Source organism: Colwellia sp. MB3u-45 (assembly GCF_014077005.1).
GTDB lineage: Bacteria > Pseudomonadota > Gammaproteobacteria > Enterobacterales > Alteromonadaceae > Cognaticolwellia.
Map to the genome: position 1 here is coordinate 1 of NZ_JACGVC010000053.1, position 230,686 is coordinate 230,686.

At 39.7% G+C, this 230,686-nt stretch carries 193 protein-coding genes, 1 tRNA gene and 2 pseudogenes (1 of these 196 cut by a window edge); 111 read left to right on the forward strand and 85 right to left on the reverse strand.

Annotated elements, in window-relative coordinates:
* Window positions 1-548: 548 nt before the first annotated feature.
* Window positions 549-1,094: a gamma carbonic anhydrase family protein gene (locus H4J41_RS15225; RefSeq protein ID WP_182136182.1), complete on the forward strand. Its 546-nt coding sequence runs from the start codon at window positions 549-551 to the stop codon at window positions 1,092-1,094.
* 9 nt (window positions 1,095-1,103) lie between these two features.
* Here H4J41_RS15225 and H4J41_RS15230 read toward each other — a convergent pair whose 3' ends face one another.
* The 6 genes from H4J41_RS15230 to H4J41_RS15255 form a co-directional block, all read right to left on the reverse strand.
* Entirely contained in the window at window positions 1,104-1,337 is a 234-nt protein-coding gene (locus tag H4J41_RS15230; RefSeq protein ID WP_182136183.1) for a hypothetical protein, read from the reverse strand.
* Between the two features lie 21 nt (window positions 1,338-1,358).
* Window positions 1,359-2,171, reverse strand: a complete 813-nt coding sequence (aroE, locus tag H4J41_RS15235; RefSeq protein WP_182136184.1) for a shikimate dehydrogenase — start codon at window positions 2,169-2,171, stop codon at window positions 1,359-1,361.
* Between the two features lie 127 nt (window positions 2,172-2,298).
* On the reverse strand, window positions 2,299-2,961 hold the full coding sequence (locus tag H4J41_RS15240; RefSeq protein WP_182136185.1) for an OmpW family protein: 663 nt from the start codon (window positions 2,959-2,961) through the stop codon (window positions 2,299-2,301).
* Between the two features lie 244 nt (window positions 2,962-3,205).
* Entirely contained in the window at window positions 3,206-4,111 is a 906-nt protein-coding gene (gene hemF / locus H4J41_RS15245) for an oxygen-dependent coproporphyrinogen oxidase (RefSeq protein ID WP_182136186.1), read from the reverse strand.
* Window positions 4,108-4,653: a Sua5/YciO/YrdC/YwlC family protein gene (locus tag H4J41_RS15250; RefSeq protein WP_182136187.1), complete on the reverse strand. Its 546-nt coding sequence runs from the start codon at window positions 4,651-4,653 to the stop codon at window positions 4,108-4,110. The genes hemF and H4J41_RS15250 overlap by 4 nt, the downstream gene beginning before the upstream one ends.
* A 146-nt stretch (window positions 4,654-4,799) precedes the next feature.
* Window positions 4,800-6,431 carry an acyl-CoA synthetase gene (locus tag H4J41_RS15255; RefSeq protein WP_182136188.1) on the reverse strand — a complete coding sequence of 544 codons (1,632 nt, stop codon included), beginning with the start codon at window positions 6,429-6,431 and terminating at the stop codon, window positions 4,800-4,802.
* A gap of 343 nt (window positions 6,432-6,774) precedes the next feature.
* On the opposite strand from H4J41_RS15255, the gene purE reads away from it, so the two are divergent.
* Together purE and H4J41_RS15265 are read left to right on the forward strand one after the other, a co-directional pair.
* Window positions 6,775-7,257: a 5-(carboxyamino)imidazole ribonucleotide mutase gene (purE, locus tag H4J41_RS15260; RefSeq protein ID WP_182136189.1), complete on the forward strand. Its 483-nt coding sequence runs from the start codon at window positions 6,775-6,777 to the stop codon at window positions 7,255-7,257.
* A gap of 9 nt (window positions 7,258-7,266) precedes the next feature.
* Window positions 7,267-8,421 (forward strand): 5-(carboxyamino)imidazole ribonucleotide synthase, encoded by a 1,155-nt coding sequence (locus H4J41_RS15265; protein ID WP_182136190.1) that lies wholly within the window; start codon window positions 7,267-7,269, stop codon window positions 8,419-8,421.
* 103 nt (window positions 8,422-8,524) lie between these two features.
* Here H4J41_RS15265 and H4J41_RS15270 read toward each other — a convergent pair whose 3' ends face one another.
* The 4 genes from H4J41_RS15270 to H4J41_RS15285 form a co-directional block, all read right to left on the reverse strand.
* On the reverse strand, window positions 8,525-9,091 hold the full coding sequence (locus H4J41_RS15270) for a topoisomerase DNA-binding C4 zinc finger domain-containing protein (protein ID WP_182136191.1): 567 nt from the start codon (window positions 9,089-9,091) through the stop codon (window positions 8,525-8,527).
* A 94-nt stretch (window positions 9,092-9,185) separates the two neighbouring features.
* Window positions 9,186-9,659: a DUF494 family protein gene (locus tag H4J41_RS15275; RefSeq protein ID WP_182136192.1), complete on the reverse strand. Its 474-nt coding sequence runs from the start codon at window positions 9,657-9,659 to the stop codon at window positions 9,186-9,188.
* Window positions 9,652-10,797 (reverse strand): DNA-processing protein DprA, encoded by a 1,146-nt coding sequence (gene dprA, locus H4J41_RS15280; protein ID WP_182136193.1) that lies wholly within the window; start codon window positions 10,795-10,797, stop codon window positions 9,652-9,654. Before dprA ends, H4J41_RS15275 begins: the two co-directional genes overlap by 8 nt.
* Before the next feature lie 33 nt (window positions 10,798-10,830).
* The gene (locus H4J41_RS15285; protein ID WP_182136194.1) at window positions 10,831-11,919 is read right to left on the reverse strand and encodes a LysM peptidoglycan-binding domain-containing protein; all 1,089 of its coding nucleotides are present in this window, start codon (window positions 11,917-11,919) and stop codon (window positions 10,831-10,833) included.
* A gap of 116 nt (window positions 11,920-12,035) precedes the next feature.
* Between H4J41_RS15285 and def the strand changes: the two genes are divergently transcribed.
* The 4 genes from def (at window position 12,036) to trkA (ending at window position 16,369) form a co-directional block, all read left to right on the forward strand.
* Window positions 12,036-12,551, forward strand: coding sequence for a peptide deformylase (gene def, locus H4J41_RS15290; protein WP_182136195.1), 516 nt, complete (start codon window positions 12,036-12,038; stop codon window positions 12,549-12,551).
* Window positions 12,552-12,632: 81 nt separating this feature from the next.
* Window positions 12,633-13,646 carry a methionyl-tRNA formyltransferase gene (gene fmt / locus H4J41_RS15295; protein ID WP_259363444.1) on the forward strand — a complete coding sequence of 338 codons (1,014 nt, stop codon included), beginning with the start codon at window positions 12,633-12,635 and terminating at the stop codon, window positions 13,644-13,646.
* A gap of 2 nt (window positions 13,647-13,648) precedes the next feature.
* The gene (gene rsmB, locus H4J41_RS15300; protein ID WP_182136196.1) at window positions 13,649-14,965 is read left to right on the forward strand and encodes a 16S rRNA (cytosine(967)-C(5))-methyltransferase RsmB; all 1,317 of its coding nucleotides are present in this window, start codon (window positions 13,649-13,651) and stop codon (window positions 14,963-14,965) included.
* Window positions 14,966-14,989: 24 nt separating this feature from the next.
* Window positions 14,990-16,369, forward strand: coding sequence for a Trk system potassium transporter TrkA (gene trkA, locus H4J41_RS15305; protein WP_182136197.1), 1,380 nt, complete (start codon window positions 14,990-14,992; stop codon window positions 16,367-16,369).
* A gap of 62 nt (window positions 16,370-16,431) precedes the next feature.
* Here trkA and H4J41_RS15310 read toward each other — a convergent pair whose 3' ends face one another.
* The 4 genes from H4J41_RS15310 to H4J41_RS15325 all read right to left on the reverse strand — a co-directional run bounded on the left by H4J41_RS15310 (window position 16,432) and on the right by H4J41_RS15325 (window position 21,855).
* Window positions 16,432-17,898, reverse strand: a complete 1,467-nt coding sequence (locus H4J41_RS15310; protein WP_182136198.1) for a TrkH family potassium uptake protein — start codon at window positions 17,896-17,898, stop codon at window positions 16,432-16,434.
* 9 nt (window positions 17,899-17,907) lie between these two features.
* A complete protein-coding gene (locus H4J41_RS15315; RefSeq protein WP_182136199.1) occupies window positions 17,908-18,531 on the reverse strand; it encodes a YigZ family protein in 624 nt (207 codons plus the stop codon).
* Window positions 18,532-18,543: 12 nt separating this feature from the next.
* The gene (pepQ, locus tag H4J41_RS15320; protein WP_182136200.1) at window positions 18,544-19,863 is read right to left on the reverse strand and encodes a Xaa-Pro dipeptidase; all 1,320 of its coding nucleotides are present in this window, start codon (window positions 19,861-19,863) and stop codon (window positions 18,544-18,546) included.
* Between the two features lie 72 nt (window positions 19,864-19,935).
* Window positions 19,936-21,855 (reverse strand): transglycosylase SLT domain-containing protein, encoded by a 1,920-nt coding sequence (locus H4J41_RS15325; protein ID WP_182136201.1) that lies wholly within the window; start codon window positions 21,853-21,855, stop codon window positions 19,936-19,938.
* Window positions 21,856-22,081: 226 nt separating this feature from the next.
* Here H4J41_RS15325 and tusA point away from each other — a divergent pair, with 226 nt between their 5' ends.
* Entirely contained in the window at window positions 22,082-22,330 is a 249-nt protein-coding gene (tusA, locus tag H4J41_RS15330; RefSeq protein ID WP_182136202.1) for a sulfurtransferase TusA, read from the forward strand.
* Window positions 22,331-22,457: 127 nt separating this feature from the next.
* Here tusA and H4J41_RS15335 read toward each other — a convergent pair whose 3' ends face one another.
* The 7 genes from H4J41_RS15335 to dnaA all read right to left on the reverse strand — a co-directional run bounded on the left by H4J41_RS15335 (window position 22,458) and on the right by dnaA (window position 33,963).
* Entirely contained in the window at window positions 22,458-23,906 is a 1,449-nt protein-coding gene (locus H4J41_RS15335) for a M28 family peptidase (protein ID WP_182136203.1), read from the reverse strand.
* Between the two features lie 637 nt (window positions 23,907-24,543).
* The gene (gene glyS, locus H4J41_RS15340; RefSeq protein ID WP_182136204.1) at window positions 24,544-26,610 is read right to left on the reverse strand and encodes a glycine--tRNA ligase subunit beta; all 2,067 of its coding nucleotides are present in this window, start codon (window positions 26,608-26,610) and stop codon (window positions 24,544-24,546) included.
* A complete protein-coding gene (gene glyQ, locus H4J41_RS15345; protein WP_182136205.1) occupies window positions 26,610-27,560 on the reverse strand; it encodes a glycine--tRNA ligase subunit alpha in 951 nt (316 codons plus the stop codon). The genes glyS and glyQ overlap by 1 nt, the downstream gene beginning before the upstream one ends.
* 341 nt (window positions 27,561-27,901) lie before the next feature.
* Window positions 27,902-30,346, reverse strand: a complete 2,445-nt coding sequence (gene gyrB / locus H4J41_RS15350) for a DNA topoisomerase (ATP-hydrolyzing) subunit B (RefSeq protein WP_220460986.1) — start codon at window positions 30,344-30,346, stop codon at window positions 27,902-27,904.
* Window positions 30,347-30,356: 10 nt separating this feature from the next.
* Complete coding sequence (recF, locus tag H4J41_RS15355; protein ID WP_182136206.1) at window positions 30,357-31,454, reverse strand: DNA replication/repair protein RecF; 1,098 nt, start codon at window positions 31,452-31,454, stop codon at window positions 30,357-30,359.
* Between the two features lie 15 nt (window positions 31,455-31,469).
* On the reverse strand, window positions 31,470-32,573 hold the full coding sequence (gene dnaN, locus H4J41_RS15360) for a DNA polymerase III subunit beta (protein WP_182136207.1): 1,104 nt from the start codon (window positions 32,571-32,573) through the stop codon (window positions 31,470-31,472).
* A 28-nt stretch (window positions 32,574-32,601) separates the two neighbouring features.
* Window positions 32,602-33,963, reverse strand: coding sequence for a chromosomal replication initiator protein DnaA (dnaA, locus tag H4J41_RS15365; RefSeq protein WP_182136208.1), 1,362 nt, complete (start codon window positions 33,961-33,963; stop codon window positions 32,602-32,604).
* A 479-nt stretch (window positions 33,964-34,442) separates the two neighbouring features.
* Here dnaA and rpmH point away from each other — a divergent pair, with 479 nt between their 5' ends.
* The 5 genes from rpmH to mnmE all read left to right on the forward strand — a co-directional run bounded on the left by rpmH (window position 34,443) and on the right by mnmE (window position 38,769).
* Window positions 34,443-34,577 (forward strand): 50S ribosomal protein L34, encoded by a 135-nt coding sequence (gene rpmH, locus H4J41_RS15370; RefSeq protein WP_070375296.1) that lies wholly within the window; start codon window positions 34,443-34,445, stop codon window positions 34,575-34,577.
* A 74-nt stretch (window positions 34,578-34,651) separates the two neighbouring features.
* Complete coding sequence (rnpA, locus tag H4J41_RS15375; RefSeq protein WP_404842458.1) at window positions 34,652-34,975, forward strand: ribonuclease P protein component; 324 nt, start codon at window positions 34,652-34,654, stop codon at window positions 34,973-34,975.
* Window positions 34,942-35,190 (forward strand): membrane protein insertion efficiency factor YidD, encoded by a 249-nt coding sequence (gene yidD, locus H4J41_RS15380; protein ID WP_182136210.1) that lies wholly within the window; start codon window positions 34,942-34,944, stop codon window positions 35,188-35,190. Before rnpA ends, yidD begins: the two co-directional genes overlap by 34 nt.
* Window positions 35,191-35,196: 6 nt before the next feature.
* The gene (gene yidC / locus H4J41_RS15385; RefSeq protein ID WP_182136211.1) at window positions 35,197-36,837 is read left to right on the forward strand and encodes a membrane protein insertase YidC; all 1,641 of its coding nucleotides are present in this window, start codon (window positions 35,197-35,199) and stop codon (window positions 36,835-36,837) included.
* Between the two features lie 546 nt (window positions 36,838-37,383).
* Window positions 37,384-38,769, forward strand: a complete 1,386-nt coding sequence (mnmE, locus tag H4J41_RS15390; protein WP_182136212.1) for a tRNA uridine-5-carboxymethylaminomethyl(34) synthesis GTPase MnmE — start codon at window positions 37,384-37,386, stop codon at window positions 38,767-38,769.
* Window positions 38,770-39,374: 605 nt separating this feature from the next.
* Here the strand turns inward: mnmE and H4J41_RS15395 are convergent.
* Window positions 39,375-39,794: a sel1 repeat family protein gene (locus H4J41_RS15395; RefSeq protein ID WP_182136213.1), complete on the reverse strand. Its 420-nt coding sequence runs from the start codon at window positions 39,792-39,794 to the stop codon at window positions 39,375-39,377.
* Between the two features lie 160 nt (window positions 39,795-39,954).
* Between H4J41_RS15395 and mioC the strand changes: the two genes are divergently transcribed.
* The 16 genes from mioC (at window position 39,955) to H4J41_RS15475 (ending at window position 53,871) form a co-directional block, all read left to right on the forward strand.
* The gene (gene mioC, locus H4J41_RS15400; RefSeq protein WP_182136214.1) at window positions 39,955-40,398 is read left to right on the forward strand and encodes an FMN-binding protein MioC; all 444 of its coding nucleotides are present in this window, start codon (window positions 39,955-39,957) and stop codon (window positions 40,396-40,398) included.
* Window positions 40,399-40,808: 410 nt separating this feature from the next.
* Window positions 40,809-42,698, forward strand: coding sequence for a tRNA uridine-5-carboxymethylaminomethyl(34) synthesis enzyme MnmG (gene mnmG, locus H4J41_RS15405; RefSeq protein WP_182136215.1), 1,890 nt, complete (start codon window positions 40,809-40,811; stop codon window positions 42,696-42,698).
* A gap of 30 nt (window positions 42,699-42,728) precedes the next feature.
* Window positions 42,729-43,355, forward strand: a complete 627-nt coding sequence (gene rsmG / locus H4J41_RS15410; RefSeq protein ID WP_182136216.1) for a 16S rRNA (guanine(527)-N(7))-methyltransferase RsmG — start codon at window positions 42,729-42,731, stop codon at window positions 43,353-43,355.
* 38 nt (window positions 43,356-43,393) lie between these two features.
* Window positions 43,394-44,197 (forward strand): ParA family protein, encoded by an 804-nt coding sequence (locus H4J41_RS15415; protein WP_182136217.1) that lies wholly within the window; start codon window positions 43,394-43,396, stop codon window positions 44,195-44,197.
* 11 nt (window positions 44,198-44,208) lie between these two features.
* Window positions 44,209-45,099, forward strand: coding sequence for a ParB/RepB/Spo0J family partition protein (locus H4J41_RS15420; protein ID WP_182136218.1), 891 nt, complete (start codon window positions 44,209-44,211; stop codon window positions 45,097-45,099).
* Window positions 45,100-45,460: 361 nt separating this feature from the next.
* Complete coding sequence (locus tag H4J41_RS15425; RefSeq protein WP_310649798.1) at window positions 45,461-45,853, forward strand: ATP synthase subunit I; 393 nt, start codon at window positions 45,461-45,463, stop codon at window positions 45,851-45,853.
* Window positions 45,854-45,870: 17 nt separating this feature from the next.
* Complete coding sequence (gene atpB / locus H4J41_RS15430; protein ID WP_182136219.1) at window positions 45,871-46,641, forward strand: F0F1 ATP synthase subunit A; 771 nt, start codon at window positions 45,871-45,873, stop codon at window positions 46,639-46,641.
* 86 nt (window positions 46,642-46,727) lie between these two features.
* Window positions 46,728-46,955 carry a F0F1 ATP synthase subunit C gene (gene atpE, locus H4J41_RS15435; protein WP_077284459.1) on the forward strand — a complete coding sequence of 76 codons (228 nt, stop codon included), beginning with the start codon at window positions 46,728-46,730 and terminating at the stop codon, window positions 46,953-46,955.
* A 33-nt stretch (window positions 46,956-46,988) separates the two neighbouring features.
* Window positions 46,989-47,459, forward strand: coding sequence for a F0F1 ATP synthase subunit B (gene atpF, locus H4J41_RS15440; protein WP_182136220.1), 471 nt, complete (start codon window positions 46,989-46,991; stop codon window positions 47,457-47,459).
* Window positions 47,460-47,473: 14 nt separating this feature from the next.
* On the forward strand, window positions 47,474-48,007 hold the full coding sequence (gene atpH, locus H4J41_RS15445; RefSeq protein ID WP_182136221.1) for a F0F1 ATP synthase subunit delta: 534 nt from the start codon (window positions 47,474-47,476) through the stop codon (window positions 48,005-48,007).
* Window positions 48,008-48,020: 13 nt separating this feature from the next.
* Entirely contained in the window at window positions 48,021-49,562 is a 1,542-nt protein-coding gene (gene atpA / locus H4J41_RS15450; protein ID WP_182136222.1) for a F0F1 ATP synthase subunit alpha, read from the forward strand.
* Between the two features lie 27 nt (window positions 49,563-49,589).
* Complete coding sequence (atpG, locus tag H4J41_RS15455) at window positions 49,590-50,450, forward strand: F0F1 ATP synthase subunit gamma (RefSeq protein WP_182136223.1); 861 nt, start codon at window positions 49,590-49,592, stop codon at window positions 50,448-50,450.
* A 58-nt stretch (window positions 50,451-50,508) separates the two neighbouring features.
* Complete coding sequence (gene atpD, locus H4J41_RS15460) at window positions 50,509-51,894, forward strand: F0F1 ATP synthase subunit beta (RefSeq protein WP_182136224.1); 1,386 nt, start codon at window positions 50,509-50,511, stop codon at window positions 51,892-51,894.
* A gap of 46 nt (window positions 51,895-51,940) precedes the next feature.
* The gene (locus tag H4J41_RS15465; RefSeq protein ID WP_182136225.1) at window positions 51,941-52,360 is read left to right on the forward strand and encodes a F0F1 ATP synthase subunit epsilon; all 420 of its coding nucleotides are present in this window, start codon (window positions 51,941-51,943) and stop codon (window positions 52,358-52,360) included.
* Between the two features lie 346 nt (window positions 52,361-52,706).
* A complete protein-coding gene (locus tag H4J41_RS15470) occupies window positions 52,707-53,072 on the forward strand; it encodes a hypothetical protein (protein WP_404842457.1) in 366 nt (121 codons plus the stop codon).
* 52 nt (window positions 53,073-53,124) lie between these two features.
* A complete protein-coding gene (locus tag H4J41_RS15475; RefSeq protein ID WP_182136226.1) occupies window positions 53,125-53,871 on the forward strand; it encodes a complement resistance protein TraT in 747 nt (248 codons plus the stop codon).
* A 119-nt stretch (window positions 53,872-53,990) separates the two neighbouring features.
* Here H4J41_RS15475 and H4J41_RS15480 read toward each other — a convergent pair whose 3' ends face one another.
* A complete protein-coding gene (locus tag H4J41_RS15480) occupies window positions 53,991-54,239 on the reverse strand; it encodes a YdcH family protein (RefSeq protein WP_182136227.1) in 249 nt (82 codons plus the stop codon).
* 11 nt (window positions 54,240-54,250) lie between these two features.
* Complete coding sequence (locus H4J41_RS15485) at window positions 54,251-54,562, reverse strand: TraR/DksA C4-type zinc finger protein (protein WP_182136228.1); 312 nt, start codon at window positions 54,560-54,562, stop codon at window positions 54,251-54,253.
* A gap of 211 nt (window positions 54,563-54,773) precedes the next feature.
* On the opposite strand from H4J41_RS15485, the gene H4J41_RS15490 reads away from it, so the two are divergent.
* Together H4J41_RS15490 and H4J41_RS15495 are read left to right on the forward strand one after the other, a co-directional pair.
* The gene (locus H4J41_RS15490) at window positions 54,774-55,343 is read left to right on the forward strand and encodes a cytochrome b (RefSeq protein ID WP_220460985.1); all 570 of its coding nucleotides are present in this window, start codon (window positions 54,774-54,776) and stop codon (window positions 55,341-55,343) included.
* A gap of 14 nt (window positions 55,344-55,357) precedes the next feature.
* Entirely contained in the window at window positions 55,358-55,918 is a 561-nt protein-coding gene (locus H4J41_RS15495) for a YceI family protein (protein WP_182136229.1), read from the forward strand.
* 179 nt (window positions 55,919-56,097) lie between these two features.
* On the opposite strand, the gene H4J41_RS15500 is transcribed toward H4J41_RS15495, so the two are convergent.
* Entirely contained in the window at window positions 56,098-58,383 is a 2,286-nt protein-coding gene (locus H4J41_RS15500; RefSeq protein WP_182136230.1) for a DPP IV N-terminal domain-containing protein, read from the reverse strand.
* 287 nt (window positions 58,384-58,670) lie between these two features.
* Here H4J41_RS15500 and H4J41_RS15505 point away from each other — a divergent pair, with 287 nt between their 5' ends.
* Both H4J41_RS15505 and H4J41_RS15510 read left to right on the forward strand, forming a co-directional pair.
* Window positions 58,671-59,168, forward strand: coding sequence for an acyl-CoA synthetase (locus tag H4J41_RS15505; protein ID WP_182136231.1), 498 nt, complete (start codon window positions 58,671-58,673; stop codon window positions 59,166-59,168).
* 131 nt (window positions 59,169-59,299) lie between these two features.
* Window positions 59,300-60,334, forward strand: coding sequence for a DcaP family trimeric outer membrane transporter (locus H4J41_RS15510; protein WP_182136232.1), 1,035 nt, complete (start codon window positions 59,300-59,302; stop codon window positions 60,332-60,334).
* Between the two features lie 345 nt (window positions 60,335-60,679).
* On the opposite strand, the gene H4J41_RS15515 is transcribed toward H4J41_RS15510, so the two are convergent.
* The gene (locus H4J41_RS15515) at window positions 60,680-63,022 is read right to left on the reverse strand and encodes a Tex family protein (protein ID WP_182136233.1); all 2,343 of its coding nucleotides are present in this window, start codon (window positions 63,020-63,022) and stop codon (window positions 60,680-60,682) included.
* A 272-nt stretch (window positions 63,023-63,294) separates the two neighbouring features.
* Between H4J41_RS15515 and glmU the strand changes: the two genes are divergently transcribed.
* The 8 genes from glmU to H4J41_RS15555 all read left to right on the forward strand — a co-directional run bounded on the left by glmU (window position 63,295) and on the right by H4J41_RS15555 (window position 77,864).
* On the forward strand, window positions 63,295-64,656 hold the full coding sequence (gene glmU, locus H4J41_RS15520) for a bifunctional UDP-N-acetylglucosamine diphosphorylase/glucosamine-1-phosphate N-acetyltransferase GlmU (RefSeq protein ID WP_182136234.1): 1,362 nt from the start codon (window positions 63,295-63,297) through the stop codon (window positions 64,654-64,656).
* A 438-nt stretch (window positions 64,657-65,094) separates the two neighbouring features.
* Window positions 65,095-65,856 carry a DeoR/GlpR family DNA-binding transcription regulator gene (locus tag H4J41_RS15525; protein ID WP_182136235.1) on the forward strand — a complete coding sequence of 254 codons (762 nt, stop codon included), beginning with the start codon at window positions 65,095-65,097 and terminating at the stop codon, window positions 65,854-65,856.
* 14 nt (window positions 65,857-65,870) lie between these two features.
* Window positions 65,871-67,703, forward strand: a complete 1,833-nt coding sequence (gene glmS / locus H4J41_RS15530; protein WP_182136236.1) for a glutamine--fructose-6-phosphate transaminase (isomerizing) — start codon at window positions 65,871-65,873, stop codon at window positions 67,701-67,703.
* Between the two features lie 1,027 nt (window positions 67,704-68,730).
* Window positions 68,731-71,307, forward strand: coding sequence for a TonB-dependent siderophore receptor (locus tag H4J41_RS15535; RefSeq protein WP_182136237.1), 2,577 nt, complete (start codon window positions 68,731-68,733; stop codon window positions 71,305-71,307).
* Window positions 71,308-71,952: 645 nt separating this feature from the next.
* Window positions 71,953-72,129, forward strand: a complete 177-nt coding sequence (locus tag H4J41_RS15540; protein WP_182136238.1) for a DUF1328 domain-containing protein — start codon at window positions 71,953-71,955, stop codon at window positions 72,127-72,129.
* Between the two features lie 10 nt (window positions 72,130-72,139).
* Window positions 72,140-72,583 carry a hypothetical protein gene (locus H4J41_RS15545; RefSeq protein WP_182136239.1) on the forward strand — a complete coding sequence of 148 codons (444 nt, stop codon included), beginning with the start codon at window positions 72,140-72,142 and terminating at the stop codon, window positions 72,581-72,583.
* A 485-nt stretch (window positions 72,584-73,068) separates the two neighbouring features.
* Window positions 73,069-74,841 (forward strand): EAL domain-containing protein, encoded by a 1,773-nt coding sequence (locus H4J41_RS15550; RefSeq protein WP_182136240.1) that lies wholly within the window; start codon window positions 73,069-73,071, stop codon window positions 74,839-74,841.
* Entirely contained in the window at window positions 74,841-77,864 is a 3,024-nt protein-coding gene (locus H4J41_RS15555; protein ID WP_182136241.1) for a sigma 54-interacting transcriptional regulator, read from the forward strand. The genes H4J41_RS15550 and H4J41_RS15555 overlap by 1 nt, the downstream gene beginning before the upstream one ends.
* 213 nt (window positions 77,865-78,077) lie before the next feature.
* Here H4J41_RS15555 and H4J41_RS15560 read toward each other — a convergent pair whose 3' ends face one another.
* Complete coding sequence (locus H4J41_RS15560; RefSeq protein WP_182136242.1) at window positions 78,078-82,634, reverse strand: hybrid sensor histidine kinase/response regulator; 4,557 nt, start codon at window positions 82,632-82,634, stop codon at window positions 78,078-78,080.
* A gap of 260 nt (window positions 82,635-82,894) precedes the next feature.
* On the reverse strand, window positions 82,895-84,931 hold the full coding sequence (locus H4J41_RS15565; RefSeq protein ID WP_182150457.1) for a S8 family peptidase: 2,037 nt from the start codon (window positions 84,929-84,931) through the stop codon (window positions 82,895-82,897).
* Window positions 84,932-85,398: 467 nt separating this feature from the next.
* On the opposite strand from H4J41_RS15565, the gene H4J41_RS15570 reads away from it, so the two are divergent.
* On the forward strand, window positions 85,399-86,568 hold the full coding sequence (locus H4J41_RS15570) for a hypothetical protein (protein WP_182137071.1): 1,170 nt from the start codon (window positions 85,399-85,401) through the stop codon (window positions 86,566-86,568).
* Window positions 86,569-86,628: 60 nt separating this feature from the next.
* Complete coding sequence (locus H4J41_RS15575; RefSeq protein WP_182137072.1) at window positions 86,629-87,546, forward strand: hypothetical protein; 918 nt, start codon at window positions 86,629-86,631, stop codon at window positions 87,544-87,546.
* Here the strand turns inward: H4J41_RS15575 and H4J41_RS15580 are convergent.
* The gene (locus H4J41_RS15580; protein ID WP_182137073.1) at window positions 87,543-88,901 is read right to left on the reverse strand and encodes a S8 family serine peptidase; all 1,359 of its coding nucleotides are present in this window, start codon (window positions 88,899-88,901) and stop codon (window positions 87,543-87,545) included. The two genes, H4J41_RS15575 and H4J41_RS15580, sit on opposite strands and share 4 nt — an antisense overlap.
* A gap of 121 nt (window positions 88,902-89,022) precedes the next feature.
* On the opposite strand from H4J41_RS15580, the gene H4J41_RS15585 reads away from it, so the two are divergent.
* The 3 genes from H4J41_RS15585 to H4J41_RS15595 are packed head-to-tail and all read left to right on the forward strand — an operon-like array spanning window position 89,023 to window position 90,817.
* A complete protein-coding gene (locus H4J41_RS15585; protein WP_182137074.1) occupies window positions 89,023-89,514 on the forward strand; it encodes an RNA polymerase sigma factor in 492 nt (163 codons plus the stop codon).
* Entirely contained in the window at window positions 89,511-90,275 is a 765-nt protein-coding gene (locus tag H4J41_RS15590) for a hypothetical protein (protein WP_182137075.1), read from the forward strand. Before H4J41_RS15585 ends, H4J41_RS15590 begins: the two co-directional genes overlap by 4 nt.
* A gap of 11 nt (window positions 90,276-90,286) precedes the next feature.
* Window positions 90,287-90,817 (forward strand): CC0125/CC1285 family lipoprotein, encoded by a 531-nt coding sequence (locus tag H4J41_RS15595; RefSeq protein WP_182137076.1) that lies wholly within the window; start codon window positions 90,287-90,289, stop codon window positions 90,815-90,817.
* Window positions 90,818-91,024: 207 nt separating this feature from the next.
* Here the strand turns inward: H4J41_RS15595 and katG are convergent, their stop codons facing one another.
* The 4 genes from katG to H4J41_RS15615 all read right to left on the reverse strand — a co-directional run bounded on the left by katG (window position 91,025) and on the right by H4J41_RS15615 (window position 94,797).
* Window positions 91,025-93,199, reverse strand: coding sequence for a catalase/peroxidase HPI (katG, locus tag H4J41_RS15600; protein WP_182137077.1), 2,175 nt, complete (start codon window positions 93,197-93,199; stop codon window positions 91,025-91,027).
* Window positions 93,200-93,474: 275 nt separating this feature from the next.
* Window positions 93,475-93,624, reverse strand: a complete 150-nt coding sequence (locus H4J41_RS15605; RefSeq protein ID WP_182137078.1) for an entericidin A/B family lipoprotein — start codon at window positions 93,622-93,624, stop codon at window positions 93,475-93,477.
* Between the two features lie 226 nt (window positions 93,625-93,850).
* The gene (locus H4J41_RS15610) at window positions 93,851-94,024 is read right to left on the reverse strand and encodes a hypothetical protein (RefSeq protein ID WP_182137079.1); all 174 of its coding nucleotides are present in this window, start codon (window positions 94,022-94,024) and stop codon (window positions 93,851-93,853) included.
* A gap of 461 nt (window positions 94,025-94,485) precedes the next feature.
* Entirely contained in the window at window positions 94,486-94,797 is a 312-nt protein-coding gene (locus H4J41_RS15615; protein WP_182137080.1) for a hypothetical protein, read from the reverse strand.
* A 192-nt stretch (window positions 94,798-94,989) separates the two neighbouring features.
* Between H4J41_RS15615 and H4J41_RS15620 the strand changes: the two genes are divergently transcribed.
* The 6 genes from H4J41_RS15620 to H4J41_RS15640 all read left to right on the forward strand — a co-directional run bounded on the left by H4J41_RS15620 (window position 94,990) and on the right by H4J41_RS15640 (window position 100,139).
* Entirely contained in the window at window positions 94,990-95,769 is a 780-nt protein-coding gene (locus H4J41_RS15620) for a SapC family protein (RefSeq protein WP_182137081.1), read from the forward strand.
* A gap of 411 nt (window positions 95,770-96,180) precedes the next feature.
* Complete coding sequence (locus H4J41_RS15625) at window positions 96,181-96,807, forward strand: YjaG family protein (RefSeq protein WP_220460869.1); 627 nt, start codon at window positions 96,181-96,183, stop codon at window positions 96,805-96,807.
* A gap of 145 nt (window positions 96,808-96,952) precedes the next feature.
* On the forward strand, window positions 96,953-97,915 hold the full coding sequence (locus tag H4J41_RS15630; protein WP_182137082.1) for an adenosylmethionine decarboxylase: 963 nt from the start codon (window positions 96,953-96,955) through the stop codon (window positions 97,913-97,915).
* 3 nt (window positions 97,916-97,918) lie between these two features.
* Window positions 97,919-98,128 carry a hypothetical protein gene (locus H4J41_RS17495; RefSeq protein WP_220460870.1) on the forward strand — a complete coding sequence of 70 codons (210 nt, stop codon included), beginning with the start codon at window positions 97,919-97,921 and terminating at the stop codon, window positions 98,126-98,128.
* A 106-nt stretch (window positions 98,129-98,234) separates the two neighbouring features.
* Window positions 98,235-98,372 (forward strand): hypothetical protein, encoded by a 138-nt coding sequence (locus tag H4J41_RS17500; RefSeq protein ID WP_220460871.1) that lies wholly within the window; start codon window positions 98,235-98,237, stop codon window positions 98,370-98,372.
* A gap of 174 nt (window positions 98,373-98,546) precedes the next feature.
* Complete coding sequence (locus H4J41_RS15640) at window positions 98,547-100,139, forward strand: serine hydrolase (protein ID WP_182137083.1); 1,593 nt, start codon at window positions 98,547-98,549, stop codon at window positions 100,137-100,139.
* Window positions 100,140-100,247: 108 nt separating this feature from the next.
* Here the strand turns inward: H4J41_RS15640 and rsmD are convergent, their stop codons facing one another.
* Window positions 100,248-100,838: a 16S rRNA (guanine(966)-N(2))-methyltransferase RsmD gene (rsmD, locus tag H4J41_RS15645; protein WP_182137084.1), complete on the reverse strand. Its 591-nt coding sequence runs from the start codon at window positions 100,836-100,838 to the stop codon at window positions 100,248-100,250.
* Between the two features lie 175 nt (window positions 100,839-101,013).
* Between rsmD and ftsY the strand changes: the two genes are divergently transcribed.
* The 6 genes from ftsY (at window position 101,014) to H4J41_RS15675 (ending at window position 108,691) form a co-directional block, all read left to right on the forward strand.
* Window positions 101,014-102,198: a signal recognition particle-docking protein FtsY gene (gene ftsY / locus H4J41_RS15650; protein WP_182137085.1), complete on the forward strand. Its 1,185-nt coding sequence runs from the start codon at window positions 101,014-101,016 to the stop codon at window positions 102,196-102,198.
* 11 nt (window positions 102,199-102,209) lie between these two features.
* On the forward strand, window positions 102,210-102,911 hold the full coding sequence (gene ftsE, locus H4J41_RS15655; protein ID WP_182137086.1) for a cell division ATP-binding protein FtsE: 702 nt from the start codon (window positions 102,210-102,212) through the stop codon (window positions 102,909-102,911).
* Entirely contained in the window at window positions 102,901-103,878 is a 978-nt protein-coding gene (gene ftsX / locus H4J41_RS15660) for a permease-like cell division protein FtsX (protein ID WP_182137087.1), read from the forward strand. Before ftsE ends, ftsX begins: the two co-directional genes overlap by 11 nt.
* 278 nt (window positions 103,879-104,156) lie before the next feature.
* On the forward strand, window positions 104,157-105,020 hold the full coding sequence (rpoH, locus tag H4J41_RS15665; protein ID WP_182137088.1) for an RNA polymerase sigma factor RpoH: 864 nt from the start codon (window positions 104,157-104,159) through the stop codon (window positions 105,018-105,020).
* 338 nt (window positions 105,021-105,358) lie between these two features.
* Complete coding sequence (locus tag H4J41_RS15670) at window positions 105,359-107,866, forward strand: TonB-dependent siderophore receptor (protein WP_182137089.1); 2,508 nt, start codon at window positions 105,359-105,361, stop codon at window positions 107,864-107,866.
* 411 nt (window positions 107,867-108,277) lie between these two features.
* Window positions 108,278-108,691 carry a hypothetical protein gene (locus H4J41_RS15675; RefSeq protein ID WP_182137090.1) on the forward strand — a complete coding sequence of 138 codons (414 nt, stop codon included), beginning with the start codon at window positions 108,278-108,280 and terminating at the stop codon, window positions 108,689-108,691.
* 415 nt (window positions 108,692-109,106) lie between these two features.
* Here H4J41_RS15675 and H4J41_RS15680 read toward each other — a convergent pair.
* Window positions 109,107-109,182: transfer RNA gene (locus tag H4J41_RS15680), tRNA-His, on the reverse strand.
* A 293-nt stretch (window positions 109,183-109,475) separates the two neighbouring features.
* On the opposite strand from H4J41_RS15680, the gene H4J41_RS15685 reads away from it, so the two are divergent.
* Window positions 109,476-110,024: a DUF1285 domain-containing protein gene (locus H4J41_RS15685; RefSeq protein ID WP_182137091.1), complete on the forward strand. Its 549-nt coding sequence runs from the start codon at window positions 109,476-109,478 to the stop codon at window positions 110,022-110,024.
* Between the two features lies 1 nt (window position 110,025).
* On the opposite strand, the gene hemN is transcribed toward H4J41_RS15685, so the two are convergent.
* The 8 genes from hemN to H4J41_RS15725 form a co-directional block, all read right to left on the reverse strand.
* Complete coding sequence (hemN, locus tag H4J41_RS15690; RefSeq protein ID WP_182137092.1) at window positions 110,026-111,396, reverse strand: oxygen-independent coproporphyrinogen III oxidase; 1,371 nt, start codon at window positions 111,394-111,396, stop codon at window positions 110,026-110,028.
* A 243-nt stretch (window positions 111,397-111,639) separates the two neighbouring features.
* Window positions 111,640-112,134 (reverse strand): DUF2489 domain-containing protein, encoded by a 495-nt coding sequence (locus H4J41_RS15695; protein WP_182137093.1) that lies wholly within the window; start codon window positions 112,132-112,134, stop codon window positions 111,640-111,642.
* Window positions 112,135-112,143: 9 nt separating this feature from the next.
* Complete coding sequence (yihI, locus tag H4J41_RS15700; protein WP_182137094.1) at window positions 112,144-112,716, reverse strand: Der GTPase-activating protein YihI; 573 nt, start codon at window positions 112,714-112,716, stop codon at window positions 112,144-112,146.
* A gap of 658 nt (window positions 112,717-113,374) precedes the next feature.
* Window positions 113,375-113,908 (reverse strand): VOC family protein, encoded by a 534-nt coding sequence (locus H4J41_RS15705; protein ID WP_182137095.1) that lies wholly within the window; start codon window positions 113,906-113,908, stop codon window positions 113,375-113,377.
* Between the two features lie 148 nt (window positions 113,909-114,056).
* Entirely contained in the window at window positions 114,057-115,850 is a 1,794-nt protein-coding gene (locus H4J41_RS15710; protein WP_182137096.1) for a M61 family metallopeptidase, read from the reverse strand.
* A 105-nt stretch (window positions 115,851-115,955) separates the two neighbouring features.
* Window positions 115,956-116,816 carry a formyltetrahydrofolate deformylase gene (gene purU, locus H4J41_RS15715; RefSeq protein ID WP_182137097.1) on the reverse strand — a complete coding sequence of 287 codons (861 nt, stop codon included), beginning with the start codon at window positions 116,814-116,816 and terminating at the stop codon, window positions 115,956-115,958.
* An 89-nt stretch (window positions 116,817-116,905) separates the two neighbouring features.
* Window positions 116,906-117,148, reverse strand: a complete 243-nt coding sequence (locus H4J41_RS15720) for a VF530 family DNA-binding protein (RefSeq protein WP_182137098.1) — start codon at window positions 117,146-117,148, stop codon at window positions 116,906-116,908.
* Between the two features lie 181 nt (window positions 117,149-117,329).
* Window positions 117,330-118,058 (reverse strand): glutathione peroxidase, encoded by a 729-nt coding sequence (locus H4J41_RS15725; protein ID WP_182137099.1) that lies wholly within the window; start codon window positions 118,056-118,058, stop codon window positions 117,330-117,332.
* Between the two features lie 362 nt (window positions 118,059-118,420).
* On the opposite strand from H4J41_RS15725, the gene hutG reads away from it, so the two are divergent.
* Both hutG and H4J41_RS15735 read left to right on the forward strand, forming a co-directional pair.
* Complete coding sequence (hutG, locus tag H4J41_RS15730; RefSeq protein WP_182137100.1) at window positions 118,421-119,233, forward strand: N-formylglutamate deformylase; 813 nt, start codon at window positions 118,421-118,423, stop codon at window positions 119,231-119,233.
* Window positions 119,234-119,245: 12 nt separating this feature from the next.
* Complete coding sequence (locus tag H4J41_RS15735) at window positions 119,246-120,610, forward strand: formimidoylglutamate deiminase (protein WP_182137101.1); 1,365 nt, start codon at window positions 119,246-119,248, stop codon at window positions 120,608-120,610.
* A gap of 330 nt (window positions 120,611-120,940) precedes the next feature.
* On the opposite strand, the gene H4J41_RS15740 is transcribed toward H4J41_RS15735, so the two are convergent.
* Window positions 120,941-121,297: a hypothetical protein gene (locus H4J41_RS15740; RefSeq protein WP_182137102.1), complete on the reverse strand. Its 357-nt coding sequence runs from the start codon at window positions 121,295-121,297 to the stop codon at window positions 120,941-120,943.
* 222 nt (window positions 121,298-121,519) lie between these two features.
* On the opposite strand from H4J41_RS15740, the gene ccoG reads away from it, so the two are divergent.
* From ccoG to H4J41_RS15755, 3 genes are read left to right on the forward strand one after another with little or no spacing between them, the layout of a single operon-like run.
* Window positions 121,520-122,953 (forward strand): cytochrome c oxidase accessory protein CcoG, encoded by a 1,434-nt coding sequence (ccoG, locus tag H4J41_RS15745; RefSeq protein WP_259364464.1) that lies wholly within the window; start codon window positions 121,520-121,522, stop codon window positions 122,951-122,953.
* Entirely contained in the window at window positions 122,953-123,930 is a 978-nt protein-coding gene (locus H4J41_RS15750) for a serine/threonine protein kinase (RefSeq protein ID WP_182137103.1), read from the forward strand. Before ccoG ends, H4J41_RS15750 begins: the two co-directional genes overlap by 1 nt.
* 53 nt (window positions 123,931-123,983) lie before the next feature.
* The gene (locus H4J41_RS15755) at window positions 123,984-124,616 is read left to right on the forward strand and encodes a thiol:disulfide interchange protein DsbA/DsbL (protein ID WP_182137104.1); all 633 of its coding nucleotides are present in this window, start codon (window positions 123,984-123,986) and stop codon (window positions 124,614-124,616) included.
* 121 nt (window positions 124,617-124,737) lie between these two features.
* On the opposite strand, the gene H4J41_RS15760 is transcribed toward H4J41_RS15755, so the two are convergent.
* A complete protein-coding gene (locus H4J41_RS15760; RefSeq protein ID WP_182137105.1) occupies window positions 124,738-125,628 on the reverse strand; it encodes a RimK family alpha-L-glutamate ligase in 891 nt (296 codons plus the stop codon).
* A gap of 54 nt (window positions 125,629-125,682) precedes the next feature.
* Window positions 125,683-126,183 (reverse strand): hypothetical protein, encoded by a 501-nt coding sequence (locus H4J41_RS15765; RefSeq protein ID WP_182150458.1) that lies wholly within the window; start codon window positions 126,181-126,183, stop codon window positions 125,683-125,685.
* Window positions 126,184-126,288: 105 nt separating this feature from the next.
* Here H4J41_RS15765 and H4J41_RS15770 point away from each other — a divergent pair, with 105 nt between their 5' ends.
* On the forward strand, window positions 126,289-128,028 hold the full coding sequence (locus tag H4J41_RS15770; RefSeq protein WP_182137107.1) for a DUF885 family protein: 1,740 nt from the start codon (window positions 126,289-126,291) through the stop codon (window positions 128,026-128,028).
* 452 nt (window positions 128,029-128,480) lie between these two features.
* On the opposite strand, the gene rpmG is transcribed toward H4J41_RS15770, so the two are convergent.
* The 4 genes from rpmG to radC form a co-directional block, all read right to left on the reverse strand.
* Window positions 128,481-128,636, reverse strand: a complete 156-nt coding sequence (gene rpmG / locus H4J41_RS15775; protein WP_070375415.1) for a 50S ribosomal protein L33 — start codon at window positions 128,634-128,636, stop codon at window positions 128,481-128,483.
* 9 nt (window positions 128,637-128,645) lie between these two features.
* Window positions 128,646-128,882: a 50S ribosomal protein L28 gene (gene rpmB / locus H4J41_RS15780; RefSeq protein WP_146877856.1), complete on the reverse strand. Its 237-nt coding sequence runs from the start codon at window positions 128,880-128,882 to the stop codon at window positions 128,646-128,648.
* A 269-nt stretch (window positions 128,883-129,151) separates the two neighbouring features.
* A complete protein-coding gene (locus H4J41_RS15785) occupies window positions 129,152-129,337 on the reverse strand; it encodes a hypothetical protein (protein WP_182137108.1) in 186 nt (61 codons plus the stop codon).
* Between the two features lie 48 nt (window positions 129,338-129,385).
* Window positions 129,386-130,063 carry a DNA repair protein RadC gene (gene radC, locus H4J41_RS15790; RefSeq protein WP_182137109.1) on the reverse strand — a complete coding sequence of 226 codons (678 nt, stop codon included), beginning with the start codon at window positions 130,061-130,063 and terminating at the stop codon, window positions 129,386-129,388.
* Window positions 130,064-130,146: 83 nt separating this feature from the next.
* Between radC and coaBC the strand changes: the two genes are divergently transcribed.
* From coaBC to H4J41_RS15810, 4 genes are all read left to right on the forward strand, one after another.
* A complete protein-coding gene (gene coaBC / locus H4J41_RS15795; RefSeq protein ID WP_182137110.1) occupies window positions 130,147-131,403 on the forward strand; it encodes a bifunctional phosphopantothenoylcysteine decarboxylase/phosphopantothenate--cysteine ligase CoaBC in 1,257 nt (418 codons plus the stop codon).
* Between the two features lie 145 nt (window positions 131,404-131,548).
* Complete coding sequence (slmA, locus tag H4J41_RS15800; protein ID WP_182137111.1) at window positions 131,549-132,133, forward strand: nucleoid occlusion factor SlmA; 585 nt, start codon at window positions 131,549-131,551, stop codon at window positions 132,131-132,133.
* Between the two features lie 73 nt (window positions 132,134-132,206).
* A complete protein-coding gene (locus H4J41_RS15805) occupies window positions 132,207-133,679 on the forward strand; it encodes an aminoacyl-histidine dipeptidase (protein WP_182137112.1) in 1,473 nt (490 codons plus the stop codon).
* Window positions 133,680-133,894: 215 nt separating this feature from the next.
* A complete protein-coding gene (locus H4J41_RS15810; RefSeq protein WP_182137113.1) occupies window positions 133,895-134,554 on the forward strand; it encodes a response regulator transcription factor in 660 nt (219 codons plus the stop codon).
* A 102-nt stretch (window positions 134,555-134,656) separates the two neighbouring features.
* On the opposite strand, the gene H4J41_RS15815 is transcribed toward H4J41_RS15810, so the two are convergent.
* The 4 genes from H4J41_RS15815 to H4J41_RS15830 all read right to left on the reverse strand — a co-directional run bounded on the left by H4J41_RS15815 (window position 134,657) and on the right by H4J41_RS15830 (window position 140,766).
* Entirely contained in the window at window positions 134,657-138,094 is a 3,438-nt protein-coding gene (locus H4J41_RS15815) for a PAS-domain containing protein (protein ID WP_182137114.1), read from the reverse strand.
* Window positions 138,095-138,172: 78 nt separating this feature from the next.
* The gene (locus tag H4J41_RS15820) at window positions 138,173-138,613 is read right to left on the reverse strand and encodes a hypothetical protein (RefSeq protein ID WP_182137115.1); all 441 of its coding nucleotides are present in this window, start codon (window positions 138,611-138,613) and stop codon (window positions 138,173-138,175) included.
* Window positions 138,614-138,775: 162 nt separating this feature from the next.
* Window positions 138,776-140,515, reverse strand: coding sequence for a sodium:solute symporter family protein (locus H4J41_RS15825; protein ID WP_182137116.1), 1,740 nt, complete (start codon window positions 140,513-140,515; stop codon window positions 138,776-138,778).
* Window positions 140,515-140,766, reverse strand: coding sequence for a DUF4212 domain-containing protein (locus tag H4J41_RS15830; protein WP_182137117.1), 252 nt, complete (start codon window positions 140,764-140,766; stop codon window positions 140,515-140,517). The genes H4J41_RS15825 and H4J41_RS15830 overlap by 1 nt, the downstream gene beginning before the upstream one ends.
* 289 nt (window positions 140,767-141,055) lie before the next feature.
* On the opposite strand from H4J41_RS15830, the gene H4J41_RS15835 reads away from it, so the two are divergent.
* The 7 genes from H4J41_RS15835 to H4J41_RS15865 all read left to right on the forward strand — a co-directional run bounded on the left by H4J41_RS15835 (window position 141,056) and on the right by H4J41_RS15865 (window position 150,907).
* The gene (locus H4J41_RS15835; protein ID WP_182137118.1) at window positions 141,056-142,897 is read left to right on the forward strand and encodes a putative nucleotidyltransferase substrate binding domain-containing protein; all 1,842 of its coding nucleotides are present in this window, start codon (window positions 141,056-141,058) and stop codon (window positions 142,895-142,897) included.
* A gap of 15 nt (window positions 142,898-142,912) precedes the next feature.
* Window positions 142,913-143,611 carry an exonuclease domain-containing protein gene (locus H4J41_RS15840; protein ID WP_182137119.1) on the forward strand — a complete coding sequence of 233 codons (699 nt, stop codon included), beginning with the start codon at window positions 142,913-142,915 and terminating at the stop codon, window positions 143,609-143,611.
* Window positions 143,612-143,845: 234 nt separating this feature from the next.
* Complete coding sequence (locus H4J41_RS15845; RefSeq protein WP_146877867.1) at window positions 143,846-144,082, forward strand: RNA-binding protein; 237 nt, start codon at window positions 143,846-143,848, stop codon at window positions 144,080-144,082.
* A 307-nt stretch (window positions 144,083-144,389) separates the two neighbouring features.
* Entirely contained in the window at window positions 144,390-145,568 is a 1,179-nt protein-coding gene (locus tag H4J41_RS15850) for an efflux RND transporter periplasmic adaptor subunit (RefSeq protein ID WP_182137120.1), read from the forward strand.
* A 12-nt stretch (window positions 145,569-145,580) separates the two neighbouring features.
* Window positions 145,581-148,715, forward strand: coding sequence for an efflux RND transporter permease subunit (locus H4J41_RS15855; RefSeq protein ID WP_182137121.1), 3,135 nt, complete (start codon window positions 145,581-145,583; stop codon window positions 148,713-148,715).
* Window positions 148,712-150,172, forward strand: a complete 1,461-nt coding sequence (locus H4J41_RS15860; protein WP_182137122.1) for an efflux transporter outer membrane subunit — start codon at window positions 148,712-148,714, stop codon at window positions 150,170-150,172. Before H4J41_RS15855 ends, H4J41_RS15860 begins: the two co-directional genes overlap by 4 nt.
* Before the next feature lie 123 nt (window positions 150,173-150,295).
* The gene (locus tag H4J41_RS15865; RefSeq protein WP_182137123.1) at window positions 150,296-150,907 is read left to right on the forward strand and encodes a TetR/AcrR family transcriptional regulator; all 612 of its coding nucleotides are present in this window, start codon (window positions 150,296-150,298) and stop codon (window positions 150,905-150,907) included.
* 284 nt (window positions 150,908-151,191) lie between these two features.
* Here the strand turns inward: H4J41_RS15865 and greB are convergent, their stop codons facing one another.
* From greB to H4J41_RS15880, 3 genes are all read right to left on the reverse strand, one after another.
* Window positions 151,192-151,668 (reverse strand): transcription elongation factor GreB, encoded by a 477-nt coding sequence (gene greB / locus H4J41_RS15870; protein WP_182137124.1) that lies wholly within the window; start codon window positions 151,666-151,668, stop codon window positions 151,192-151,194.
* A 306-nt stretch (window positions 151,669-151,974) separates the two neighbouring features.
* Window positions 151,975-152,604, reverse strand: a complete 630-nt coding sequence (locus H4J41_RS15875; protein WP_182137125.1) for an OmpA family protein — start codon at window positions 152,602-152,604, stop codon at window positions 151,975-151,977.
* A 401-nt stretch (window positions 152,605-153,005) separates the two neighbouring features.
* On the reverse strand, window positions 153,006-155,894 hold the full coding sequence (locus tag H4J41_RS15880; protein WP_182137126.1) for a pitrilysin family protein: 2,889 nt from the start codon (window positions 155,892-155,894) through the stop codon (window positions 153,006-153,008).
* A 163-nt stretch (window positions 155,895-156,057) separates the two neighbouring features.
* On the opposite strand from H4J41_RS15880, the gene H4J41_RS15885 reads away from it, so the two are divergent.
* On the forward strand, window positions 156,058-156,888 hold the full coding sequence (locus H4J41_RS15885) for an SDR family oxidoreductase (RefSeq protein WP_259364465.1): 831 nt from the start codon (window positions 156,058-156,060) through the stop codon (window positions 156,886-156,888).
* Window positions 156,889-157,015: 127 nt separating this feature from the next.
* On the opposite strand, the gene H4J41_RS15890 is transcribed toward H4J41_RS15885, so the two are convergent.
* Complete coding sequence (locus H4J41_RS15890) at window positions 157,016-157,969, reverse strand: peptidylprolyl isomerase (RefSeq protein WP_182137127.1); 954 nt, start codon at window positions 157,967-157,969, stop codon at window positions 157,016-157,018.
* Between the two features lie 309 nt (window positions 157,970-158,278).
* Between H4J41_RS15890 and H4J41_RS15895 the strand changes: the two genes are divergently transcribed.
* The 15 genes from H4J41_RS15895 (at window position 158,279) to H4J41_RS15965 (ending at window position 180,413) form a co-directional block, all read left to right on the forward strand.
* Window positions 158,279-158,989, forward strand: coding sequence for a DUF445 domain-containing protein (locus H4J41_RS15895; RefSeq protein ID WP_182137128.1), 711 nt, complete (start codon window positions 158,279-158,281; stop codon window positions 158,987-158,989).
* Window positions 158,990-159,488: 499 nt separating this feature from the next.
* On the forward strand, window positions 159,489-160,676 hold the full coding sequence (locus H4J41_RS15900; RefSeq protein ID WP_182137129.1) for an amino acid aminotransferase: 1,188 nt from the start codon (window positions 159,489-159,491) through the stop codon (window positions 160,674-160,676).
* A 334-nt stretch (window positions 160,677-161,010) separates the two neighbouring features.
* The gene (locus H4J41_RS15905; RefSeq protein WP_182137130.1) at window positions 161,011-161,415 is read left to right on the forward strand and encodes a VOC family protein; all 405 of its coding nucleotides are present in this window, start codon (window positions 161,011-161,013) and stop codon (window positions 161,413-161,415) included.
* A gap of 563 nt (window positions 161,416-161,978) precedes the next feature.
* Window positions 161,979-168,677: a response regulator gene (locus H4J41_RS15910; protein WP_182137131.1), complete on the forward strand. Its 6,699-nt coding sequence runs from the start codon at window positions 161,979-161,981 to the stop codon at window positions 168,675-168,677.
* Between the two features lie 18 nt (window positions 168,678-168,695).
* On the forward strand, window positions 168,696-169,649 hold the full coding sequence (locus tag H4J41_RS15915; RefSeq protein WP_182137132.1) for a diguanylate cyclase domain-containing protein: 954 nt from the start codon (window positions 168,696-168,698) through the stop codon (window positions 169,647-169,649).
* Window positions 169,650-169,844: 195 nt separating this feature from the next.
* On the forward strand, window positions 169,845-170,468 hold the full coding sequence (gene gmk, locus H4J41_RS15920; RefSeq protein WP_182137133.1) for a guanylate kinase: 624 nt from the start codon (window positions 169,845-169,847) through the stop codon (window positions 170,466-170,468).
* A 74-nt stretch (window positions 170,469-170,542) separates the two neighbouring features.
* Entirely contained in the window at window positions 170,543-170,818 is a 276-nt protein-coding gene (gene rpoZ / locus H4J41_RS15925; RefSeq protein WP_182137134.1) for a DNA-directed RNA polymerase subunit omega, read from the forward strand.
* Between the two features lie 210 nt (window positions 170,819-171,028).
* Entirely contained in the window at window positions 171,029-173,134 is a 2,106-nt protein-coding gene (gene spoT / locus H4J41_RS15930) for a bifunctional GTP diphosphokinase/guanosine-3',5'-bis pyrophosphate 3'-pyrophosphohydrolase (RefSeq protein ID WP_182137135.1), read from the forward strand.
* Between the two features lie 17 nt (window positions 173,135-173,151).
* Window positions 173,152-173,541: a RidA family protein gene (locus H4J41_RS15935; protein ID WP_182137136.1), complete on the forward strand. Its 390-nt coding sequence runs from the start codon at window positions 173,152-173,154 to the stop codon at window positions 173,539-173,541.
* Window positions 173,542-173,621: 80 nt separating this feature from the next.
* Window positions 173,622-174,332: a tRNA (guanosine(18)-2'-O)-methyltransferase TrmH gene (trmH, locus tag H4J41_RS15940; RefSeq protein WP_182137137.1), complete on the forward strand. Its 711-nt coding sequence runs from the start codon at window positions 173,622-173,624 to the stop codon at window positions 174,330-174,332.
* Between the two features lie 41 nt (window positions 174,333-174,373).
* Window positions 174,374-176,461, forward strand: a complete 2,088-nt coding sequence (gene recG, locus H4J41_RS15945) for an ATP-dependent DNA helicase RecG (RefSeq protein ID WP_182137379.1) — start codon at window positions 174,374-174,376, stop codon at window positions 176,459-176,461.
* Between the two features lie 361 nt (window positions 176,462-176,822).
* Complete coding sequence (gene ubiE, locus H4J41_RS15950) at window positions 176,823-177,611, forward strand: bifunctional demethylmenaquinone methyltransferase/2-methoxy-6-polyprenyl-1,4-benzoquinol methylase UbiE (RefSeq protein WP_182137380.1); 789 nt, start codon at window positions 176,823-176,825, stop codon at window positions 177,609-177,611.
* Between the two features lie 4 nt (window positions 177,612-177,615).
* Window positions 177,616-178,257, forward strand: coding sequence for an SCP2 domain-containing protein (locus H4J41_RS15955; protein WP_182137138.1), 642 nt, complete (start codon window positions 177,616-177,618; stop codon window positions 178,255-178,257).
* A 9-nt stretch (window positions 178,258-178,266) separates the two neighbouring features.
* Window positions 178,267-179,832: a ubiquinone biosynthesis regulatory protein kinase UbiB gene (gene ubiB, locus H4J41_RS15960; protein ID WP_182137139.1), complete on the forward strand. Its 1,566-nt coding sequence runs from the start codon at window positions 178,267-178,269 to the stop codon at window positions 179,830-179,832.
* A 101-nt stretch (window positions 179,833-179,933) separates the two neighbouring features.
* Window positions 179,934-180,413, forward strand: a complete 480-nt coding sequence (locus H4J41_RS15965; protein ID WP_182137140.1) for a DUF1456 family protein — start codon at window positions 179,934-179,936, stop codon at window positions 180,411-180,413.
* A 35-nt stretch (window positions 180,414-180,448) separates the two neighbouring features.
* Here H4J41_RS15965 and H4J41_RS15970 read toward each other — a convergent pair whose 3' ends face one another.
* Together H4J41_RS15970 and rep are read right to left on the reverse strand one after the other, a co-directional pair.
* Window positions 180,449-181,435, reverse strand: coding sequence for a GGDEF domain-containing protein (locus tag H4J41_RS15970; protein ID WP_182137141.1), 987 nt, complete (start codon window positions 181,433-181,435; stop codon window positions 180,449-180,451).
* 133 nt (window positions 181,436-181,568) lie between these two features.
* Window positions 181,569-183,587 (reverse strand): DNA helicase Rep, encoded by a 2,019-nt coding sequence (gene rep / locus H4J41_RS15975; RefSeq protein ID WP_182137142.1) that lies wholly within the window; start codon window positions 183,585-183,587, stop codon window positions 181,569-181,571.
* A gap of 176 nt (window positions 183,588-183,763) precedes the next feature.
* Between rep and H4J41_RS15980 the strand changes: the two genes are divergently transcribed.
* The gene (locus H4J41_RS15980) at window positions 183,764-184,015 is read left to right on the forward strand and encodes a ubiquinone biosynthesis accessory factor UbiK (protein ID WP_182137143.1); all 252 of its coding nucleotides are present in this window, start codon (window positions 183,764-183,766) and stop codon (window positions 184,013-184,015) included.
* A 53-nt stretch (window positions 184,016-184,068) separates the two neighbouring features.
* Here H4J41_RS15980 and H4J41_RS17655 read toward each other — a convergent pair whose 3' ends face one another.
* From H4J41_RS17655 to ilvG, 6 genes and pseudogenes are all read right to left on the reverse strand, one after another.
* Window positions 184,069-185,670 (reverse strand): DUF418 domain-containing protein, encoded by a 1,602-nt coding sequence (locus H4J41_RS17655; protein WP_259364466.1) that lies wholly within the window; start codon window positions 185,668-185,670, stop codon window positions 184,069-184,071.
* 115 nt (window positions 185,671-185,785) lie between these two features.
* A complete protein-coding gene (gene ilvA / locus H4J41_RS15990) occupies window positions 185,786-187,366 on the reverse strand; it encodes a threonine ammonia-lyase, biosynthetic (protein WP_220460878.1) in 1,581 nt (526 codons plus the stop codon).
* Between the two features lie 55 nt (window positions 187,367-187,421).
* Window positions 187,422-187,772: pseudogene (locus tag H4J41_RS15995) on the reverse strand (dihydroxy-acid dehydratase); the annotation flags it as partial.
* Between the two features lie 266 nt (window positions 187,773-188,038).
* A complete protein-coding gene (locus tag H4J41_RS16000; protein WP_182137144.1) occupies window positions 188,039-188,965 on the reverse strand; it encodes a branched-chain amino acid transaminase in 927 nt (308 codons plus the stop codon).
* Window positions 188,966-189,077: 112 nt separating this feature from the next.
* The gene (gene ilvM / locus H4J41_RS16005) at window positions 189,078-189,320 is read right to left on the reverse strand and encodes an acetolactate synthase 2 small subunit (RefSeq protein WP_182137145.1); all 243 of its coding nucleotides are present in this window, start codon (window positions 189,318-189,320) and stop codon (window positions 189,078-189,080) included.
* Window positions 189,321-190,985, reverse strand: coding sequence for an acetolactate synthase 2 catalytic subunit (ilvG, locus tag H4J41_RS16010; RefSeq protein ID WP_182137146.1), 1,665 nt, complete (start codon window positions 190,983-190,985; stop codon window positions 189,321-189,323).
* 528 nt (window positions 190,986-191,513) lie between these two features.
* On the opposite strand from ilvG, the gene H4J41_RS16015 reads away from it, so the two are divergent.
* On the forward strand, window positions 191,514-193,037 hold the full coding sequence (locus H4J41_RS16015; RefSeq protein ID WP_182137147.1) for a YifB family Mg chelatase-like AAA ATPase: 1,524 nt from the start codon (window positions 191,514-191,516) through the stop codon (window positions 193,035-193,037).
* A 17-nt stretch (window positions 193,038-193,054) separates the two neighbouring features.
* On the opposite strand, the gene H4J41_RS16020 is transcribed toward H4J41_RS16015, so the two are convergent.
* The gene (locus tag H4J41_RS16020; RefSeq protein ID WP_259364467.1) at window positions 193,055-193,957 is read right to left on the reverse strand and encodes a pepsin/retropepsin-like aspartic protease family protein; all 903 of its coding nucleotides are present in this window, start codon (window positions 193,955-193,957) and stop codon (window positions 193,055-193,057) included.
* 82 nt (window positions 193,958-194,039) lie between these two features.
* On the reverse strand, window positions 194,040-194,915 hold the full coding sequence (ilvY, locus tag H4J41_RS16025) for an HTH-type transcriptional activator IlvY (RefSeq protein WP_182137148.1): 876 nt from the start codon (window positions 194,913-194,915) through the stop codon (window positions 194,040-194,042).
* Window positions 194,916-195,087: 172 nt separating this feature from the next.
* On the opposite strand from ilvY, the gene ilvC reads away from it, so the two are divergent.
* Window positions 195,088-196,572, forward strand: coding sequence for a ketol-acid reductoisomerase (gene ilvC / locus H4J41_RS16030; protein ID WP_182137149.1), 1,485 nt, complete (start codon window positions 195,088-195,090; stop codon window positions 196,570-196,572).
* A 102-nt stretch (window positions 196,573-196,674) separates the two neighbouring features.
* A complete protein-coding gene (locus H4J41_RS16035; protein WP_182137150.1) occupies window positions 196,675-196,992 on the forward strand; it encodes a pyrimidine/purine nucleoside phosphorylase in 318 nt (105 codons plus the stop codon).
* 78 nt (window positions 196,993-197,070) lie between these two features.
* Here the strand turns inward: H4J41_RS16035 and proB are convergent, their stop codons facing one another.
* A complete protein-coding gene (proB, locus tag H4J41_RS16040; RefSeq protein ID WP_182137151.1) occupies window positions 197,071-198,180 on the reverse strand; it encodes a glutamate 5-kinase in 1,110 nt (369 codons plus the stop codon).
* 434 nt (window positions 198,181-198,614) lie between these two features.
* Between proB and H4J41_RS16045 the strand changes: the two genes are divergently transcribed.
* Entirely contained in the window at window positions 198,615-199,520 is a 906-nt protein-coding gene (locus H4J41_RS16045) for an acyltransferase (protein ID WP_182137152.1), read from the forward strand.
* A complete protein-coding gene (locus H4J41_RS16050; RefSeq protein WP_182137153.1) occupies window positions 199,520-200,779 on the forward strand; it encodes a mechanosensitive ion channel family protein in 1,260 nt (419 codons plus the stop codon). The genes H4J41_RS16045 and H4J41_RS16050 overlap by 1 nt, the downstream gene beginning before the upstream one ends.
* 33 nt (window positions 200,780-200,812) lie before the next feature.
* Here H4J41_RS16050 and tesB read toward each other — a convergent pair whose 3' ends face one another.
* On the reverse strand, window positions 200,813-201,670 hold the full coding sequence (tesB, locus tag H4J41_RS16055) for an acyl-CoA thioesterase II (protein ID WP_182137154.1): 858 nt from the start codon (window positions 201,668-201,670) through the stop codon (window positions 200,813-200,815).
* A gap of 290 nt (window positions 201,671-201,960) precedes the next feature.
* Between tesB and H4J41_RS16060 the strand changes: the two genes are divergently transcribed.
* Entirely contained in the window at window positions 201,961-202,215 is a 255-nt protein-coding gene (locus H4J41_RS16060) for a hypothetical protein (RefSeq protein WP_310649813.1), read from the forward strand.
* A gap of 138 nt (window positions 202,216-202,353) precedes the next feature.
* Here H4J41_RS16060 and H4J41_RS16065 read toward each other — a convergent pair whose 3' ends face one another.
* On the reverse strand, window positions 202,354-204,189 hold the full coding sequence (locus tag H4J41_RS16065; RefSeq protein ID WP_182137155.1) for a hypothetical protein: 1,836 nt from the start codon (window positions 204,187-204,189) through the stop codon (window positions 202,354-202,356).
* A 401-nt stretch (window positions 204,190-204,590) separates the two neighbouring features.
* Entirely contained in the window at window positions 204,591-206,375 is a 1,785-nt protein-coding gene (locus tag H4J41_RS16070) for a DUF885 family protein (RefSeq protein ID WP_182137156.1), read from the reverse strand.
* 479 nt (window positions 206,376-206,854) lie between these two features.
* On the opposite strand from H4J41_RS16070, the gene H4J41_RS16075 reads away from it, so the two are divergent.
* Window positions 206,855-207,868, forward strand: a complete 1,014-nt coding sequence (locus tag H4J41_RS16075) for a GGDEF domain-containing protein (RefSeq protein ID WP_182137157.1) — start codon at window positions 206,855-206,857, stop codon at window positions 207,866-207,868.
* Here H4J41_RS16075 and H4J41_RS16080 read toward each other — a convergent pair.
* Both H4J41_RS16080 and H4J41_RS16085 read right to left on the reverse strand, forming a co-directional pair.
* Window positions 207,865-208,331: pseudogene (locus H4J41_RS16080) on the reverse strand (DUF523 domain-containing protein). The gene H4J41_RS16075 and the pseudogene H4J41_RS16080 overlap by 4 nt on opposite strands.
* 67 nt (window positions 208,332-208,398) lie before the next feature.
* Complete coding sequence (locus H4J41_RS16085; protein WP_182137158.1) at window positions 208,399-208,713, reverse strand: DUF3630 family protein; 315 nt, start codon at window positions 208,711-208,713, stop codon at window positions 208,399-208,401.
* Window positions 208,714-208,907: 194 nt separating this feature from the next.
* Between H4J41_RS16085 and H4J41_RS16090 the strand changes: the two genes are divergently transcribed.
* The gene (locus H4J41_RS16090) at window positions 208,908-209,207 is read left to right on the forward strand and encodes a cytochrome c (RefSeq protein WP_182137159.1); all 300 of its coding nucleotides are present in this window, start codon (window positions 208,908-208,910) and stop codon (window positions 209,205-209,207) included.
* Between the two features lie 82 nt (window positions 209,208-209,289).
* Here H4J41_RS16090 and recQ read toward each other — a convergent pair whose 3' ends face one another.
* Window positions 209,290-211,092, reverse strand: a complete 1,803-nt coding sequence (gene recQ / locus H4J41_RS16095) for a DNA helicase RecQ (RefSeq protein WP_404842459.1) — start codon at window positions 211,090-211,092, stop codon at window positions 209,290-209,292.
* 124 nt (window positions 211,093-211,216) lie between these two features.
* Here recQ and H4J41_RS16100 point away from each other — a divergent pair, with 124 nt between their 5' ends.
* The gene (locus H4J41_RS16100; protein ID WP_182137161.1) at window positions 211,217-211,672 is read left to right on the forward strand and encodes a thioesterase family protein; all 456 of its coding nucleotides are present in this window, start codon (window positions 211,217-211,219) and stop codon (window positions 211,670-211,672) included.
* A gap of 91 nt (window positions 211,673-211,763) precedes the next feature.
* Window positions 211,764-212,675 carry an EamA family transporter RarD gene (rarD, locus tag H4J41_RS16105; protein WP_182137162.1) on the forward strand — a complete coding sequence of 304 codons (912 nt, stop codon included), beginning with the start codon at window positions 211,764-211,766 and terminating at the stop codon, window positions 212,673-212,675.
* A gap of 143 nt (window positions 212,676-212,818) precedes the next feature.
* Here rarD and uvrD read toward each other — a convergent pair whose 3' ends face one another.
* The 6 genes from uvrD to H4J41_RS16135 all read right to left on the reverse strand — a co-directional run bounded on the left by uvrD (window position 212,819) and on the right by H4J41_RS16135 (window position 218,900).
* A complete protein-coding gene (gene uvrD, locus H4J41_RS16110) occupies window positions 212,819-214,993 on the reverse strand; it encodes a DNA helicase II (protein WP_182137163.1) in 2,175 nt (724 codons plus the stop codon).
* A gap of 182 nt (window positions 214,994-215,175) precedes the next feature.
* Window positions 215,176-215,901, reverse strand: a complete 726-nt coding sequence (locus tag H4J41_RS16115; RefSeq protein ID WP_182137164.1) for an HAD-IA family hydrolase — start codon at window positions 215,899-215,901, stop codon at window positions 215,176-215,178.
* Window positions 215,902-215,912: 11 nt separating this feature from the next.
* The gene (locus H4J41_RS16120; protein WP_259364469.1) at window positions 215,913-216,623 is read right to left on the reverse strand and encodes a DUF484 family protein; all 711 of its coding nucleotides are present in this window, start codon (window positions 216,621-216,623) and stop codon (window positions 215,913-215,915) included.
* Complete coding sequence (gene dapF, locus H4J41_RS16125) at window positions 216,620-217,450, reverse strand: diaminopimelate epimerase (protein ID WP_182137165.1); 831 nt, start codon at window positions 217,448-217,450, stop codon at window positions 216,620-216,622. Before dapF ends, H4J41_RS16120 begins: the two co-directional genes overlap by 4 nt.
* 17 nt (window positions 217,451-217,467) lie before the next feature.
* Complete coding sequence (gene lysA, locus H4J41_RS16130; RefSeq protein ID WP_182137166.1) at window positions 217,468-218,718, reverse strand: diaminopimelate decarboxylase; 1,251 nt, start codon at window positions 218,716-218,718, stop codon at window positions 217,468-217,470.
* A gap of 11 nt (window positions 218,719-218,729) precedes the next feature.
* Window positions 218,730-218,900, reverse strand: a complete 171-nt coding sequence (locus H4J41_RS16135; RefSeq protein ID WP_182137167.1) for an LPS translocon maturation chaperone LptM — start codon at window positions 218,898-218,900, stop codon at window positions 218,730-218,732.
* Between the two features lie 110 nt (window positions 218,901-219,010).
* Between H4J41_RS16135 and cyaY the strand changes: the two genes are divergently transcribed.
* The 5 genes from cyaY (at window position 219,011) to H4J41_RS16160 (ending at window position 223,772) form a co-directional block, all read left to right on the forward strand.
* Window positions 219,011-219,331, forward strand: a complete 321-nt coding sequence (gene cyaY, locus H4J41_RS16140) for an iron donor protein CyaY (RefSeq protein ID WP_182137168.1) — start codon at window positions 219,011-219,013, stop codon at window positions 219,329-219,331.
* Between the two features lie 21 nt (window positions 219,332-219,352).
* Complete coding sequence (gene hemC, locus H4J41_RS16145) at window positions 219,353-220,285, forward strand: hydroxymethylbilane synthase (RefSeq protein ID WP_182137169.1); 933 nt, start codon at window positions 219,353-219,355, stop codon at window positions 220,283-220,285.
* Window positions 220,272-221,030 (forward strand): uroporphyrinogen-III synthase, encoded by a 759-nt coding sequence (locus tag H4J41_RS16150; protein ID WP_182137170.1) that lies wholly within the window; start codon window positions 220,272-220,274, stop codon window positions 221,028-221,030. Before hemC ends, H4J41_RS16150 begins: the two co-directional genes overlap by 14 nt.
* 67 nt (window positions 221,031-221,097) lie before the next feature.
* Window positions 221,098-222,582 (forward strand): uroporphyrinogen-III C-methyltransferase, encoded by a 1,485-nt coding sequence (locus H4J41_RS16155; RefSeq protein WP_182137171.1) that lies wholly within the window; start codon window positions 221,098-221,100, stop codon window positions 222,580-222,582.
* Complete coding sequence (locus H4J41_RS16160) at window positions 222,582-223,772, forward strand: heme biosynthesis HemY N-terminal domain-containing protein (RefSeq protein WP_182137172.1); 1,191 nt, start codon at window positions 222,582-222,584, stop codon at window positions 223,770-223,772. Before H4J41_RS16155 ends, H4J41_RS16160 begins: the two co-directional genes overlap by 1 nt.
* Before the next feature lie 85 nt (window positions 223,773-223,857).
* Here H4J41_RS16160 and arfA read toward each other — a convergent pair whose 3' ends face one another.
* Window positions 223,858-224,061, reverse strand: coding sequence for an alternative ribosome rescue factor ArfA (arfA, locus tag H4J41_RS16165; protein WP_182137173.1), 204 nt, complete (start codon window positions 224,059-224,061; stop codon window positions 223,858-223,860).
* A gap of 142 nt (window positions 224,062-224,203) precedes the next feature.
* On the opposite strand from arfA, the gene H4J41_RS16170 reads away from it, so the two are divergent.
* Window positions 224,204-224,881 carry a DUF2982 domain-containing protein gene (locus H4J41_RS16170; RefSeq protein WP_182137174.1) on the forward strand — a complete coding sequence of 226 codons (678 nt, stop codon included), beginning with the start codon at window positions 224,204-224,206 and terminating at the stop codon, window positions 224,879-224,881.
* Window positions 224,882-225,228: 347 nt separating this feature from the next.
* Here H4J41_RS16170 and fre read toward each other — a convergent pair whose 3' ends face one another.
* The 3 genes from fre to trxA form a co-directional block, all read right to left on the reverse strand.
* A complete protein-coding gene (gene fre, locus H4J41_RS16175) occupies window positions 225,229-225,924 on the reverse strand; it encodes an NAD(P)H-flavin reductase (protein WP_182137175.1) in 696 nt (231 codons plus the stop codon).
* A gap of 632 nt (window positions 225,925-226,556) precedes the next feature.
* On the reverse strand, window positions 226,557-227,816 hold the full coding sequence (gene rho, locus H4J41_RS16180; RefSeq protein ID WP_182137176.1) for a transcription termination factor Rho: 1,260 nt from the start codon (window positions 227,814-227,816) through the stop codon (window positions 226,557-226,559).
* A gap of 187 nt (window positions 227,817-228,003) precedes the next feature.
* Window positions 228,004-228,330 (reverse strand): thioredoxin TrxA, encoded by a 327-nt coding sequence (gene trxA / locus H4J41_RS16185; protein WP_126670492.1) that lies wholly within the window; start codon window positions 228,328-228,330, stop codon window positions 228,004-228,006.
* A 187-nt stretch (window positions 228,331-228,517) separates the two neighbouring features.
* Here trxA and rhlB point away from each other — a divergent pair, with 187 nt between their 5' ends.
* Entirely contained in the window at window positions 228,518-229,783 is a 1,266-nt protein-coding gene (gene rhlB / locus H4J41_RS16190) for an ATP-dependent RNA helicase RhlB (protein ID WP_182137177.1), read from the forward strand.
* Window positions 229,784-229,786: 3 nt separating this feature from the next.
* A protein-coding gene (locus H4J41_RS16195; protein ID WP_259364470.1) for a guanosine-5'-triphosphate,3'-diphosphate pyrophosphatase crosses the window boundary here: on the forward strand, window positions 229,787-230,686 show its 5' portion. 639 nt of this gene lie beyond the right edge of the window; the window shows 900 of its 1,539 coding nt (coding positions 1-900); it begins with the start codon at window positions 229,787-229,789; its stop codon lies beyond the right edge, outside the window.

The following is a 230,686-nucleotide window of genomic DNA, read 5'->3' on the forward strand; positions in this document are numbered from 1 at the left end:
AATTGTTAAAGAAAGTTAGTTTCTTCAAAGAAGATAACTAACCGATACAGAATCTCATTCGCTCTATACCGTAAAGTAATTCGTTGCTGCAGGCCTTGCCTGAAGCGAGATGCGCATTCTACGCATCTGAGTTTTAATGTCAACGTTTTATTTAGATTTTTTAAACTTTCTTTTCAGAAGATTCAAACTCATTTTTAAAACGTTAAGTTAGCTTAATCAGCCTAGACTAGATTAGATAACTCATTAAAACCGTTCGTTTGGGTTACCCCTTGGAACTGGAGCGCATTCTAGAGATTTCTGGCTTCACGTCAACCCTTAATTGCCATTAATTTACAAATAAGGGACTGTTTGCTCTTTATTTATACAACCCTTGCTGTGACTGGGTTTTTAATGTTCGATACGCTGAAAAATCACCCAGTTATATTGTGTCTTTGAAGTCACTTTGTCTTAACCGCTAAGTACCAGGAGTGACTCAGTGCATTGAAAAATGCTGTTTAATGGCTTTTTTTGCTAAGATAGCTATATCAGTCATCTAAAATATCTTATTTATGCAGAAAAATAATTTTCGAAGCTATCATGGCATTACTCCTATATTAGGTAATGCAGTTTATGTTGATGAAACGGCCGTACTTGTTGGTGACATTACCTTAGGTGATGATACTAGTGTTTGGCCTTTAGTTGCCGCTAGAGGTGATGTGAACAAAATTACCATTGGCGCTCGCACTAATATACAAGACGGTACGGTTTTACATGTCACACGCAAAAGTACCGGTAATCCCAATGGTAACCCTTTAGTTATTGGTGACGATGTTACGGTTGGTCATAAGTGTATGTTACACGGATGTGCTTTGGGTAACCGAATACTGGTTGGTATGGGCACTATTATTATGGATGGTGTTATTGTTGAGGATGATGTGTTTATCGGTGCGGGTAGTTTAGTGCCGCCAAACAAAACACTTAAAAGCGGCTACTTGTATGTTGGTAACCCAGTTAAACAAGCGAGAGAGTTAAAGCAGAGTGAAGCTGATTTTCTCAAACAGTCTGCAATAAACTATGTTGAATTAAAAGCTGAGTACTTAGCTGATAACCATTAACCTTTGAGGTTACTCTAACTCTATATGTATTTCATTACCTTCTGGCTCGTTTTCCTCGAGCCAGCTTTCTGTTACTTCTTCTAAATCAAATTTAGTGCCATCATCAATTTCGGTTAATTTCTTTAGCTGCATAGAATGAAAATATAACCTTATACGCTGTCCTGAAACTTGTCCGGTAAAAGACCAAGCATCATGCTGCTGATCAAAATGTAGATCATCATTAAATAAAATTGCTTGGTTCACCTTATGCTCGCTTCACTTTCATTACTTTAACTGAGCTCTTAAGGAGACAAGTACAGGCTCTACTGCTGGGCTAACGGCTCTCCACAAATGAAAGCTTGCCGCAGCCTGCCCCACTAACATGCCTAAGCCATCAATAATATGTTCAACACCTAGCTGTTTTGCTTGTTTTAAAAATGCGGTTGGCTCTTTGCCATAGACCATGTCATAACAAACTGTTGAACTTTTAATTGTGTGATCTGATATCGGTAAGCTATCACCGCATAGACCTGCTGATGTGGCATTGATGATAATATCAAATGCTAAGTTATGGGTCTCTGCGAAAGTAATAGCATCAATAGCGTTATTAGGATACTGGCTAGTAATAGCCTGTGCTTTACTTAATGTTCTATTGGCAATGGTTAATGATTGAGGAGACTGCGCTAATATTGACTGCACAACACCTTTTGCGGCTCCGCCAGCACCGAGTAATAACACCTTACTATCTCGCAGTTGCACTTGATGCCTGAGTAAGTCACTAACTAAGCCGACACCATCTGTAGTATCACCATAAATAATTCCATTAGAAAAAATTAAGGTGTTCACTGCGCCAGCTAACTTGGCTCTTGCACTCAACTCATGACACAGGGCAAATGCTTGTTCTTTAAATGGTGCGGTGACATTGGCGCCTTTGCCATTGTTAGCCATTAATTCTTTTACGGCATTGTCGAATTGATCTAATGCAACCAACTGACTTTGGTAGTTCATTGTTTGCTTTGACTGTAGCGCAAACTGTTGGTGAATAAAGGGAGATTTTGATTGAGCGATAGGATTACCAAATACGCGATACTGATCCATAAGATTATTAGCTTAAATGTTTAGCGGTAGACTACCCTAGTTATTAAACAATGAAAACAAAAAAGCAGTCACTGGGTAACTGCTTTTTTCATCACTTTGACCCGTGCTGAATATAGTTAAAGTCTCTTTAAAATTTATAAGCTAACATTAGTGAATAAACCATAGGGTCTATTTCAACTTCAGCACTGCCATTAACACTACCACCTACTTTAAAACTGGTATCCGTATTAATATCAATATAACGAGCGGAAGCATTTAATGACCAGTTTTTGTCAAGTTGGTAATCAGCACCAAGTTGAACAGACAGTCCGAACGACCCGTCTAAGTCTAAATCACTAAAACCGGCCTCTTTATAAGTTGAAGAAAACTTCTCATCAAAGAAAATTGTATAGTTGATACCCGCACCCACATAGGGCTTAAACGCTGAGTGAGTATCAAAGTAATACAGTGCACTTAATGTCGGTGGTAAATGAGATATTTTACCAAGCGTTGTGGTTGCGCCATCGGCATGCAGTTTTATGTCATGAGAAAACGGGGTTGAGGCTAAGAGTTCAATAGCCCAGTTTTTATCATAAAAATATACAAAATTAACACCAAGCTGAGTATCACCATCCGCTGAGACATCTAAACCTGAATCAGCGCCATCGAGGAACACGTTAGCTTTATTACTGGCAGGATCAACCATAGTGGCGCCACCACGAACGACAAAGTCGCCAGCTTGGTTAGCCAGTGCAAGGGGAGATAATGTAAGAGCGGAGAGGATGAGTCCATTAATTACTGAGGTTTTCATTAGAGCGTTACCTTTTATAAATAGAAAAAATATTAAATTTGTTCACTAAGGTAATTTTACGCGCGCCTGGTTTTCGACAGTTTGATCTAGCTCAAGCTTTATCATAAACCCTAAAAAAATAGGCTTTAATGGTCTTGAAATTAAAAACTTAACTTGGGTAACTTAACGTAGCAACCACACCTACAGCGAACTTTTCTGTTGATGTGGATTGCTAGGTTAATAAACAACAAGCGGCAATGCTAGGTTATAACCAATCTTGCGGTACTAAATAGTCTTGTAGTGCTGCTTCTGGGCTGCCAGCTTCCGGCTGAAAATTATACTCCCAACGTGCCAGTGGCGGCATTGACATCAAAATGGATTCTGTTCTGCCACCTGATTGCAAACCAAATAAGGTGCCGCGATCAAAAACTAAATTAAATTCAACGTAGCGGCCACGACGATAAAGTTGAAATTGACGATGATTATCATCAAAGGGCGTTGCTTTACGCTTTTCTATTAAAGGTATGTAAGCATCAAGAAAGCCTTTTCCAACTGCTTTCATATAATCAAAGCACTTATCGAATTCCCATTTATTCAAATCATCAAAAAATAAGCCGCCAACGCCACGAGTTTCATTGCGGTGTTTTAAATGGAAGTATTCGTCACACCACTTTTTATATTTTGGATAAACATCGTCACCAAAAGGCTGACAAATATCTTTTGCCGTTTGATGCCAATGCACAACATCTTCTTTGAACGGGTAAAAAGGCGTGAGGTCAATACCACCACCAAACCACCACACAGGTTCTTCACCTTCTTTTTCAGCAATAAAAAATCGGACATTGGCATGAGATGTCGGAATAAAAGGGTTTTTAGGATGAATAACTAATGACACACCACAAGCTTGCCATTTACGGCCAGCCAATTCTGGACGATGTGCTGTTGCAGATGGTGGTAACTTATCACCAGAAACCACTGAAAAATTGACCCCGCCTTGCTCGATAACGCTACCATTTGTGAGTACTCGGGTTCTGCCACCACCGCCTTCAGCGCGCTGCCAATTATCTTCAATAAATTTACCACTACCGTCGGCAGCCTCTAACGCGGAACAAATTTGGTCTTGCAACGATTTTAAAAATTCAACAACAACATTAATATTTATAGTGCTCATGAGCGAATAACATCTCCAGATAATGCATCAATAATAGTAGAAGGCTGATCAAAGCCTAGAGTTTTTCCTTTAATAATAAAATCAATTTTATTAGCGAGATCATTGGGAATTCCTTGCCATGTTTTGGCCGGAGGTTTACCACTTAAGTTCGCGCTCGTAGAAACAATCGGCTTATTAGTGGCGAGACAAAGTGCCACAACGTCTGGCTGACTAGTAACACGCACCGCAATAGTGTCAAAGCGCCCCGTCAACAACCTAGAAGTGTTAGCATTTTTAGCCACTAGTTGCGTAATGCCGTCGGGCCAGCGAGATAATATCGCCAGGCGTTTGTCTTGAGGTATTTTACACTCATCTATATAAGGTAAAAGTTGTCTATAATCACCCGCAAGTAGTATTAAGCCTTTATCTACTAAACGTGACTTGATCAACAGCAGCTTTTCAATTGCCTCATCGTTATCAGGATCACAGCCTAAACCAAATACGGCCTCGGTTGGGTAAGCTAAAATGCCACCCTGTTGAAATGTTTCTAATGCTGTCGTCATGGCGTTTTATGATGGCGCTTAGTAAAATTAATTTAATGATGATTATACGTTTTTTACTGACAAACAACATGGCTAGTAAAAAAAAACGGTAAGAGTCTGTAAACTCTTACCGTTTGGATTAACCCCCGTCCAACGCTAATAATAAATTAAGCTTCAAACAGCTCTTTAATTTTCTGCCTAAGCACGAACTTCTGCACTTTACCGGTTGAGGTTTTAGGCAACTCGCTAAAAACAATGGTTTTAGGTACTTTAAAGCCCGCCATATGTTCACGGCAATATTGAATTACCTCTTGTTCTGTCAGCGTCTGCCCGCGTTTCAGTGCTATAAATGCACAGGGAGTTTCTCCCCACTTTTCATCTTTTTTGGCGACTACGGCGGCTTCTAAAATGGCTGGATGGGTATATAACACCCCTTCTACTTCGACTGATGAAATATTTTCACCCCCCGAAATTATAATATCTTTCGAACGATCACGAATTTCAATATAACCATCTGGATGTTTAACCGCTAAGTCCCCTGAATGAAACCAACCATGAGCAAAAGCCTCTTCTGTGGCTTTTTCATTTTTCAAATAGCCTTTCATCGTGCTATTACCCCGGAACATTATTTCACCCATAGTGATTCCATCTGGGCGAACAGGCTCCATAGTATCCGGATTTAGCACATCAACGTCTTCTTGCGTGATATAACGCACACCTTGGCGCGCTTTTAATGCTGCCCGTTCATCATCGCTGCGCTCATTCCATTCATCTTTCCACTCACTCACGACACAAGGCCCATAAACTTCAGTTAAGCCATAACTTTGGGTGATTTCAATGCCTAAGCTTTCAATGCCCTTAATAACCGCGGCAGGTGGCGGAGCACCAGCGGTCATCGCTTTAATATTTTTAGGTAATTGCGCCAGCAAGCTTTCGTCAGCATTCAAAATCATATTAAGCACGATTGGCGCGCCACAAAAATGACTGACCTTATGCTCAATCATCGCATTAACGATAGCGCCTACTTCAACTTGCCTCAAACAAATTTGCGTACCGCCAACAGCCACTATCGTCCAAGGAAAACACCAACCATTGCAATGGAACATCGGCAAAGTCCAAAGATAATTGGTCTTGCTGTCGGTCGGCCAAACAAAGTTATGGCCAAGAGAGTTCAAGTAAGCACCGCGATGTGAGTAAACTACGCCTTTAGGATTACCCGTAGTGCCTGAAGTGTAATTGAGCGCCAAAGCTTGCCATTCATCATGAATCAATGAACCAGTGAAATTTTCATCGCCTTGAGCCAGTAACTCTTGATATTCCATGGTACCAAGGCGCTCTCCGCCTGGACCTTCTGGATCGTCAATATCAATCACCAAAGGTTTACGCTTTGACAGTGCTAATGCTTGTTTAATCACACCGGAAAATGCGGTATCGGTAAACAGTACATCACATTCGGCGTGATCAAGAATAAAAGCGATATTTTCCGCATCGAGGCGAATATTAATCGCGTTAAGCACAGCACCCGTTAGTGGCACACCATAATGGGCATCCAAAAATGCCGGAATATTAGCGGCCATAATACTCACGGTTTGCCCTAGATTCACCCCATTTTTAATGAGGCTTGAGGCGAGTCGACGAACATTCTTACGATATTCTTGATAGGTAAATTTTTGCTTACCATGGATAATTGCAATTTTGTCTGGATAGACATCAGCGCTACGATTTAAAAAGTTTATTGGTGTTAGTGGCTGACTGTTAGCAGCAACCTTGTCTAAACTTTGGCTATAAATGTTACTCATTTCTTTCCTCATTTATTTTACCGAAGCGACTCTTAATACTAATTAACTTAATGATAAGTAAACTCATTCATGCTTTAAATTAGTATAACGCTGTGATTTTATATTATGTTCGGCTTTACAATTTAAAATAATCATACGCCAATAATTAAATTAAAAAATTATCCTTTGGTCTATACCCGTTCTACATCAAAGAAAATTATAAATGCTATGAAAGAATTGTCATTTCAGAATATTTTCAAACACGTTACAATATGGTATTAAAATGGTATTAAATTTCACCTAACATTACCGCCTTAAGCATAACGTTAGGTTTCAAATCACCTCATCAAAAGGCACTACGCGTATGAAAGTTGGGATTATCATGGGGTCAAAGTCAGATTGGCCAACCATGCAGCACGCTGCTGAAATGTTAGATCTATTTAATGTACCTTATGAAACAAAAGTTGTTTCTGCACATAGAACACCGCATTTACTTGCTGAGTATGCACAAGGCGCTAAAGATCGTGGTATTCAAGTTATCATTGGTGGCGCAGGTGGCGCAGCGCATTTACCTGGTATGACCGCTGCTTATACAAGCTTGCCAGTTTTGGGTGTGCCCGTGCAATCAAAAGCCTTAAATGGTCAAGACTCATTACTCTCTATTGTACAAATGCCAAAAGGCATTGCGGTTGGTACATTAGCCATTGGCACGGCAGGTGCGGCCAATGCTGGCTTATTAGCCGCTCAAATTATTGGTCTTTCTGACCCGGCAGTACAAGCTGCTGTAGAAAAATTTAGAGCAGAGCAAACACAAACAATTCTTGATAACCCAAACCCTGCAGAATAGGCTAGCTAAATGAATGTTTTAGTATTAGGTGCTGGCCAACTGGCTCGTATGATGGCCTTGGCGGTTAAGCCTTTAAATATCAATATACGCGCTTTTGATGTTGGCTCAGACACTGTGGTTGACCCGCTTTCAACTGACATTGTTTTTGGTGGATTAACTCAAGGCATTGAGTTCGCTGACTTTATCACAGCTGAGTTTGAGCATATTGATCACCAAACACTTGCACTTTGCCAAGCGTCTGGAAAACTACGTCCGAGCAGCCAAGCCATTAAAATCGGCGGCGATAGAAGATTAGAAAAAGATCTGCTCATCAAGTGCGGTGTGGCCAATGCCCAACACCAAATTATTGCGACCAAAGCAGACTTTGACCAAGCTTTAAATAACTTGTCTATGCCGTTAATTTTAAAAAGCGCTTTGGCAGGTTATGATGGTAAAGGTCAATGGCGATTAAAAGATAAAGCACAAGCGGAAGACATTTGGCTTGATATTAAAGCTTTTTTCGATGGTGGCGTACAAGGCCTTCAACATGCAGTAGTGGCCGAACAAATGGTGCCTTTTGATCGTGAAGTCTCGTTAGTTGGCGCGCGTGACAGTCAAGGTAATACCGTAGTTTACCCCTTAACTCAAAACCATCACACCAATGGCGTGCTGAGTGTGTCAATTGCCATTGAAATAGATGAAGCGCTACAAGCACAAGCAAAACAGGTGTTTGATAGCATAGCAAAAGAGTTAAATTACATTGGTATATTAGCCATTGAATTCTTCCAAATTGGCGAGCAATTATTGGTAAATGAAATTGCTCCTCGCGTACACAACTCAGGTCATTGGACCCAACAAGGTGCAGATACTTGTCAATTTGAAAACCATTTACGTGCGGTATGTGATTTACCACTTGGCAGTACTGAGTTAATTCGTCCATCAGCCATGATTAATATCTTGGGTGAAGATGAAGTACCCAATGAAATATTGAGTGTGGCCAGTACCACTTTACATTGGTATGGAAAAAGCAAACGCCCGGGCCGTAAAATGGGTCATATTAATGTCTCAGGTAATGATGAAAAACAATTAGCAGAGCGATTAACCTTATTAGCTGACATGCTACCAGAAGCAGCATTTGATGAACTTAAGCCTTATGTCGCCAGTTACCAAAAAAAACTGAGCTAACACTATATTAGCGATTACACAGCCAGTGATGCCTTACGGATAAGTCACTGGCTTTTTTCTACCTCAATTCCTACCTCAATGTATATCTCGATTGATAAGAAAATTAATGCGGCTGAAAGTGACTGCAGGGTTTAGACGCGCATTGTAACTTTTCACCTGCTGCCATCTGTCTTTTTAGTAATAAAGCAAAGCCACATTTTTCACATTCGCCCACAACTGGCTCATGATTCACAACAAACTTACATTTGGGGTAGTAATCACAGGAATAAAATGTTTTACCAAAACGGCTGATCTTTGATTGTAGTTGGCCCTTTTTACACTGTGGACAACTGACATTTTGTTGCTCAAGTTCATTGTGATCTTGCGCCACGATGTAAGAACAGTCAGGGTAGTTTGTACAGCCAATAAACATACCATAACGACCTTGTTTGACCGCCAATTCTTGATTGCATTCAGGACATTCACTACCAACCAATATTTTGTCATCAACGCGCTCATGTTCGACAACCGCTCGAGTGTATTGGCAATTAGGATAGGTAACACAACCAAAAAATGAGCCTGACTTACCATGCTTAATGGTGAGCTGCGAAGCACAGTCGGGACAAATTTCAGCGGTTTTTTCTAAGGCATGTTCATGACGTGAAAACAGGGGTTTTTCGGATTTTGACATAGTAATGCACCTAAAATATTAGGTGCATATTATGCCATATTTTTACCATATTAACGTGGCTATTTTTCGTGCACTTTTTGTCTTAGAAAAAAAGCTAATGCAACGGGCCTTCTTGCTCATCAAAAATCAGGTCTTCCATTTGAGAGTAGGCACTTTCTTTACCTGGCACATTAAACAGCACCATCAACACAACCCACTTTAAATCATCAATAGAGAAAAATTTAGTGTCTAGCTCCATAACACGGTCAATAACCATTTCACGGGTAGTAAAGTCTAATAAATTAACCTGCTCTAAAAACATCAGAAAACCACGACATTCTACATCAAGAATTTGGCTCTCTTGTGCCGTATAAATTCGAATAGACTGGTTACCTACTCGTGTTAAATAAGGATAAGCCTCTGTGTCCTGTAAGGCGGTAAGTTTTTCCAGCCAAGCAAGCGCTTTATAAATTTCATCTTGGTGAAAACCAGCACGCGTTAATTCATCAGTAAGTAGCTCATGGTCCACCATGACTTCAGCTTCACTATGAACATAATTTTCAAACAGGTAAATTAAAATATCAAACATCATAGCCCCTATTTAATTTAAGGTAACCCCCTGGCACAGCAGATACCAGACCTCTAAGTTCAAGCACGGTTAATCGAGTTAGCACTTCGTCTATCGGTAGTTTACTGCGCGAAACGACTAAATCTACGGGCGTAATTTCATAACCCACACTAGCTAACATTGGATCGTTACACAAGTGCTGTTTTTTACTTTTTTCTGCTAAATTATCTTTCGCTTTGTTTCTACTCAAGTTTAAATTATCTGTAACCAACGCTTCAAACTCATCCACTATATCACTGGTATCTTCGACAAGCTTAGCGCCTTGTTTAATTAACCAATGACAACCTTTCGCCTGCACATTATAAATAGAGCTAGGTATAGCAAATACTTCTCGGCCTTGTTCTAAGGCACAACGCGCCGTGATCAACGAACCACTTTTTAAAGACGCTTCAACGACCAAAACCCCCAAACTTAAACCGCTTATTAAACGATTTCGCTTTGGAAAATGTCCCGGCTTAGGTGCGATACCAGGGGCAAACTCGCTAATAATTAACCCCTTGTTTTCAACAATATCTTTTTGTAATTTTTTATGGCGAGCGGGATAGGTTATATCTAGTCCTGTTGCTACCACCGCAATAGTATAGCCCTGCTGATACAAAGCCCCTAAATGCGCTTGCCCGTCTATACCTAATGCTAAACCACTAGTAACAACGAAGTGACTGGTTAACTGACCCGCCAACTTATAAGCAATCTCTCTACCTGAAATACTGGCATTGCGGCTACCGACAATGGCAATTTTAGGTAATAACAATAAATCTACATTACCACGGACAAAAAGCACTAGCGGTGGATCATAAATTTCTTTTAGTAATGGTGGGTATAGAGGATCATCAAAGGCAATAATTTGACTGTGACAGTGGCTTGAATCAGAGATTATTTTTGTCAACGAATCCCAGGCAGGAGAAGTTATTGCAGCACGCTGTGGATTGGTGAGACCTGACAAGGTTAAGTCAGTAGTCGCCGCGAATAAAGCCTTTAAACCAAACTTTTCGACTAGGGCGATTTTTTTATGACTGGCTAACCTTGGAATAGCTTTCACTGCTAGCCAATAATGCGTTAGAGTTAACTCCAACGTTAGCGTGTTGCTGGTATTTACCACTTGCTTCTCCTTAAGCGTGGCCCAATTTTAGAGCTAGGGTGCCGTAACTCCATCAAGGATTCGTAATGGCTTTTCAGCATTAAGAATCAAGGCCATACTGACCTTGTCATAAACTTTAAATACCATCACTTTGCCGATTACTTCGGTTGGCATATCGTAATCCGAATAGCTGTTATTGGTTATTTTGTTCCAATGAGAAGTGTCTTTACTGTATTGCGGTCCATGGTCTGTTTCAATAACGCCGGGGCTTTTTCGGCTAACCGTTAACACATCGCCAGTTTGTACGGCTTGGCTATTGCCTTTATTAATCATTATCACGTCAAATTTAGCAAATTCACGTAGTTTGGTCACCGAGCTAATAATTAAACCATCAGTGCTTTTAGCACCTGCTCGCATGGTAAAAATAGCGGGGTAATCTTGCTCGTCATTGACTGGCATAACATAAGCACCCGAACGAATTTCGCGTTTTGCACCCTCAACAAAAATAGTGCTTGGCTGCTGCTGACTCATATTGCCACTTTGTAGTGCCTTGCCCGTACCAATAAGTCGAATATTATAACCCAAATTTTGCTGTGTTTCGGGATCAATAATGGCATCCGCTTTATGGTAAATACCATAACTTTGACCAACAATGAGGTCACTATTAACATAAACCTTAAAGCCATCAACACTTGATTTATAGCCATCCTCACTGCCAATAATATGAGGTAAGTCGGCTAACTCAGCTAAACTTCTCACGGTATCGTAGCGAATATAGGGCGCAATAACATGCAAAGGTAGTGTACTAACGGGTTTTTGGTCTTTTAATTGTTTACGTACTTTAGGTGACCATTTAAGTTCAGGCTTGCCTTTAACCAGCATGGGTTGGCCTTGGGCATCAAATACTAGCCGCAACTCATCCCCAGGGTAAATTAAATGTGGGTTATTAATATCAGGATTAAGACGCCATAACTTAGGCCACAACCAAGGTTGATTGAGAAATATACCTGATATATCCCACAAGGTATCGCCTTTCTTAACGATATAAGATTTTGGAGCATCTGGCTTTAATGCTAGCTCATTGGCCATTAAAGAAACTGACAGAGCAATGCCAAATAGTAAGGATAAAACTCTTATTAGCATGTTAATTTCCCTATTATTAGAGGTTTTATCCTAAACCACTATGATTAACTATAATTAATGGCTAAAATTGAAACATAACACTCTATGCGACATTTCGCGAACTCTTTTGATAAATTATGGCTATTTTACCTGTATTACGATTTCCTGATGAGAGATTAAGAACAAAAGCGCAACCTGTAACTGAAGTTAACGATGAAATTCGTACTATTATCAGTAACATGTTTGAAACCATGTATGATGAAAATGGTGTTGGTTTGGCGGCAACTCAAGTTGATATTCACCAACGAATTGTCGTTATTGATGTTTCAGAAAATAAAGAACACCCTTACGTGTTAATAAATCCTGAAATCACTCGCAAAAGTGATGACACCATTATTAATGAAGAAGGTTGTTTATCGGTACCTGGCTGTTATGCCAAAGTTGACCGTAGTATTGATGTCACAGTTACCGCCCTTGATGAAAATGGCAAAGCCTTTACTTTAGATGGTGAAGAGCTATTAGCTATTTGTATTCAGCATGAACTGGATCATCTTAATGGCATCTTATTTGTTGACTATTTGTCACCACTTAAGCGCCAGCGATTCAAAAAGAAATTAGAAAAAGAAGCGCGTTTGGATAATGCCAACGCTTAAGTGTCATCGCTCTTTTATAACTCATACCCATTAAATTAAGTAAATGAGCGATTATTTATTTCAATTGGTATCAATTGCATTTTGGAAACTCCTTTGCCCAATGCCGTAACTACACCATTAAATATCATTTTTGCTGGTACCCCTGACTTTGCCGCGCAACATTTAGCGGCGCTAATTCACTCAGAGCATAACATTGTTGCGGTTTATTGCCCGCCCGATAAACCGGCTGGCCGCGGTAAAAAGCTTACGGCTTGTGCAACTAAACTATTAGCCCTAGCGCACGACATTCCAGTTCAACAGCCGGTGAACTTTAAAGCGGAACAAACACAGTTAACGCTGGCAAATTACCAAGCAGATGTCATGGTCGTGGTTGCTTATGGTTTATTATTGCCGACGGTGATTTTACAAACACCCAGATTAGGCTGTATTAATGTTCATGGTTCTATTTTGCCTAAATGGCGTGGTGCTGCACCGATTCAACGTGCTTTAGAAGCGGGTGACTCACAAACTGGCGTGACCATAATGCAAATGGATAAAGGCCTAGACACAGGTGATATGATATTAACCGCAACGTGTGACATTACCCTAAAAGACACGAGCGCAAGTTTATACGATAAGTTAGCTGAACTAGGTCCAAAAGCATTATTAAACACCTTAGCCTTGATGGCTTTAGGCAAACATCAACGCCAAGCACAAAATAATCTACAAGCCACTCATGCGGCCAAACTTGATAAAGCAGATGCTGAGTTAGACTGGCAACAACCCGCAAGCATACTTGATCGAAAAATCAGAGCCTACATTCCATGGCCAGTGGCGCAATTTACCTTTGATGACAACAGTCAACAACACCGTATTCGGGTTTGGCAAGCTAGCGTTATTGAACTTGAGCATCAGCACCTGCCTGGCACTATTATAAGCTGCGATAAACAAGGTATTGTGGTCGCCACAACAGCCAATGCTTTACGACTTGAGATATTACAACTGCCAGGCAAAAAAGCCTTAGCCGTTGCTGACATACTCAATGGCAAAGCAGATTGGTTTACCCAAGGCCAATCAATCAATCGGCTAATACAGCCTCAACAAGAGTTAACTTAATTATGGCCGCTAATCTTAGAGCACTGGCTGCTCGTTGTACCTTTGCCGTTGTTGATAAAGGCCGTAGTTTGTCAGACGAACTACCACAACAAATCGCAAAAATAGATATTAAAGATAAAGGGCTATTACAAGAGCTTTGCTATGGCGTATTAAGACATTTACCTGAGCTTGAACATGATGTTCGTGACTTCATTAAAAAACCCTTTAGCGGTAAACAACGCGTTGGTCACTTTTTATTACTGGTTGGGATTTATCAAATAAAGTATACCCGCATACCAGATCACGCCGCATTTAATGAAACCGTTTCCGCCTGTAAAGCCTTAAAATGCGACCATTTAAAAGGTGTGATTAATGGCGTATTAAGAAATTTCCAACGCCAGCAAACACAATTAGCAGATAAAAGCCTAGCCGCTGAACCTAGCAAGCTACCGGAAGCGATCGCCTTTAACCACCCCTCTTGGTTTATTAAAAAATTACAAAGTGGTTACCCTGATAGTTGGCAAGATATTCTCAAAGCGAATATGCAAAGACCGCCGATGTGGTTGCGAGTTAATGTCCTACACCATAATATTGATGAATATCTAGCTTTATTAGTGGCTGAAAACATTGATTATGCCTATGTCGATGAAAAGTCATCTGCGATACGTTTAACTGACGCCATCGATGTCAATAAATTGCCTGGATTTCAGCTAGGTTGGGTATCAATTCAAGACGGCGCCGCACAACAAGCTGCACTTTTACTTGATTGCCAGCCAGATGACAATGTACTTGATTGTTGTGCCGCGCCAGGTGGAAAAACCTGTCATATACTTGAATATAGTCCAAAAATAAAAGCGCTGACCGCCATTGATATTGAAGAGTCGCGCTTGCTGAGAGTGCATGAAAACCTACAACGTCTGAATCTACAAGCAAAGGTGATTACCGCTGATGCCGCGACACCAGACAAGTGGTGGAATGGAGAATTATTTGACCGCATTTTACTTGACGCTCCGTGTTCGGGTACCGGTGTCATCCGCAGACACCCTGATATTAAATGGTTACGTAAAAGCCAAGACATTGCGGTATTAACTGATTTACAACAAGATATATTAAAAAATGTATGGTCTTTATTAAAACCCGGTGGTACTTTGCTGTATGCAACATGCAGTGTATTACCAGAAGAAAATAGTCAGCAAGTTCAACGTTTTGTTGCTGAAAATTCAGATGTGGAGCATATCGCGATAACCAATAATGCACATGATATTGGTTGGCAGATACTGTCTAACGACAATTCGATGGACGGTTTTTACTACGCCAAACTCATTAAAAAATCACAGTAAAAACAACAATAAAAGCAATCTTAAATGAAAATTATAATTATTGGTGCTGGGCAAGTTGGTGGAACATTAGCAGAAAATCTTGTTGGCGAAAAAAACGAAATTACGCTAATAGACACCAACAGTGAAACCTTGCGTGAGTTACAAGACAAAATGGATTTACGCGTTGTTGTGGGTCACGGCTCTCATCCTGATGTGCTAAAACAAGCTGGCGCAGAAGATGCTGAACTCGTTGTTGCAGTAACCAACGACGATGCTACCAACATGATTGCTTGCCAAATTTGTTATTCGCTCTTTAATACCGCCAATAAAATTGCCCGAATTCGCTCAAGTCAAATTCTCAAATATCAAAAAGAACTCTTTCAAAATAAAAATATTCCAGTAGATCATATTATTGCACCAGAGCAATTGGTGACCCGAGATATTGCCCGACTTATTGATTATCCGGGTGCACTACAAGTATTAGAATTTGCTGAAGGTAAGGTCAGTTTAGTTGCCGTTAAAGCTTATTATGGGGGCTTATTGGTGGGTCATGCCCTATCTACTTTGCGCGAACATATTCCGAATATTGATACCCGGGTGGCGGCTATTTATCGTAATGGTAAACCTATTCGACCTTTGGGCACTACCGTTATTGAAGCCGATGACGAAGTATTCTTTATTGCCGCCTCAATTCATATTCGCGCGGTAATGAACGAACTGCAAAAGTTGGAAGCGCCTTATAAAAAAATCATGATCGCCGGTGGTGGTAATATCGGCTCAGGGTTAGCGCGCTTGTTAGAGAAAAACCACCAAGTAAAATTAATCGAGCATTCGGCTAAACGCGCAGCCTATTTAGCGTCTGAGCTAAACGACACCTTAGTGTTTACCGGTGATTCTTCAGATCAAGAGTTACTGTTAGAAGAACACATTGATCAGTTTGACGTTTTTATTGCTGTCACCAACGATGACGAAGCCAACATTATGTCATCGTTATTAGCAAAACGCTTAGGGGTACGCAAAGCTATGGTATTAATCCAGCGCAGTGCTTACATTGATTTAGTCCATGGTAGTGATATAGATATTGCCGTTTCACCGCAACACGCCACTATTTCCGCCTTATTAACCCACGTGCGCCGTGGTAATATTAATAATGTTTATAGCTTGCGTGGTGGCGCAGCAGAAGCAATAGAAATTGTCGCTAAGGGTGATGAAAAATCATCTAAAGTGGTGGGTAAAACTATCCAACAGATCAGGTTACCACCCGGCACAACTATTGGTGCAATCGTGCGTGGCGAAGAAGTCTTAATTGCCCATTCAGATACTCGAATTCAAGCAGAAGACCATGTGGTGTTATTTTTAGTTAACAAACGCTATATCAGTGATGTTGAAGCTTTATTCCAACTGGATGCCATAGCGTTTTTCTAAGCGACTTGTTCTAAGTGATTTGTTCTAAGCAATAATGTGTTAAGTACTATCAGAAAAATATATTAGGTTCGCCAAAATGCTGGTGTCATTAGTACCAGCAAGGTAAATATCTCTAAACGGCCAAACAGCATGGCAACAACCAAAACCCATTTACTAAAATCATTTATTTCTGCGTAGTTGGACGCAACCTGCCCCAAACCTGGGCCCAAATTATTCAAACAGGCAGCCACGGCAGTAAAGGCTGAAATGTCATCCATTCCGCCCGCTAATAACAACAACATACAAACAACAAACACAGCCGCATAAGCAGAGAAAAAACCCCATATGGCTTCTACCACACGATTTGGTAGCGCTTTCTTACCTAACTTAATCGTAAACACGGCTTTAGGATGTACTAATCTATTTAATTCTCGCACGCCTTGTAAATAAAGCAGTAATACCCGAATGACTTTCATGCCACCACCGGTACTGCCCGCGCAACCACCAATAAAACTAGCAAGTATTAATAAAATGGGCAGCAGCGTTGGCCAGTTAGCAAAAGCGACTTCGCCGGAAGATGTTGTTGAAAATCCGGCCGTCGTGCTAATTGAAACGGCATGAAACATCGCTTGTTCAAAGTTTTCAAAACCTGACTGGTAAACATTAAAACTCGTTAGCACAATAAAACACACTAAGATCAAAACGGCTTGAATACCCAAAAATACTTTAAATTCTGAATCATAAAAATAACTACGTAATGATCGGCTGTTCACTACCGCGAAATGCAAAGCAAAGTTCACCCCGGCAACCAGTAAGAAAAATACACAGATAAAATTGATTAGCGGACTATTAAAATAGCCCATACTTAAGTCGTGAGTCGAGAAGCCACCAATCGCAATAGTAGAGAAAGAGTGGCAAATAGCGTCAAATAAATTCATCCCCGCTGCCCAATAACTCATGGCACAGGCAAGGGTTAAGGTGACATAGATTAACCACAAATGCTTAGCCGTATCGGCAATGCGCGGGGTCATTTTTGAATCTTTCACCGGCCCTGGAGTTTCAGCGCGATATAACTGCATACCACCTATGCCTAGCATAGGTAAAATAGCTACAGCTAACACAATGATCCCCATACCACCCAACCACTGTAGTTGTTGTCGATACCAAAGCACCGCGTGTGGTAGTCCGTCAATCTGCGTTAATATGGTTGCGCCTGTCGTAGTAAGACCCGAAAAAGACTCAAAAAATGCATCGGCAACGCTAAGATTAGGTTGATCTAATAATAATAAAGGCACCGCTGAGAAACTCGCCAAAACGGTCCAAAACAACACCACAATTAAAAAGCCTTCTCGTGCCCTTAAATCGCTTTTTTCGTCTCGATAAGGATACCAAGATAAAAGCCCCGCGATTAAACAAAAAAGAAATGACATTAAGAAAGAAACACCACCGCCATCTCGATAAACCAGAGAAATAAAAGCAGGCGGCAGCATAGTTACGCTCAGTAAGGCGACTAATAACCCTAATATTCGGATGATATTTTTAAATTGCACGGTAGTTTATTATTGCTTTTTAGTTATAGGTTGAAGTGTTAACTGTCCCGCGGACATGGTTTGCAATTGCTGTTGGAAAAGCTCAAGTTTTTCATCAGGTAATGCGAGTATCAGAACAACATTCTCATGGTAGTCTTGCTGGATAATTTCGCCACCCATTTGCTCAACAAAATGCAAAACATCATTTACTTGTGCATATTGACACGCTAGTGTTTTGCGTACCATAGGAATTTTCAATTTTGTCGGTAAATTCGCCAGTGCTTTCTTAACGCTGCCGCCATATGCGCGTTGTAAACCACCAGGTCCAAGCTTAGTACCACCAAAATATCGTACAACAACAGCACAAAGCTCACCAAGATTACTGCCCATTAACATATTAAGCATAGGTTTACCGGCAGTGCCTGACGGCTCCCCGTCGTCAGAAAAGCCATATAATTGGCTATTTTCAGGCCGACCAACAATAAAAGCATAACAGTGATGATTAGCTTGTGGATGTAATACTTGTAAGCTTTTAATAAACGCTTTGGCATCAGCAGCACTGGTGCAAGGTTTAAGGTAACAAATAAAGCGGCTGCGCGTGACTATGGTTTCATCAATAATCGCTTTGGCCGCTATTTCATATGGTCTAGACACAAATAGTTTCGCTTAGTTTAAGTCAGAATCTCGTGTCATATTTTCATTATGCGACTGGTGAACAATGACATTATCTTCTATTCTGATACCACCAAATGGCCGCATAGCATCAACTTCTGACCAATTAACCATTTTACCATGGGCAGATTTTTTTAAGTCAGCTAGCAGAGAATTGATAAAATATAAGCCAGGTTCAATAGTAAAAACTTGATTGCTTTCTATCACGCGCGACGTCCGTAAAAAAGCATGTTGCTCTGGGGTATTAACGTGAGTTCCACGTTCGTCAGCCATAAAACCGCCAACATCGTGCACTTGTAAACCTAAGTGATGACCTAAGCCATGGGGGAAAAAGGTAGAAATAATACCACTTTCAACCGCCGTATCGACATCAACATTAATAAAGTTAAACTCTCGTAATACCTTACCTACTTCGCGATAAGTGGCAATATGTAGATCAACATAACTCAGCCCTGGTTTTAAAGCGTCAACCGCATTCAACATTAAAATATCCATGCGCGCAATTAGCTCAGCAAAACGATCGCGCTTAAAAGAGTAAGTGCGAGTAATATCAGCGGCATAACCATTAAAATTAGCGCCGGCATCCAGTAAAAAAGAACGATGGGCTTGTGGTACACCGCGATCTAAAGCGGTGTAATGCAAAATAGAGGTATTTTCATTTAACGCAACAATATTGCCATAAGGTGTTTCACTTTCAACATGTTGTGTGGCTTTAAGAAAAGCATGTTGGATATCATACTCTGAGGCACCATCGAAAAAAGCGGCTTTGGCTGCTTTATGGCCCTTAACCGCAATCTCATTTGAACGGCGCAAACACGTTTGTTCGTAAGAGGTTTTATAAGCACGGTGAAAATGAAAATAGTTAATCAATGGCTCGGGATTGATATGCTCAAAGCCTAACGCTTTCGCCACTTCAATATGAGCACCAATATAGGCAAAAGATTTTTTATCATAAGGCAGTAACTTGTCGACATCACTGGCTTTAGCTAAAATTTTTATATCGAAAAATTCATGCCAATAATCATCCGCTAAACCGATGACTTTATGCCAAAAATCAACTGGTTGGTAATAAATCAGTGTAGGTTTATCTGTACCGTTAACCAATAACCAACAGTTAGCAACATCAACTAAAGGTAACCAGGCTTTAAAGTGTGGGTTAACGCGAAATGGATAGCTGTTATCGTCTAAGAAGGCTTTAATTTCTTGACCAGAGTGAATGACTAAACCTTCAAGATTTTCTCTTGCTAATACGGTTTTAGTTCGTTTTTGTAACTCAGCTACATGAGCTGGGTATTGGCTAGCTAGTGTATTCATCTGGTAACTCTCTCAATTTCTTTGGTGTTAATTGTACCTTGTTTAGCCCAATATTATAATGCAAGCGTGCTGCTATTCGTTTATATTCATTGCAATGATCTGGTCAAACAAAGAGGCCGCTTGTCCTACTTTGTGTTGGTATATTTGCTGATAAGCTAAAACGCTTTTAACATATTCTCGGGTTTCTTTAAACGGAATGGTTTCAATCCAAACATCGGCAGGTAATGACTCAGCGTTTTTTAACCAACTTCTTACGCGATAAGGGCCGGCATTATAAGCCGCGGTAGCCAGTACCTGATTGCCATCATGGCGGTCGAGTAAATCACGTAAATATTTTGTGCCTAATTTAATATTATTTTTAGCTTTGAATAAATATCGAGTAGAAACTTTTTTGCGCGCCAGCTGTTTTGCTGTACCCGGCATAATTTGCATTAAACCTTTAGCGCCGGCTGGAGAATTAGCATCAGACATAAATGAGCTTTCACGACGCGTTATAGCAAACGCCCAAGCTGGATTAATGTTTTGCTGGCCCGCATAGTGGTTAATTTCACTTTCAAAGCCCAATGGAAAACGTAAACCTACATCGTTAAGATACCCCACTTTAGCTAAGGTAAATATCGCCCTGTCATACCATTGCATTTCATTGGCAACTTTAGAGGCAACTAACTTGTCGCGCTTACTGAGTTTAGACAACCAATAATTCCATTCCTTACGGGCGTGATAAAACCGACCAATGGCAAACAGCTCAATGGCTCTTTTTGCTTCAGGGCTTTTAGTTACTAAGGCTCTTTCGTCTGCGCTAACGACGAGCGGTATATTCTGAAAATTAGCCGGTTTATTTAAATAACTCGCGGCTAAAAAACCATAATAATGTCGGCTTAACGCCAGCTTATTTAAGCGTAAATTTCCTGCCACTAACTCATCAGTGGCCAACAAGCTTCTGCCATACCAGTACTGCCACTGCAGGCTGTTTTGTGCTATTTCAGGTAATTTTAACAGCTTAGTTTTGATATTTTGCCAATTTTGATCACGCAGAGCGTCGGTTATATACCACTGGGTTAAGTTACTCGTAAATAAGTTTTCATCAACTTTCGCTAACCATGTCGCCGCATCAAGATGATTTTTACTGGCTAACGCTAGGGCAAATTTTAACGTAATTTGTTGCTGTTGCTGCACAGAAAAAGGTAACAACAACTGGGCTAATTGATAGGTATCAAGTGCTTGCTTTGGATCGCGCCATATTAGGCGCTTTAAACCATAAGCGACTATTTCCGCCTCTCTCTGGGTTTTATTTTTAAATTTTGATAAGTGTGTAGTGTATGACGGGTCGCGACGTACTTGATGCCAAAGCTGAGCTAAATATTGCTCATTCTCTGGTAATAACCGAGTTAAATACGGTATTAAAGTATGTTTACCACCATCCGCTGATAATACGATACGTTGCCATATTACCTCATTGGTTCGATACCCTGCTTGCTGCCACTGCTTAAACAAAGGGTCACAAACTTTAGGCTGCGACTTACCTACTAGCCACAGCGAGCTTACTTTTGGCAATACTTTCGTGGGTGACACACCAGATTGCAGCTGAAATCGATAATGCTGACAGGTTAGCTCAACGTCACTAGTGGCTTCGAAAAAGTTTTGAAAAAGTACCCGCTGCTTACGTTTGGCTAAATAAGTTAGCCATTTATTTCTTAAAGGCCAATCCAGTGGTGTGCCTTTATACTTTGCTAAAAAGTCCCTTATCTCTGGCGCTGATGACAACTTCATGTTGGTCATTAAGCGTTTCTGATCCAAATAAGGTTGCAGCGGATAATAATGTAGTTGGTTATACAGATTTTGATAACTAACAGAGTTGTGATTCCAAGTTTGCTTTTCGGCTTGCAAGAAATTTTTTCGCTGCTGGCTTTCATCATTAGCGAAAGTTGCTGCACTCACTAATAGCGCACTTAAGATGACGGTTTTAAAAAATCGGAAACTAGCTAGCGGCATAAGAAGACCTTGGAGAAATAAGCATGGATCAATTATTCACCTCTAACGTGACAAAGCAAGCTTATTACAGACAATTATTAGCTTAATTATCAATATTGGCTCTTGAAGTCAGTTTTAGATACTTAAAAATCCATTGAAAAAAAACAATCAAGGTAAGTTTATTGTTGCGTCATGGTAAATAGGCTTTAAAATTAGCGCCAAACCCTATTCCCTAGCAAGGTAAAGCATGACCGATTGCCCTTTTTCAGCTCCAGACCACCAATTAGATGCCATTGGGCTTCGCTGCCCCGAGCCAGTAATGATGCTTCGGCTAAAAATACGAAAAATGGCCGAAGGTGAAACCCTCCTTGTGAGCGCTGATGACCCGTCAACGGCAAGAGATATCCCAAGCTTTTGTCGATTTATGGATCATCAACTTATTAGTCAACAAGTTAAAAAAATACCTTTTCAATACGTTATTAAGAAAGGGTTATGACATTAAATTACTGATCAGTGCATAATAGTTGAAGCCAAATAATTTTTTTGAGCTATTTTTAACAAAAAAATTATACCGCTTGGTTACTCAGCCATAAAATCAACTTGTTATCATAGTTTTTAAATGGTTATTCATAACCCCCAAAAGATCCCGCAGGACCAGGAAAGACCACTGGACTTTCAAAACCATCTTTTGCAACACTGCTAACACCGAAAAAATAGTTATCGATTACAATATTTTTTAACTCAAATTCAGTGACATCACCGACATATTGGCTTTTTGTCCATGTTGGCTCTGTGGTCAATCGCCAATGAACACGGTAACCCGCTAAGTTATTTGCCATAGTCCCTGCTGGACGCTGCCATTTTAAACTTGTTGATGCTTTAACTGCCCCTGAAATTTCAGTATTGGCCGGCGGTGGTGGCGCCCAAGCCATAGCGGCCATAGTAACAGCGTTTAACGAGGTTAATTTCGCAGTAAAATCAAAATCTACACCAGCAATAACATCACCGAACGCTCGGCCATTTTCGCTTCTAAGGTCTTGATGCTGACGATCGTAGTGCTCATTAGTTTCCATAATACGCACGGCAGGATAACCAACTGCATTAAAGGGTCTATGATGTCCGCCTCGACCAAATCTGTCCAATCTATATATCATCATAACGTCTAAGTTAGGGATGTATTGGTCGGCAATTTTATCAATATAGCGAGCTACATTTCGTGAAGACGAATCTACTTCACCGCCAGTAAATCTGCGTTTTTTAGCTTCTGCCGGTGTTTCAACATAGCGAACGCCTTCGGAAAAAACCCTTGCGGTTGTATTGTTGATAATGCCATTGATACCTGAAATATTACCAATCATGTCGTTATTAATAACCGCTTCCACACGCCAAGCTTCTTTCTTGGCAATACCCGCCATTATTTTTCCACCAAACAATCCCTGTTCTTCTCCTGATAATGCAGCATAAACAAGAGTACCGGCAAATTTATGTTGGGACAGCACTCTAGCGGCTTCGATAACTCCGGCAACACCTGAAGCATTATCATTGGCTCCTGGAGAGGCACTGGTGTAATCAAGCGGGTCTGACACTCGAGAGTCTATATCACCAGACATCACGATATAGCGATTGGGATCGAGTTGGCCGCGCTGAATAGCGATAACATTGATCACTTCAGTCGGTTCAGGAATTCGCTTTTCTCCTGAAAAGGTCTGTTTTTGATAAACAACCTCTAAACAGCCTCCACATTGTGCTGAAATTGCATCAAATTCTGACTTAATCCAACGACGTGCCGCGCCAATCCCTTGGCTATCTGACTTTGTCTCTGACTTTGTCTCTGACAAAGTATGCCTAGTACCAAAGCCAACTAATGTAGTGACATCTTTTTTCAGTCTCTCTGCACTTACTTGTTGTTGTATCTCACGCAATACCAACTGCTCATTCGGCGGCACCACTGTAGCAGCGTAAACAGGTATAGCCGTAGCAAACGCACATAACACCCCAAAAGTTTTTCGAGAAAAAGCATTAAACGATGCAGTAAGCGAGATACTCTTCACTTTGCTAAAATATATAAACATAACGACGACCTAATATTATTGTGATTATTACTTTGGTAAAAGATTAGCACATTTAATAAGCTTAACGGGTTCATCCATCCTATTAATAATTCAATTCAACGCACGGTTAAATTCACTATCGAACTCACTATTGAACTCACAATTAAATGATCAATTGCTCCGAGTTAGACGGGTCACAAAACTTTATCAAGCTAAAATATCAGCTTCAAATACGGTCAATTTTGCCACACTTAACTCTGCTGGTTAACATTAGCTAGGCTTATAAGACTAGGTTTAAGTTTAGATTTTACTTTAGCAAACGCTGAAAGTGTTGTGCTGGACGCTTTGCAAACTCAAGAGCAAAAAAACACTGACACAGTTAGCTAAATGTCTATTTTGTTCTTAAAACAGCCTGTTGATATATTATTTTATATTACAAAAGACGCTTCTGAACGGCGCAAGTAGTTACCGTTTTCCAGTTGAGTTAACTGAATCGACTTAATCAACAGAATCACCATTGAGTAAGAGTCAGAATTTTTTATTGTTCGAGCTAAATACCTCTTGGCAAAATTAATCTCAGTGTAAGCAAGATTTAATGATAAAAAAAAGGAATGCCTTAGCATTCCTTTTAGTTTTTAATACGCTACAACCACAAATATTACTGCAATAAAGAAATATCCGCTATCGCAAGAAAACTATTACGAATTTCGTTTAGTAAGGTCAAGCGATTGGTTTTAACTTGTTCATCATCAGCCATCACCATGACATGATCAAAAAAGTTATCAATGGGCTGCTTTAACGCCGCTAATTCGGTTAATGCACTTTGATAATCTTTAGTCGCCATTAATGGTGCTATTTTAGTATTAACCACTGAAAAAGCTGAGGCCAACTCTGTTTCAGCAGCTTCTGTCGCTAAATCAGCTTTAAAAGCGTTAAAAAGCTCACCTTTAAATTTAACTAAAATATTACCCACACGCTTGTTAGCGGCGGCTAACGTAGCCGCTTCACCTAAGGTTTTAAAATGTGTGACCGCATGAATACGCTTGTCAAAGTCCAATGGTGAAGACGGAGCGTTAGCTAGCACAGCTTGTATGACATCAACCGTAATATTTTGATCTTGATAATAAGCACGGTAGCGACCAAAAACAAATTCAAGTACTTGTTGAGTCACGTCTTGATTGCTTAATTTATCTTGATAAAGCTCAACACTTTTTGCTAATAAATCTGCAATATCTAAATTAAGATCTTTCTCAATGATGATACGGATCAAGCCAATAGCCGCACGGCGCAAAGCAAACGGGTCTTTATCCCCCTTAGGCGCTTGGTTAATGCCAAAGATACCGACTAAGGTATCGACTTTATCAGCAATAGCAACAGCGCAACCTATGGTTTGTTCAGGTAATACATCACCCGCGAAACGAGGTCGATATTGATCTTCTAAAGCCTGTGCAACAGCTGCCGGTTCACCATCATGCTGAGCATAATACTTACCCATGGTGCCTTGAACTTGTGGAAATTCAAGCACCATATCTGACATTAAATCTGTTTTGCTCAGTAAACCTGCGCGATAGGCTATAGCGGTATCATCGCCAGTTTTATCCGCAACGAATGCACTTAAACTAGCAATACGTTCAGACTTAGCTTTCACTGTGCCTAATTGCTTTTGAAACAACATCGACTCTAAACCTTGCAGTCTTGACTCAAGTGATTGTTTTTTATCTGTTTTAAAGAAAAACTCAGCATCAGCTAAACGGGGTCGAATAACCTTCTCATTACCTTTAATAACCTGACTTGGATCTTTGCTATCAATATTTGATACAAAGATGAATTTATTCAATAAGTTACCTTCGCTATCAGTGACAGGAAAGTATTTTTGATGATCTTTCATCGAATAAATTAAAGGCTCAGCAGGTACATTCAAAAACTCTTTGTCGAAGCTGCCTGTTAATACTACTGGCCATTCAACTAATGAAGTCACTTCTTCTAGTAATTCGTCATCCGGTAAAACGAATCCACCAATGGCTATCGCCGCGGCATTAATTTGTTGTTGAATAGTGTCTTTACGTGCTTGATAGTCAACCACAACATGCGCTGCTTTTAGTGCATTTTCATAGTCATTGGCATGTGCTAACGCGACTAAGCCGTGATGATGAAAGCGGTGACCGGTCACTAAGTTATTAGAGCGAATGTTTAACGATTCACCGGCAATAACACTTGCACCATAAAGTAATGTTAGCGTATGCACAGGACGAATAAATTGTGTTCTACCTGAGCCCCACCGCATAGGTTTAGGTACAGGTAACTTTGCAATAGCTTGGTTAACCATGTCAGGAATTAACTGCTCAACATGTTTGCCTTGCTCAATGGTTTTGTAAAGTAACCATTCACCTTTATCTGTTACCAAACGCTCTGCTTGAGCAACAGTGATGCCATTTGAGCGCGCCCAACCTTCGGCAGCTTTACTTGCTTTACCTTCAGCATCAAAGGCTACGCTAACAGCAGGACCACGTTTTTCAATGGCTTTATCAGCTTGGTTAGCGACTAAGTTGTCAACCTTTACCGCTAAACGTCTTGGCGTCGCATACCAATAAATATCAGAATAAGAAAGTTTTGCTTCATCTATTTGTAATTTAATTTGCTCAAAGAACGTTGTAGCTAAGGTTCTCAACGACTTTGGTGGTAACTCTTCAGTACCGAGTTCAATCAATAGTGTTTCTGTTGTCATTATGACTGTCCCTTAGTTGAGTTATTATTGCTTGAGTTATCATTGGCTAAATTATTTTTACAAAGCGGAAAGCCAAGCTCTTCACGTTTGGCGTAATAGGCTTGTGCACAAGCTTTTGATAAAGCTCTTACTCTCAATATATAGCGTTGGCGTTCTGTTACCGATATGGCGTGTCGAGCATCCAGTAAGTTAAAGGCATGAGAAGCTTTCATCACTTGTTCGTACGCCGGTAAGGCTAAACCTGCTTGGATCAGTTTTTCACTGTCTTTTTCACATTGATCAAAGGTGTTAAATAAGGCATCAACGTCAGCATATTCAAAGTTATAAGTAGATTGTTCAACTTCATTTTGATGAAAGACATCGCCATAAAGTACTTTACCCATAGGACCATCAGTCCAAACCAGATCATAAATACTGTCTACGTTTTGAATATACATGGCTAAGCGTTCTAAGCCATAGGTTATTTCACCCGTAACAGGTGCACACTCTATACCGCCAACTTGTTGAAAGTAAGTGAACTGCGTAACTTCCATACCATTTAGCCAGATTTCCCAACCTAAACCCCAGGCGCCTAAGGTGGGTGATTCCCAGTTGTCTTCTACAAAGCGAATATCGTGCACGAGTGGATCAATACCCATCTCTTTTAACGAGTCAAGGTAAAGCTCTTGAATATTATCTGGAGAAGGCTTTAACATGACTTGAAATTGATAGTAGTGTTGTAGGCGATTTGGATTTTCACCGTAGCGACCATCGGTTGGACGTCGACATGGTTGCACATAAGCACTACTCATTGGCTCAGGACCAATAGAACGTAAAAATGTCATCGGGTGAAATGTGCCGGCCCCAACTTCTAAATCTAATGGCTGAACTATTACACAGCCTTGGCGTGACCAATAATCTTGCAACTGCAATATTAGTCCTTGAAAGGTCTTTATATTAAACGTACTCATAACATTCCGAATCTATAGTTATATGGGATTAAATAAGGCTAATTATACCGTTTGTCGCTTTATTAGCCTAGTGTGCTTATCGCAATTTAATTAATTAAGTGATCTAAGTTTTCATCAAGAAAAATGGCTAAAGACAAGGTATAAAATTTATCAGTCATTAACTGATAAATTTACAACACTGTATTTTTTCATTTTAAGCATTAAGGATCAGCAGATAATTAGTCAATGGTATTACTAAATGTTAGCACTAGATATTAGCTATTTTTTATCTATAAATACCTGCTTAGAAACAAAAATGCCCGATCATCAAATCGGGCATTATTATCTCTACAGTTTAAAGGCTAAACATCTAGGTTAGCTACTTTAAGCGCGTTTTCTTCAATGAAGTGTCTACGCGGTTCAACATGATCACCCATCAGGGTGGTAAACAATTGATCAGCTGCAATAGCGTCTTCAATAGTTACCTGTAACATTCTACGTGAATCTGGATCCATGGTAGTTTCCCATAATTGATTGGGATTCATTTCACCTAGACCTTTATAACGTTGAATATATTGACCACGTTTAGATTCAGCCATTAACCAATTTAATGCTTCATCAAACTCAGTTATTTGCTTAATTTTTTCGCCACGTTTAACGTAAGCACCTTCTTCCATTAAGCCATTCACTGCTTTATTTAGACTTTGAATTGAGGCAAATTCTTTTGAGTCAAAAAATTCATAGTCACAATCATAAACCGTATCAATACCATGTTTACGAACATTAAAGCTTGGGTAATAAACATGGCGTTCTTGATCATGCTTAACTTCAACCGTATAGATAGAGCCATTACCATCTTGCTCAGAAAGCTGTTTTAGTAGATCAGCGGTCCAAGATTCAACGTTGGCTTTAGTTTTGAATTCTTCAGTGGTAATTAATTCACCGTAGATCATCTTTTCTAGAATATCAGCAGGAATTAAACGCGATACGCGCTTAATAGTTTCGTGAGTTTTACGGAACTGTTTTACTAAATTTTCTAATGATAAGCCTGATAAGGCCGGTGCAGATTCATTAACATGAATTTCTGCATTCTCTAATGCCAGTGATGTTAAATACTCAACTAAGCCATTTTCATCTTTTATGTAACGTTCTTGCTTACCTTTTTTCACTTTATAAAGTGGCGGTTGAGCAATATAAATATAGCCACGTTCCATTATTTCAGGCATTTGACGATAGAAAAATGTCAGTAATAATGTTCGTATGTGTGAACCATCGACATCAGCATCGGTCATAATGATAATACTGTGATAACGCAGTTTTTCTGGGTTATATTCATCGCGACCAATACCACAACCTAACGCTGTGATTAACGTGCCAACTTCTTGAGAAGATATCATTTTATCAAAACGCGCTTTTTCTACGTTAAGAATTTTACCTTTCAATGGCAATATAGCCTGATTTTTGCGATTTCTTCCCTGCTTAGCAGAGCCGCCAGCAGAGTCCCCTTCCACAATATATAGTTCAGATAGCGCTGGATCTTTTTCCTGACAATCAGCTAACTTACCCGGTAAACCTGCAATATCTAACACCCCTTTGCGGCGAGTCATTTCTCTTGCTTTACGCGCTGCTTCACGAGCACGAGCTGCATCAACAATTTTCATTATGATAGTGCGAGCAACCGAAGGCTTTTCTAATAGGTATTCACCTAATTTTTCGCCCATAGCTTGTTCTACTGCAGTTTTAACTTCAGATGAAACAAGCTTATCTTTTGTTTGAGAAGAGAACTTAGGATCAGGTACTTTAACTGAAATTACCGCAGTTAAGCCTTCACGAGCGTCGTCACCAGAGGCACTGGTTTCAGTACTGCCACCTTTTTTAGTTTTGTTTAAACCTTCTTTAACCATGTAGCTATTAAGCGTACGGGTTAATGCGGTACGAAAACCACTTAAGTGAGTACCACCGTCGCGTTGTGGAATGTTATTAGTGAAACAATGAATGCTTTCTTGGAAGCCATCGTTCCACTGCATTGCCACTTCAACTACAATGCCATCTTCTCGTTCTAAATCGAAGTAGAAAATTTCTTCATTAACTGGCGTTTTATTGGTATTTAAATAATCAACAAAGGCTTGAATACCACCATCAAATTGAAAGTGATCTGACTTACCTTCTTCACGTTCATCAATAAGTCTAATTGATACACCTGAATTCAAAAATGATAATTCACGAATTCTTTTTACCAGTAGGTCATAGTGAAATAGCACATCGGTGAAGGTCTCTTCACTTGGCCAAAATCTGACTTCTGTCCCGGTTTTATCACTTTCGCCAACCTGTTTCATTGGCTCTTGTGGTATGCCGTGGTGATAAAATTGTTCGAATAATTTACCTGCTCGGCGAATATTTAGTTTCAATTTACTACTGAGGGCATTTACTACTGAAATACCAACACCGTGTAAACCACCCGAAACTTTATAACCTGAGTCTTCACCACCGAACTTACCACCAGCATGCAATACTGTCATGATAACTTCAGCGGCAGAAATACCCTCTTCTGGATGAATTTCTGTTGGAATTCCACGACCGTCATCCTTTACAGATACCGAGCCGTCTATGTGAATTTTAACAATAATATCAGTACAGTGACCTGCAAGAGCTTCATCAATTGAGTTATCCAACACCTCAAATACCATGTGATGAAGGCCTGTGCCATCATCGGTATCACCTATATACATCCCTGGTCTTTTACGAACTGCATCTAAGCCTTTTAGTACTTTTATACTAGCCGAGTCATATTCATTTTCTATTGTCATAGCTTGTAGCCTACTCACTCATTACTGATAGTTTGCCATGTTTCACGTGAAACATTTTATAGTTTTCTTTCTGTGGAACGAGTTGTTCCACTGCTGTTTTATCTATTGCGGTTACAATTACCTGACATTCAATTCCTGCTATTGCATTATTTAATAACGCTCTAGAGTGAATGTCTAATTCTGCACCTACATCATCAATTAATAAAATTGGTTTTACTAGATTAACTCTTTCGATTAGTTTTGCTTGAGCAAAAGTTAACGCCAGTAAAAACAACTTCTGTTGTCCACGTGACAATTGGTTATCGACTGATGCACCTCTTAATAAAAAACGGACATCAAATTTTTGTGCGCCAAATAAGCTATAACCATAAGCTAATTCTTTTTCTTTATATTGTTGTAAAACATCGTACAAATTTTTCTTACTATTCCAGCCTTGTAAATATTGAATAACAATATCGTCTGACACTGAAGGTAACATTATTTTCAACCAATAACTTAATTCTTTAGTCAGCTCCTCAACATAACTGGCTCGTAGATTAGCTATTATTTGCGAGCTATCAATAAAGACATCTGTCCAATAGCTTAACGTGCTACCCGAAGTTTTACTGCGTAAACAGGCATTACGCTGTTTAAGGATTCGTGAAAATTCTCTCCAATGATCTGAAAATGAATGTTTCACGTGAAACAATCCTAAATCAACAAACCTTCTTCTCTGCTTTGGGCCACCAAAAAATATTTTAAAACTTTCTGGCGTGATCACTTGCACAGCGATATTTTTTGCCAGCACAGAAAACTTTGTTTCTTTTTGACCATTTATACGTATTTCAGTATTCGCTGTACTTTGTCCATTAAAGAGTTTTCGTACACCCATCTGGCAATCTTTATGAGTTTTAGCGCTGACGGTAAAACTAGGCTTAGTATGCTGAAGTAAGTTTTCCACTTTTGAGCTACGAAATGACTTGCCGTGCCCCAAATAGAAAATAGCCTCTAATACACTACTTTTACCGCTACCATTATCACCAATAATAAAATTGAGATCTGGATGTAATTCAACCGATACACTTTCAATATTTCGTAAATCTTGAATAATTAATTTACCAATACTCATTATAATAGGTCGTTGTTATAAACGCATTGGCATAACAACATACAAAGCTTCTCCAGATTCTCCACCTTCAATAACCACACTACTGTTAGCATCAGCTAAGGTAAATTTAACATCATTTTCTTTAATAGCATTGAGTACGTCTAAAACATAGCTAACGTTAAAACCGATTTCAACTTCCTCATAAGGAAAGTCAATTTCAATCACCTCTTCAGCTTGTTCTTGCTCAGGGTTGTTCGCGGTTATCTTTAATTCGGTACGGCCAAAGTTAAGACGAACGCCTTTGAATTTTTCGTTAGATAAAATCGAAGCACGAGACAATACCTGTCTAAGTACGTCTTTGTTGGCATTAAGAATTTTATCGCCGTTACGTGGTAATACCCGACGGTAATCAGGAAAACGACCATCGACCAGTTTACTGGTAAATGAAAATTCGCTATCAATAATGCGTATGTGATTAGAGCCTAGAAAAACCTGCACACCTTCATCAACTGGGTCGAGTAAACGAATAATCTCTAAAATACCTTTGCGCGGTACAATCACTTGTCGAGCAGGGAGTTCAAGCGCTTGATTAGATATTTTGCAGATAGCTAAACGGTGTCCGTCGGTAGCAACAGAGCGTATTTCGTGACCTTCTGTTTCTATCGACATACCATTGAGATAATAGCGCACGTCTTGGTTTGCCATTGAAAAATGGGTGCTTTCAATTAAGCGTAATAATTCAGACTTTAATAAACTAAATTCTACGTCACCTTGCCATTGTTCAATATTAGGAAAATCAGTGGCTGGTAAGGTTGAAAGTGAATACTTACTACGACCTGTGCTAATTTTTATCACATCGTTATCAGATTCAAAGGTCAGCATAGAATCATCGGGTAAGCTTTTACAAATATCAAGTAACTTACGAGCAGGAATGGTGACTTTTCCATCCTCTGCGTGATTATCTACACTGGCATAAGCTACCATCTCCAGCTCTAAATCAGTAGCTGTTAATGTAAGTGACTGCCCACTTACATCAAAAAGTATATTACCTAAAATAGGTAGTGTACTTTTTCGCTCTACAGCACCAGAAACCAATAACAAAGGTTTCAGCAGTAATTCCCTACTCAATGAAAATTTCATTTCTGACTCACTTGTAACTTACTTATTATTATGATGACAATGTTCTGGTTAAATTTGAATAGTCTTCTTTAATATCGTGAGACTCTTCACGTAAAGATTTTACCTTACGACAGGCATGTAATACAGTCGTATGGTCACGACCACCGAAGGCATCACCAATTTCAGGTAAACTATGGTTAGTTAACTCTTTAGATAATGCCATGGCAATTTGACGCGGTCTAGCTACTGAGCGATTTCTGCGTTTAGACAGTAAATCTGCCACCTTAATCTTATAATATTCTGCAACCGTGCGCTGGATGTTATCAATAGTGACTAGCTTGTCTTGTAAAGCTAATAAGTCGCGCAAAGCTTCTCTAACAAAATCAATCGTGATGGCTCGCCCCGTAAAGTTAGCGTTTGCTATTACCCTATTCAAAGCGCCTTCTAATTCACGAACATTTGAGCGCAAGCGTTTAGCAATAAAGAAGGCAACTTCGTCAGCTAAATTGATATGACTTTCTTGTGCTTTGCGTTTTAATATGGCGACACGAGTTTCTAATTCTGGTGGTTCAATGGCGATGGTTAATCCCCAACCAAAGCGAGATTTCAAACGATCTTCAACATCCACTTCTTTTGGATAGCGATCACTGGTCAAAATGATTTGTTGATTGCCTTCAAGTAAGGCATTAAAAGTATGAAAAAACTCTTCTTGCGTACGATCTTTACCGGCAAAGAATTGAATATCATCAATAAGCAAGGCATCAACTGAACGGTAATATTGTTTAAATTTTTCCATCGCGTTGTTTTGTAACGCTCGCACCATATCTTGCACAAACCGCTCTGAATGCATGTAGGCAATTTTTGCATTGGGTTTATTAAGTAAAATACCATTACCGACTGCATGTAATAAATGTGTTTTACCTAGGCCAGTACCACCATAAATAAATAAAGGGTTGTAAGCTGCGCCTGGATTATCAGCCACTTGTGACGCCGCAGCGCGGGCCAATTGATTTGACTTACCTTCAACAAAATTATCAAAGGTGTATTTAACTCTGATATTGGTTGTTTTTGGTAAATTACTTTCTGGTGGTGGAGTATCTCGATTTGGCGTTCTAATATTGGGTTGCAATTGGTTAATACTATTTGGAATATTAGTCTTTTGTGCTGGGATACTACCCACATCAAAACGCAATAATGGTGGGTTTGCACTGTCTTGCATCCCCACAAGTTCATTAATGCGATTAACATACTTGTCTCTAACCCAGTCCAAAACAAATCGATTTGGCGCATATAACGTCATAATATTGTCTGTGATCACGCACTGTAGTGGACGTATCCACATACTAAATTGTTGTGCGGGCAATTCTTCTTGAAGAACAGACAAACATTTTTGCCAAAGTGTATGATCCAACAACCGACTCCTGATAAATACTATTCGCCCTGCGTTTAATAACCAATAAAATGGCCGATAAAAATACAGAAAAGTAAAAAAAATTAATTTTTATAATTAGCCTATTATCTCTATAGTTATCCACAACATCAATATTGACTTTTCAATAAATGGCTTTTATTTTCAGTTATTTTTAGTAAACTCAGTTAAATTAGGCTCCCTGCCTATTTTTAATCGCAAATTAGTGTTAAAAAATATTTCAATATACTATTTAATTATTACTGAATATGGCCGAGTTACTTGCTGCGAAAAAGCTAAATTGTGATAAAACTGTGGATATATTTGTGATCCGGACGATCCATAGACGATCATTTGAAAATAGCTAGTGAATAAGCATTGACAAAGTATAGTTCTCTATATAGAATTTCGCTTCATTTTTAGACCCAGTGTGCTCATGAAGGCTGTTTTGCCAGGGCAACAACAACAGACGGATTAGCGTAATGAAAAGAACATTTCAACCTAGTGTATTAAAACGTAAGCGCAACCATGGCTTCCGTGCTCGTATGGCTACGAAAAACGGACGTGCTGTAATTTCACGTCGTCGTGCTAAAGGCCGTAAAAGCCTTAGTGCTTAATCTTCTAACTTGAAACTTAAGTTAAAAGAACAGTGACCGCTATGGTTACTTATGAATTTAATCGGGAGTCACGTTTGTTGACTCCCGGTCATTTTCAAGCTGTATTCGCAAAACCTCTTCGTTTTGGCTCTAGCCACATCACCATACTCGTCACTCCAAATTCTGATAATAATAACCGTCTCGGTCTAGCCATTGCTAAAAAGCGGGTGAAACTAGCTGTTCAACGAAATCGTATCAAACGACAAATTCGCGAGAGCTTCCGTTTAAATCAACATAACCTTCCCTTTGTTGATATAGTCGTTATGGTAAAATCTGGCACTGACAAGCTCGAAAATAAAGAAATTAATCAGCAATTGGAAAAAATATGGCGAAAAATAATTCAACGCCACAAAAAGTAGCTATTACACTAGTAAAAGCCTACCAGCGCTGGCTTAGCCCATTGCTTGGACCCCATTGTAGATTTAATCCAACATGCTCTTTTTACGCGATAGAAGCAATTAATCGCTTTGGTGTGATAAAAGGTTGTTGGTTAGCAAGCAAACGTATACTAAGATGCCACCCACTTAATGCGGGAGGACTTGATCCCGTGCCACTATCAAAAAAAGAGAAATAAGACATTATGGAATCCCAACGCAGTTTTCTTTTTATTGCGCTTATGGTTGTTACCTATTTGCTATTTAACCAATGGCAAACAGACAAAGCTCCAATTCTTGAGCAACCAGCAGTAACTCAACAAACAACGCCAAGTACTAGTAACGGCGAATTTGTTCCTGAGTCATCAGCTACAGCAACGTCTATCAGCAATGAAACAAAAGTAGTTAGTGCTACACTAATTACAGTAAAAAATGATGTTTTATCACTAAAAATTGATACTAACGGCGGCGACATTGTTGAAGCTAAATTACTTAAGTTCGATACCGAACAAGGTAATGGCATACCCTTTACTATATTGCGCAACGACCGTGACCGCTATGTAGCGCAAAGTGGCTTAACTGGCGCACAAGGTTTAGACCGTGTTATTCCTGGTCGACCTATTTATCAAACATCAGCGACTTCTTATCAAGCAGACGCTGGTGAGCCGCTAGTCATTGATTTAAATTATCTTGATGACGCCGGTTTGTCTGTTACTAAGCGTTTTACGCTCAATTACGACAGCTATGCCATTAATGTTGAATATATCATTGCCAATAACGCGACAAGCCCTGCAAGCGTACAAATGTATGCACAACTAAAGCAAACCACTTTAATTGATAGCTCAAGCGGTTTAATTCCGACTTATGTCGGTGCGGCCTATTCAACAACTGAAGATATATACGAAAAATATGACTTTGATGATATCGCTGAAGCCAACCTGAGTGTTACAACTCAAGGTGGTTGGGTTGCTATGTTGCAACACTATTTTGTATCATCTTGGGTACCAGAAAAAACTTCAGATAATCAATTATATACTAGATACTCTAGTAACAAAGACGCAGTGATCGGCTTTAAAGCTCCGGCAATAACGATTGAGCCTAACAGCACAGCAACCACATCAGCGACTTTTTATGTCGGTCCAAAAGACCAAGATGTATTAGAAAGTATTGAACAAAACCTTGATCTAACAATTGATTACGGATTTTTATTCATGATCAGCCAACCATTATTCTGGTTGCTTATCAAAATTCAATCTATTGTAACTAACTGGGGTGTAGCGATTATTATCATTACCCTTATCGTTAAAGGTGGTATGTATCCATTAACGAAAGCGCAATATACCTCAATGGCTAAGATGCGGGCACTACAACCTAAAATGGCGCAGCTAAAAGAGCGTTTAGGTGATGATAAACAAAAAATGTCACAAGCCATGATGGAACTTTATCGTAAAGAAAAAGTAAATCCTGCTGGTGGTTGTTTACCCTTAATTATTCAAATGCCTATTTTCCTAGCACTATACTGGGTATTTTTGGAAAGTGTTGAATTACGTCATGCACCCTTTATGTTGTGGATACAGGATCTATCAGCACAAGACCCGTTTTACATTTTGCCAGTATTAATGGGTGTCAGTATGTTCATTATGCAAAAAATGCAGCCAATGACAGTGCAAGATCCTATGCAACAAAAAATAATGCAATATATGCCAGTGATGTTTACGGTATTCTTTTTCTGGTTCCCATCTGGCTTAGTACTTTACTGGTTGGTCAGTAACCTTATTTCAATTGCACAAATGAAGATAATATTCTCGGGCATCGAAAAGGCCAAAGAGAAAGAAAAAGCCAAATAAGGTTATTTTTTATCGACTAAAAAGGTAGCTCAGGCTACCTTTTTTTATAACTTAAATTTGAGGTTATTAAACTTTGCTTGAATATTTTGCAAAAAAATAATCAACGAGGATATAGTTAAGGCAGTTTCATTCATTATCTAATCTACTTTAAAGCTAAGTAAAACAGCCAAATACAAGAGGTGTTGTGATATTCATCTTTTTTATCAAAAAATAAAGTATCTATGAATGACAGCGCTCAAAATGGCTTTAGTTTTCCTTACATTTAACCTTAAAATAGTGAACTTAGTTATCCCTGCTTCTTCTCTCATTGGTTCCTGCCTGTAAAAATAAACACCGAAAACACTAATGCCGACTGTAGCAAACAAGATACGACAAAGATAACTAACATTAACTAGCGACTATTCACCAATACCAAGACTCATATCAAGCGCTTATGCCATTCAAAGCAGAATAAATTACACAATAGCTCAGAGTACATTTGCAGCCGGTAATTAAGGCTTTATAATATCGCCCATTAAAGCCTAAACCGTTAACTGAGAAACTAACATGACCGACCTAGCTTTTACATCAGGCCAAAAAGAAACCATAGCAGCACAAGCTACAGCTCCAGGCAGAGGTGGTGTTGGTATCATCAGGGTTTCAGGGCCTGAAGTTAAAAATGTCGCTCAAGCCATATTAGGTAAAGTGCCTGAATTGCGCAAAGCCGAATATTTAACCTTTAAAGATCATAAAGGCCGAGCACTAGACCAAGGCATAGCACTCTATTTTAAAGGCCCTAACTCCTTTACCGGTGAAGATATTTTAGAACTACAGGGCCACGGAGGTCCGGTTATTTTAGATATGTTGCTCAAAGAGATTTTAACGCTACCTAAGGTACGCATGGCCGGCCCTGGTGAGTTTAGTGAACAGGCGTTTCTTAATGATAAACTTGATTTAACCCAAGCAGAAGCTATAGCCGATTTAATTAACTCAAGCTCAGAACAAGCAGCACGCTGTGCTTTACATTCGTTACAAGGCGATTTTTCTAAACTGGTCCATCAAATGGTAAAAGACACTATACATTTACGCATGTATGTGGAAGCCGCGATAGACTTTCCAGAAGAAGAAATAGATTTTCTTGCCGACGTGAAAGTGCTCAACGACTTAAAGGCCATCATTAGCCAAGTCGCAGAAGTAAAGAATAAAGCCCAACAAGGCAGTATTATTCGTGAAGGCATGCGGGTGGTTATTGCCGGTCGACCTAACGCCGGTAAGTCAAGCTTACTTAATGCCCTTAGTGGTAAAGAAAGTGCCATAGTCACTGACATTGAAGGCACCACGCGTGATGTATTATCTGAGCAAATCCACATCGATGGCATGCCACTGCATATTATTGATACCGCAGGGTTAAGAGAAAGTGTCGATGAAGTAGAGAAAATAGGTATTGAAAGGGCTTGGCAGGAGATCAAACAAGCAGACCGTGTCTTACTAATGATTGACTCTGCACAGGATGAAACCGAGGATCCAAAAGCAGCTTGGCCAGAGTTTTTTGAAAAGTTACCCATTAATATCGGCTTAACTATTATTAGAAACAAAGCTGATATTAGCCAAGCAAAAACCGGTTACAGTGAACTCAATGCCACACCGACAATAACCTTGTCGGCTAAAACAGGTGCAGGCGTTACAGAGCTAACTGAGCACCTAAAACATATCATGGGTTACCAAGGTAGCACCGAAGGAGGTTTTATGGCCAGACGACGTCACTTGGTCGCTCTTGAACAAGCCCACCAGCATTTAATTATTGGCTTAGAGCAACTTGAATCCTATGTAGCTGGTGAAATTTTGGCTGAGGAACTACGTTTTTGTCAGCAAGAACTCAATAAAATCACCGGTGAATTTACCAATGACGATCTATTAAGTGAAATATTTTCATCCTTTTGTATTGGTAAATAAAAAAAATAATATGGTGCTAAATTACAGAGAATTAAAGCAAATTAATTTAGCACTATATTTTAAAATAAGCTTTATATTCAACAATTTATGGAGCAAAAATCAAAGACTTTTTATTACAAGGAAAGGAAAAGGAGCCGATAGACGAGCTAAGTTTTATCAGGGAGATCCTATAGTAATAACAAGAGAGATAATGAATATTTGTCAGCTTAATAAGATGGGTACTAAACGCATAATTAGAGTAAATCGCACTTTATAAATCAAATAACGATCTCGGTAATAATATCGATATAACTGTCTATCATTAATTCCCGTATAGGGTTTAAGATAGGCAGACTATAAACCAGCAGACAAAGCGCTTAAATCATAGTAACCCTTAAGGCCAAATAAAGACAAATAAAGATAGCCAAATTTACTTGATAAACCTCACAGTGGATAATATAAACTTTAGCCTTAGTTAATGAAAAATAATCAATTATTATAGGTTAATCAATCGCCATTACATCTAAATCTTCAACAAAATAATAGCCATTAACAATCTCAATTTTATTACACCTATGCGATGGTTGCTTAGAGCCTAATGTTTTTACATTTTTACATTTTAAGCGCTAACTTTTAGCACCATATAACTTTATATATTTTTCTCCCTCTAACGCTAATATTTCTAAATACTCGACAGGTAGTTTATCGTCCAGCATTTTTAGTGGCAATGCCCATGCTTGAGTTCTTTGTTCGTTGGCAACAGTAAGCCACCCGTAACTTTTAGTTAAATCTTGTTTTGTACCTTGTGCATTTAAATACATAGTACCAACAATATACTGCGCAGTTTTATCGCCTCTTTTAGCAAATATTTCAAGCTTAAGTAAAGCTTCATTATAATCGTTGACTTGATATAACCTGATAGCCGTTTTCAATTCTTTGTTATAACTAATAATATCAAGTACCTTCTCTGAGGAGAAAGCATGACTGAAAAATGAGATAGAGAGTATGATTGTGGTAATAATTAAATAACTAATAGGTCTATTCATCTTAATTCCAAAGCAAATTTTGTATTGAATTAAGAATAACTATTTTGATATTTCAATGTTTTTTCAATTGTAATAATGTGTTACTTGTAACTTTATAATATAAAAAACATATAAAAAATTTAATCTAAAACAAGATAAAATACTTAAATAGGAAGAGTAAATGAGCTCATTTCAAGTCATCGTTGGTAGTATGTTAGGCGGCTCAGAATATGTCGCAGAGGCCTGTGAAGAAACATTAACTGCGCTTGGTCATCAAGTTGAACTACATTTTCAACCAGATTTTGCGCAAATATTAAGCGAAAAACAAACTTGGTTAATTTGTACCTCAACACATGGTGCTGGCGACTATCCCGATAATATTCAAGCATTCGTGACAGATCTTGAAAATAGCGATCAAGATCTATCCTCAGTTAAATTTCTAACGATCGGTCTGGGTGATTCAAATTATGATACCTTTTGCTACGCAGCAAAAAATATCAATAAACTACTATTATCAATAGGTTGCAATGAAATAATACCTTTGATCACATTAGATATGAGTCAAGATATAGATCCAGAAGAACGATCTCAAACTTGGTTATTTGAAAACAAAGATCATTTATAACCAACTTACCCATAAGTTATTAACAATTATAGCCCTACAAAAACACCATTGTGGATAACTCTGGGTAAAAGCTATTAATTTTCTATTATTATTCAGTGTATAGAAATGAAATTAAATCACCCTGTGGATAAGTAGCTGTTTTGATCAGAGCTTATAACTGACTTGATCAAAGCTTGATCACAAGAATACATGGGTATTAATATATTGTTTTATATGAAAAAAAATGACTTATCAACAGAAAATGGCGACCTTAATAAGTAATAATAGTAAGATCTTTAAAGAGATCTTTATATATTACTTAAGGATCAAGCTTAGATCTTTTCCTAAATTAGATCATTCCCCTGAAGCGAAAAAGGCGCTAAAATATCGCTCTTAAAAATTAAATAGCAAAAAACTAAGGTCAGTAATTTATGTGGTATCAAGAGTCTTATGACGTAATTGTTGTTGGTGGTGGTCATGCTGGAACAGAAGCGTCACTCGCAGCAGCTCGCATGGGCTGTAAAACATTATTGTTAACCCACAACATTGACACCCTTGGTCAAATGTCGTGCAACCCAGCGATAGGCGGCATTGGCAAAGGTCATTTGGTTAAAGAAATTGACGCCCTCGGTGGCATAATGGCAACTGCAGCTGACCATGCTGCAATACAATTTAGAACCTTAAATGCCAGCAAAGGCCCTGCTGTTCGGGCTACTCGGATACAAGCTGATAGAAATTTATATCGGAACTTTGTCCGAAACTATCTAGAAAACCAAGAAAATTTAACTATATTTCAACAACCCTGTGACGATCTTATTCTAGAAAATAATAAGATCGTAGGTGTTTCTACTCAAATGGGTTTGAAATTTAAAGCTAAAAGCGTTGTGCTAACCGTAGGTACTTTTCTAGCAGGCCAAATCCATATTGGTTTAAATAATTACCAAGGCGGAAGAGCCGGTGATCCCGCCAGTGTAAACCTTGCGGATCGTTTACGTGATATGCCCTTTAGAATTGATCGCTTAAAAACTGGAACACCGCCACGCTTAGATGGCAGAACTCTTGATTTTTCTGTTATGGCAGAACAACCAGGTGATGATCCTAGACCGGTATTTTCTTACATGGGCTCAGGAGAGGATCATCCAAGACAAGTTTCATGTTTTATTACCCATACTAATCAAAAAACCCATGATATTATTAGATCAGGTTTAGACCGATCACCCATGTATACCGGTGTTATTGAAGGCGTAGGACCACGTTATTGCCCATCAATTGAAGACAAAATACACCGTTTTGCTGATAAAGACAGCCATCAAATATTTGTCGAGCCTGAAGGCTTAAACACCCATGAAATTTATCCCAATGGTATTTCTACTAGCTTGCCATTTGATGTGCAAATGGATCTTGTTAGATCGATCAAAGGTTTTGAAAACGCCCATATCACCCGACCAGGTTATGCGATCGAATATGATTTTTTCGATCCTCGCGATTTAAAGCAAACGCTAGAAAGTAAATTTGTTGAAAACCTTTATTTTGCTGGCCAAATTAATGGCACTACCGGTTATGAAGAAGCCGGGGCTCAAGGGCTTGTTGCAGCAACTAATGCCGCGGCGAGAGTGCAAGGCAAAGAAGAACTCGTATTAACCCGAGATCAAGCTTACATGGGCGTGCTAATTGATGACCTAGCAACCTTAGGCACCAAAGAACCTTATCGTATGTTCACCTCACGAGCTGAGTATCGCTTATTGTTACGCGAAGATAACGCTGATATACGCCTGACAGAAAAAGGTCGTGCTTTAGGTTTGGTTGACGATCAACGTTGGCAACGATTTAATGAGAAAATGGAAAATGTTGAGCTTGAACGCCAACGTTTACGTTCGACTTGGTTACAAAAGGATCATCCAGCGGTTGATCAAGTAAATAGCTTGTTGAAGACGCCTTTAAGTCGTGAGAATAGTTTAGAGGATCTGCTTCGACGTCCAGAAGTTCGCTATGACGATCTAGTCGCTATTGAAGGTTTAGGACCTAAACTCGCAGACAAACAAGCTGCAGAGCAAATTGAAATTCAAATAAAGTATGCCGGTTATATTGACCGACAACTGGATGAAATAGCGAAAAAGAAACGCCATGAAAACACGTTAATCCCAAGAGACTACGATTTTAGCCAAATATCAGGCTTGTCAAATGAGGTTGTTGCTAAGCTTTCAGATGCGCGCCCTGAAACTATTGGTAAAGCATCGCGTATTTCTGGTATTACTCCAGCAGCAATTTCGTTATTATTGGTTTATCTGAAAAAACATGGCTTATTACGCAAAAGTGCTTAAATAGTCAGCATAAACGAAAGATTCAACCTTATGACATTATCTGACCAACTTGTTGCTCTGATCAAGGAAACCTCACTTGAGGTTTCAACAGAGCAAATTTCTTTACTTATCCAGTACGTTGAATTATTAAACAAATGGAATAATGCCTACAATCTAACCTCAGTACGCGATCCTAAAGATATGATGATAAAACATATCATGGATAGTTTAATGGTGGGTCCGCACCTTAAAGGTCAGTCATTTATTGATGTTGGCACTGGACCAGGTTTACCCGGTATTCCGCTTGCTATCTTGTATCCTGAGCGTAATTTTGTATTATTAGACAGTTTAGGCAAAAGAATTACCTTTTTAAGGCAAGTCGTTTTCCAATTAAAGCTTAATAATGTCACACCGGTTAAATCACGTGTTGAACAATATCATCCAGAGCAACCTTTTGATGGCGTATTAAGTCGAGCATTTTCATCATTAAACGATATGGTAACTTGGTGTGAACATTTAGTCAGTGTTGATCACGGCCGATTCTTAGCATTGAAAGGTATTTATCCTAGTGATGAAATAGCGGCTTTACCAATTAATATAGCGGTTGCCAATAGTTATGCTATTGCCGTTCCTCAATTAGACGGCGAACGCCATTTGATTGAATTAGTTAAATCATAATTCATAATAAACTTGAGCAGAAAAGTATTGAGGATCCTGTGGGAAAAATAATTGCGGTTGCAAATCAAAAAGGTGGTGTTGGTAAAACGACAACCTCGGTCAATCTTGCTGCTTCACTGGCGGCAACTAAACGTAAAGTTTTACTGGTCGATCTTGATCCCCAAGGTAACGCTACTATGGGTAGCGGTATAGATAAATATGAAGTTCCAGCAACATGCTACGAATTACTGATCGAAGAGCGTCCATTTGAAGACGTCGTTTGTAGAAATACAGCGGGTATTTATGATCTTATTGCCGCAAATAGTGATGTAACTGCGGCTGAAATCAGATTAATGGAGGTTTATTCTCGAGAGCATCGTCTGAAAAATGCTTTATCAAAAGTAAGTCAAGACTACGATTATATTATTATTGACTGTCCACCGTCATTAAATATGTTGACGGTTAACGCCATGACCGCTGCAGACTCAGTGTTAGTGCCGATGCAATGTGAGTATTACGCTTTAGAAGGTTTAACCGCTTTAATGGATACCATTTCACAACTAACGTCAGTGGTTAATAGTAAACTCCATATTGAAGGTATTTTACGTACTATGTACGACCCTCGTAACCGTTTAGCGAATGATGTTTCTGAGCAATTAAAGCGCCATTTCGGTGATAAAGTTTATCGTACTGTTATTCCACGTAATGTGCGCCTAGCAGAAGCACCCAGTTTTGGTGCTCCAGTGATGTACTACGATAAATCATCTACAGGTGCAAAAGCTTATCTTGCCTTGGCGGGTGAAATACTACGTCGTGCAGAACCGAAAAAAACCTCTACACCGCAAGTCACTACAGAAGAATAATAAGGAATATTATGAGTCAAACTAAACGCAGAGGTCTAGGTCGCGGTCTTGATGCCTTATTAACAAAACCATCAGCAGATTTAACCGGTAATCTAGGTGATAAAACAGATACGCCCAGTAAAAATGCAGAATTACATAATTTACCAATAGAGCAATTGCATCCTGGCAAGTATCAACCGCGCAAAGATATGTCGGCAGAAGCCTTAGATGACTTGGCAAACTCCATTAAATCGCAAGGTATTATTCAGCCTATTATTGTCCGGCCAGTCAGCGAGCACAGTTATGAAATTATAGCCGGTGAACGTCGTTGGCGTGCCGCTCAAATAGCAGCATTAGATACCGTACCTTGTTTAATAAAACATGTGCCCGATGAAGCGGCAGTGGCGATTGCTTTAATAGAAAATATTCAACGTGAAGACTTAAATGCGATGGAAGAAGCTATCGCATTAGAACGATTGCTGATTGAATTTGAATTGACCCATCAAGAAGTTGCCGATGCGGTTGGCAAGTCAAGAACGGCGGTAAGTAACTTATTACGCTTAAATAATCTTAACAGTGAAGTTAAAACCTTGCTTGAGCATGGCGATATCGAGATGGGCCATGCCAGAGCACTATTAGCGTTAGATAATGACATTCAAACGAATACGGCACGTATTGTAGTAGCAAAAGAGTTAAACGTGCGCGAAACAGAAGCATTAATTAAAAAATTACAACAACCGGCGAAAGAAACAGTCACCAAGTCGGTAGATCCTAATACTAAGGCATTAGAGCAAAACTTATCTGAAAAATTGGGCTCGCAGGTTGCAATAAATCACAATAAACAAGGCAAAGGAAAATTAGTGATATCTTACAGTGACCTATCAGAACTTGATGGTATTGTTTCACGCTTTAATTCTTTCTAGCGCGACCTGAAAGTAAGCCGCTAAAATAGACAAGGTTTACTAACCTAGATTCAAATAATAAAAACCGTTAAATAGCCATTTTTGAGCAACTTGAAAATGGCTATTTATTTGCTGTTTGTCATTTTGCTTTTATAATTCATTAATAATGTTTTAATCTCGGATTATACCTTAGTAGTACTGGGATTATACCTTAGTCGTAATTTATTCATTTAGTGGCAAATTTTGCAGAAAATGTTACCAATGAGCGGCCTCTCTTGTTGCATTAGTGCTGTAATTCAGTATACTTGCGACGGCTTTTTAGAGATGGAAAATTATCTTTAAAAAACTGTAAGCATTACGAAAAATGTCGTAGGAGTTTCTGGTGAGTTTATTTATTCACAATGAGTTAGCTAGGCCAGGAAGAGAATTTGCTTTTAAGCAAATATTAGTCTCGATAGTCATTGTTTTGCTTTGCAGTGTAGCAACATATTTTATTTGGGGATTATCGTTTGCACACTCGGTATTAAGTGGTGGCGCAATCAGTATAATCCCTAATTTTGTCTTTGCTCATAAAGCATTTAAATATGCCGGAGCAAGATCGTCAGAAAAGGTCTTAGATGCCTTTTATAGTGGCGAAAAATTGAAAATAGTATTAACGGCCTTTTTGTTTGCGCTAGCCTTTAAATTTTTAGCGATAGAGCCCATAGCTTTTTTCAGCAGTTATTGTTTAGTAGTGGCTTTGCCGTTATTAACACCATTTTTATTTAAACTTTAATCATTGGGATCATTAATATGTCTTCAGGTGCGGAAATTACCAGCCAAGAATATATTAAACACCATCTAACCAATTTGTCTGTCGGTGAGGGTTTTATGACCGTTCACATAGATACGCTTGGTTGGTCGGTGTTTTTAGGTTTGGTATTTATCATGTTGTTTCGTTCAGTTGCCAAAAAAGCAAGTACCGGTGTACCCGGTAGATTGCAATGTGCAGTTGAAATGGTCGTTGAATTTGTTGATGACAGTGTTAAAAGTACCTTTCACGGTAAAAATCCAGTTATCGCGCCATTGGCCTTAACTATTTTTGTTTGGGTTTTATTAATGAACGCCATGGACTGGGTACCGGTGGATTTAATACCGCGTATCTTTGAGTTGTTTGGTGTTAATTACATGAAAGCCGTACCAACAACAGATCCAAACATGACCTTTGCTTTAGCGTTAGGTGTTTTTGTTCTTATCCTTTATTACTCAATTAAAGTAAAAGGTATCGGTGGATTTATTAAAGAGCTAACGACCCAGCCATTTGGTCATTGGTCACTCTACCCGGTTAACTTTATTTTAGAGATGGTTACCTTACTGGCTCGCCCGTTATCACTCGCACTTCGTTTGTTTGGTAATATGTACGCCGGTGAATTGATCTTCTTATTGATTGCGACAATTGGTGTATTCCAATTGCCAGTACACTTCTTATGGGCTGCTTTTCACTTGTTAATCATCCCATTACAAGCGTTTATTTTCATGATGCTAACGATTTTATACTTGAGTCTAGCGCACGAAGATCATTAAATTTCTTACCCCTTCGGGGGGATGAATAACAGTTTCAACCTTAGTTTTTAAACTTTATAACTTTACTTAAATAATCGGAGATAAATATGTTATATATCGCTGTTGCTTTATTAATCGGTCTAGGTGCTCTTGGTACTGCGATTGGTTTTGGTTTACTTGGTGGCAAATTTTTAGAGTCTGCTGCACGTCAACCTGAATTAGCACCTCAACTTCAAGTTAAAATGTTCATCGTTGCAGGTCTTATCGATGCTATTGCTATGATCGGTGTTGCTATCGGCTTATACCTATTATTCGCAGTTGGTGTTCCAGCTTAATTTATAACGCGAATTTTAATAGGAGATACATAAATGAATCTTAATATGACCTTAGTTGGTGAATTAATCGCATTTATCGTATTCGTAATTTTTTGTATGAAGTATGTATGGCCACCAATTATTGGTGCCATCGAAGCACGCCAAGCAATTATTGCTGATGGGCTTGCTGCTTCTGACCGTGCGGCTAAAGATCTTGAGCTTGCTCAAGAGAAAGCTACAGCACAATTAAAAGAAGCTAAAGCGCAAGCGGCAGGTATTGTAGAAGCTGCTAAAAAGCGTGAAGTTCAGATAATTGAAGAAGCTGCAGTTAAAGCACATGCTGAGAAAGATAAAATCTTAGCGTCAGGTCATGCAGAAATTGATACTGAACGTAACCAAGCAAAAGAAGAACTACGTCAACAAGTTGCTATTTTAGCAGTTGCTGGTGCAGAGAAAATTCTTGAGCGTTCAATCGATGCCGCTGTACATAGCGACATTTTAGATAAACTTGTAGCTGAACTTTAGAGGGAAATGAGCTTATGTCTGAATTGACAACCATCGCTCGTCCCTACGCTAAAGCGGCGTTTGATTTTGCTATCGAAGCGAATACAGTCGAAAACTGGTTAGAAATGCTAGTTTTCGCTGCACAAGTTGCTGACGACACTACTATAAAGAATTATCTTTCTGGTGGCGCGTCAGTAGAACAAGCACAAGACATTTTTTTGAAAGTCTGTGATGTTCAACTTGATAGCAATGGCCAAAACTTAATTAAAGTGATGGCTGAAAATCAACGTTTATTGGTGCTACCACAAGTTGTTACTCAGTTTCGTGAATTAAAAGCGGAACATGAGAAAACAGTTTCTGTGGATGTAACGTCTGCTGTTGAATTAACAGCAGAACAAGAAACTACATTATGCGCTGCGCTTGAAAAGCGTTTGGCTCGAAAAGTAAAACTTAATTGTAACATTGATGCAAACGTAGTCTCTGGCTTAGTAATAAAAGCTGGTGACATGGTAATAGATGGTTCAGTACGAGGTAAATTGAACCGCTTAGCAACAATAATGCAATCCTAACGGGGAACAGAGTATGCAACTGAATTCCACTGAAATCGCTGAACTGATCAAGAGTCGTATTGAACAGTTTGACGTAGTTAGTGAAGCTCGTAATGAAGGTACTATCGTTTCTGTAACTGACGGTATCATTCGTATTCATGGTCTTGCAGACGTAATGCAAGGTGAGATGATTGAACTTCCTGGCAATCGCTTTGCTATCGCTTTAAACCTTGACCGTGATTCGGTCGGTGCGGTAGTTATGGGTCCTTATGCGGATCTAGCTGAAGGCGTTAAAGTAAAATGTACTGGTCGTATTTTAGAAGTACCAGTAGGACGTGGCTTATTAGGTCGCGTTGTTAACACACTTGGCGAGCCAATTGACGGTAAGGGACCTATCGAAAACGATGGTTTTGCACCAGTTGAAATGGTAGCACCAGGTGTAATCGATCGTAAGTCTGTTGATCAACCTGTACAAACAGGTATTAAATCAATCGATTCAATGATTCCAATTGGACGTGGCCAACGTGAACTTATCATTGGTGACCGTCAAATTGGTAAATCTGCAATCGCATTAGATGCAATTATCAATCAGAAAGACACAGGTATTAAGTGTGTATACGTAGCTATTGGCCAAAAAGCCTCTACGGTTGCTAACTTAGTTCGCTCATTAGAAGAACACGGCGCGTTAGATAATACTATCGTTGTTGTAGCTGGCGCTTCTGAAGCAGCCGCACTTCAGTACTTGTCAGCATATTCTGGCTGTACTATGGGTGAATACTTCCGAGATCGTGGTGAAGATGCACTAATCGTATATGATGATTTGTCTAAGCAAGCAGTTGCTTACCGTCAAATTTCATTACTTTTACGTCGTCCGCCAGGCCGTGAAGCTTACCCAGGTGATGTTTTCTATCTTCACAGTCGTTTACTTGAACGTGCTGCTCGTGTAAACGAAGCATACGTTGAACGTTTCACAAAAGGCGCAGTTAAAGGCAAAACAGGTTCTTTAACAGCATTACCTATCATTGAAACGCAAGCGGGTGATGTATCTGCATTCGTACCTACTAACGTAATCTCAATTACCGATGGTCAGATTTTCTTAGAATCTAACCTATTTAACTCAGGTATTCGTCCTGCGGTTAACGCTGGTATTTCTGTATCACGTGTTGGTGGTGCTGCTCAAACTAAAATCATCAAGAAATTAGGTGGTGGTATTCGTTTAGCATTAGCACAATATGCCGAATTAGCAGCCTTTGCTCAATTTGCCTCAGATTTAGATGACGCTACACGTGCTCAATTAGAGCATGGTCAACGCGTTACTGAATTGATGAAGCAAAAGCAATACAGCCCATTGTCAATTGCTGAAACAGCTGTATCTTTATTTGCCGCAGAAAAAGGCTTTTTAAATGATATCGCTATCAACAAAGTTGTTGATTTTGAAGATGCATTACGTTCATACGTAAACAATGACCACGCTGAGTTGATGGCTACTATCAATGAAAAAGGCGACTATAACAAAGATATCGAGTCTGGTTTAGCGAAAGCGATTGAAGCTTTCAAAGCTACTCAAACTTGGTAATTTAGTTAACCTTTTCGGAGAATAGTCATGGCCGGTGGTAAAGAGATAAAATCGAAGATCGGAAGTGTAAAAAACACACAGAAGATCACCAGCGCAATGGAAATGGTTGCAGCAAGCAAAATGCGTAAAGCGCAAGAAAGCATGGCTGCCTCTCGTCCATACGCTGAAAATATGCGAAATGTGATCGGTCACATCGCGCTTGGTAATTTAGAATTTCGTCATCCATATATGGTTGAACGTGAAGCTAAGCGCGTAGGTTATATCGTTGTCTCAACAGACCGTGGTTTGTGTGGTGGTTTAAATATTAATTTATTTAAACAAGTACTTGCTGATGCAGGTAAACACCAAACAGCTGGTGCCGAAGTTGAATTTGCCGTAGTGGGTTCTAAAGCTACGTCATTTTTCAACAATATGGGTGCTAAAGTTGTTTCACAAATTTCAGGATTAGGTGATAGCCCATCGCTAACCGATTTAATCGGTAGTGTGAAGGTTATGCTAAATGCCTATGATAATGGTGAGATAGACAGATTGTTCATTGTATATAACAAGTTTGTTAATACCATGACGCAAAAGCCGACAATCGATCAACTTTTACCTTTGCCTAAGTCAGATGATGACGCTATTAAGCATCGCTGGGATTATATATACGAACCTGATGCTCAAGCAATACTTGAACATTTATTGGTACGTTATACAGAATCTCAAGTATATCAAGGTGTGGTTGAAAACCTCGCCTGTGAACAAGCCGCTCGTATGGTTGCAATGAAATCTGCAACTGATAATGCGGGTGACTTAATTGATGATTTACAATTGGTATACAACAAAGCGCGTCAAGCAAGTATTACTCAAGAATTGGGTGAAATTTGTGCTGGTGCAGCAGCGGTATAAGCAAAGGTTCTTTGTTTATTTTATTAGTAAATAAGAGCACAAGATTAGAGGATTAAACATGAGTACAGGTAAAGTCGTCCAAATCATTGGCGCAGTTGTGGATGTAGAATTTCCACAAGATGCTGTACCTCAGGTATATGACGCGTTAAATGTAACTGAAGGTGACCTTTCAGGCTTAGTACTAGAAGTACAACAGCAATTAGGTGGTGGTGTAGTTCGTACTATCGCCATGGGTTCATCAGATGGTTTGCGTCGTGGTCTGAACGTAGAAAACACAGGTAGTAACATCCAAGTACCAGTAGGTGTATGTACATTGGGTCGCATTATGAACGTATTGGGTGAGCCTATCGATGAAGCTGGCCCAATCGGTGAAGAAGAAAAGTGGTCAATTCACCGTCAAGCGCCAGCCTATGCTGACCAGGCGTTGTCAAATGAACTACTTGAAACTGGTATCAAAGTAATAGATTTAGTTTGTCCATTCGCTAAGGGTGGTAAAGTAGGTTTATTCGGTGGTGCTGGTGTTGGTAAAACCGTTAACATGATGGAACTTATTCGTAACATTGCGATCGAGCATAGCGGCTACTCAGTATTTGCTGGTGTAGGTGAGCGTACTCGTGAAGGTAACGATTTCTATCATGAAATGAATGATTCAAATGTACTTGATAAAGTATCACTTGTTTACGGTCAAATGAACGAGCCTCCAGGAAACCGTTTACGTGTTGCCTTTACTGGTTTGACAATGGCTGAAAAATTCCGTGATGAAGGTCGTGACGTATTATTCTTTGTTGATAATATTTACCGTTACACCTTAGCTGGTACTGAAGTATCTGCATTGCTAGGCCGTATGCCATCAGCGGTTGGTTATCAACCAACACTTGCTGAAGAAATGGGCGTATTGCAAGAGCGTATTACTTCAACGAAGAAAGGTTCAATCACTTCAATCCAAGCGGTATACGTACCAGCAGATGATTTGACTGATCCCTCTCCAGCTACTACTTTTGCTCACTTAGATGCAACAGTTGTATTGAGTCGTGATATTGCTTCGCAAGGTATTTACCCTGCAATTGACCCACTAGATTCTACTTCGCGTCAATTAGACCCGTTAGTAGTTGGTGCTGAGCATTATGAAACAGCTCGTGGTGTTCAATCAACATTACAACGTTACAAAGAACTTAAAGATATCATCGCCATATTAGGTATGGATGAGTTATCTGAAGAAGATAAATTATCGGTGAATCGCGCACGTAAGATTCAACGTTTCTTATCTCAACCCTTCTTTGTTGCTGAAGTATTCACCGGCTCTCCTGGTAAGTATGTATCACTTAAAGACACAATTAGTGGCTTTAAAGGATTACTTGCAGGCGAGTATGATGATTTACCTGAGCAGGCTTTCTACATGGTTGGTTCTATTGAAGAAGCAGCTGAAAAAGCTAAAAACATGTAATGAAGGCTGGTGATTAACATAAGTTAGTCACCTATTAGGAGGTCAAATGGCATTACTTTCTGTAAATCTGAATGTTGTAAGCGCTGAAGAAAGTTTATTTTCGGGTAGCATTGAATCATTACAGATCACAGGTAGCGAAGGTGAATTAGGCATTATGCCTGGTCACGCACCTTTGCTGACCTCACTAAAACCTGGTATGGCAAGAATCGTTAAAAAAGGTGGTGATGAAGAAATCATTTATCTTTCTGGCGGTATGCTAGAAGTTCAACCAAATAACGTTACTGTATTAGCGGATATCGCTGTACGTGGCGCTGATTTAGATGAACAAGCTGCACTACAGGCTAAAGAACGCGCAGAGAAACACTTGAATGAACATGGTAATGATGTTGATTACGCAGAAGCCGCAGCTGAACTAGCTCGTGCTGTTGCGCAATTACGTGTTATCCAAGCAACAAGTAAAAAATAACCTCCGCGTTTAACATTAAGTTTTAGTGATAAAAAAAAAGCGACTTTTACTTCGGTAAATAGTCGCTTTTTTATTATTTATGATGGTTGAAAAAATGTTTACTCCACTACTCCACTACTCCACTTAATTCAGCCAATCCAACGATCATTTTAACCCTACCTCATTGTTTTAAATTAATAATTTCCCGTCAAAGTAAGAAAATAATCATAGACAAATTTAAAGTTGGCTAGAGCCATTAGCAGTGGATTTTACTAGATATTTTTTTGAAAAAATTGAATTTGTACGAAAAACGTACTATAGAGGTATGTAGTAGAACCATAGTGTTGACATTACTTAAGGGGTAAATATGTATCACAAACGTATATTTTCACTTCCGCAGTGTTTTTTTAAGGCCTTGAAATATTTGGTTTTTGTCTTTAGTTTCATGTTTGCTACTAGTGCTAGTGCTAGTGCTAGTGAAGAAGACGATGCTTTAGCAAAAGCACAAGCAGACATGAACGCAGAGGTTTTCTCTAAACCTTTTCTCGCTGAACGACCAGAAGAAGTCAATTCCTATATCAAAAGTATGTTGGAAAAAAATATTAAGCCGCCTGAGTATAGTGGCAACTATTGGCGTCGAGGTTACACATGTCGAGATTTATTACGTCATAACTGGACTCAATATAGAAACTGTCAATATTACTATCGTTATCATGGCCGCTATTATTATTAGAAAAATATTATTTATCACAGGGCTGTAAATCTAACTATATAAAGGAAATATTATGAAAAGATGGAAGATGTTACTCAAATTCAGTTTTGTTGGTTTAATTATTACTACACTGGCGAGTTGCTCGGCAATTCACACCTCAGTGGCTAAAAGGAACTTAGATGTACAAACAAAAATAAGTACATCTATATTTGTTGATCCTGTGCCAGCAAATAAAAGAAAAATTTATTTAGAGGTTAGGAGTGCGGTAATGGAGTTTGATCGTGTTTCATTTAGAAAAGCACTTTCTCACCAATTAGTTAATAGTGGTAATGGCTATACTTTGACAGATGATCCTGAGAAATCTCAGTATAGGATGAGTGTTTTTGTCAGAAACTTAGAGAAAACTACACCTGAAGCGGCAGCATCAGCATTAAGTGCGGGTTTTCAAGGTGCAAGTATAGGTGCGGTAGCATCAGCAGCTACTGGTGGCTCATATCGAGGTGCAGCAGCAGCAGGTCTTGTTGTTGGGTTAGCTTCAACGGTTGCAAACGCTTATGTGCAAGATGTGGTGTATTTACTTGTTGCTGACATACAAATTAAAGAGCGTGCTAAAAAAGGCGTTATTGTTCGTCGTGACTCAAAAGTGAATACTAAAATATCTGATGATGGCGCAAGCACTCAAACTTATTCAGAGGCAACAAGTATGAAAGAGTATAGAACCAGAGTGGTGACTACAGCAAATAAAGCTAATTTAGAACTTGAAGAGGCGCAGCCACTAATGTTCGATAAAACAGCCTATGCAATGTCGGCATTTTTTTAATAGTTGAGCCGATATAAGCTAGTTATGTTGATAAGCCACAATTTTTTTAAGCGTTGTGGCTTTTTATAACCTAACCATAGCTTAACTATAGCTTAGCTGTGACTTAACTATTACTGACTTTATGCTGATAACTGTGCTTTTTTTAGTAAAGTATATAACTCATCTTTTAAGTGTAAACGGGCTAGTTTTTGTTGTTCTAAATACGTATCTGATGTTGACTCAACACCAACCTCTATACGGTAAATTTCTTTATCTAACTGATGATAATCTTTAAATAAGCGGGCAAAATGTGCATCTTGCACTTTTAAGTGATGGATTTCTTTTTCTAATTCTGGAAATTCATGGTGTAAAGCGTGTTTTTCTATCATTAGGGTTGCTCCTATTCGGCACAATTAATACAAGTATTGATATAAGGTAATATTTTTAAACGCTCTGGATTGATAACTTCAGTGCATTGGCTGCAAAAACCATATTCATTATTTTCAAAACGAGTTAACGCTTGGTTAATTAAGCCTAGTTCAATTTTAGCTTCGTGATGAATTTCATTAAGCACTTCATTATTTTCGTTTTCACAAGTCTGTTCAGAAAAGTCTTGAGAACGACCTTTTCTAAAGTCTGCTTCAATTGCACTAATACGTCTTTGAAGTTCAGATTTTTTTTCTAATAAACTACTTAGAATTTCTTTATTCATTAGCATTCCTCCTTAAGCCTCAATTCATTTTAAGCCTCTAGTTGCTATCTGTTTTGATCTAGCGCAATAATTTGCTCAAGTTTTTACATTATTTCAGGGTTAAAACTTAGTCAGCGAATGGCGACCAAAGGTATTATTTTTCGTCTAAATAACTGGGTTTTTTGTTAGTGAGTAGCTAAACTAAATAGCCCAGTCATCATCAAGAAAGAAAATGGTTCACAATAAAGTGTCGTGGAAAAACAGTCAGCAACAATACGGCTTGCTGAGTAAATTACTACACTGGCTCTCGGCCTTAACGGTTTTTTCGTTATTTGCCTTAGGGTTTTGGATGGTCGAGTTAAACTACTCAAGTCAATGGTATCAACTAGCCCCGCACTGGCATGAAAGTGTTGGGATACTTTTATTAATGGTCACTATATTTAGATTGTTGTGGCGTCGTATTGCCGGCTCTCCCGGTGCAATAACTAGTCATAGTGCTTTTGAGAAAAAAGCTTCAGCTTTAATGATATTTATTTTGTATATCACGCTGTTTACTGTTTTAATTTCTGGTTACTTGATCACCAGTGCTAATGATAAAGCCATTGCTGTTTTTGATTGGTTTAAGGTTATACCATGGGTACTGGGGATAAAAAACCAGGAAGATATTGCAGGTGTGGTACATTATTACGTAGCATACGGCATAATAATTTTCGCGTTATTGCATGCATTAGCTGCCTTAAAACACCATTTGATTGACCAAGACGTCACGCTAAAACGTATGACTAAAACCACAGATAAATAATTAAAGGAACTGATATGAAAAAAAAATTACTTGCTAGCGCTCTATTAACCTCGAGTGTACTAATACCAGCTTTAGCCGCTGATTATGTTATTGATACTGAAGGGGCTCACGCCTCGATTAATTTTGCTGCGAGCCATCTGGGTTTTAGTGTACTTGCTGGTCGATTCAACGACTTTTCAGGTAACTTCTCTTATGACAAAGATAATGTTTCTGCAGCTAAAATTGAGGTAATTGTAGATACCTCAAGTTTTGATTCAAATCATGCTAAACGTGACAAACATGTACGTTCAGATGATTTTTTAGATGTTAGCAAATATGCACAAGCGACATTTACTAGCAGCAAAGTTGAAGATAAAGGTGATGGTAAACTTGCCATAATAGGAAGTTTTACCATGCACGGTATTACTCACCCATTAACCATTGACGCCGTTAAAGTCGGTGAAGGTGATGATCCTTGGGGTGGTTACCGTGCCGGCTTTAGCGGTACGGCCACTATTGCTATGGCAGACTTTGGTTTTAAAAAAGATTATGGCAAAGTAGATCTGACTTTACATATTGAAGGCATTCGCCAGTAATAAATAAAGTTGATTAAAAAAGGGCCATGTGCCCTTTTTTTTCGCTTAAATTTTATAACCGTTTAGGTTAATTTCATCAACCTAATTGGGTTGTTAACGAGATAATATTAACGCGAGTTAAAAGCCGATATTTTTACGCTATCGGCTGCTATTAATACCGCTATATTGGGCTTATATAATTACTCGCTAAAGGTAAACTCTTTTGGTGGTGTTAATGCCAGCAAATGCTGTACAAAGTAATCCCAGCGTTTACGCATCATATACGGTTTTCTGGCAAAGCCATGACCACGGTTCGGTAGCATCAGCATATCAAAGTCTTTATTAGCTGCAATTAACGCTTCTACAACAATTAGAGTGTTATAGGGTGGTACATTGGTATCAGTTGTACCATGGGCAATAAGTAGCTTACCTTTTAGGTTTTCAACGATTAATTGATTTGCTTGGCTGTCGTAGTTGCTGGTGCCATCCTCATTTTTTACTAACATACCGTGATACTTTTCACCCCACTCATCCGCATAGTTTCTATTGTCATGATTACCGGCTTGTGAAACAGCCACTGAATAAAAGTCTGGATAAGTTAACAAAGCGCGTGTTGAAGCAAACCCACCACCTGAATGGCCCCAAATGCCAACACGGGTACTATCAATCCAGTGATATTTTTTTGCGAGTTGTTTAATGGCGGATACTTGGTCTGGAATGCCGCTATCACCCATGTTTTGATAATAAAACTCATGGAAGCTTTTTGAACGACCAGGTGTACCTAAGGCGTCAATTTCGATAACAATAAAGCCAAGTTCAGCAATTGCTTGGTTATCACCTCTAGCGCTTCTAAAATGACGACCACGAATACTGCCTACTTGCGGACCAGGGTATAAATAATTGACCACAGGATAAGACTTACTGGCGTCAAAATCGCTAGGCTTATACATTAGTCCATAGATGTCATGCTCGTTATTACGGTCTTTAACAATAAATGGCGTAGGCGCTTGCCAACCGGTATCGGTAAGCTTGGTAATGTCCATTTGTTCGATGATAAAACCTGATTTACTGTTAGTGCTGCGAATAAAACTGGTTTCTGCTTGGTTTGGTGTTGAGACTCGGTCTAAGAAATATTCAGCATTGTTACTCAAGGTAATACGGTGATGCTTTTGCTCAGGGCTTAATAAGGTAAAATCTGAGCTATCTTTGTTAATACTATAAAGATAATGAAAATAGGGATCTCCAGCTTCTTTACCCGCAGCAGAAAAAATGAGTTTCCCCGTTTTTTCATCAACATTGAGTAATTCTAAAACGGTCCAATCGCCCTGGGTTATTTGATTTTTAATTTTACCCGTTATGGCATCAACTAAATATAAATGCCCCCAATTTGAGCGTTGAGAAAACCAAATAAACTCATTACTTTGATCAAGGTATTGCCAACTAATGCCACTAACACCTGACTCGAAAAAGCTCTCAGCAGTTTCAGTTAACACTGTACGCACTTTACCGCTTACAGCATCTGCTATTTTTAAGCTTGCAGTTTTGTGATCGCGTGTTGATGAGACAAAAGCAAAATGACTGCTGTCGCTCGACCAGTCAACGTCTAACAAACTACCATCACTACCAGCAACATGGTCTGTTATGGTTGATCTGTGATCATCGGCAGGCATATCTAGCACCACTACATTCGCCTGCTCAATATTAATCACTACACGGTGAATTTTGAAGATGTTTTTATCACCCGGTAATGGATATTTCCAAACATCAATTTCAGGGTGACCAACCGCGGTAGACACTATAGCCATTTCGCCAACGTTTCGGCTGTCATGTTTAAAGGTGGTGAGTTTTTTCGAATCGGGTGACCATTTTACTACCGGCTTGTCACCGCGAACCCAGCCTGCATTATTGGTGGCGTAACCAAAGTTTTCTATCCCATCAGTGGTTAATTGTTTCTCGCTATTATCGTTAAGGTTACGCAGCCATAAGTTGTGCGCTTTAATATAAACTGCGAGCTTGCCATTAGGCGAAACTAACTCACTGTCTTTAATCGCAATTGCACTCAGTTGACATAAGTAATTATCAATATTACATTGGTATAATTTATCATCTAAAGTTAGCGAAATTAATTTTTCACTTATCAGTTCAAAGCGATTAAAAGGTAAATTTTCTGGTTTTATTTCTTGTTCAGTAAGGCGAGCTAATGCGCGGGTAAGTTTTTGATGATCGAAGGCCAATTTCTTTTCTTTTGTTACTGCGTCAAAGATAAAAAATTTTTTGCCTTGCTGGGTCTGGCTGCTATAAATCAGCTTATTGTTTTCAGTCCAGCTTGGATATTCTACTGTGCCAACAACTAATTTTTCGGTGTGTTTGCTCAGTTGACGCTCAGCTTGTTGGTATTTTTCAATGTTCAGTGATTCAGCATTAACACTAAAAGCTAGGCATGCTAAAACCGTGCTTGATGATATAGATTTTATTTTTGAAACCATGAATAACCTTGATTTTATCAGTTATAAAAATAGGATTTTTAAGATGTTATCATTTCTGATAACGGTACTGTGGAGATTTTCGACCAGATGAATATTGATTGCGATAGCTAACCATTCACTTGCCGCTAATTCGTTGATTTTTACTTTATCTAGACTAAAGTCTAGGTTATTTTTTGTCAATTTTAGACTTAGGTCTAATTTATAAACTAACGCTAACTCTCTACTGTTACTAACATAATAAATAGCTTTGATTAAAATTCGATCAAAGTGATGAAATAGAGAGTAATATGCCGAACTTGTTTAATCATAGTGATCAGAGTGGTCAACAAGCACAATTGTCTTGGTTGCAGTCGAGCAATGGTGAATGGTTTTATTTCAGTGACAAAAATTTTATTAATGAAGATACGTTATTAGCTCGCGAGCAAGATTATATCTGGTTAGTGTCACAAGCTACTGCTGCTGATAAAGTCAGTGGTTATCGTGTTGCTAACCAAACAATAGAAGAGTTTATTGAGCAATTAGCCGATGTTAATCAGGTCGTTGTGTTTGGCGTTCCTCACGAGAAAAAAGGCAATGCGATTCATGTCTATGTTGAGTTAAATAACCCAGCGACTGAATTATCAACACTATCAAACACTATTAATGCAAAGCTTGTTGGCTGTTTGGGTGACTTTGCTCAGGCTGATACCATCAAATTTGTTGATCAATTACCGATTGCTCAAAACAAAAATGTTTCTAGAAAAATATTAAAGTCTCAAAATATAACCATGAATTATGCAGCATAAAAATTATAAAAAAAACGATAACGGTTTTTAATTTTTATTAAAAATACGCTATCAAAAATTAAAACGATTAAAACACGACCAGAGCATATCTTTTGTTGCTCTAAGATAAATAACACACGGGGAAAGTAAAAATGTTTAATAAGAAAAAGCTTTTATTAGCAACAGGTCTTTTAGCTATGGCCGGCAGCGCGACTGCTGGTTATGAAATTAAATTGTCAGATGAAGATACAATTACTTTTGGTGGTTATGTCAAATTAGACGCACGATATGTTGACGGTAACATTAACAGTATCACTAATGATTATTGGGTCGGTGCAGGTAACGTTGGCGATATTTCTCGCACTAGCTTTCGTGCAACAGAGACGCGCATTAATACTAAATATGTTCATGGTGATGTAACTGGCTTTATTGAGTTTGATCTTCATGGCGGCGGTGGTAATGAAATTGTTTCAAACTCGGTAAATCCAAGATTGCGTCACGCATTTATCAAATATAAAAATATTCTAGTTGGTCAAACATGGTCAACATTTGTCAATACCAGTGCTTTAGTTGACGGAGTCGATTTTGGTGGCCCGCTTAATGCCGTTGCGTTTATTAGACAAGGGCAAGTACGTTATACCCAAGGTAACTTTCAAGTTGCCTTAGAAAACCCTGAATCTGACAAAGGTGATTCAAGTCAAGATTCTATGCCTGACGTTGTTGCTAAGTATACCTTTAATGGTGACTGGGGTAATGTTTCTGTCGCCGGTTTAGCGCGTCAATTAAATACTGTTGGTGGTAATTCTGAGTCAGCATTTGGTTACGGTATTACGGGTAAAATCAACACGTTTGGTAAAGATGACTTGCGTTTTCAAATTCACGGTGGCGAAACCGGACGTTACGTTGGTACAGTAGCCGCGCGTGATTTAGTGGGCGAAAAAGTAGAAGAGTCAAAATCTTATATGGTCGCTTATCGCCATTTTTGGAGTGATGATATTCGCAGCACTGCATTTTACGGTAAAACATCAACAGAAGTTGCTGATACCGATAGAAGGCATTGGGGTGTTAATCTCATTAAAAGCTTCACCAAAGAGCTTTCATTTGGTGTAGAAGTAGGCAACTTTGAATCTGTAGATCAAAATGCGGATTCTGATTATTTACAATTTTCAGCTAAATATGTACTTTAGTTTAACATCTTACGTTAGTTAACCTCCCAACCGAGGTTGTTTTTGGGGAAGCTTTTTGCTTCCCCTTTTTTATGTTCAGGATGAAAGGTATGTCATGATCATATGGATGTGAAAGAATGACGATGTTCAGGCCATCGATAGCTTCACGGCTTTAGTGCATCCTGCATCCCGTTCAAAGCCATCTAAGTAATTGCTCCTTGCATTACTCTAATGACTTACCTCCATGTAAACATATCCATCTTAATGAATGACCATCTTGATTTAGTGGTTTCTGCTATCTTTATGGCGCTTGCTTTTAACTTTTAACTGACAGCTCATAACGGCGGACTTAACAATAAGTTATAGTTATTTTTTTAGGTTGGCAAAAGCGTCAGCAAAGGCATTACCCATAGCGGCATTATTTGACGCTTTTGGTTGCTGTGTTTTTGCCTTATTTTTGCTCTGCTGTGGTTGTTTAGTACTTTTGTCGTTAGCTTGTGCTTTTTGAGACTGTCCTGAAGGCTGACTTTTTGCTTGTGCTATTGTTTCATCTAAACGCATCGTTAAACTGATGCGTTTGCGTTGTGGGTCAACTTCCGTCACTTTAACTTTGACCACTTCACCGGCTTTGACAATTTCATGCGGGTCACTGACAAATTTATCGGTCAGTGAAGAAATATGCACTAAACCGTCTTGATGCACACCCACATCAACAAAAGCGCCAAAATTCGCTACGTTAGAAATAACCCCTTCGAGTATCATGCCTACTTTAAGGTCGTTAATGGTATTAACACCGGCTTGAAAAGTGGCGGTTTTAAATTCTGGACGAGGATCACGACCGGGTTTTTCTAATTCGCTAATAATATCTTTAATGGTTAGCGCACCAAAAGCATCGCTAGTTAAGCTGTCGATATTAATTTTTTCTAGCGTTGATATATTACCCATTACTTGACTGATATCAGTGTCGAGTTGTTGTAATATTTGCTCAACTAAGCGGTAAGTTTCAGGATGAACGCCTGAATAGTCTAGCGGGTTATTACCCTGGCTTATGCGCAAGAAGCCTGCGGCTTGTTCAAAGGCTTTTGGTCCTAAGCGAGCGACTTTTTTTAATTCATTGCGATTGTTAAATCGGCCGTGTTCATCGCGAAAACTAACGACATTATTTGCCATAGTTTTGTTTAAACCTGAAACCCGTGATAACAAAGCGGCAGAAGCACTATTTAAGTCAACCCCTACTGCGTTAACACAATCTTCAATAACATTGTCTAAGGTTTGGCTGAGTTGACTTTGGCTGACATCATGTTGATATTGACCAACACCAATGGCTTTGGGATCTATTTTCACTAGCTCTGCCAAGGGGTCTTGTAAGCGGCGTGCAATAGATACCGCACCGCGAATTGACACATCTAAATCGGGAAACTCTTTGGCGGCAAATTCTGATGCTGAATAGACTGATGCGCCGGCTTCACTGACAATCACTTTGGTGGGCTTATTAGTTTCTAACTTAGTAATAACATCGGCGATAAGCTGGTCACTTTCACGTGAAGCCGTGCCGTTACCTATCGCGACTAATTCTACTTTATGTTGTTGGCATAAATTAACTAAAGTACGTACTGATTTATCCCAATGATTTTGTGGCGCATGAGGAAATATAGTCGCCGTTTGTAATAATTTACCGGTAGCATCAACAATCGCCAATTTACAGCCGGTTCTAAGACCGGGATCTAAACCTAAGGTTGTTTTTGGCCCTGCTGGCGCCGCCATCATTAAGTCGTTTAAATTACGTGAAAAAACCTTAATCGCTTCAATTTCCGCTTGTTCGCGTAATTGACCTAATAATTCTGTTTCCAAACTTTGGCTTAACTTTATTTTCCAGGTTGTTTGTACCACTTTAGTTAAAAATGTTGCCGCAGCTTGCCCAGTTAAGCGCAAATTGAAATGCTCGGTGATCAGCTGTTGTGCACTTGAAAAAGCCCCTTCTTGGCCGGGGTCGACATCAATACTTAATGATAATAATTTTTCATTACGACCGCGTAACATAGCAAGCATACGGTGTGATGGCACCGACTTTAATAATTCGGAATGCTGAAAGTAATCACGATATTTTGCTGCGGCTTTATCTTTGCCTTTGATTAATTTACTGCAAAGGTGTGCTTGCTTAAGTAAATGACGACGTAATTTTTGAATTAAATTAGCGTCTTCGGCAAAGCGCTCCACCAGAATATAGTGCGCACCTTCAAGTACTGAATTTTCATCACTAAAACCCTGCTCTTTATTGATAAAGGCTTGTGCTTCTTGTTCAGGGTTAAGTTGCCAATTATTATAAATTTTATTGGCTAAAGGCTCTAAACCCGCAGCAATCGCAATTTGCCCTTTGGTTCTTCTTTTCGGTTTAAAAGGTAAGTAAAGATCTTCTAAACGAGTTTTATTGTCGGCATTATTGAGTTCAGCCGCTAACGCAGGGCTTAATTTACCTTGTTGTTCGATATTGGTCATAATAACTTTTCGACGATCGGCTAAATCTCGCAAATAAACTAAGCGTTGCGCTAAGTAACGCAAATGGTTGTCGTCAAGCCCTTGAGTGACTTCTTTTCTATAGCGAGCAATAAAAGGAACCGTTGAACCTTCATCTAATAAGTTTATAGCCGCATTTACTTGGCTGGTTTTTACATCAATTTCTTTGGCTATTTGCTCAGCAATGGGGGTCATCTATACGGGATCCTAGTTGAATAAAAGTGGGGTGTTTACCGTCTATTTGTTGCACATAGTATATACCCAAACGCTCGCTAGGTGCGATATACCCACTAAGATTTTTTCTTGTCAGCGAGAAAAAACTATACAGGTTAAGCGGTTAATATGATTTTAATAGAGAAGCATTTAATTTAACGTTACAATGTTGGCATACGTTAATGCCAAGTTAATCAGTTTATGCTTAATGACAACTTGAATTATGTAACTTTATAAAAATAATCGGACAAATTATGGCTCTCTCTGTTGTTATCTTAGCTGCGGGTAAAGGCACTCGCATGCGCTCTGCTTTACCTAAAGTTCTTCATCCCGTTGCTGAAAAGCCGATGGTCTCTCATGTTATTGACGCTGCACGTCAAGTTGATAGCGAAAATATCTACTTGGTTTATGGTTTTGGCGGCGATGTGCTTAAAGCCAAAGTCACGGGTGATGATTTAACCTTTGTGGAACAAAAAGAGCAATTAGGCACAGGTCATGCTGTTGATATGGCATCGCCATTTTTATCTGACGATGAAGATGTATTAGTGCTTTATGGTGATGTACCTTTAACTAAAGTGAGCACATTACAGCGATTAATTGCCGCTAAGCCTGACAATGGTATGGCGTTATTAACCGTGCATTTAGCTAACCCAGCCGGCTATGGTCGTATTATGCGCGATAGCTCAGGCACAGTGGTTGGCATTGTTGAGCAAAAAGATGCCACTGTTGAGCAATTGTTAGTCAATGAAGCTAACACAGGTATTTTATTGGCCAATGGCGGTGATTTAAAACGCTGGTTAGCCAATTTATCAAGCGATAATGCCCAAGGTGAATATTACTTAACTGACATTATTGCTGCTTGTCATCAAGAAGGTAAGCTTATTGCAACGGCCCACCCTGATAGTGAAATTGAAGTAGAAGGTGCCAACAACCGTGTGCAACTGGCCGGTCTAGAGCGCGCGTATCAAATAAGAAAAGCAGAAGCTTTGATGATTGCTGGCGCGAGTTTACGTGATCCTAACCGTATTGATATTCGTGGCCATGTTAGCGTGGGTCAAGAAGTGGTGATCGACGTGAACTGTATTTTTGAAGGCAATGTCGATATTGCCGATAACGCGACCATTGGCGCTAATTGTATTTTAAAAAATTGTACTATCGGCAAAGGTGCTGACATTAAACCTAATACCATGATCGAAGGTGCCATTATTGGTGAGCTAGCCTCAGTAGGTCCGTTTGCTCGTATTCGCCCCGGCACAGAATTAAAACGTGATGCTCATGTGGGTAATTTTGTTGAAATGAAAAAAACATGCTTAGGCGAAGGTGCAAAAGCCGGCCATTTAAGTTATTTAGGTGATGCAGAAATAGGCGCTAACGCTAACATTGGTGCTGGCACTATTACGTGTAACTATGATGGTGTAAATAAAGCTAAAACAATTATCGGCGCGGGGGCTTTTATCGGTTCAAATACCTCATTAGTAGCACCTGTTGTTATTGGTGAAATGGCCACAACTGGCGCCGGTTCAGTGATTGTTAAAAATGTTGATGATCATGAATTAAGTGTGGCGCGTGGTAAACAGCGTAATATTGCTGGTTGGAAACGCCCAAGTAAAAAATAACCTTATATCCTTAATATCAGCCTATTAAAATTTATCATGAGAAAAATGCACAAATTTAACAATGCGTGCATTTTATTTTTACCATAACTTATATCCATATCACTCACTTTGTGAGTATTGTTACTTGTTAAAATAACCAACAACGACATTATTTATTTCATAGTTAGAACAACTAGTTATTAAATAAATAGCTTATATTGAGCCATTTTCTCTAGCTATAAAATAGCTCAGCCAACCAATATAATTTTTATTATCAATAAACTAACGGTCAACGGATAATGAGCTCAAAAATACTCATTTATGCTGAAAACCAGATGAGAGTTAATCAATAGTTAACTAAATTGATGCCCGATCTTTAGATAAATATTGTTTTTATTTTCAGCTTTTGTTTTAATAGCTAAGTTTTAAACCGAAACTTTTAAGAGTAAAACGAAAGCAATGTCAAAACGAAATACTCAGCAACGTCGTCACACCATTATTGCCGAGCTAAGTAACCTAGGTGAAGTAAGTGTTGATAGGCTTGCAAAAATGTTTGATACCTCAGAAGTTACTATCCGTAAGGACTTGGCGGTATTAGAAAATAGTGGTTTACTGCTGCGCAGATATGGTGGCGCAGTGCCTTTACCTCATGAAATTATCGCGCCGAAAACAGATAAAGTTTCGAAACGAAAGATAATGATCGCAAAAACAGCGGCATCGCTGATCAGAGACCATAATCGTATTATTTTAGACAGTGGCAGCACAACCTCAGCGTTAGTGCGGGAGTTGAATGTGAAACAAGGCCTAGTGGTGATGACTAATTCACTTGCTATAGCGTCTGATTTACATGCGCTAGAAAATGAACCCACATTATTGATGACCGGTGGTACTTGGGACCCGCATTCGGAGTCATTTCAAGGGCAAGTGGCAGAAAGTGTTTTACGCTCTTATGATTTTGATCAGCTATTTATTGGTGCCGATGGCATTGATTTAGCTCGCGGTACAACAACATTTAATGAACTGCTAGGCTTAAGCCGAGTTATGGCGGAAGTATCTCGTGAAGTTATCGTGATGCTAGATTCAGAAAAACTTAATCGCAAAATACCTAATTTAGAATTACCTTGGGGAAAGATTCACACGTTGATCACAGATGCAGATATGCCTGAAAACGTACGAAGTGAAATTATCAAACAAGGCGTTAACCTCGTTATAGCAAGTTAAAAAGGATAGATAATATGTGTGGAATTGTTGGTGCTGTCGCACAGCGCGATATAGCAGACATTTTAGTAGAAGGTTTAAAGCGATTAGAATATCGTGGTTATGACTCTGCTGGTGTTGCAATTGTTGATAATAATAACCAACTTAATCGCGCCCGTCGTTTAGGTAAGGTGCAAGAGCTTGCTGATGCATTACATGCTAACCCAATAGCGGGTGGTACGGGTATTGCGCATACACGTTGGGCAACACATGGTGCACCAAGTGAAGCTAATGCACATCCGCATATTTCGTCAGAAACCATTGCGGTTGTGCACAATGGTATTATTGAAAATCATGAAGCTTTACGCACTCGTTTGCAAGGTTTAGGCTATAGCTTTACCTCTGAAACTGACACAGAAGTTATCGCTCACTTAGTGCATCATGAATTAAAATCCACCAATAGTTTGTTAAGTGCTGTTCAAGCGACTGTAAAACAATTAACCGGGGCTTATGGCACTGTTGTACTTGATACTCGCGACAAAGACCGTGTGGTGGTTGCACGTTCTGGTAGCCCATTAGTGATTGGCTACGGTGTTGGTGAAAATTTTATTGCCTCAGATATGTTGGCACTATTACCAGTGACGCGTAAATTTGCCTTCTTAGAAGAAGGTGATGTTGCCGAAGTTACGCGTTTTGAAGTGAACGTTTTTGATACTAACGGCAAGCCTGTAACACGCGAAGCGAAAGAGTCTGCGGTTAGCCATGATGTTGGCGATAAAGGTGAATATCGTCACTACATGCTAAAAGAAACCTTTGAGCAACCTACCGCCATTCGTAATACTTTGGAAGGTCGCTTATTGGGTAACGTTTTAGACATCAATACCTTTGGTGAAGGCGCTGATGATATTTTTCAAAAAATTGAACATGTGCAAATTATTGCCTGTGGTACCAGTTACCATTCAGGTATGGTGGCACGCTATTGGTTAGAAGCCTTAGCTGGCGTGTCATGTAATATAGAAATTGCCAGTGAATTTAGATACCGCCAGTCGCATGTACCTAAAAATGCCTTGTTAGTGACTATTTCACAATCAGGCGAAACTGCTGATACTTTAGCCGCCTTGCGTTTAGCTAAACAAATAGGCTATCAAGCTAGTTTAACGATATGTAATGTTGACGGTTCCTCATTAGTACGTGAATCTGACTTAGCCTTTATGACTAAAGCGGGTGCTGAAATAGGCGTTGCTTCAACAAAAGCCTTTACCACTCAACTGGTGGGCTTATTAATGATGACCTTAGCAATTGGTCAGCATCACGGTATGTCAAAAGACAAGCAAACCGAAATTGCTCAATCATTAATGACCTTACCGAGTAAGCTAGAAGAAGTGTTAGCACTTGCGGGCTCCATTGAAGACTTAGCAGAAGATTTTGCCGACAAACATCATGCGTTATTTTTAGGACGTGGTGATCAGTACCCTATCGCGATGGAGGGGGCATTAAAGCTGAAAGAAATTTCATACATTCATGCTGAAGCCTATGCTGCCGGCGAACTTAAACATGGGCCACTGGCGTTAATTGACGCCGAAATGCCCGTTATCGTTGTAGCACCTCAAAACGATTTAATTGAAAAGTTAAAATCCAATGTTGAGGAAGTACGTGCTCGTGGTGGTTTAATGTATGTATTTGCTGATTCAGACGCTAACTTCAGCAGCGATGACACCATGAAAGTGATTAATGTGCCTGTATGTGATGACTTAATTGCCCCTATCGTTTACACCTTGCCGCTACAATTACTGTCTTACTATGTTGCCATTATCAAAGGTACCGATGTTGACCAACCGCGTAACTTAGCCAAGTCGGTGACGGTTGAATAATTTGCTGTTATGGGTTTAAAAACTCTAGCAGTTAAATAACATTGTAAACTGAAAAGTAGATAAGAACATTTTAAAGCAGCCTTAATATCAGGCTGCTTTTTTGTTGCTGGGGTTGAGATAAGCAAAATAAATACATTAACAAACATCATTAATGTATTTATTTTAAGGCAAAGAATACGGTTATATTTGACAAAAAAAACATACAGTTCATTGAGCTAAATATTCAGACAATGTCATAAAAATTTAGCATTATGCAGGATTATTTTCTGCTATTGCTAGTGCCCACCGTCAGACCAGATAAGGCTCTGTAAATATTGATTCCAGCTAACTAAATGCATAGCATTAGCGGATTTCTTGAACCATCACGACAACACTTTAATCATTTTTTACTAACTGTGATGCGCCCATGCATCAGAACTCGCAGTAACTGGCATGATTGATTTTGATTTGAAGGTAGACGTTAGCGATATTCATTATTTATTAAGATAAGCTTACTTTTGGCGCAGTTTTTTTATTGTTGATACTTTTTACATCAGTAAAACCTTACCTAATTTGTTAGTGATAAGTTAGGTTTAGTGAGTATATTTCAGTGCCGAATAATATTTGTGTTGACGGTGAATGAACAATGTTTTGTAACGGCTAATTAAGATGCTTAAGTTGCTGTACTTATTTAAAGCGCAGTAGCGCCAGAAAGTCTCTTTTTGGCGGATAAAATTAGTAGCATAAATAAAGTGAACTTATGCGATGAGTTGTGCTATCTTTACGATTAATGGCATGGAAAAGAAAAAATCCTGCTTGAAGTTAAGGGAGTAAACCATTAGTAGCGCATCCAGGGACGATAGGTTGGAAGCACTCTTAATGGTTTTTTTGTGCCCAAAATTACTGATTTGCTTTGTTTTACGAAAATGGGGAGTGAAAAAGACCAAGAGCAAAAAAACAAAAACAAAAACCAAAACAAAAAAATAGAAAAATAAAATATATAACTATAAAAATACATAATAAAATACTAATACTAGAGGAAGAGAACATGTCATCAACATTTAAAATAGCTACCTTAGCTTTAGCGGTAAATATCGCTTTAGGTACTGCGCCAACATTCGCTGCTGAAAATGATGCAGATAAAGTTAAAAAAGAAAACATTGAACGTATCGCTGTTGTAGGCTCTCGTGGTGCACCACGTTCAGTTGATAATTCACCGGTTCCTATTGATTTAATTGGTGCAGCAGAGCTAGAAAGATCGGGTAACACCGATATGCTTGAATTGTTAAAAGGTACTGTACCTTCGTTTAACGTACAGAGTAACCCAATCTCAGATGCCGCCAGCTTAGTTAAACCTGCTAATCTTCGTGGTCTTTCATCAGACAGTACGTTAATACTTGTTAATGGTAAACGCCGTCATCGTGCTTCTGTTATTGCATTGTTAGGTGGTGGTATTAATGACGGTGCTCAAGGTCCTGATATTTCAGTTATCCCAAGTTCTGCTCTAAAACAAGTTGAAGTTTTACGTGACGGTGCTGCAGCACAATACGGCTCAGATGCTATCGCAGGTGTAATGAACTTCGTCTTAAAAAATGATGCAGATGGTGGTTCATTAAACGTACGTCATGGTTCATATTATGAAGGCGATGGCGATACGACTGAAGTCTCTGGTAATATTGGTATGGCATTGACTGAAGATGGTTTTGCCAACCTGAGTTTTCAATATAAAAATGCTGATGCAACTAGTCGAAGTGTACAACGTCCTGACGCTCAAGGTTTTATTGATGCCGGCAACACAAATGTTGAAGCGATAACTCAAGTTTGGGGTTCTCCAGAAGTTAATGATGACATCACTATTTTTGGTAACTTTGGTTTAGATATCGGTAACGACCGTGAAGTGTATATGTTTGGTAACTTCTCTGAACGTGATGTTCGTGGTGGTTTCTATTATCGTAATCCACATAACCGTGGTGGCGTTTACTCTAATGACGACGGTGCTTCATTATTGATTGGCGATCTTGCGCAATCTGAGGGTGCTGAGAGAACTTGTCAACCTGTAGCTATCACTACCGGTAACGTGTTAACTCAACAAAATTACATTGATAATGTCGCAAATAATGATAATTGTTTTTCATTCAATGAATTAGCACCAGGCGGATTTACACCTAACTTTGGTGGTAACATTGTTGATACAGCAATAACCATGGGAACACGTGGTCAGTTTGATGACACTTTGTCTTATGACGTCAGTGGTTCTGTAGGTCGTAACGAATCAAGTTACGTTATCTACAACACGTTAAATGCGTCGTTAGGTCCTGAAACACCACGTGACTTTAATCCAGGTAGCCACGTTCAACTTGAAAAGTTCTTTAACATTGATTTAGTCAAAGAACTTGAAGTAGGCATGGAGATGCCACTCATTATTGCTGGTGGTTATGAATACCATCAAGAAACTTTCGAAGTGACTGCAGGTGACGAAGCATCTTTTACCGCAGGTCCATATACAGACCAAGGTTTTAGTATCGGCTCTAACGGTTTTCCTGGCTTTAAACCCTCTTCAGCCGGTTCATTTTCTCGTCAAAACTATGCGCTTTATCTTGATGTTGAAGCACAATACACTGAAAACTTCTTAATGGGCTATGCCCTACGTTTTGAAGATTACAGTACTTTTGGTAATACCACTAACTATAAAGTAACGGCACAATATAATGTAACCGATGATTTCTCAGTACGTGGCTCAGTAAGTTCAGGCTTCCGTGCACCAACGGTTGGTCAAGCTAACTATTCTAATGTGCAAACCTCTTTAGATGGCGGTGAGTTGGTTGATTCTGCTTTATTGCCAGCATCTAACCCTGTAGCAATGCAACTTGGTGCAAAAGAACTAACACCAGAAGAATCAGAAAGCATTTCATTAGGTGCGGTTTGGGAAATAGAAGGTATCCATTTCACACTTGATTATTACAATATTGAAGTAACTGATCGTGTTTCTCAGTCAACTAAATATAACTTAACCGCTGATGATAAAGTTAAGTTAAAAGCTGATGGTGTACCAAACGTAGATTCAATTCAACAAGTAAGTTTCTTTACTAATGATTTTGATACTACAACTCAAGGTGTTGATTTTGTAGCTAACTATTCAACGAGTTTGTTAGATGGTGATACCACATTTGGTTTAGCTTATAACTGGAATGAGACAACTGTTGATACTTACACTGAAATCACAGGTGACGGTAAAGTTTCTCGTTTAGAAAATGATTTACCTAACCATCGTGCGACCTTTACTTGGTCACAAAGTTGGGACAATGTCAGTATGTTTACCCGTGTAAACTACTACGGTGAATACCAAGGCGTGCACGTTGATTGGATAGGCTCTCCAGCTGAACCAGGAACAGAAATTGTTGCTGACTCAGAAGTTACTGTTGATGTTGAAGTGAGCTATCACGTTATGGAAGATTTCAAAGTGAGTGTTGGTGCTCAGAATATATTTGACGAATACCCGAATGAGCTTGATTTTGAGCAACAAACAGGTGCGGCAAATAATAGCTGGGGCGGTAAATACTATGAAACATCACCATTTGGTTTTAACGGTGGTTTCTACTACGTAAAAGCAACTTATAGCTTTTAAGTTACCTATACTGAATGTGCTCTTGGGTAAAGTTGACCTGCCGATTATCTAGGCATAGCTTTACTTACAGATGAATTTTTCAGTGAGTTAAGAATCCGAAATCAAGCAATTGATTTCGGATTTTTTATGTTTAACAGCAAAGAAAAGTAACAACTCGTTTTAACTTCACTGTTATTGCGCCGATAAGATCATTAATCAAACTTCACCATTACAAGGCTTATTTCAGACAACAAAGTAGTCAGTTACTCAGGGGGAACTGTTCTGAAAATGGTAGGAAAAATATAAAGTTCACCAGTAAATACGGCGGTTAATAACGGCACAATAATCAGTACTAAGTCATGGTCACTATGGCGGATAGTTAATGCTTACTGAAAGTTATAGCGTTTATTCTGTAAATAAGTACGTTTTATAAAAATGTGGCTATTATTAAGGTGTCTTAGCGATAAGCTAAGACAAAAATATATTAACTCCCACTAAATGTTATACCTGTTTTGTCTGAAAAACTTTCACTTAGCGGTAAACTAGCGTTATTAAATCAAATGTAGAATGAAAGATAGTGACTAGTTATCAGTTAATTAGGTTGTTGGTATAAATGTAGTCTTAAGTTGGTGGTGGTTTTTAATTTAATAAACGGAGGAATCTATTATGTTAAACTGGGCGCTTACTTTTTTAGTTGTTGCGATTGTTGCGGCAATATTTGGTTTTAGTGGTATCGCAGGGACAGCCGCAGGTATTGCAAAAACTATCTTTTTTATCTTCGTTGTGTTGTTGGTTATTTCATTAATCGCCAATGCAGTTCGTGGTAAATCACCAAAAATTTAGGGAAAAACTTATGACTTTTATAAAAAAACTATCAATTTCACTTATTATCTTTGTTTCCATGTTCGGCTTAACAGCTTGTAGCGATAAAGAGGCAGAAGACGCAGGTAAAAAAGTAGAAGAAGCAGTTAAAGATGCGGGTAAAATGACTCAAGGTGCGGGTGATAAAGTAAATGAAATGAAAGAAGATGCTGGCAAGGCTATTGACGCTGCAGGCGAAAAAGTGAATGAAATGAAAAAAGACGCAGGCAAAGCTATGGAAAATGCAGGCGAAAAAGTAGAGGAAATGAAGAAAGACGCTGGCAAGGCTATGGAAAACGCGGGCGACAAAGTAAATGAAATGAAAGAAAGTGTCAGCAATAAATTTGGTGAAATGAAAAAAGATGCAGGTAACGCCATTGAAGATGCTTGTGAAAAGACAAAAGAGGGTGCAGATACTAAAGATGACGGTTGTTAGTCTTTAATATAAGTTAAGCTATAAGTTTAATTCAATTATAAAGCTCTTGTTTTTCAAGGGCTTTTTTATTTAGCGATTATATCGCCATAAAAATTTATTCAGCATGACATTGCAATATGTAGCGGTAGTTAATTGATCATAAATATAGTTTAATGGCGTCATTTTAATTTTTAATGATAAAACTTTGCAATTAAAAATGTAAAGCAATCGTACGCAAAACTAAGCTAGGTTAACAACTCAGGTGTATGCATAAACTAGTCTTTAATTTCAATAATCATATTACCGTAATACTCTGTAAAAGAGAGTGTTATAACCAATTTATTATGCTATTTTTAAACTTTCAACTTTTGAAAATTATTGGAATAAATAAGGAAGAAAAATTCCAATATTATCGCAGCTACAAAATTAGTTCATAACGGTAAGTTAATGGTCGATAATACCCACCATTAATACTTTCAGTTATGAATAATTAGAGATATTCAGAAATGCCAAATAATTCTAAAATTACAATATTAGTGTGTGATGACGATGTCAGTGCTCGGATTATTCTGCAAGAAATATTCGCCTGCGACAGTATAGAAGTATTAGAGGCTGAGGATGGCCAACGCGCTGTAGAGCAGTTTGAAAAACATCAGCCAGCGCTAATTTTACTCGATGTATCCATGCCAGTAATGAACGGTTTTGATGTGTGTGAACACATAAGAGCGTTGGAAAGTGGAAAACATGTTCCGATCATTATGGTTACCGGATCTGATGATTTGGACTCTATTCATAAATCTTACTCAGTAGGTGCTACTGACTTTATCTCGAAACCTGTTAAATGGGAAATATTAGCCCAGAGAGTAAGATATATTCTCCGTGCCAGCCAAGCCTTTGCAGATCAAATGTCACAAAAAAAAGCACTTCATAAACTGGCTTTTTATGATTCGTTAACAGGGTTGCCAAATAGGCTGTTGCTACTGAAAAATTTACAAAACTTTATAGCCATGGCGCGTCGCAACGACTATCAAGCCGCAATCTTGTATATAGATCTCGATAGATTCAAAAGAATTAACGATACTATGGGACATAGTATTGGCGATAAACTACTGCGTAAAGTTGCCCACCGCTTACAAGAAAATATGCGAGAAAGCGATGTGTTTTCTCGGCACAGCGACGAAGAATTAATAAGTAACGGTCAATTATCGAGTTTTGGTGGTGACGAATTTACTATTTTCTTGAATAAGTTGCGCAATTCAAGTGAAGCGATGTTGGTCGCTGAACGGGTGATTCAAAGCTTCATTAAACCTTTTAAGCTAGAGCAATATGAAGTTGTGATCACGCCAAGCATTGGTATTTCTATGTTTCCAGACGACGGTGAGAATGCCGAGTCTTTACTTAAAAATGCCAACACGGCAATGTATTCGGCTAAAGAGGCTGGACGTGGCTGTTTCAAGTTTTATTGCGGCTCAATGAATGCAACAGCGGCAAATCGTTTACAGCTTGAACAAGACCTACGTGTGGCAATTAAGTCAGGTGAAATTGTACCCTTTTATCAACCGCAAGTTTGCGCTGAAACAGGTAAGATTGTTAGCGTTGAAGCGTTAGTCAGATGGTTGCCAGCACAAGGAGGTATTATTCCTCCTGATGAATTTATTCCAATTGCAGAAGAAACCGGCTTAATTCATGATTTAGGACTTTTAGTCTTAGAGCAGAGTTGTAAGCAGGCTAAACAATGGCTAGATAATGGTAACGAGGTAAGGATTGCGGTAAACGTATCTGCACACCAGTTTAGACAAGTTAATTTTACTCAAACTGTTGCGCAAACATTAAAGCACTGTAACTTACCGCCGTCGCTACTTGAGTTGGAATTGACCGAGTCGGTCATTATGAGTGATGCTGAAGAAAATATTAAGCGCCTAATCGAATTGAAAAACTTAGGTGTTACCTTGGCGGTTGACGACTTTGGGACAGGCTACTCCTCATTAAGCTATCTGAAAAAATTCCCCATTGATACACTTAAAATCGATCGGGCTTTTATGTGTGATGCTAATTCAGCCCCTGACGATATTGCCATTGTACAAGCCATTTTAGCGCTGGCTAAAAGTTTAAAGCTAGGCGTTATCGCGGAAGGTGTAGAAGAAGTGGCACAAATAGAAATATTAAAGAACAGCAAACATTTACTGTTGCAAGGTTACTTATTTTCACGGCCATTGGCTGCAAAAAATATTACACCGCTGTTAAATCAGAACTTTACTCATCTTATGCAAAATTCTTAATGACGAAATTGCAACACATCGGCACTTTAGCTTACGTAAAAAATAGTATCACGCTTTATATAGATAGTGACTTTGCAGCCAGTACTGTTTACACCAAGATGTTTTTGACTTTACAGTCCCAAGCTTCTGCTGCGGGTATAGCGTTGAAAAAAATAGCGTTATCAAGTCATTGTGATGATCAGCCATCAATGCTTGTAGCATGTCAAAATACTGAGCATGCAGAGCAGCTTATAAAGCGTTTTAATCTCAATATTCAACAAGTATTTTGGCTACAAGAGCATCCGCAACTCACAACCCAGACACAATTACCAAAAAACCATTGGTTTATTGACTGGTCAAATGAGCAAGCTTTGTTACCTATTTTATCTTTGTTAGCACGTAATAACGAGATTTATAGCACTCAACAACATAGCGAGCAGAAGTTTAACTTACTGACTGAATGTTTAGGAGAGTTGGTAGTAACGCTTAGTACTGAAGGGAAAATAACCGAACTTAATCCGGCGTTATCGGCAGTATTGGGTGATTCAAGCGCATCTGCAATCGGTAAAGATTTACTTTCGTGTATTAAAATCCCCTCTGATACAGCCAAGAATCGTTTGCAAAATATTTTATCGGATCTTGAACCAACCGGTGCCATGACAAGGTTACCACCTTTCCCTATTCAGTTAGAAAATACCGTAATCATTGTCGATGGTTTTGTAGGTTCATTACGTCATCAAGATAATATACTTATTATGCGCCAAGTCGCGACTTGGCAACGTCAGAAATGGGAAGAACAACAGACAGCGCACATTGAACCCGTAACTTTATTACTCATAAATCCTGATGATTTCGCTAAATTTAATCAACAACATGGAGGTAAATTGGCCGACCAAGTGTTGGATGAAATTATGCTCAGTTTGACTAATTTATTACGTACGGCTGATTTTGTCAGTCGATATAGCGGTGTGGTTTTTGCGGCACATTTACCTGAGACTAATGAAAAGCACGGTCAAGTACTGGCCGCTCGAGTACGACAAATGTTAGTGAATAAGTCGTTTACTCAGAAAAAGTTGAAGCTAAACTTTAGTTTTGGCATAGCAACACTTGATGCTGAAGAACAGCTCGAAGAGCAATCGCCTTTAAAATTGTTTAGGCGAGCGAATACCGCCTTACAAGCCGCTCGCAGCATAGGTGGCGATAAATTAGTCGCTTGGGAACCGCAGTTTGACGCTAACATTATTGCTAATCTTGATCACATAAGTGGTAAGTTTTCAGATGTGCCTAGAGATGACTTTAGGTTACTTTCATTGCAATGGGACTTAATTCGCTTAATTGGCACTACACATTCATTACAAGTTTTTTCCAAGCAAATTTGCCAAATGCTAACCGCAGGCATGCAATGCGAATATGTGGGTTTATATTTAGTTAAAAATCAAGCATTGATTCTGTCGTCTTGCAGTACATCTAAGCAAAACATGGATGTCGAAAGTTTACAGAACTGGGTTAGCACAAACATACAACTTGCTAGCTTGAATAATTTAAGAGGTAAACCACTTAAGCCTTTTGCGGAATCTTGCCAAGCTATTATAGTGCCCCTGTTCACTCGTAACCAATGCTTGGGTATGATCTTATTACGTTGGCCGTTGAGCGAGCAAAAGAATGCTGAAAAATATAGTACGCAATTACAGCAAGTCAGCCCCAATTTAGCTGCTGCTATTGATCGTATTGTTATACTCGAAAATGACCAACGCAAAACGGTTATCGCTCAAAGCAGCATGGGCGATCAGCATGAATTGCTTTTTGAATCGGCTGCCATGCGCACGGTAATGCAGGAAGTACAGTTAGTGGCGCCTACCGACGCGTCTGTGTTGATTACTGGTGAGTCAGGTACAGGTAAAGAGCTCATCGCACGACAAATACATAATTATAGCTCGCTACGAGTAAAGCCTTTTATTACTGTAGATTGCAGTACCATAGTTGAAAATTTAATAGAAAGTGAGTTATTTGGTCATAGAAAAGGCGCCTTTACCGGTGCGACGAATGATCAACCGGGCCTGATTGCACAAGCTGACGGTGGGACATTATTTTTAGACGAAATCGGAGAACTGCCGCTTGATATTCAATCAAAGCTATTACGATTTGTACAAGAAAAAACCTATGTCGCGGTGGGTGATCAGCGTGTGCGTAAAGTCGATGTTAGACTGGTATTAGCCACTAACCGTAATTTATTAGATGAAGTTGCTATGGGGCGCTTCCGTTCAGACCTTTATTATCGTATCAATGGTTTTACCGTCAACCTGCCTCCTCTGCATCAACGAGGCGATGATGCCCTGTTACTTTGTCGTCACTTTTTAGCTAAATTTAGCCAACAATATAAAAAAGAAATTATTGATTTTACCCCCGCAGCAATAAATATTTTGCAAGGCCATTCATGGCCAGGCAATATCAGAGAACTGCGAAACGCGATAATGCGGGCCGTTATACTTTGCGAGCGAAAATTAATCGATAGTCCACATTTGGATCTGCAAGAGCAAGGGTATATTAAAGCATCCGCAGCGCATGTGCTTTCGTCTGAGCATGAGGCGTTTACTGATGAAACGAAAGTAAACATAGCGCAATTTTCAGATATATCGATATTACTTAGTCAACTCGTGACAATAGCGCTACAGCAAACGCGTTTATTTCCAGCAAGTGCTTGGTTGGAGCTGCGATGGTTAACGGTATGTTTAGCTAAATGGGGCAGCCTGTATCAAGTAGCTTTGCAATTAGACCAGTCTGAATCAACATTGCGACGTCGCTTTGCTAAGCTCAATGGATTAGATCTCAAGCTTTCTCAACTGGATGAATTAGCGATTAAATGCGACATAATATTAGGACAATTGCTAACAGGAAACACCAATACCTTGCTTTGGTCCAAAATTGAGATGACATTACATCAAATCGTCATAAAAAAAGAGATCAGCCAACAGAAAAAAGCACAATTACTCAATGTAACTCAGCCTACCTTGCGCAAAATTTTGCAACAGTTGCTAATTTCATAATAAGCGAGTGTTAAGTAGGTTAGCACTTATCACTCGCTTAATTTTTTATTTGCCTAGTTAACGATTATACTTGGCTTGGAACCTAGGGAAACTTAGCCTGCATTGCTGTCGAGTAGTCGTCATGCTCTCATCAAAGCCTGCCGAGTAATGTCAACTTTATGCTAAGTCTAATCAGTTTATTCCCACTTAGCACAAGCTTAATTATAGCCTCAATTAAGTTTGTCTAAATGTCTCCAGCTTCTCACAACTAATAATATAAGTAGCCTGTATTTTCTGCGCTATCATATCAATATCTGCAGTCAGGTTTTGCTTTGCATTAGCTTCTAAGTTTATGCTTAACTCATACAGTGCTTTTGCTCCAGAATTTCCTGACATGGATTGCAGAGCATGGGCAATGTCAACTAGCTCATTTAAATCTACTTGTTCACTTTTTAGCTGTGCTAGTAACTGTTGAATCAACTTGTCAGCTTCCTGGGTAAATCCATCCAATACCCGATTATAGAGTTTGCTCTCATTAGCCTTGCCAATTTTTAAAAGCGTGTTGACAGTGTCCATATCAATTAATTCAGCTTCTGGATTAGCTTCAGTTTCAAAGTCTTTACTACTTAATGCTACAGGGTCATCTGAGCCATTAGCTGGGCACGATACATGCTGTAAATATAATTCGTCTGTACTATCGTGATCACTTACCGATGGATGACTAGGCGCTTCTAAGTAGTGTAAAAGTGTTTGTTCAAGTTCTCGCAATAAAAATGGCTTGGTCATTACACCATTCATGCCTGAGTCTAAACATTGTTGGCGTAGGTCATCACCCATACCAGCCGTTAGCGCTATAATAGGAATATTTGGCCAGTTTTTTCTTATGACAACCGTGGCTTCATAACCGTCCATAATGGGCATTTGGCAATCCATTAAGATTAAATCAGGTTGTCTTAAGTTTACTTGCTCGACGGCTTCCGCACCGTTGTCTGCTAGCCATACTTCACAACCTAGCATTCTGAGCATGCTTGTTGCTACTTCTTGGTTAGTTAAGCTGTCTTCTACCACCAAAATATTGGCAACAAATATCTGATGATTACGGTGGTTGTTTTTACCTGTTTGTTGATTATGGGTTTTGATTCCCAAGGCTCGATATAAAGTGTTTATCAGGTCATAAAAATGTACTGGCAAATGTAAGATATTGCGTTTGTCATGCTCTTGCCATTGTGAAGAAGGTAATAAGCAGATCCAGTTTGTCAGTGGAATACCTGCGTTAGTAATGGCTGTTTCGTGCTCTGAAAGGCTAATCCAAAGACCATTTTTAGCGGAAGCCAACTGAGCATTAACCCGTTTTACCTGTACTGATTTAATGCCTAATTTTAGCAATATATTGGCAACTGAAGTGCCTAAACCGCCATTAAGGTTGATCAAATGCACCGTTGGACAATCAGCTATGGGCTCATATTCGATTTCCGAATTAGCCACTGTCGGTAAATCGAATATGAAGCTAAAACGGCTGCCTTCTCCTAGATTCGATTGCACACTAATATTCCCGCCCATTAAGGTAGATATTTGTCGACAGATAGCTAAGCCAAGGCCGGTGCCACCATACTTTCTCTTGGTGGAGGCGTCTGCTTGTGTAAACATTTCAAATACTTTTTGTTGACGATCTGGTGCCATACCAATACCGGTATCTTCTACACTAATTTCAAAACTACTAAGTTGTGCCTCGTTGTTTTGTTGACCAGTTTGCGCTTTGGAGCATGGCACGCGCTTAATACTGACATTAACTTCGCCACGCTCAGTAAACTTAATGGCATTACTGGTTAAATTGGCAATGATTTGGCGCAATTTCTCTGGGTCGGCGTATACATAAGGTAATGACTCTGGGGCTAGGATGGCATTGATATGCAGTCCTTTGTTGTAGGCAGATTCACTGAATAAATCACACACTTCCTCTACTATCGTTTCAAGATCGACTGGTACCGACTCTAGGGTCGTTTTACCTGCTTCTAATTTAGAGAAGTCTAAGATGTTATTTAGCAGATCAAGTAGCAAGACACCTGAGCGATAGACTAATTGCGCAAAATGTTGTTGTTTGGGTTTTAGGTCTGAATTTAACAAAACTTCGGTCATACCCAGCACGCCGTTCATCGGTGTGCGTATTTCATGACTCATAATGGCTAAGAAATCACTTTTTTCTTTGCTGGCTTGTTCGGCAATTTTCCTGGCTTTGTCAGTTTCTTCCATGCTAGTTTCAAGCTGTGCATTGGCATGGCGCAGCTCTTTGGTACGTTCTTCAACTTTTTCTTCTAGTTTTATTACTTGCTGCATTTCACGTAGCCGCTTTTGTCGATATCGCCAAATGAAATAAAGTAGCATCAACATCACTGCTAGAGAGTACAAACTATAGGCCCAAAAGGTTTTCCAAGGTGGCGGCAATACCGTGATCGGTAGTGATACACCAACAGTATTCCATAACCCTTGGTTGTTACTGGCTTGAACTCTCAAGGTGAAATCGCCGGCAGGTAGGTTAGTAAATGTTGCAAGTCGCCTGTTCCCAAGCTCGATCCAATTTGAGTCAAGCCCTTCTAATTGGTATCTATATTGATTTAAACTGGGTGCGTTATAGTCAAGTGCAGCAAACTCAAATGAGATAAAATAGTCTTTGTAATCCAATTCCAAATGTTTGAGTTCTTGGTAAGGTACATCGAACCATACTTGTTCATTGAGTTTTTTAATTCTCACCAGTACCACAGGCGGGATTGTTTTACTGTCTTTAATATCATCAGGATTAAAGCGTATAACGCCAGCATTACCACCAAAATACATATTTCCTTTGCTGTCCTTAAAACCTGCAGCAAAGCTGAAATCATTTTCCTTTAAGCCTTGATAACTATTAAAATGTCGCATTGCCCCTGATTGTTTATTTAATCTTGTTAAGCCAGCGGTACTGCTGAGCCATAGATGGCCATTATCGTCGTCTAAAATTGCATATATATGGCTGCTGGGTAGTCCACTTAAACTGTCGTAATGGGTGAACTTGTTATTTAAACCAGTAATGTCTTGAGGTAACCATTTATTGAGCCCTCCGCCTTGGGTGCCTACCCATAACTGTGCTTTGTTATCTTGATAAAAGGCCCAAGCCATGGGCGCCGACAAACTATCTAGGTCATCAGGTTGGTGTTCGATATGATCAAAATCCAAGCTAATAGGGTCAAGTAAATTAATGCCGGCTACGGTACCAACGACCATGGTACCGTCAACTAACTGATCAACTGCTAATACTCTGTCATTATTGAGACTTCTGGGGTTATTCTCATCATGGCGAAAATGAATAAATTCTTCGCTGCCGAGGGGCAGGTAATTTAAACCACCACCAAAGGTACCAACCCAAATATTATCTGCTTTGTCTTTAAATATACTAATAACACCATTAAAACTTAAACTTTTAGGACCCTTAGGGTCGTTTACATAATATTTAATTTGCTCAGTATCGACATCGAGCTTACCTAAGCCACCACCGCGGGTGCCAAACCATAAAATATTATCGTCACCGCGCACGGCCATGACTCTGTCATCAGGTAATGCAGGAACACTGTCTTTATTAATAATTTGTTGCACTTCACCATCGCTATTTAAGCGTGTTAAGCCAGCATAAGTGGCAACCCAAATTGCTGATTCTCCGCTTGAAGATGTGGTTTCAGCAAAGCCTAAGATAGTCTTGCTGGCCAAGCCTGTATCGATATGTTGAAAAGGCACTTCAATACTTTTGCTTAGGCCATTAAAGGTACCAAACCACATTAACCCTGTTGGGTCTTGTAAAATGGATAGGACTAAATTGTTACTTAATCCATCTTCCGTATTAAAGGAGTCAAATTTATTTCGCTTGTTCCATATGGCGACACCTTTATCAGTTCCGATCCAAATACGCTGGTGTTGATCTTGAAATACCGTGTATACGTGATTTGATGGTAAGCTGTTTTTATGATTTTCATTATGCTGCCAAGAAGTAAATTTTAGCCTTTGCGGGTCAGCAACAGCAACACCGTTATCGGCACTAGTAACCCATAAGCGCTGTTGTCCATCGATAAATAAATTGGTCAAACGATCACTAAAAAATGGCGTGTCTGAACCAGTATGAAAACGCTCTAGTTTTTTACTTTTTTTATTTAGTTTTAGTAGTCCGTTACCATTAGTGCTGAGCCAAATAAAATTCGATTCTTCGACAAACGCAGTGATAAATGTGTTTTTATCGAGATCAGGAAGTAAAGCTTGGGTATCGAAATGTTCAAAAGTCATTTTATCAGGTTGAAAACGACTAAAATTACCACTGTTATAACCTAGCCAAATATCACCATTTTTATCTAACATAGCACTTTGTATACGATCAGACATAAGTGTAGTACTAGATAGAGTGCTACTTTGCCAACGGGTAAAAGTTTGTTTAGCCGCGTCAAATAAGTTTAAACCACCGCCATCAGTAGCTATCCATAAACGATTGCTATTATCTTCGATTATCGTTCGAACATTGTCGGAGCTCAGCGAGTCAGGTTTACGGGGATCATGGACAAACTTTACTAGTTCATAGCCGTCGTAGCGGGCTATCCCTTCTTGAGTGACAATCCATAAATACCCTGTACTGTCTTGAAAGACTTGCCGAATGCTTTTTTGGGAGAGTTGTTGATTAAGTGCTGCGGAGGTAAAAATAAAATTAGCTTTTTGTTCAGCATGCAGCTTGAAACTAAAAACAAATAATAATAGTAGGCAATAAATAGTGTTTTTTAACATACTTAAATTACATATATTCTGATTTAGAAATAGACTAACCCAAAGCGTGTAAAACACCAAACTTTAGACTGACTTACAGTTGATTTTTTACAGTAATATAAACCGACTACGAGCTATGGCTATTAAAAAAATTAATGAAAATTGGGCAGTTGAAATTAAGCGAAGCAATGCACTGTTAATTTCTTAAAAGCAAATAAAAAGTCCGTTATATCCTAAGCAAATACTTAGTTCATAACGGACCTTATTTAATGATTTATTTTTTATTCATTAATTGCAAAGTTTTCTTGGTTCAATTGAGCTTCATTCCAAATAAAACCTTCGTTCCAGATAAAGCCTTCGTTCCAGATAAAACCTTCGTTCCAGATAAAACCTTCAGTATTCATAAATGCTTCATTCCAGATAAAACCTTCATTCCAGATAAAACCTTCATTCCAAATAAAGCCTTCTTCCCAAACTTCAAACTCGAAGCCTTGAATGTAGTAGTTACCATCGGCGTCTTGACGAGCAGCGCCTGTATAGTGTTGCTCACCACTTAAATCAGCTACGATATCCATGCCATTGTTAGCGCAAGCTTGTAGTGTTGATTCTACGGCTTTGATAGCATTAACACTGCCTGAGCCTTGATGAAAAGGACTATAAGCAAGTGTACCGTCTGGTGATTGTGCCATGCTAGTACTGCCTAATAGTCGACATTTAACATCGTTAGCACTTAGGTTAGGGTTATTTTGTAGCATTAAAGCGACTATGCCGGTTACCACACCCGAAGACTGTGAAGTACCTGACATCATGTATCGGTCTTTAGCCATTAAGTACTGTGGAAATTTAATGGCAGTTTGCATTGTTGAATTACCTAAACTAAACATATGGCCACCTGGGGCCACTAAATCAGGCTTAACAAAGGCATCATGTGTCGGACCCTGAGATGAAAATGACAACATTTTATCATCACTAGTATCTAAGGTATTGTTATCGCTGATGCCACCAACACTTATGACATAAGGTACGTTAGCAGGAACGCCAACTGTCATGGCACTAGGGCCAGTATTACCCACAGATGTTACTACTACTATGTCTTTTTCCCATAACGCCATAACCGCTTGGTTAAGTGGATCTTGCCAATAACTTGAACGGGGCTGCGCACCGAATGACAAGTTAACAACACGAATATTTAACGCTTCGTGATTATCGGCAATATATTGTAAGCCACGAATAGCATCAGCATAGGTACTGTGACCGTCTGGATGAATAGCTTTTACCACCACTAAGTTAGCATCAGGTGCTACACCTTGATAATGACTAGTCATTTGACCATGCTCAACCGCACGATCGCTGTTAGCAATAATGCTAGTTACGTGAGTACCATGAATATTTTCATCGGTCATTTTATGAGGCGAAACTTCAGTGCCGTTTATAGCGTCGTATGCTGCTTTGATTCTAGATCGGTTCGAAGTATTGCGGTTTAATGCTTTGTGAGCACCCCAAAGGCCACTGTCGACTACGGCTACAGTAACGTTTTTACCGGTAATACCCATATTGTGTAATGCATCTGCACCAATAATATTGACGTAATAGGTGTTGCTGTCACCATCAATACTTTGAGTTTCGTAACCTTTTGCCAATTCACGGTCACAATTTTCAGCGAAACTCACATCCATCGAAAAATCGTTGTGCATGTAACTATCAGTACCATTATTTGTAAAAGCTAATTCAACCGTCGCATCTTCATAAGCGTCTAAAAATGCAGTGGCAGGAATATCCGCGGCATTAAGTACTAACTCGCCATTTTGATCTGCTATTACGCTAACAAATACAGGAAGACCATTGATTTTAAGTGTACGTATATTGCCTAATCCTGCAGGCCAATTAAAGGTCATTTTATTGAAATTTACTTTTTGGTCTTTGGCATTATAAATATTCCAGCGGATTTTGTTAGCTGACATTTCAACGACATGGCTGCCGTAAACTTTACAGTTATCAAGTGCACTGGCGGTAAAAACTGCTTCGTTTTTAATGATGGTAATAACGCCTTCAAATAATCTTAAAGTCGCTAACTCGGTATCACTTACGCTTACAGCAAGTCCGTTTATTAATGACAATTCGTGAGTGATAAGTCCACCTACATCACCAATAATCTTCTTAACACTTAAAATATCATTACCTTGAATGATCACTTCGTTGTGGCGTTCAACCACGGGATCTAATAAGCTTTTAGCACTGTGAGCGGAGAAAGGTATTGCTGAAATGCTTAACATTCCAACTAACAGCATGGCACTCTTATGAATATATTTTAGCTTCATATGTCATTTTCCTAAATATCTATATCTTTTACCTATTATCAATATTATTGCAAATTTCGAGCCATAAACCAAGTAACTGATTTTAAGTGCTTTAATTTAATTTGAAATAAATGACATGTTTGAATTGAAGTTAGCGAAGGTAATTATTGAATGTTTACGGTAATGATTTACAGTCATTTATTTCAAGTAAGAGGTGGTTTATTGTTTTTGTTATTTAAATCATGTTGCTAGTAAAATAAGATCCGCATCACATCGGGTGAAAATATCTGATGAAATTTTAAATACACTTATAGCCGCTATAATTATAAAACTCACGAAGTATGTAAGTTGATGAAATAATTAATATCAAAATATTTTAAATTTAGTTTTTAAAAATAGTTTTCAACTATGTTGGAATAAACACCTCACGTCATCCGTTATCTCAGTGTCATTAACATAAATATAAACAGACATTAGAGGAAGTAAATATGACTACATTAAATAAAATTGCACAAGTATTGGTATTAAGTGGCGTGAGTTGTTGGGTCAGTATTACGCAAGCTGCTGATTTTGAAATTAGCCAAAGCACCAACATAAACCAACAAACTCAGGCATCTCAGCAAGTTGACTCATCTGATAATGCGACACAAATATCGACACAATCAGACACGTCAGCCCAGAGCGATACGCAAGTTAAGGCGAATAGTAAAGAAGAGAACACAGTAGAGAACGCAGCAGAAAACACAGCAGAGTCTGCACCAAGCGAATCAACAGCACAGTCGTCAAATAACACAGCGAATGTTGGCACAGCGCAAGCCTTTGATAACAATAGCCAGTTAATAACTCGTTTATCAAATGACGCTGGAAAAAACATCAATGTCACTTCAGCTACAGCAGCAACATTGGCTCAGTCACTTACCCAAGTGACAAGCGCAGAGTTTCCAGCATTAGCTGAAAGTAATACACCTGAAAACTCTGAAATAGGGTCTGAAGCAGCTGTGCCGAGTGAAGCCATGCCAACGCCTGAAAATGTTGCTGTGAATCCTACGCTTGATAGTGCAACGTCTTTTGTTAACACTTCACAATTAACGCAGCAATTATCTTTGCAGCCTTCTCAGCAACCCACTCTACAGCCCTCTGAGCAATTCCCTTTGCAAGAAATGGCTAATGTTGAAAACATCAGCGCATTAGATACAGCTTCGAGTTTGAGTCAGTCACTTACTCAAGTGACAAGCGCAGAGTTTCCAGCGCTAGCAGAAAGTGCTGCACCAGAGGAGCCTGAAGTAGGGTCTGAAGCAACTATGCCGAGTGAAGCCATGCCAGCACCTGAAAATGTTGCCTTGAACCCTACGCTTGATAGCGCAACGTCTTTTGCTAACACTTCGCAAATAACTCAGCAACTTTCCCTACAAGAAATAGCTAATGTTCAAAACATCACTGCATTAGATGCGGCAGCACAAACCTCGCAAGCGCTTGAGCAAACGATTAATGCCAATGTTGAAGATGCAATCACCTCAAGTACGCAAAGTGTTATCAGTGAAAACCTTAATACGCAAATTACCAGTGCGGTTACTGAGCAAATTAACACCGAGTTGGCGGCTGCAACCGCTGCTGAAGTGGTTAGTACCTTAACAAGCGATTTAGCGTTAGCTTGGTAATTGTTGCCATGTTGAATGTGCCAGTAGCCCTGGCACTTTTTTTTATTTGAGGTAGTTAAGATGAAATATATATTAAGTGGTTTAAGCTGTGTTTTAAGTCTACATTTAATGGCGGCAACATCAGAGCCTATGTCGGTTAACGGCGAAGTTTCTTTAGGTCTAATTAGTAATTCAGCACTCAGTGTTGATGAGCTTGATGAGGTTTCTTCACAAGGTGACAGTGGCCTGCAAAAAACAGCAGCAGTTACTGGTTTGTGGAAAGTTAATGATAAAGCAAAAATAAGCGCGGCATATCGTTATAATGAAAAAGATTATAATGAGTTTGATGCCTTCGACCTAACCTTACATCAAGTGAGTCTTGATGCTAGTTATCAATGGCGTAAAAAAGATTTAGGCCTGCGTTATGATGGGGCTAAGGCCCAATTAGCCGGCGATAGCTTTTTAACCTTTCACCAAGCCAGTATTTACCTAGGCACTTTTCTGCAACCAGAAACATTTTTACGTACCAGTGCAAAAATTAAAAGTAAAAAATTTGCCGTGATCACTAGCCGCAATGCCGACGCTTTTGGTGCTAGTGCTGAGCTGTTCCATTTTCTTAACGACGGTGACACTATGTTTATGCTCGGGGTGAGTGCGGGTAAGGAAACGGCTACAGACCCTAAGTTTAATTATAATGGTTATGGGCTGAGTACTAAGCTTTCGCAAAAGTTTGAATTATTTGGTTTAGCGCAAAAAGCTGCTATAGGCTGGCGTTTTCAATCGAAAGATTATCAAGCCTATGGTAATGAGAATATGGACAGTCAGCTTGAGTCAAAGGCAGATGAACATAGAAACATTTTTCACGCGCAATGGCAGTTAGACTTCAATAAATATCTCGCGTTGGTCAGCAACCTTGAATATGGCGATTACCGTTCACAACTTGATAGCCAAACGTACAGCCAAACCCTTTCTTCATTGTCTATTAAAGCGCAATTTTAAGGTCTAAAGATCGCGCCCACACCATAAATAGGGTCCTTACCTTTAGGGCCCAAATCTATCGCTAAATCATTTAGTTTATCTAATAAATTCTGCTTATTCTTACCATAAGTTAGCGCTAAACAGGCTAAGGTTGCTGTAACATATGGGGCAGCAATCGATGTGCCTGACTCCCTACCTACACGTTGGCCACTTTGCGCTGTGAGTACATTTACCCCTAACGCTGAGTAATCGACATAGTCACCTCTATTTGACCAACGATACGGTTGTTGATGTTTATCTATCGCACTGACCGCGATAACCTCTTGATAAGCGGCAGGATACATAGGCGGAGCTGCCGGCCCTTCATTACCCGCCGCGGCGATAACGATTGCACCTTTTGCGATAGCGGCGCTTAGTACGCTATGCAAAATTTGATTGTCCGGCCCCGCTAAACTCATATTGATCACTTGCACGTTTTGTTCTAACAACCAGTTCACGCCAGCGATGATGGCTGACAGCGTCGCGCCTTGGGCATAGTCTGACTGCTGATAAAATACTTGCGAGGAATATATTTTACCCTGCGGTAACAGTGGCACCAGTTGTGTGGTTTTGCCAACCAATAAACTGGCGATCACGGTACCGTGTTGCAACGAGGTAGCTAAATCATCAGGTAAAAAAGATTTCGCGGTAATATCAGCGTGTTTAAAGGCTTTATGTTTGGTATCAATTGCGCTATCAACCAGACCCACTTTTACCGCTAATTCGCAAGCCGGATTAACGCGGCTTAGTGGCGTTACTTTTTCATTGTCGATGTGATGACGGAGTAAACTTTCATTTTCTGGCTGACTTGTTTGACTTTGTGCTTGATAAATATGGTTTCTAGCTAAACTTAGCGCGGCTTGCGTTGAGAGTATCTGGCTTAACGCTTGCTTCGAGTCTAAAGCTTCGGGCACATTAAAACGCAGCAGCGCCATACCCAAACCCGCATATCGCGACTCGGTAATAATCAGCGCTCCATGCTCAATTAAGCGTTTTTTACTGCTATCGTCGGCTAATAATAGCCATTGTCGCTGAACAGCTCGAAAGCCACTTTCTACTTCGACATCAAGCCACAGATTTTTACCTGCGCTGGTGGTTATCGCTAAAGTGGCAGGCAAAGCGTTAAGTGGCTCAGTGCTAACCTTGTTAATGTCGGGTAAGTGACTTAATTCAAAAGGTGCTAGTAGCGGCGGTCTATCGAGTTGTCGGGTAATGTCGCGGGCGGTACCGTCTATGGTATTAATTTGTCCTAAAACACCGCCTGCCGGCAATTGCTGGGCAGATGATAATGTACTGAAAACAGCAATAAATATGGCGGTAAAAGCTAAGGTTTTCATGTTAATCTTGAGCCTCAAAAATAAGCGTGTAGTTAATAAAACGTTTCAACTGAAAATAAATTTCCTTTTATGGAATAAAATTTTTTTACATACGTCTTCTTAGTAGAGAGGAGTAAAAAACATGAATAATACCATTGAAAATATACTACCAATGCTAAGACGCTTTGCCTACTCATTAACCGGTAATGCCGCAGATGCTGACGATTTAGTGCAAATAACGTTAGAAAAAATACTGAAAAAAGGTGTGCCTGATGAAGTAGATGTCAACAAATGGGCTTTTAAGGTTTGTCGCAATGTCTGGATTGACGAATATCGTGCGCGCAAAGTCAGGCAGAATGCAGTGCTTAAACCTGAACTGCAAGAACCACAAAGCGTGAATGAACAGCAAGCATTCGACAGCAAAGAAATGCTCGCACAAGTTAATGTCGCGATGAATACTTTACCCGACGAACAACGCGCTATTTTGTCTTTAGTGGCGGTACAGGGTATGTCATATAAAGAAGTGGCGTCGTCAATGGAAATCCCTGTTGGTACTGTGATGAGTCGATTATCAAGAGCGCGCTGCGCATTATTAGATATGATAAAGCCTGAAAGATTAGGAGCAGACGCATGAAAATCAGCGATGAAATGTTAAGTGCTTTTATAGATGCTGAACTTAGCGAAGCAGCCATGGAAGAGATTCGCTGTGCGCTGGAAAGCGATGACGATTTAGTGATGCGTTTAGCGGATTTAGCACAAGCGGATCACTGGGTGGCAGAAAATGCTTCTGTGATTGATAGCACACCGATGGCAGATAATTTATTGCCATTAGCGCAAAGCATCGATAAAAAAATAGCGAAAGGAAAAACGACTGAGTCAGCGGCTGACTCAGCGAAAAATGTCGTGAGTTTATCCGCTTGGAAAAACTTCAATAAAAGCCTACAAAAGCCTTATGCATTGGCCGCTGGTGTTGCCATGTTATTTGGCGTAGGTACGGTAACCTTAATGCAGTCTCAACAAGCACCGACAGTGCTTACTGCGGGTATAACACAAGTATTAGATCAGCAGCGAAGTGGCGAAATATCGTCAATAGCGCAAGGAGATAAGATCACAGCCAACTTAAGTTTTACTAACCGTGCCGGTGATTACTGTCGCCAATTTCAGCGCGTTAGCGAGCAAACGGCGAGTGTTAATATTGCTTGTAAAGAAAATGGCCTATGGCAGTTAAAAATTACCGAAAAAGTAAAAATTACTGAAAACACACAAAATTACCGCGCCGCGTCTAACCAGGCGCAACTGGATAGCGCTATAGACGTGATGATCAATGGACCCGCTATGGACAGCGCTCAAGAACAACGAGCCATCGCAAACAACTGGCAAACTGAGCAACAATAATAGAGGTTAAAATGAAAAAACTTATTACATTTATATTGATGACTTTATTAGTAACGGCTTGCGCATCTAAGCCTGAATATCGCCCAGCAAACAAAGGCTCTGTCGGCTATAGCGAGCAAAAAATAACCGAGGACAGGTTTCGTGTGCAGTTTAAAAGTGTTTCTAATAGTGTCGCAGATGCCGCGGATTATGCCCTATTAAGATCAGCTGAACTGACTCAAGCGCAAGGCTATGATTGGTTTGTGATCACCAGTAAAGAAACCTCTGTAGAGTCTGAAAAAGTTCAGCCAGCTTCCTCGATAGGTTTATCGCATCAGCAGCGGGTTGAACGTCGTTGTGGACTATTAACTTGTGAAACTTACCGACGTCCAAGCAGTGAAGTTGGGGTTGCTTTTAGTAGTACGAATACGAATAGCCGCAAAGAAGTGCATAGTATTTTAGAAATTCGTCTGGGCAAAGGCGTTATGAGCAACGAGTCAAGTTACAGCGCTGCCGATGTGATTGAAAATTTATCTAAAAAACTAGCAACAAAGGCTAATTAATTCCTTGGCTATGGTGGGTTAAAAGCTGAAGTAGCATATATTCACTTGAGTAAGCATTTGAAAAGGCCTATTTAGGGCTTTTTTTTGGTTAATAGTCATTGGCTAATACTCATTGATAAGTCAGAGAGCAATGATAAGTGAGTATAAATGTCCTCGCACCCGATTACTCAGGCGCGAGGACATGATGGCAAGGTTATTAGCTGAACATTATGCTAAATCGAAACGGTCAGCGTTCATCACTTTGGTCCATGCGGCAACAAAGTCGTGGACAAATTTTTCTTTATTATCGTCCTGTGCATAAACTTCACTATAAGCACGAAGAATCGAGTTCGAGCCAAAGATAAGATCAACACGTGTGGCTGTCCATTTGACCTTATCTGTTTTACGTTCACGAATTTCATATAAATTATCGCCAACTGGCTGCCATTTATAGTCCATATTCGTTAAGTTAATAAAATAGTCGTTCGACAACACACCTTCACGTTCGGTAAATACACCATGCTTGCTACCACCGAAATTAGTGCCTAGCATACGCATGCCACCAATAAGTACAGTCATTTCATGAGCAGCTAAACCCATTAACTGTGTACGGTCAAGCATCAGCTCTTCAGCGCTAACACTATAGTCAGCTTTGAGCCAATTACGATAAGCGTCATGCAGAGGTTCAAGTACTTTGAATGATTCTACATCGGTCATCTCGTTAGTTGCATCACCACGTCCAGGAGCAAATGGTACTGTAATATCAACGCCAGCCGCTTTTGCTGACTGCTCAATACCGACATTACCTGCGAGGACAATAACATCAGCAATACTGACGCCACTTTCGTTTGCAATAGTTTCTAGTGTAGCGAGCACTTTAGCTAAGCGTGTAGGCTCGTTTCCTTGCCAGTTATTTTGTGGTGCGAGGCGAATACGAGCACCGTTAGCACCACCGCGCTTGTCAGAGTCACGGAAAGTTCTAGCGCTGTCCCATGCTGTGGCAACCATTTCGCTGACCGTTAAATCACTAGCCGCTATTTTTTCCTTAACGGCATCAACATCATAACCTGTCATACCTGTGGGTACGGGATCTTGCCAAATAAGATCTTCTTGCGGTACTTCTGAGCCAATGTATCGTGCTTTCGGGCCCATATCACGATGGGTCAGTTTGAACCATGCACGGGCAAAAACGTCAGAGAAATATTCAGGATCATTGGCAAAACGTTGTGAAATTTTAAGGTAAGCGGGATCCATTTTTAATGCCATATCTGCATCAGTCATAATGGGATCTTTGCGTATGCTAGCATCTTCAACATCAACCGGTTTATCTTCTTCTTTAATGTTCACGGGTTGCCACTGCGTAGCGCCAGCAGGGCTCTTTTTCAGCGCCCAATCATGGTTAAGTAGCATAGAGAAATAACCATGATCCCACTGTGTAGGATGAGTGGTCCACGCACCTTCAATACCACTGGTTACCGTATCGCGCCCAATACCACGCTTAGTTTTATTGTTCCAACCTGTGCCTTGCTCTGAAATATCGGCAGCTGCTGGTTCTCTGCCAAGTATTGAGGCATCGCCATTACCGTGACATTTCCCCACCGTATGACCTCCGGCAGTTAGGGCAACGGTTTCTTCATCATTCATCGCCATGCGTTCAAAGGTAACACGCATATCATGAGCGGTTTTTAATGGGTCAGATTTACCGTCTACACCTTCAGGGTTAACGTAGATTAATCCCATCATTACTGCAGCCAACGGGTTTTCTAAATCGCGCTCACCAGAATAACGACTATTTTCGCTGCCACTAGGTGCAAGCCACTCTTTTTCAGCACCCCAGTAGATGTCTTTTTCTGGATGCCAAATGTCTTCACGGCCAAAGGCGAAACCAAAGGTTTTTAACCCCATAGATTCATAGGCAATAGTGCCGGCGTAAGCAATTAAATCTGCCCAGCTAAGTTGGTTACCGTATTTCTTTTTGATTGGCCAAAGTAGACGTCGTGCTTTATCTAAATTTGCGTTGTCGGGCCAAGAATTGATTGGGGTAAAACGTTGATTACCGGTAGCGGCACCACCTCGTCCATCAGCAATACGATAGGTACCGGCGGAATGCCAAGTCATGCGGATCATTAAACCGCCATAATGTCCCCAATCTGCGGGCCACCAGTCTTGACTGTCAGTCATCAGTGCGTGCATATCTTTGTTGAGCGCGGCGATGTCGAGATCTTTAACCGTATCCCGATAATTGAAATTCGTGCCCATAGGATTGGTTTTGTTATCATGTTGATGAAGAATATCGAGGTTTAGCGACTTAGGCCACCATGTCATATTTGTCATCGAACTCTCTGTAGCACCACCGTGCATCACAGGACATTTTCCACCAGATGTTGTTTTATCGTCATTCATATTTTGTTTCCTTTCGTGAAGTGATAGAGATATATCTAAGTCATAAACCAATTTGACATCATTACTTAGAGTGATCATGTCAAACTACAAGCAAACTGTTTAAAGCGCCAATATTACAAATGTTTTATTACCTATTGAAATTCAGTTAGATAGACCTACATTAACAGCCAAAAATTTCAGTTGAAATGTGATATTTCTCCATTTGATATGATGGCAAAATACGCATTTTCAAGTGACGTTACTAGAAGAGCTAAGCAGCGATATTCAGTGTTATTTTAGCCTTTAGCAGCATTTTGAATGGCTTCACCCGCTTTTTCGAGATCTTTACCTGCACCATCAATGGTGGCACAAGCACCTAAGGCACTACTTAGTAATAATACCGTTAATATTGATTTTATCTTTGGGTAGTATGTTTTAGCTGTCATTTTCTGTTCCTTTTAGGTTATTAGTTATTAGCTTGTCGCGATACAGAGAATATCCTGTTATGTGTCATTTTATGGTCATTAGAGTATGGCGCAACTCAATGCATTTGCTTTTAATTGAGTCGCTAAAGCCCGTGTCGTTAGTAACCTTATCATTACTTATATCACAATATTTAAGTTCATAATGCTACTAAGAATATTGCCATATTTAGCACCATAGTCCAGTATTTTAATAGCCAAGAGATAAAAAGTTAATTGGCGCTCCTTCAGCTTCTGAGCCAACATCGTAGTTGTGCACAGAAATAATCGCTTTTGCTGCCATGGTTAATTTTTCAGTTACGCCGTACTCGATTTCAGGACGAATATTGTGAAATGTGTAGTGATCACCAGCATTTTTATCCAAACGAATGGTATCGGCGAACTTGAATTCGTAACTGCCTGCTGGTTGGGTATCAGTACCTTCTGCGTAAAGTTATAAGTTGTCGCCTGCTGATACGGTAAAAGGGGCAGATAAATAGCAGCAGCCATAATGGTATTGAAGTTTAGTTTCGTGTGGTAAACCTAGTGTTTATCAAGAGAAGTTTATTTTTTGTCAATAGTACAATCACTTACAACCGATAGTTATTATCATTTGTATTTTTTTGAGTGTTGATTAGCCCTTGATTAAAAGGCGTTGTGAGAGATTTTGATGCGAGTAACTAAAAGTGAACCCTTGTGCGTATGTTAAAAGTGATTAAGACAGACTAAAGCTTATATCACCAGGTTAAATGCTCGTCAGTAAGGCATGATTCAAGCTGTGATGTATAAGCTACTTTTTTATGATTATGTTGTTAGTTATTAACTAAGCGTTTTAAATAGTAAAGCTTAATACGCTTGATAAGCTTTATAGTTAGGATAAACCTCTAGATAATCACACCAAGTACTAAAATCTCGGTAGGTAAAGCGTGTATCTGTTGTGGTTATCCAGCGGGAGGTCGATCTCATGCGTAGCCGAAATTTAGCTTTATAGCCATCAATGGCGACAAAGCAAGCTAAGGATTCTTCGGTTTCGTTTTTAATTTTTACTTGGCTAAAACCATTAGAAGATTCGCCAAAGGTGACGGTTATTTTCGGCAAAGCCCAGATAACTGGACTAATAATAAATGCCGTAGCACAAAGGTATTTGATGATTTTCATAGATTAACATACTGTTTTTAAATGGTTTTAATTAATTATTTTTATGGAGAAGCTTAAGTGTAATTAAAATTAACTCCAGCTAATTTTGATTATACCATTGAAAGCGTTATTAGGTGTCTCCATAACTAATAGCAACGAAGAAGTGTCAAAAACGACAACGCTTAAAATACGCAGTAAAAAGAGAACTTATTCATGGCTAACATTACTCCGATTAAAAAAGAAACTCATCAGAAAATTAAAATCGCTGCCAAGCGCGATTTATCAAATGTATCTAATCAACATATTGCACCAATCACCGCTCCTGAGTATTCTCAAGCAGCAACCAGCTACCCTATTGTACTTGTTAAAGATCAAGGTACAGAACGCTACCGTAGTGTGGTAATGCTAGGTCTAGAAGCGAATGAAAACTTATATTATAAAGAAGATTCTTGGAATGCAGTTTATGTTCCGCAAAGTATTTCAATGGCACCTTTTTCTTTAGGTTTAGACCCGGAAAAAGAGAAAACATTAACGGCTTGTGTTGATTTAGACAGCAAGTTTGTTGGTGAAGATAAAGACCATGAATTATTTGATGCTGAAGGCAAAGACACTGAGTTTTTTCAAGGTGTACAAGATTCACTAGGTCGTTTATACGATAATGAAGTGATGAACGAGAAATTCATTAAAGAATTGCTTGATAATGACTTATTGTTAGAACTTGAACTTAATATTAACTTTGCCTCAGGTGAAAGTAAAAAACTTGTTGGTTTATATAATATTAATGATAAAAAAGTGCAAGAGTTAAGTGACGACAAAGTTTTAGATTTCCATAAGCGTGGTTTATTCGTGCCAATTTACGCCATGTTAGGTTCTATTGGTCAAATTAATCGTCTAGCACAATTACGTAACCAGAGTGAATCTACCGCTAAAGTAAATGCTATTCGCTTTACACCAGCTACTGCTGAAGCTGCTGAAACTGTAGCTGAAAAGTAATAGCGCAGTAAGTTACCCTTAAAAAAGGACCGTTTGGTCCTTTTTTTTCGAGTGAAATTTAGCTTTTTAAACCAAAATTTTTCTCAAGGCAGATAGTGAAAAACCAGCAACAATAAAGCCTAACCACTAAAACACTGAATTTAACGTTTGTACTAGCAGCTGGCAGCAAGAAAATAAAGACAAACAAGCAGTGGAATATAACAAAACACGCGAAACCATAAAGTATCTTGTTGATGAAAATACTGAGCTAAACCTGAAACTTGAACAACAAGTTAATGCGCTTAAAGATAAATGAACCGAGTATCGCTTAGGCTTTGATTATGCACAGAAGCAGTTAACAAAATTCAGTAAATAAACTGCTAATTTCGTTGGGATCCTTATATACTAACAGCCAACTTTTTAGCATTGAAAATGAGATTTTACGTGGCGATTAACCTACCTTTTAGCAAATTAAGTCAATGGCAGCAGGTGGCATTTAGTGCTGCATTACTTGAGCGCATGTTACCTAATTATCAAATGTTTGCTGAACATGTTGAGTTTGGTGACTTTAAGGTCTTGAGAAATCAACTTGATCTTATCTGGCAATGGTTAGATAAAGCTAACCGTTGCAAAATTAACTATGATGCCCAAATTGCTAAACTTGAAGAGCAAGTACCTGATCCTGATGATTTTGATTTTTTGGGTGTTTTTCCAGCCTTAGATAGTGCCATGGCATTAATGTCGTTATTTCAAGGTATGCAAGACCTAGAAAGTGATAGCTTGAGCAATATCAGTAAATTGTCAGAAAATAGTGTCAGTTACTATGTTGAGTTGAGCTTAGCTCAGCAAATTGATGAAATAACTCCTGATGAAGAAGAGATAGTGATCTCAGCGCAACAAATTGCTGAACATCCATTAATGCAGTGGGAAATAGCCACACAAAATGAGCTATTTGAATTTTTAACCGCGGCTAGCGAAAATAAAGCCAGTTGTTTGCAGGCAAAAGCTATGGTGCTAGAAGAAGGTTTATCTAATTTAGGCATAGACATTAACGCTTAATTTTTAGTGGTTAATTAAGCCCAATTTAAGTTGATGTTAAGCTCGTAACCTTTTTTTGTAAAATAGTGTGCTGTTTTTGCGATAGAATTTGGCAACTTAATATGGCGCCATCAGCGATTGCTGTTATGACGTTGAGGATATGTTTTTGTTTTTTGAAGGTTCAGAAAAAAAAGCTCAAATTGTGGTTAAAGACAAGCAAATTTCGCTACTTGATGATATTACCGATGACTTTTGGACCGCGTTTGTTCAATGTTGTAATGCGCAAATTTTGTCGTCAATTCGTAATGATGACTGTAAAGCTTTTTTGTTATCAGAGTCGAGCTTATTTGTTTGGCACGATAGGTTATTAATTTTGACCTGTGGCAATACACGATTAGTACATTCGGTCGAGTTTTTTATCCAGCACATCGGCATGGATAAAATTAAGCAGGTTATTTATCAACGTAAAAATGAATATTTTTCCCATGCTCAGCCAAGTAGTTTTGGTGACGACATTAAGTTGCTCGGGCAATATGTTACGGGTAAAGCCTATCGTTTTGGTGAGTTGGACAGCCATCATAACTATATTTTTCATCAGGATAACAGTTTTCAAGCCGATAAATTAGATAAAACCTATGAACTGCTTGCATATCAAATTAGCGATCGAGCTTCTGAAAAGCTGACCACAGTGGGTTTAACAGCACAGGAAATTCGTCAATTTTTACAATTAGACAAATTTTTTGCTGACTTTACCTTGGATGATTTTGTTTTTGATCCCTTTGGTTACTCTGTTAATGCGATTAAAGGGAAAGAATATCTCACTATGCATGTTACGCCTCAAGCTAACAGTAGTTACGTCAGTATTGAATCCAATATTAATTTAATAAAAATAGCGGCTGATTTTTTAGCGATACTAGCACCAAAGTCGTTTGATTTACTGAGCTTTAATGACTTTGACTTTGCTAACTTAACCAATGAATTTATTCCAAAAGATTATGTGAGCAAATCCTTAGTAAGCGAGCACTTAAGCAATAATTATTTCGTTTGTTTTGCTAACTATATATTACCGCAGCAAAAATTTATGCAAGCAACGGTGCTTGATTTAGCAGGAGAAAACCATGCACTGTGATTTTTGTGTAGCAGAAAAATTTCAAGATTTTTAGGTTTAAAATTTAAAGTAAAAAAAGTACTTTTTTCAGGAAAAAGTGAATTTAAAACGGTTGATGTGGTTGAAACTAAAGGCCATGGCAACATGTTACTCAAGGATGGTTTAATTATGGTGACCGAACGTGATGAGTTTGCCTATCATGGTATGCCATGGATATTCAGCAAGCACTTTTAAAAGTGCTCAATACGGTATTTACACAAAGTTATTTGTATTCATTTAGTCATTCAACTTACCCTGGTGGTTTGTGAAGCTTTACTTTTGCCAGTAAAAATATTACCCCGTGCATGACTTTGATAAGCAACCTGTTGCAGCAAGTGGCCTAGATTTTCATTATTATAACCAAGCTTTACACAGCGCCGCGCTTGCCTTACCTAACTTTGTTAAAAAAGCTTTAGCGGGTTTAATCAATAATAGTTAACTGTTACTTCTCCTTATACGTCATAATTTTATATCAAATTATGACGTTATCAAACTAGTGTTGCAGCCATCATTTGTTCAGTCTGTATCCTTTTGCGATGAATGCTACTATGAATGAAAGACTACAACTTCGTTAGCGTTATGACAACGAACAACAATAAAAATAGGACGGTAAATGAAATTACCTTATGCATGGTTATGGGTTAGCGCACTACTTTGTTCTCTCTTGGGTTTTGCTGAAGCTGCAGATCAAACTGTCAGTGGCAAGGTCGCTAATATTGAGTTGTCAGTCAGTAAGGCCATGGCAGCATTTCAAGTGCCCGGCATTGCTGTGGCAATTATTAAAGATAACGAAGTTGTGCTAAGTAAAGGCTTTGGTGTGCTTAAGCAAGGCAGTAAAGAAAAAGTGACTGCCGATACCTTATTTGGCATTGCCTCAAATACTAAAGCCATGACAGTGGCATTGTTAGCGGCTTTAGTAGACGAAGGGAAATTGACTTGGAAAACTAAAGTTATTGATATCATTCCAGCGTTTCAACTACCCGATGCCTATGTCACGAGAGAATTCACTATTATTGATTTATTGTCGCATAACAGTGGCTTAGGTTTAGGTGCTGGCGACTTAATGATCTGGCCAGAAACCACGTTAAGCAATCAAGACGTTATTAAAGGTTTAAAATATTTACCACAAGTGTCGAGCTTTCGCAGTGAATTTGCTTATGACAACCTAATGTATATTATTGCTGGTGAGATTATTGCCAAGCTCACAGGTAAACCTTGGCAAGAGGTTATTCAACACCGTATTTTTGAGCCATTAGGTATGGATAATACCCGCGCAACTTTCTCTTTAATTCCTAAAAGTAATCAAAATGTGGCTAGCGCTCATGTGTTATTAGATGGTGAGTTGCATGTTGTTGGTGGAAATTTTTTAGAGAGATTTTCATCAGCAGGCTCGGTTGCATCCAGTGTTAATGATATGGCGTTATGGCTTAAAGCTCAGCTTAATCTTGGACAATACGGTGTTAATGGCGATAAAGCGTTAAGGCTTTTTAGTGAACAGCAAAGTCGTGAAATGTGGCAAACACGTACGCTTTTACCGGTTTCACCACAAGCTAGCGAGCAAGATAAAACGCATTTTTATGCTTATGCGTTAGGTTGGTTTGTTAAAGATTATCATGGCGTAAAAGTAGTACGACATACCGGCGGCATATTAGGCATGGTGTCAAAAGTGCTGATGGTACCAGAAGAAAATTTAGCCATGGTTATTTTAACCAATCAACAATCAGGTTTTGCTTTTAATGCCTTATCTCAACAAATTTTGACTGAATATCTTGAACTACCCGAAAAAGATTGGGTTGCGCATTATGCTAGATTGCAGCAAGAAGATAATGTCAACAAAAAAGCACAGTTAGCAAAAGTGGCTGCAGCCGCTGATAAAAGCTCAACACCTTCTTTACCGTTAGCAAGTTATGCGCAAAGTTATGTGGATGATTGGTATGGTGAAATAGCCATTAGCTTAGAAAATAACCACTTAGTTATGCAGTTTGCTCATACCCCGGCACTGCATGGCACCTTAGCGCATTATCAGCACAATACTTTTATTGTACGTTGGGACGATCGAACTTTAGAAGCCGATGCTTATGTGAACTTTAATTTAAACCCCGATGGCAGTATTAGCTATGTCAGTATGAAAGCAGTGTCTTGGGCGACAGATTTTAGTTTTGATTTTCATGATCTAAAACTGTGGCCTAAATCTGCGGGTAAATAGCACGAGTGACGAATAAAAAAAGCGCCTGATGGCGCTTTTTTAGCACATTTCAATCAACTTAACTAAATTTAACTTGGGGTAAATAAGGCTAATGCTGAGGTGCTGGCCTTACTCTGAACCATTTTGGTAGAGTCGATAGATGACTTGGCCAGCCACCTTTTCTTTTAAAAGTTGCCAATGGCTTGGCATTATTTGTAGGTTATCGTCAGCTTCCATTTCAACATAGATCAATGCTTCGTCAGTTAAGCCTTTTTCGACTAATAACTCAGCGGCTTTTTGCGCTAGGCCTTTTCTAAAAGGTGGATCAATAAATACTAACGAATAAGCTTGTTGGTTACTGTGCAAAAAGTTTAAGGCATTTTGCTGTATTACTCTGATATTACTGGCTTTGAGTAACGCTTTATTATCGTTTAATTGCTGAGCTGCTGATTTATTCAACTCGACTAAAATTGCTGAACTTGCGCCGCGAGATATGGCTTCAAAACCCAACCCACCAGAGCCGGCAAAGCAATCTAAGCAATTAGCGTCTTGAATATAAGGCATGAGCCAATTAAAAACCGTTTCTTTGACACGATCGGTAGTTGGCCGCAAACCATCGGCCATTAATACGGGTAATTTGCGACCACGATGTTGGCCTGCAATAATGCGAATATGGCCTTTTGGGGCGCTTTTTTCTGATTGTTTTTTGACTTTGCTCATAACTTAAACAGCTTTTGTTTTTTGTCGGCAGGTTAGGTGGTACTATATCGACAATTTTATCCTTGTTTACCCGCGAATAGCAATTAATCTAATGAATTGTTCAAGTTAGAACATGTCTTAGATAGATGGTTTTAGTAGTAAACCTCTACATCAAATTAATATTGTAAATACATTTATGTCAAAGAAAAAAGGTATGTTCTCCTGGTTAGGTCTAGGTAAAAAACAGCAAGAAGACGCGGCCTCAGTTGTTGAGAATGTTACTGACGAGACTGAGCAAGTAGCGGCCTCTGAAGAGCATTTAACCACTGATGCGATGAGTCATGAAGAAAAACTGACTCAAAATAATCAGCAAACACCGGCAAAAGAGCTTGCAATCGACAATGCCATTATTGAAGACTTACCTGCAGAGCCAGAGCCAGAGCCAGAGCCCAAAGTTGGCTTTTTTGCCCGTTTAAAGCAGGGCTTAACTAAAACACGGCAAAATTTAGGCGGTGGGCTTTTCAGTTTATTTAGCGGTAAAAAAATTGATGAAGCGTTATTTGAAGAACTCGAAACCCATTTGTTGATAGCAGATGTAGGTGTTGAAACCACAACAAAAATTATTACAGCGTTAACAGAATCTGCATCGCGTCAGCAACTAAAAAATGCCGAAGCTTTATATGATTTATTAAAAGCTGAGCTGAAAAAAATTATTGAACCTGTTACCCAGCCCCTAGTGATCCCGTCATCTAATAGCCCTTATGTTATTTTAATGGTCGGCGTTAACGGGGTGGGTAAAACCACCACTATTGGTAAATTAGCGAAGCAATTTCAGGCCGAAGGCAAGTCGGTTATGTTGGCAGCCGGAGACACGTTCCGTGCTGCGGCCGTTGAACAATTACAAGTATGGGGTGATCGAAATGATGTGCCGGTCATTGCTCAACATACGGGTGCTGATAGTGCCTCGGTTATTTTTGATGCTATCAGTTCCGCTAAAGCGCGTGGTGTTGACGTGTTAATAGCCGACACGGCTGGGCGCTTACAAAATAAAAGCCATTTGATGGAAGAGCTGAAAAAAGTGGTACGAGTAATGAAAAAACTCGATGTTAATGCTCCCCATGAGGTAATGTTAACCCTAGATGCAGGTACCGGACAAAATGCCTTAAGCCAAACTAAACTTTTTAACGAAGCTGTGGGTTTAACTGGATTAGTATTAACAAAACTTGATGGTACTGCAAAGGGGGGTGTTGTTTTTGCTGTGGCGGATAAGCATGCTATTCCCATTCGCTATTTAGGTGTTGGTGAAGGTATTGATGATTTACGGCCATTTAATGATAATGACTTTATTGACGCCTTGTTCACACGCGACGCACAAGAGTAATAAGACTTGATATGATCCGATTTAATAACGTTAGTAAAACCTACCCAGGAGGATTTTTAGCACTTAAAAAAGTGAGTTTCACTATTGCTCCTGGCGAAATGGCGTTTTTAACGGGTCATTCTGGCGCTGGTAAGAGTACCTTATTGAAACTCATGAGTGTGATGGAAAAGCCAACGGTTGGCAGTATTGAGATCAATGGTACTGAATTATCTACCATTAAGTATGCACAAGTCCCTTATGTACGGCGCGGTATTGGTATGATTTTTCAGAGCCATAATTTGTTACCCGACCGTACTGTCTTTGATAACGTTGCGCTGCCTTTGATTATTGAAGGCTATAGCCACAAAGAAACTCGTAAGCGTGTTGAAGCGGCACTTGATAAAGTGCATTTAACCAGTAAATTAAAGTGCTTTCCAAATATGCTTTCGGGTGGCGAACAGCAACGTGTTGGCATTGCTCGGGCGATTGTTAATAAGCCACCAATACTACTAGCAGATGAGCCTACGGGTAATTTAGACCCTAAGCTTTCATTAGATATTATTCGATTATTTGAAGAGTTTAATGATATGGGCATTAGTGTGTTAATTGCGACTCATGATCTAGGGCTAATTGCCCGCATGAGGTATCGCACACTGACTTTAAAGCAAGGTCATATGATCACTGACGGTATTGTTGATGGTTTACAAACGATAAGTGAACGTAATGGCAGCTAATGATACTCGCCACAATAATAGTCAGCATTTAAACTGGACTGGACGCATTACTGCCAGAGTTTTACGGCATTTGCAGCAAGCCATAGGGAGCTTAGGTGACTTGTGGCGCACACCCTTTACTTCGGTGATGACCGTACTTGTTTTAGGTATTAGTTTAACCTTGCCTGCTACCTTACATTTGTTTGTAAAAAATACCCAAACGGTGACCGAACAGTGGAATTCTGCCTCAGAAATCACCTTGTTTTTGCAGCTATCAACCTCAGACAAAGTCGCACAAAATCTTGTGCAACGTATTCAGCTTTACCCTGAAGTAGCCAATGTTATCTATATTTCTGCTGAGCAGGCATTAACTGAGTTTAAAGTGAATTCTGGTTTTGGCCAAGCATTAGAATATTTAGATGAAAACCCATTACCGGCAACCTTATTGGTAACGCCAACTCAACGTTTTAGCCAAGCACAAGCCGCCCGTGAGTTACTACTTAAATTAGAACAAGAGCGCGCTGTTGATCAAGGTAAACTGGATTTGGAATGGCTGACTCGATTACAGGCTATAGCAGCTCTGATAGAAGACGTTGTTATCGGTATCGCCATATTATTGTGTTTATCCGTAGTCTTAATTATTGGCAATACCATTCGATTGGCCATACTTAACCAAAAAGATGCGATTGCTGTGATGAAATTAGTCGGCGCGACAGATGATTTTATTCAGCGGCCATTTTTATATGCGGGCATTTGGTACGGGTTACTCGGTGGTTTTGTCGCGAGTATTTGTGTCGCTATTTTAGCCAGCTATATTTCTGGCGCTTTACGCCAGTTAACCGATCTGTATCAAAGCCAATTCGTTTTGTCAGGCTTATCATTTAACGAATTAGCGATATTACAACTCACGGCAATTGGCTTAGGTTTATTAGGCAGTTTCATTTCTGTACGCCAACATATCCGAGCAATTGAGCCAACCGCAGATTAATATCCTCTGTTTGTAGTTGCCTTTTTTACTCACCATCACCTTGTAATTTATACTAATTTTTATCTTGGTGACAAAGTTTAACAAATTATTCATGAAAAAATTGAAAGAGAGTATTGTTTCACTCTGTCTTCTAAGCTAGTGTTAGTTCATTAAAATCATGTTGATCTTTAATGCACCCTGCGCCGTATTATTTTCATTTACCACTAAAATGAGGATCTTGAGGTGGTTTGGGTATTTATGTTATTATCATCGACCAGATTAGATAGAGGAGTTATTAAATGAGTGAAGCAATGCAATCAATGGCGTTAACTGTGCCCAAAAGTGGCAGCATTGAGGCATACGTGCAATCAGCATATAGCATTCCAATGCTAACAGCTGAAAAGGAACGTGAATTAGCAACTCGTTTATATTCTGAAAATGATTTAAAAGCGGCGCAAGAGTTAATTATGTCGCACCTTCGTTTTGTTATCCATGTTGCTAAAGGCTATGCCGGCTACGGTTTACCACAAGCTGACTTGATTCAGGAAGGTAACATAGGTTTAATGAAAGCGGTTAAACGCTTTAATCCAGAAGTGGGTGTGCGCCTAGTATCATTTGCTGTGCATTGGATCAAAGCTGAAATTCATGAATTTGTGCTAAAAAATTGGCGTATCGTTAAAGTTGCCACTACCAAGGCACAACGAAAATTATTTTTTAACCTACGCAAAAATAAAAAGCGTTTAGGTTGGTTTAGTCACGATGAAGTCCATAATGTTGCTGAAACCTTAGGTGTAACCCCCAAAGATGTTTTGGAAATGGAATCTCGAATGAGTAATCAAGATCAAGCATTCGAATTATCAACTGATGATGATGATAATGCTAGCGCCAGTACTTATTCTCCAGCGCAATATTTAGAAGATAAACAATCTGATCTTGCTACTGAAGTAGAAGATTCGAATTGGGAGCAGCACGCCAATAAAAGGCTAAGTAATGCTTTAGTCGGTCTTGACGAACGAAGCCAAGATATTATTCGTACTCGTTGGTTACATGACGAAAAAACTACCTTACAAGAGTTAGCGAATAAATATGAAATATCAGCAGAGCGCGTTCGACAATTAGAGAAAAATGCCTTAGCAAAGTTAAAAGGTGCCATGGCAGCCTAGTGCTAAAAAAACATAATTTAAACCGGCTTTCTGCCGGTTTTTTTATGTGCAAAATAAACTGCCTGTCTTGGTTACATGGCTGTAAAGCATGATAATAGAAAACTCTTTATAGCGAAAACAAAATTATTGTGATTATAAAACAAACACTTAAATCTAGGTTAAGGGTGAGTTTTTAACATAAAGTAACATGATCGAAATAAAAGTTACAAAACTCTAACGTTACATTACAACTCTTCAACATTAAATAACAAACCTCACTGAACTTTTGTCGCAAAATTGCTCTAGGCGATAAAACGCCGCTTTATAAAAAAGCTAATCATCGATGTTTGGAGAATTTAATGTATTCGGAAAAATTTTTAAGCCATGCTATTCGCGTTGCTTTACTCGCAGGTACAACCAGCTCTTTAGTTGTTGCTGGTCAGGTCAGTGCTGCAGAAGAGCAAATGGCAAGTGTTGAACGTATCCAGGTAACAGGCTCACGTATTAACCGTACTGATATTGAAACAGCCAGCCCAATAACAGTAATATCGTCAGAATTTATAGCCCAAAGTGGTTACACCTCAGTAGCAGAAATATTATCAGCACAGCCTACTGCTGCAGGCATGAGTTTAGGTGCTACCACTAATAACGGCTCAGGCGGCACGGCAACAGTAAATTTACGTGGTATGGGTGTTGAACGCACTTTAGTGCTATTAAATGGTCGCCGTATGGTGTCATCAGGCACAGGTGCTGATGCAGCCGTGGACTTGAATACTATCCCCGTTGCCATGATCAAAAATATTGAAATTCTTAAAGATGGTGCGTCTGCTGTTTATGGTTCTGATGCCATTGCCGGTGTAGTTAATATTATTACTAAAAAAAACTTCGTTGGTACTGAGTTAACCGTTGAAGGCAGCCAAACTGATAAAGGTGACGCTACCAGTAAAGGTATTAGTATTTTACATGGCGTAGAGCTAGCTAACAGTAATTTAGTTTTAGGTTTACAGTATTCTGACCGTGGTGAAATTATTCAATCTGACCGTGATTTTGTTGAACCGGGTGCATCGTCATTTATTCCGCAAGGTTCTTTAGCGGGTCTGGTTGCAGATGCATCAGGTGGTTTTAAGTCAAGAGACACCTCATACGACTATACTGTTGATAGCTACGCACAAACACCCAATGAATTATTAAGCTTCTTTACAGCTTACAATACTGAGCTAGATTCAGATACTGAGCTCAATGTTGATTTAATGTATACACGCCGTGAATCTAATCAGCAATTAGCACCACAGCCAGCGAACTTAGATTTAGTCACCAATAAGTTGAATTCTATACATATTGACAACATTCAAGACGTTTTTGATGAACTTAATTCAGCTATCGATGATCCCGATGATCACCATGTTATTGATGATAAAGTAAATTACCGACGTCGTATGATTGACGCGGGCCCACGTATTTACTCACAAGAAACTGATACTTATCGCGCGTCAATTGGCCTTAAAGGCTATTTAGCAAATGATGCTATGTGGGATATTTCGGCAACATACGGTCGAAATGACTCGAAAGACAGCGTTCAAAATTCGATTCATGCCGGTAATATGGCAACCAGTATCTACCAAGACCAAAGCACTTGGTTCAGTGGCGAAGCATTTGATAAAAGTGTCTTAGTGTCTGAAGGCATTATATACAATGAGGAAAATGAAGGCGGTAATGAGCAATTCACTTTAGCTGCCGGTTATAGCGGCGTAACTGAAAGCGATATTGGTTATGCGCTAGGTTTTGAAACCCGTCATGAAAGTGGTTACTATACTCCTGATGAAGTGACCCAAAAAGGTGAAAGTACCGCAGCACAGCAATTTGCTACTGACGGTAACTATTCTGTGCAATCAGTTTACGGTGAAGTCTCAGTGCCAGTCACTGATGAGTTAACCTTTGAAGCTGCTTCGCGTTACGACCAGTATTCTACTTTTGGTGGTGAGATAACGTGGAAACTAGGTGCTACGTACCGAGTGAATGATTCTTTTATGGTGCGTTCAGTAGCCGCTACAGGATTTAGAGCACCGAGTGTAAGTGAATTATACGGTGGTGACAGCGGCTCTTATGACTACTTGAGTGACCCATGGGATAATGAGTTAGATCCACAAATTAAAGTCAATTACACCAGTGATGAAGACTTACAGCCTGAAGAAAGCGAGTCATTTACTTTTGGTGCTGTGTTGGAGTTAGCTGACAATCTTTCTACGACAATAGATTACTGGGCATTTGATATTACCAATGCCATTAGCCGCGTTGATGTTCAGCAAGAATTGAATGCCTGCTTTAACGGTGCTCAAGCTTCATGTACAGCGGTGAATATTACGGCTGGTGGTGATTTATCTGACCTAAGCGCTCAATTAACCAATATTGGTTCGCAAAAAACTTCAGGTGTTGATTGGAATGTCAGCTATAGCCATGACTTGTTTAAAGTTACTTTTGATACCACGTACTTAATTGAGTTTGAACAAGACGACATAGACTACACCGGCACTATCGATGGCAATATTGGTGGTTATGCTGATATTAAGTCTAACTTATCGGTTTCTGGCTATGTCACTGAAGATTTAACCGTACTTTATAGTGCGCAGTTTATTCGTGGCATGGATGGTGAATATTACGGTGAGCAATTTGCCACTGATAATATTATCTACCATAACGTTTCTGCCTCATACTATATTAATGACCAATGGGCTGTTAATGGCGGCGTTAAAAACCTTTTTGATACTGAACCTGAGACAGTACTTGGCGGTAATGATATGGGCACAGTACCCAGTATCTATGATGTGGTAGGTCGAAACATGTTCATTAGTACCTCTTATAACTTTTAATTAACTCAAAGCTTAGGTTAATAACTTGGGTTACCTTAAAAAAGCGATGGCATGACCATCGCTTTTTTTATGTTATAGCTGATCAAGTAGTCTTCAATATTTTGGATCTATTTATGCTGGTTTATTAATAGCAGGCTTAACAATAACGCTCACTATCAACAAAGATTTAAGGTTATCTGCTTAGTTATTACGGATAGTCAATCTGGCTATTCTTTATTTTTATTATCTAGGATAACTACTGCCACTAAACAGTCTACAATAACCGGCTTTTTAGTTTCAATATTAGGTCAGCAAAGTGGCATTTCTACCCTTAACAATCATTTCAAAAAACTTTGAATTCCAAAAGTCATAGTTGACTTTATTAAGTTGACAACCCCATACTTTGCTAAAGGTAACGAAGGAATACCCATAATGGAAACTTCACCGCAAAGTTATGAAATTATAGTTGATGGTAACATCGTTAATGTTAAAACTTTTGGCCCTTTTAACCAAGATAGTGCACAGACTTATCAACACGATATGCAAAATGTAATCAAACAGCTAAAAGGTAAATCTTGGGCAACCTTAGTTACCTATCAAGATAGTGGTATTTTTACCTCAGAAGCTGAAATAGTACTAACGGAATTAACCGTGTACAGGGCTAAGTTTGGTATGGTTGCCAACGCAAGTGTATTTTACAATAGTAAAGTTACCGACATACAACAGATGCAATTGTCACGGATTTATGAAGCAGCAAAAATACCTTTTCATGTTTTCAGTGAAATCGATAGTGCAAAAAATTGGTTAAACTATTTTTTGGAACACAGCGCACTAAAAAAATGGTAAAGGTCTAGCAATCAACACCTAGCGTGATTAATGGATTCGATTACTCCAGTCAAGAGATATTAAGCTGGTGTTTGAGTAGTTATCGATACAAAAACCAAACCCAATTCAAATCTGGTTAGTAGATGCTAATGTTCGCAGTGTGCCAAAAATGAATGTTCAGATACGAGTCGCCAGCGGCAGCAATAAGCTGTGAGCTGACATTAGCCAGAAATACTTACTAATATCGTCTATGCACTTTTCTGACGTTTTTCATCTTGCTCTATATTTTACTTTTCAGTAAAAAAGCCAAGGAAATAGGTAGTAAATTCCAAAGTCAGCTTCAAATACTCACAGAATATGCACAGGAGCGAATGATACCAAGGGAATTTTGTAGTTTAGAAAAAGTTGAAGGTCTTGCTAATAAAGGGGAAAAGAATGGGGTGGCTAAAGGGACTTGAACCCTCGACAACCGGAATCACAATCCGGGGCTCTACCAACTGAGCTATAGCCACCACTGATATTACTGAAAGCGCCTAGTGGTAAGGCGCGAGGATTGTATTGCATTTTATAGTGACATGACAAGCAAAATATTGCCTTTCGACTCACTTTTGTTGAATTTTATGGTGCGGGTAAACAATTATCAGTTAGTATGATTGCTATTGAGTGCATTAGCGAAAAATTACGCTAGCGTCTAATGATTTTAGACGCGGTAAATAAGCGAATAGCGACACTTACTTATGTGGCTATTTTAAGTTTTACTGTTAACTTGCTACCATTAGGTAAGTCAGTAATTAGGATAACTATTATGTCATTAGAAAAAATTTCTGCCCAAATTTCAGATTCACAACCGGGTAGTGTGAAAAAAATGCCACCGGTTGAATTATGGGATCCTCCTTTTTGTGGTGATATTGATTTAGAAATAAAGTCAGATGGCAGTTGGTTTTACAACGGCACGGTCTTTAAGCGTTTGTCTTTGGTTAAGCTGTTTGCCTCAGTATTAAAAAAAGAAGATGAACGCTATTTTTTAGTCACGCCTGTCGAAAAGGTCGGCATCGTGGTTGCTGATGCGCCATTTATTTTAACGCAATGGCAATGGTTAGATGAGCAGAAAACAAGTATGCAAGTGACGACCAATTTAGACGACAGCTTTATCTTAAATGCGGAACATCCATTAGAAATTACCGAAGAAGGTAGTTTATATGTCACGGTCAGACGAAATTTGCAGGCAAAGGTGCATCGTAATGTTTATTATCAGTGGGTAGATTTAGCCCGTGAAGATAACGATGGTCACGGCGCAGAATTAGTGTTTTTCAGCGCCGAACACCGATTTAGTTTAGGCCAACTAGAAAGCTAACTTAAATCACCCGTGAAAAGCGCTGTTGGTTTAGATTTTTCTTCATATAGGCATCAAAAGTCATACAAATATTACGTATTAGCAACCTGGCTTTTTGCTCGACCCGAATTTCATTAAGAGTAACAATGACTAATCCGTCATTAACGAAGGTTTGGAGCAAGGGTAAGTCTTCAGCAAAATATTCATCAAAATTAATAGCAAACTGCTGGCTAATTTTATTTTTATCGATATAAAGATTACACATCAACTCGCGAATAACTTCTCCACGAATAATATCGTCTTGAGATAAGCTGACACCTTTTACCTGAGCGTGTGCTTGAGTTTCTATGGCTTGGTAATAGTGTTGTAGCACTTTGGTGTTTTGACTGAAGCTGTGCCCAATAGCACTAATTGACGACAGCCCTAAACCGAGTAAGTCACAACCGCCTTTGGTGGTATAACCTTGAAAGTTTCGGTGTAGAGCACCGGACTTTTGGGCAATTGACAGTTCATCTTCAGGCTTAGCGAAGTGGTCCATACCGATGAAATCGTAGCCAAAATTACACAGCTTTTCAATGGCTAGCTTCATCAAAGAAAATTTTTCATCTGCGCTAGGCAACCATTCATCTTTGAGTTTACGTTGGGCGGCAAAGCGAGAGGGAATATGAGCGTAACTAAATAATGAAATACGGTCGACATCCATTTCATGGGCTTTGTTTAGCGTCCGAGTGAAGGTCTCTATAGTTTGATGGGGTAGGCCGTAGATCAAATCGATATTAATGGCTTTGAAGCCAACTTGTTTGGCATGGGCAATAAATTTTTCAATAAACTCGGTTGATTGTACGCGATTAATGCTTTGTTGAACTTTGTCATCTATGTCTTGCACGCCAATACTTAAACGATTGAAGCCTAAACTATAAAGGTGCTCAGCTAAGTTCATTTCAATTTCACGTGGGTCAATTTCAATACTCATTTCAACTTGCGTTGCAAAGGTAAACTGCGCTTTTAATTCAGCCACTAGTTGGCTAATTTGCTCGTGTCGTAAAAAGCTAGGTGTGCCACCGCCCCAATGTAATTGCTTAACGGTATAGTCTTTAAATAACGGTGCTCTAGAGGCAATTTCTTGTGCAAGAAACTCAAGATAGGTGTTGGCTTTATCGCGATGACGGGTGACAACTTTATTACAACCACAGTAATAGCAAAGGCTATGACAAAAAGGAATGTGTACATACAAAGACAATTCACGGTTCGGTGATGCGACTATCGCTTGTACTAAATTTTCATGGCTAAATTGCTCATGAAATTCCAATGCGGTTGGATATGAAGTATATCTAGGACCATGGGTGTTATATTTTTTTAAGAGTGTGCTATCAAAAAATTGAGCTGCTTGCATCAGCATTCCAGTTTATCTATTTGGTGCTATTATAGATAAACTAGCCGCGCAAACATTGATCAAGCTCAATGCTGACGGCTTCATTGTCACTTAGGGTTATTTATCACGGGTTTGATTAATGGCTACCCTGGCTTAACGGTGCAATTTTAACGGTGCAAGTTTAGCGGTTAGTGGCAAGCTAACCGTTTTATTATTTGAAGCTAAGTTTGATAAAGCCTAAGTTTGATAAAAGCTAAATTAAACCTAGGACTGGCTTAGCATGCTATTTCGTTCATTAGCATATTGGTGCAGTAGCTCGATATCTTGGCGAATATCTTCTGCCATTTCTGCCTCAAGTTTCATGCGCTCTAAGTCAAGTCTCATGCGAGACTGTTTATCAAGTTCTTTACGTGCCGCTAAAATAGGCATATGTTTTATCGCTTCATAAAACTTGAATACGGCTGGAAATTGTACATTTAAGTCTTGGCTTAACTTTAATGAATCTAGCAATACACTTAAGCGCCAGCAACCTTCTCCCATGTCGCATTGTTCTTCTTTCATCGCGCGCACAATAATAATAACACTGGCGATGATTTTTTTATCGTGCTGTTGCAGGGCTTGTTGCTGCTCTACTTTTTTCTGCTCTTGCTCAAGCTTTTGTTGTTTTAATTGGCGTAGCAGCCTAGTGGCTACTGCTGCTAATACACCAATAATAACGATGGCTAATAAAGCTAGGTATATCCAAGGGTTGGATAGCATTAAATACTCCTATTCAAATTTTGATAAATCACTCTTATCGAACTTGTCCCATAAGTCATCTTCAGAGTCTGACTTTTTAGAGGGTGCTACAATTTCATCTTCATCATCAAGACCTAGTGCTTGACTAATTTTTTCATGCTGCTCCATTAGCGTATTGAAATAGCTAATATCTTCTGATGTTAGTTCTAGGTCATCATCTTGCTTCTCAAGTATTTCAAGCAATCTAGGGTCTTGTTCAATACGGCTTAATTGCTCGGCTAATGACTCACTAGCTTCAACGACACGAATTGCGGCAATAGGTGAGTTGTCTTGAACCTTTTTAATGGCTTTAGTTTTGATCGGTGCAGTCACTTGTTTGCCTAAATCAATAGGTGTTTTGCTACCAATGCGGGGATCTTTGTTTTTGGCAGAGTTCTGACCATGAGCCATGACAGGGCTAGCCTCTTTTTGGCGATTACCCGGCTCTTTACCGTTTGTTTTCTTTGCTCTGCGAGGTGTTGGTGCGACTAATTTTTTGTTGTCATCTTTAACGATGCCAAGAGAACCGGTACCCGGTTTGCGTGATTTTTTAGTACGAGACATAGTAATAACTTAAAATAATAAACAATTGCTTTCATTTTACGACATTCTACGCTAAACAGCGATAGAAAGAAAAAAAGCGACGTTAATAACGTCGCTTTTTGGAAGAAATGTAGCATAAGCTAACATTTATAGTTCCGACTCTTAAGTCGCTGTCCTAGCCTTTTGTTACGATCCATGTGAATTTTATAATTTTCAATCTTATTGTTATTATTATTTTGTACACAATTTTATTTTTTTCGGTCATCCTGACACTTTTTGGTGCTATCCCTGATGCCCTTTTGGGCTAAATATTTCAGTACTCATCCTGAGCTTTAGTAAACAATCCATATTTTAAATAATATACTGCGTTAATTAACGCTTATTGCTTTCCGTGCAAATACTATCCATTTTGTTGAGTGCTATCTATGTAGCTGGCCATACTGTACGTGAGTTGAGTAAAGCTTCAAGCTATTTTTTCGCTTATTTATTGCACTAAAGTCTAATGCTTAGCAAGTCTTTGTTTTTGATTGTAATTTTTTGTTAATAAATGTAATTTTATTTTTTAACAGAGAATTACATGGGTTAATCTTTTATAAAAGTTGGCAAATAGCTATGTTTTTTCTCCCCCCTACTTACGAAATCTTTCGTTAGTAGGGGCTTGTAGCGCTGTTTTTATGCCTTAGTCGTCTAGTTGATGCAACCAAGCCGCATGTGTTGGCGCTTGTTTAGTTTGTGCCCATTCTTCAACCATTACTGCCGCTACCCGTTTAAGTTCTGCATATTGTTCTGTGGTACCGATATTGGCGGCTAATTCTAAGCGGTGGCCGTTAGGATCAAAGAAATAAATAGACTTAAATACACCATGATTAACTGGGCCTAAAACGTCTAGGCCGTGTGCTTGTAAATCGCTTTTTGCTGAAATTAAAGCATCAACATTTTCAACTTCTAATGCGATATGTTGTACCCATTCTGGGGTGTTTTCATCTCGGCCCATGTCAGGAGAATTGGGGATCTCAAAAAAGGCCAATACATTGCCCATACCCGCGTCTAAAAATATATGCATGTAAGGATCGGGCGCTTTTGTTGACGGCACCTCATTTTCGGCAATGGCGACAGTGAGTGCCATATTCAAATGTTTTTCATACCAATCGACGGTTTCTTTTGCGTCTTTACATCGATAAGCCACATGGTGCAAACGTTTTACATTAATCATAATATTATTACTTAAGTGAGTAGTTAAGCGAATGAGTTATTTTTTACCATAACTCGATAATGCGCCCTAATTTTCTGGCGAGTTTAGTCGCTAAATGTTGTCAGCAATTACGTACGCTTTAGTTTACAACACGGGTTTACAAAGCTCATTACCCATTCGGTAAAATATGCTGCCAACGTTTTACTAAGTTGTCATCAACCACTTTAAAAGCGATACCCGCTAATGGCGAGTCAGTAACTTTCAATGTTGAGCTTAGCAGTTGGTCATCACGAAAAAAATCACAGCTTAGCTCTCTACCTGCCGGTAAGTGATCAAATAGGGCTTGTATAGATTGCTCAGTCATTTTGATTTTATCTATCGCGACCAGCGTGTCGTTAACCGCTAAACCCGCCTTGGCTGCGGGTGAATTTTCCAGTACTTGCGTAATGGTTAAGCCAAAGCCTTGTACTTTATATTGTGCACCTAAATAACCCTGGTAATGCATTTCAGGTGTGGTTTCTACACTGTTTAATTTTTTGAATTTTTGTTTTTGCAGTTCAACGCCGTATGTTGCCAGTTCAGCGGTTAAATCAATACGCTCATTGCTGTATAAATAGTGCTTAAAGCTTGATGAAATATCTTCACCACAGAGCAGGTTAGCAATGTTAATAAAGTCAGCTTCACTGGTACCGATATTGGTGCGACCAAAGTGAATCCATAACTCTCGCATTAAGGTGTCTAAACTATGCTGGTTGTTTGATTTGCGGCGAATAATTAAGTCTAACCATAAAGCAATTAAAGCACCTTTGGTGTAATAACTAACAATGTTATTCACCGCATCTGGGCCTTGTTGATAAAACTTGGTCCAAGCATCAAAACTTGAAGCCGTGACGCTTTGTTTTAATTCACCACTACCGCGATAAACCCGCGTGGCTGTTTTCGCTAATATAGTTAAATAGTCTTCAAAGTTAATTAAGCCGGTACGATACAGTGAAAAGTCATCGTAGTAAGATGTTATCCCTTCAAAGGCCCATAACTGTTGGGTATAACTTTCTTTTTGTAAGTTGTAAGGGACAAATTCTTTCGGTTTTATGCGACAAACATTCCAAGCATGAAAATATTCATGTGAACATAAGCTTAAGAAGCTTTTATAATCATCATTTAGCGCGGTTGCTGTTTGTTTTGGATTGGGTAAGTCGAAGCGACTGGCTTGTAAAATAGTAGAGTTTTTGTGTTCTAAGCCACCAAAACCATTCGCTTGTAAATGAGTGATAAACCAATATTCTTGAAAAGGTGCTTCACCAAATAAGCTAATGTGATGTTGGCATAACTTGCTAATATCAGCAGCCAAACGCTGAGTATCGCCATAGTGTTTACTGGTAAATACTAAATGGTGCACTACCCCTTCTACCGTAAATTCAGTGCTGTCAAAGTCACCAATAGCGACTGGGCAGTCGATTAAGTGTTGGTAATTATCCGCAATATATTCACCAAATTGATATTTTGTCGTGGCTTTCGCTCGTGGTAAACCCGTCGCCACTCGCCATTGACTATGTTCAGCTAACGTTGAGGGATGAATGATGAGCTCACATGCTTGCTCGCTCAGCTCTTGTACTTGCAAAAAGGTTGAGCTGCCATTGAAAAATCCGCGCTGGCTATCTAGGTAAGCTGTGCGAACGGATAGGTCAAAAGCGAAAACTTGATAGCGCACTTGCACTTGGTCATTGTTGGCCTGCAATGACCAAGTTTGTTTATCAACTTTACTTAAGCTAATGGCTTGCTCATTGCTGTCAAAGGCGCAAATTTCGGTAATATTTTTGGCAAAATCACGGATCATGTAACTGCCGGGTAACCAGGCGGGTAAAGATAAAGTGTAGCTTTCGCCTGGGGTACTTTTAAATGACAATAAGACCTCAAATAAATGACTATTTGGGTTAAGAGGGGAAATTTGATATTGGATCATATTGGAGCACAAATGTTGACAAGATATTTGTGCTCCAATGTAGCAGAGTTAACTGAATAAAACAGCTTGAAAATAAGCCTTAGCGACTAGCTATTGCACTGGCGATTAACTTAAAATAACGGTTTTATCTTTATTGATGCAGATACGTTGCTCAGCATGCATTTTTACGGCATTACATAAGGCGATGGCTTCTAAATCGTGGCCCAGATGCACCATGTGCTCAATGGTAAAAGCATGGTTAATTGGTTTTACTTCTTGAACAATAATCGGCCCTTCATCTAGGTCTGCAGTGACATAATGTGCGGTAGCGCCAATGATTTTAACGCCACGTTTGTGCGCTTGATGATAAGGCTTTGCGCCTTTAAAACTGGGCAGAAAAGAGTGATGAATATTAATCGCTTGGCCACGTAAGCTCCGACAAAGCTCGTCTGACAATATTTGCATATAACGGGCAAGCACCAATAAGTTACCATTATACTGCTGATAAATAGCTAATAATGCCTGCTCTTGCTGTGCTTTATTATCTTTATTGACCGGTAAGTAATGAAAGGGAACATTATGCCATTGGGCCAGTGCCTGACAATCTTGATGGTTTGAGGTAATAGCGACAATATTGACCGGTAACACACCCGCTTTCCATTTGGTTAAGAGTGACACTAAGCAGTGATCATCTTTTGACACGGCAATAACGACATTAGGAAAATTCTCTTTTTCTCTAAGTTGATAATGCATATTTAACGGTTTTGCTAATAAATCAATGGCTTGTCTGAATGCTGAAAAACTGACAGTCAGTTCTCGATCATCAAAAGCAATGCGTGAAAAAAATGTATCTGTATAGGGATCACTGTATTGGCTAGTTTCAGTAATAAAGGCCCCGTGTTCGAATAAACTCTGGCTGACTTTTGCCAGTACACCTGAAGTATCAGGGCACTGCCAAGTAAGAATATAGTGATGAATTTTTTTCATGCGGTAGACGTTATTGTGGTTATATCTCAGCAGTTTGGCATTTTATTGTCATCTTGTTCAATACTTTTGTGCGATATGCTTATGCTATTTCAAACCGAATCGTCATCGTCATCAAGTTTGGTTTTGTGTTGAATATAAAGTGCTTCAACCTTTTCTCTGGCCCAAGGGGTTTTTCTGAGAAACTTCAAGCTTGAGTTAATGCTAGGATCATCACTAAAACAACGAATTTTTATTTCTTTACCGAGATAATCAAAACCAAAGTGATCAACTAATTGAGTAACGATAATTTTTAACGTGACTCCGTGTAATGGGTTGTAGGGTTGGTGATCCATATTGTTGGCCTTAACAGTTTTAAGCACTATTCTATCATGACGTAGGCTAATGCCTACTGGATTAATGACACTATTAGTGACGAAAGAAAAATGGTGACGAAAGCAAAAAATAAAAAACGACGCTAAGGCGTCGTTTTTTAATCGTTAAGCCAAATTCAATGGCTTTAGTCTTGCGTCACTATTAATTCAAGTGAGCTGCCAATGCTTCGCTGCCACCAATATGTTGTCCGTCGATAAAAATTTGCGGTACTGTGTCTGCATGAGTTAGCGCTTTAAACATGGTTAAGTTAACATCTTTACCTACTTCTAACTCTTCAAATGTTAAGCCTTTTTCATTTAACAAGGCTTTTGCATTTTTGCAATGTGGGCAACCCGGCTTACTAAAAACCACAATCGCTGATGTTTGACAGGCTGACGGGTTAATATGATTTAGCATAGTGTCGGCGTCAGATACTTCAAATGGGTCACCTGGTAAATCAGGCTCAATAAACATTTTTTCAATGACGCCATTTTTAACTAACATCGCATAACGCCAGCTACGCTTACCAAAACCTATCGCGGCTTTATCAACTAACATGCCCATGCCATCAGTAAATTCGCCGTTGCCATCAGGAATAAAGCTAATGCTGTCTGCATTTTGGTGTTCTGCCCAAGCGTTCATCACGAAGGTGTCATTGACTGACATACAAATAATTTCGTCAACACCATTGTTAAACAGTTTTGGCGCCAATTCGTTATAACGTGGTAAATGTGAAGATGAACAGGTCGGTGTAAAAGCACCGGGTAGCGAAAAAACCACTACCGTTTTATCACTAAAAATTTCGTCACTAGTGCGCGTTGTCCACTCGTCATTGGCTCTTAATGTGAAAGTAACATTAGGGACTTTTTGTTGCTCTTTGTTTTCTAACATAATGGCTCCGTTTATAGTTTCTAAAATAATGTTGTCACTGACTATGTTGCTATTATTGAACAAGTCCAACTTTAAATAAAGTGATTAATAGTGCACTTCATGATTGATAAAATCGATTAATGAAATCAATGGATAAAAGTTGCCACTGATATTAAGCAATTTTAGCTACTGGCATCAATAGATTTAATCAGGCGGCTGTCATTATCTGCACGGGTCAATTTTCACTTATCAATTTGTACTGGTCAATTTGGCAAAGATGGCCTAAATGAATTCGATGCTATCAATAGAAATAATTTCCTGTTTTATCGGTAAAGTGGTAAATTAACCGCAATAAAGTTGTATATACAATTTGAGGGATTTAGATGTCAAACAGTTACACCTTAATTAAAGGCTCTGTGCCTTTACTCATCAGCATGCCACACAATGGCGAAGAAATACCCGCAGATATTGCGAAGGTGATGACCGCTAAAGGGCGTGAAGTTGCCGACACTGACTGGCATATGGAGCGTTTATATGCCTTTGCAAAAGAGCTTGGCGCTTATATATTAATGCCTAAATATAACCGTTATGTGATTGACTTAAATCGTGATCCTGATGGTGTTGATTTATACCCAGGTGCAAATAATACTGAACTTTGTCCCACCACAGCATTTGATTTATCACCTTTATATCAAGCAGGCGGTGCACCGAGTGCTGAACAAATAGCGGCTCGCGTTGCCAATTATTGGCAACCTTACCATCAGGCCTTAAGCTCAACCATGCAAGCAATAAAAGCTGAATTTGGTCAAGCTGTTTTGCTTGAGGCACATTCTATTCGCTCGCATGTGCCAAGATTTTTTCAGGGACAATTACCTGATTTTAATTTTGGTAATGCCGATGGAAAAAGTTGTGCTCCTGAACTCATGGCAGCTTTAGCGGATCTAGATTACGCACCTTACACTATGGTCTGTAATGGTCGCTTTAAAGGCGGTTATATTACGCGGGCATTCGGTCAACCTAATAATAATTTTCATGCTATTCAATTAGAGCTCTCACAGCATACCTATATGAATGAGCAAGCCATGACTTATAACGAAAGCTTAGCCTTGCAAGTGCAACCTAAACTTGCTGCCTTGGTTAATACGCTGATAAATTTTACTGCCATTAACACCAAAACCTCAAACGCCACTGAGTAAGGGAAGGTATCGATGAAACTTTTTGCTAAAAAAATCTTATTAGCTGATGGTTGGGCTAACGAGCAAACGTTGACGATTGAACAGGGCGTGATTACTGATATTACCGCCGGATATATCGCCGGCGCGGAACGTGCTAATGGTGTGGTTATACCGGGTATGGTCAATTGTCACTCTCATGCTTTTCAACGGGCTTTTGCCGGTTTTAGTGAACAAGGCAGCGAAGGTCAAGACAGTTTTTGGACTTGGCGTAATGTTATGTATAAATTTTTGGGGCAATTAAGCTCAGAAGATATTCAGGTAATTGCTCGCCAGCTTTATATTGAAATGTTGAAGATGGGTTATACCCGTGTTGCTGAATTTCATTATCTTCATCATGATATTGACGGCCAAAATCATCAAAACCTCGCTACTATGGCACAAGCTATTTTTGCCGCTGCTGAGAAATCGGGTATTGGTTTAACATTATTACCTGTGCTGTATAGATTCAGTGGCTTTGGCAGACAAGCCGCGACTGACGGACAAAAGCGCTTTATTAATTCAGTTGAGCAGTTTAATGACTTAGTCACTGATTGTTTTGCGCTCGCCAAATCACAAGCTAATTGCAATGTCGGTATTGCGCCACATTCTTTACGCGCGGTTGATAAAAATTCGCTCTTAGTGGCAGTGGCTCATGTTAGAGCACTTGATGCGCAAGCGCCGATTCATATTCACATTGCCGAACAGCAAAAAGAGGTAACAGACTGTCTAGTTCATTATGGTCAACGGCCGGTGCAGTGGTTACTCAACAATGCCGATTTAGACCAGCATTGGTGTTTAATTCACGCCACACATATCGATGAACAAGAGCGCAAAGGTATTATTGCTAGCCAAGCAATAGCCGGAATTTGCCCAACCACAGAAGCTAATTTAGGTGATGGTATATTCCCGACCAGTGAATTTTTAATAGACAATGGCACCTTTGCTATTGGCTCAGACAGCCATATTTCGGTTAATCCAATCGAAGAATTACGCTGGCTTGAATATGCTCAACGCTTAAGTAAGCAACAACGCGCCCTGTTAGCCAACAGCGAGCAAAAGTCTGTTGGGCTTAATTTATGGCAAAAAGCCGCCGCCGGAGGCGCGCAAAGCACCAACAGTAATACGGGTGCATTGGCTATGGGTAAGCAAGCTGATTTATTGGTCTTGGATGACCGCCAATTACGTTTATTTGCCCATGACGATATTCACTTACTCGACAGCGTTATTTTTGCCAGCCAAAGTAACCCGGTTTTAGATGTGATGGTCAATGGTCATTGGGTGATCCAAGGCGCAGAACATGTCTTAGAGCAAGCCAGTGCAGATAGTTTTGCGACCTTATTAGCTCGGCTTTCAGCTTAATTATTTCGCTTAACGCTAACTAGGCGATTAACTAGGCGATTAGCTTGGCTCGCAATCGTCTTGATCCCTTGGCTATGATAACAATATGACTGATTTTCTGATTATTGCTAGGGGTTAAAACAAGCGACTATGGGGTTATTTATTTAATCATTAGCCTAACGAGTGATTAAATAATAACCTTTCAATCCATTTTTTTTCATACGTTTATGTATCTGAATGTAAACTAGCCCCGCTAATTAATGCAACGGATATTAGCTAGCTGTTTGACCTCAAATTGAACATTTGTCCAAGTCGATAAGTGCAAGTCGATAAAAGCGCTACAGCAACTCATTATAATAAATTGCTATATTTGCTGATGGCTCGACACACTTTGGCTAAATTATCGCGCTGTAGTTTTGGCGTTTGTTTTTTACTTCGACAATATTGCTCGTTAAACTTTTTTACCTGTTCACGGCTACTGGTGATTTCTGCCACGTAAGCTATTTCCTGGCTAGTGAAGTGACTAAAGTCACGCGATAAATCTTGATATATTTTATCGGACTTTAAACGTACTTTGGTGTCAGTCACCTCTGAAAAATAACTCAGCACCACTTGTTTTTGCTCAAATAACCAGTCATTTAATTTTTCATTGGGATAATAATGAAAATATAACGCGGCGGCCACGATCAAGATCAATAATTTTTTCATCTCTTGCCTTATAATCATATGTACGTACAAATAATCAGCAACTCGTTGCTGTTATTTAACCAATCACCAATAGTATTATTGTTTTCTTGGGCTAAATGTCGTGCTAATGACGCTAGAGTAATCAATTTGGTAGTAACAAAGCAATTTTATGCTATTTTTTTGATGGGTAATGAGTACGAATCCGTTATAATTATCCGGTATTACCGACATAAAGGATCCGCTTTGAAATCAAAAGATAAAAACATTAACGTTAGTCAGCATATTCCGATTAAAAATGTTCAAATTCATCAGCCCGCCAAAAGCGATACCTATAAACCTCGTGACCAAATCTATGTTCGCAAAGTAAAAGGTGTATTTCAAAAACTACGCAAAAAGATGAATTTTTTCTTTTTAGCACTATTTGCTGGTTTACCTTGGTTACAATATGACGGCCACCAAGCGATTTTGTTTGATATTAGTGAACAACGTTTTACGCTATGGAGTGTCACGCTTTGGCCACAAGATCTGACGCTATTGGCCTGGCTCTTAATTCTTAGTGCTTTTTTACTGTTCTTCATTACCACCTTTTTAGGGCGAGTTTGGTGTGGTTACCTTTGCCCTCAAACGGTGTGGACCTTCATATTTATCTGGTTTGAAGAAAAAATAGAAGGCACAGCCAACCAACGTAAAAAACTCGACAGCCAAGCGATGGACATTAATAAGTTTTGGCGTAAAGCGCTAAAACACTTTTGTTGGGGCTTAATTTCTGTTTTAACCGCGCTAACCTTTGCCGGTTACTTTGCACCCATGCGTGAAGTGTTTGTTGATTTTTTCACTCTTAAGGCCTCGTTTGCCTTAGCCGCAACCGTATGGTTTTTTGCTTTTTGTACTTACGGTAACGCCGGATGGATGCGAGAAATTATGTGTTTACATATGTGCCCGTATGCCCGCTTTCAATCTGCGATGTTTGATAAAGACACCTTAACCGTTTCTTACGATGCCAAACGTGGTGAAAACCGAGGTCCACGTACCAGAAAAGACGTACCAAAAGATATTGGTTTAGGTGATTGTATTGACTGTAATTTATGTGTTCAGGTTTGCCCTACCGGTATTGATATTCGTAATGGCTTACAATATGAATGTATCAATTGTGGTGCCTGTGTTGATGCCTGTGACGGTGTTATGGATCGCATGGGTTATGATAAAGGGTTAATTCGTCATGCCACTGAGCATGAGTTAGAAGGGAAAAAAGTGCACTTTGTCCGTGCTAAACTTATTGGTTATGCCATCGTATTATTTGTGATGACCAGCTTATTGGTGTTAGAAATGGTCAACAGAGTGCCCGTATCAATGGAAATTATTCGCGATAGAAATGAGTTAGCCAAAGAGAACTTTAATGGCGATATTGAGAATGTTTACACCCTAAAGATTCTCAATAAATCACAAAAAGATAATCGTTATCGCCTGTCAGTAAAGGGTATTAACAATACTAAATGGAACGGTGACCAAGAGGTACTTGTTAAAGCGGCTAAAGTCTATACTTTGCCGATCAGCCTTTCGGTCGCCCCTGAGGAATTAGAAGACTATATGACAGATATAAGTTTTGTGATTGAATTAGTATCTGAGACGGATGAGGTGAAGCTTGAACACGAAAGCCGCTTCTTTAATAAACGCTAATGTCAGTATTTGATTTTACCTCGCTGTCACCCGATTTAATTCTAGACGGTTTGGAAAGCACAGGTTTAACGGTTGATAGTGGTTTGTTGGCATTAAATAGTTATGAGAATCGTGTTTATCAATTTCATGACATGGCTAAAACTAAATATGTGACTAAGTTCTATCGGCCGCAACGCTGGACAGAAGCACAAATTAGGGAAGAGCATGATTTTTCTTTTGAATTAGACGCAAGCGAGCTGCCTTTGGTGGCACCAATGAAAATTGATGGCGAGTCTTTGTTTTCATACAAAGGCTATAAATTTGCAATATTTCCTTGTCGTGGTGGCCGAATTTTTGAGGTGGATAACTTAGACCAACTAGAGTGGATGGGCCGGTTTTTAGGCCGAATTCACGCTGTTGCTGCGCAGAAAAGCTTTAGCGAACGGCCAACCTTTAATAGTGAAGAAATGCTTCAGCAAGCACAGCTTATTATTGAAGGGTCTAACTTTGTTCCTGCTGGCTTAAGCTTGCCTTTTTTCACTATTTTAGAACAAGTCATCACAGTTGCAAGTCAGCAATATCAGCCTAGGTCGCAGATCCGTCTGCACGGTGATTGTCATGTGGGTAACATTTTGTGGACTGAGGTTGGGCCGCACTTTGTTGACCTTGATGATTGTCGTATGGGGCCTGCGGTGCAAGATATTTGGATGATGCTTAGTGGTGATCGCCAGCAGCAGTTATTACAACTTGATACCATATTAACTGGCTACAATGAATTTTATCGCTTTGAAGCCAATCAATTGCCTTTAATTGAATCATTGCGTACTATGCGAGTAGTTAATTATATGGCATGGCTATGTAAACGTTGGCAAGACCCTGCTTTTCCTCGTAACTTTCCGTGGTTTAATACTGAAAAATATTGGGAACAACAAATTTTGATGCTTAAAGAGCAAATGTCAGCATTACAGCAGCCACCGCTAAGTTTGCTAGGTTATTAAGCACGCATAGCGCTATTGATTTTGATTTATTAATAATTAGGAATTTTAATTTTATGAAGAAGTTAGTGAGCTTATTCGCTTTAATGTTATTACCCGTACTCTCATTTGCAGCAGATTATACTGAAGGTGAGCATTACACTAAAGTGAATGAAGACGTTTCGGCGAAATCTGAAGTACGTGAATTTTTCTCTTTTTATTGCGGACATTGTTTTAAATTTGAACCCTTTATGGCGACGTTAAAAACGTCTATACCCGCAGATGCTGACTTTGAAATGAACCATGTAGATTTCTTGCGTGCTGCGTCACCTAAAGTACAACAAATGCTAAGTAAAGCCGTTGTTGTTGCCCACCAAATGGGTTTAGAGAAGAAAATTATTGGCGCACTGTTTAATTACATCCATATCCAAAAAGCGGTATTTACTTCAGAAAAAGATATCCGAAACGTTTTCGTACTCAACGGTGCTGATGGTGAAAAATTCGATAAGTTAATGAAAAGCTTTAGTGTGGTTAGCAAAGCCAATGCGATGAAGAAACAGCAAGACTACTTTGCTAATAAAGGTGCTTTAACCGCAGTACCTACTGTGATTGTTAATGGTAAATACCGTGTTGATCCAGCCGGCTTAGATAGAAACAATTTTGAACAAGATTATATCAAGCTAGTAAATCACTTATTAACCTTAAAGTAAGTTAATCCGTGCCGACATGGATGTAGTGACTGAGTTTTTGTCTGGCATAAAAAACTGACCGTTCATCCGGTAACTAAAAAAGAGGCTTTGGCCTCTTTTTTATTGCTTTGCTATTTATATCCTATGTTTTAGCCGTGAACGCTGTCATGCGAGTATCAAAAGCGTTGGCAAAGCGCAGTGCTGAGGCATCGTCCATATTAAAATAAAGCGAAGGCTCAATTAACTCGGCTTCCATTAAGGCAAAGGTGTTTTGATAGCGAACAAAGTCAATGCGCGCGTAGAGTAGTTCACCATGGAGCTTGCTGATAGCTCGCATTGTATTGTTTGCTGCTACCAATAAGGATGGTTCAGGCATTACCGATAATAAGCCACCACCATGCTCTTCTTGAACACGAAAATCACCTTGGGCTGGGGTTTTTAATATGGTGTGACTGTACTGGCCGTTAAAATAAAACAACGAAAATTCACCTTCTTGGCAAATAGCAGCCATAAAAGGCTGCACCATCAACTCTCGCTTTGCAAACGCTTGACTTAACTCCGCTACTTTATCTTGATAAGTGTCTTTTGTAAGCCAAAATGTATTATCAGCATTGGCACTGACTCGCGGTTTTAAGACTATTTGCTCGGTAGAAAAATGGCTGAAATATCCCGCCATATTGTCAGGGTCAAAAGCCTGTGGCCATAAGGTCGGTACAATAGTCACTTGTTCAGCGGCTAAGCTTTTTAAGTAGCTTTTATTAATATTCCACTGCACCACATTTAAGCTATTTTCTAACCGGGCGCTTGATTGATCAATAGCCGACAGTACCTTGAGAAAACTTTCCATGTCATCTTGGTAATCCCATGGGCTACGAATAATAACCGCGGTATAGTCTGACCAATTTACGCTGCTATCATGCCAGGAAATCACTTCGGTTTGCCAGCCTAAAGCCAGCATTGGCTGATCAATCAAACAATCATAAGCCTCAAAATTTTCCAAACTGTCCATGGATAAAATTGCGCATTTTTTCATAAAATCTACTGCCTCTGCTACATTGGTTAAAGGTTAAAGTGAATAAAACTAAGGCTAGTTAGCAAAAATTTCTGCTGGAAATAATTGCCCATACATAGCTATTGGCATAACAAGCCACTGTTCTGATATTTGATTAAAGCTCAATAATTGCTGCTCAGTGGCATAAAAACTTAACTGTAATGGAAGTGGTTGGCCGGCAATATCGAGCTTAACATCGAGCGAAAATTGTCGATCAACTATCGGGGCTTGGGCCATTGCCTGACCGCTACTTTGCTGCCAAGACATCATCATTTGTGCTAATGCTTGGCCAGAAATATTAGCCGGAGCTGCCCGCCAAGTGCGGCCTATCCGCTCAATAGTGAGCACATTACTTATATCGAGCGTTAAAATAATATTTTGCGATCCGACTAAAGCAATCTCTTGATCGCTAGTGACCTCAGTATTTTCATCTGGCGAGTGAATTTTTTTATTCGTGGCGTTAATCAATAAAATAAAGCCCATTACCATAATGATAATGACATTATTCCAGCCAGTTTTTGATAATCTGATCATCATGCCCCTCAGTACTGCCTATTATCTTCATCATACAAAAAAATTGAGCTCATTAGAATATAGCGTTACATTAATAACAATAATATCACCCCAAAATTAAGGCTTCGTATGAAACTAAAACCATTAAGTGCTGGAGTATTATTACTCTGTGGCTTATTCAGCGCAACCAGCACGTTTGCCAACCAAAGCAGTGAACAGTTTCAACAGTTACTCAATGAGCATTGGCAAAGGGCAAATCAAGAACAAGTGTTTTTTCGAAAAGACCCCGATGCCTTTCGCATGAAGGGTAATTTACCTGAAATGTCAGCAAATGGCCGCGAACGTCGGTCAAAATACAATAATGAATTGCTAACGCGTATTGATGATATTGATGTTAATAAACTCTCAGGTGCTGATCAGATCAGCTATCGTTTATTTAAATATGAACGCGAAGCGGAAGCAAAAAGTTATCAATTTCAAGATCACCTTTATCCGTTAACTTATTATTCAGGCTTTCATAGTTACTTTGCCGGCGCTCCAGCCAACATGTCATTTTTAACCGAACAAGACTATAGTAATTATTTAATCAGTCTCGCTGATTATCCACGTTATAACCAAGCACATATCGTTGATCTAAAACAAGCCATTGCCTTAGATCATACCCATTACTGTGAAAGCTTTAAAGGCTATGAAAAATCAATCAGTAAGCATTTAGTCGCTGATGTACAAAACAGTGTTTTTTATGCGCCTATGCTGAATATGCCAGCAGTCATTTCATCAACCGAGCAAGCGCAGTATCGCCAGCAAGTAAAAACCTTGATTAAAGAGACTGTTTTACCTGAGTACCAAGATTTTTATGACTTTTTCACCAAAGAATATATGACCCACTGTCGGACCACTGCTGGCATTAGCAGTGTTGAGGGCGGCGAAGCATACTACCAATACTTAATCGAGTATTACACGACCACGGATTTATCAGCTGATGAAATTCATCAAATAGGTCTAGATGAAGTCAGTCGCATACGTACAGAGATGCAGCAAATTATTAAAGCTGTGGACTTTAAGGGTGAATTTAAAGATTTTATTGCGTTTTTGCGTAACGACCAGCAATTTTACACCGATAGTGCGATGGATATGCTGGAAAAAGCCAGCTATATCACCCGTAAAATGGCCGCACAATTACCGAAATGGTTTTCAGTATTACCCAGATCAACCTTCGACATTAAATCCAGTCCAAATGGTGGTGCCTATTATGTTGCCTCCGATGGCAGTGGTACCACATCAGGCACCTACTTTTTAGAGACTAAAAATTTAAACAGCCAACCTTTATATACTTTAGAGGCATTAACCTTTCATGAGGCAGAGCCCGGTCATCACTTTCAAAGTGCTATTGCGCAAGAAGTTGATATGGCTGAGTTTCGTAAAACTTTATACCACGCCGCCTATGGCGAAGGTTGGGGGCTATATTCTGAACGTTTAGGTAAGGAAATGGGCTTTTACCAAAACCCATATAGTGACTTCGGTCGTTTAACCTATGAAGCATGGCGTGCTTGTCGCTTAGTGGTCGATACTGGCATTCATGCTAAAGGTTGGACCCGTCAACAAGCGATCGATTATTTAGCCAAGAATACCGCTTTAAGCATGGCTGATGTTATTGGCCAGATTGACCGCTATATTACTTGGCCAGCGCAAGCCTTGTCATACAAAATTGGTGAAATCAAAATTCGTCAATTGCGGGCGAAAGCGGAACAAGCCTTAGGCGATAAGTTCGATATTAGAGCTTTTCATGACCAAATGCTGAAAAATGGTAGCTTACCCATGGCGCTGCTTGAAGAGTTAACTATGGACTGGATAGCGCAGCAGTTGTAACGGCTAAGATATTTATATCATGCAAAAAAAAGAGAAACGCTATTAAGTAGTTGTTCTTTTTTTTTGCGACTTATCCCAGCTTAAGCAATATTGCCCAACCAACTAGTTTTCAAAGCTTAATGGTTATGATCATAGTTATTAAGCGCATACAATAACAACCACTTGCTAGCTATTGTCAGTGCTTCCAATTCAATTAACTCAGCTGTTGTGGACCTTAAGATCGACTTGACGCATTTTCATGTCAGCCGTTTAGTAACTCAGTTTAGTAGCTCAGTTTAGTAACGCAGTTTAGTGGTGAGTAACTGGCATATCAGCTAAGATTAAAGCCAAGCTTCAGAGGGTAAAATAGGCATAAGATTAAGGCGTAGGTTTGCGGTGCAAGTTAACGGAGTCATTTTCTATAGGCAATAAAAAACCCGGTATAAACCGGGTTTTTAAATAAGCCGTATCAATTACTTGATTTTAGCTTCTTTATACATAACATGCTGACGGATGCGAGGATCAAACTTTTTGATTTCCATCTTTTCAGGCATAGTTTTTTTGTTTTTGTCAGTAGTGTAAAAATGGCCAGTGCCAGCACTAGAAACTAAACGAATTTTATCGCGCATTGCAATTCCTTAAACTTTTTCGCCACGGGCACGGATATCAGTTAATACTGCATCAATACCGTTTTTATCGATAATACGCATTCCTTTCGGAGTTAAGCGTAATTTAACGAAACTATTTTCACTCTCAACCCAAAAACGGTGAGTTTGAAGGTTAGGTAAAAAACGACGACGAGTCGCGTTTCTTGCGTGCGAACGGTTGTTTCCAACCATTGGCTTTTTGCCTGTTACTTGGCAAACTTTAGACATATGAGTACTCCAAAATTAATTTCAGGTCGTGCTGTATTTCCCCAAGACCGTCGCCTCGGGATCCTGAAAAAGGTGGCATATTATAGTGAAAGTGAAAAATGAATGCCAGTATTAATCAACTTTAAAGTGAATAGTTTTGAAATATTATATAATTCAATGGTTTAAGTTGAATAATTGATGTGACTTTAGTGTTTCATGAGTCATTATCAGCCGAATCGAATGTTAATAGCACATTTTTAGTCTATTTTAACCGCTAACTATTTACGTGATCATTCTTTTTGATCTTTTTTAGCCAGTGCATTAGTTAAAATGTCAATAATAGCAGACATGGCTACTTGGGTATTAAGTTGAGTATTAAGCGCCAATGCTTGTAGTTGTGCTATTGCTGTTTTACTCAAGGCCAATCTGCTAAGGCGAAAACGACGGCCGCTGCTTTGCAACTTTTTTTTTGTCATGCCATGTATTCTTTAGCGCTCAAAACAGCTTGCTGAAATACTCACACATCATTCAATCATTCGGCCATGTTCAGCATACGAATAACAATGACAACCCGCCACAATGATATGATCAAGTACTTTGATATCAATTAACGCCAGTGCTTGTTCTAGTCGACTGGTAATTTGATTATCGGCCATACTTGGCTCAGCAATACCCGACGGGTGATTGTGCGCAAGAATAACCGCTCCCGCTTGATATTTTAGTGCGGTCTCAACCACAATGCGCGGGTATACTGCAGCAGCATTAATGGTGCCGTGAAATAGCCGCTCAAACTTTATCACTTGATGCTGAGTATTTAAAAAGAGCACCGCGAATACTTCTCGGGTTTCATGGCGCAGTTCTGCTTTTAAAAAGTTTTGCGTGCTCAGTGAAGACGTTAACGATTGCCCCATTTGCATCTGTTCCGCTAAATAGCGTGTCGACATTTCTAAACATGCTTGTAACTGGACATATTTTGCAACACCTAAACCATGATGCTGGCAAAAGTCATCTAATCCCGCTTGATATATTTTCGAAATACTGCCAAAACTTTTTAATAAATTTCGTGCAAGGTCAACTACATGGCAACCTTGAACGCCTGTACGTAAGAATATTGCTAGCAGTTCGGCATCACTTAAGCTTTTCGCGCCAAAGTGTAATAACTTCTCTCGTGGTTTTTCACGGTCTGGCCAGTCTTTTAACATAAGTGCATCCTTGCAAAGTGATTTGAATAAAAGTGCGATAATGCTATCTTATTGCCCATTGTCGTTATTAAGATTAGCAGTTTATGCAGATTCTTCAGGGTAAAAAAATCCTATTGGGTATCAGTGGTGGCATTGCCGCCTACAAAACGCCAGAGCTAGTGCGTCGATTAAAAGACCAAGGTGCTGATATTCGTGTCGTGATGACAGAAGGCGCTCAAGCCTTTATCACGCCATTAACCTTACAAGCGGTTTCCGGCAATGCGGTATCAAGTAGTTTATTAGATACGCAAGCTGAGTTGGCTATGGGCCATATCGAACTGGCAAAATGGGCTGATTTTATTTTAATTGCACCCGCTACAGCCGACCTTATCGCTAAAATTGCCGCCGGATTGGCAAATGATTTGCTAACCACGCTTTGTTTAGCGACCGCAGCGCCCGTGGCTATTGCACCGGCAATGAACCAACAAATGTGGCATAACTTAGCAACACAAAAAAATATTAACACCTTAAAGTCATGGCACTACCGCCTATTTGGTCCAGGTGCTGGCGAACAAGCCTGCGGTGATGTCGGCTTAGGCCGTATGTTAGACGTGCCTGAGTTAGTTGAATTAACTTGCCAAGCCATCGCAAAAATGAATAACCATGATACTGACTTAAATCAGCCAAAACCTTTAACTGGCCAGAAATGGTTAATTACCGCTGGGCCGACACGCGAAGCTATTGACCCTGTGCGTTATATTTCCAACCACAGCTCAGGAAAAATGGGTTTTGCTATTGCCAATGCAGCGCAAAGCCTTGGCGCAGAGGTCACCATCATCTCAGGGCCTGTTAGCTTAGCAACACCAAAAGGTTGCCAAAAAATAGCGGTAACGAGTGCCACAGAGATGCATCATCAGGCTATCGCGCTTGCGCCTGATGCTGATGTTTTTGTCGCTTGTGCTGCTGTGGCAGACTATCGTATTGATCATATTGCCAGTGAAAAAATTAAAAAATCTCAAGATACCATGCAACTGAATTTGATCAAAAACCCTGATATTGTCGCTGATGTTGCTGCATTAGCGCATAAGCCTTTTACGGTTGGTTTCGCCGCTGAAACGCAAAATGTAGAGTATTATGCTCGTGATAAATTGGCCCGTAAAAATCTTGATATGATCGCCGCCAATAACGTTGCGGCTGCAGGCCAAGGCTTTAACAGTGACAACAATGCGTTAACAGTATTTACCGCTAGCGATAAAAAAGTTTTACCTTTAATGAGCAAAAATGAGCTTGCCAAACAATTAGTCCAACATATTCACCAAACATGGCAAGGTTCTCGATTAATAACTAGGTCGGGCGGCTAATTTCAGGCTTGAACTTCAAGCTTGAACATCAGCTAAATAACGCTATACAATCACGCTAATCTTTTAGTAGTAAACCCATCGGTATAATTTATTCATCCGTTTGGTCTGACTGTTGAAAATATAATAACAATAGAGAATCAGTTTTATGTCGGCAACTCAAAAACCTAATCGTAAACAACAAATTTTAGAATGTCTTGCGCATATGTTAGAAACCAGCGCAGGGCAGCGGATCACAACGGCAAAGCTTGCCGCCGAAGTCGGTGTTTCTGAAGCGGCGCTTTATCGTCATTTTCCATCGAAAGCACGGATGTTTGAAGGCCTAATAGAATTTATTGAAGAATCTATTTTTTCTCGGGTAAACCTGATATTAACCGACCATAAAGAAGCCTTGATTCGTTGCCATCATATTTTGCATGTATTACTTATTTTTGCTGAGCGTAATCCCGGTATGTGCCGTATTCTTGCTGGTGATGCGTTAATGGGGGAAAATGAGCGTCTACGGGCTCGTGTGAATCAATTTTTTGAAAAGCTTGAGTCACAATTTAAGCAAGTTTTACGAGAGCGAAAGCTACGAGAAGGTAAAGGTTTCACCATTTCAGAGCAGGCTTTAGCCAACATTTTAATGGCTTATGCTGAAGGTAAAATTAATCAATATGTTCGCTCTGACTTTACCAAGAAACCCAGTAACGATTTTAATGAGCAATGGCAATTTTTAATGGCTGATAAATAGGCCATTGCTGCACAAAACATCATAACAACAAGCGATTTATTTTCGTTAGTAAGTAAAAATTTAAGGAAGGCTATTGAGTACGTTAGCACAATTAGAACCAAGCAAGTTATGGCAAATTTTTGATAAAATTTGTAGCATTCCACACCCATCAAAACACGAGCAAAAAATATCGCTGTGGATCCAAAACTGGGCAACTGAACTCGGGCTAAGTGTTAAAGAAGACGCCATTGGCAACCTTATTATTAAAAAACCCGCCACGGCAGGGATGGAAAATAAAAAGGGCGTTATTTTACAAGCTCATATGGATATGGTGCCACAGAAAAATGCGGCCACTGATCATGATTTTCGTGTCGACCCTATCAAGCCATACATAATTACCGAAGCTGATGGCGACTGGGTAACCGCTGAAGGTACAACACTAGGTGCAGATAACGGTATTGGCTTATCATCTGCGTTAGCGGTCTTGGCCAGTGACGATATTGTACACGGCCCGCTAGAAGTTTTAGTCACCATTGATGAAGAAGCTGGCATGGCGGGGGCTTTTGGTCTTAAAGCCGGTTGGTTAGACGGCGACTTGTTAATCAATACTGATTCAGAGCAAGAAGGTGAAGTGTACATGGGTTGCGCTGGCGGCATTGATGGTGAAGCCACTTTCGCTATTAGCAATGAAAGTGCGCCTGCAGATGTTGAATCATTTAACTTGTCAATTTCGGGTCTTAAAGGTGGGCACTCGGGTGTCGATATTCATACCGGTCGAGCCAACGCTAACCAAGTATTGGTGCGTTTTTTACTCGACGCTAGTAACACCTTAGGTTTGCGTTTAACGGAATTAAATGGCGGCAGTTTGCGCAATGCTATTCCGCGCGAAGCCGATGCTAGCTTTGTTATTAGCCGTAATAAAATTGAGCCGTTAAAAGCCAAGCTAGCTGAGTATTTAGCAACAGTGCGCCAATCGCTAGGTGCTATCGAAACCCATATCGAGATGTTATTGATTTCGCCTGAAACCTTTGATGAATGTTGGACGCAAGCCAGCCAAAATACTATCTTACGGGCACTTAACGCCTGCCCTAATGGTGTGTTACGAATGAGCGATGACATTGAAGGCATTGTTGAAACCTCATTAAACTTAGGTGTTATGCGCAGCAAAGGTAATAAATTTGTCGCCATGACTTTGATCCGTAGCTTGCATGACGACGGGCGCTTAGCCGCACAAACCATGGTGCAATCTGTATTTGAGCTCGCTGGCGCAAGTATTAAATTTTCTGGCGCTTACCCTGGTTGGAAACCTGATACCAGCTCAGCATTAATGCAAACTGTGCGTGACACTTATCAAACACTGTTTAATAAAGTACCTGAAATTATGGTTATTCATGCCGGTCTTGAATGTGGCTTATTCAAAACAGCTTATCCGCATTGGGATATGGTGTCATTTGGTCCAACGATCAAATTCCCTCACTCACCGGATGAAAAAGTACAAATAGTGAGCGTTGAGCGCTATTGGCAGTTATTGTTGGCCGTATTAGCCAATATTCCAGAAAAGTCGTAAGTGATGCTGTAGCGCGTTATTTTAGTGCGCTACAATTCGCTTTTCTTTTTTCTTTGATACTCTCATATACTCGATTTTATCACTATTTGATTAATTCGGATAAAATCCGACCAGATCAACAAAATGTTTGCTAGACTAAAGTCTAATGAACAACCCATTGTAAACAACCTAAAATAAGGTTGGCATCCTATAAATTTTATAAAGGAAATAACGATATGATTCAGCCAGAAAAAATTATAATAGCTGACGATCATCCATTATTTAGACAAGCATTATTAGGGACATTAAAATTAAAACTCACCCAAACACATTGGTTGGAAGCACAAACTATAGCAGAGCTAGAACAGCAACTACGTGACAATAACGACAGTGATCTGCTATTACTAGATTTGCATATTCCCGGTGCTCATGGCTTTAATACCTTGATACATGTACGTAATCATTTTCCACAAATACCGGTTGTAGTAGTATCGGCTCATGAAGACCACGAAACCATACATAAATCTATGGGCTATGGCGCTTCAGGCTTTATTCCAAAGTCTACCCCCGTTGAAGATATTTATAATGCTATTCAACAAGTCTTATTAGGTAATGTTTGGACACCCGATGCGTACAGTGAGTCGTCACCGATGCAAGACAATAACAATATTGCAGAGCGTGTTGCTAGCTTGACTCAACAACAATATAGAATTTTAATGATGTTCGCCCAAGGCATGCTTAATAAACAAATTGCCTATGATTTAAATGTCTCAGAGGCGACCATCAAAGCGCATGCCACGGCAATATTTCGTAAACTTGATGTGCGTAACCGCACACAAGCGGTTATCGTTATTGCTCAACTTGATATTTCTGACGTGCAATTACAAGACTGTTAGTGTGTAGTTATCTGAACTTTAAGCACGAAAGTTGAATCATTAAAGTTGAATCACGAAAATTGAATCACGAAAGTTGAAAATAAGTAAGGTTATCACGAGTCATTATTGCCAATACTTTTCTTGCATTTTTTTCGTTAACATCGAACTCATCATCGCTCTAAGCGCGGCAGGTTTTATCAATTTACGCATAAAACCAATATCTGCTACTAGGGCTTTTTCCTCTAGATTACTATCTGTGGTGGCGGTAATTAACACCGCAGGCACGTAGTGTCGACTCAACTTTCTTAGCTCTGTAATTAACGCGATACCGTTAAAGTCAGCGTCGAGCTGATAGTCAACTAACAGTATTTCGATATCGTTTTTGTGCTCAGCAAAAATTGACAGTGCTTGATGATATGAATCCGCGGCCAATACATTGCAACCCCATACTGATAATAGCTCAATCATACCACCTAAGACATCAGGGTCATTATCGATACACATCACCGTAACATCGCTTAAACCCAAATTTACCACAGGTTTTGCGACTACTGATTCTCGTTGTGCTCGAGTGCGTTCAACCCCAACGGTAAATTTACAACCCATATTCACTTGCGAACTCAGCGCTAAAGGGTGACCCAATAATTTAGCTAAGCTTTGGGTAATGTTTAGCCCTAAGCCTAAACCACCTGCTGATGAATTCTGCTGATTATCTAACTGGGTAAATTGCTCAAAGACCATGGTTTGTTTTTCTTCAGGAATACCTGGGCCATTATCCAGCACTTGTATATCAATAATATCTCCTTTCGCTCGTGCCCCTAACAATATCTTACCTGGACTGGCATAACGAAAGGCGTTACCAATTAAATTTTGCAATATTCGGCGTAATAAACTTCGATCTGAGCGTAACCACATTGAATTACAGCGTACTCGAAACTCCACTTCATGTTCCAAGGCACTGGCAGAAAACTCTTTGGCAAGATCATCAAATAAAGACTTCAATGAAAAAGAGCTAATATTGAGCTTTATATTACCACTTTCAATCCGGGAAATTTCTGCCAAATCTGCCACTAGGTCATTGGCTACTTTTAAAGAGTGGTCAATATTGTCTACCTGTCGTTGTTGTGTTGCCGTTAAATTGCCTTGGCTAGCTAAAGCTGAGGTAAATAGCCGCGCCGCTTCTAATGGCTGCATTAAGTCATGGCTACAAGCTTTTAAATATAAGCTTTTTTTAATATGCGATTGCTCCGCTTTTTCACGGGCTAAAGCTAAAGCATCGTTGGTTTGCTCTAATTTTTGTGTTCGCTCAAGCACCCGCGTTTCTAAATCCACATTGGCTTCAATTAAACCTCTCTCGGCTTGACGATAGACGGTAATATCAGAAAAGAGCATAACAAAGCCACCACCCGGTAGCGGATTACCTTCAATGCGTATGACTCTACCGTCACTATCTTCTCGTTCAGAGCTATGCGGACTGCCATTGCGTAAATGCATTAGGCGTTTACTGACTTGCTCATCAACCTTACCGACACCGCATAAACCTCGCAGTATGTTAAAGCGAATTAAATCACTGACGGGGCTACCTTGAAAAACCAGCTCACTGGGGTAGTTAAATAAATCAACATACTTTTTGTTCCAGGCCACAAGGTTTAGCTCACTATCAACAATGGAAATCCCTTCACTGGCATTTTCGATCGCACTTTGTAATAAATCTTGGCTATATTGTTGTCGTTGGCTCGACGCTTCTTCTACTAATACCGCGACTTCGTCTAAAGCAATATCACGACCATCTAACGCCGACGATAAGACTAAACGGGCAGACGATGCTCCCATAACACTCGCCAAAGTATTTTCAGTGTGCTGCAATAATTTTTGGTTATACGCCACATTGCTCATTTGTGTTTTGTCTGTTGAACACTGAAATTGTATAAAACTAGCGCTAGATTTCTCTTCACCCACAAAGCGCGAAAGTAATAGCTCAAGTTCTTGATAGTTTATTTGTTTATTACGTTGTAACTGTAAAACTTTTGGCGCTTTGTATTCCATAAATAAGGATACTTGCATGCGCTCTTGCACACTTTGACGACTGACATGAGAAAGTAACCACATGGCAATGATGTTAGCTGATAATGACAACAGACTTGCCATTGAATTAGCCGGTAGAAAGCCTCCTTCAAAGGGGTTTGGATAAAGACCAAACTGTGGCAGAAAGTTGAGTGTTAACCAAGCACCAAAACCAATCACGATTCCGCCATAAACCGCAGTTAAAGTGGCTCTACGCCAATAAAAAGCGGCGACTAATGCGGGCGTTAATTGGGCAAAAGCACCAAAGGCTATTTCACCTAAAGAACTTAAGGTATCTGGCGAGGTCATCAAAAACACGCCATAGCCTAATAAAATAACAAATAAAATTAATATTTTACGAATAGTTAATAATCGTAAACGGAAATTATCATAATCTGTTTCATGGTGTTTATTTGCTCGATATAACCACGGAAAAACAATTTCATTACTGAGCATAGTACTCAAAGCAATAGAAGAAATGATTACCATAGAACTGGCAGCAGATATTGCGCCCAAAAAGGTTAACAAGGTTAACCAAGGTTGTTGCTGATACCAAGGTAGAAATAATACGTAAGCATCAGAGGGGACACTATCGCCCAATAATAACTGTCCTGCTAGCCCTAGCGGCACCGCAAAAATTGCAAATATTAATAAGTAAAGTGGAAAAATTCGACGACTAAGCCAAGTATCTTTTTCATCTTTAAGTTCAACCACCATGACTTGAAATTGCCGTGGTAATGATAAAAATGCCGCCATAGTGATCACTAGCATAGCGAACATTGACATAATATTGGGAAAGTTCAGTTGTTGTTCAAGATTGAGGACAGTTGACGATCGACGCCAAATTTCCATTGGCGAATCAAAGAGTACGTAGGTAACAAAAATACCAACGGCAGCGAAGGCAAACAGCTTTACTAAAGATTCAAAGGCTATCGCGAGCATCACACCCGGATGACGTTCAGTCACATCGATATTACGCACACCAAATACTATGGTAAAGCCGGCTAAGACTAAACTAACGATTAAACCAAAATGCCAATTAGCTAAACTCTGCTCTGCTTGCAGCTGTTGAAAAGTATAAACAATAGCTTTTAATTGCAGCGCGATATAAGGCATGGTGCCCACTAACGCGACTATGGTCACTAAAATGGCTAAGTTATGTGATTTACCAAAGCGAGCGGCTAATAAATCAGCGATCGAAGTAAGATTTAATTTTAAACTAACGCTAATAATGCGTTGAATGAAAGGCCAAGCGAATATAAAGAGTAGTATAGGCCCTAAATATATTGGTAAATGTGAAATGAAATTACTCGACGCTTGTCCAGTAGTGCCTAAAAAACTCCACGACGTACAGTAAACGCCTAGGGTTAATGCATAAATTATCGCCTGGCTTTTGCGTAATAATTTATGACGGTATTTATCTCCAATATAGGCAATAAAAAACAGCAAACCTATATAAGCAAAACTTAAGCCTGCTAATTGCCAATTTGGAAACATAACATTTCTCTATAACTGATATTAATCATCTGATTATATGGATTTATTCAGAGATGTCATTAAACTTAAAGTTCAACGCTAATTTAATGTTTGAGTATAAAACTCCGCGATATATTGGCCGCCTTTGATGTTAGCAATAATGCGTAATTTTTGCTTATCACCCTTGTTACTAATAGTATTGCGTAAAGGTGTTGGGCTCTGCCAGTAATAGGCACTATCAATCATGCCTAAAGGGTAAGCACTGGCTTGGTTGTTACTATCAACTAAAAAAAATGTTGCACTATCGAGCGGAAAAGTTGAATTTAATGTTGTAGTGCCTGCTTTATCATAAATATTGACCTCAAATGTGCCTGATTTCAACACACACTTTTCATTGATCACATCACAAAGACCAAATGGCACCATATTAAATACTCTTTCTTGATCTGCTTTATTTTCGATATAAAAATCTGACGCAATGTAGCCACCCAAGATAAGAAACGGTGCCACTATTAATGCTGTTTTTGTATGACGATTCATGATTATCCTTATTTTCTCTAGTATTCAAATTCAAAGGTTATTTTACAACTGTGTATCTTACATCAGCTGGTTATCTAGCTTAAAGACATCCTTAACAATAAAAACTAAAGGCTCCACAAGTGGAGCCTTTATTTAATTGGTATTAAATACCATCACACGCTATTAGTGATCATGTGCTGTTGAAACGCCACCATGTGGTGTACGGAAGTTTTCAACCAATTGTTGGATATGAGCTGGAGCTGGACCTGTAAATCTTAATACTGTAAAGGCTACAGCAAAGTTAACAAATGCGCCGACTGAACCAAAGGCATTAGGTGAAATACCAAAGAACCAGTTAGGACCCATATCACCTAAGAAAGATGTACCTGGAATAAACATAAGGCCTTTGTGTTGGAACACATAAAGCATAGTTACACCGATACCTGAACACATACCCCATACTGCTGCGGTACCACTCATTTTCTTAGAAAATATACCCATCATTAGTGCTGGGAATATTGATGATGCAGCTAAACCAAAGGCTAGTGCAACCGTTCCTGCGGCAAAACCAGGCGGATTTAAACCCAACCAGCCAGCGACCAGAACCGATATTGTCATCACAACTCGACCTGCTAGTAACTCATTTTTCTCTGTTAAATCGGGCGTTAATATACCTTTCATTAAATCATGGGAAATTGATGAGGATATTGCTAACAGTAAACCGGCTGCAGTAGATAAAGCGGCAGCCAAACCACCAGCGGCAACTAATGCAATTACCCAGTTTGGTAAGTTTGCGATTGCAGGGTTAGCCAATACCATAATGTCACGGTCAACTTTAATCATTTCATTCGTTGTTTTATCAGCGTTGTATTGTATTTTACCATCGCCGTTTTTATCTTCGAATTGTAATAAACCAGTTTTTTCCCAGTCTTTAAACCACTGAGGACGTTCAGCATATTCCATATTTTGACCGGCTGCTGGCTCAATAGTGTTCATTAAGTTCAAACGAGCCATAGCGCCAACTGCTGGAGCAACTGTGTATAACAAAGCGATAAAAACTAAAGCATAACCTGCTGATTGACGTGCTGCTTTTACTGAAGGAACAGTGAAGAAGCGCATGATAACGTGAGGTAAACCTGCTGTACCAATCATCAGTGACAAGGTATATGCGAACATATTTACTGAGCCACCCATGTTATCAGTAGTGTATTCTTTAAAACCAAGATCAGTGACTACCATGTCCAGCTTATCAAGTAAGTAAACACCACTACCATCTGCCAAGGTAGAACCTAAGCCTAGTTGTGGAATTGGGTTACCTGTTAACTGTAAAGAAATAAACACTGCTGGAATGGTGTAAGCAAAAATCAATACACAATACTGAGCAATTTGCGTGTAAGTAATACCTTTCATACCACCAAGTACCGCATAAACCCAAACAACGAACATACCGATGTAAAGGCCATTATCATAATCAACTTCTAAGAAGCGAGAGAAAGCAACACCCACACCTTTCATTTGACCTATGATGTAAGTTAATGAAGCGATGATTAAACAAACAACCGCTACAATACGTGCAGTTTTTGAATAATAACGATCAAAAATAAACTCAGGTACAGTAAATTTACCGTGTTTACGCATGTAAGGTGCAAGCAACATGGCGAGTAATACATAACCACCCGTCCAACCCATTAGGAATACAGAACCGCCATAACCTAAGAATGAGATCATACCCGCCATTGAAATGAATGACGCAGCACTCATCCAATCGGCACCGATGGCCATACCATTTTGCATTGGTGTAATACCACCACCAGCGACATAGAAATCACTCGTTGAAGCCGCACGTGCCCACCAAGCAATACCAAAGTAAACGGCGAAAGAACCGAACACGGCAATGTAAGTATAAAGTTTTAACTCATCCATTATGATTCCCCCACGTTATATTTTTTATCAAGGTCGTTCATTTTTTTAGTATACCAAAAAACTAAACCGACAAATGTGTAAATCGAACCTTGTTGTGCAAACCAGAAACCTAGCTTATACCCACCTAGACGTATCTCATTTAATGGTTCAACAAGCAGTAAACCAAAACCAAATGAAACTACGAACCAAATAACAAGACTTATAAATATTAGGCGCAGATTCTCTGACCAATATGTTGCATTACCTTCCATCATTCTCTCCTAGCAATTATTCCTATTAAACCTGTTTAGCTTAATAGGCACAGCGTTTTATGATTTTTATACGCTTTATACCCGTTGTTTAAAGTAATGTTGACTATTAATTCGACCAGCTAGCACAAGCAAACTTGGATAAATGAATACTTAACCTACTCCAGGCTACACACTAACAATCTTTTTTCGACTCTCATATTAAACTTTAGTCTAGAACACAGGTGAAATAGTTGACTTAAGGGTTACAATTCATCTAAATACACTAAGGATACTTATTGGAGATATTGCCATGGACTCAGCATTAACCGAAATCAGTGAATTTATACAAGCGATTCCTCCGATGGATTTATTGCCGAGTAATATCATCGAACAAGTCGTTAAAGAGATCAGTATTTGTTATGTGCGTAGGGGGCAGTCGCTACCTCCAGAGGGTATTGTAGAAGCGAACCTCTACATATTACGCAAAGGTGCATTAAGTTATGTCACTGAAAATGATGAGTTATTGGGGAAATATAGTGAAGGCGATATTTGTACCGCTTTTTGCCTAAATAATGATGACAAGGCCAAAGTTACCTCTGATGAAGATACTTTGCTTTACAGCATCAACTACCATAACTTTCACCAGCTGGTCAGTGAATATCCCGATGTACTGGCATTTTTTCAGCAAACATCTGAGCAACGCCTCAATAAAAAAATGCTGCAAGTTAATGAAGACGCTATTTTAAATTCTTCATTACTTAATAGCTCAATCGCTCATTTTTGTCATGACCCTGTTTTTACCGTAAGTCCTGACACGAGTATTCAACAAGCGGCCATTTTGATGACAGAACAAGGTTTTTCATGTTTGGTTATTGTACAAAATGATCAGTTACTCGGCATAGTCACCGACAAAGACATTCGTCGGCGCTGTGTGGCGCAAGGCTTAGGTATTGAGCAACCGGTTAGCGTAATCATGACCGATGACATGGCGACAATCGATATTAAAAGTACTGCCTATGACGCGTTAATGATGATGACACAAAAGCATATTCATCATTTACCTGTCACTGCAGATAGCCAACTCAAAGGCATGGTTACTGTCACTGATTTAATGAATAATGAAGGGCAAAATGCCATTAACATTACCAGTATTATTCATAAAGCAAAATCGGTCGACGAACTCATCGAAATCAGTAGCATGATACCCAAACTGCAAATACGGATGGCAAAACTAGGCACTACCGCTGACCATGTTGGTAAAAGTATTAGTGCCATTACCATGGCGTTTACCATTCGATTAATTGAAATGGCGGAAAAATTATTAGGCCCACCACCTGTGCCTTACGCGTGGTTGGCTGCAGGCTCGCAAGGAAGACAAGAGCAATTTGCTCACTCAGATCAAGACAACGCCTTAATCATTTCAAACGACATGCAACCACAGCATGGCTACTGGTTTAAAGATCTTGCTACTTTTGTTTCTGACGGCTTAGCCGCTTGTGGTTTTATTTACTGCCCTGGCAATGTCATGGCGACAAATCCTCAGTGGTGTCAAACACAAAAAAAATGGTCACAATATTTTGCCCAGTGGATTAACACACCAGACCCAAAAGCCTTAATGCATTGCAGCACTTTTTTTGACTTAATCACGGTTTATGGCGAGAGTAATTTACTCGAGCAAGTGCGAGTGAAAATGTTAAAAAAAACCCAAAGTAGCACATTATTTATTGCACACTTATCGCGTAACGCTTTAAATTTAAGGCCACCATTAGGTTTTTTCCGTGATTTTGTCTTAATTCAAGATGGCGAAAATAAAGCGACACTAGATTTAAAACACAACGGTATTGCCCCAATAGTTGATCTGGCCCGTATTTATGCACTATCTGAGGGGATTTCTTCGGTCAATACCATAGAGCGATTAAAGCAAGCCGCAGGCACACCTTCATTAACCAAAGCATCAGCAGCAAACCTTATTGATGCCTATGAATTTTTAAGTATGCTGCGCATGATGCACCAAGCCAACAAATTACAAAAAGGACAACAGCCTAATAACTACTTGTCACCTAAAGATATATCTAAACTCGAGCGTGAACACTTAAAAGATGCCTTTAAAGTGATCAAAACCATGCAAGACAGCCGTCAGTCAACTTATTAACGATAGCCATTTATTATGTTAAACCATCATCCATTAACTCGTTGGCTATTCGGTTACGAAGCACAACGTAAACGTATGTTAAAAAGGGCGCCTGAAGGGCCATTGCGTGATTTTCTCAGCGTACCCTTTCCACCGCTTTACACTCCGTTGAACTGTATTCCAATTTTAGCGGTAGATTTTGAAACCACAGGTTTAGATGCGGTGCAAGATAAGTTACTCAGTGTCGGTTGCGTAGAATTAAACTTTAATCAAATAAAGCTTGGCAGCAGTTATCACCAAATTATTAACGCTAAAGGTAGCTTAAAGGCCAATAATGTCACTATTCATCAAATAACTGACGACCAAAAAGACCAAGGTCAGCCCTTAGCTGAGGTCATAGAACAATTACTTAAGCGCCTTGCCGGCAAAGTGATGTTAGTACACTTTGCCCGTATTGAACGACAGTTTTTGCGACAAGCCTGCCTTGAACTCTATGGTATGGCGCCACCATTTCCTATTATAGACACCTTAGTGGTCGCTAAAAGAAGACTCGATAAAAGAGATGTAGCCTACGACCCTTCTGAATTAAGACTGTTAGCCTTACGAGAAAAGTACGACCTGCCTGAGCACTATGCCCACAATGCACTCAATGATGCTATCGCAACAGCTGAATTGTTGTTAGCGCAGTTAAGCGAAAGAAGTAAGGATTTGTCACTGCAGCAATTGATTTTATAAGTTGAGCATTAACCTATTTGCTAGAGAAATAGCCACTACGATTGAAATACTTAAGGTGCTGCACAATAACTTTGCCACACCATGGCGCCTATACCTGCTGTATTTTAATAGACAGACTTTGCACGCCGAGCACGGCTATGCGGCTAAATTATTTTAGCCAAATGCAGAAAATAGCTTGGTCTATGGTCAAACTATGAGATAATTATGGCCGCAATCACATACCTATGGTCAATTATGAAACTTTTAGTTCGCAACCTTTCTCGTACGACAACCGAACAGGAACTCCGTATTTTATTTTCTGCTCATGGCACTGTCACTGAATGTAACTTAGTTTTAGACCAAGAAACGGCCAAATCAAAAGGTTTTGCTTTTGTTGTAATGCCTGATGAAAAAGAAGCAAAACTAGCCTTGTCTAATCTACATGAAACCAAAATCGCAAAAAATAAAATTCGTGTGAAAATCGCGCAATAATTTTAGCCAAACAATAGAAAAAAAAGCCAGCTCTATGCTGGCTTTTTTGTCACTAAATAAAACTAAAGCTCGTTAGTACTTGCAGAGTGACCATGCAGCTATTATGACGATATTTTTTCATCTGTTAGCTTGTGCTGTTTTTCATAGCTTAGTGATTTAATCTGCCATTTTAATAACGCTTACAAGCTCAATTGAGCTTGTAAGTGTAACTCTATGTAATCTTTTGTAAATTCAGTCAATTAAGGTTTATTATTAAAATACTTTAATTTAGAATGATCGTTCACTCTAAATTTAAAAGGTATTTAACATGCAGTGTTCCCGCACCGTTTTATTTGTATTATCAAGCCTCATAGGTTCCGTTGCTTTAACGGGTTGTGATATCGCTGCCGAGCAGTCACAAGTTTTAGCACCTCAAGCTGTGCCTGTAGGTGTGGTGACATTAAAAAGCCAATCATTAACGCTTAAAAAAGAATTACCTGGTCGCATTAGTGCCTTTCAAATCGCTGATATTCGTCCTCAGGTAAGTGGTATAGTGCAATCGCGTTTATTTACTGAAGGCAAGCGAGTTGAGCAAGGCCAAGCGCTTTATCAGATTAATCCTGCCACATTTAAAGCTGAACTAGCGGCGAGCGAAGCCGCTGTGGCAAAAGCGCAAGCCAGCATTGCAAGCAGTAAAGCTAAAGCTTCACGCTATAGCGAGCTATTAAAAATTAAAGCAGTAAGTCAGCAAGACTTTGATGAAGCTGATGCGTCATACAAACAAGCGAAAGCCGAATTACTAACCGCTAAGGCACAACAACAAAGTGCGCAAATTAATCTTGATTATAGCCATGTCTCGTCACCCATTAGCGGACAAATTAGTAAGTCGAGTGTCACTGTAGGTGCTTTAGTCAGTGCCAATCAAACCACTGCGCTTGCAACAGTGACTCAGCTTGACCCAATCTATGTCGATTTAACGCAATCAAGCAATGAACTAACCAAACTTAAAAAAGCGATAGCGTCAGGTGCTTTGACGGTTGACTCGACAAGTCAAACAGACGTTGAACTCATCATGGAAGATGGTGCAACTTATGCTCATAAAGGCACATTACAGTTTTCTGAAGTAACCGTAGACCCAAGTACGGGCTCGGTAACCCTGCGCGCTAAATTTCCTAACCCGGAAAAATTATTATTGCCAGGCATGTATGCCCGCGCTTCTATCATTGAAGGCGTAAAAGCCAACGCTATTTTAGTTCCTCAGCGTGGCGTAAGTCGAAATACTAAAGGCGAGCCAACAGCAATGGTGGTCAGTAAAGACAATAAAGTTGAAAGCCGTATTTTAGCTGTTGATAGAACAGTGGGTTCAAATTGGTTAGTAACAAGTGGATTGGCTGATGGCGACAAATTGATTGTTGAAGGTTTGCAAAAAATTCGTCCCGGTGCCCCAGTTGTTTCATCTGAAGTTGGCTCATCTGCTGCAGCATCTTCTGTAAATAAAGCGCAATAACGGAGCATTGTAATGTCACGATTTTTTATTGATAGACCTATATTTGCATGGGTACTTGCTATCGTGGTGATGCTTGCGGGTATTTTAGCTATTCAAAATTTGCCTATCGCACAGTATCCATCGATCGCGCCACCTGCTGTTAGTATTACAGCAACTTACCCGGGCGCCTCAGCACGTACGCTTGAAGATACAGTAACACAAGTTATTGAGCAGAAAATGAAAGGGCTTGATGGCTTGCTTTATATGTCGTCAACGTCTGAGTCTAGCGGCTCTGCTACATTGACGCTTTCATTTAGTGCTGACACTGACCCTGATATTGCTCAGGTTCAGGTGCAAAATAAATTGGCAACCGCAACACCATTGCTACCAGAAGCAGTGCAAAGACAAGGTGTTGTCGTTGCTAAATCAGCTCGAAACTTTTTAATGGTTTACGCTTTCGTCTCGAAAGATGGCAGCATGAGCAATATTGATATTGGTGATTATGTTTCATCGAATGTGCAAGATATTGTCTCGCGCGTAGAAGGTGTGGGTGAAGTGCAATTGTTTGGCTCTCAATATGCCATGCGCATTTGGTTAGACCCAGCAAAACTTGAAAGCTATAAACTGACACCAGCCGATATTAGTGCCTCTATATCAGAGCAAAATGCCCAAGTATCAGCAGGTCAATTAGGTGCTATGCCCGCTATTGCTGGCCAGCAACTCAACGCGACAGTAACCGCACAAAGTCGGTTACAAACACCGGCTCAATTTGAAGAAATTTTAGTTAAAACCAGTAGCGATGGCTCTGTTGTGCGCCTTAAAGACGTAGCGAGTGTCGAACTCGGTGGTGAAAGCTACCGTGTAGTTGCCCGTTATGATGGTCAACCTGCCTCAGGTCTAGGTATTAAACTTGCCAGTGGCGCCAACGCACTTGATACGGCTGATGGTATTAAAGCCGCGATAAATGAGCTTGAACAATTCTTTCCTGAAGGATTAGAAGCCGTTGTTCCTTACGACACAACACCCTTTGTTTCTTTATCAATAGAAAAAGTTATTCACACTTTAATTGAAGCCGTTGTTTTAGTATTTATTGTCATGTATCTATTTTTACAAAACTTCCGCGCGACACTCATTCCAACCATTGCGGTACCTGTGGTGCTGCTTGGTACGTTCGGTATTCTATATACTTTTGGCTATTCAATAAATACGATGACCATGTTTGCGATGGTATTGGCTATTGGTTTATTAGTTGATGACGCCATCGTCGTGGTAGAGAACGTAGAACGATTGATGACCGAAGAAAAACTATCGGCGGTTGAAGCAACACGTAAATCAATGGATGAAATAAAAGGTGCCTTAGTCGGTATCGCTATGGTGCTTTCAGCGGTATTTATTCCGATGGCATTTTTTAGTGGTTCTACCGGTATTATCTATCGTCAATTTTCAATTACGCTAGTCTCTGCGATGGGGCTTTCGGTATTAGTTGCACTTATTTTAACGCCAGCACTGTGTGCTTCGTTATTAAAACCAAGTCATGTACACGACAACAGCTCACTAATCGGTAAATTTTTCTCTGGCTTTAACCGTGGTTTTGATAAAACTAACGCCGGTGCGCAAGGCTTTGTTAGCCGAATGATCCAAAACTCTAAACGTTACTTGCTTATTTATGCTGTGATTGTTGGTGGTATGGTCTACGTGTTTTCAAACTTACCGACTGCATTTTTACCTGATGAAGACCAAGGTATTTTGTTTAACCAAGTTTCATTACCCGCAGGCTCTACAACTCAACAAACGTTAGAGGTAGTTAAGAAAGTAGAAGATCACTTCTTGAACGACCAATCTGAAGCCGTTAATGGTATTTTCACGGTAACAGGTTTTAGTTTCGCCGGTTCAGGGCAAAACTCAGCGATTGCCTTTGTAAATCTTAAGCATTGGGATGAACGCCAACGTGACGATTTATCGGTACAAGGTGTTGCGGGTAAAGCGATGGGATATTTTTCTACGATAAAAGAAGCCTTTGTCTTTGCTTTCCCACCGCCAGCGATTATGGAACTAGGTACTGCCAACGGCTTTAATATTTTTTTGCAAGACCGTGTTGGTCTTGGCCATGACGCGCTGCTAGCCGCTCGAAATCAGTTATTAGGCTTAGCAAGTCAAAGCCCAATCTTAGCGGGCGTTCGTCCTAACGGCCAAGAAGACATGCCAGAGTTACAACTTGATACTGATTTAGCGAAAGCTGAAGCACTTGGCGTTTCGCAAAGTGCTATTAACAGCACGCTTTCAACAGCATGGGGTAGTAGTTATGTAAATGACTTTATTGACCGTGGTCGCGTGAAAAAAGTGTATATGCAAGGTGATGCAAAATCTCGTATGGTGCCAGAAGATTTAAATAAATGGTATGTACGTAACAAGAATGGTGACATGGTGCCTTTCTCGGCATTTTCTAGCACTTACTGGACCTACGGCTCACCACGTTTAGAGCGTTATAATGGTTTTTCAGCAATGGAAATTCAAGGTAGTGCAGCGCCCGGCTACAGTACGGGTCAAGCAATGGATGAAATGGAGCGTTTAGTTAAACAGCTGCCAAATGGTATTGCATCTGAGTGGACAGGTATCTCGTTCCAAGAGCGTTCAAGTAGTGGGCAAGCTCCTTTACTTTATGGTCTTTCATTACTGTTTGTATTTTTATGTTTAGCGGCATTATATGAAAGCTGGTCGGTTCCATTCGCTATTATGTTAATTGTGCCTTTGGGTATATTTGGTGCAATTATGGCGGCTTTTTTCGGCGGTTTATCAAACGATATTTACTTACAAGTAGGCTTGTTGACTACCATAGGTTTAGCCTCTAAAAATGCGGTATTAATTGTTGAATTTGCCATTCATAAAATGGATGAGGGCTTAGGCCTAGTTGATGCCGCTGTCGCCGCAGTACGCCTTCGTTTACGTCCTATCTTGATGACCTCTATGGCCTTTATTTGTGGTGTTTTACCTCTAGCTATTGCATCAAGTGCTGGCTCGGGTGCGCAAAACGCCTTAGGTATTTCAATTATTGGCGGCACACTTGCCTCATCAATTTTGGTGGTGGTATTTGTCCCGATGTTCTTTGTCTTAGTGCGTCGTATCTTCCCTGGTAAAGTTAACGATTCTATCAAGGAGAGCGCAGAATGAATTTAAAAAATCGTTCTTTTAACGCTGGTAACGTCCACAAGCGCCAGCTGAAAACCCTGACGGTAAGTGCTATTACGTTAGTTGTTTTGAGTGCTTGCCAATTAGCACCTGAGCAAAATAAACTTGCACTACCTGTACCTGATGCCTATGCATCAGGTACCAATCAAGCACAAGTTACGCCACTAAAATGGCAAGAGTTTTTTAACGACAAAAGCCTGCAAGCATTAATTGCACAAAGTCTTGAGCATAATAAAAATCTCCAAATTGCCATGCTTAATGTCCAGCGTGTACGTGGGCTTTATCAAATTGAAGACTCAGCGTTATATCCATCGTTAGATTTTAATAGCTCGGGTACTCGCCAACGTTTACCCGCTGATTTATCAGCAGGAAACAAGGCGACAATAAGCTCACAATATGGCGCAACAGTAGGTATAACCTCCTACGAGCTTGATATTTGGGGTAAGGTAGGTAATCAATCAGCACAAGCCTTACAAACCTTATATTCTACTGAGCTTAGCCAATACAGCACGCAAGTGACGTTAGTGGCTGAACTGGCTAATGCCTGGCTTAACTATGCTGCCGATCAGCAATTATTAACGCTTTCTAGAGAAACCTTGAATTCTCAGCAAGAGTCTCTGTCGCTGACACAAAAAAGCTTTGATTTAGGCGCAGCCTCAAAACTTACGCTTGAGCAACTTAAAAGTACCGTCGCTACCGCAAAAATTGATATCGCAAAATATAAGCGCTTATTAAAACGTGACAAAAATGCTTTAGACTTACTTGTAGGTAAACCAGTCGCGAGTGATTTCCTGCCAAGTAAGTCACTGAATTCGTTGCTTACCTTACCAGAAATACCGGTTGGCTTGCCGTCTGACTTATTAACGCAACGGCCAGACATTAAAGCCGCAGAACATCAACTATTAGCAGCAAATGCCAATATTGGTATTGCGCGTGCCGCTTTTTATCCAAGTATTAGCTTAACGGCAAATGTCGGCTCGGCTTCAAGTGATTTAAACAGCTTATTTGATTCAGGCTCTGGATCATGGAGTTTTGTACCTTCGATTCGCTTACCTATTTTTAATATGGGTCGTAACCAAGCGGGGTTAGATGTCGCTAAAGCTGAGCAAGCAATTGCCTTGGTGACTTATCAGCAAAAAATTCAGCAAGCGTTTCGTGAGGTGGCTGATATACTTGCCGATAGAGAAGGTTATCAAGCGCAATTAACCGCACTTGATATGTTGCTACAAAGTCGTCAATCGACATTTGATTTATCTCAAGCACGTTATAACAAAGGGGTGGATAGTTACTTACAAGTTCTTGATGCACAAAGAACCTGGTATAACGCTCAGCAGCAAAATATTATGGGTCAACAAGCTTTACTTGCTAGTCAAATTAGCTTGTACAAAGTCGTTGGCGGTGGCTGGGAACAAAGTGCTAAAACTGGTCAACCTGAGTAATTTTATCAGGGTACATAATTATTATGTACCCTGATAAAACCCAGTGGTAAATTCATTTTTGAAATGTAAAAACGCTTAATTAAACACTATTTTCGTACCGGTAGTCCGGTAATGGAGTTTCGTATGAAAACCAAAAGACATTCAGATCCTGCGCTTGCTCAAGCACGCAGAGAGCAAGTGCTTAGCGCTGCAGCTGATTGTTTCCGCCGTAAAGGTTATCACGGTGCAGGCATGGCTGAAATATCTCGCACAGCGGGAATGAGTGCTGGGCATATTTATAATTATTTTGATAGTAAAGAAGCCATTATAGAAAGTATTATTGAAAAAGATATGGAAGAAATGTTCTCTATCTTTCAGCAGTTTGAAGACCATCCCAGTGATGTGTTAACCGCACTGTTAGATGGCTTAAATATTGGTGTGCAAAGGCACATGGATACTGGTTCATGCGTTGTTGATTTAGATATGATGGCTGAAGCGGGCAGAAACCATAAAGTCGCAACGCTATTGCGCGACGCAGATGCACAAGCAAGAAATCGCATGAGGCAACTATTAACCAGTGAAAGAAGTCTGTTAAAAGATCATTCTGAACAAGAACTTGAAAGCCGTATAAATGTTATATTTTCGGTGATGGCCGGGTTATTACTAAGAAAAGTTCTTTACCCAGAGCTCACTGAAGAAACCGTATTAATAGCACTTCGACCCGCCATGAAAACATTACTTATGCCATTTGAGTAGCAACAGTAGGGCTTAAAGTTAGCCAACGGATTTGGCTTTGTTTTCGTCTATAAGATGATTTTAAGATTTTTATTAATCAAGAAACAATGGTTCTTCCTCCCTTGATTAACCAAGCCATACCGGAAAATTACTGAGTTTATTGCTTAGCTTTACAAAATTTATCTTCGGCTACGGCTAATCTCCTAGCATGACATGCAATAATACTTTGAAAACTAAGCTCGCGTCCCTAAATTGAGTGACTTAACCACTATGTATTTAGTACTAAACTAGTGAATTATTTGTCCCTATGATTGCTCATATTGAATATCACTAATGTACCAAATTTTTTCACCTGTTGGCGTTTTCACTACCACCTCGTCATCAACGGATTTTTTTAAGCAAGCGCGTGAAATAGGTGAGTCGATTGAAGAAAAATCGTTGCGGCCATAGATCTCTTCTGGGCCGACAATACGAAACTTTAGCGTTTCATTATCGTCATTGTTTAAACTCACCCAAGCCCCAAAAAATACTTTACCTTCTTGCTGTGGTCCGTAATCAACAATCTTTAGCTCTTCAAGTATTTTGCGGAGATAGCGCACACGGCGGTCTATTTCACGTAGGCGTTTTTTGTTGTACTGATAGTCAGCATTTTCACTGCGATCACCTAAGCTTGCCGCCCACGATACTTTACGAGTGGTTTCAGGACGGTCTTCACGCCACAGTTTATTTAACTCTTGTTGTAATAAAACATAACCCGCTCGGGTGATTAATTTTGTTTTCATAACTTGTACTATCGTTTCAATAATTGGCGATGAAGAGTGGTTAGCTGCACATAATGCAAAAAATCAAACACTCATTTACCTGTCATAATATCGTGAAATACCTGGCTAGGCTAGTGATACCAATTAGCCTAACTTATGAAGCCATTGAGTATAATTATTGTTTGATAACAAGCGAGTGTATGAACAGCAAGGTATTGTTGATAAAGCCAAAAGGGCACTAAGGTATTGAGTTTTCTATGGCTTTAAAATGAAAAATACCGCGAGGTTACGCGGTATTTTAGCTTACTTTTGTTCTAATGGTTTGGGCTATGTTTGCTTTGGAATGATCTGAATTTCAACCCGGCGATTAAGCGCGCGGCCATTAGCCTTCATGTTATCAGCCACAGATCGAGACTCACCATAACCTATGGTTTTTAAACGACTAGCAACAATATCTTGATTGGTTAGATATTGCTTAACACTGCCGGCACGTTGCTCAGATAAATTTTGATTAAACTCTGCTCCACCTTGGCTATCCGTATGGCCTTCAATGCTCAACAAGGTTTTCTCATATTTATTTAACACCCGTGCGATATCGTCTAGCGTGCTATAAAAGCCAGAAGTAATATAAGCTTGGCCAATGGCAAAAGTGATATTGGCCGGCATAATTAAACGTAAATTATCACCTTCGCGCACCACTTCAATACCTGAGCCAGATAATTCGTCACGAAACTCTTGCTCTTGTTTATCCATATAATCGCCAATAGCCACGCCAGCAAGTGCACCAATGGCAGCGCCCCAAACAGCACGTTTATTCTTATGGTTACTGGTCGACTTACCGAGAATAGCGCCAGTAATTGCGCCAATAGCGGCACCTTTTTCTTTATTGGTGCTTGCACAACCACTAAACGCTAACGAAAGAACCACTAAACTGATGATAGATTTTTTGAATTGCATAAATACGACCTTAAGGAGAATAATACGATTTGAAATAACTTGTTTTATCATACCAAGGAAAAATGAATGGCAGATGAACAAGCGTGGCAATAAGCTTAGACTTTAACTTTCTCTCTAACTTTAACTTAAGTGATTGTATCAATGTTACCCGCATAAATAACATCTTAAAGCTTAACTCTTTCCATCGCGGGCCTATATTTACAAAAGTGTGGGTTATTGGCGTAATGCTGGAGTGATGACCGAACTGCTTAATACCGCTAAATAGAGGAGGTTTGAGAGGAGCCTGAATATAAAAACACCACGGCTAGCGTGATGTTTTATTTAAATAACGGATGATGTTAACGTTCAAAGTAGGCGTATAAAATTTAAGGTATAAAGTTAGCTTTATACCTTACATAGCCCTATTGAAATACCGCATCAACAGCGATCACTTCAACATTTTTACTGGCTAACTTCAGTTGATAGCTTTCGATAATTTTATCGCTGGCTAATAACTCAGCTGGTTTTTCAGCATTATATTTCAATGATGAAACTTGCTCTGACAACAAGCGTTTTTTCATGTCTTCGCCGTCACCTGAAATAAAGACATAGTGAATATTATCAGTTTGTAAGTTTTCTTTAATCACTCGATTGACATCGGCTAAAGATAATTTAGCAAATTGCCCACGTACATAGTTAACAAATTCTTCGGTTTGATAAAACTCACTATCAAGGGCGTAACCTAGTTGCTGATCTTGGCTCGCTACTAGTTGAGGCGCATAGTTAGTTAAATAATTACGCGTTGCTTGAAAGTCTTTTTCGCTCATACCCTTTTCAATTAGCTTATCTAATTCGTATAACGCGGCCCGGGTCGCAAAATGGGCGTCATTGTTCGAACGTAATGGTCGCAGCCATACTTGAAAAATTTGACTAGAACGGCCTAAGTTTGCATCTGGCTTAGTTTGGTACATGCCACGCGGGAAATATTCGATATAGGAATAATCACCGTAGTTCATACCACGTGCTTGGCGTATTTGTTGATACAAGTAGCTATTTGAGCTTCTGTGTTCACCAAAGTATGAACGCACTAACCATAGCGCGGCCCAATCTGTATCGTTACGAATAGTATCGATTGGAAAACCGAATGAAACCGCGGTTGATTGCGCATTTTTTTCAACTATGGTTGCATGATGACCTTTTAACACCGGCGCTTTTGCAATGCTTAAGCGTTTTTCATCACCCACAGGTAAGGTTGCAAAATCACTCAATAATTGGGCTTTTAAATCACGTGGCAGTGCGCCCGTTATACCCACATGCAATTTAGCCTGCGTAAGTTGAGCGTGATAAAAAGCCTGCACATCATCAAGGGTAATCGCTGCTAAATCAGATAAGTCGCCGCTATTATAATGCGCGTAAGCGTGACCTTGATAAAGTTCGCTATAAAGCACTTCTTTACCTAACTCTTCATCATTAGACGATTTAAGTCCTGATTCAATACCGTCAATTAACTCTTTTTTCAGACGTTTAAAGTCATCTTCGCGCCAGCCTGGGTTAAGTAATTGGTCACTGATTAATTGATACCAAGGTTGTGCATTGTCTTTATGCACACGACCCGTAAACGAGATCATTTCTTTATCTAGCTGAGACGAAAACTGTCCAGCTAATGGATATAAACCTTGTTGTATTTCTTTATAGCTACGCGTTTGTGAGCCACCTTGGGTCAACATACTTGCCATTAATGCCGCAACGCCTTTTTTACCTGCGGGATCAGCCGCGGCACCGGTATAAAACAAAAAGTTAACATCAATCAATGGTGAGTCATTGGTATTATCTAATAGCGCAAATTGTGCTTTACTCGCTGGCGTTTTTTTCACTTCACGTTTTGTCACCGCCGCGTTTAAATCAACTTCTTGCTCAAACCCCGTCACCTTATCTAATGCCGATAACGTAACCGTCGTGCGGTTATCATCAATAAAATATTTATTAGCGATACGCTTAATATCGTCAGCGGAGATATTATCGAAGCTGTTATAAAGGTGATTAATCGTTTCAGGGTCGCGATCAAAGTGCATGTAGCTTGCTAGGGTTGAAGCAATTGACTCTGAAGAGTCTAAGCTATTGACGAAGCTATATTTTAAGTTAGATTTTAAATTATCAAGCTTTTCTGTTGAGACTAATTCAGTGCGCGCTTGCGCGTAAGTTTGATTGATGGCATCACGCACAATCGCTAAATCTTTTTCTTCGTTCACTTTAATAAAAACGTGACGTAAACCGGCATCTTTTGTCGCTGGATTGTAGTTAAACATTTGGCTTGCCAACTGCTTGTCAACGACGAGTTCTTGATACAAGGCTGAGTTATTGGAAAAGTATAATTCAGAGATTAAATCTAATGCCGCGCGATCTTTTTTCTTGGGTTGCCAATCAGCCCCTTTATACGACACTAATAACCAATGGCCCGGTAAACCGTCAAATTTTTCATGGACATATTTCGCCGCTTGTTGTTTTGGCTCTGGCGTAATGTCATTAACAAAATCACCTCTTTGCCAATTACCCCAATGTTTTTCTACCATTGCCATAGTCGCTGCGGGCTCGACATCGCCAACAATGACTAACGAAACATATTCTGGCTTATAAAACTGTTTAAAGAACTTTTTGCCATAAGCAACTTGCTCAGGCATAGCTTCTACGTCTTCAAAAAAACCCATGGTAGTATGTTTATAAGTATGGCTGTCAAAGGCCTCTTTGCGCACAGCAGCAAGTAATTTACGCACAGGACTGGCATTATTTTTTAAGTATTCACCTTTAACCGTTAATGCTTCAGTTTTAAATTGTGCTTCGGTGTAAGTTAGATTTTTAAAATGATCTGCTTGGATCTCTAATACTTTATCTAAGTGATCTTTAGAGAAATCTAAATGATAGTTAGTGTAATCGTTGGTGGTGTAGGCACCATTATCAACACCGGCATTTTTAAATAAATCAGCATAAACCGCTTGTGGAAATTTTTCTGAGCCTTTGAACATCATATGCTCGAAAAAATGTGCAAAGCCGGTTCTACCCACTTCGTCTTCATCACGAGAGCCAACTGAAACTGGAATTTGCACAGAAACCAGATCAGGATAATCGGTTTTTACAATCAGCACGCGTAAGCCATTGTCTAATTCTTTAAAAACATAATTTTGACTGAATACTTTGTTGGTATTGCTGGCAACGGCGGCACTTTGTGCTGTTGAATTTTGGTGAGTTTGGGTGGCTATACAAGCCGACAGCGTCAAGCTGGCCACAATGGCCACTGCTAGATATTTTATTTTCATTATCAATCCCTTTATTGTTATGCTGATATCTTATGAAATTGATGATGTATTTTCACTATTTTCAGCATAAATGTAGCTAATAGTCTGTAACAAAATACATACATCATCAATACCACCAAACAAATTCAGCAGCAATGCCGTCGCGATAAAAAGAGAACTGAGCATGATGAATAATAATTTTATAGATAAAACCGTTATCATTACCGGCGCCTCTGCCGGTGTGGGTGCTGCAACGGCAAGAACTTTTGCCCACTTAGGGGCGAATTTAGTCTTAGTGGCTCGTGGACAAGCGGCATTAGATAAAATTACTGAAGAGCTAGCAAGGACAACATCGGTCATCAATATTGCCATGGATATTAACGATCCCGCCGCCAATGAAAGTTTGCTGGTAAAAGCAGCGCAGGCCTTTGGTTCGGTTGATGTCTTGATCAACAATGCTGGTTTTCATCAACGTGGTGAGGTAGAAAGTAACCAGGCACATGATCTAGCCAAAATGGTTGATGTTAATTTACGTGCGCCGATTCAATTGTCTTGCTTAATCTTGCCGTATTTACGCAAAGCGGGTGGCGGTGCAATCGTTAATGTTGGCTCGCTAGCTGGCAGAACGCCATTGCAGGGCGCGGCAACTTATGCGGCAACAAAAGCAGGCTTGCGAGCATTTACTTACTCGTTAGCCGATGAGCTAAAAGGGACAGGGATTTATGTTGGCGTGGTTTCACCTGGGCCTATTGATACCGGTTTTATTATGTCAGAAATAGATCAGGTAGAAGACATAGTGTTCTCACAAGCCATGAGTAGTGCCCAACAAGTTGCCGATGCTATTGTTAGTATTGCCCGTGGTGAAGCAACCGAAATATCCTTACCCAGAGCCAGTGGCTGGTTAACAACCGTGTCTTATCTTTTCCCGACACTGCGAAGAGTATTACGACCAGCACTTTATCGCAAAGGCCGCAAAGCGAAAGAGCAGTACAAGCAAGGTAACACTAAGCTTTAACACTAAGCCTTAGTATTAGGCCTTAATATAAAATGGTAATACTAAACCGTAACAGCGATTGAAATAATTCAGCCCTAATCAGTCGTGCTATTTATCTACGTTGACGTCTTATTTAATGAAAGTAGTGTTATTGAGCGAGTAAGCGGGTTAACACTGGCGTTTGGCAGACATCAAGTACCGCCGGTGGTTTTTTAAAAAAGAACGCATCGTCACGTTTAATACGCTCAGTTAATTTAGTGGCAAACAATTTACTTTCGGTATTTTTCACCGCTAAATGAATTTGTTTTTCTGCGGGGACATCTGCCATCATTTGCATCGATACAATGAGCGTATAGTCAGCACTTGCTACTTCAGCCTCACCCTCTACGGTCGCGGTGCGTGTTATCGCTTGCACATGATTCATGCCATAAATAACGCGACCAAATATGCTCATAATACGATCTAAATATCTTGGTGCTTGACCATTAGTAATATAAAAATGACTAGAGCCTGAATTGGCATCGTTACCACGTGCCATGGCAATAATGCCCGGACAATGCGTTAACCAAGCAGTATCTTCGCTCGGGTTATGAGCCAGCGCAAAGCCGTCTTTAAAGCCCGTTTGCTCGGCAAATAAATCCTTGTTTTGTACTAAGGTAAATTGCCAGTTTTTATTGGTTGGCCATTCGCCTTCAAGTGCTAACAAAGGTACTGAGCTATCAAGGCTGCTGTCTTCCTCGGGGCCAGCCTGAGCAACAAAACCATCAATAACCCGATAAAACTTGTTGCCATCGTAATGCCCAGCTTGGGTTAAACGCATAAATTGTTCAACATGCCTTGGCGAGAATTGTGGCGCTAACTCAATCACGACTTCACCGTAAGGTAAGCTTAACAACACCATGTTTTCAATAGCGACTGTTCGCCACTCATCTTGATTATTAGCCGGTTGACCAACGATGGGTGTTATTGTGTTTTCTTTAACCTCTTGCTTGGCATGTACTGTGGTACTTAATATTAGGGTACTTAATACGATGAGACTTAACGACAAAGTTAAGTGGTAAAAAATTATCAGCGGGCTTAAAAACAGCTTACAAAATTTCATGAAATCCCTTTTTTATTTTTATCTAAGGTTATCTAACTATGTGATTGATTGTTTAATATTTCACCAAAGATTGCAAACCAAAAGATAAAATTTACCGCCAGTTTTTAGCAAAAGTAATATCAAATAAATGAATTATTGGCGCAACAGCAGGCAATTGATACCATATAGCAAAATGAGCAATAGCCAGAGGATTCATGATTTCCCCATTCAAAAGGGTTAAAATAAAAAATGGCTGTGTTATAAAATTTATAAGTAGCCGACGTAATTAATCAAATAGTTATAACTGACCTTAACATTGACGGAGTTTTTGTGAATAAAAGTTTTATCACCAACTTTTTAGCCCTAATTGCTATTATTATTGGCTATATTGTCAGCAACAATATTATTTTTACCCTAGGTTTATTTGCCTTGTCGGGTGCAGTAACCAATTGGCTTGCTATACACATGTTGTTCGAACGCGTGCCTTTTTTATACGGCTCAGGGGTTATTCCCGCGCGCTTTGAAGACTTTAAAATTGCCATTCGTGCTTTAATGATGGAGCAATTTTTTACCGAAGAAAACATTGACCGTTTTTTAGCCGGTAACGACAACCCGGCCACGGCCATTAATCTTGCCCCCGTTATTAATAAAGTCGATTTATCGCCAGCCTTTGATAATTTAGTCATCGTCATTGAACAGTCTTCTTTTGGTGGCATGTTAGCTATGGTAGGTGGCACTGAAGCATTACAACCTATGCGTGAGCCCTTTATTGAAAAAATGCGCGCATCGGTCATTGAAATTAGCCAAAGTGAAGAATTTAATGCCATTCTTCGGGAAGAGTTAGAACAACCTAGTATCATGGCTGGCATGCGCGATAAGGTAAGCGATATTATTGAAAAGCGCCTTAATGAATTAACGCCACAACTCGTCAAAGAAATTGTGCAAAAAATGATCCAAGAGCACTTAGGTTGGTTAGTGGTTTGGGGGGGCGTATTTGGTGGTATTATTGGCTTTATTGCCGCCATAGCAACCAAGTTCTAAAGCATCTGCTCATCAGTAGTCAGTAACCAGATAATTGTTACTGACTACTTTGCTCTAACCGGCTGATTTATTACTCAGGTCGCTTGCAAGCTCATTCACCCGTTTCGTCAAGAAGTTAATGTCGCTAATGACATAGCTTAATTACAAGGTTAAAAAAGTAACTCATAAAGTTACTCATAAAGTCACTAAAACTTTCATTATATGAAATTTTAGCTCGTCTAGTGTTTAAAGCTAAACCAATAAATAGACAGCTAAAATCTTGCCGTAATCACAGCCGATTCAATCCCCTAGCTATATTTGTTTATTAATTAACCAGCGATAACTATCCGTTATCAACGAGACTTTTTTCAGCTATTTACGGTGGAAATTTTTAATCTTTATGCTTTAATTTTCACCTGATAGCCGTTATGCTAGCGCTTTAATAACAGGGATTAATGCCACAACTCCAAGCTCGGAGTTCAACCGCTCAGCTCCCTCTCTTGTAAAAGGTACACCCAAAATGTTTGGTCGCTTATCAGCGTTGCCTGCCGATCCTATTTTAGGCTTGTTGGCTAAATATCGTGAAGATTCAAATCCTAAAAAAATTGACTTAGGTGTTGGCGTTTACAAAAATGAAGCCGGTCACACGGCAGTTTTACAATGTGTAAAAGCCGCTGAAAAACATCGACTCGATACTGAAGATACCAAGGTTTATATTGGTCCAACAGGTTCAGCACTTTTTAACGAAGAAATGGCTAAATTAATTTTTGGTCATCATAAAGTGTTGCTAGAAAATCGTACACGCACCATTTCTACTCCGGGTGGCACAGGGGCATTACGTGTAGCAGCTGAATTTATTAATTCATGTAAAGCGGGTGCAACTATTTGGGTAAGTAACCCAACATGGGCGAATCATACTGGTGTATTTCAAGCCGCAGGGTTAAATGTTAAAACTTATCCTTATTATGACTATGAAAACAAAACCCTTGATTTTGATGGCATGCTAGCGGCATTAAAAGAAGTTAAAGCCGATGATACGGTATTACTACATGCTTGTTGTCATAACCCAAGTGGTATGGACTTAAGCAACGAGCAATGGCAACAAATTGTTGAAGTGGCAAAAGATATTGGCTTTTTACCGCTGATTGATATGGCTTACCAAGGTTTTGGTGAAGGCTTAGACGAAGACGCTTACGGTCTACGATTAATGGCTGATAGCGTTAAAGAAATGATCGTTTGTAGCTCATGTTCAAAAAACTTTGGTTTGTATCGTGAGCGTATTGGCGCTTGTTCTATTATTGGTGAAAGCTCACACAGTGTTGATATCGCTAATTCAGTATTGCTCAGTGTTGTGCGCTGTATTTATTCAATGCCGCCAGCACATGGTGCGGCCTTAGTAGAAACTATTCTGCATTCAGACGAGTTACGCGCCCAATGGCACAGTGAGCTACAAAAAATGCGTGACCGCATTAACGGCAATCGTCAGCTATTAGTAGATAAACTTATTGAAAATGGCGTAACGCGCGACTTTAGCTTTATTCCACGTCAAAAAGGCATGTTTTCTTTCTTAGGCATAACCCCTGAGCAAGTACAACAATTGCAAGACGAATACAGTATTTATATGGTGGGTTCAAGCCGTATGAGTATTGCCGGCATTGCTAATCGCAACGTTGACTACTTAGCGCAATCAATCGCGAAAGTGCTATAAGTTATTATTAAATAACTCCATGCATTCATATTATGTGTGGAGTTATTTTCGATTTTACTCTCAACCGACCACTCTCAACCGAGCACTAGCATAACGCCCAAAGATAACTGCATTTTTAAACATTGCTTGCCAAGTATTTTTCAGATTCACCTCATCTCCATAACAAACCATTTCACTAAGCTAAAGTTAACTTCAGCAGCAGTATATTTAAAAAAGAAAAACAAGAAAGAGAATGCGTATATAATATGTTGAGCTAGAAAAATTATTGCGTCATGAAAAACCTAACATGAGTCTAAGGTAATGAGTGCCGCAAGTTTTATCAAAGGATATATGGATGATTAAACCCACAGCAATAGATCATATCGTATTACGCACAGTCCAATATCAGGCGCTTATTAACTTCTACTGCGAGGTTTTAGGTTGTGTTGTAGAGCGCACATTGCCAGACGATATCGGTTTAACTCAACTCCGTGCTGGCTCTGCGCTTATCGATATAGTTGATGTAAATGCCGCCTTAGGTAAAGCTGGCGGTCAAGCGCCACAAGCCACCGGCAACAACCTTGAGCACTTCTGCCTGCAAATAGAAAAATTTGATGAAAACGAATTAAAATCTTATCTCCAAGGTAAGGGAGTCGAGGTGGGTGAATTTGAAGAAAGATATGGCGCGCAAGGTATGGGCCGTTCACTCTATTTAAAAGATATTGCCGGCAATAACATTGAACTGTGTGCCGCTAGATAAAATAAAGCGTTAAGAGCGATTAATGTTCAGGTGCTAGCCACGGCTGTATTGACGTTTCATCACCAATCAACAGCGGCAAGATTAACGCTAAGACTGTCGTTTTATTATTGCAGCACGCGTTACTTTGTTAAATTTAGCGGCCAGACAAAAGTCGCGTACTCATCAAAGTAAAATGATGACAGATTTAATTTCGGCATCATTAATACCCTTCTCTTTATATCGATATAACTAATAACAATGCAGTTTTTTCACCTTCGATGACTCATTCGTCTGTACATTGAATATCCCAGTGCTAAGCTCATTACATAACGAATGATGAGCTCATACCTGAGCGATTAACTGATTGTAGCAGGTTGAGGTTGAGGTTTAGGTTTAGTCGCGAGTTGAGCACAAACAATAAAAGCAAATTAAGTATTTGAAACCAGGTGAAGTAAGGCTTGAACATTTGCCATTCCAAGCCTAGCTGATGATAAATCAAATACTATGATAAGTTTGCATGCTGTTTATCCCAAATTAGCAACATTTGAATATGTCTTACATGTAACCAACTTGGTATAGTGCAAATGATAAATTTTCAAGGCTACAAGGTTGTAAAGGAACAGCAAGAGGTTTCAAGCTCTGTACAAGTATTTATTGTAAAAAATGATAAAGAACAAAAATTTTTAGTTAAGTGCTTAAAAAAAACAACGAATAACCAAGCGCTTGTTCGTTTTAAACATTGTTTAGCTTTACAAAGTCAATTGCCCGTCGAGCAACTAATCGCGCCGCTTGAAATTTACGACGAAGCACAATATTGCTACGCGTTACTACCTTTCTCGCCTCACACACGAACGCTGGCGGAATTGTCATTAACCCCCCTTTCATTAGCCAGTAAGTTACAGATTTCTATCAATATTTGTCAGCTTTATGCCCAGTTACATCAACTCGGTTTTATTGTGAATAACATTTGCCCTGAACATATTTATATCGATGAAAATTTTCAGCCGCTATTATACGATTTAAGTTTTGCGACAAAAATTTCTGCACTGCATAAAAAGACCGCTAACCTTAGTGTTGAACGACCTTATTTAGCCACATTAGCGCCTGAAGCTAGTGGCAGAATGAATCATGTTATTGAAGTTTACTCTGACTTTTACTCTATCGGTGCGAGCTTATTCAACTTATTTACTGGTCGCTTACCTTTTATTTATGCGGATGAAATGGAGCTGGTGCATGCCCATATTGCCAAAACCCCCGCACTTGCCAACCAATACAATCAAGACCTACCCACAGCCATCGCCAAGATATTAGCGCGCTTATTAGAAAAAGAACCTTCCCAACGTTATCAAAGCGCGATTGGGCTTAAAGCAGACTTTGTTCATTGCGCTACTGACTTAAAAAACTTCGCCGAGGTTCGAGAGTTTACGCTGGGTAAAAAAGACTTCAGTAATAAACTCATTTTTTCAGCGGCTATTTTTGGCCGTGAACAAGAACAAGCTAGGTTACTACAAGCTTTTAACTTTGTTGAGCAACATAAAAGTAGTCAAATCTGTTTGATCAACGGCCACTCTGGATCAGGAAAGTCTCGTCTTATTAAAGAGTTACACCGACCTATTATTGAAAAAAAAGGCTATTGTGTTCAAGGTAAATACGAACAATATAAAAAAAACATTCCCTATTTTGCACTGATTCAAGCAACAACAGAACTTATCGAGCAACTGCTGGGCGAGAGTGAAGCCAGCCTAAGCAACTGGAAAAAGATCTTTCTTAGCGCTTTACAAGGTAAGGGGCAATTATTGGTAGAATTGGTGCCAGAACTAGCACTTATTATTGGCGTGCAACCCACTCTTGCGGAATTGCCAGCAGAAGAAACTCGCAACCGTTTTAACGCGACACTGGTCAATTTTTTACAAGCCTTTGGCCAGCAAAATAGCATTGTGACTATTTTTATTGATGATATGCAATGGGCTGATATCGCCAGTATCCAATTATTGCAGCATCTAGTCAGGGCTAAATATAGTACACATTTACTGCTGATTATTGCGTTTCGAGACAATGAGATAATTGCTACCCAACCATTAAATTCACTGTTAGAAGCGATAAAGCAAACACAGGCTTTTAATACCCAGATTAATTTATTAGCACTCGATGCTAGCACAATTAAACAATTTATTGCTGCGTCGCTGGCACTTAAGCCTGAAAAAACACAACAGTTAGTTGATATCGTTATTGAAAAAACGGCCGGTAATCCTTTCTATATTAAAGAATTTATTAAGTCTTTAAATCAACAAGGCATATTAACTAAAAATAAACAAAATTATTGGCATTGGGATGAGCAACTAACACACAAACTTGCGGCAACCGACAACGTGATTGAAATAATGGCGTTGCGGTTAACCCATGTTTCAAAAGCAGGTCAAAATATATTATACCATGCGGCATGTATTGGTAGCCTTGTCTCTGTGAGGTTATTAACCCAAGTGCTTGGCGTAACCGAGCAAGAGATTGAACGAGAGTTACGGCCTTTAATTGCCGATGGTTTATTCATTGCTTATTCACAAGACCAGCAAATCGAAAGCTTAGAACAAGTTAAGTTTTCGCATGATAAAATACAACAAAGCGCTTATTTGCTCACCAACCCGATCGAAAAAGCACTTATCCATTACAAAGTTGCCCAGTATTTTATCGCAGAGATAGCGACTAAAACACCAAAAAAATTAACCACTGAAGAGAACATTTTTGCTTACATTGAGCATCTAAACTTAGCCTCATCTTTGTATATTGAACAGGGTAATGAAAAGTTATTAGCGCATTTTAATAATATTGCCGGTGAAAAATCTTTAGAAATAAACGACTACAATAGTGCACTTTATTACTTTGATCAGGCTGAAGACTATTTAGGTAAACTGCATTGGCAGCAAGCATATGCTTTAAGCCTTCGCATCGTATTAGGCAAAGCCAATGCGCTATACTTCCTGCAAGCCTATGACGAAGGTAATTTACATTTTCAACAACACCATACGCTGATTCACGACGTGATTGATCAAGCAGGTTTTGCCAAAACTCAAGTGCTATCACTGATTGCACAAAACGAAATGCAAAAAGCCTTAGATTTAGGTATGACCACATTAGCAAGTCTCGCTATTAGACTGCCTCAAGCTAGCGAACCGCTGAATTACTTAGCCATAGAGCAACAATATCAGGATGGCAAAATTACTGACCTGATTAACTTGCCCGCCATGACCGACAAACGTAAGTTGTTGGCCTTAGATATCCTTAACGCCATTCAAACACCGGCTTATTTATTAAGCCCTGTAGCCTATATGCGTATGGCTTATACGGCACTTGAGTTATGTTTAACTGCGGGGATTTCTGCGCTAAGTGCGAAAGTATTTGCTAGCCATGGTTTAATATTATGTGGTGTATTCAGTCGTTTTGAAGCCGGCTCAGCTTTTGCCGCTTTAGCAAAAGAGGTTAATCAACAATATCCTTCTGAGCCTATTTATGTCGAGCTTGAGTTTATTCATAAAGTCTCTATTGCTCATTGGACATCGCCACTGAGTATGACCTTAAAGCCATTAGAGGAAAACTTTTATCGTGGTATTGAGTGTGGCAGCATTGAGTATGCTTTTCACAGTGCATTACTTTATAGCATGCACTGTTTATTCAGTGGTAAAAACCTTGTTACCTGTCAAAAAACAATGGCTCGATATGCTGAGTTAATGGCAAGTAAAAAACAGCATTATCATCGTGTGATAATGCAAGTGTGGCGACAGTTAATTAGCAATTTACAAGATGAAAATGCCCAGGTGAAAAACTTACAAGGTGAGCACTTTGATGAGGTATTACAACTACCGATTTTAATGGTAACGCAAAATATTAACACGCTGTTTTGCTATCATTTAGCGGTGATGATCCAAGCCTATTTATTTAATAATATGACTCAAGCTCATGCACAAATGCTGCGGGCACAAGCTTATCTACATTCAGTTATTTCTTTATATCATTTTGGTGAGTTTCATTTTTATGCTGCCTTAATCCGTGCTCAGTATTGTCGTCATAAAACCACTGAGCAACAAGACAGTAGTTATCATGAAAATATCGTACAGATCAATACTAGCCTTGATCTAATGGCGCAATGGGCCAACAGTAGCCCAGACAATTATCGCCATAAAGAAAAACTTATCCGCGCTGAATTACAATTTTTGTTACAAGACAGCGCCGCATGGCAAAGTTACGATCAAGCTATTGCGCTGGCCAAGCAGTACTTAGCGCCTCATCATATTGCCTTAGCTAATGAACTGGCCGGCAATTACTGGTTAGCCGCCAATAAAAAGTCGCTAGCAACAGAATATTATCAGCAAGCTGTTAATGGCTATCAAGTTTGGGGAGCCAAGCATAAAGCGCAACAATTATTAACCTTGCGCCAATCACTGTTAAGTGCACAAGGTCATGACCGCGATAACCTGCCCAGTGCTCAACAGCACAATAGTGCCCAAGTGTTTGATCTGGCCTCAGTGCTAAAAGCCTCTGAAACCTTAAGTGGTGAAGTCGACTTATCCGCATTTTTACACCGAATGATGGCTATCATTATTGAAAACGCTGGCGCACAAAGTGGCGCTTTATTATTGCAAAGTGATGGTATTTTAAATATCGAAGTCGCCTTGTCTCGTGATGGTATTGCCAATACCCAACAGCAACTGTTGCCTTACTCGATTATTAACTTGGTTTCTCGCACCCTAAAAGCGCAAGTATTAACGCATCTCAATGTTCAAGAGCATTTTTTATTAGATCCTTACTTTGCAGCTCATCAGCCCAAATCAATGCTCTGTTTTCCCAGTATAGTCAAAGGCAATTTACAAGGTATTGTCTACCTTGAACATTACGATATTGCAGGCGTATTTAATGATGAACGGGTTAATGTCCTGCAGCTGCTTGCTAATCAAACCGCTATTTCGTTTGATAATGCCAAACTGTACCAGCTAATACTCAATTACAGTCGAAATCTTGAAGATCAAATTTATCAACGTACCAAAGAATTGGCCGCAGAAAAAATTAAAGCAGAACAAGCCAGCCAGGCTAAATCTAATTTTTTAGCCAATATGAGCCACGAGATCAGAACACCCATGAACGCGGTCATTGGTTTAAGTCAATTAGCTTTGCGCACCCAACTGTCAGTAACACAACAAGATTATTTAGAGAAAATACAAGACTCCTCCACATCATTATTAGCTTTAATTAACGACATTTTAGATTTTTCAAAAATAGAAGCCGAAAAACTCACCCTAGAGTGCATTGCGTTTTCTCTACCCGAAATACTGCAACGTGTGGTTAATATTTGTAGCCTAAAAGTGCATGAAAAAGGTGTAGAGTTTGTTATTGATATCGCCGCCAACGTCCCAAAAATAGTTAAAGGTGATCCACTGCGTTTACAACAGGTGATCGTTAATTTGGCTAATAATGCTTTGAAGTTTACTCATGTGGGCTCTATTAATATCTGCATTGAAAAGCACAGTGAAAATAGTCAAACAACCTGCCTAAAATTTTCGGTACACGACACCGGCATAGGCATGAGCCAGCAACAGCAACAAGGCTTATTTCAATCATTTAGCCAAGCCGACGATTCAGTCACCCGTAAATACGGTGGTACGGGTTTAGGTTTAGCTATAAGTAAACAATTAACCGAGCTAATGCATGGCGAAATTTCACTGAAGAGTGAACTCAATGTTGGCTCAACCTTCAGCTTTACCGCACGCTTTGAACAGGCTCAACAAGTGGCTGACATTATGCCAACCATCAACCGACAAGTGCTATCTAAGTTAAAAGTTTTAGTTGCCGATGATAACGATATCGCCAGAAAAGTATTAATCAAAGCGTTAGCTGATATTGAAATTTATGCCGATGGGGTCGAAAACGGTGCACAAGCATTAGCGGCGGTATGCTCTGCACAACAAACTAACACCCCCTATGATATGGTCATGATGGATTGGAAGATGCCTAATATGGATGGCATCCAAGCAGCAAAGCATATTCAAGCACAAATAAAGAAAAAATTGCCTCATATATTAATGGTTTCTGCCTTTGATAAAGACGAAGCAAAAGCTTTAGCCGTTAATACGGGTATTGAACAATTTCTTGAAAAACCGATTAATCCATCGGCATTAACTAAGGTCATTGTTGAATTATTAAACACAGAGAGCGAATATATTCTTGTGGAAAAAATCCAGCCAGAACTCATAGTCCCCAATTTAAGTGCCTATAGCGTCTTATTGGTTGAAGATAATATGATCAACCAACAAGTGGCAAAAGAGTTTCTAGCCGACACAAAAATCACCGTAGCATGTGCCGAAAATGGCCTTGTTGCCTTAGAAAAGTTGGCCACTCAAAGATTTGACTTAATCTTGATGGATATTCAAATGCCAGAAATGGACGGTTTAACCGCAACGAAAGAAATTCGTCGAACGCTAACATTACAAGACTTGCCGATTATTGCTATGACCGCACACGCGATGAAAGGCGATATAGAAAAAAGTATCGCTGCCGGCATGAACCTACACCTGACCAAACCTATTGATCCTGAATTATTATACCAAACACTCAAGCAGTATTTAGTTAAGCCAAACGCTGCTATCAAGCATAAGCCAGCTAACTCAGCGCAATCGAGTAACACTCAGGAAAAATTAGCTAAACTTCGTCAAACTACTATTTTAGCGGTTGATGACGCGGTTAAAAAGCTGCAAGGCAAAGAAAGTCTTTATACTGAATTGATCTATGACTTTTGGTTAAATTATCAAGTACTGGCAAAAGTCATGGTGCAATTTTATCACTTGGAGCAAACAGACGTTCTTTATCGCAGTGCGCACTCGTTAAAATCAACCGCACGATATATTGGTGCGGTTGCATTGGCGGCAAGTGCTAGTGCCTTGGAAAACGAAATTCATCATCAAGGTCAAGATATTAAATTAAAACTCAACCAAGTTACTGCAGATTTAGACGTTATTATTGGACAATTAAATAGTATTTATCATTCGTTAATATTAGCGAAAAATGACCAGCCCCTTAACCACCAAAAAGTGAAGGAAATTATAGTAAAATTAAAGCCTTACTTAATATCTGCTAACATTAAATCACAAGACATTAGCCAACAGTTAATGGAGCTTAGCGATCAAACACCTTACTATCAGCAGACAGTTAACATCCAAACATTAGTCAACAACTTTGACTTTGATGAAGCTTTAGCGGCATTATTAACATTAGAGCAAAAAATAAGCAACGCCAACTAGCTTAGGTATAGAAATATAATGCAATCACTCAACAAGGAAGAAGGCCGTAGGGCGCATGAACAAAGCTATACGCTATTGTGTATTGACGATGAGAGCGTTAACTTAAAAGTATTAGCATCAATCTTCAAAGATCACTACAACGTGGTGGCTTGTAAAAGTGCTAAACAAGGTTTTCAACTCGCTTTGCAGGAAAACCCTGATATTATTTTGCTTGATGTACTGATGCCAGAAGAAAACGGTTTTGAGCTTATGGCAAAGCTAAAAAAACACCCTCAGTTAGCCAGTATTCCCGTTATTTTTATTACCGGTTTACAAGAGGTAGAAGATGAAGAAAAAGCTTTAATGCTCGGCGCTTGTGACTATATTCAAAAGCCCTTTAACTACAGTATTGTGAGGGCAAGGGTTAACACGCATTTAGAAATTATTCGTCAACGTAATTTATTGCAAAGATTTGCATTATTCGACAGTTTGACCGAGTTACCCAATCGCCGAAAATGGCTGCAAGACAGCACTGAAAGTTGGCTAACTGCTCAGCATGCTCAAACTGCTATGGTGTATGGCATTATCGATGTTGACCACTTTAAAAAATACAATGATCATTATGGTCACCAACAAGGTGATGTGGTTTTACGTAAAATTGCTCAAACCATTAAACGCAACTTATACCATTATAATGGCGCTATTTTTCGCTGTGGTGGTGAAGAGTTTTATTTTTATTTTCCTGTGGTTCTAAACTGTAAAGCCTCAACCGTGCTGGCTGTTTGTCTTAACAGCATAACTGAGCTCGCTATTGAACATCTCGCGGTGAACACGATTGGCCATGTTTCGGTAAGTATCGGCGCTATACAAGTCATTCCTCATAAAAATACCAGCATTGAGCAAATTATGCAGCAAGCTGATGAAAGGCTATATTTAGTTAAAAAAGACACTCGAAATGCTTTTAACCTGCTCGAACTTGATCAAAGCAATTAGCAAATACCGCTCGACATTGCCTGATTCAAGCAAAAAACATCAGGCATTGCCAAGACAAATTAATGGGCAACCTGCCAGATTTTAGTTATAGTGCGCGTCATTAACACTGACTACGCCAATTGAAATAGTGCGCAATTCATGACAGTAATTGGCCTTACTAGTAGCTGTTACTTACTCAGCTACCAAGGATAAATTGTGACAACTAAAGGCAACCTTTTCATTCTATCTGCCCCTAGTGGCGCAGGTAAATCGAGTTTAATCTCCGCTTTACTTAAACAAACATCAGCAAGACCCATGCAAGTGTCTGTTTCACACACAACACGCGATCCTCGTCCCGGTGAAGTCGATGGTCAACACTATCACTTTGTGAGCGAAGAGCAATTTAAAGGTGCCATTGCGGATAAACACTTTTACGAATACGCCGCCGTGTTTGGTAACTTCTATGGCACCAGTGAAATAGCGATAGATCAACAGCTTGCACAAGGCATTGATGTTTTTCTAGATATTGACTGGCAAGGTGCACAGCAAGTTAGAATAAAGAAACCAGACGTAACCACCATCTTTATTAGCCCACCATCAAAACAAGCATTAGAAGAGCGCTTGCGTGGCCGTGGCCAAGACAGTGAAGAGGTTATTCAAGCACGCATGGCGCAAGCAAAAGCAGAATGTTCACACTATCAAGAATTTGACTACATTATTATCAATGATGATTTTCAGCAAGCCTTAACGGACCTGACTACAGTAGTAAACAATCAGCGTTTAAAGCGCAGTCAACAAGTTTGCCAGCACCAAGGCTTATTTGCAGAATTATTAGCGTAGAGCGCTTGCTTACTTACCGTTAGATCAAGTAAACTACGCGACTATTTTATAAATTTAATTGCTGGAGTGACCAAATGGCTCGCGTAACTGTTGAAGATGCCGTAGAAAAAGTCGGTAACCGTTTTGATTTGGTGCTAATTGCATCTCGTCGTGCTCGTCAAATTGCTACGGGCGGAAAAGACCCATTGGTTGATCCTGAAAATGACAAACCAACAGTAATAGCTTTGCGTGAAATCGAAGCCGGTCTTATCACCACTGCAGTAATGGACAAGTCTGATCGTCATGAACAAGTACAACAAGATGATGAAGAATTAGACAAGATTGCAGCCATTGTTGGTGGTAATCAATAATATTCGCTTACGTTTAACGTTAATTGCGACATAAAAAACGCGTAAATTACCTCACAGTAATTTACGCGTTTTTTATTATCTGTTAAGTTTGAGTAAATTAATAATAAAAATTCGTGCTAGCGCGCTTAAACATTGGCATAGCGGCAAAATAATCGTATTCTAAACCTATTGCTAAAAGCTGAGCCACTCTCATCATTAAGGAATTACTGAGTGTACCTTTTTGAACCACTAAAAAAACACGTATCAAGTTATCTATCCAAGGTACAAATTGACCTACTAAAGCAGGCCTATATTGTTGCGCGTGAAGCACATGACGGCCAAATGCGCTCAAGTGGTGAACCCTATATAACGCACCCAGTGGCCGTTGCCCTTAATCTTGCGAAAATGCATTTAGATCACGAAACCTTAATGGCTGCTTTGCTACATGACGTGATTGAAGATACCGCGACCACTAAAGACCAGTTAGCTGAATTATTTGGCCATACGGTGGCAGAGCTGGTTGAAGGTGTGAGTAAACTCGACAAGCTCAAATTTGATAATAAAGAAGAAATGCAAGCGGAAAACTTTCGCAAAATGGTTTTGGCCATGGTGCAAGATATTCGTGTTATTTTAATCAAACTTGCCGATCGCACCCACAACATGCGAACTTTAGGGGCATTGCGACCTGATAAACGTCGACGAATAGCCCGTGAAACATTAGATATTTATGCGCCAATCGCCAATCGCTTGGGTATTCATGACATTAAAAATGAACTGGAGACTTTAGGCTTTGAAGCCCTCTATCCGATGCGCGCACGAGCATTAAAGTCAGCGGTAAAACAAGCACGTGGCAACCGTAAAGAAATTATCAACAATATCCAAGCAGAGTTGACCAGCCGCCTAGCGGAAAATGGCATTAAAGCTCAAGTTATTGGCCGAGAGAAACATCTTTATTCCATCTATAAAAAAATGCAAAATAAAGAATTAATGTTCAATGAAGTCATGGACATTTATGCCTTTAGAATTATTGTTGGTGACAAAATTGATGACTGTTATCGCGCTTTAGGCGCCGCCCATAATTTGTATAAGCCGATTGAATCACGCTTTAAAGACTATGTGGCGATTCCAAAAACTAACGGCTATCAATCACTGCATACCTCTTTAATTGGCCCTCATGGTATTCCCGTTGAAATTCAAATTCGTACCCACGATATGGATCAAATGGCCGATAAAGGTGTTGCCGCTCACTGGTTATATAAACAAGACGGCAAAGACACCGGCACTACAGCGCAAATGAAAGCCCGTCGCTGGATGCAAAGTTTATTAGAATTACAACAAAGTGCGGGTAGCTCATTTGAGTTTATCGAAAATGTAAAATCAGATCTTTTTCCAGAAGAAATTTACGTTTTTACTCCCGACGGCCGTATTATCGAATTGCCTATGGGGGCAACAGCGGTCGATTTTGCTTATGCAGTGCATACCGACGTTGGTAACTCATGCGTGGGCGTAAAAGTTGAACGTAAACCTTACCCATTAAGCCAACCCTTAGATTCAGGCCAGACTATCGAAGTGGTGACCTCTTCTGCTGCCCGACCTAACGCGACTTGGCTAAACTTTGTCGTTACTGCAAAAGCGCGCTTGCAAATTCGTACCTACTTGCGCTCACAAGAAAAAACTGAGTCTCTTGCCTTAGGTCGACGCTTACTAAGCCACGCGCTTGGGACAACAAAACTCGCAGACATTGCCGCAGAAAAACTGTGCCAAGTGGTTAAAGACACCGGCAATAAAACTACTGAAGAATTACTGATCAATATAGGTCTTGGTAATGCATTAAGCATAGGTATCGCTAAACGTTTAAAAGACGAATTTACTGACGAGTCTGATATACAACCAAAGACTAAAAATAAAATGCCGATTAAGGGCACCGAAGGTATGATGGTCAGTTATGGTAAATGCTGTAGACCTATTCCTGGTGATTCTATTCTGGCTTATTTAAGTCCTGGTAAAGGCTTAATGGTACACCAACATGGCTGTAGAAATAATAAAGGTCATGAACAAGGTAGTTTGTTCCCGGTTCGATGGGATACAGATATTGACCGCGATTTTATTGCCAAATTACGTATCGATATTCTCAATCATAAAGGTGCTCTTGCCGCCTTAACCAGTGTGGTTGCCCGTTGTGGCTCAAATGTTCACACACTAAATTCTGGTGAGAAAGAGTCCGGACTGTACCTGATTGATATAGAAATTACCTGTCGGAACAGGGTTCACCTTGCCAAAATCATCCGAAAAATTAAAGTCATGGGCGACGTTCAACGCGTTGTGCGTAACAAATAGGAAAGCTTAGGAATACTATGAAAACAATTATTAATACAGAAAACGCTCCCAGTGCAATCGGTACCTATAGCCAAGCGGTAAAAGTCAATAATACCGTCTATCTATCAGGTCAAATTCCCTTAGTGCCTGAAACAATGGAAATTATTTCTGAAGATTTTGCTGAGCAAACACAACAGGTATTTAAAAATATTGTCGCCGTATGCGAAGCGGCCGGTGGCAATATCAATGACATGGTAAAAGTGAATATATTTTTACAAGATTTAGCCAACTTCGCTACGGTTAACGAAATTATGAGCCAATATTTTCAACAACCTTACCCAGCAAGAGCCGCGGTACAGGTAGCGCGTTTGCCAAAAGACGTTGCCATCGAAATTGACGGTATTATGGAATTACCCAATTACAGTTAACATTAAGCCATAACACTACTTACCGGCAAGCAACACTGATAAAAGCTTGCCAATATTTTACTCAACGTTAGAACCAGTATATGACTCCGGATAGACTACAAAGAATTAACAGCATGTTAGATCAACGCCAACCTGATTTAACCGTATGTATGGAAGGTGTGCACAAAACTCATAACCTAGCTGCCGTAGTTCGCACAGCAGATGCGGTTGGTGTTAGCGATGTACATGCCGTATGGAAAAATGAAACCATGCGTATCTCTGGCGGCAGTGCGGCAGGTAGTCAAAACTGGATAGAAGTGCATAATTATAACCGCACCGAAGACGCAATTACCGAGTTAAAAAAGCAAGGTATGCAGGTGCTGGTAACTAACTTGTCAGCTACAGCTGTCGACTTTCGTGAGATTGACTATACCAAGCCAACCGCTATTATTCTTGGACAAGAAAAGTTTGGCGCCTCGGCTAAAGCACTTGAAATGGCTGACCAAGACATTGTGATTCCTATGGTGGGCATGGTGCAGTCATTAAATGTTTCTGTTGCTTGTTCAGTGGTGTTATATGAAGCACAACGCCAGCGTCAAGCGGCGGGGTTATATCAACAACCCAGAATATGCCAACAACGCCGTCAACGGATATTATTTGAAGGTGGCCATCCTATTTTTGCTACCGCCTGCCAACGTAAAGGCTTAGCCTATCCAGAGATTGATGAAGCTGGACAAATTGTGGCATCAGAGCAATGGTGGCAGCAAATGCAAATGACCCAAGCTGCTTGGCAAGATATTGATAACGAATAAATTTCAAACTGATATCAAAGGAGTCAGCGGTGCCTCGCGCAATGGAAGCCTTAACTAATTTAGCCCAAATCCCTGTCACTACCTTAAAAGGTGTCGGACCCGGTATGGCGACTAAGTTGGAAAAAATTGGTCTAGTGTCACTACAAGACTTACTTTTTCATTTACCGTTGCGTTATGAAGACCGCACACGTGTTACCGCAGTGCGTGATCTTATGCCAGGTCTCTTCACCAATATTATTGGCGAAGTTACCCAAAATGAGATAATACAAGGCAAGCGTAGAATGATGTTAGTCACTATCAATGATGGTACTGGCAGTATTAATCTACGTTTTTTTCACTTTTCAGCTAGTCAAAAAAATAGCCTAGCTGTCGGGCTCAATATCCGCTGCTATGGTGAAATTAATCGTGGCATGCGTGGCTTTGAAATAGTACACCCAGAATATAAAGCCCTAGATCAAGATCAAGCATTAACCGCCGCTGAAGAAACCCTAACACCGGTTTATTCAACCACCGACGGTTTACGACAAATTTCTTTACGCAATCTAACCGAACAAGCATTAAAGCACTTGCAGAGCGGCAAAGTAGAAGAATTATTGCCGGTTGAAATTAGTCATCAACAATATAGCTTAGCTGAAGCACTCGCCTTAATTCACCGGCCACCCCCAGAGACCTCAGTGGTTTTAATGGAAGATGGCAAACACCCAGCACAGCTTAGGCTGATCAAAGAAGAATTATTAGCCCATAACCTCAGCATGTTAAAATTACGTGCCGCCAATGATCATCACCCCGCCGTTGTTCTGGCTATAGACACTCAACTAGAGAAAAACTTTTTAGCGTCACTGCCTTTTACACCGACAGGCGCACAAGCAAAAGTGACGGCAGAAATACGCACTGACCTGTTAAAACCTATGCCCATGATGCGTTTAGTACAAGGTGACGTAGGCTCAGGCAAAACACTCGTTGCCGCATTAGCTGCATTAACCGCTATTGGCCAAGGTTTTCAGGTGGCCTTAATGGCACCAACAGAAATATTGGCAGAACAACATGCGATTAATTTTGAAAAATGGTTTGGGCCACTGAGTATTTCAGTTGGCTGGCTGGTAGGTAAAACCAAAGCCAAAGCAAGACGCCATGCCTTAGAGCAGATCGAAAATGGTAATATGCAAATGGTTATTGGCACGCATGCTTTGTTTCAAGAGCAAGTGATATTTAACAAACTAGCCCTGGTTATTATTGACGAACAACATAAGTTTGGCGTCCACCAGCGTTTATCTTTACGTGAAAAAGGCGCATGGCAAGGCCATTACCCCCATCAGTTAATCATGACAGCTACGCCTATTCCGCGTACTTTAGCCATGACAGCTTATGCAGATTTAGACACTTCAGTGATTGACGAATTGCCACCGGGACGAACCCCTATTACCACAGTCGCCTTGCCGGACAGTCGCCGAGATGATGTTGTTGAACGCATTCGTCAAGGTTGCACCAAGGATAACCGTCAAGTTTATTGGGTGTGTACGCTAATTGAAGAGTCCGAGGTATTACAATGCCAAGCCGCGGAAGATACGGCGGTGTATTTGCAAGCACAATTATCCGCCTTAAAAGTGGGTTTAGTTCATGGCCGAATGAAGGCGGATGAAAAACAAGCCGTGATGGAGCGTTTTAAGCTTGGCGAACTGGATGTCTTAGTAGCAACAACCGTTATTGAGGTGGGTGTGGATGTGCCTAATGCGAGCTTAATGGTGATTGAAAATCCCGAACGTTTAGGCTTAGCACAACTACATCAATTACGCGGCCGTGTTGGTCGTGGCTTAGTGGCTTCTCACTGTGTGTTAATGTACAAAGCACCTTTGACTAAAACTGCCACCAAACGCTTAAAAGTACTCAGAGAAAGTAACGATGGTTTTGTTATCGCGCAAAAAGATCTCGAAATTCGTGGGCCGGGTGAATTACTTGGCACCAAACAAACCGGTTTGGCGGATCTAAAAATTGCTGACCTGCAACGCGATGCCCACTTAATACCAGAAGTACAACAAGATGCTCACCTGATATGGCAAAAATACCCAGAGCAAGCCAACGCGCTGATTAATCGCTGGTTAGCCAACCGTGAAAAATATTCTAATGCCTAGACTGAGATCCGAACACTTGGGTAAATGACACTATTTACTCATGACCTTTGAACAGCAAAAAATAGCGGTAAAAATCACTTCTTGATAAGCTTCTTTGAGCCTGATTTATCTTCTATCCATTCGGTTAACTCAGTGTGCTACTTTTTCCTGCAAAAAAAGGGCTCAATTTAAGCCATACAATTCAATCAGTCGTCATGTGACGTATCAAGTTTATAACGCCGTATTTTTTAATTTTAACCGTTAAAAATGAACAGCTAATTAATCAACTTGCTATTAATAACCCCCACCGTGATCTCAAGTGTTAATTAATCTAAAAAAATGCGGTAAACTAAGTCTAATTATAGTTAACAGCGAAATCATGATGTCTTCACACGATCAAAATCATCCGATTAATAATGACACTAGTGACGAAAACACGACCCATTTTGGCTTTCAAACGGTCGAAAAAAATGAAAAAGAGTCGAAAGTTGCCAGCGTGTTTCATTCTGTTGCTCAGCAATATGACGTGATGAATGATTTAATGTCATTTGGCATTCATCGCTTATGGAAACGTTTTACTATCGATGCCAGTGGCGTACGCCCGGGTAATAAAGTACTAGACTTAGCCGGTGGTACCGGCGATTTAACGGCAAAATTTTCTCAACTTGTTGGCCGTGAAGGTAAAGTTATCTTAGCCGATATCAATAGCTCAATGCTCAATGTTGGGCGCGATAAGTTGCGTGACCTGGGTTTAGTGCAAAATATTGAATACGTGCAAGCCAACGCGCAATATTTACCGTTTGAAGATAATACCTTTGATATTATCACGATAGCTTTTGGTTTACGCAATGTGACCGATAAAGACATGGCATTGCGCTCTATGTATCGTGTGCTCAAACCAGGTGGCCGTTTATTAGTTTTAGAGTTTTCAAAACCAGAACATGAGTTAGTCAATAAGGCCTACGATTTCTATTCTTTTAACATCTTACCTAAAATAGGTGAGATAGTGGCAAAAGACGGTGATAGTTACCAATATTTAGCCGAGTCTATTCGCATGCACCCTGATCAAGAAACCCTGAAAACCATGATGGATACCGCTGGCTTTGAACAAACCAGTTTCAAAAATTTAACCGGTGGGGTAGTGGCACTGCATAAAGGTTATAAGTTTTAGCCTTATGCCTCAAACTATTAGTCAGCAACTCATGTTTGCTCAAGCCCTAAGTGCGATACTTGAAACCGTTATCAATCAGTTTCTGGGCTATAATTTGCACGGTATTCGGGCTTTAAAGCCATTGTCTGAGAAAACACTCACCATTAAATTGGCAGAATTACCGTTTCCTTTAAGCTTTACCGTTAGTGATGAAAAAATTCATGTTAGCAGTAATGATGCACATAACGATTGCTGTTTAATCACCAGTATCAGCAGCTTAATTGAGTTAAAAAAAGAGCAACAACTGACGGATTTAATTAAAAAAGATAAACTCGATATTCAAGGTGATTTAAAAGTAGCTCAGCGCTTTGCTGACATTGCTCAAACACTTGATATTGATTGGCAAAGTGAGTTAGCCAAACGTATTGGTGATATTCCTGCTTACAAATTAGGCCAACTGGGTCGCAAGCTATTAAAGACCTTAAACTTTGCGGGGACAAAAATTCAAGCAGATGCCAGCGAGTGGCTCATACATCAGAAGCGACTAATCATAACAGCCACTGAAATGTCTTATTTTAATCAGGATGTTGAAGATGTAGAACAACAAGTTAGTGCTTTAAGCCAACGACTTGAACAATTAACTAAACACATAAGCAAATTATCATAAGGGTCTGTGGTGAGTAGTAAACGTTTATACAAAATAGTAAAAACCTTTCTTCAGTTTGGGCTTGATGAGCTTCTACCTGAAAAGTACCTGCCATGGTATATAAAAATATTGCGCAGCTCATTGTTTTGGCTGAAAAACAAACACCAAGACAAAACTCAGGCGCAGCGCTTTCGCATGGCGATAGAGTCATTGGGCCCGGTATTTGTTAAGTTTGGCCAAATGCTCTCCACCCGTCGAGATTTATTGTCAGACGACTTCGCCAATGAATTAACTTTATTGCAAGATAAAGTGGCTGCGTTTGCTGGTGAAGATGCCGAAAAAATTATTATCGCGGCCATTGGCGCCGAAATTTTTGCAGAACAATTTAAAGATTTTGATCTAACGCCTTTAGCATCAGCCTCTATTGCCCAAGTGCACACGGCTACCTTGTTACAACCAGAGGGCGAGCAAGAGGTGGTGTTAAAAGTATTACGACCTAATATTACAGCAACCATCATCGCTGACCTGAACGTCATGTCACTTTTTGCCAACATTGTTGCTCGTTGGTTACCCGATGGCAAACGTTTACATCCTCTAGAAGTTGTCGCTGAATATAAAAAAACCATGTTAGAAGAATTAGATTTAAACCGTGAAGCGGCTAATGCGATGCAATTAAAGCGTAATTTTAGCCAAGGGCGAGATAGCGACAAGGTGCTTTATGTGCCTGAAGTCTACAGCGAATATTGTTCAAAAAATGTCATGGTAATGGAACGTATTTATGGCGTAGGTGTTGGTGACGTTGAGACCTTACTAGCAAAAAACGTTAACATGAAATTACTCGCTGAACGGGGCGTTGAAGTATTTTTCACTCAAGTATTTCGAGACAGTTTTTTTCATGCTGATATGCACCCAGGTAACGTATTTGTTGACGCAACAACCCCAGACGATCCCACTTGGATTGCCATTGATTACGGTATCGTTGGTACCTTAAACCGCGAAGATAAACGCTATTTAGCGGAAAATTTTGTGGCTTTTTTTAACCGTGACTACCGTAAAGTGGCACAATTACATGTTGATTCAGGCTGGGTACCCAGTGACACTAGTGTTGATGAATTTGAGTTTGCCATACGCACCGTATGTGAGCCTATCTTCAACAAACCTTTGTCTGAAATTTCTTTTGGTCAGGTATTAGTCAATCTTTTTAATACCGCACGTCGCTTTAATATGGAATTACAACCCCAGCTAGTTTTACTGCAAAAAACCCTACTTTATATCGAGGGCTTAGGCCGACAGCTTTACCCGGCTTTAGATCTTTGGCAAACCGCCAAGCCATTTTTAGAAAAATGGGTCAAAGAACAAATGGGCATCAAAGCGGTTATTAAGAAAGTAAAAGACAACTTACCCTTTTGGAACGAAAAACTGCCCGAGATACCTGACTTAGTCTACGATTACTTAAAAACTAATCGAACAGCACAACGTCAGCAATTAATAACATTGAAACAAATACAGTTGCAACAACAGCAACACAGCAAGCAAATAACCAAACTGGTCGTTATAGCCACGCTAGTTATTTGCTTGACCATTAGCTTTACTTAATAACCATTTGAGATTGACTAGATACAGGGCTAGAACCCAGTACTTTAGGTTAAGTCTTAAATCTAAGTAATAAAAAACAAATTAATTCAACAGGATCAAACATGACTAACAACGAAGTTTTACATCACATTCGTTATATCTTTAGCTTAAACAATGAAAAAATATCCGCTATTTTTCAATTGGCCTCATGCCCACAAAGCGATGAAGAAATTAATAATTTTTTCCGCAAAAATGGTGAACAAGCCTTTGCTCGTATTGCTGATAATATCTTAGCGAGCTTTCTAGATGGCTTAATAATAGAATGTCGAGGAGCAAAAGAGGGTGCGCAAGCGCAGTTGGATCAACCAATAAATAACAATATTGTCTTTAACAAAGTAAAAATCGCTCTGGCGTTAAAAGCTGAAGATATTATTGCCTTGCTTGACTCTGCTGAATTAACCTTAAGTAAACATGAACTCAGTGCTTTTTTCCGTAAACCTGAGCACAAACACTTCCGCGGTTGTAACGATGACACCTTATTGAAATTTTTTAATGGCTTACACTTAAAAAATCATCAAGCTATTGTAGAAATAAAAGAGTAATAGGACTTAATAACACTAGCTAGGCTATCTATGGTCTAGCTAGCCTTCTCTGCCACTGTTTTCTCTGCCACGACACAATTACGGCCATTATCTTTTGCTAGATATAACGCCGCATCTGCTCGACTGATCCAAGCTTCAGCGGTTTCACCCTGTCGATATTGTGCGATACCAATAGACACAGTCAAGGGTATGTCATCAGCAAAAGTAGTTTTTTCGATTAAAACCCGTAACTTTTCCGCCACTTGTTTAGCCTCGGTAACGTCAACTTTTAAGGGTAAAATAATAAACTCTTCACCACCATAACGATATAAAGCATCCATTGATCTACTATGTTTTTGAATCAAGGCGACCAACTCAACCAAGACTATATCGCCATTAGCATGGCCATAATCATCATTAATTTTCTTAAAGTGATCTAAATCTAATAACAATAATGAGACGTTAGAAGCCGCTCTCTTTTGATCAGCAATAATATTTTCCAGTGTTTGGTCTAAGGCCCGGCGATTACCCGACGAGGTTAAGGGGTCAATACTGGCTAATAAGGCCAACTTACTATTGGTTTTATCGTAGTTATCAAAAATCACATAAGAAAACACCGCGGTTAAAAACAAGCTGAAATTGATGGTTAAAAATTCTAAAGTACTGTTAGTGGGAAATAATGTGATGGCAATAACCATAATAGCGACAAAACATATTGTGCTAGCTGGTCGCACGGGCAATATATAGTAAAAGGAGATTATAGCGGGGTACAACCAAAATAAATGTGATTGTCCACGTATAACCACGACAGTCACAATAGCAATAGAAAGGAAGATGGTGAATGCCAGTTTTGCAGTATTGGCCTTGCGGGTACAATAAACAAATACAAAAAAAATCGTGGTCACAACCACAAGTGCGGCATCTATAGAGGCCATAACCATATCACCATTAAGCCAGCGTAAATAGACAAATGGCGAAATGGCAATAGCCGCCAACGCACTGAATATCAGTAGCATTTTTTCTGATGCTGAACGTTTTGTCATTTAACTTTCCCGTACTCTACTGGTTATTTTCTTGAAGATATTAACTGAGCCATCAACTTTTAAGATAAAAAAGTGATATAAATAATTCATATAGATGATGCAAATTGCTAAATAAGAGTCATAGCAGTGTATATTATTTTTTATTTTTTAACATCTCTCGTAAACCCGCTACGCCCATTTGTGCCGTGGCTTGCTTTTTTTCAATGCTTTGCTTAGTTTGCGTTAATTCCCAGCTTAAATCATCTTGCGGTAATTCATGTAAAAACCGACTGGCTTCTGTACGAGAAACTTCGCCATACTGTCGCCGTTCTCGGGCATAAGTAAATATTAACTCTCGCTTGGCCCGTGTAATGCCCACATAGGCTAAACGACGTTCTTCTTCTACATTACCCTCATCCATACTGGTTTGATGAGGCAATAAACCTTCTTCCATGCCAATGAGAAAAACATAAGGAAATTCTAGGCCTTTTGAACCATGCAAGGTCATTAACTGAACTTGGTCAGTATCTTCTTCATCCTCATTGCGCTCCATCATGTCACGCAAGGTTAAGCGTGTAACTACTTGCGCTAAGGTCATGGGTTCTTCATCTTCTACACCTTCGAGCATTTGCGTTACCCAACTAAACAACTGGGTCACGTTTTTCATACGCATTTCAGCCGCTTTTGCGCTCGGTGAGCTATCGTATAACCAATCTTCATAGTTAATTTCACGCACCATTGAGCGCAATACCACAGAGGTATCGCCACGCTCGGCATGATCGGCGGTTTCGACTAACCAACGGGTAAATTTTTGCACACTGATCAGACCGCGACCACCCAGATGTTGCTCTAAGCCTAATTCGAAACTAGCGGTAAACATACTAATTTGACGCATATTAGCGTAGCTACCCAGTTTTTCTAGTGTGGTTGGGCCAATCTCTCGGCGCGGAACATTCACAATCCGTAAAAAGGCATTATCATCGTCTGGATTTACTAACAGCCTTAAAAACGCCATCATGTCTTTGATTTCAGCACGAGAGAAAAACGAGGTGCCACCGTTGATTTTATAAGGTATACGGTTGGTCATTAGCGCTTTTTCAAGTAAGCGCGCCTGATGATTACCACGATATAAAATCGCATAATCTTTATATTTACTCTTATTTAAAAAGCGGTGGCCAATTAATTCACCTACCACGCGCTCAACCTCGTGGTCTTCATTTTTAGTTTGTAGCACCCGTAACGCCACGCCGTAATTGAGCTCACTAAATAGCGCTTTGTCATAAACATGCGGGTTATTAGCAATCAGCGTATTGGCACATTTTAAAATACGGCCACTGGAACGGTAGTTTTGCTCAAGCTTAATCAGCTTAAGATTGGGATAGTCTTTGCCTAATAGCACTAAATTTTGCGGTTTAGCGCCACGCCATGAGTATATTGATTGGTCATCATCACCTACTACGGTCAACAAGCCTTGCTCACCGGTGATCTGCTTGATTAATTCATATTGACTGGCATTAGTATCTTGATATTCGTCCACTAACATATATTGAATTTTTTGCTGCCAACGCGTCCGTACTTCTGGGTAATTTCGCATTAACAGTGTTGGAATTAAGATCAAGTCATCAAAGTCTAGCGCGTTATAGGCTTTCATATGCTTTTGATACAGGGCATAAAATTCGGCAAAAAGTTGGGCATCAGCATCACTAGCATGTTTCATCGCGGCGTCTGGCAGTAACAATTCATTTTTCCAATGGGAAATCATTGTCTGCAATTTATTTAATAAATCTTTATCGCCCTCAAGTTGCTCTTGGGTAAGCTCCTTTAATAATGCCAGGCTGTCTTGATCATCAAACAAGGTAAAGCCGGGCTTGTAACCTAAGGTTTTTAATTCTTTACGAATAATGTCTAAGCCCAATGAGTGGAAGGTAGAAACAGTTAAGCCACGGGTTAGTGACTTATCCATCATCTTAACCACCCGCTCTTTCATTTCACGCGCCGCTTTATTGGTAAAGGTTACCGCCGCAATATGTTTAGCTTTATAACCGCAATTTTGAATTAAATACGCAATTTTCTGACAAATAACCCCAGTTTTACCACTGCCTGCTCCCGCTAATACTAAGCATGGACCTTCAACATATTTTTTTGCTTCATTTTGACCTGGGTTTAATTTCATTGCTGGGCTTTAACTCAATTGATGAATAAGATAGTCGCCGTCGATTTTACCTGTTTTTATAACAAGACAACATCAACTTTCTCTCTAGTTAGGTAATTTTTTAGCAGCTTTAATGCAGATATTATGATGAAAAGCGCTTACAATAACTTTACTATTGACCAAAAAAGAACTTTCTCATGATTAGTGCTAAAAAAATAGAAGAACTCGCCAAACAAGTCACTGATTCAATGCCTGACGGATTAAAAGATTTTGCCAATGATATGGAAGATCGCACTAAAATGGTTTTGCAGCGTAAATTGTCACAACTTGATGTAGTAACCCGTGAAGAATTCGATGTGCAAACCCAAGTGTTAATTAAAACCCGCGCTAAATTGACCGATCTTGAAGCAAAAGTTACGGCCTTAGAAGTAAAGTTAGCCGAAAAATAGCCCTGTGTTTACCGCCTTAAAGTAATAATAGGCCTAACAAAATAGTGCATTTATTATAGGCGCATAGTTTGTATTTTTTTATAAGATAAACAGCGCCATAGCCATTCTAATGGCCCAAAGGCGTAGTGAGTTAACCACCAGCGTGACAACCGCAGTTGCAGCACAATAATAGCGAAAGCAATTAACATTTGTGGTGCCCGAGATATTTCACCAAAATACCCGCCAGCATAACCATAAAATATTGTCGTTAAAATCACTGAATGCATAATGTAATTGGTTAATGCCATTCTGCCCATAGGAATGAATGCGGCTAAACGCTTGCGCCATTTCTGAGCCGTTAATAAAGCCATGATCAAGCCAAAATAGCCCGCCGTCATGACAAACTGGCCAATAAAAAATAATGTTTCACCGACCACTTGTAATAACATCACTTGCTTCGCCACCGGATGTTGTTCGACTAACAAGCCACCGACTTCCAATACAGTTCCTAACCCAAGACCGAGATAGGCCATAATTTTGAAAGCGAGCGCGTGCTCTTGATAGTGTTTCATTATCGAGCTAGACACTAACCAATAACCTAAAATAAATATTGGCAGCAGCATGGTAAAAGCAAAGGGTAGGGTAAACGTCAGCATAAATAAGGCGAAATTAAGACGAAACTCTGTCGCCTGCCAATAGTTACCTTCAGTAAAAACCTTATTTTCTTCTAGCACCGCGGCTTGCATTTCGGCTTGCTGAGCGACTATGGCTTGCGCCTGCAGTTCTATTGATGCTTGAGGAAAAAGTTCCAGTGCAGTTTCAACGCTGTCAGTGATAGCGGTTGTCGGTTTTACTGGCGCTGAGGTTGTAGCTAGGGCTGGGCTTGAGCTTGGATCTGAAGCTAAGCTTGATGACTCAATATCTCCCTTGATATCAGGTATTGTGCTTGCTGCTATTAATGCTTGCGTTGTTGTTAGCGCTTCACTGTTTTGTTGAGCGGATGTTGTCTGGACTAAATTTATCGCTTCAACACGTTCAGCTACTTTTATTTGTTCATGCCATTGGGCGGTCAAATCTTCAGTACTATGGCTTAACCCAAAGCCAATACCGCTGATTACAGAAAGTAAAATAGGCACCGACAGCCACACCAGGGCTAATTTTAAAAATGATGTTGGATTATCATAGGGCTTAAATAGCGGCTTTTTAAGTAAGGTCACCCAAGCCAATAGTAACAAGCCGGTAAAACCGTAATCATGAAGAATATCACCCCCCCATAAAAACACCATATGTAGAAAACCAAAGACCATTAACACTAGCATACGGCGCGAAAACCAAGCGCCAAAGGGTCGCTTAGCGGCTTTCGCTCTAATCAACATCACCGCAAACCCCATGCCGAATAATAAAGCAAATAAGGTATAAAACTTACCTTCAACAAAACAACGAATGAGCCAGCCAATGGCATGATCTAGACCGGTTAAACTGGTGTCTTGGCTGCCTAAACTACTAATGGCACGGTTAAACCACTCAATGTTCATTAACAGAATGCCAATCAGCGCCAAGCCCCTAAGAATGTCCATGGCATCAATACGTTCGCTGATGGTAATCGGTGTTAAGTTTTCAATTCTTGGACTTAAAGAGGCACTCGACTCAGGCACATTGGCTTGAATGTTTGACATAAAATTTCCTTTTTTATTAAGATTTTTAGCTTTAAATTTGTCTAAATAATATAAAAAACTTTAAAAAAAAGCAGCTTTACGCTGCTTTTTTTACAAAAATAACATCAACAAAAAATCAGGTAAGAAAGGCTTGATAAGCCTGGTTGTCAGTTTCTTCTTGCCACTCATAATCGAGCGCTTTTAAGTGCGCAAAAAAATCAGTTTCCTGGGTTTTTTGTACTTCAAAGCCGGCTAACACTTGGCCAAAAGCTGCACCGTGGTTACGATAATGGAACAAGGTAATGTTGTAATGCTCACCCAAAGTATCGAGAAACTTCTCTAACGCGCCCGGATATTCAGGAAATTGAAAGCGAAAAATACGTTCTTGCGCTGACAATTCATTTTTACCGCCAATCATGTATCTGACATGCAGTTTAGCTAATTCATTTTCCGTAAAGTCAGCTAATTCATAATCTTGTTGCTGCAAGCTTTGTATTAAATTTTTTCGGTCAGTAGCTTCACCACTTAGGCGCACACCAACAAAAATATTGGCACGTTGCGCTTGGTTTGTTAGCTCAGCGTTGTCGGCATAACGGTAATTAAATTCAGTGATCACTCGTCCAGCAAGTGCCTTACAAAAGTTTCTAAAACTGCCTTTTTCTTCTGGTATTTTGACCGCAAACACCGCTTCTTTTTGCTCACTTAATTCACAACGTTCTGAGATATAGCGCAAGGTATGAAAGTTCATATTGGCGCCAGAAAGAATCGCTACCAAAGACTCGTTACCTTGACTAGTGTGACAATATTTTTGTAATCCTGCTAAGGATAATGCGCCAGCGGGTTCTGCAATAACTCGCGTTTGTTCAAAAATATCTTTTATCGACGCACAAATTTCATCGGTCGTCACTGTTATGACATCGTCACAGTAATGCTTAATTAAATCAAAGGTATGCTCACCAATACGCTTAACCGCAACCCCATCAGCAAATAAGCCAACTTGGTCCAAATCAACCGGTTTGCCGGCGGCAAATGCTGCTTTTAAACAGGCAGAATCTTCGGCCTCAACACCAATAACTTTAATATGGGGTTGTAATTGTTTTAGGTAAACTGACATACCTGCTAATAAACCACCACCACCGACAGGAATAAACACCGCATCTGTGTGAGGGTGTTGTTGTAATAACTCTTTTGCCACCGTACCTTGACCAGCAATAATGTCAACATCATCAAACGGCGGTACTACAGTTTTATTTTCAGCTTGGGCATAGGCTATAGCGGCTTGTTGTGCCTCATTAAAGTTCTTACCCACTAAGCGCACATCGGCACCAAAACGCCGTACATTATCCACCTTGATATCAGGTGTGGTAATGGGCATGACAATGGTGGCTTTAACACCTAATTTATTTGCCGCTAATGCTAAGCCTTGTGCGTGATTACCCGCAGATGCAGCAATAACGCCGTCTAAGCATTGCTGCTCAGACAAGTTGACTAATTTGTTATAAGCACCACGTAATTTAAAAGAATGTACCGGTTGTTGATCTTCTCGTTTAAGAAAAATTTCATTACCTAAACGTGCTGATAATTTAGTTAATGGCGTTAGCGGTGATTCAATCGCTACATCATAAACTGGCGCAAGCAATATCTTGCGTAAATAGTCTAAACCTTGCCCTTGTATAGCCTGGGCTTTTACTAATTCTACTTGTTCTGCATCAGTCATTGTTGTCACCATTAAAATTGCCATCCAGTAATTCACGATTACGCACTGCGCCTTGGATCATGGCATCAGCACAGTGAGCGTTGATCATGTATTCCACTGAATCAGCAATTAAATCGCGTGATGGCAAGCTATAAAGCATGCCGCTATGACCCATAGCAATACCATCATCAACCGCTATAGTATTAAATTCTTTTGCTACGCCACCAGCGCCTTCAATGGGACGAGCAACTAATTGGCCCATATCTTTCAAATGCACATGGCCGGGTACAAATTGGGTAAAAGAGTTCACGACCGCAATAATAGGTTTACCAAAATCACCATCTGTCATCCCCGTAGCGCGCCAAAGCGCCCGAGCTCCGGCCATATTTCGCCCTTGAGTAGAAGTTGCTGATCTTAATCTTGGCATGACCTTAGTTCCTGTATATATATGGCTATTAATAAGCGCGATAAATGTTAAAAATTATGTTAAAAATTCACTCGATAATGCGCTTTTAACATAACTATTATTTTTTGGATTTGTTCAGCGTTCATCAATCGAAAAACGCTGAACATTTAAGTAGTTAATATCGGCATATCGCCAAACTAACTAAAGCCCCGAACAGAGATGTTACGGGGGCGAAATCAGCGAGCACTAAATATAGATTGAGTTTATTTAGCGTTGAAAACTGAGCTTTACTCTACCTTGTCTAACCAGCCTTCAGGCACTTTGGTACTGCCATCAAAAATACCAAAAAATGCTTCTTGTAGTGCTTTAGTGATAGGGCCACGCGAACCATTACCCACAGGCAAACCGTCGACTGACTTTACAGGAACCACTTCAGTTGCGGTGCCACACATGAAAAATTCATCGGCGAGGTATAAAGATTCACGAGAAATTGATTCTTCACGCACTTCGTAGCCTAATTGCTTGGCAAGGACGAATACGGTGTCACGGGTCAAACCTTGTAAAATCGACGCGGTACCTGGCGGGGTATAAATAATTCCTTTGCGAATTAAAAATAAATTTTGCCCTGCGCCTTCACTGACCATGTTATTAACATCTAAAGCCACGCCTTCGGCATAGCCATGGCGAGCGGCTTCAGTAGAAATTAACTGTGAAGACAAATAGTTACCACCGGCTTTTGCTGCGGTTGGCATAGTATTAGGAGCAAGTCTGTTCCAACTGGACACCCCCACTTCAACACCATTTTCAATGGCATCAGCGCCTAAGTAGGCTTCCCAGCTAAAGGCGGCAATCATAACATCCGCTACGGCGTCAATCGGTGGACGAAGACCCATACCAATATCACCTAAAAAGGCTAAGGGTCTTAAGTAGGCTGATTTCAAATTATTTTTTACGACGGCATCTTTACACGCTTGAATGATTTCTGCTTTCGTGAAAGGGATGTTCATGCGATAAATTTTTGCTGAATCAAATAAACGGTCGATATGCTCTTCTAAGCGAAAAATACAAGTGCCTTTATGGGTATTATAAGCACGAATACCTTCAAATACTGATGAGCCGTAATGTAAAGCATGGCTCATGACATGCACCGTAGCATTTTGCCACGGCATAAGTTCTCCATTAAACCAAATTAATTCTGCGTTAACTTTTGCCATTTTTATTCCTAAATTTTATGCGTATTGATCAGCCAACCACTAATAAAGCTTAACTGATTAAGCTGTATTAGTGGTTGTGATTAGTTTTAATCTAGCGATGTGCGTTGCACTGCTATGATGCGCTATTGTCTACCTTGACTTCTTTGATGTCGATTAGTTTATTAATTTGATCAACCAAAAGTTCAATCGGACGTTCGCTTCTGACCAATAATTCAATAGTGCCTATGTTAGTACCCGTGTTAACTTTTGCGTTTATACCACTGATTAAAAAACCGCGATAGCGAGTCACTTGTAAAATGCGTTCAAGTACCACTTGCTTATCATCCGCTGTGATCATTAATTGATAGTTATTCATTTAGGTACTCTCCATCATTTTATCGTTAGCGGTGTTCGGCGGTACAAGCGGCCAGACATTTTCTTGTGCATCAATTTTAACTTGTAAAAGGTAAGGTCCGTCATGCTCAAGCATTTCTTCGATGGCGGCGCTTACTTCTGACTTTTTGGTGATCATTTTTGCTTTAATATCAAAGGCATTGGCTAGCATAATAAAGTCAGGGTTATCGGCTAAATCAGTTTCACTTAATCGGCCATTGAAAAATAGGTCTTGCCATTGGCGCACCATGCCTAACTTGGCATTATCAATAAGTACGATTTTAACGGGCAATTGAAAACGCTTAATCGTTGACAGCTCTTGCACATTCATCATAAAAGAGCCATCACCGGAAACGGCAATAATACAGTCTGTTGGCCGACTCACTTGTGCACCCACTGCTGCGGGTATACCAAAGCCCATAGTGCCCATGCCGGCACTGGTTAAAAAGTTACTTGGGTCATCAAACACCATGTGTTGTGCTGCCCACATTTGATGCTGTCCAACATCTGTGGTTACGCAGCTATTTTCTGGCATTTTATCGCTAATTTCTTTTAACACAGCAGGCGCAAAAATTGACTCCCCTGGATGGTTATAATCCCAAGCAAAGTTGTTATTCATTTCATGACAGACGGCTTGCCAAGGTTTGATGGCTAATGGAATAGCGAGTGCAGGTAAATTAACCTTTAAGTCGCCTAATATTGAGGCATCGGCAATTCTGCGTTTATTAATTTCTGAGGTATCAATATCAAAATGAATCACTTTCGCATGTGGCGCAAATTCATTTAACTTACCGGTAACGCGATCATCAAAACGTGCTCCTACGGCAATCAACAAATCACATTCTTGTACCGCGATATTCGCCGCCTTAGTACCATGCATACCCAACATGCCAAGGTAATTTTCATCTTCAGGGTCAATGGCGCCTAAACCTTTGAGGGTGGAAACGCTCGGCAAACCTGTTATTTTAGCAAAATCTCTCAACTCGTCGATAGCATTGGCCATACCAACACCACCGCCAACATAGAGAATAGGTTGCTTGGCTTGATTTAATAAGGCGATAGCACTACCCACATTCGCGGGCGGTAATTTCACTTTGTTTTCTAAGTTGACTAATTCATCTAAAGAGCGGTTAACTTCTGTGATTTGAATATCTTTAGGAATATCAACTAATACCGGTCCTTGTCTGCCTTCTAACGCAATAGCAAAGGCTTGGTGTAGCACTTTTGCTAAATCATTAATATCGGTAACTTGAAAAGAGTGCTTGGTACAGGCAAGTGATAAACCAAAAATATCAATTTCTTGAAAGGCATCAGAGCCCATAGCAGCCGTGGCTACCTGCCCAGTAATGGCAACAACAGGAATTGAATCTGCCAAGGCATCCGCCAGGCCGGTGATCAAGTTAGTCGCGCCTGGACCTGATGTGGCAAAGCAGACACCCACTTTACCGGATGCTCTGGCATAACCTACGGCAGAAAATGCCGCGCCTTGCTCATGTCGACACAAAAAGTGTTCCACTTTACTATCGTAAAGCGCATCGTAGATTGGCATTATTGCGCCACCAGGATAGCCAAAAACATGCTCAACGCCATGCTGTTCTAGCACATTAAATAATAAGCCTGCGCCGGTTAATTTTTTTTCAGTTGTCATGTCTTTGTTTTACTATGCGATCACATTTTATGCACGGGTGATATATTTTCATAATACCCTGTAACTATGTTGTGATGTACAAGTATACTCCTAAAAGTTAATAATGCTTGTGCGCTACGCGCGGTTTAATAACGACAAACCCCCCGGTCCTTGCGGAGCGGGGGGTTTGTTATTTTAAGATTTTTTATTTTCTTTAGCTCAACAATTACCCCCGCAGCGATTTAAGAATCACCACGATGAGGACGTTAATAATCATTGAGTTATAATGTTTCATGTTAATCTGTATTTTCTTCAGTTAATCAATTTCAAGGCTAGTAATGTCTAGCCTATTTAAATTAGTACCATAGCTCTAATAACAAGCGCAAGTATTTTTGTTAGAGCTTTTTAGTTAAAACTATCTTCTTAGTTATAACTGTCATTTTTTCTCTGCGTTATTAGTAGTTTTATTTAGTAGTTTTATTTTTAGCGAAAACGATATTACTTAGCTACACTTGCGAAAAGTAATCGTTAAAATAAAAATGGATTTTTATGGCTTTAGCCTGTGTTTTCAGTCGAGCTCGTGTTGGACTTGAGTCGCCCTTAGTCACGGTAGAAGTGCATTTAGCCAATGGCTTGCCAGCCTTTAATATTGTTGGCTTACCTGAAACATCGGTCAGAGAAGCCAAAGACCGCGTGCGTAGCGCCATTCTTAATTGCGGTTATGAATTTCCCGCTAAGCGTATTACGGTAAATTTAGCGCCGGCTGATTTACCCAAAGAGGGCGGTCGCTTCGATCTGCCCATTGCCATAGGTATTCTTGCCGCCGCTGCCCAGCTTCCTGAAGCAGATTTAAACCAATATGAATTTGCTGGCGAATTAGCCTTGTCGGGTGAACTTCGCGCTATTATTGGTGAAATACCTATGGCAATGGCTTGCAAAGAAAGTGGCCGAACACTGGTAATACCGACGGTAAACGCCGAACAAGCGAGTTGGGTGCAACAAGTAAAAATATTAAGCCTGTCACATTTAAAGCAACTCTTTCCACATTTTCTAAAACAACAAAGCTTGCCACTGGTGCAAACAAGAGTGCTACAAACCTATATAACCAAGAGTGTGCACGATATTGCCGACGTTGTTGGTCAACCATTGGCTAAGCGAGCGCTAGAAATTGCCGCTAGTGGCCGTCATAACCTACTATTTATTGGACCTCCTGGTACAGGGAAAACTATGCTCGCCAGTCGTTTGCCGGGCATTTTACCTCCTATGACCGAGCAGGAGGCGTTATCCAGTGCCGCTATTCAATCGATTTGCCATGAAAATATAAGTCCTGAGTCATGGTTAACACGGCCGTTTCGCGCGCCGCATCATACGGCATCTTCAGCTGCCCTCGTTGGTGGCGGCAGTTATCCGCAGCCAGGTGAAATTTCATTAGCCCATAACGGCGTACTCTTTCTCGACGAATTACCTGAATTTGAGCGCAAAGTACTCGACGTGTTACGCGAACCGATGGAATCTGGCGAAGTCACCATTTCACGTGCATTGGTCAAACAAACTTTCCCCGCACAGTTTCAACTCGTCGCGGCTATGAACCCAAGCCCAACCGGATTTTACAATGACAAGCGTAGTACACCAGAGCAGGTTTTACGTTACCTCAATCGACTTTCTGGGCCATTTTTAGATCGTATTGATATTCAAATTGAAGTCACTAGGTTACCGCGAGGCATGTGGGCGAACGATGATGGCAAAGGTGAGTCGAGTAGCACTATTCAAAAACGGGTCAGCATTTGTCACCAAAAACAAATTTTACGCCAAGGCAAAGCAAACGCACAACTCAGTAGTGCTGAAGTTAGAAGCTTCTGCCAACTGGTTCCTGATGATAATGAATTTTTAGAATTAGCGATTGAAAAACTCAATCTATCGACCAGAGCACATCATAAAATACTAAAAATTGCTAGAACACTGGCCGATATGGAAGCGATCGAGCTTATCGAACGCAAACACTTAATCGAAGCCTTGTCGTATCGCGCTATGGATAGAATATTACGCCATTTAACCGACGCTATTGCGCTATAGCAGGGCATTTTTAATCTTTAAGGTGCAACGATGTGCATATGGCCACCTTTGTAATCAAGGGTAACAATGAAATGTTTAAGTACATCATAACCCAGTAATCCTTTAATGCTTTTCCCTTTTATACGGCTGCCAAGCTGACTACCTTGAGAAGAAAGGTTAGCGGATTGGTTTTTACCGGGCACACTAGTGAGTACATTTTCTAATTCATAGGGGCCAATTTTGATGACTGGCAGGCGAAATACTTGATGAATACCTGCAGCATTGATGCCATTAGAGATGCCACTCTTTATCTCAAACTTACTCAACCAATCAAAATGCTCGGCTGTTGATCTTTTTAACATTAGCCCTCCAGAATTACCGGTATCTAGGACTAACCAGACAGACTTCTCATTATTAAGTCGCACATTGACAATAGGTTGTCGTGAATATTTGTCAAATTTCATTTTCACGTTGGCGAGTTTTTGCATGTCTATTGCGTCACGGGTAATTAGCCGTATTTTTTTCTTGGGGTAATCAAGTTGCACAACAAAGTTGTTGAAAAAGCCAGCGCCGAGCAGTAACTGATTACTATGATGACCGATAAAAATCTCAACGACATTATCCAACGAAAAATCTGCACCCAGTAAATTAACCGGCACGTTATTATAAGTTTTTCTGGTTTTAGTGTCATAAACCCCCTGCACTTTAATTTTTGTTCCTGTGCTAAATTCAAGGCCATTTTTTTGCATAAAAGCACTATTAATACTATTAATTTGTGCTCCGGAGTCAAGTATGGCGTAACCATCAATACCTGATACGACGACTGGAATTTTGACATGGCCATCAACTAACTTAAAATCGATCCATTGGGTGACCCCAGAGAAAGACAGAGGTGAAAAAAAACATAAAAAACCTAGGCATAAACATCTCAACTTGAACATTGTTATTATTTCCTTATAAAATTTGTCTCAGGAGATCAAAAACTAATACTACAATTACTGAGTTTATTTTTATATGATGATTTTACTTTATCGCATCAAAAAATGCCTGAATCAGCGGTTTTTCCTTGCTCTGGTTTAAACAGCAAATACCTAGGTCAAAGGGCTCAATTTCACCGACATCGGCTAAATATTGCACCCGGTCTTTCACCGGACTATTTTCTACTACCACTCTTGGCACAATACCGACACCACACCCTAAAGCCACCATACTGACCAAGGCTTCATGACCAGAAACCGTGGCGTAAATATAGGCTTTACCTTGTTGTTTCCTACGAAACCAATATTCAAAACGTTTTCGTGCTGGGCCGTGCTCGGGCAAAATAATCGGTATGTCAGACCAAACAAAGTCGTGCTGAATTTGCTGCTGAACTTGACACACCATAGTGGGCGCAATTACTGATAAGGGTATTTTTGCCAGATGGTGAAAAGTAAAAATGCGCGACAGCTGCTCAGGTTTAGCGGCAATGGCAAAATCAACCGCTTGCTTTTCAACTTGCTCTAATGCGTCGGCGGCGTCACCCGTTGTTAACATAATTTCAACCAGCGGGTGCTGTTGTCGAAAACGTTCAAGTAATGGCGGCAAATGACTATAGGCGGCGGTTACAGAGCAATAAATATGCAACTTGCCTTGTAATTCTGCTTGTTTTTGATTCAGTGAAAGCTGTAGTAACTGCCACTGCTCAAGTTGTTGCTCAGCAAATTGTAAAAACTGTTTCCCTGCCTCACTTAACACCACAGTGCGGTTATCTCGGTGTAATAATGCACTGCCGAGTTCAAGCTCTAAGCGCTGGACTACTCGGCTTAATGTTGAAGGGCTGACGTGATGAAGTTCAGCGGTTTTGCCAAAATGTAATGATTTTGCTAAATCAACAAACATCCGCAATGACTTTAATTCCACAAAAATCCTTAAAGGTAAATAGCGTTGAGAAACTGTATTGCAAATATTGCAACACTGCAATGCAAATATATCATTTTAAGCAACGATATATTTTCGTTATGATAGCGCTAAGGTCAACAAATTGACCACTTAACTAATTTTCTTGGTCAATAACCAAGTACAGGAGAGCAAAATGGCTAACTATTTCAATACATTGAGTTTACGCGAAAAACTAGCACAGTTAGGTAAATGTCGCTTCATGAATCGTGAAGAGTTTAGTGATGGTTGTAATTTCATTAAAGATTGGAATATTGTTATTGTTGGTTGTGGCGCTCAAGGCCTTAACCAAGGCCTGAATATGCGCGACTCCGGTTTAAACATCTCTTATGCCTTACGTGATGCTGCCATTGCAGAAAAACGTCAATCTTATCAGTGGGCAAGCGACAATGGTTTTACTGTAGGCACTTATCAAGAATTAATTCCACAAGCCGATTTAGTGTTAAATCTTACACCAGATAAGCAACATACGTCAGCGGTTAGTGCCGTTATGCCACTGATGAAAGAAGGTTCTTCTTTAGCTTACTCTCACGGTTTCAACATTGTTGAAGAAGGCATGCAGATTCGCTCTGACATTACTGTGGTGATGGTTGCCCCTAAATGTCCTGGTACTGAAGTGCGTGAAGAATACAAACGTGGTTTTGGTGTGCCAACACTTATCGCTGTTCATCCTGAGAACGATCCTCAAGGTAATGGTTGGGCTATCGCAAAAGCCTACGCTTCAGCAACGGGTGGCGATCGCGCTGGTGTTTTAGCCTCTTCATTCATCGCAGAAGTTAAGTCAGACTTAATGGGCGAGCAAACCATCCTATGTGGTATGTTGCAAACAGCCGCTATTTTAGGTCACAAGCAATTGTTGGCTCAGGGTGTTGAAGCAGGTTATGCACGTAAATTATTACAATACGGCATCGAAGGGGTTACTGAAGGCTTAAAGTATGGCGGCATTACTAACATGATGGACCGTTTATCTAACCCAGCTAAAATTAAAGCCTTTGATATGTCGTTAGAATTAAAAGAGATTTTACGTCCTTTATTCCAAAAGCATATGGATGACATCATCGAAGGTCGTTTCTCTGCCGGTATGATGGCAGACTGGGACAACGGTGATGCTAACCTATTAAAATGGCGTGAAGAGACCGCTGAAACGTCTTTCGAAAAAGCACCAACATGTGATACCGAAATTTCTGAGCAAGAATATTACGACAAAGGTATTTTCGTTGTCGCTATGGTAAAAGCGGGTGTTGAATTAGCCTTTGATGCTATGGTTGACTCAGGCATTATCAATGCTTCTGCATACTACGAGTCGCTACATGAAACGCCGTTAATTGCTAACACTATCGCCCGCAACATGTTATACGAAATGAACGTGGTGATTTCTGATACAGCAGAGTACGGTAACTACCTATTCTCGCACGCTGCTGTACCTTTATTGGAAGGCTTTGCGAGCAAATTAACCTTAGAAGAATTAGGTGAAGGTTTAAAATCTAGCTCTAATGGTGTTGATAACGCGCGTTTAATCGAAGTTAACGACGCTATTCGCAGCCATGGTGTAGAAGCTATTGGTAAAGAATTACGCGGCTACATGACTGATATGAAGCGAATAGTTGAAGCGAATAGTTAATAGTTAACGTATTTATTACCAGCGGTGTTGGCACAATTGGCAACACCGCTTTTTTTATCCAGCGCGATCGTGCTGTTTTAGTAAGAATAAAAGGGAAGATTAATGACACAATTCAATAACGTCAGTATTTCATCAGTGGCCAGTATTTATTTTGATGGCCAAGTGACGAGCAGAAAAGTCACTTTTGCAGATGGCTCGACTAAAACCTTAGGCATTATGATGCCGGGTGAATATACTTTTGCCACTGCAGAAAAAGAATTAATGGAAATTCAACAAGGTACGCTTAGTGTACTATTGCCAGGTAGTGATACGTGGCAAACCATTACCGCCAATCAAGCCTTCAATGTGCCTGCCAATGCATCCTTTGATGTTAAAGTAAGTGAATTAACCGACTATTGCTGTTCGTATATTGCTGAGTAATATGCATTAGCAGTTAAAAAAGCGAATAACGATTAAATAAGGGTCTTTGACCCTTATTTTGATCTCACCTAAAATATCCTATTGTTCTGCGCTTAACACCACCATATCGTCACGGTGAATAACCACCTTACTGGGACAACAACCAAGCAGAGCCGCAATATTGTCACTTTTACTGCCTTTAATTCGCTGTAAATCTCGCGCATTATATTGGCTGATACCTTTGGCGATCTGTTGAGCATTTTTAGCATCATAAATATCAATACAGTCGCCGGCTTGAAAGTCGCCGCTAACCTCAGCCACTCCGGATGGTAACAAAGACGCTCCTTGCTTGGTTAACGCACTGACAGCGCCAGCGTCTAATAACACCTTGCCATTACTTTTTAAGGTGTGCTTTAACCAATGTTTGCGGGCCCGTGTTGCCCCTTGTTGAGCGATAAAGTGCGTACCTGGGTTATCACCACGTAAAATTTGTGCAAATACTTCGCCACGACTGCCGTTTAAGATATAAGTGTCAATACCATTTTCTACCGCTTTTTCTGCCGCTTGAATTTTTGTTTTCATGCCGCCGGTAGCCAAAGGATTGTTGGTGGCGCCAGCCATGGCATAAACTGCCTCGTCGATTTTGGTGATAACAGGAATTAATTTAGCTTGTGGATTTAAGCGGGGATCTGCTTCAAAAACGCCATCAACATCACTTAAAATAAATAAACTGTCTGCTTCACTGACCAAGGCAACTAATGCCGCTAAGTTATCATTATCACCGACTTTTAACTCTTCTGTGGCCACAGTATCGTTTTCGTTAACAATAGGAATAATGCCATTGGCTAGTAATATTCTTAAGGTGTTTTTAATATTAATATAACGTTGGCGATCTTTTAAATCACCATGAGTTATCAAGAGCTGACTGCATGGCACATCAAAAAAACGTTGCCAATTCGCCATCATTTTCATTTGTCCAACAGCAGCCATTGCCTGTTTAGTAGGAATTGAGGGGTTGGGAGAGCCGTGCACAATCAAACTTCTGCCCGCGGCAACACTGCCAGATGAAACCAAAATAACTTCTTTACCTGCTTGCTGGCATTGAGTAATAAAGCGAGCAATACCAAGGATATATTTACCGCTACAGCCATTGGCATCTGGAGCCACTAAAGCACTGCCAACCTTTATCACCACACGTTTAAACTTCATGATAACCCCCTATTTTGTATTTGCTTAGCTTGCCTTGAAAAGTAGTTGATATGCAATTAATTTATATCTATATCTGCTATTTTCTCATGCTTTATAGCATTAGCTCTCTTAAACCATTATTTTGCTATGTTAAAATTGTAATTTACTCGGCAAAAACCCGTAGTAATAAATTTATGATGCGTTTTTAGCCAACTAGCTTGTTCTATGCTAACACCAAGGAGTATTGAAGCTAGCGTCAACCTTACGTTGAAAAACTAATGACAAATATCATTTTTTTAGCTTTCATTACCATTTCAAGCTGCACGACAAATAAAGCCAACCTAAGTTTTTTGTCGCCTATCATATAAGTTTTTAACGATTTTTACTGAAAATAAGACTAAAACCCATTAAGATTATAAGCAGTAATTATCATCTTGAAAGTTTTGGTTTTTTATATGTTACATTTTTTACCTGGCCCAGTTATTGGCTGTATCTCTGTTATTTTGTATATTGCCAACACTATACTCTGGCTTATACCCATACTTATATGCTCGCTACTAAAGGCATTAGTGCCCTTGAGTCAATGGCAAAAATTCTTCAGTTATTTACTGGATCAGTTGGCGAGCAATTGGGTGCTCTGCAATACCTTTATTCAAAAAGTATTCACCAAAACAAAAATAAATGTCACGGGTTTAGAAAAGTTAAAAATGAAAGACTGGTACCTGGTGATTAGTAATCATCAGAGCTGGATTGATATCCTAGTATTACAACGCGTTTTACACGGTAAAATACCCTTCTTAAAGTTTTTTTTAAAGAAAGAGTTAATTTATGTCCCTTTGCTGGGCTTGGCTTGGTGGGCGCTCGATTTTCCTTTTATGAAACGTTATAGCCAACATTTTTTAAAGAAAAACCCGCACCTAATCGGTAAGGATATCGACACGACAAAAAAGGCTTGTGAAAAATTTAAACACAAACCCGTGAGTGTGATGAATTTTATAGAAGGCACACGCTTTACAGCAGAAAAACATCAACAACAGCACTCGCCTTTTCAACGACTATTAAAACCAAAAGCTGGCGGTATTGGTTTTGTCCTGCAAGCAATGAAAGGTAATCTAAGTAAAGTGGTTAACGTCACTATTTACTATCCTGATGGCACACCAAAATTGTTTGATTTTTTGTCAGGAAAAATTAAACAGATAAATATTGCCATTGAAACTCAAGATATTGATGAGTCACTCAAGGGGGATTATGTTAATGATCGGGCTTATAAAATTCAGTTTCAAAAGTGGGTTAACCAACTTTGGCTTGATAAAGATAAAAAAATGCTCCAACTTGAAGCACAAGCTAAGAAGGATATGTAATGCAGGTTATAATCACCTCATGGTTAACTGAACAAGGTATTCAGGCGCCATACATAACCTTAAGTAGTGTTGTTATTGGTTGTTTGTTAATTTTACTATTCTGCAGTGTTAGTTTTTATATTGCGAAAAACTATGTACTTGCGGTTATTCATAAATTAATTAGCACATCAAAAAATACTTGGGATGATCACTTATTTGATCATCAAGTATTTTCACGTATCTCCTTGCTGGTGCCTTTTGTCTTATTGTTATTACTGACGCCATTTTTCTTAGAGGCAGAGTCTTTGCTTGCCGTTGTTCTCATGGTATTTGCAAAAGTTGGCATTTGCTTTCAGGTCGCGCGCAGCATTAGTGCATTACTCAATGTGATCAATAGTCTTTATCAACAAAAAGCTAGCGAACGCTATTTACCATTAAACTCAACCTTGCAAGTGATTAAACTTGTGGTGTATTTAGTGGCAACAATACTGGCAACTTCGCTACTATTAGACCGTTCACCACTCTACTTACTCAGTGGTTTAGGTGCGTTAACTGCGGTGTTAATTTTAGTATTTCAAGATACGATTAAAGGTTTAGTGGCGAGTATTCAAATTTCAGCTAACAAAATGGTCGCCCCGGGCGATTGGATTGAGTTACCCAAATATGGCGCTGATGGCGATGTTATTGAGATAGGGTTAAACACAGTAAAAGTGAAGAATTTTGATAATACCGTCACAACAGTGCCTACTTATGCCTTAACTAGCGACTCATTTAAAAACTGGCGCGGTATGCTAAATTCAGGCGGTAGAAGAATTAAACGCGCTATTGTTATTGATCTTAGCAGTATTAAATTTTATAACTCAGAACAGCTTGAAACGTTAAAGTCAGTGCAACTTATTGCGAGCTATCTTGCTGACAAGCAAACTGAAATTCGCCAACAAGCGGCACAAGAAGTCACAGGTAATACCAATACTGCCGCCATAATAAACACTCGACAGTTAACCAATATTGGCACCTTTCGAGCTTATATCAGCGCCTATTTAAAACAACATCCAAAGGTGCATCATGAGATGACCTGTATGGTCAGGCAACTACACGCAACAGAGGTTGGCTTGCCGCTGGAGTTATACTTTTTCAGTAGTGATCAAGATTGGGTTAACTATGAAGCGATACAAGCAGATATATTCGACCATCTATATGCTGCCGCGCCACTTTTTGATTTAAGAGTGTTTCAACACCCCAGTGGCTACGACTGGCAAAATGCTAATGCTAACGCATAACGCCAAGGCTAACGCTGACGCATAACGCCAAGGCTAACGCTGACGCATAACGCCTTCTTGCATAGTAGAGGCAACTAATAAACCTGCACGGTTAAATATTTGTCCTCTTACTAGGCCACGGCCACTACTCGCTGACGGGCTATCAATACAGTAAAGTAGCCATTCATCGATACGAAATGGGCGATGAAACCACATGGAGTGATCTATCGTGGCCAGTTGAAAATTTGGCTGCCAGTAGCTTACTCCATGTGGAAATAAAGCCGTTGGCAAAAAAGAAAAGTCTGAAGAATAAGCTAATAAATAGGTATGGATACGAAGATCATCAGGTAAGTTACCATTAGACTTTATCCACATATGACACTTAGCGTCAGTTCTTTCTGGTTTTAGCCAGTTATACTGCTCGACTGGTCTTGTTTCGATCGGTTTTTCAGATAAAAATTTACCACGGATTTCTTCTGGAATAGACGCTTGATGGTCGAAAATAAAATCTGTATATGACTTTAACTCTTCAGGACCCGGCACCAGTGGCATAACATCTTGGTGATCAAAACCCTGCTCATGCTGTTGAAATGAGGCGGTCATGTAAAAAATAGCCTGACCATTTTGAATAGCGTTGACACGTCGAGTGCTAAAGCTGCGGCCATCACGAATATTTTCTACTTGGTAAACCACAGGTTTAGTGGCATCGCCCGGTCTTAAAAAATAGGAATGGAATGAGTGCACATTATGAGTTACTGCCACAGTCTCTTGTGCTGCTGACAATGCTTGCCCCATCACTTGGCCACCAAATAAGGCTTTAAAGCCTAAATCTTGGCTTTCACCGCGATAAATACCTTGCTCTATTACTTCTAGTTTCAACAACGTAGAAAGATCTTTTAATACCTGACTCATAAAAATATAACTCTAATTAATCGTGACCAATTAAAAGCATTATAACCTGCTATAGCTTTAAACATAACGTACTAAATTTTTAAACCCGCACTTTTGAAACAATATTAGTAATAAATCATCTCAGGCCATTAACAAAATGGTTAGCAAGTAGTAACAATTTAACTATTGATATTGACAAAAATCTCAGCTATGTTGTTATCATCTAAGCTATGTTTTTATCAATAGATACATGATATTTATAATATTATATCCTAGCAATGTATCGTAACAATGTAAAAAAAGAGGCTATTGTGCACGCAGTTTTTGAACGAGAAGCATTACTAGAAAGACGTCAATATACGCCGCAGCAATCAAACTTGTGGGATAAATTGTCGCTGGCACAAAAATTTGCCACCAATAGTCTGGCACAATTTGGCTATGACCTATCTTTTATTCGTCATAGTAAATCTGGCAATATCGCCATTTTGTTATGTGATAATAATGCCGCAACGATTGCTGATGATGGTGAAATTAGTACCTTGCCCAGTATTGTCATTAGAGCCTAGTTCAAACCGTTATCCAAATATCCAATAGCGGCTCTTAAAAGTGGCTTTTTTGTTGGGATTAAAAATAAATGCGTAATGATCTGCTAATAGCATTTATTAAATTAACTTCTACCGCCAGCAAGTAACATTCCTACCCTGCTATTTTTCAATATCAGCACACTCACTCAATCGAGAAAGAAAAACATAGGGATCAATATCCTGAATACTGGGTGCTGCAATTGAAAAAATAACGTTAACGGAATAATCGCCTAAGTTAGCAAAAAACCGGGTTTTTATTGCCTGCTTTATACGGGTAAATTTAATCAGTACTTGCTCCGGCGTTTGATGTGGACACAAAAACAAGTATTCCCCATCACTAATAACACCCGCATAGTCTTCTGCATCAAGATTTTCGTTAATAATAGTGGCCAGTACCTGGCTAACATCAGCCAACACTTTCCGGTTAAAGCGAAAACTGAGCTCTTGCCAGTTTTCAACCTTTAAATAGGCGACTGAAATATTATATTGGTACTTTCTTGCCATTTTATATTGCTGTTGATACCAACGTTTAGTTTGCACCGCTTGGGTTAAATGAGTTTGGGGCAACTCTATTTCATCGTAATTATGATTAAGCTGTTTACGATGCGCTTGAAAAAAGCAATAAATGATAAAAAGTAAGCTACAACTTAGCATGCTAGCAAGCAATATAATCCATAGCTGTTGGCGATGATACTTCTCACTAAACGCTAAACTCAGTTGGCTTTGTTCCGCTAAATTCAAGGCTAATTTTTTGGCTTTATTACTGGCCGATGTAGCGATGGCCGCTAATGAATTTTTTACACTGACATTTGGATACAATGCTTGATACAGGGTGAGATAATGCTTTTGTGCCTCGATTGCCTGCTCAAATAGCTTTTGTTCGCTGTAGTAGTCTGTGAGCAATAAAAATAAAACTATTTGTTGCGGCGACAAGACGACATTTTCGGCTAAAGACTGAGCAGAGAGCAGCATAGTATCAGCTTCTGTAGGCTTATCTAAAGCATACAGCACTCTTACTAAAGCAATTTTCGCCGATAAATTAAACCGTACTAAGTTATGTTGATTAAAAACTGCGTGGGCATTTAGCAAGCGCACTTCTGCCAACGTAAACTGCTGCTGTTGATACAGCACTTGCCCTAAACCAAGTTCTGCATAGGCGGCGCGAATAGGTAAATTATACTGCTTGGCAAATTGTAGCGACTGCCAAAAAGCATTATAAGCGTCATTATATTGCTGTAATTGGTAATAGGCATTAGCCACTAAATGATAGCTGCGGGCAATACCTGCTGTTCTTGACATAGTTGTACGTAATTGTAATACGTGATTAAGCAATTCTACCGCGTTGTTATATTCTGATAAATAAAAATGCGCTTCAGCAATAATTTCTAAGAGGGTGATCTGGTCAACACTTTGCTGGTTCTGGCTCAGTATACTTTCCACTTTAGTTAACGCTTTTACTGCCAAAGCGTAGTCATCATTTAAGGCATAAGCCACCACTGAATAAGCCAGTGCCTGCAAATGATAATTCATATTACTGGCTTGATCAGCCAACCATGCCGCTGTTTGTGAGGTTTCTCTTAACTGAATATATTTGCCTTGAGCATAATAACCACGGGCAATTTTCAATAATAAGTCTAATTGTAAATCGACATCAGTCGGCTCTGTTTCGCTACCATATTGGGCAAATTGCAATGCTACTGACAAGTCACCGCGATTAAAGGCAACATCTGACAACAAGGAAAATGCCTTGGCAACCCTATCATGACTGTATTGATCTGGGTTATTTACCACGGCTTGTGCAACGTCAACCACATCTTGACTAATCAATAGCTCTTTATCTTGCAGATAATAAGCATCAAGCAATTGCCGATAGTTTTTATCCTTGCTTATTGAGTCGGCTTGAGCCGTAAGCAAAAGGCAAAAATTTATTAAAATACCCAACAGCATTCGTTTCATTGAACCTTGACTTCCTATTCTGGGTGAGAGACTGTTTATCTTTCAAGGTTAAAATTTATACCATGTCATAGTTCAAATGCAAGCCTAGCTTTGTGGCAATTTTGTGCTCGGCTTGTCGCTTTATTCGCTTGGCTAATCACTTAATGAAATGGGCATAATACTGGCGCCTATAAAAACCTTCCTAGCTTGTCTGAATATCAAATCAAGTAGCTTAACTATAATCGCACTTGACGTTATAAAGCACAAAACAAGCACAAAGCCAGTAAAAATCCGAGACGAGAAATGACGAATAAAAGCGCCGAAATGGCTCAATGTAGATACAAGCATAGCTTATCTTAAGCTATCACTTCGTCATCACAATCTCTAGAAACTGTGTCTGCTATGTTATCTTTTGTTGTGGATTAATTTACGCTTGATAGCTCTTCCTGCTGTTTAGCCTTTTTGTTGGCAACATATTCCATCATTACATTTTCCAACATGGATAAGGGCATCGAGCCATTTTTCAAGACTTGATCATGAAACTCTCTCAAATCAAAGTCTTGACCTAAGGCTTGCTCAGCTATTTTACGCAGTTTTTTAATGGTTAATTCGCCCATTTTATAAGACAAGGCTTGGCCCGGCCAAGAAATATAGCGGTCAATTTCAGTTTTAACGTTGTGCAGCGATAATGCCGTGTTATTCGCTAAATAGTTCATCGCTCGCTCGCGGCTCCAACCCTTCGCATGCATGCCCGTATCAACCACCAGTCGACAAGCTCGCCACATTTCATAAGTTAATCGGCCAAAGTTACTATAAGGGCTTTTATAAAAGCCCACTTCTAGGCCCAAATACTCAGAATAAAGCCCCCAACCTTCGCCAAACGCTGAGATATAAGTATTATTTCTAAATTTAGGCACATTTTGCATTTCTCGGGCAATGGAGCCTTGTAGATGATGACCGGGCACCGCTTCATGTAAGGTTAACGCCTCTAAAACATATAAGGGTCGACGGTCTAAGCGATAAGTGTTGACCCAATAGTTACCGGCCTGATCATCTCGTGATGGTCCAGAGTATCGTCCCGTGGTGTATTTAGGGGCAATGTTAGCGGGCACCTCAATAACGCCGTAAGGTGTGCGCGGTAAGGTTTTAAATAATTTAGGTAATTGAGCATCCATTTTTTTCGCTATAAATGAAGCTTCTTTTAACAAGCCTTCTGGGCTTGTGGCATAAAATTGTTTATCGGTACGCAAAAAATGGACAAAATCAGCAAAGCTGCCGGTAAAGTTTAATTGCTGAATAATATTGTCCATCTCACTTCTGATCCGCTTCACCTCGGCTAAACCTGTGTTATGCACTTCATCAACGGAAAGCGGCAAAGTAGTGTAATGCTGTAACCGATTTAGATAATAATTTTCGCCATTAGGTAAAGAGCTAGCGGCAATATTGCTTCTAGCATTGGGTTGGTAATGTTGCACCATATAATCATAGTATTTTTGGTAGCTTGGCATAACACTGCCTAAAATAATGTCGGCGGCTTGTGCTTGTAGCTCCAATTTAAGTGCTGGGGGGAAATAGGCCGGTAGGGTTAAAAATGGCTGATAATAGCTGCTTAATGTCGCATCTGTTTTTATAAAAGCTTGAATCGATTCTTCAAAACCTTGTAAGACTATTTTAGGTTGGGTGATACCCGCTTCAATGCCTTTATCCATCCAGTACATTTGCTGAGAAAAATATTTTTCTAAAGCGCCTAGTCGAGTGAGGTAGTCACGATAATCTTGTTCAGTTTTAAAACTTACTTGGCTTTTTATACGGCTGATCCAAACATGAAAGCCTGACTCCGCCGTTAGCGGCATGTAATGTTCTTTGTTGGTATAACTATCCAATTGATTTTTAATGGTATAGGACAACACCGCATGATTAATGACCTCATCTTGCTGAAGACCTTGAACGGCAACCTGTGCTAAACGTTGATCAATAGCAAGTAACGCTTGATGCTGCTGCCTAAGGGTGTCGGGTGATAAATCAGGTAATTGGCGGTTAGTTTCGCCAGCAGTATCTTGATTAAATGGGCTTTGCAGATCATTAAAGCGCTGATAGTCTTTAATGATCTCTGCAAGATCATGGTTCACTAAGCTCACTTGAAGCTTGGGTGACTGACACGCCATAACAAAAAGAAATACAAATAGGGTGATTGAAAATACTTTCATGACAAGATCTCAAAGATTAATTTACACAGGAAACTCAATAACTAAATACCATAACAAAAGATAAGTATTTATAAAGAAAAGTTTTCTCTGACAGGATAATTTTCTTGTTGTGCTTATATACAAAACTTAACGGCTAGCGACAACATCTCAAGATAGCTGCTTGTGTCAGTTGACAAAGGCTGAGTTGCACAGATTATTGTTGCGAATTAAACACATCTGTGCAGGCAATACTAGATTAAAAACAACACGATAGACGGCTAAGATAGAACAAAGACAAGGCTAGCGCTTTATTACCAAAAGAGTTAAGTTATAAATAAGCCTTTAATAGCTTACCTGCTGCGAGTTAAGTGAACAATAAACCAGTATAATTAGCTTTATTGTTGTTTTTAATACTTTTTATTGTGGTATTTTCACTAAAATTATTACAGAATAGCTTTCCAGCTATTATTAGCGAATGCCGTAGATCAAAGGTTGGAATAATGAAGTACCATGATTCTATAGTAACAGCCGAAAAAAAAATGCACGCCGCCATCAAGCAATTGCAGCTATGGCATATAGCAGCGACGCCAATTAATTACGCGGTGAGTTACGGCTACCTCAATAAACATTCAAAAGCACTTAATGCCGCCATTGAAAAACAATTAGCTGCGGTTAAAAAGCTTGATAACTTCTTTTTAGAACAAATATATAGCCAATATATTTTAGTGCAAAGTGCCTTTCGAGGTGAGTTAATTGACGATCTTGATGAAGTATTAATCGATTTACAAGCCAATAGTCAACAGTCTTCCTCTTGCACAAAACGATTAGTGACTCAATTAGATGATAATATGGTGCGTTTAAACTCGACTGATAAAGACGAAATATTTATTGCGATTAAAAAAATCCGCCAAACAACTCAAGAGTTCAAACTTGCACAAGAAAAAATTGTTGAGCAATTACTGGTCTCAAAACAGTCAACTGAGGCATTGCGCTCAGAATTAGAAGATGTAAAAAAAGAAATTTATTTAGACCCTTTAACTAGATTATATAATCGTAAAGCTATGGCAAAGCATTTAGAGCTTTGGTGCTCTGCTGATCCTGATCAGCAGGTGGCGGCGATAGTCATTAATATCGATCAATTTTCTCAGATGAATGAAAGTTTGGGGCCACTGATCAGTGACGTGTTATTAACAAAAATAGCTAATAAAATTAGCAGTTACGTCGATGAAAGTGGCTTACCGATAAGATCGGCTGGCGATGAGTTTTTGATCCTACTGCCAGATGTTGAACGCAGCATGGCGGGCGAAATTGCTGAAAAAATTCGACAAAGTATAGAAAAATTAAGATTTATCAGCAGTAAATCAGGTACTCGTTTACCACAAATAACCCTCAGTATGGGGGTCAGTGATTATAATGTCGCCACGAGTGCTCATAACATCATTAACCAGACCCGTGCACTGATTAACCAGCAGGCTAATCGCCGAACTAATTTCGTTAGTATCGCCAATAGTTAACCCAGTGTAAGCTCGCTAATGAGTTCGGCGAGGTTTTTCTCTGAAAATACTTTTATGCCATTTGCTCTTAAGATAGTGGTGGTAATACCTTGCCCCGCTATCTTCTGTTGATTGAACTGGCCATTGTAAATACTGGAACTGCCACATGACGGACTAGATTCTTTTAATAGTGCATAACGAATATTATGTTTTTGGCAGAGCAATAACGCCTGATTAGCACCTTGTTCAAAAGCATGGGTAACATCATGACCCATAATAGTTTTCACGATTATTTTTCGCCAATAATTCGAATTTCTGCGGGCGCTCTTGGTGTGGTTAATCCGCCAGCTAACTCAGGACAAATAACCACCAAGCGTTGCTCTTTTTTCCAAGCTGTCAGCGTGGTGTGAGTTAATAAATTATCTCCACCATCATATCTGACTTTATTGCCTAAAAAGCAGCTACTGATGAGGATTTTTTCCATTAATTTTTAACCCTATATTTTTAAATTACTATCATGCTGTGATTAAATAACATTGACTGAAAGTCTACTAAGATCCTGATGACAACAGCAGCTTAATTTCCTGCAGTCCAGTGCGGTCTTGCGCTGTAATACACTCGAGCCAACATGCATGACTGTACTCTTCAAAGTTGAGTAAAAACTCATAGTTACTATATTTTATTCTTAAACAATACAGGTCTGCACCTTGTAAAACCTCCAACACTGTTGCCGATACACTGAGTAAAATATGATCAATAACGGCTGTTTTATCATCCATTGTCCATTCAACATTAAAACTAAGCTGTAAAGTGCTCGGATTTATTTCCTCAACATTGATGATTTCTATATTATTTTTTATCTGCATACCATTTTCTTCTTAGTTTAAGTTTAGTTAAGTTAACCGTAATCAGTTGCTTAAAACTTGTCTTAGCGTCACAAAATATTAGATAAACTTTCATCCTGATACGATCGTAAAAAAAGCCACGACAACAGTATACTTTTTACATATAATCAACTGAGGATCCTTTAAAAATTATTGACCAAAGAGAGATAATATTTATGAAAAAATTTACTTTAGCCATTGCTGCTACTGTTATGATGGCTTCACCTGCATTCGCTGGTGACGCAGCTGCGGGCAAAGCAAAAACTGCCATGTGTTCAGCTTGTCATGGTGCTGCGGGTATTTCCGCTATTCCAATGTATCCGAACCTTGCCGGCCAAAAAGAAGCTTACCTAGCTCAGCAATTAAAAAACTTTAGATCAGGCCAACGTAAAAACGCAGTAATGGGCCCTATGGCGATGGCATTATCTGACGACGATATTGCTAACATTTCAGCATACTACTCAAGCCTTAAATAACCTTAATTTTTGAGGTTAAAAAAGCGCTATTAGGCGCTTTTTTTGTGTCTGTCTTTTCTTGCCGCTTTCTCTCGCTTAGGTTTTAGTTTTGGTGCTGTTTAATCAAAGAGAGAAACGGTTCACCATAGCGTGCAAGCTTAGTGTCACCTATACCACTGACATTAAGCATTTGTCTTGACGTTAAAGGTTTTACTCTGGCCAATTCAGCTAATGTGGCATCGTTAAAGACAATAAACGGTGCTATGTCTTCAAGACTCGCTATTTCTTTACGCAATGATCTTAGCTTAGCAAATAAGGCTCTATCGTAGACTTTATCGCGTTTATTGCCTTGCCAATAGCTCGCTTTTTGTAAACGAGGCGTGGCCAACATCAGCGGCTGTTGTCCTTTTAAAACCCCACCGGACGCTTGTGTTAGACATAAGTTCGACTGAGCAGCGATATCTTGTTGTAAATAGCCTAAATGAATCAATTGCCGTACGATTGAAAACCAATAGCTGGGCGTTTTGTCGCTGCCAATACCAAAAGTTGATACTTTGTCATGACCCAAGGCAATAATTTTATCATTAAGTTCGGCCCGTAAAACTGCCACCACATGCTCAACATCACCATTGCCTTCAATTCTATAGACACAAGAAAGCACCATTTGTGCCGCTTTTGTCGCGTCAAATTGACTCGGAGGATCCAAGCAAATATCACAGTTACCGCAACTTTTTTCAGTAAACTCGGCAAAGTAGTTTAATACCACTCTACGCCGACAGGTTTGCGCATCAATAAAACCTCGCATGGCTTGAAAACGCTGTAACTCAACGTTAACGCGTTGTTCATTTTCACCTTCTGCAATACGTTTGCTAATACGTTCAACGTCTTTTTCATCATAAAGAAAAAGCGCCTCTGCGGGTAAGCCATCACGCCCAGCACGACCTATTTCTTGATAGTATGACTCTACTGTTCTTGGGGGCTCATAGTGAATAACAAAACGGACGTTGGATTTATTAATGCCAAGCCCAAAAGCCACTGTTGCTACCACTATCTGAATATCATCTTTGGCAAATTTATCTTGAATAATATTACGAATGTCAGACTCTAATCCGGCATGGTAAGCCGCACAATTAATGCCCGTTTGTGCTAAATTTTTCGCTAGTTTTTCAACTTGCCAACGGCTATTGCAATAAATGATGCCACATTCGTCTTTACGCTTGTTGATATAACCCATAACTTGTTGCTCACCTTGATATTTATCTGCCAAGGTAAAACGAATATTAGGTCGGTCAAAACTATCAAGGTGAATGTAGGGATCATGCAAAGCCAATTGTTGTAAAATATCTCGGCGTGTTGTCACATCCGCTGTTGCGGTTAACGCCATCACAGGCACATGCGGAAAGTTTTGCTTTAGCAGATGCAATTGTGTGTATGCGGGGCGAAAATCATGTCCCCATTGCGATATACAATGAGCTTCATCAATCGCAAATAAACTGATGTTGAGTTGTGATAAACCTTGAATAAAATAATAATTTTTCAGCCGTTCAGGGGCAACATAAAGTAGCTTTATTTCACCTTGACTTAAACGTCGAAATATAGTGTTAATGGTCTCAGTGTCGAGTGAAGAATTTACATAAGCCGCTGATATCCCTTGATTAACTAGGCCATCAACTTGATCTTTCATTAATGCAATTAAGGGGGAAACAACAATAGTGATACCCGGCATTAAGGTTGCTGGCAGCTGATAGCACATTGATTTGCCGCCACCGGTGGGCATTAATACTAAGCTGTCACGGCCCTGAAGTGCATAATTAATAATGTCTTCTTGGCCGGCACGGAAGCTCTGATAACCAAAATGATGTTTAAGAGCTTCAGTTAATCTTGTAGGGGAAGTGGCTTGCAACAGACAGTCTTCATTGGGTGAAATCGACCGACATTTTAACGTAGTAACAGCTTTGTGCGGAGATTTATTTTCAATATCAGCATAATTATTGTTATTCTTTTATCTCATCGGACCAAAAGGAAACTTTATGACACATGAAGAGACGTTTATGCAGCTTGCTCAATATTGGAACCAAGCCATGCCATTTAACAAGCTATTGGGCTTAGAAATCACCCAATTTAATAGCCAAGAGTCAGTTGTTAGTATTGTCTGGGACGACAAGCTAATTGGTAATCCGGAACAAAAAATACTGCATGGCGGCGTTACGGCTTCAGCGCTTGATCTGGCCGGTAGCGTTGTTGCTGCCGCCAATATCCTCACTCAGTTAGCTGAATTATCACCCGAAATAATTACACAAAGCTTAAGTCGTTTGAGCACTATTGATTTACGGACCGATTTTTTAAGACCCGGACGGGGAGAAAAATTTATTGCGACAGCGAAAATCATTCGTAGTGGCAGTAAGGTGGCAGTTGCCCGCATGGAGATGCATAACGAGAAAGGTGACCATATTGCCTTTGGCACGGGCACTTATATGGTGGGATAAAAGCAGCCATCCTGAGTATTAACATGGGTTGTTTAGCCCAATAATGCTATTATGGTCATTATCTCACCAACCTTAACTCATAACTTACTCCATGCCAATATCTGAAAAAACCGCCTTACGTGGCGGTATTATTAGTGCCGTTAGTGCCTATACTATGTGGGGTATCGCGCCACTATATTTTAAACTAATAGACCATATTAACGCCGATGAAATTTTAGTACATCGCGTGGTTTGGTCAACTGTTTTATTAATCTTAGTCGTGCTGCTGACCAAAAGATCGCGCAATTTTATTGCCACTATTACTCAGCCCAAAATAGTTATGCGATTAACCATTTCAGCGACACTGCTTGCCATGAATTGGTTTATGTTTATATGGGCGGTTAACAATGGCCATTTACTTGATGCCAGCCTAGGTTATTACATTAATCCACTTTTCAGTGTGGCGTTAGGGGTTATATTTCTAGGTGAACGCTTGCGACCTTGGCAGCTATTTGCCGTTGGACTCGCCTTTATAGGTGTGATGATTCAACTCTTTATGGTTGGGTCACTACCGATGATTTCATTAGCATTGGCCGCCACTTTTGGTACTTATGGCTTATTACGTAAAACCATGCCGTTAGACTCATTTGTCGGCTTACTGATCGAGTCTCTGATGATGTTGCCGATAGCCTTGATTTATTGGTTAGTGTTTTTAAAAACTAGTACAACCAATATGTTAGACAATGATATGTCATTAAATATGCTCTTGGTTTGTACCGGCATTGTTACTACTGCGCCCTTGTTATGCTTTTCTGCTGCCACAAAACGTATGACCTTAACGGCTTTAGGATTTTTTCAATACATTGGCCCAAGCATCATGTTTATTTTGGCAACGTTTTATTACCAAGAGCCATTATATTTTGCTAAATTAATTACGTTCGCCTGCATCTGGACCGCATTAGCGATATTTAGTTTTGATTCAGTAAAAGCGAGAAGACAGGCGATAAAAACAGCCACAACATAGCGAGAAGAAATAGTGCAGAAGAGTGACAGATGAGAAAGTTTTATCTGCCAGAGGTGTTTAAAGCAGGGTTAATCGCCGCGCTAGGCCGTTACAACAGATGTTAAACCCGTTGCAACGGTTAGCCAGTGTACTGTCTTGGAAATTTACAGTGTTTCTAAGTTCGCATAAGCAACAACAAGCCACTTGCAACCCACGTCAGCAAAGTTAACTTGAATACGACTTTGCGGACCACTACCTTCGTAGTTTAATACCACACCATCACCAAACTTTTTATGACGAACATTTTGGCCGAGTTTAAAGCCCGAATTACCAAATGTTTCTAAGGTCAGGGCCGATGAAAATTTCCCTGTTGTGACAGGTTTCTTCACTTGATTTTGCAGACGAATTGCCTCTGTACAATCGTCAGGTAGTTCTCTCAAAAATCGACTCGGCTTGTGATTTTTTTCCTGACCATACAATCGACGGCTTTCTGCATGGCATAAATATAATTTTTTCATTGCCCGGGTCATACCGACATAGCACAAACGTCGCTCTTCTTCTAAGCGACCATGGTCTTCAACCGACTGCTGCGAAGGAAACATGCCTTCTTCTAAACCGGCAATAAAGACCAATGGAAACTCTAAGCCTTTAGCCGAGTGCATGGTCATTAACTGTACCGCAGGTTCATGATCATCGGCTTGTGACTGACCAGATTCTAGCGCTGCATGGGTTAAAAAAGCGGTAAGTGGGCTTTGCTCTTCTTCAAGCTCTGGGTCAACCTCAAAAGTTTGACAAGCGTTCACTAGCTCATTTAAGTTTTCAATACGAGCTTCAGCACGCTCACCTTTTTCGGCTTGATACATCGCCTTTAAGCCTGAGTGTTGAATAACATAGTTGGCTTGCTGATCAAGATTTAACTTGCTTGAGTCGTCTTCTAGCTGATCAATAACATTGATAAACTGTTGAATAACCTTGGCACTTCGGCCTTTGAGTTCCTTATTTTGCACCATATGTTGGCAGGCTTGCCACAAGGTACATTCTAAGTTTCTTGCGCCATCACGCACTAGACTTAAGGTTTGATTACCAATGCCACGGGTTGGGGTATTGATAACACGTTCAAAGGCTGCATCGTCATCACGATTATTTAATAAGCGTAAGTAAGCCAGCGCATCTTTAATTTCTTGACGTTCAAAAAATCGTAAACCACCATATATGCGGTAAGGTAATTTCGCTTGAATTAAGGCTTCTTCCATTAAACGTGACTGCGCATTACTGCGATATAAAATCGCCACGTCATCAAGTGAGCCATCATCTTTTTGCCAATCAGCAATGCGTCCGGCAATAAAACGTGCTTCATCTATCTCATTGAATGCAGTATAAATAGATATTTTTTCACCGGCATCATCTTCGGTCCATAAATCTTTGCCTAGACGATTATTATTGTTGTCAATCAGCTGATTAGCGGCCTTGAGAATATTGGCAGATGAACGGTAATTTTGCTCAAGTTTAATCGTTTTTGCGCCATCAAAGTCTTGCAAAAAACGTTGGATATTTTCAATTTTTGCGCCACGCCAGCCATAAATAGATTGGTCGTCGTCACCAACAATCATGACCTTGCCACTTTTTTGGCCTAACAAGGTTAACCAAGCATATTGAATCGCGTTAGTGTCTTGAAACTCATCAACTAAGACATGAGCAAAGCGCTGTTGATAATGCTGTAATAGCTCTGGATTATTTAACCAAAGCTCATGGGCGCGAAGTAATAATTCGGCGAAGTCGACTAAGCCTGCACGGTCACAAGTGTCTTGATAAACCCGATAAACTTTAACAAAAAGCTCTTCTGTTACGTCATGTTGGGCATCAATATGTTGCGGGCGTAAGCCTTCATCTTTTTTACCATTGATATACCAAAGAAATTGTTTGGGAGGCCAGCGTTTTTCATCAAGTTCTAACGAGCGCACAATGCGTTTAATCATGCGTAGCTGATCGTCTGAGTCAAGCACTTGAAAACTTTGTGGCAATTTCGCTTCTTGAAAATGCATACGCAATAAACGATGCGCTAAGCCATGAAAAGTACCAACCCACATTCCTTGTACATTACCATCAACGGTTTGTTCAACACGGGCTCGCATTTCAGCTGCCGCTTTATTGGTAAAAGTAACCGCTAAAATACTATGAGGAGATGCGTGTTCAACCTTCATTAACCAAGCAATACGTTGCACTAAAACCCGGGTTTTACCGCTACCGGCACCGGCAAGCACCAGCATATTTTGTAGTGGTGCAGCAACAACATCTCGTTGTTTATCGTTCAACGACTCAAGTAATTCAGAAACATCCATAGCGAGGTAAAATCAAAAAGCGAAAATATAACCCTATCATAGCAAGTTCAGCACTATTTTGATAACGCTATCCTTAGCCAAGCTAACTAATAAAGTGATCAACTTGGCATTAATTCATCTTCAGGCTAGCTTTTGACTGTATTGTTTGAAATTTATTAGTTAAAAGTAATAAATACAATAATTTATGTCAATATTTTGGCGAGCTGCTCAATGTTGTCAAGCGCAAGCGTCGGGAGAACTTTTAGGGGTTTACCGACTTTATATGGGTTTAACCAGGCGGTTTGACAGCCAGCATTAATAGCACCAAAAACATCATTTTTACCACAATCGCCAACATGTAGTAGTTGTTCAGGGCGAATTTGCAAAGCCGTACAGGTTTTATCAAACATATCGCGGTCAGGTTTTAATTTATTGTCAATCGAGGCATGAAAGTGTTCAGTAAAGTATTTTGCGATACCTATTTTTTGGGTATCAACATTACCGTTAGAAATCGCCACTAGTGGCATCTTGCGCTGAAGAAAGCTCAGAAAATCATGGGTCTGTTGCGGTAAAGTAAAGTTACTACGTTGCTCAACAAAATAAGCTAAAGCGGTAGCGGCAAAAATATTGGCCTCTATACTGGTTAAGCCAAATGACAGAGCACCTAGGTAATAAGTTTTTTCTCGCAATAAGCCCACGTCATGCTGTAGTTCTGGTGATTGTGCGATAACCTGCTGGCGAAAAGGCCACCAAAAGCTAAAATCAAAACGATATAAGTGACTATCAATGCCATAGTCACTCAAGCTTTTGTGTAAATAAGCGACCATCTTTTTATCGGTCGCCACCATAATCGGTTGATTGCTGTATAGGGTATCGTCTAAATCAAAGCTAATCGCATGAAAGGGTTGTAATCGGCGATAAAATCTCACAATGTTTCTACCTAATAGAGATGTTGATGTAAAAGTTTTGCCACCAATTTTTTAAATTGGTTTAGCAATAAGGTATCCATACGCGGATCAAAATGCTCAGCATCTCGGCTACTAATGGCTAAAAAACCGATATCTTCTTGGTTGTGCGTCAGTCGTACTAAAACCACTGACCCGGAGCTTGCTTGAGCAAAAATTAATGCTTGTTCACTTTGTTGTAAGCGGCCAAAATAGTATTGATCTTTACTTAATCGGCTGGCCATTATTTCTGCGCAATCATCAGTAATTAAAGCACTGTGATTGACCGCGACCGGCTTTATTAACCATACTTTAAAGGCGTCAAACGATAACAACTCAGTGGTCGCTTGATGCAAACAATCCAGTAATTCTGCTGCGGTTGTGCAATCGAGTAAACGTAAATAAAGATCGCTGTATAAGGCAAATAATTGTTCATTTTGGCTTGCGATCACCATGAGTTGGGTGATTTCTTCTTCCAAATTATGAATTTTTTCGCGTTGTTGTAACAATTGACGCTCAACTAAAGAAATAGCGCCACGTTGATGATCTGGCAACCTTAAGCCGGTAACAAACTCGGCTTGACGATTAAAAAATTCAGGATGCTGTTGCAGATAGCTGACAATTAATTCATCGGTTAACTGTATTTCATCAGCTGATTTTAAGGTCTGTTCACTTGCTTGCATCACTTTATTTTTATCTTTATTCATAGATTTATTTGCCCATCGAAGACATGCACAGCGGGACCTGTCATTTTGACCGAATTACCTGGGCCTTTCCAAAAAATCTTCAATTGCCCCCCAGGTAAATCAACCAAGACTTGTCGATTAAGTTTCTTTTGCATCTGGCCAACAACAACAGCAGCACATGCGCCACTGCCACAAGCGAGTGTTTCAGCAGCACCACGTTCATAAACCCGCAGTTTAATATATTCAGCTGACACCACTTCCATAAAGCTAATATTCGCTTGTTGAGGAAAACGTTCATGCAATGACAAAGCTCTACCCAATTGCTCTACGGGTGCTTCTTTGACATTATCTACCGTTAAAACGCAGTGCGGGTTGCCCATTGACACAACACCACAAAGCACGGTTTCGTCATCGCTACGCAGAATATAAGTGCCTTCTGCTTTTTGTGCGGTAAAGGGAATTTTTGCTGGTTCAAATTGTGGTACCGGCATATTGACCGAGACATTGCCGTCACGCTCAATAAACAAGGTCATTTTGCCTGATTGCGTTGACACTTTTATTTTATGTTTATTCGTTAAACCCTTTAAGCGCACAAATTTCGCAAAACAACGTGCGCCATTGCCACATTGCCCAACTTCACTGCCATCAGCATTAAAAATTCGATAATGAAAATCTAAATCTGGATCATAAGGAGGTTCAACAATGAGCACTTGATCAAAACCAATACCAAAATTTCGATCGGCCAGTTGTTTAATCTGCTCATTCGATAAAAAAACATTTTGGGTGACATTATCGATGACGATAAAATCGTTACCTAAACCGTGCATTTTAGAAAAATTGATTAACATTTACATCCAATCTCACACTATAAAGGTAGTAAGCTTTCACCTAGCCATAATTGGCTTAAGGTTTCGCGTTTTCTGACTAAATAACTTGCGCTGTCGTCCACCATCACTTCAGCAGCACGTGGCCGACTATTGTAATTTGAACTCATGGTAAAACCATAGGCACCGGCACTGCGTATGGCGAGTAAGTCGCCTGCACTTATTGCCAGCGCTCGATCCTTACCGAGAAAATCACCGGTTTCACATATTGGGCCAACCACATCGTATTGCGCACTGGTCACATCATCACGTTGTTCAACCGGAATAATCGCCTGCCATGCTTGATATAATGCCGGTCTGATCAAATCATTCATTGCTGCATCAACAATCGCAAAATTACGCTCTTCACTGACTTTGATATATTCTACTTCGGTCACTAAAATACCGGCATTGGCCATGATGGCTCGGCCCGGTTCATAAATAAGGGTGAGATCACGACCCGTTAACTTTTGTGCAATCGCTTGGGCATATTCTTTAGGGTGAGGCGGCTGCTCGTCGTCGTAACAAACACCTAAACCACCACCGACATCGATATGCGATAATGTAATACCTTGTTCGGCTAAGGTGTCAACTAACTTTAATACTCGATCGAGTGCGTCTAAAAATGGGGCAATTTCGGTCAGCTGTGAACCAATATGGCAATCAACCCCTTGAATATTAATATGAGACAAGGTGGCGGCGTATTGATACAACTTAGGTGCTTGCTCAATACTAATACCAAACTTATTCTCTTTTAAACCCGTTGAAATATAAGGGTGTGTGCCAGCATCAACATCAGGATTAACCCGTAATGAAATGGGCGCCATTTTGTTTAACCCTAGCGCAACAGCTTGGATACGGTCTAATTCTGCCGCTGATTCAACATTAAAACAGTAAATACCTAAATTTAGCGCGTAAGTTATTTCTTCTGAGGTTTTACCAACACCTGAAAATACAACCTTTTTTGCATCGCCACCGGCTTCAATCACCCGCATCAATTCGCCTTTTGAGACGATATCAAAGCCTGATCCTAACCGCGCCATGACATTTAGCACCGCAAGATTACTATTAGCTTTAACGGCATAACAAACCAGATGTGGGCGCTCTCCAGCCGCTTGGTCAAAAGCATGCCAATGGCGCTCAATAGTCGCTCGAGAATAGATATAAAGTGGTGTTCCGTATTGCTTTGCTAACTCAGCAACCGAACAGTGCTCAGCGTATAATGAATGTTCTTTACGATTAAAAAAGTCCAATGCCGTTATTCCTATGGTTCTAAATTGCTTTTATCACTGCTTTTATCAGTTTCTGGGCTTGTTTTTGGTAAGTTCTCTTGCTGTTGCTCAGGAGTTTGATATAAAGGGCCTTTAATGCCGCAGCCTGTTATGGTGACTAAACTAAGCAAACAAAAAAAAGTAATTGTAATTTCTTTACGCATAATTGATTTATTCGATTTTTTTCCCATGATAGACGTTTTATAATGCCATGACCAACAAATACCAAGCAAAGATTAAACAATCTTAAGGCGCAGGTAAAAAGGAACAGTTAATGAATGATAGTCAGTACAACTTAGCCGCTGAGAACATCTTACTAGCGATAGAAGAAGCCATCGAAAATTGTGGTTGTGATATCGATTATGAAGGTGTTGGCGGGATGTTAACCCTCACCTTTAAAAATGCCAGTAAAATCATCATCAACAAACAAGCACCCTTACATGAAATTTGGGTAGCAACGAAATTTAATGGCCACCATTTTCACTTTGAAAATGATCAGTGGTTTGATAAGCGTGGCGGCGGAGAGCTATGGCAGTTTCTGTCTACTGCAGTCAGCAAACAAGCAGAAGAAACTATTGTCATTGCTGAACAATAAATATTGAATAAGGTAACTGAAATGACCCAAAAAACCGTACGTATTGCAACGCGTAAAAGCGCGCTGGCGTTATGGCAAGCAGAATATGTTAAGGCAAAACTTGAGCATTTTCATCCAGGTATCCAGGTTGAATTAGTGCCCATGACCACCAAAGGTGACATTATTCTTGATACGCCACTGGCCAAGGTTGGCGGAAAAGGCTTATTTGTTAAAGAACTTGAAGTGGCCATATTAGAAGATCGTGCAGATATTGCCGTGCATTCAATGAAAGATGTACCGGTTGAGTTTCCAGAAGGCTTAGGGTTAGATATTATTTGTCCGCGCGAAGACCCGCGAGACGCTTTTGTTTCTAACACTATTGATAGCTTAGCCGACTTACCCCAAGGTGCGATTGTCGGTACCTCAAGTTTACGTCGTCAATGTCAAATTAAAGCCCTGCGGCCCGACTTAACTATTCGCGACCTACGTGGTAACGTCAATACTCGGCTTAAAAAGCTCGATAATGGTGAATATGACGCCATTATTTTAGCTGCAGCTGGGCTTATTCGTTTGGAAATGCCAGAACGTATTCGAGAATATATTGCGCCAGAGGTAATGTTACCGGCGAATGGCCAAGGTGCAGTGGGTATCGAATGTCGCATTGACGATGTCACCATTAAAGCACTGTTAGCGCCACTAAGCTGTGAAGAAACTCGTCTTCGCGTATTGGCAGAACGTGCGATGAATCGCGCGCTTGAAGGCGGTTGTCAGGTACCTATTGGCAGTTATGCTGTGCTTAATAACCAAGAGATATATTTACGCGGTTTAGTTGGCTCGGTTGATGGCAGTGAAATATTAACCAGTGAAATTCGTGGCCACATTAACCAAGCTGCGCAATTAGGTAACCAGCTAGCTGAGCAATTATTGGCTAAAGGTGCTGGCAAAATTCTTCGTCAGGTGTATGACCAAGCATAAGCTTAAAATATTAATCACGCGCCCTGAAAAAGCTGGGCGCGATCTACAAGATTGCCTGCAACAACAGGGTTATCAAAGCTATTGTCAGCCGTGCTTTGATTATCAAGACGGTGCCAGCCTTGAGCAATTACAAGCATTACAAAGTCAACTGACGCGTCCACTGGTCATATTTATTAGCGTCGCAGCAGTAGAGTTTGCTAATAAACTGATGCCAATATCCTCATGGTCGACCAAAGAGGTTATCGCGGTTGGGGCTGCTACTGAGCAAGCATTAAAAACATTAGGCATCAGCGCCTTAGTCCCTGCAAAACATGATAGCGAGGGGCTGTTGGTGTTGCAGCCATTACAAAACGTACAGGCAAAAGACGTGCTCATTGTCCGTGGCGATGGTGGCCGAGAACTTATTGCAGAAGATTTGCGACAGCGTGGCGCCTCGGTACATTATTTTGAAAGTTATCGGCGTGTTTGGCGAAATTGCTCGCCAGAAGTTATCAAAACATGGCATCAACAGCAGATAAATTGTATCTTAATCACTAGTAACGCTTTGCTAGAATTCATAGTAAACTTAATTGATAACTCAGACAATTACTGGCAAGAGCAATGTTTGTGGATTGTGGCAAGTAATAGAATTGCGCTCAAAGCCAAAGCAATGGGTATTAGCCGAATAATAAATGCCAATGGTGCCAATACCACTGCTATTATTAATGCGCTAGCCTATGAGCAGAAATTAAGTTATATCAAGTAGTATAAACAGCATATTAGCCTAATATATTTAATGTGCGTAGCGCCAACATGTAAGATGGGATCAGTTCATGAGCGATAAAAAACCACCCGAGCAAACCAAAGCCGATAATAATACTTCAGCGGTTGACAGCCAGGTTGAACATCAAGCCGACTTATCTGCGTCTTCGAATAAACTGGCAACGGCTGATAATCCAGAAAAATCTCCAGATAAAGCTGATAATATAACTGAAGCTAAAACAAAGGCCACTGCTGCACAAAGCAGCAGGGAGACTCAGCCATCATCAAATAAAAACCATGATAAGAGCACCGCATCTGTGAAAAACACCGCATCTAGCACATCAAGTAAGTCGACAACTGCCGGTACGGCAACGCTGGCAGAAAAAAGCACAGCAAGCCATGCTAAGCAAAGTACGCAGAAAACTTCAAAAACGGCAGTGGTAGCATTAATTATTGCATTATTGGCTATTGCCGCCAGTGCGGGTCACTATTATTGGAGTGAACAACAAAAAGCTCAATATAACTTGCAACTTAATGAGCTTGTAAAACGCCAATTAGTCGAAAATCAGCAGCAAATTGCCCAACAACTGTTAGACAATAAACAGCGTATTGCTCAGCAATTCTCACAAAGTAAACAAGCAAGTACTGCTGAGCTAAACGCGCTGCGTAAAAACTTTGAACAAGGTGAGAACTTGACAAAAAGTCACAGTGAAACGCTGGCACAATTACAGCAGCAAGTGGCAAGTTTAAGTAACAACCAACCTAGTGATTGGTTGTTACAAGAAGCGGAATACCTTATTCGAGTCGCGTCAAGAAGCCTGTGGTTAGAAAAAGAAACCAGTGCCGCTATTAGTTTACTTAATGACGCTGACTTACGTATTAAACAATTAAATGACCCCCAGTTTTTCGCCTTGCGTCAAATTATTCAGCAGGATATCGCCAAGCTAGCATTACTACCGACACTAACAACAGATAACGCTATTTTAAAACTGATGACATTGGCTCAACAAACTCAGCAATTAGCGTTAATAAAGACTCATACTTCAGCAAATAATGACCAAAAAATCGATGATGAATTAAGCGAAAATCCTAGTGATTGGCGGGAGAATCTTGCTAAAACATGGCACAGTATCACGGCTAAATTTCTTACTATTAGTAAAAAATCAGCAGATTCGAAACCATTAATGTCTCCCGGGTTTACACAAAACTTACGTGAAAATTTAAATTTGAAGTTACAAACTGCCATATGGGCGGCCAGTAAAATGAATCAAGAAATTTATCAGCAAGCGCTAATTGAAATTAATCATTGGCTCAAAGATTATTTTGATATGAGCGATATTGGTAACCAGAACTTCTCAAATACTATTCTAAAGTTACAAAATGAAGTTATTAGCGCTGAATACCCGAATAGATTAGATTCTCTAGCAGCAGTTAGACAGTTATTATCTACTAAAAAGCAGCTTGTGGTACCTTCGAAAGAAAAGCCCAGTGCGGCTCAAGCATCAAAAGAAAGCATTACTGAACCGGTTGCTGTTGATCAGCAAGAGGGCGCGTAATGATAAAAATAATTATACTGATCGTTTTCATTATCGCATTAGTCGCGGTTGCTCCAACACTTATTAGTGACCCTGGTTATATGCAAATATCCTTTGGTGGCACTGTGATAGAATCGACTGTGGTTGCTGGCGTTATCATGCTAACGCTGATTTTTATTACCTTACTGCTTAGCCTTAAATTTTTCCGTGGCGGGCTAAATTTTAGCTTCGGCGCTTGGAATAAAATTGCTTTTGCTAGTCGTCGACGTGCGCTGAAAGATTTTAACCAAGGCATTGCAGCCTATGTGTTAGGTGACTATAAACAAGCAGAGCACTTATTAGCTAAATCATCAGCTAAGGCATCATCTTTTGAGCAAATCGCTTACCTTGTTGCCGCAGATGCTGCGCAAAAACAAGCGTTAAAACCAAACACCGACCACTATTTATCCTTGCTAGAACAAACCACTAGCAGCTTAAAAGACCCAGGGTTAGAAACGGTATTAATTAAAATTAAATTACTGATCGGTCAGCATAATTACCCACAAGCACGTACTGTGATCGATCAATACCATAAGCATATCGGGCATGACGCAAGGCTGTTATCGTTAGAAATAGAGTTAAGCTTAATTGAACAGCGTTTTGACTATGTTATTAAGCAGTTAAATACAGCCGAAAAACAAAAGTCGATTAGTGAAAAAACTATCACGCAATGGCAACAGCAAGCTTTTTACGGCGCTTTTAATAGCCAAATTAAACAACATGATAATAATGCTTTGATGGATTATTATCAGCAACTGCCGAAGAAAGTGAAGCAATCAGAAACAGTCGTGCTTGCTTATTGTCAGGTCTTAGCAGAAAACCAAGTTAATGCACCTTTAGCCAAACTATTATTACCAATAATAAAGAAAGGGGCGGCAATTAACCTGTTAAAAGCGGTCAGAACATTACCTATTACCCAAGCTGATGAGTTAATGGCGGCGGCACAGAAACACTTACACAGTGCGCCACAAAATGCTCTTTGGTTGTCATTGGTTGCCCACTTTGCCAAGGTTTCACAGCAATGGCTGTTAGCAGAAAAGGCATTTAATAGCTTAGTTAACTTGGAAGAGAAGCAGTATGATAAAGTCGATTTACTGGCTTTTTCACAAGTTCTTGAACACCAAGGACAACTTGAAAAGGCGAATCAAGTCCTGAGAAAAATTCACGCATAATCACTCGCGCCTAACACACTGATCAGCAGTAGGTAAATGTATAAAGCTTAAAAGCCCTATTTAATAATGGTTACAACCTAAGGGCTTAAACCGCTATTAAATAGGACTCTTGTCCTTTATGTTTTTGTGTTCTTTGATAAGCACCCTTACCTTTTTTAGCGGTAACTATTTGCTGTTTATACAATCTGGACGTAACAACAGCGGCTAAAAAATTATCTTTAATAACCCCACGGCCTAATTCACAACCACCTTGATTTTCTTGGTGTTTTTTTACTTTAGTCTTAGTCATATTCGTTTACCTTTTACTTGGTTTATTAAGTTAAATTACTACAAAATTATTGCTTCGCAGCCAAAACGCGCAGAGTATATACGAATCAAAAAATTATGCAAAAATTTTAAATAAGATTAATTAATTACCATCATAAAAACTTATGAAAAATAATAATGTAATAAAAATTAAAGCCGTCGCCCGTCATCATGGTTTATTTATCACCTTAACTGGGTTTATAGCTTTACTTATTATGGCTTGGCTATGCAGCTATTATTGGCAGCAAGCCCGCTTTCCTTTGATGTTTATGGTCCTCGCTTGCTTAGTGACGATATTTATCGGTTTACTAAAGTTAGCTGAACCAGCACACAGCTTGATCCTGACAGCTGAAACCTTAACTTTTCATCATCGTCATGGTCGTTGGCAATTTAATTGGCAACAGATCCGCAACCTACATTGCGTGACCAATACGGTCGGCCTCAGCCGTGAAGAATTAAATTACGTTGGCATAAAACTAAGTTCGATAGATAGCCTAGCAAACAATATCTCGCTGCGTTTAGCCAACCGAATGATCCACGAACAAAAGCCCCTAATTCACTATTGTATTAAGCATCAATTGCTAACCTTTGAGCAAGGTATTTTAAATTTTGAACCTTACGTTTTAAAGGATGGTAGCATCATTAAAGGGCCATTAGCCGCTTTTATGCATCATAGTGAGGTATTGCATCATGCACTTGGCGCGCACCTATTTATTGCCGCAAGCAATTTAAATGACTCAATTGACGACTTTGTATTTTTGGCAAATACATACTTAGCTAATGCGAAAGAAGCCTATAGTTAATATCAACGTTGTTTAATTTGTAACAACTGAAATTGAATTATTCATTCTTCGCTAAACCACTGTTGGTTCCAAGCTGCCCTTAAGGGCATAAACCTAATATTATTTATGAGTATACGCATATAGTGAGCATCAATAATTTTTAAAACAATCTCTGTAAATGATACATGTCTCAACCCTGATGAGCAGCCAGACATGCAAGTTTGGCATTTGCACCTTATATCTGTTCTATGAGGTTTATGATTTAGTTGTGCGCAGAAAATAAATTAAGGCTGATGTTTATTGTTTAAACCTAAGCATTCACGTCCATGTGTTCAACAAAATAGCCCTTTTATTTAATAAAATTGTTATTAAATAAAAGCAAAGGCATCAGCATACATATGTTCAATTAATGCGCCTTTTTTAACAAAGTCTTCACGCACGGCAGCGACCATTTCAAAACGGCCAGCTAAGTAAATGTCATAATCGACTAAGTTGTTAACTTCTGCCATCACCACTTTATGTACCATGCCTGTGCGACCTTGCCAATCATCATTCGGCGCTTCAATTACAGGGGTAAATTTACCATTGGGTAACTTATTAATGATGGCCGCTGTTTGCTCTAGCTCATAACACGCACTTGGGTCACGTAAGCCCCAGTAAACGATAACTTCACGTTCAGAATGCTGTAATGCTAAATATTCAAACATAGATTTTATGTATGAGAATCCTGTACCACCGGCAATAAGTAATAATGGGCGTGTACTTTCTTCGCGCAATTGCGCATTACCTAACGGCATTTCGATGGTAACTTCAGTGTTGGCTTTAATGTGCTCAATAACTTGCATTGGATAACTGTCTGAGCCAAAAGCACCAATTTGTAATTCAATTAATTGTGCACCTGGGGCACTAGCAATTGAAAAAGGGCGTTTATCATCGTCACTCATTACAAAATTTAAATATTGTCCGGCAGAAAAATCAACAGGCTGACTTGGCTTTAAAAGCGCCTTATAAACATGCTCTGTTAATGGTGTTAACGACGCTACCTGACATGTAATCACTTTCATTTATTTTGTACCTTATTACTGCCTGCTGGTTATTTTGCTACAGTATTATTAGTGTATGAGTTACAGCAATTAGACGAACTAAATACTGTTTTTAAATGGTCTGACTAAGAGATTTTAGTTCTGCTAATTTCTCTAATGGATTGATGAAATCTTTTAAACTACTCTATTAGAATTGAACCAAAAATTTGTCGGTATTATAACGGTTGAAAGATAAAATCCCTAATTGATAGTAATATGATGTAAATTATTTTTTGACTCTGATCGTCATTGCAATACTAAAGCTGCTTTATACCCGCTCGATTGATGCTGAGAATACCGTTCCTAGCGACCTCGGTAATGACTCCCATACAACTCGACTAATTTACAGCCATCTAAGAACAGCACTTCTCGACATGAATAAATCCTCATACTTGGAGTTAGAATAACAAAAAAAACAAAACAAAGCAGGAGCATATTATTGAGCAATAGCGGGCAAGCGTGATTGAAAGTAACACGGATATCAAATGTTTAGGCAAACTTAGCCGCAGCCATTATTTTTTCAATTACTTTTCAATTGTATAAGCAGGTAATTTTATTGCTGATATAAAAATGCCAGCATTTGCTGGCATCATTAAACAATGTTTATCTTGGTATTACTGGCGCTTCATTGAATCAAAAAACTCATTATTAGTTTTTGTCATCGCCAGTTTATCAATCATGAATTCCATCGCGTCAATTTCACCCATTTCATGGACGATTTTACGTAATATCCACATTTTTTGTAATTCATCAGGCTTAGTTAATAGCTCTTCGCGACGTGTGCCACTGCGGTTAAAATGAATGGCTGGGAAAACACGTTTTTCCGCAATTTTGCGTGATAAGTGTAGTTCCATATTACCTGTGCCTTTAAACTCTTCGTAGATAACTTCATCCATTTTAGAGCCAGTATCAACAAGGGCTGTTGCTATGATGGTTAAGCTACCGCCTTCTTCAATATTACGCGCTGCACCGAAAAAGCGTTTTGGACGATGTAAGGCATTGGCATCAACACCACCGGTTAATATTTTACCTGATGATGGAATAACCGTATTGTATGCACGTGCTAGTCGAGTAATTGAATCTAGTAAAATAACCACATCTTTTTTATGTTCAACTAAACGTTTTGCCTTTTCAATAACCATTTCTGCTACTTGAACATGACGACTCGCTGGCTCATCAAAGGTAGAAGCAATAACTTCACCTTTAACTAAGCGCTGCATTTCTGTTACTTCTTCCGGGCGCTCATCAATAAGTAATACCATTAATTCAGCATCAGGATGATTATGGGCAATGCTTTGGGCAATATTTTGTAGTAATAAAGTTTTACCCGCTTTTGGTGGTGCAACGATCAAACCACGTTGTCCTTTACCAATCGGTGAAGCTAAATCTAACACACGTGCGGTAATATCTTCAGTCGAACCGTTACCGCGTTCCATCGTCATACGGTTGGTTGGGTGAATAGGTGTTAGGTTTTCAAAAAGAATTTTATTACGAGAATTTTCAGGTCGATCAAAGTTAACTTCATTAACTTTTAATAGTGCAAAATAACGTTCGCCATCTTTTGGTGGGCGAATTTTACCGTTAATAGTATCGCCGGTACGCATACTAAATCGGCGTATTTGGCTTGGTGATACATAAATATCATCAGGACCGGCTAAATAAGAAGAATCTGCTGATCGCAAAAAGCCAAAGCCATCTTGTAGAATTTCTAAAACACCACTACCAAAAATATCTTCACCACTTTTAGCATGGGCTTTTAAAATGGCAAAAATAATGTCTTGCTTGCGATTACGAGCCAAATGCTCCAATTTCATTGATTCTGCGAGCTGAATTAGTTCGCTGATCGACTTTTCTTTAAGTTCATTAAGATTCATAGTGGTGGGTTCTTAGACTATTTAGGTTGTTATGCTGCGCCGTTTGGCGATTTAGGATGTTTGAGTATGGTGTTGAGATGTTCTTTTGTTCGAAATCTAAATTTAGCATTAAAAAGCAAAGCCGTAAAGGATCACTTAGTTGATCTTTAGCTAAAAAACAAAAAGGCCCGATCATTCGGGCCTTTTTTTATAAATTCTTATCAATAAACTCTTTTAATTGAGTTTTTGATAACGCACCAACTTTAGTGTCAGCGACAACGCCATCTTTAAATAGTAACAGCGTAGGAATACCACGAATGCCATATTTAGGTGGAGTGTTAGAATTTTGATCAATGTTTAATTTACCGATAGTTAATTTACCAGCATATTCTTCAGCAACGTCATTTAACAACGGCGCGATCATTTTACATGGTCCACACCATTCAGCCCAAAAATCAACTAGGACTAAACCTGATGCATTGATTACATCAGTGTCAAAACTATCATCTGTTAACTGAACAATTTTATCGCTCATTTATATCTCCATTAAAGGTGGCCTATCGCCAATTGTTTAAGATTATACCTTCATCACCATTAATTACCAACATTGATATATAACAGTTATCGACGTTTTATTTCAAAATCAACTAATGCTATCAATTTATTAAGGCTTTTATGTGAATCTAATTTTTATTAATAGCGTAACCTGTTAAGCTAGCGGTATGAAAAAAACACACTTAACAGAAATAAAGTTCTCCGAACTTAAGCTCGAGCCTACCGTGGTAAACGGCCTCGAATCAATGGGCTTTGAATATTGTACTGCAATTCAAGCAAAGTCTCTTCCTATACTCATGACGGGCAAAGATATTGCCGGTCAAGCGCAAACTGGTGAAGGTAAAACTATTGCCTTTTTAGCGGCAACATTTCATCATTTATTACAGAAAAAAGATGTTAGCCACAATCAACCGCGTGCCTTAATTATGGCGCCAACACGTGAGCTTGCAATTCAAATTCATCGCGATGCCATTGAAATGGCAAAAAGTACCGGGTTACGCCTTGGTATTGTATATGGTGGTGAAGGTTACGAAAGTCAACGCCAAGAACTTGAACAAGGTGTAGATATTTTAATCGGCACTTGTGGCCGCTTACTTGATTACTTAAAACAAGGTATTTATAACCTTAGTAATATCGAAGTTGTGGTACTTGATGAAGCGGATCGTATGTTCGATTTAGGCTTTATTAAAGACATTCGTTATATGTTTGGAAAAATGCCAACAGCGACTGAGCGTTTAAGCATGCTATTTTCTGCTACCTTATCTTTTCGGGTTAAAGAATTAGCTTTTGAACACATGAACGATCCTGACAGTGTTGAAGTAGAACCTGACCAGAAAACCAATGTTCGTATTTCTGAAGAGCTATTTTATCCTTCTAACGAAGATAAAATGTCTTTACTACAAACATTGATTGAAGAAGATTGGCCAGACAAAGCGATTATTTTTGCCAATACTAAACATGTTTGTGAAAAAATATATGCCCACCTTGAAGCGGATAATATTCGCGTAGGTATGCTTACCGGTGACGTTATTCAAAAGAAACGTCTGAAAATTTTAGAGCAATTTACCGCGGGGCAACTTGATGTTTTAGTCGCTACCGATGTAGCAGCACGTGGTTTACATATTGAAGCCGTGACTCATGTATTTAATTACGACTTACCTGATGACTGTGAAGATTATGTACATCGTATTGGCCGTACAGGCCGAGCGGGTGCTACTGGCCATGCCATTAGTTTAGCATGCGAGCAATATGTTTTTAATTTACCCGCAATTGAAAGCTACATTGATCATTCATTACCTGTCAGTAAATATAATCATGATGCGCTATTGACCGACTTACCAAGACCTAAACCGCGCCCGCGTCGTCATAAGCCTCACAATGGTGGCCAAAATCGAAGCCGCAATCCAGGTACTAGGCCTCAAAGGAACAGCTAATTAATGACGACCACTTCAATGGAGACTTTATCACCTCTGTATGCCGTGGTCGATTTAGGCTCCAATAGCTTCCATATGTTGCTCACTCGACAACTTGCCGATAGTGTGCAGGTTGTTGACAAAGTAAAGCGTAAAGTGCGCCTTGCTGCTGGCCTGAGCGCAGAAAATATATTGTCTGAGCAAGCCATGGCAAAAGGCTTAGAATGTTTAAGTTTTTTTGCCGAGCGCCTGCAAGATATCCCCAAAGAAAATATTCGAATTGTGGCCACTGCCACTTTAAGGTTAGCGCATAATCGTGCTGATTTTATGGCCAAAGCTGAGCAGGTTTTGGGACATAAAGTCACCTTGTTAAGCGGCATTGCTGAAGCTAAGCATATATACCTTGGCGTAGCTCATACCAGTTATAGCGCAGATAAACGCTTAGTTTTAGATATTGGCGGTGCTAGTACAGAGATTATTGTTGGTCGAGGCTTTAGGGTTAAACAAGCTCATAGCCTTAACTTAGGTTGCGTCACTTATAATCAACAATTTTTCCCCGATGGTACGCTTACGGCTGAAAACTTCGCTGATGCAATATCTGCCGCTGAACAGACTATTGCCACGGTAAAAGCTGATTTTTGTGCAATTGGTTGGCAATGTGTACTAGGCGGTTCAGGTACTATGCAAGCATTAGCCGAAATGTTGATTTATCAACATAAGCCCAGTGTGCTTTCATTGAACTTTCTTTATCAGGTGCAAAAACAATTACAAACCTTTGAGCATATCAAGGATATTAATTTACCCGGTTTATCAACCGAGAGAAGCCCTGTGATTGCCAGTGGCTTAGCTATTCTCATTGCCTTATTTCAACAATTTTCTATTCAACAATTAACCCTCTCTAGTGGTGCCTTACGTGAAGGCTTA

Coding starts and splice junctions, on each gene's coding strand:
- H4J41_RS15225 (WP_182136182.1), top strand. CDS start 549: ATGCAGAAAAATAATTTTCGAAGCTATCATGGCATTACTCCTATATTA.
- aroE (WP_182136184.1), bottom strand. CDS start 2,171: ATGGATCAGTATCGCGTATTTGGTAATCCTATCGCTCAATCAAAATCT.
- H4J41_RS15240 (WP_182136185.1), bottom strand. CDS start 2,961: ATGAAAACCTCAGTAATTAATGGACTCATCCTCTCCGCTCTTACATTA.
- hemF (WP_182136186.1), bottom strand. CDS start 4,111: ATGAGCACTATAAATATTAATGTTGTTGTTGAATTTTTAAAATCGTTG.
- H4J41_RS15250 (WP_182136187.1), bottom strand. CDS start 4,653: ATGACGACAGCATTAGAAACATTTCAACAGGGTGGCATTTTAGCTTAC.
- H4J41_RS15255 (WP_182136188.1), bottom strand. CDS start 6,431: ATGAGTAACATTTATAGCCAAAGTTTAGACAAGGTTGCTGCTAACAGT.
- purE (WP_182136189.1), top strand. CDS start 6,775: ATGAAAGTTGGGATTATCATGGGGTCAAAGTCAGATTGGCCAACCATG.
- H4J41_RS15265 (WP_182136190.1), top strand. CDS start 7,267: ATGAATGTTTTAGTATTAGGTGCTGGCCAACTGGCTCGTATGATGGCC.
- H4J41_RS15270 (WP_182136191.1), bottom strand. CDS start 9,091: ATGTCAAAATCCGAAAAACCCCTGTTTTCACGTCATGAACATGCCTTA.
- H4J41_RS15275 (WP_182136192.1), bottom strand. CDS start 9,659: ATGTTTGATATTTTAATTTACCTGTTTGAAAATTATGTTCATAGTGAA.
- H4J41_RS15285 (WP_182136194.1), bottom strand. CDS start 11,919: ATGCTAATAAGAGTTTTATCCTTACTATTTGGCATTGCTCTGTCAGTT.
- def (WP_182136195.1), top strand. CDS start 12,036: ATGGCTATTTTACCTGTATTACGATTTCCTGATGAGAGATTAAGAACA.
- rsmB (WP_182136196.1), top strand. CDS start 13,649: ATGGCCGCTAATCTTAGAGCACTGGCTGCTCGTTGTACCTTTGCCGTT.
- trkA (WP_182136197.1), top strand. CDS start 14,990: ATGAAAATTATAATTATTGGTGCTGGGCAAGTTGGTGGAACATTAGCA.
- pepQ (WP_182136200.1), bottom strand. CDS start 19,863: ATGAATACACTAGCTAGCCAATACCCAGCTCATGTAGCTGAGTTACAA.
- H4J41_RS15325 (WP_182136201.1), bottom strand. CDS start 21,855: ATGCCGCTAGCTAGTTTCCGATTTTTTAAAACCGTCATCTTAAGTGCG.
- tusA (WP_182136202.1), top strand. CDS start 22,082: ATGACCGATTGCCCTTTTTCAGCTCCAGACCACCAATTAGATGCCATT.
- H4J41_RS15335 (WP_182136203.1), bottom strand. CDS start 23,906: ATGTTTATATATTTTAGCAAAGTGAAGAGTATCTCGCTTACTGCATCG.
- glyS (WP_182136204.1), bottom strand. CDS start 26,610: ATGACAACAGAAACACTATTGATTGAACTCGGTACTGAAGAGTTACCA.
- glyQ (WP_182136205.1), bottom strand. CDS start 27,560: ATGAGTACGTTTAATATAAAGACCTTTCAAGGACTAATATTGCAGTTG.
- gyrB (WP_220460986.1), bottom strand. CDS start 30,346: ATGACAATAGAAAATGAATATGACTCGGCTAGTATAAAAGTACTAAAA.
- recF (WP_182136206.1), bottom strand. CDS start 31,454: ATGAGTATTGGTAAATTAATTATTCAAGATTTACGAAATATTGAAAGT.
- dnaN (WP_182136207.1), bottom strand. CDS start 32,573: ATGAAATTTTCATTGAGTAGGGAATTACTGCTGAAACCTTTGTTATTG.
- rpmH (WP_070375296.1), top strand. CDS start 34,443: ATGAAAAGAACATTTCAACCTAGTGTATTAAAACGTAAGCGCAACCAT.
- yidD (WP_182136210.1), top strand. CDS start 34,942: ATGGCGAAAAATAATTCAACGCCACAAAAAGTAGCTATTACACTAGTA.
- yidC (WP_182136211.1), top strand. CDS start 35,197: ATGGAATCCCAACGCAGTTTTCTTTTTATTGCGCTTATGGTTGTTACC.
- mnmE (WP_182136212.1), top strand. CDS start 37,384: ATGACCGACCTAGCTTTTACATCAGGCCAAAAAGAAACCATAGCAGCA.
- H4J41_RS15395 (WP_182136213.1), bottom strand. CDS start 39,794: ATGAATAGACCTATTAGTTATTTAATTATTACCACAATCATACTCTCT.
- mioC (WP_182136214.1), top strand. CDS start 39,955: ATGAGCTCATTTCAAGTCATCGTTGGTAGTATGTTAGGCGGCTCAGAA.
- mnmG (WP_182136215.1), top strand. CDS start 40,809: ATGTGGTATCAAGAGTCTTATGACGTAATTGTTGTTGGTGGTGGTCAT.
- rsmG (WP_182136216.1), top strand. CDS start 42,729: ATGACATTATCTGACCAACTTGTTGCTCTGATCAAGGAAACCTCACTT.
- H4J41_RS15420 (WP_182136218.1), top strand. CDS start 44,209: ATGAGTCAAACTAAACGCAGAGGTCTAGGTCGCGGTCTTGATGCCTTA.
- atpB (WP_182136219.1), top strand. CDS start 45,871: ATGTCTTCAGGTGCGGAAATTACCAGCCAAGAATATATTAAACACCAT.
- atpE (WP_077284459.1), top strand. CDS start 46,728: ATGTTATATATCGCTGTTGCTTTATTAATCGGTCTAGGTGCTCTTGGT.
- atpF (WP_182136220.1), top strand. CDS start 46,989: ATGAATCTTAATATGACCTTAGTTGGTGAATTAATCGCATTTATCGTA.
- atpH (WP_182136221.1), top strand. CDS start 47,474: ATGTCTGAATTGACAACCATCGCTCGTCCCTACGCTAAAGCGGCGTTT.
- atpA (WP_182136222.1), top strand. CDS start 48,021: ATGCAACTGAATTCCACTGAAATCGCTGAACTGATCAAGAGTCGTATT.
- atpG (WP_182136223.1), top strand. CDS start 49,590: ATGGCCGGTGGTAAAGAGATAAAATCGAAGATCGGAAGTGTAAAAAAC.
- atpD (WP_182136224.1), top strand. CDS start 50,509: ATGAGTACAGGTAAAGTCGTCCAAATCATTGGCGCAGTTGTGGATGTA.
- H4J41_RS15465 (WP_182136225.1), top strand. CDS start 51,941: ATGGCATTACTTTCTGTAAATCTGAATGTTGTAAGCGCTGAAGAAAGT.
- H4J41_RS15470 (WP_404842457.1), top strand. CDS start 52,707: ATGTATCACAAACGTATATTTTCACTTCCGCAGTGTTTTTTTAAGGCC.
- H4J41_RS15475 (WP_182136226.1), top strand. CDS start 53,125: ATGAAAAGATGGAAGATGTTACTCAAATTCAGTTTTGTTGGTTTAATT.
- H4J41_RS15480 (WP_182136227.1), bottom strand. CDS start 54,239: ATGATAGAAAAACACGCTTTACACCATGAATTTCCAGAATTAGAAAAA.
- H4J41_RS15485 (WP_182136228.1), bottom strand. CDS start 54,562: ATGAATAAAGAAATTCTAAGTAGTTTATTAGAAAAAAAATCTGAACTT.
- H4J41_RS15490 (WP_220460985.1), top strand. CDS start 54,774: ATGGTTCACAATAAAGTGTCGTGGAAAAACAGTCAGCAACAATACGGC.
- H4J41_RS15495 (WP_182136229.1), top strand. CDS start 55,358: ATGAAAAAAAAATTACTTGCTAGCGCTCTATTAACCTCGAGTGTACTA.
- H4J41_RS15500 (WP_182136230.1), bottom strand. CDS start 58,383: ATGGTTTCAAAAATAAAATCTATATCATCAAGCACGGTTTTAGCATGC.
- H4J41_RS15505 (WP_182136231.1), top strand. CDS start 58,671: ATGCCGAACTTGTTTAATCATAGTGATCAGAGTGGTCAACAAGCACAA.
- H4J41_RS15510 (WP_182136232.1), top strand. CDS start 59,300: ATGTTTAATAAGAAAAAGCTTTTATTAGCAACAGGTCTTTTAGCTATG.
- H4J41_RS15515 (WP_182136233.1), bottom strand. CDS start 63,022: ATGACCCCCATTGCTGAGCAAATAGCCAAAGAAATTGATGTAAAAACC.
- glmU (WP_182136234.1), top strand. CDS start 63,295: ATGGCTCTCTCTGTTGTTATCTTAGCTGCGGGTAAAGGCACTCGCATG.
- H4J41_RS15525 (WP_182136235.1), top strand. CDS start 65,095: ATGTCAAAACGAAATACTCAGCAACGTCGTCACACCATTATTGCCGAG.
- glmS (WP_182136236.1), top strand. CDS start 65,871: ATGTGTGGAATTGTTGGTGCTGTCGCACAGCGCGATATAGCAGACATT.
- H4J41_RS15535 (WP_182136237.1), top strand. CDS start 68,731: ATGTCATCAACATTTAAAATAGCTACCTTAGCTTTAGCGGTAAATATC.
- H4J41_RS15540 (WP_182136238.1), top strand. CDS start 71,953: ATGTTAAACTGGGCGCTTACTTTTTTAGTTGTTGCGATTGTTGCGGCA.
- H4J41_RS15545 (WP_182136239.1), top strand. CDS start 72,140: ATGACTTTTATAAAAAAACTATCAATTTCACTTATTATCTTTGTTTCC.
- H4J41_RS15550 (WP_182136240.1), top strand. CDS start 73,069: ATGCCAAATAATTCTAAAATTACAATATTAGTGTGTGATGACGATGTC.
- H4J41_RS15555 (WP_182136241.1), top strand. CDS start 74,841: ATGACGAAATTGCAACACATCGGCACTTTAGCTTACGTAAAAAATAGT.
- H4J41_RS15560 (WP_182136242.1), bottom strand. CDS start 82,634: ATGTTAAAAAACACTATTTATTGCCTACTATTATTATTTGTTTTTAGT.
- H4J41_RS15565 (WP_182150457.1), bottom strand. CDS start 84,931: ATGAAGCTAAAATATATTCATAAGAGTGCCATGCTGTTAGTTGGAATG.
- H4J41_RS15570 (WP_182137071.1), top strand. CDS start 85,399: ATGACTACATTAAATAAAATTGCACAAGTATTGGTATTAAGTGGCGTG.
- H4J41_RS15575 (WP_182137072.1), top strand. CDS start 86,629: ATGAAATATATATTAAGTGGTTTAAGCTGTGTTTTAAGTCTACATTTA.
- H4J41_RS15580 (WP_182137073.1), bottom strand. CDS start 88,901: ATGAAAACCTTAGCTTTTACCGCCATATTTATTGCTGTTTTCAGTACA.
- H4J41_RS15585 (WP_182137074.1), top strand. CDS start 89,023: ATGAATAATACCATTGAAAATATACTACCAATGCTAAGACGCTTTGCC.
- H4J41_RS15590 (WP_182137075.1), top strand. CDS start 89,511: ATGAAAATCAGCGATGAAATGTTAAGTGCTTTTATAGATGCTGAACTT.
- H4J41_RS15595 (WP_182137076.1), top strand. CDS start 90,287: ATGAAAAAACTTATTACATTTATATTGATGACTTTATTAGTAACGGCT.
- katG (WP_182137077.1), bottom strand. CDS start 93,199: ATGAATGACGATAAAACAACATCTGGTGGAAAATGTCCTGTGATGCAC.
- H4J41_RS15605 (WP_182137078.1), bottom strand. CDS start 93,624: ATGACAGCTAAAACATACTACCCAAAGATAAAATCAATATTAACGGTA.
- H4J41_RS15615 (WP_182137080.1), bottom strand. CDS start 94,797: ATGAAAATCATCAAATACCTTTGTGCTACGGCATTTATTATTAGTCCA.
- H4J41_RS15620 (WP_182137081.1), top strand. CDS start 94,990: ATGGCTAACATTACTCCGATTAAAAAAGAAACTCATCAGAAAATTAAA.
- H4J41_RS15625 (WP_220460869.1), top strand. CDS start 96,181: ATGAGATTTTACGTGGCGATTAACCTACCTTTTAGCAAATTAAGTCAA.
- H4J41_RS15640 (WP_182137083.1), top strand. CDS start 98,547: ATGAAATTACCTTATGCATGGTTATGGGTTAGCGCACTACTTTGTTCT.
- rsmD (WP_182137084.1), bottom strand. CDS start 100,838: ATGAGCAAAGTCAAAAAACAATCAGAAAAAAGCGCCCCAAAAGGCCAT.
- ftsY (WP_182137085.1), top strand. CDS start 101,014: ATGTCAAAGAAAAAAGGTATGTTCTCCTGGTTAGGTCTAGGTAAAAAA.
- ftsE (WP_182137086.1), top strand. CDS start 102,210: ATGATCCGATTTAATAACGTTAGTAAAACCTACCCAGGAGGATTTTTA.
- ftsX (WP_182137087.1), top strand. CDS start 102,901: ATGGCAGCTAATGATACTCGCCACAATAATAGTCAGCATTTAAACTGG.
- rpoH (WP_182137088.1), top strand. CDS start 104,157: ATGAGTGAAGCAATGCAATCAATGGCGTTAACTGTGCCCAAAAGTGGC.
- H4J41_RS15670 (WP_182137089.1), top strand. CDS start 105,359: ATGTATTCGGAAAAATTTTTAAGCCATGCTATTCGCGTTGCTTTACTC.
- H4J41_RS15675 (WP_182137090.1), top strand. CDS start 108,278: ATGGAAACTTCACCGCAAAGTTATGAAATTATAGTTGATGGTAACATC.
- H4J41_RS15685 (WP_182137091.1), top strand. CDS start 109,476: ATGTCATTAGAAAAAATTTCTGCCCAAATTTCAGATTCACAACCGGGT.
- hemN (WP_182137092.1), bottom strand. CDS start 111,396: ATGCAAGCAGCTCAATTTTTTGATAGCACACTCTTAAAAAAATATAAC.
- H4J41_RS15695 (WP_182137093.1), bottom strand. CDS start 112,134: ATGCTATCCAACCCTTGGATATACCTAGCTTTATTAGCCATCGTTATT.
- yihI (WP_182137094.1), bottom strand. CDS start 112,716: ATGTCTCGTACTAAAAAATCACGCAAACCGGGTACCGGTTCTCTTGGC.
- H4J41_RS15705 (WP_182137095.1), bottom strand. CDS start 113,908: ATGATTAATGTAAAACGTTTGCACCATGTGGCTTATCGATGTAAAGAC.
- H4J41_RS15710 (WP_182137096.1), bottom strand. CDS start 115,850: ATGATCCAATATCAAATTTCCCCTCTTAACCCAAATAGTCATTTATTT.
- purU (WP_182137097.1), bottom strand. CDS start 116,816: ATGAAAAAAATTCATCACTATATTCTTACTTGGCAGTGCCCTGATACT.
- H4J41_RS15720 (WP_182137098.1), bottom strand. CDS start 117,148: ATGGATCACCAACCCTACAACCCATTACACGGAGTCACGTTAAAAATT.
- H4J41_RS15725 (WP_182137099.1), bottom strand. CDS start 118,058: ATGTTAGAAAACAAAGAGCAACAAAAAGTCCCTAATGTTACTTTCACA.
- hutG (WP_182137100.1), top strand. CDS start 118,421: ATGTCAAACAGTTACACCTTAATTAAAGGCTCTGTGCCTTTACTCATC.
- H4J41_RS15735 (WP_182137101.1), top strand. CDS start 119,246: ATGAAACTTTTTGCTAAAAAAATCTTATTAGCTGATGGTTGGGCTAAC.
- H4J41_RS15740 (WP_182137102.1), bottom strand. CDS start 121,297: ATGAAAAAATTATTGATCTTGATCGTGGCCGCCGCGTTATATTTTCAT.
- H4J41_RS15750 (WP_182137103.1), top strand. CDS start 122,953: ATGTCAGTATTTGATTTTACCTCGCTGTCACCCGATTTAATTCTAGAC.
- H4J41_RS15755 (WP_182137104.1), top strand. CDS start 123,984: ATGAAGAAGTTAGTGAGCTTATTCGCTTTAATGTTATTACCCGTACTC.
- H4J41_RS15760 (WP_182137105.1), bottom strand. CDS start 125,628: ATGAAAAAATGCGCAATTTTATCCATGGACAGTTTGGAAAATTTTGAG.
- H4J41_RS15765 (WP_182150458.1), bottom strand. CDS start 126,183: ATGATGATCAGATTATCAAAAACTGGCTGGAATAATGTCATTATCATT.
- H4J41_RS15770 (WP_182137107.1), top strand. CDS start 126,289: ATGAAACTAAAACCATTAAGTGCTGGAGTATTATTACTCTGTGGCTTA.
- rpmG (WP_070375415.1), bottom strand. CDS start 128,636: ATGCGCGATAAAATTCGTTTAGTTTCTAGTGCTGGCACTGGCCATTTT.
- rpmB (WP_146877856.1), bottom strand. CDS start 128,882: ATGTCTAAAGTTTGCCAAGTAACAGGCAAAAAGCCAATGGTTGGAAAC.
- H4J41_RS15785 (WP_182137108.1), bottom strand. CDS start 129,337: ATGACAAAAAAAAAGTTGCAAAGCAGCGGCCGTCGTTTTCGCCTTAGC.
- radC (WP_182137109.1), bottom strand. CDS start 130,063: ATGTTAAAAGACTGGCCAGACCGTGAAAAACCACGAGAGAAGTTATTA.
- coaBC (WP_182137110.1), top strand. CDS start 130,147: ATGCAGATTCTTCAGGGTAAAAAAATCCTATTGGGTATCAGTGGTGGC.
- slmA (WP_182137111.1), top strand. CDS start 131,549: ATGTCGGCAACTCAAAAACCTAATCGTAAACAACAAATTTTAGAATGT.
- H4J41_RS15810 (WP_182137113.1), top strand. CDS start 133,895: ATGATTCAGCCAGAAAAAATTATAATAGCTGACGATCATCCATTATTT.
- H4J41_RS15815 (WP_182137114.1), bottom strand. CDS start 138,094: ATGTTTCCAAATTGGCAATTAGCAGGCTTAAGTTTTGCTTATATAGGT.
- H4J41_RS15820 (WP_182137115.1), bottom strand. CDS start 138,613: ATGAATCGTCATACAAAAACAGCATTAATAGTGGCACCGTTTCTTATC.
- H4J41_RS15825 (WP_182137116.1), bottom strand. CDS start 140,515: ATGGATGAGTTAAAACTTTATACTTACATTGCCGTGTTCGGTTCTTTC.
- H4J41_RS15830 (WP_182137117.1), bottom strand. CDS start 140,766: ATGGAAGGTAATGCAACATATTGGTCAGAGAATCTGCGCCTAATATTT.
- H4J41_RS15835 (WP_182137118.1), top strand. CDS start 141,056: ATGGACTCAGCATTAACCGAAATCAGTGAATTTATACAAGCGATTCCT.
- H4J41_RS15840 (WP_182137119.1), top strand. CDS start 142,913: ATGTTAAACCATCATCCATTAACTCGTTGGCTATTCGGTTACGAAGCA.
- H4J41_RS15845 (WP_146877867.1), top strand. CDS start 143,846: ATGAAACTTTTAGTTCGCAACCTTTCTCGTACGACAACCGAACAGGAA.
- H4J41_RS15850 (WP_182137120.1), top strand. CDS start 144,390: ATGCAGTGTTCCCGCACCGTTTTATTTGTATTATCAAGCCTCATAGGT.
- H4J41_RS15855 (WP_182137121.1), top strand. CDS start 145,581: ATGTCACGATTTTTTATTGATAGACCTATATTTGCATGGGTACTTGCT.
- H4J41_RS15860 (WP_182137122.1), top strand. CDS start 148,712: ATGAATTTAAAAAATCGTTCTTTTAACGCTGGTAACGTCCACAAGCGC.
- H4J41_RS15865 (WP_182137123.1), top strand. CDS start 150,296: ATGAAAACCAAAAGACATTCAGATCCTGCGCTTGCTCAAGCACGCAGA.
- greB (WP_182137124.1), bottom strand. CDS start 151,668: ATGAAAACAAAATTAATCACCCGAGCGGGTTATGTTTTATTACAACAA.
- H4J41_RS15875 (WP_182137125.1), bottom strand. CDS start 152,604: ATGCAATTCAAAAAATCTATCATCAGTTTAGTGGTTCTTTCGTTAGCG.
- H4J41_RS15880 (WP_182137126.1), bottom strand. CDS start 155,894: ATGAAAATAAAATATCTAGCAGTGGCCATTGTGGCCAGCTTGACGCTG.
- H4J41_RS15885 (WP_259364465.1), top strand. CDS start 156,058: ATGATGAATAATAATTTTATAGATAAAACCGTTATCATTACCGGCGCC.
- H4J41_RS15890 (WP_182137127.1), bottom strand. CDS start 157,969: ATGAAATTTTGTAAGCTGTTTTTAAGCCCGCTGATAATTTTTTACCAC.
- H4J41_RS15900 (WP_182137129.1), top strand. CDS start 159,489: ATGTTTGGTCGCTTATCAGCGTTGCCTGCCGATCCTATTTTAGGCTTG.
- H4J41_RS15905 (WP_182137130.1), top strand. CDS start 161,011: ATGATTAAACCCACAGCAATAGATCATATCGTATTACGCACAGTCCAA.
- H4J41_RS15910 (WP_182137131.1), top strand. CDS start 161,979: ATGATAAATTTTCAAGGCTACAAGGTTGTAAAGGAACAGCAAGAGGTT.
- H4J41_RS15915 (WP_182137132.1), top strand. CDS start 168,696: ATGCAATCACTCAACAAGGAAGAAGGCCGTAGGGCGCATGAACAAAGC.
- rpoZ (WP_182137134.1), top strand. CDS start 170,543: ATGGCTCGCGTAACTGTTGAAGATGCCGTAGAAAAAGTCGGTAACCGT.
- H4J41_RS15935 (WP_182137136.1), top strand. CDS start 173,152: ATGAAAACAATTATTAATACAGAAAACGCTCCCAGTGCAATCGGTACC.
- trmH (WP_182137137.1), top strand. CDS start 173,622: ATGACTCCGGATAGACTACAAAGAATTAACAGCATGTTAGATCAACGC.
- recG (WP_182137379.1), top strand. CDS start 174,374: ATGGAAGCCTTAACTAATTTAGCCCAAATCCCTGTCACTACCTTAAAA.
- ubiE (WP_182137380.1), top strand. CDS start 176,823: ATGTCTTCACACGATCAAAATCATCCGATTAATAATGACACTAGTGAC.
- H4J41_RS15955 (WP_182137138.1), top strand. CDS start 177,616: ATGCCTCAAACTATTAGTCAGCAACTCATGTTTGCTCAAGCCCTAAGT.
- H4J41_RS15965 (WP_182137140.1), top strand. CDS start 179,934: ATGACTAACAACGAAGTTTTACATCACATTCGTTATATCTTTAGCTTA.
- H4J41_RS15970 (WP_182137141.1), bottom strand. CDS start 181,435: ATGACAAAACGTTCAGCATCAGAAAAAATGCTACTGATATTCAGTGCG.
- rep (WP_182137142.1), bottom strand. CDS start 183,587: ATGAAATTAAACCCAGGTCAAAATGAAGCAAAAAAATATGTTGAAGGT.
- H4J41_RS15980 (WP_182137143.1), top strand. CDS start 183,764: ATGATTAGTGCTAAAAAAATAGAAGAACTCGCCAAACAAGTCACTGAT.
- H4J41_RS17655 (WP_259364466.1), bottom strand. CDS start 185,670: ATGTCAAACATTCAAGCCAATGTGCCTGAGTCGAGTGCCTCTTTAAGT.
- ilvA (WP_220460878.1), bottom strand. CDS start 187,366: ATGACTGATGCAGAACAAGTAGAATTAGTAAAAGCCCAGGCTATACAA.
- H4J41_RS16000 (WP_182137144.1), bottom strand. CDS start 188,965: ATGGCAAAAGTTAACGCAGAATTAATTTGGTTTAATGGAGAACTTATG.
- ilvM (WP_182137145.1), bottom strand. CDS start 189,320: ATGAATAACTATCAATTAATGATCACAGCGGATGATAAGCAAGTGGTA.
- ilvG (WP_182137146.1), bottom strand. CDS start 190,985: ATGACAACTGAAAAAAAATTAACCGGCGCAGGCTTATTATTTAATGTG.
- H4J41_RS16015 (WP_182137147.1), top strand. CDS start 191,514: ATGGCTTTAGCCTGTGTTTTCAGTCGAGCTCGTGTTGGACTTGAGTCG.
- H4J41_RS16020 (WP_259364467.1), bottom strand. CDS start 193,957: ATGTTCAAGTTGAGATGTTTATGCCTAGGTTTTTTATGTTTTTTTTCA.
- ilvC (WP_182137149.1), top strand. CDS start 195,088: ATGGCTAACTATTTCAATACATTGAGTTTACGCGAAAAACTAGCACAG.
- H4J41_RS16035 (WP_182137150.1), top strand. CDS start 196,675: ATGACACAATTCAATAACGTCAGTATTTCATCAGTGGCCAGTATTTAT.
- proB (WP_182137151.1), bottom strand. CDS start 198,180: ATGAAGTTTAAACGTGTGGTGATAAAGGTTGGCAGTGCTTTAGTGGCT.
- H4J41_RS16045 (WP_182137152.1), top strand. CDS start 198,615: ATGTTACATTTTTTACCTGGCCCAGTTATTGGCTGTATCTCTGTTATT.
- H4J41_RS16050 (WP_182137153.1), top strand. CDS start 199,520: ATGCAGGTTATAATCACCTCATGGTTAACTGAACAAGGTATTCAGGCG.
- tesB (WP_182137154.1), bottom strand. CDS start 201,670: ATGAGTCAGGTATTAAAAGATCTTTCTACGTTGTTGAAACTAGAAGTA.
- H4J41_RS16065 (WP_182137155.1), bottom strand. CDS start 204,189: ATGAAACGAATGCTGTTGGGTATTTTAATAAATTTTTGCCTTTTGCTT.
- H4J41_RS16070 (WP_182137156.1), bottom strand. CDS start 206,375: ATGAAAGTATTTTCAATCACCCTATTTGTATTTCTTTTTGTTATGGCG.
- H4J41_RS16075 (WP_182137157.1), top strand. CDS start 206,855: ATGAAGTACCATGATTCTATAGTAACAGCCGAAAAAAAAATGCACGCC.
- H4J41_RS16085 (WP_182137158.1), bottom strand. CDS start 208,713: ATGCAGATAAAAAATAATATAGAAATCATCAATGTTGAGGAAATAAAT.
- H4J41_RS16090 (WP_182137159.1), top strand. CDS start 208,908: ATGAAAAAATTTACTTTAGCCATTGCTGCTACTGTTATGATGGCTTCA.
- H4J41_RS16100 (WP_182137161.1), top strand. CDS start 211,217: ATGACACATGAAGAGACGTTTATGCAGCTTGCTCAATATTGGAACCAA.
- rarD (WP_182137162.1), top strand. CDS start 211,764: ATGCCAATATCTGAAAAAACCGCCTTACGTGGCGGTATTATTAGTGCC.
- uvrD (WP_182137163.1), bottom strand. CDS start 214,993: ATGGATGTTTCTGAATTACTTGAGTCGTTGAACGATAAACAACGAGAT.
- H4J41_RS16120 (WP_259364469.1), bottom strand. CDS start 216,623: ATGAATAAAGATAAAAATAAAGTGATGCAAGCAAGTGAACAGACCTTA.
- dapF (WP_182137165.1), bottom strand. CDS start 217,450: ATGTTAATCAATTTTTCTAAAATGCACGGTTTAGGTAACGATTTTATC.
- H4J41_RS16135 (WP_182137167.1), bottom strand. CDS start 218,900: ATGCGTAAAGAAATTACAATTACTTTTTTTTGTTTGCTTAGTTTAGTC.
- cyaY (WP_182137168.1), top strand. CDS start 219,011: ATGAATGATAGTCAGTACAACTTAGCCGCTGAGAACATCTTACTAGCG.
- hemC (WP_182137169.1), top strand. CDS start 219,353: ATGACCCAAAAAACCGTACGTATTGCAACGCGTAAAAGCGCGCTGGCG.
- H4J41_RS16150 (WP_182137170.1), top strand. CDS start 220,272: ATGACCAAGCATAAGCTTAAAATATTAATCACGCGCCCTGAAAAAGCT.
- H4J41_RS16155 (WP_182137171.1), top strand. CDS start 221,098: ATGAGCGATAAAAAACCACCCGAGCAAACCAAAGCCGATAATAATACT.
- H4J41_RS16160 (WP_182137172.1), top strand. CDS start 222,582: ATGATAAAAATAATTATACTGATCGTTTTCATTATCGCATTAGTCGCG.
- arfA (WP_182137173.1), bottom strand. CDS start 224,061: ATGACTAAGACTAAAGTAAAAAAACACCAAGAAAATCAAGGTGGTTGT.
- H4J41_RS16170 (WP_182137174.1), top strand. CDS start 224,204: ATGAAAAATAATAATGTAATAAAAATTAAAGCCGTCGCCCGTCATCAT.
- fre (WP_182137175.1), bottom strand. CDS start 225,924: ATGAAAGTGATTACATGTCAGGTAGCGTCGTTAACACCATTAACAGAG.
- rho (WP_182137176.1), bottom strand. CDS start 227,816: ATGAATCTTAATGAACTTAAAGAAAAGTCGATCAGCGAACTAATTCAG.
- trxA (WP_126670492.1), bottom strand. CDS start 228,330: ATGAGCGATAAAATTGTTCAGTTAACAGATGATAGTTTTGACACTGAT.
- rhlB (WP_182137177.1), top strand. CDS start 228,518: ATGAAAAAAACACACTTAACAGAAATAAAGTTCTCCGAACTTAAGCTC.